This window comes from Roseateles toxinivorans, assembly GCF_004362525.1.
Lineage (GTDB): Bacteria > Pseudomonadota > Gammaproteobacteria > Burkholderiales > Burkholderiaceae_C > Paucibacter > Paucibacter toxinivorans.
The window spans coordinates 282,725-508,006 of the sequence record NZ_SNXS01000005.1 but is presented as its reverse complement, the minus strand read 5'-3'; the positions used below and the strand labels follow the sequence as shown (position 1 = coordinate 508,006).

The following is a 225,282-nucleotide window of genomic DNA, read 5'->3' as shown; positions in this document are numbered from 1 at the left end:
GCGCAGCGCGAGCACCAGGAGTTTCTGCAGACGGTGGAAGCCGCAGCGCGCGAGAACGGTGAAGTGATCACGGCGCTCGGTGCCGCCGGTGTGGCCGTGTTCCCGGCCGAGGACGCCTGCGCGCCGATCTGGCACGAACTGGCCGGCCAGCGCCCGCATCTGAGCTTTGCGCTGCACGGCGAGGCCGATGTGACCGGGCGCGCCAGCTGGGTTGACTCAGGCCATTGGGCCCTGGAACTGCACACCCCCGCCGGCGATGCCCCGGTGGCCCTCGCCGTGGCCGGCCTGCACAACGTTCGCAATGCCCTGGCCGCTGCCGCCTGTTCGCTGGCTGCGGGTGCTCCACTGAACGCCATCGTGCGCGGACTGGAGGCATTCCAGCCGGTGAAGGGGCGCTCGCAGCTGAAGAACATTGCATTCCAGGGCCATGCCCTGACCCTGATCGACGACAGCTACAACGCCAACCCCGACAGCGTGCGCGCAGCGATCGAGGTGCTCGCCTCCCTGCACGGCCCGACCTGGCTGGTGCTGGGCGATATGGGCGAGGTCGGCGACAAGGGCCCGGAGTTCCACCGCGAGGTCGGCGCCCTGGCGGCTCAGCTGGGCATCCAGCATCTGTGGACCGCAGGCACCGCGGCCAGGGATGCCGCCGCCGCCTATGGCCCGCAAGCGCAGGCATTCGACACAACGGCCGCCCTGGTGGCGGCCCTGCAACAGGCGCCCACCGCGAACGCGGTGCTGGTGAAAGGATCGAGATTCATGCAGATGGAACTGGTGGTCGCCGCGCTGAGTGGCCCGACACTGGATGGGGGCGCACATGCTGCTTAGCCTCGCCTTGCTGCTACAGGAGCGCTACCCCGATCTGGGCTTCCTGCGCGTGTTCCAGTACATCACCTTCCGTGCTGTGATGGCTGCACTGACCAGCCTGCTGATCGGCCTGGCCTTCGGTCCCTGGGTGATTCGCTGGCTGACCGCGATGAAGATCGGTCAGCCGATCCGCGAATACGGCGTGCAGCAGCATCTGTCCAAGAGCGGTACGCCGACGATGGGGGGTGTGCTGATACTGATAGGCATCGCCGTGTCGACCCTGCTCTGGTTCGACTGGAGCAATCGTTTCGTCTGGGTCGTGATGATGGTCACCCTGGGCTTTGGCGCGGTCGGCTGGGTCGATGACTGGCGCAAGGTCGTGCACAAGAACCCAGAGGGCATGGCCAGCCGCGAGAAGTTCTTCTGGCAGTCGCTGATCGGCCTGGTGGCGGCGCTGTACCTGGCCTTCAGCGTGTCCGAGACCTCGAACCTGCGCGTGCTGGAGCTGTTCCTGCGCTGGGTGCAGAGCGGCTTCTCGAACGACCTGCCGCCCAAGGCCGACCTCCTGGTGCCCTTCTTCAAGACCGTCAGCTATCCGCTGGGCGTGTTCGGCTTCATCGCCTTGACCTACTTTGTCATCGTCGGCACCAGCAATGCGGTCAACTTCACCGACGGTCTGGACGGCCTGGCCATCATGCCGGTGGTGATGGTGGGCTCGGCCCTGGGCGTGTTTGCCTATGTGACGGGCTCGTCGGTGTACTCGAAGTACCTGCTCTTCCCCTACATCCCGGGCTCGGGCGAGTTGCTGATCTTCTGCGCCGCCATGGCGGGGGCGGGTCTTGCCTTTCTGTGGTTCAACACCCATCCGGCCCAGGTCTTCATGGGTGACGTGGGCGCACTGTCCCTGGGCGGGGCCCTGGGCACGATGGCCGTGATCACACGCCAGGAGATCGTGCTGGGCATCATGGGCGGCGTGTTCGTCGTCGAGGTGCTGTCGGTGATGCTGCAGGTGAGCTGGTTCAAGTTCACCAAGAAGCGCTATGGCGAGGGCCGGCGCATCTTCAAGATGGCGCCGCTGCATCACCACTTCGAGAAATCGGGCTGGAAGGAGACGCAGGTCGTCGTCCGCTTCTGGATCATCACGATGCTGCTGTGCCTGGTCGGCCTGGCGAGCCTGAAGCTGCGCTGACACCATCATGAAGCAGCTTCAAGACCTCAATGTCATGGTGCTCGGACTCGGCGAGTCCGGCCTTGCCATGGCGGCCTGGTGCGCCCGAAGCGGCGCCCGGGTGCAGGTCTGGGATTCGCGGGAGAACCCACCGCAGGCGACGGCCCTGGCCGAGAAGGTGCCCGCCGCCACACGCCTGAGCGGCGACTTTGCGGACAACGTTCTGCATGGCGTGCAGCTGCTGCTGAAGAGCCCGGGCCTGGCCCCCGGCGATGCCCGCATCGCGCCGCTGCTGGCCCAGGCCCGCGCTGCCGGCATACGCATCCAGGGCGAGCTGGAACTGTTCGCGCAGGCACTGGCCGACCTGAAGGCCGAGCGCCGCTACGCCCCGGCCGTGCTGGCCATCACCGGTACCAATGGCAAGACCACGACGACCTCGATGACGGCCCAGCTGGTGGCCCGCACCGGCAGGCGCGTGGCGATGGCCGGCAATATCGGGCCGACGATGCTGGACACGCTGGCCGCAGCGCTGGATATGGAGCCGGTGGTTGAGGTCGCGTCCGAGGTGTCGGCCGAGACTGTTGCCATTGAAGAGCCGGCCGAGGCGGACGAGGCCGTGCTTGAGGCGCCAATCGAAGAGGTGGCTGAGCCAGCAGCGGAACAGACCACGCTCGAAGCCGTCGATGCCTTGCTGGACGAGCCCCCGCTGCCGATCAAGCCGCCGCCGCCCAAGGCACCGGTGTTCGAGCATCTGCCCGAGGTCTGGGTGCTGGAGCTGTCCAGCTTCCAGCTTGATGGCGTGCAGGGTTTCGAGCCCACCGCGGGCACCGTGCTGAACATCACTCAGGACCATCTGGACTGGCATGGCGACATGGCGGCCTATATCGCCGCCAAGGCCCGCGTGTTCGGCGAGCAGGGCGTGATGGTCATCAATCGCGACGATCCACGGGTCGAGGCCCTGGTGCCTGCGCCGGTGATGGTCAAGGGCGGCCGTGGCCGGCCGACGCGTGCCGTGTCGCGCAAGCTGGTGCGCTTCGGCCTTGACGCGCCGGACCGCCCGGGCGACTTCGGTCTGGTCACCGAGAACGGCATGGCCTGGCTCGTGCGCGCACTGGAAGCGGATGAGACGATCAAACGTCGCAAGGATGATGACGAGGAAGAAATCATCATCCAGCGCCTGATGCCTGCCGATGCGCTGCGCGTGCGTGGCCGCCACAATGCCTCGAACGCGCTGGCCGCGCTGGCGCTGTGCAGCACCGCCGGCCTGCCGCTGGCGCCTATGCTGCATGGCCTGCGCGAGTACCGTGGCGAGCCGCACCGCGTCGAGCATGTCAACACCATTGATGGCGTGGATGCGATCGACGACAGCAAGGGCACCAATGTCGGCGCCACCGTCGCCGCGCTGACCGGCCTGGGCCAGGATCGCGCTCCGTCCAAGATCGTGATCATCCTCGGCGGCGACGGCAAGGGCCAGGACTTCAGTCCCCTCAGCGGCCCGGTCGCCCGTCATGCCCGCGCCGTGGCGCTGATCGGCCGCGATGCGGGTCAGATCGAAGCGGCCCTGGTCGATGCCGATGTGCCGCAGCAGCGCTTCGATGACCTGCCGGCCGCCACCACCTGGGCCTTCGAGCAGGCGCAAACCGGCGACTGCGTGCTGCTGAGCCCGGCCTGCGCCAGCCTGGACATGTTCCGCAACTACGCCCACCGCGCCGAGGTCTTTGTTGACGCGGTGCAGGCCATTGCCAACGAGCGGGGGTTGGCATGAGCTTTGCCACCGCCTTCAGCCTGAGCAGCCTGCGCGAGCGCTGGGCGAATCTGCTGAGCCGCGAGCCCAAGGCCGAGGTGCCGGTGCGCGACTGGGTCAGCGTATCGTCCGGGCAGTCCAGCAAGCTGCTGGGCTTCGATCAAACCCTGGTCTGGATCGTGCTGGCCTTGATGGCCTTGGGCTTGCTGATGGTCTATTCGGCCTCGGTGGCAATGCCGGACAACCCCCGCTTCTCGCGCTACACCGGCACCTACTTCCTTGGCCGCCATGCGGTGGCCGTGGGTCTGGCCATCGTGGCCGGGCTGGTGGTGGTGCAGGTGCCGATCAGCACCTGGGAGCGCTTCGCGCCGTGGATGTTCGTCGCGGCGCTCGTCCTGCTGGTGGCGGTGCTGATTCCCGGCGTGGGCAAGGTGGTCTATGGCGCGCGCCGCTGGATTCCGCTGGGCGTGATGAACTTCCAGCCCAGCGAGCTGGCCAAGCTGGCCATGGCCATGTATGCCGCCAGCTATATGGTGCGCAAGATGGATCTGAAGGAGAACTTCTTCCGCGCCACCTACCCGATGGCCATCGCGCTGGGTGTGGTGGGGGTATTGCTGCTGGCCGAGCCTGACATGGGAGCCTTCATGGTCATCGCGGCGATCGCGATGGGCATACTGTTCCTCGGCGGTGTCAACGGCCGCATGTTCCTGCTGATCTCCACCGTGCTGGTTGGCGCCTTCGTGCTGATGATCTCGCTCAGCGATTGGCGGCGCGAGCGCATCTTTGCCTATCTGAATCCCTGGGACGAGCGCTACGCCCAGGGCAAGGCCTACCAGCTGACCCACTCGCTGATCGCCTTTGGACGGGGCGAGTTCTTCGGCCAGGGCCTGGGCGGCAGCATCGAGAAGCTGCACTACCTGCCCGAGGCCCATACCGACTTTCTGCTGGCCGTGATCGGCGAGGAGCTGGGCTTTGTCGGCGTGGCCATCGTCATCGTGGCCTTCTTCTGGCTGTCACGGCGGCTGTTCCACATCGGCCGCCAGGCGATCGCGCTGGACCGTGTGTTTGCCGGCCTGATGGCCCAGGGCGTGGGCATCTGGATGGGCGGCCAGGCCTTCATCAATATGGGCGTGAACCTGGGCGTGCTGCCGACCAAGGGCCTGACCCTGCCGCTGATGAGCTATGGCGGTTCGGCCATCCTGATGAACTGTGTGGCGTTGGCCATCGTGGTCAGGATCGACATCGAGAACAGACAGATGATGCGGGGGGGCAGGGCATGAGCTTGCGCGAACTCGCATTGAGTCTGGCCGATGATCTGGCGGAACTGGTGAAGGCGCTGGGCCTGCTGGCCACGGCGCAGTCGCGCGATTTCGAAGCGCGCAAGCAGTACGGCCCGCGCAAGCCGCGCCGCAGCCTGCGCGCCGAAGCCAAGAGGGTCAAGTCATGACCAGTCGTCATCTGGTCATCATGGCGGCTGGCACCGGCGGCCACATCATCCCGGGCCTGGCCGTGGCCGAGGAGATGCAGCGCCGCGGCTGGACGGTCAGCTGGCTGGGCACCTCCCACGGCATGGAGAACAAGCTCGTGCCGCCCAGCGGCATCAGCATGGACAGCCTCCAGTTCAGCGGCCTGCGCGGCAAGGGTCTGCTGCACACGCTGAAGGGTTTTGGCAAGCTGCTGAAGGCCTTTGTCGACAGCGCGGCCATCCTGCGCAAGCGTTCGGCCGACGCGGTGCTGGGCATGGGCGGCTATGTCTGCTTCCCCGGCGGACTGATGGCCTGGCTGCTGCGCCGCCCGCTGATGCTGGTCAATGCCGACGCCAGCCTGTTGATGAGCAACAGCAGCCTTCGCCCCTTTGCCCGGCGCATCGGCTTCGGCTTCGACGGGGCGGCCGCAGCAAGCACGGCCAAGGCCGTCGTCACCGGCAACCCGGTGCGCAGCGAGATCGAGGCGATCGCCGCCCCTGAACAGCGCTACGAAGGCCGTCACGGCCCGCTGCGCGTGTTGGTGGTCGGTGGCTCGCTGGGCGCACAGGCCCTGAACGACTGCCTGCCCAAGGCCCTGGCGCTGTGGCCGCAGGTCGAGCGGCCCTGGGTCACGCACCAGACCGGCGCCGGCAACTTCGACGCCGTCAATGCCGCCTATGCCGCGGCCGGTGTGCAGGCCGAGGTCATACCCTTCATCGACGATATGGCCAAGGCCCTGACCGAGTGCGACCTGGTCGTCTGCCGCGCCGGTGCGGTGACGGTCAGCGAGCTGTGCGCGGCTGGCGTGCCGGCGGTGCTGGTGCCCCTGGTCGTCAGCACCACCTCGCACCAGCGCGACAACGCCAGATTCATGGCCCAGCACGGCGCGGCCATCCATCTGCCGCAGAACGAGCTGAGCCCGCAGCGCCTGTTCGAGTTGCTGAGCAAGCTGGACCGCTCTGCCTTGACGGCGATGGGCCTCAAGGCCCATGCGCTGGCCCGGCCCCGCGCCGCCGCCCGGGTGGCCGACGAGATAGAGAAAATGATCGAGCAAAGGACAAGGCCATGAAGCATGCGGTCAAGCGCATCCACTTCGTCGGCATCGGCGGCGCAGGCATGAGCGGCATTGCCGAGATCCTGCACAACCTGGGCTATGCCGTGTCCGGTTCGGACCAGAGCGACAGCGCCACCTCGCAGCGCCTGGCCTCGCTGGGCATACGCGTGCACATCGGCCACGATGCCGCTCACATTGCCGGCGCACAGGCGGTGGTCACGTCCACGGCCGTGAAGCAGGACAACCCCGAGGTGACGGCCGCCCGTGCCGCCCGCGTGCCGGTCGTGCCCCGCGCGGTGATGCTGGCCGAGCTGATGCGCCTCAAGCGCGGCATTGCCATCGCCGGCACGCACGGCAAGACGACGACGACTTCGTTGGTGACCAGCGTGCTGGCTGAAGCCGAGCTCGACCCGACCTTTGTCATCGGCGGCATGCTCAACAGCGCCGGCGCCAATTCGCGCCTCGGCTCGGGCGAGTACATCGTCGTCGAGGCCGATGAGTCGGACGCATCGTTCCTGAACCTGCTGCCGGTGCTGGCCGTCGTCACCAATATCGACGCCGACCATATGGAGACCTATGGCCATGACTTCGCCAGGCTGAAGCAGGCCTTTGTCGAATTCCTGCACCGTATGCCCTTCTACGGTTCGGCCATCATGTGCGGCGACGATCCGGGCGTGCGCTCGATACTGCCGATGTTGTCGCGTCCGGTCGTCACCTACGGCTTCGGCGACGACGTGCAGGTGCGCGCGGTCGATGTGCAGGCGCTGCCTGGCGGCCAGATGCGCTTCACCGTGCAGCGCCGCGAGTTGAGCGACAGCGGCACGACGCTGCCCGATCTGGACGTGACCCTGAATCTGGCCGGCTCGCACAATGTGCTGAATGCGCTGGCTGCGATCTGCGTGGCCGCCGAGCTGGAGCTGCCCGATGCGCCGATGCTGAAGGCACTGGCCGGCTTTGCCGGCGTCGGTCGCCGCTTCCAGCGCTATGGCGAGCTGCCGGCGGCCGGTGGCGGCACGTTCACGCTGATCGACGACTACGGCCATCATCCGGTCGAGATGGCGGCCGTGCTGTCCGCCGCCCGCGGGGCCTTCCCTGGCCGGCGCCTGGTGCTGGCGTTTCAACCCCATAGGTACACCCGCACTCGGGACTGCTTCGAAGACTTCGTCAAGGTCATGTCCAGCGCCGACAGCGTGCTGCTGACCGAGGTCTATTCGGCCGGCGAGGCGGCTATCGTGGCGGCCGATGGCCGCAGCCTGGCCCGTGCGCTGCGCGTGGCCGGCAAGGTCGAGCCTATCTTTGTCGATGAGGTGAGCGCGATGCCGCAGGCTATTTGCCAGCACGCGCGTGACGGCGATGTGGTGATTGCCATGGGCGCCGGCAATATGGGCGGCGTGCCGGCCCAGGTGGTGAACATGTTGAGGGGGCAGGGCGCATGAAGCTCGATCTGAATATTGATGTCAAGGCGCTGGGCAAGGTGGCCGTGCTGATGGGCGGCACCTCGGCCGAGCGCGAGGTGTCCAAGACCATGTCTGGCCCCGGCGTGCTCAAGGCCTTGCTGAGCCTGGGTGTCGATGCCCACGCATTCGACCCGGCCGAGCGCGAGCTGGTCGAACTCAAGCATGAGGGCTTCGACCGCTGCTTCATCGCCCTGCATGGCCGGCATGGCGAAGATGGCACGGTGCAGGGTGCGCTGGAGCTGCTGGGCATTCCCTACACCGGCTCAGGCGTGATGGCCTCCAGCATCGCGATGGACAAGATCATGACCAAGCGCCTGTGGCTGGCCGATGGCCTGCCGACGCCGCGCTATGTGAAGCTTGCGGCCGATCAGCAGACCCGCGAGCACACCCGCGCCGTGCCCGACGAACTGGGCCTGCCGCTGTTCGTCAAGCCGCCGCACGAGGGCTCGTCGATGGGGGCCACAAAAGTCGTTGGCTACTCGCAAATGCAGGAGGCCGTGGCCCTTGCGGCCCGCTACGATAGCGAGGTGCTGTGCGAGGAGTTCATTGATGGCGACGAATTGACTTGCCCGGTGCTGGGTGAGGGCTTGAACGCCGTCGTGCTGCCCGTGGTCCGCATCCAGGCGCCGGCAGGCAATTACGACTATCAGAACAAGTATTTCACCGACAGCACGCGCTACCTCTGCCCGAGCGGCCTGCCGGCTGAAGAGGAGCAGGAAATCCAGCGCATCGTGCTAGCTGCCTACCTCTCGCTGGGCTGTCGCGGCTGGGGCCGTGCCGACATCATGCTGCGCGCGAGCGACCGCAAGCCCTTCCTGCTCGAGATGAACACCTCGCCGGGCATGACCTCGCATTCGCTGGTGCCGATCTCGGCCAAGGCCGCCGGCCTGAGCTACGAGCAGCTGTGCCTGTGGCTGCTGGCCCATGCCAGCCTCGATTCGGCCCAGACCCAGAACCCGCACTGAACGAACAGCCATGCGCGCCGCCACCTCCACCCATGACATCCAGCTGCCGCCCGACGTGCGGCTGATGAATGGCGTGTCGGCGCTGCTGTTCACCCTGATCGCCGTCGCCCTGCTGGCGCTGTTGATGAGCTGGGTGGCGCGTCTGCCGGTGTTCGGCCTGCGCGCCATCAAGGTGGACGGCGAGGTCTCGCGCAACAGCGTGGCTTCGCTGCGCGCCAATGCCTTGCCGCGGCTGCAGGGCAATTTCTTCACGATGAATCTGGCCGCCGGCCGCGAGGCCTTCGAGGCGGTGCCCTGGGTGCGGCATGCGGTGGTGCAGCGGGTCTGGCCCAATCGCCTGGTGGTCAGCCTCGAAGAACACCATGCCGCCGCCCTGTGGGAGGGCAAGGTCGAGGGGGCCAACGCCGACAGCGAGGCCACCGAAGAGAGCCTGCTGGTCAATACCCAGGGCGAGGTGTTCCAGGCCAATCTGGGCGATGTCGAGGACGAGAAGCTGCCGGTGCTGTCGGGCCCGCAGGGCACGGCGCCGCATATGTTGTCGCTGTGGCGGCGCGTGAACGAGGCAGTGGCGCCGCTGGAAGACAGCGTCGAGCGGCTGGACCTGTCGGGCCGCGGCTCCTGGCGCATCAAGATGGAACGCGGCGCGGTGGTCGAGCTGGGTCGCGGCAGTGACGACGAGGTGTTGCAGCGCCTGACGCAGTTTGTTCGCACGGTGACGCAGATCACCTCGCAGTATCAGCGGCCTCTGCTGTCCGCCGATCTGCGCCATGCCGATGGCTATGCCGTGCAGCTGCGCGGCGTGTCCACCACAACGGGCCCGGTAGTGCCCGTCAAGAAACGTTGAGGATTTATGGCCAAGGAATATAAGGATTTGGTCGTCGGCTTGGACATTGGCACCGCCAAGGTGATGGCCGTCGTGGCCGAGGTCATGCCCTCCGGCGAGCTGCGCATCGCGGGCTTGGGCGTGGCGCCCTCGCATGGCCTGAAGCGCGGCGTGGTGGTGAATATCGACGCCACCGTGCAGTCGATACAGCAGGCCTTGAAAGAGGCCGAGATGATGGCCGACTGCAAGATCAGCCGCGTCTATACCGGCATCACCGGCAGCCATATCCGCGGCCAGAACTCGACCGGCATGGTGATCGTGCGCGACAAGGAGGTCACGCCGGTCGATGTGGCCCGCGTCGTCGAGACGGCCAAGGCGATCAATATCCCCAACGACCAGCGTTTGCTGCTGGTCGAGCCGCAGGAGTTCGTGATCGACGGCCACGAGGTCAAGGAGCCCATCGGCATGAGCGGCGGGCGCCTGGAGGTCAAGGTCCACATCGTCACCGGCGCGCAGAGCGCGGCCGAGAACATCGTCAAGTGCGTGCGTCGCTGCGGCCTCGAGGTCGACCAGCTGGTGCTGAACCCCAGCGCCTCCAGCCTGGCTGCACTGACCGATGACGAGCGCGATCTCGGTGTGGCCATCGTCGACATCGGCGCCGGCACCACCGATGTGGCCATTTTCACCGGCGGTGCGATACGCCACACGGCGGTGATACCGATCGCCGGTGACCTGATCACCAGCGATATCGCGATGGCCCTGCGCACGCCGACCAAGGATGCCGAGGAGATCAAGGTCGAGTACGGCGTGGCCAAGCAGTTGCTGGCCGACCCCAGCGATCAAGTCGAGGTGCCAGGTCTTGGCGACCGAGCGCCGCGCATGCTCAGCCGCCAGGCGCTGGCCGGTGTGATCGAGCCGCGCGTCGAGGAGATCTTCTCGCTGGTGCAGCAGGTCATTCGCGAGAGCGGCTACGAAGAGCTGCTGTCGTCCGGCATCGTGCTGACCGGCGGCTCGGCGGTGATGCCGGGCATGGTCGAACTGGCCGAAGACATCTTTTTGAAGCCGGTGCGGCGGGGCAACCCGACCTACAGCGGCGCTCTGTTTGACATGGTGTCCAACCCGAGGTCCGCCACCGTGATGGGCCTGCTGGAAGAAGCCCGACTGGCCCGCACGCGCGGCCACAAGGCGGCCCAGCAGGCCGGTTCGGTGAAGACCCTGTTTGGACGTTTGAAGGATTGGTTTCTAGGTAACTTCTAAGTGACCTGGAAGCTTGTAGAAGAGAGCTCAAGTCGTTGGAGAAACGACGAAGAAGCTCAAAGAATGGGCGTAAGCCCGATAGTTTTTTTCAGTGGCAGCTGCACAATCGACCTAGGAGGTTCCATATGGCGATCGAAATGATCGAAGAGTTTGACCAAGGCACTCAGATCAAGGTCATCGGCGTGGGCGGCGGCGGAGGCAATGCCGTCGAACACATGATCAACCAGGGCGTTCAAGGCGTGGAGTTCGTTTGCGCGAACACCGATGCCCAGGCGCTGAACCGATCGAGCGCGCACCAGCTGATTCAGCTGGGCACCTCGGGTCTCGGCGCTGGCGCCAAGCCCGAAGCCGGCCGCGCTGCTGCAGAGGAAGCCGAGCAACGCATACGTGACGCCATCACCGGCGCCAATATGCTGTTCATCACCGCCGGCATGGGCGGTGGCACCGGTACCGGTGCGGCTCCGGTGATCGCGCGCGTGGCCAAGGAAATGGGCATCCTGACCGTCGGCGTGGTGACCAAGCCCTTCGACTTCGAGGGCGGCCGTCGCACCAAGGCGGCCGATGCCGGCCTGGCCGAGCTGGAAGCGAATGTGGACTCGCTGATCGTCGTGCTGAACGACAAGCTGCTGGACGTGCTGGGTGATGACGTCACGCAGGACCAGGCCTTCGCCCATGCGAACGATGTGCTGAAGAACGCCGTCGGCGGCATCAGCGACATCATCCACATCCCTGGCCTGGTCAACGTCGACTTCGAAGACGTCAAGACGGTGATGAGCGAGCCCGGCAAGGCAATGATGGGCACGGCGCAGGCCGGTGGCCCGGACCGGGCCACCAAGGCGGCAGAGGCGGCAGTGGCCTGCCCGCTGCTGGAAGGCATCGATCTGTCCGGCGCGCGTGGCGTGCTGGTGCTGATCGCCGCCGGTCGCTCGACCTTCAAGCTGGCCGAAAGCCGCAATGCGATGAATACGATCCGTCGCTATGCGGCCGACGACGCCCATGTGATCTACGGCACGGCCTATGACGAATCGCTGGGCGACCAGCTGCGCGTCACGGTGATTGCCACCGGTCTGACCCAGGCCAAGCGCATGCAGGCGCCGCTGAGCGTGGTCCAGCCGCAGGTCAATCTGCGCACCGGCACCGACAATCTGCCTGTGCTGAACCAGCCGGTGGGCCACTTCCAGCCGGCGCCGCCGCCGATGAGCAGCAATGACTTCGCCGGCATGAGCGTGCCCAGCGTCTGGCGCCATGGCCGCACGGCCGCGGCCAAGGTCGAGGCGCTGTCCAGCAATGGTATGGACGAGATCGAGATCCCGGCCTTTCTGCGCAAGCAGGCTGATTAAACGGGCTCAACCGGCGCGGGCGGCTGCCATCGCCCGCTGACCTGACTCCTGATGGTCTTGAAGGCCCCGCAGAACCTGAGGTTCTGCGGGACGCTTTTGCTGGGCACTCGATGACCCCATCGCGGCGCAGACGCACCGAATCGCCGACAATCCCCCCATGCTGCAGCAACGAACCCTGAAGTCCCTGACCCGCGCCGTCGGCGTGGGCGTGCACAGCGGGCAGAAGGTCGAGCTGACCCTGCGCCCGGCGCCGCCCGACGCCGGCATCGTGTTCCGCCGCGTCGATCTGCCCACGCCGGTGGAGATCAAGGTCGATGCCTATGCCGTCTGCGACACGCGGCTGGCCACGACGATCTCGCCCGGCGGCGACCCGGGTGGTGCCAAGGTGCAGACCATCGAGCATCTGCTGTCTGCCGCCAGCGGCCTGGGCCTGGACAATCTCTATGTGGACATCACCGCCGAGGAGGTGCCCATACTCGACGGCTCGGCGGCCAGCTTTGTGTTCCTGCTGCAAAGCGCCGGAATTGCCTTGCAGAACGCGCCGCGCCGCTTTCTGCGCGTGCTCAAGAGCGTGGAGATTCGTGAAGGCGAGGGGGCAGGCCTGAAGTGGGCGCGGCTCGATCCCTTCCATGGCTACACCCTGAATTTCGAGATCGAATTCGACCACCCGGCCGTCAACGCCACCGGCCAGCAGGTGTTGTTCGATATGGGCTCGGGCCTGTACAAGCGCGAGATCGCCCGCGCCCGCACCTTCGGCTTCACCAAGGACGTGGAAATGATGCGCTCGCGCGGCCTGGGTCTCGGCGGCAGCATGGACAACGTCGTCGTCATCGATGACTACAAGGTGCTGAATGCCGAAGGCCTGCGCTACGACGACGAGATCGTCAAGCACAAGATCCTCGACGCCATTGGCGACATGCATGTGCTGGGCCATCCGCTGCTGGCCGCCTACCATGCGTTCAAGAGCGGCCACGCCTTGAACAACAAGCTGCTGCGCAAGCTGCTGGCCGAGCCGAGTGCCTACGAGATCGTCACCTTCGACGACGAGACCCTGGCGCCGCGCGGCTTTGCCGAGCTGGCGCCTGCCTGGTGATCACCAAACTCCCTGAGGGCTGCACCCCATGATGCTGTTCCGCGTCGTCTTCGGCCTGCTGCTGCTCGCCGGCCTGCTGTGCTTTGCCATGTATATCGCCACCAGCCGGCCGATCTGGCGCCAGCGTGGGCTGGTGGTCGTGAAGTGGGCGGTGCTGGCCGGCCTGGGCTTTTTCGGCGTGCTGATACTGGAACGGCTGGCGGTGATGCTCTAGCTCAGCGCTCCGGCACCTCACGTTTCTCCGGCCCGTCATAAGTCCAGATCAGATCGCGCGGAATCGGCCCCTTGTTGCGGCCGCCCTGCTGGGTCTGCTCCCAGGCATGGGCCAGTATGCCCACCGAGCGCGACAGGCAGAACAGGCCGCGTGCCAGCGGGGCCGGAAAACCCAGTTCGGCATAGATCACGGCGGTGGCGCCATCGATATTCATCGGTATGCGCCGGCCATCCTTGCGCCGCGCCAGCTCGTCCTCGATGGCCTGGGCGATCAAGGCAAAACGCCCGCTGACGGCGCCGGCCGCGGCGGCCTCGGCCACCAAGGCCAGCAGGCGCGGCGCGCGCGGATCGACTGGGTGGAAGCGGTGGCCAAAGCCCGACACGAACTTGCCGTGCAGGGCGATGGCCTCATCAAGGCCCAAGGCCGCGGCAGCTTCAAGCGTCGCACCCGCGTCGATGCGTGCCGCCACCGCCTGATACAGCGCCACCGCCTGCTCGCCGGCACCGCCATGGACATCACCCAGCACATTGACGGCCGAGGCCATCGCGTTGTTCAGGCCGACGCCGCAGGTCGCGGCCATGCGCGCGATGGCGATGCTGGGCGCTTGCGGGCCGTGGTCGACGGCGGCCACCAGGGCTGCTTCGAGCAGACGCGCCTGGGCCGCGCCGGGCAGTTCGCCGCGCGTCATCAGCCAGATCATCTGCGCGAAGCTGACCTGGCCGGTCAGCTGCTCGATGGGATAGCCGAAGTAGCGGATCTCGCCCGGCGCCATGTCGATGATGGAGGTGCGCCACCAATCGCGCGAGGGCTGCTGGCTGTCGTCGAGGCTCATACCGCCTGCTCCTGTTTCAATGCCGCAATGGCCGCAACGTCATAACCCAGCTCGGCCAATATCTCGTCGCTGTGCTGGCCCAGTGTCGGCGGCGGCGTGGCCACCGAGGGCGCCTCGCCATTGAGCTTGAAGCCGGTGCGCAGCAGGCGGATGTCGCGGCCGACCCCGGGCGCATCGGCAAATTCGGCCACCATGCCGCGATCGGCGATCTGCGCGTGGGCCAGGGCCTGCGGCACGGTGTAGACCGGGCCGGCCGGCACGCCGGCTTCGTTGAGCCGTTGCCACCAATGCTCGGCCGAGCCGCCCTGCATGGCGGCCTCGATCAAGGCCTTCAGCGCGGCCCGGTGCTGCAGCCGGCCCTGGCGCTCGGCAAAGCGCGGGTCGGTGATCAATTCCGGCAGGCCCAGCACCCGACACACGGCCTCGAACTGTTCCTGCTTGTTGGCGGCGATGTTCAGCAGGCCGTCACCGGTGCGGAAGGTACCCGAGGGGCTGGCCGTGACGTTCTCGTTGCCCATGGGCTGCGGCGCCTGGCCGGCCACCAGGTAGTTGGACACGGCCCAGCCCATCGTCGCCATCGCCGCCTCCAGCATCGACACATCGATGAAGACGCCGGCGCTGCGCCGCTTGTCGGCGAGGGCCGAGGCCACGGCAAAGGCGGCGGTGATGCCGCCAATGGTGTCGGCGACGGGATAGCCGACGCGCAGCGGCGCCGAGCCTGCGTCGCCGGTGATGCTCATCACGCCGCTCATGCCCTGGATGATCTGGTCATAAGCCGGCAGATCGCGCAGCGGCCCGCTCTGACCAAAACCCGAGATCGCGCAGTAGATCAGCGTCGGCCGCTCCAGCAGCAAGGCCTCGTAGCCGAGGCCCAGGCGGTCCATCACGCCGGGGCGGAAGTTCTCCACCAGCACATTGGCGGTGCGTACCAGTCGGCGCAGCACCGCCTTGGCGCTGTCTTTCTTGAGGTTCAGGGTGATCGAGCGCTTGCCCGGGTTCTGGGCCAGAAAGGACACGCCCATATGCCTGCGGTTCAGCTCCGCATCTGCCCCCAGCTGCCGCGCCAGATCGCCGCCCTCGCGGGCCTCGACCTTGATCACATCGGCGCCCATATGGGCGAGCTGGTGGCAGCAGAACGGGCCGGCCAGCACATTGGTGAGGTCGAGCACGCGTATGCCCTGAAGAGGTTGAAAGGCCATGACGACAACCGGAAGTTATGCGTCGGATTAGATCACCCGCTCGCCAGCAGGGCCTCGATCTCGCCCAGATGCTCGGCGTCATGGGCGACCATGCCTTTCACCAGCGACCACAGCGTCACGACACCGAAGCCGCCGAAGATGCCAAGGCGCTGCGTGTTGCCGGCGAGGTGGTCGCGCAGCAGCGCCACATTGGCCCGCCGCTGGCGGCAGAACAGGTCCAGGGCAAGGGCCAGGTCTTGCTGCTGGTAGCGGCGGGTCTCGGCCAGCGTGCTGCCATCAATCTCCTGCAATTCCGGCAGGTCCTCGCCCAGCACGCGGGCGATGCGCAGCGTGTAGCCCTCGAGCTCGATATCGCGCAGGTGGCAGACCTGCTCGGTGAGCGAGAACAGGGCGCCGCCATGGCGCTCCAGCCGCTGCAGCGGTGGACAGCGCTGTGCAGCAGCGCTCAGGCGATCCGGCATCGCTTGCAGGGCGTCCAGGCAGGCGAGGAGTTCGGCGGACGTGGGCTTGGCATCGGAAGCGGGTGTGTTCATCGCGGCTTTGTGTTGACTGGTAACCATGTGGTTACGGTATCATTGCGTCAAAACGCCACCGGACGCAAGCCTTGAGCGAACAAATCCAGCACGAGCCGCCGCAGTCGGCCTTTCAGGCGCTGGCCGATCCGACGCGCCAGGCGATCCTGAATCTGCTGGCCCAGGAGCGCCTGCATGTCGACGAGTTGGCAACGCGCTTTCCGATCAGCCGACCGGCCATTTCCAAGCACCTGCGCCTGTTGAAAGAGGCCGGTCTGGTGCTGGAGGTGCGCGAGGGCCGGCGCAACTACTACGGCGTCAATCTGCAGCGGCTGCGGGAGCTTGAGCTCTGGCTGGCCGAGCAGCGACGCCTGTGGAACAGCAGCCTGGGCCGCATGAAGCGTGCGCTGGAAAAGGATGACGGCCGTGCTTGAGTCGGGTGCCCACGTCGAGCTCAACGGCCTGGTGATCGAGGGCCAGGTCTGGATAGCCTCCAGTCCGGCCCGCGTGTTCGAGGCACTGACCACGCCGGCCTGGCTGGCCGCCTGGTGGGGCGATGACAGCAGCTATACCAGCAGCAACTGGCAGATCGCGGCCGAGCCAGGCACGCGCTGGTGTTGCGACATCCACACCCGCAATGGCGCGCGCCATGGCCTGTCCGGTGAGGTGCTGGATGCCCGTCCGGCCGAGCGGCTGAGCCTGTCCTGGCAGCCCAGCTGGCTGGCGCCGCCGCCCACCGAGGTGCACTTCGAGCTGGAGGCACAGGCCGGCGGCACCTTGCTGAGTCTCAGGCACGAGGGCTTTCGCCCCGACTTCAGCGGCCGCGACACCCATCACGCCGGCTGGCCCTGGGTGCTGCAGTGGCTGGTCAGACAGTTCCCGCCCAATAAGGAGGATTGCCGATGACGACAACTTTGCGCACCTGGCTGGACCAGTCCTGGGACCAGCATCCCGATCAGCCCCAGGCGCTGGCCGACCGCCTGGCCGAGGCCATCGCCCTGCTTGACGATGGCACCGCGCCGGCCGAGGAGCTGGCACGGTTTGGCGAGCACCTGCTGCTGGGCCATCTGGACCAGGCCCAGGCGTTGCGCGACTTCATCGCTGCGATGCAGCCCGTCGCCGGTCGAGACGAGGCAGTGGCCCGCGTGCTGCAGCGCGCAGCGCTGGGTCTGGTGCTGGCCGGTCACGGCGAGGGGCCGGGGCCTGAGCTGCCCGCCGATGAGCAGCTGCGCGCGCTGGGGCAGGCGATGCTGGCCCATACCCGCCGTGCCGACCGATCAGGGGCCCAAGCCTTGTTGGACCGGGCCCAGTCGTTGGCTGCCCAGGCGAACGAGCTCAAGTGCTGGCGTGCGCTGGCCATCGTCACCAACAACCTGGCGGGCGATCTGCGCTATTACCGTGAGCAGGCCACAGCCGCAGCCGACCCGCAGGCCGATGCGCTGATGCTGAAGGCCGCGGCGCTGGCGCGCACCCACTGGGCCACCGTCGGCGGCTGGATGGAGGTTGAGCGGGCCGACTACCAGCTTGCCCTGTGCCATGCCGCAGCCGGGCAGGGGGAGCAGGCGCTGCAGCATGCCCAGGCCTGTCTGGCCGGCTGCGAGGCCAACGGTGCAGACGCCTATGAGCTGTTCTTTGCCCATGAGGCGCTGGCCCTTGCCCAGGCGGCGCTGCTGCGCCAGCAACGTGCGCTGATGCGAGCCTGTCTGCCCGGCATTGACGATCAGTCGTCCAGGGCCTACGCCGAGGCCACACTCGCCAGGCTGGAGGCAGGCATCAGCAAGGTTTAGGGCGATTCAGGGTTTGTCCCCGCTATAGCAGCCCTTGCCGTCCCGGACACTGGACCGGCCGAGCGCTGATTTCGCTGATTTCGTCGATATCGCCATGCGCCGGCCCACCGCACGAGGGCATAGGCGTGAGCTCGAGTTTGCAAGCGATGGCCGATCCCGGGGCCTTGCCGCCGGAACAGTCCGCGGCCGATGAGCGGGCCTTGGCGGCCATGCGTGAGCAGGTCGCGCGGGCACAGTTCGCCTATCTGGCCGGCAATATGCGGCTGGGCCTAGCGGTATCCCCGGTGGGCGCGCTGCTGTTCGCCTGGGCGGTGACACTGAGCGGTGCTGCTCAGGGGCTGGCCTGGTGGGTGGCGGCCCTGCTGCTGGTGATACTGATCTACTTCGTCGTTGTCGCGCCGCTGCACCGGCGTCTGGCCGAGGCGGGCGATTTCGTCCGCCTGTCCAGGGTGCAGGTCGCCTTCCATCTGCTGCTGGGCGGTGTCTGGGGGGCTGGCTGCGCGCTGTACTTCGAGCCCGGTCTGCTGCGCCTGCTCGTCCTGCTGCTGGCGGTGCTGGGCAATGTCGTGGCGGTGGCCTCGGCGGCCGCCATCCACCGGCCCAGCGCCTACGCCTTCTGTGTCCTCACCGTGATGCCCTTTGCGCTTCGCGCCGCTGCCTCGACCGACACCGGACCTCCGCTGCTGTTCGCCGCGGCTGCCCTGCTGCTGTCCACCTGCGTGCTGGTTTACGCGCGCCAACACGGTGAGGCCCTGCTCGACTCGATGCGCATGCGCTTCGAGAACACCCGCCTGAACGAGGCCTTGACCGAGCAGCGAGTGCGCGAACGCACCCGCGTGCTGGAGGACGCCAACCGCCACAAGTCCGAGTTCCTGGCCACCGTCAGCCATGAGATCCGCACGCCGCTGAACGCCATCATCGGCATGAGCGGCCTGATGCTGGACACCCGGCTCGATGCCGAGCAGCAGGACTATGCGCTGACCATCCGCGATTCCGGCGAGACGCTGCTGACCATCATCAACGACATCCTGGACTTCTCGAAGATCGAGGCCGGGCGCATGGACATCGAGCTGCACCCGTTCGAGCTGCGGGACTGCATCGAATCGGCGCTGGACCTGGTCAGCGCGCGCGCCGCCGAGAAGCACCTTGACCTGGCCTATGTGTTCGAGAGCACTGCGGAGGGCGAACCGCCGGCCGCGGTGCTGGGCGACGTCACGCGGCTGCGCCAGATCCTGCTCAACCTGCTGGCCAATGCGGTCAAGTTCACCGAAGCAGGCGAGGTCGTGTTGACGGTCAGGGCCGAAGGGACGGGCCTGCACTTCACCGTCCGCGATACCGGCATAGGCCTGAGCGAGCAGGGCATGAGCCGGCTGTTCCAGAGCTTCAGCCAGGCGGACAGCTCGACCACGCGTCAGTACGGCGGCACCGGCCTGGGCCTGGCGATCAGCAAGAAGCTGGCGGAGCTGATGGGTGGTCGCATGTGGGCCGAGAGCGCCGGGCCGGGTCTGGGCAGCAGCTTCTGCTTCACCATCGAGGCGGTGCCGGCCGAGCTGCCCGCCACCGCGCGGCGCGAGTACATCGGCCCGCAGCCGGCACTGAAAGCCAAGCACCTGCTGGTGGTCGATGACAACCCGACCAACCGCCGCCTGCTGGCCCTGCAGACCGCCAAATGGGGCATGGTGCCGCGCGACTGCAACTCTGGTGAAGAGGCGCTGCGCACGCTCGAGCAGGCCGAGCAGTCCGGCGAGCACTTCGATCTGGCCGTGCTGGACATGCACATGCCCGGCATGGACGGTGTGAGTCTGGCGCGCCGCGTGCGCCAGCGTTGGCCCGCGCTGCCCCTGGTGCTGTTCAGCTCGCTGGGCCGCCGCGAAATCGGCGTCGAGGAGGGCCTGTTCCAAGCGTTCCTTCACAAGCCCCTGCATCAGAGCCAGCTGTTCGACACCCTGGTGGGCCTGATGGGCGAGGCGCTGGCGCCGCGCGTGGCGCCGCCGCCCCGACCCGGTCTTGACACGGGCCTGGCGCTACGCCACCCGCTGCGCATCCTGCTCGCAGAAGACAATGTCGTGAACCAGAAGCTGGCGCTGCGCCTGCTCGGCCAGATGGGCTATCGCGTCGATGTGGCCAGCAACGGCATCGAGGCGATCGAGTGCGTGGCCCGGCAGGGCTACGACCTGGTGCTGATGGATGTGCAGATGCCCGAGATGGATGGGCTGCAGGCGGCGCAGGAGATCTGCCACCGCTGGCCGTGCGGCGGGCGGCCGCGTATCGTCGCGATGACGGCCAATGCCATGCAGGGTGACCGCGAGGCCTGCCTGGCTGCCGGCATGGATGACTATGTGACCAAGCCGATCCGGGTCGATGCGCTGGTGGCGGCGCTGATGCGGACCCAAGCCGTAGCGGGGAGCAGCTGAGATGGCGGTGATCAACGGGCAGATCTTTGCGGAGCTGCAGGCCACGGCGGGTGCCGAGTTCGTGGCCGAGCTGGTGCAGGCCTTTCTGGAAGACGCGCCGGCCCTGCTGCGTGAGTTGTGCAGGGCCGCCGAGGCGGGCGACGCGCAGGCGCAGCGGCGTGCCGCGCATACGCTGAAGTCCAATGCCAACACCTTTGGCGCCACCGCTCTGGCCGATCTGGCTCGTGACTTGGAGCAGGGGGCCAACCCCGGCGCTGAGGCACGCGCTGCTCAGTTGCAGGCGCTGGAGGCCGCCTATGCCGCTGCGACAAGCGCCTTGACCGAGCTCAGCCATGCGTGACCAGGGCGCGCGGCTGCTGCTGGTCGACGACAACCGCGTCAACCGTCTGCTGCTGGCGCGCCTGCTCAGCCAGCTGGGCCATCAGGCCGAGCTGGCCGAGAACGGCCGCCAGGCCCTGCGCATGCTGCGCGAGCGCCGCTACGACCTGCTGGTGCTGGATATCGAGATGCCCGAGATGGACGGCTTCGAGGTCCTGAGCCGCATGCTCGAAGACCCCGAGCTGCGCGACCTGCCGGTGATCGTCACCTCGGCACTGGAAGGCCTGGACAACGCGGTGCGTTGCATCGAGCTGGGGGCCGAGGACTATCTGAGCAAGCCGGTCAATCCGGTGCTCCTGAAGGCGCGCATCAATGCCAGCCTCGAGAAGAAGCGCCTGCGCGACGCGCAGCGCGATCTGGTCAGCCGCTTTGCCACGCTGGAGGTAGCGCAGGACCTGGCCCGCTCGGGCTTCTCGCTCGGCGGGCGGCGCGTCCATGGCGCGGTGCTGTTCTGCGACATCCGTGGCTTCACCCGTATGGTCGAGACGCAGACGCCCGAGGAGATCATCGAGCTGCTGAACACCTACTACACCCTGATGTTCGATGCCATCACCGGCATGGGCGGCGTGGTCAACCAGATCATCGGCGACGGCCTGATGGCCATCTTCGGCGCGCCGATGCCGCTGCAGGCACCGGCCGCCTGCGCGGTGGCGGCGGCGCTGGAGATGGTGGCGATGATCGAGCAGTTCAGCGGCGAGCAGGTTGCCGCCGGCAAGTCGGCCCTGCGCATCGGCGTGGGCATAGCCTCCGGCCACATGGTCGCCGGCTACACCGGCACCGAGAGCCGTGCCACCTACACCTGCGTCGGCGACACGGTCAACGTGGCGGCGCGGCTGGAGGCGCACACCAAGGAGGCGCAGCGTGCCATCCTGATCGACGGCGCTTCCTGCGCCGCACTCGAGGGTGTCCTGCCCGACTATGCCGTGATCGAGGCGCTGGGGCCGGTGCAGCTCAAGGGCAGGGCCGCGCCAGTCGAGGTGTTTGCAGTGCTCAGGCCCGCATGAGCATGGACGCGCTGCTTGTGCTGGCGATGGCCTACCTGACCGAGGCCGTGTCGTCGCCGCGGCAGATCATCGCCCATCTGGCGGCGCTGCTGGGTGTTGGCCTGGTGATGGCCGGTGCGCTGGTGCGCACGATGACGCCGCTGCGCTGGCTGGCCGTGGGTAGCAATATCGGCCTGCTGAGCTATGGCCTGCTGCATCCGTCGCCGATCACGATGAGCATCGCCGCCGTGCTGCTGCCGATCAATATCTACCGCGCCGTCGAGGTCACAAGGCTGACGCGGCGGGTGCATCGTGCCACCACGGCCGCCGAGCATGCCGGCCTCTGGCTCAAGCCCTATATGAAAACGCGCAGGCTGAGGGCCGGCAAGACGCTGTTCAGCAAGGGCGACCGCGCCGAGCATCTCTATCTGCTGGTGTCGGGCGAGCTGGAGCTGGTCGGTACCGGGCGCCTGCTGGAGCCGGGCCGCATCTTCGGCGAGATCGCGCTGTTCTCGCCCAGCGGCCTGCGCACGCAGACGGTGCGGGCGCGTGGCGCCTGCACGCTGCTGCAGATACACGACAGCACCGTCAAGCAGCTCTACTACCAGGAGCCGGCCTTCGGCTTCCACATGATAGAGCTGCTGGCCGAGCGCCTGAGCAACGATGTGCAGCGGGCCGAGCGCCAGGCCGGGGGCGAGACGACTCAGTAGGTGCGCCCGCCACCGAACTGCGCATGGGTGCGCCGCGTCAGGGTGGTGGATTTGGCCATCGCCGCGAACGAGGCGCCGGCATGGGCATGCATGATGGCGATGCCCAGCGCATCGGCCGCGTCGGTGCCGGGCAGGCCGGGCAGGGCCAGCAGGCGCTGCACCATCAGCTGCACCTGGCCCTTGCTCGCTCGGCCATGGCCGACCACCGCCTTCTTCATCTGCAGCGCGGTGTACTCGGCCACCTCCAGATCGCAGGACACCAGGCTGGTCAGCGCCGCCCCGCGCGCCTGACCCAACAGCAGGGTGGACTGCGGATTGACGTTGACAAAGACGATCTCCACTGCCGCACACTTGGGCTGGTAGCGAGCCACCACCTCGCGCACGCCGTCGAAGATGATCTTCAGCCGCTGGGGCAACTGGCCGCTGGCCACCGCATTGGTACGTATCGTGCCGCTGGCCACATAGCTCAGCCTCGGGCCATCGGCGTCGATGACACCGAATCCCGTTGTTTGGAGGCCGGGATCGATTCCAAGAATTCGTATCGTCATTTGCTCAGTGAAAAATACCAGCGCACCGAATGGAAGAACACCGGGGCGGCAAAGCACAGTACCGCAATCCGGTCCAGCAGACCGGCCGCGCCGGTGATGGAGCTGCGATTGCCCCAGTAGCGCACGCCGGCGTCGCGCTTCAGCGCCTTCAGCACCAGGCCGCCCAGGGTGCCGGCGCCGGCGGCGATGAAGGCCATCACCAGAGCCTGGCCGGCCTTGAACGGAGTGATCCAGTAGAGCAGCATGCCGACGATGGCTGCGCTCACGGCCCCGATAAGCCAGGCACGCACCGAGAACGAGCGGCTGATGCGCCGAGCCAGCGGCCGGCGGCGCAGCCAGCGGCTGGCCAGCTCCTGGCCGATCTGGGCCGTGCCGGCCACCATCACCAGGAAGAACAGCAGGAAGGCGCCGCGGCCCTTGTAGTTCGGGAAGTCAAGCAGCAGCAGGGCCGGTGCATGACTCAGGCCATAGACGCACAGCATGATGCCCCACTGGATCTTGGCGTTACGCTCCAGAAAACGCTCGGGGTCGTCGGCCAGCGCACTGATCACCGGCAAGCCCAGGAAACCGTAGACCGGCAGGAACACGGTGAACAGGTCGAAGTGGCGCGTGCCGACCAGCACGTACTGCACCGGCAGCAGCACGAAGAAGGCCAGCAGCAGGCTGCGGTGGTCGCTGCGTCGGGTGTGCATCAAGGTGATGAACTCGCGCAGGGCCAGGAAGGAGAACACGCCGAACAGCAGGGTGGCGCCGATGGGCCCGGAGATCCAGGCCCCCCAGAAGATCACCGCCCCGCCCCAGACCGCCCTCAGGTCGCGGCGGAACTCATGCTGCCACTCCTGCTGCTCGGCCGTCTGTTCGCGCTCGCGCAGCGTGCGCAGAAAGGCGCCCACGCTGACCAGCAGCAGCACGCCGAACAGGATCACGAACAGCAGCCCTACCTGCTGATCGACGCTGAGGTCTTTGAGCATGCTCATTGGGACACCGGCCTTTGCTCGAGCACCGCCGCGCGGGCGCGCTCCAGGAAGGCCCTCTTGTCCTCGCCGGGCTGCAACTGCACCGCCGCGCCGAAGGTCACCGTGCACAGGATGGGCGCCGGCACGACCTCGCCCTTGGGCATGACGCGCTGCACATTGTCTATCCAGGCCGGTATCAGCTGTACCTGCGGGAACTGCTCGGCCAGATGGAACAGGCCGCTCTTGAAGGGTTGGGGCTCGCCCTTGTTGCTGCGCGTGCCCTCGGGGAAGATGACCAGCGAGTCGCCCTTGTTCAGCGCCTCGACCAGGGGCTCCAGCGGGTCCTGCTCCTCGGCCGTGCGGGTGCGGCTGACATAGACGGCGTTGAACACCGCCGAGGTCAGCCAGGTCTTGAACCTGCTGCTGGTCCAGTAGTCACGCGCGGCGATAGGCCGGGTGCGGGCGCGCAGATCGCGCGGCAGCGCGGCCCAGATCAGTACCCAGTCGAAATGGCTCTGGTGGTTGGCAAAATAGATGCGCTGCTCCGCCTTCGGCGGGCTGCCCTTCCAGTGGCCTTGGGCGCCGGTGATCAGGCGCGCCAGCGAGGCCAGGAACAGGCCGGTGAATTCTGCAAGCGTCATGGCGGCCATGGTAGCGGGCTTTGCGGCACAACCTTTTTTGGCCGCGGCGGTGCTCACGCAATGCAGGGCCGAGGCGTCGCTTTGTGCCTATCGCATATCAAGGAGGCTGCAATGAATGCTCGTGCTTGGCTATTCCTGCTTGTGTCGGGCCTATCGGCCGGGTCGGCGTCGGCCCTGAGCCTGGGCATGACCGATACCTTCCAGGATGGCTCGACGATGGGCTGGAGCAGCGGAGCCGCCAACCCCAATCCGCCCTTTGTCGCAGCCTCAGGCGGGCCGGCCGGCGCAGGGGACATGTTCCTGCAGCTGGCGGCCACCGGCAACCCGGGGGCGGGTGGCAAGCTGGTGGCCTTCAGCGGCGCGCAATGGGCGGGTGACTATCTGGCCGGCGGCGTGACGGCCGTCGCCATGGACCTGAACAATATGGGGGCGACCGATCTGAGCCTGCGCCTGTGGGTCGCCGCACCGGATGTGATGTCGGAGCAGCCGGTGCTGCTGAAGGCCGGGAGTGGCTGGACCCATGTGCTGTTCCAGCTGACCCCGGACGCGCTGACCGGCGCGGCCGCATTGGCGCTGAGCAATGTCTCGCAACTGCGCCTGTTCCATGGCACCGATGCCTTGTTCCCCGGCCAGAACATTGCCGCCCAGCTGGGCGTGGACAATATCAGCGCCGTGCCCGAGCCGCAGACCTTGGCACTGCTGGGGGCAGGCCTTGCGCTGGTCGCCGGCCTGCGCATGCGCCGCCGTTGGCGTGCACCCTTGGTGCTGATGGCACTGCTGGGCCTGGGCCAGGGTGCGCAGGCGACCACCGTGCTGCCTGCCATCACCACCGGTGACATCGCCGTGCATCTGAAGACGGTGGCCAGCGGCATGTCAGCCCCCGATTACGCGATCAGCGCGCCGGGAGACACCAGCCGCCTGTTCGTCGTCGAGCAGAACGGCCTGCTGCGGGTGATAGAGAACGGCAGCCTGCTGGCCGCCCCGGCGCTGGACATTCGCAGCCGTGTGTCGCCGCCGCTGAACCCTGCCAACGCCAATGACGAGCGCGGCTTTCTGGGCCTGGCCTTCCACCCCGGCTTCAACACGCCCGGCAGCATCGGCTTCGGCAAGCTCTATACCTACACCAGCGAGGCCATACCCGCCGGCACGGCGCCGACCTTTGCCGCGCCCAACGGGGCGGTGCAGAACTACAAGAACCTGATCACCGAATGGCGCATCAGCCCGGGACAGCCCGGCGTGGTGGATCCGACTTCGAGGCGCGAGATCATCTCCTTCGGCAAGAATGCCGGCAATCACAACGGCGGCACGATCACCTTCGGCACCGATGGCTATCTCTACCTGGGCCTCGGTGATGGCGGCAACGCCAATGACGTCGGCCCCAGCCACCTGGAGCCCGGCGGCAATGCGCAGAACCTGAGCACGCCGCTGGGCAAGATGCTGCGCATCGATCCCGTCGATCCCGCACTCACCGCCGCCAGCGCCGATCTGCTCAGCGGCAACGGCCAGTACCGCATTCCGGTCGGCAATCCGTTCCAGGGCGCTGGCCAGGTGCGCGAGATCTATGCGCTGGGCTTCCGCAATCCCTATCGCTTCGCCGTCGATCGCCCCGATCTGGGTGGCAACGGCCAGATCATCATCGGCGATGTGGGCCAGAACATGATCGAGGAGATCGACCGGCTGGAACTGGGCGGCAACTTCGGTTGGGGACTCAAGGAGGGTGACTTCCTGTTCAACCGCACCGGCCCGAATGCGGGCCAGATCGGCGCGCGCAGCCCGGGCAACCCGGTTGGGCTGATCGATCCGATCAAGGGCACATTGGCGACCCTGGAATACGACCATGGTGACGGCATCTCGATCACCGGCGGTTTCGTCTATCGCGGTGGGGCGATACCGGCGCTGTTCGGCAAGTATGTGTTCGGCGACCTGGCCTTGCGCAGCGGCGGCGGACAGCCGCGGGCCGATGGGCGGCTGTTCTACGCCGATCTGGAGACCGGTGAGATCAAGGAGTTTGCGCTGCCGCAGTTCGTCGATGGACAGCTGCCCGATGGCCTGACCGTGCACGGCTTCGGCGAGGATGCGATGGGTGAGCTCTATGCCCTGGTCACCAACACACCGGCCAATGGCACCGGCGGCATCGTGTTTCAGATCACCGCTGTGCCGGAGCCAGCGACCTGGGCGAGTCTCGGGCTGGGCCTGCTGCTGCTGGCCGTTGCACGTCGTGGCGCAAGTTCAAGGCGTGCACAGCGCCAGTGAACGCAGATGCCGCATCGCCGTGCAGGCATTGACCGGCGCCGGTGCCGCAAGCCAGCGCTGGGCCTGTTCGGCATTGAGCGCTGGATGCAGCGCCCGCAGCAGCGCCACGGTGCCGGTGACATGGGCGGCGGCCAGCGAGCTGCCGGAGGCAAAGTCGTAGCTGCCACCGGGGTTCAGGGTCAGGATGTCGCGGCCCGGTGCGCTCAGTGCCTGCGTGCCGCCGGTGGTGTCGCCGAGTGAGCGCACCGCCAGCACGCCCGGAACACCCCCAGGGAAGCCCTCAGCGCGGCCACCGGCCGGCAGTGCGCCGACGACGATGATGCCGCGCCGCACCGCGTGTTCGGTGAGCTTTTGCAGCAGCGGATCGGCCGGGCCGCTGAGGCTAAGGTTGATGATGTCGGCATCGGCGGCAATGGCCGCGCCCAGGGCCCGCGCCAGCGTGAATGAGTCGCAGCGGGCGCTGCGCCCGGCCTCGGCATCCCAGCAGGCCCGGTAGGCGAGTAGCTGGGCCTCCGGGGCGATACCGACAATGCCCTGGCGGTTGTTCGCGACGGCTGCAATCACGCCGGCCATCTGCGTGCCATGACGCTCGCCGCCCGCGGGCAGGCCGCGAGCCGGGGCGACGAAATTGCGTTCAGTCAGCACACGGCCCTGCAGGTCGGGGTGGCTGGCGTCCAGGCCGGTGTCTATCAGGGCCACGCGCACGCCGGCGCCGCGCGACCAGCGCTGCGCCTCGGCCACATCCATGGCCATGAAGCCGCGCTGCAGGCCGACATAGGGATCGTTATAGGCCGGCTTGTCCGGTGCGACGTCCGGGATGGCCAGCGTTTCGAACTGGTTCAGCGGCTGGGCCAGTACGACGCGGGGATCGCGCGCCAGCGCGGCCAGCACGGTGGCGGAGTCGGCTCCGGCGGCCAGACGGAACAGCAGGCAGTGCAGCTTCAGCGGCGCGATCGTCCAACCGTCCTCGACCTGCAGTTTGAAATCGCGTGCCAGCCCCTCGGCCGTGGCCTCTGTGCCCAGGCCGGGGCCATAGCCCGCACCGCGCCGGTAGCTGGCCCGGGCGGTGCCGCCAACGGCGGGCAGGGCGGGGCGGTGATCGGCCAGGGCGACGATGATCAGGCCTGGCTCCGCTCGGGGGCCGGGCTGGGCCTCGGCGACCCAGGGGGAGGTGGCTAGAGTGGCCAAGCCTGCCAGGACCAGGGCACGCAGGAGATTCATATCAGGGCTTTGGAGGCGTCAAGGGTTCGGCCAGCAGCACGCCCGGCTCGGCCCGCAGGCGCTGCACGGCCTCGGCCACGCCGAGGCCGGCACCGGGGCGCAGGCCCAGGGCGAAGTGGGTGGCATCGGCATTGGCCTGCAGCAGCTGCAATTCGTGGCGATCCAGCAGTGCGTGCAGCTCGCCCAGGCTCAGGCCGGGTGCCGGCACGAGCCGGATGTCAGCCATGCCGGCTGGCGGTTGACTCAAGACCTGGTACTCGGCGCCCCGTGGCCGCTCCCACAGCACGCCCAGCAGCGCTGCCAGGCCCAGCGCCTGCACAAGCACGGCCGCGATCATGGCGGTTTGCCAGCGGCCACGGCGTTGGTGCTCGGCGGGTGCAGTGGGCGAGGCGGGCGGCTGCGTTGCCAGCTTGTCCCACAGGCTGCCGGTCTGCTCGGCATCGACACGGCCCCAGAAGCGGCCCAAGGCATGATCGGCATCGAGGGCGGCAGGCGCCGTGCGAGGTGCCATGCCATCGCGCAACTGGCACTGGAAGTCGAACTCCTCGCGGCAGTCCGCACAGTCTTCGGCGTGGCGTTCCACCAGGCGGCGCTCGTCTTCGCTGGCGCTGCCGTTGACGACCCAGGGGATCAGGTCCCAGGCACGCCGGTGAGCCGAGTTCGGATCGGCATCCATGGTCTTGCTCATCCTTGCCCGGCTCCCAGACCGGCAACGTGTGACTCGGCCAGCGCCGGCATCAGATTGCGAAGCCGCAGCCGGGCGTGGAACATGCGGGCCTTGACCGTGCCCTCCGCACAGTCCATCACTGTGGCAATCTCGGCACAGGACAGGCCGGCCAGATAGGCCAGTTCCATGGTCGTGCGAAGGTCCTCGGGCAGCAGGCGCAGGCCCTTGGTGACCCAGTCGCGCAACTCGTTGTCGGCCGCCGGGTTGGCCGCCGAGGCCTCGTCCAGCTCGCTCTGCACCAGGCCATCCTGGCTGACCTCGGCGGCCGGCGTGCCGTCACGCAGGGCCTTGAGCATGCAGCGGTAGGCAATGCCGGTGATCCAGGTGCCCACCCGCGACTCGCCGCGAAAGGCACCGGCCTTGCTCCAGACCACCCACATCGCGCTGTTGATCACGTCCTCGATCACATCGTCGCGCGCGCTGAAGCGGCGCAGAAAGCGCGTCATCTTCGGGAAGTAGCGGCGATAGAGCTGCTCGAAGGCCGCGCGGTTGCCGGCCGCCGCGGCGCACAACTCGGCACGATCCAGGGCATCGGCCGGATCCGCACCGTCGAACTGCTGATGGGCTGGCATATCGGGTGAGTGCCGCATTTTTGAATTATGGTTGCATCCCTGTGCCAAACCACCATTTCCACCGTTTCTCTGCTCGCTTCAACCGCGCCGCCCTAGCCCTCGGGCTTTGCTCGCTGGTCTGGCAGCCGGCATGGGCCGACGACTGGAGCCACTCGGTCGCCGTGGCCAGCGACTACGTGGTGCGCGGCATCAGCCTCAGCAACGAACATGCCTCGCTGGCCTGGGACATCAGCTACCGGGGCGATACCGGCTGGTCGGCCGGCCTGGGTCTGGCGGCGCTGGACCGCGACGCCGAGGGCCGCCGCCTGCTGCTGACCGCCCATCTGGGCCGCAGCTGGCAGCTGAGCACGGACTGGGCGGCCGGCGTGGCACTGAGCCGCTCGGCCTATCCGGGCAGCGCACGGCGCCACCGTTTCGACTCCAGCGAACTCAGCGCCAGCCTCGGCTGGGACGGCCGCGTCAACGGCTCGCTGGCCTGGTATCCCGGTGCCTATCGCAACGATGCCCAGGGCCGACCGCGCAGCGGCCATGCACTCAGCGCCGAACTGAGCCTGCGCCAGCGCCTGGTCGGTGCGCTGGCCCTCGATGCGGGCCTGGGGTATTACCGGCTGCAGGCCAGGGCCGGCAGCGATCTGCCTGCCACCGCGCTGGGCTATGGCTACGGCAATGTGGGCCTCAGCTGGGCCCAGGGCAATGCCCAGGTCTATCTGAGTCACATCGCCAGCCAGGCCCACAGCCGTGGACTGACCAGCGCCGCCCGCGCCGCCGACCGCTGGGTGCTGTCGCTGCTGTGGGAGTTCTGATCGCCCCCCGGTTTCAGCTGATCTTGCGCAGCAGCCCCAGCAGGCGCTCGAACACCGCGCCATAGGGCGGGTAGAACAGCTTGGTGCCGGCAAAGCGGGACTGCCGGAACACGGGCTTTTCCTTGCTGAAGGTGCGGAAGCCCCATTCGCCGTGGTACGAGCCCATGCCGCTGGCGCCAACGCCGCCAAAGGGCTGTTCCTCCTGGCCCAGATGCCAGATGCAGTCGTTGATCGTCACGCCGCCAGCATGGGTCTGCTCCAGCACCCGCTGTTGCGCGGCGCTGTCATTGCCGAACCAGTACAGGGCCAGCGGGTGCTCGTGGCGGTTGATGTAGTCCAGCGCCTCTTCGACGCGCTGGTAGCCGACGATGGGCAGGAGGGGGCCGAAGATCTCCTCGCGCATCACCGCCATCTCGTCGGTCACATTGAGCAGCAGGTGCGGCACCAGCTTGCGACCGCTCAGCGCCTCGTCATGGGTGGGCAGCAGCGTGGCGCCGCGCGCCTTCGCGTCGTCCAGCAGGCCCTGCAGCCGGGCATGGTGGCGCGGCGTCGAGACGCTGGTGTAGTCGGGGTTGGCATCCAGGGTCGGGTACATGCGGCGCACGGCGGCGCGCACCGCCTCGGCCAGCGGCTGCACCAGCTCCTGCGGCGCCAGCACATAGTCGGGTGCCACGCAGGTCTGGCCGGCATTCAAGAGCTTGCCGAAGGCCAAGCGCTCGGCGGTCACGGCGAGGTCGCAGCTGCGGTCGATCAGGGCCGGGGACTTGCCGCCCAGCTCCAGCGTCACCGGCGTCAGATTCTTGGCCGCGGCCTGGGCCACCAGCCTGCCCACAGCGGTGGAGCCGGTGAAGAACAGATGGTCGAAGGGCAGCTGGGTAAAGGCACGGCCGACATCGGCATCACCGACGATGACCTGCATCTCCTCGGGCGCAAAGAATTCGCTGACCATGCGGGCCATCAGCGCCGAGGTGGCCGGCGTCAGCTCCGACGGCTTGATCATCACGCGGTTGCCGGCGGCCAGCGCGGCCAGGGCCGGCGCCATTGCCAGGTAGTACGGGTAGTTCCAGGGCGCGACCACGCCGACCACGCCCAGCGGCTGCGGCAGCAGCTGGTTGCTGGCCGGCAGGAAGTGCAGGGCGGTGGAGACGCGCTTGGGTTTCATCCAGCCGCGCAAATGGCGCAGTGCATGCTTGGCGCCCGACTCGACGGTGTAGACGTCGGCCAGCAGGCTTTCCTGGCGGGCGCGGTGGCCGAAGTCCTGCGAGATGGCGGCGGCCAGCTCGTCGCCGTACTTGGCCGTCATCGCGCGCACACGCTGCAGGCGGTCCTTGCGGACCTCGAGGCTAGGCATGCGCTCGGCGGCAAAGGCGGCGCGCTGCTGCTCCAGCACCACGTGCAGGCGTTCTTGGAGGGACTGGTCCATGCTGTCTCCGGTTCGTTTGAGCGGAGATTACGCGCCAAACAAGGCAAGTGCCAACGGTATTGGCCCTTGCCTAGGGTGACGCGTCTAACTCAATGCCGGAAATGCCGCACGCCGCTGAACACCATTGCGATGCCACGCTCGTTGGCGGCGGCGATGACCTCGTCGTCGCGCATCGAGCCACCGGGCTGAATGACGCTGGTGGCGCCGGCATCGACGACCACGTCCAGGCCGTCACGGAAGGGGAAGAAGGCGTCGCTGGCGACGGCCGATCCCTTCAAGGTCAGGCCGGCGTTCTCGGCCTTGATGCTGGCGATGCGGGCCGAGTCGATGCGGCTCATCTGGCCGGCACCGACGCCCAGGGTCATGCCACCGGCGCAGAACACGATCGCATTGCTCTTCACGTACTGGGCCACGGTCCAGGCGAACAGCAGGTCCTGCAGCTCCTGGGCGGTCGGCTGCTTGGCGGTCACCACCTTCAGGTCGCTGGCCTTGAGGAAGTGGTTGTCGGCGGTCTGCAGCAGGATGCCGGAGCCGACGCGCTTGCTGTCCACCGCATTGCGGCCTTGCTCCCAGGGGGTAGGCCCACCGGCGGGCAGGGCGATTTCGAGCAACCGCACATTGGCCTTGGCCTTGAAGATCTCGCGGGCCTCGGCGCTGAAGGCCGGGGCCATCAGCACCTCGACGAACTGCTTGGCCACATGCTGGGCGGCCGCCGCATCGACCGTGCGGTTGAAGGCGATGATGCCGCCGAAGGCGCTGGTCGGGTCGGTCTTCAGCGCCTTGGCATAGGCCTCGGCCGCGTTTTCGGCCACGGCCACGCCGCAAGGGTTGGCATGCTTGACAATGACGCAGGCCGGGGCATCAAAGGCTTTGACGCACTCCCAGGCGGCGTCCGCGTCGGCGATATTGTTGTAGCTCAGCTCCTTGCCCTGCAGCTGCCTGGCCGTGACCAGCGAGCCGGGCGCGGGGAACAGATCGCGGTACAAGGCGGCGCTCTGGTGCGAGTTCTCGCCGTAGCGCAGGTCCTGCACCTTGACGAAGGTGCTGTTCATCTGGCCGGGGAACTGGGCCAGCGTGCCATCGTCCTGGCGGGCGCTGAGGTAGTTGCTGATCGCTGCGTCGTACTGGGCGATGCGGTTGAACGCGGCCACCGAGCAGGCAAAGCGGGTCTTGTCGCTGGTCTTGCCGCCGGCCTTCAGCTCGTCGAGCACGCCGGCGTATTGCGTCGAGTCGGTCAGCACCGTCACGTCCTTCCAGTTCTTGGCCGCGCTGCGCACCATGGCCGGGCCGCCGATGTCGATGTTCTCGATCGCGTCCTCCAACGTACAGCCGGGCTTGGCCACGGTGGCCTCGAACGGGTAGAGGTTGACCGCCAGGATGTCGATCATCGTGATGCCGTGCTGAGCTGCGGCGGCCATGTGCTCCGGCAGATCGCGGCGCGCCAGCAGGCCGCCATGGATCTTCGGGTGCAGGGTCTTGACGCGGCCATCCAGCATCTCGGGAAAGCCGGTGTGCTCGGCCACCTCGGTGACCGGCAGGCCGGCATCGGCCAGCAGCTTGGCCGTGCCGCCGGTGGACAGCAGGCGCACGTTCAGCTCATGCAGGGCCTTGGCGAAATCAAGAATGCCGGTCTTGTCGGAGACCGAGATCAGGGCGGTGAGTTGGGACATGGATAGCCTTTGAGAACGTTTGAATTCGGGGGGGCGAGCGTGGCAGTCAGCCGAGCAGCTTGTGGTCTTGCAGTTTCCTGCGCAGCGTATTGCGGTTGATGCCCAGCCATTCGGCGGCCTTGCTCTGGTTGCCGGCGGCGTGCTTCATCACCACCTCCAGCAAGGGCTTCTCGACCACGCCCATCAGCATGTCGTGCATCGAGTGCGGCTCGGCCCCTTCCAGATCGGCGAAATAGGCCTCCAGGTTCTCGCGCACGCATTCTTCTATATGTTTTTTCTTGGTCATCTTGTTCCTCCGGGCCACCTCCACGCTGCACCTCCTGTCTTCTTCGTCAACCGAATGGGGAGGCCTGCTGCATGGCGCTCAGGCCACCAGCGGGGTGTTGTCGGTGTCTTCGTCGTCGTTGGCCGCCGACGCTACGCATTGCAGCGGCAGGCGTTCATGCGCTTGTGCCAGCGCCTCGAACCAGTCGGCCACGGCACGGATTTGCGTGTCGCAGCTTTCCAGTGTGTTCATATGGCCGCGAAAGTCCTCGCCGCCGGGCAGGGCGCGCACCGCCCAGCCAATGTGCTTGCGTGCCGTGCGCACGCCGGAGCGCTCGCCGTACAGCGTGTAGTGGTCTTCCAGATGCTCGAGCAACCAGCTGCGCGCCTGCATCACCTCGGGCGCCGGCAGGTGTTCGCCTGTGGCCAGGAAGTGGGCGATCTCGCGGAAGATCCAGGGCCGGCCCTGGGCCGCGCGGCCAATCATCACCGCATCGGCACCGGTCCGGGCCAGTACCTCGCGGGCCTTCTCGGGGGTGTCGATATCGCCATTGGCGACGACCGGAATCGTCAGCGCGGCCTTCACCGCGGCAATCGTGTCGTACTCGGCCTCGCCCTTGTAGCCCTGCTCGCGGGTGCGGCCATGGACGGTGACCATGGCCACGCCGGCGTTCTGCGCGGCCAGCGCGATGCTCAGCGCATTGCGCTGGCTCTGGCACCAGCCGGTGCGCATCTTCAGGGTCACCGGCACGCCATGGGGCGCGCAGGCCTCGACCACGGCCTCGATGATGCCCAGCGCCAGGCTCTCGTCCTGCATCAGCGCCGAGCCGGCCCATTTGTTGCAGACCTTCTTGGCCGGGCAGCCCATATTGATGTCGATGATCTGGGCGCCGCGATCAATGTTGTAGCTGGCGGCCTCGGCCATCATCGCGGCGTCGGTGCCGGCGATCTGCACCGCGATCGGGCCTGGTTCGCCATCGTGGTTGGCGCGGCGCGAGGTCTTCAGGCTGCCCCACAGCTCCTTGCGCGAGGTCACCATCTCGCTCACCGCATAGCCGGCACCCAGGCGCCGGCACAGCTGGCGGAAGGGCCTGTCGGTGACGCCGGCCATCGGTGCGACAAACAGGCGGTTTGTCAGGGAATGAGGGCCGATGCGCATGGGGGAGGGGGAACGGGAGCTGCTTAAAAAGGAGGCAGGAGTATAGCGGCCCCGCCGCCCGGCCGGTGGCCGCGAACTGGGGATGTCTGTTTTTACAGTCCTTGACAGCGCAACGACGGCAGGCCCCGATAATCGGTGCGCATGGAACTCTGGCTTCACTCTCTGCTGGCCGCGCTGGCCCTGCCCAAGTTCGGCCTGAGCACGATCTTCGTGGTGGCCTTCATCGGCGCCACCCTGCTGCCCATGGCCTCGGAACCGGCCGTGTTCGGCCTGGTCAAGCTCAATCCGGAGCTGTTCTGGCCGGCGGTGCTGGTGGCCACGGCCGGCAATACGCTGGGTGGCGCCGTGACCTGGTGGATGGGCTATGGCGCCGAACGGGCCTATGAGCTGACCACCCATCGCAGCCCGAAGGCGCAGGCGCTGCGCTGGCTGGAACGCTTCGGCCCCAAGGCCTGCTTGGTGAGCTGGCTGCCGGTGGTCGGTGACCCGCTGTGCGCCGTGGCCGGCTGGCTGAAGATGCCCTTCTGGCCCTGCATGGCCTATATGGCGGTGGGCAAGTTCCTGCGCTATTCCACCGCCACGGCCGCCCTGCTGTGGGTATTCCCCGGGCAATTCCAGCCCTGATGCTCGCACGAGGCTGAGAAAATAGAGTTTCGCGCCTATCCGGCGTCCCCCAACGACTTCCGCGCCCCATCCGGGCGTTCCATCCATGTCCACACCTGCCTACACAGAACTCCAGCAACGCCATCAGCGCATGCACCGTCTGGCCCATCTGCAATCGATCGCCGGCTGGGACCAGGCCGCGAACATGCCCGCCAAGGGCAACGAGGCCCGCGCGCTGGCCATGGCCGAGATGGACGGCGTGCTGCACCAGATGCGCACCGATGCCTCGCTGCAGGCCCTGCTGGCCGCTGCCGAGCAGGAGAGCCTGGACGATGATGCCCGCGCCAATCTGCGCGAAATGAAGCGCGAATGGCGCGCCTCGAACGCACTGCCGCAGGCGCTGGTGGAGGCCAAGTCGCTGGCCATCTCGCGCTGCGAGCATGCCTGGCGCACGCAGCGCCCGGCGCAGGACTGGGCCGGTTATGCCGCCAATCTGCGCGAGGTGGTGAAGCTGCAGCGTGAGGAGGCACGGCTGCTCGCTGCCGACAACGGCCTGTCGCTGTATGACGCACTGATGGACCGCTATGAGCCCGGCATGACCAGCGCCGAGGTGGACCGGGTGTTCGGCGATCTGCGTCAGTGGCTGCCGGGTCTGATCCAGCAGGTGCAGGCGCGCCAGGCGCAGCAGACCACGCTGCAGCCGGTGGGGCCGTTCCCCAAGGCAGCGCAGCGCGCGCTGGGCCATGACGTGATGAGCCTGCTGGGCTTCGACTTCGAGGCCGGCCGTCTCGACGAGAGCGCCCACCCCTTCTGCGGCGGCGTGCCCGAGGACGTGCGCCTGACCACCCGCTACCGCGAAGACAGCTTCATGCAGAGCATGACCGGCACCATCCACGAGACCGGCCATGCCCGCTACGAGCAGAACCTGCCGCGCGAGCTGCTGGGCCAGCCGATTGCGCACTCCCGCTCGATGGGCCTGCATGAGAGCCAGAGCCTGAGCTTCGAGATGCAGCTGGGCTGCCACCCCGGCTTTGCCAAGCTGCTGCTGCCGCTGCTGAACAAGCATATCGGCGAGAGCCCGGCCTTCGAGGTCGAGAACCTGACGCGCCTGCTGACCCGCGTGGCGCCCGGCTATATCCGCGTCGATGCCGACGAGGTCACCTACCCGGCCCATGTGATCCTGCGCTACGAGATCGAGCGGGCGCTGATCGAGGGCGAGATCGAGGTGGACGACATCCCGGCCCTGTGGGACACCAAGATGATGGAGCTGCTGGGCATAGACACCCGCGGCAACTTCAAGGACGGCTGCATGCAGGACGTGCACTGGGGCGCCGGCCTGTTCGGCTACTTCCCCTGCTACACCTTGGGCGCGATGTATGCCGCTCAGTGGTTTGCCAGCATGCGCCGCGACATGCCCGATCTGGACCAGCGCATTGCCAGCGGCGATCTCAACGCCGTGTTCGACTGGCTCAAGGCCAATATCTGGAGCCAGGGCAGCCGCTTCGAGACGCCGGAGCTGGTCAGGCGCGCCAGTGGCGAGACGCTGAACCCGGCGTACTTCCGTGCCCACCTCGAATCGCGCTACCTCGCCTGAACGAAAAAAGCGCCTCGACCGAGGCGCTTTTTGACGGGGTCAACGGGCTGATCAGGCCTGCTTGCGGCGGCGGGCCATCATGCCCACGGCGGCCAGACCGGCCAGCATCAGCGCATAGGTCTCGGGCTCCGGCACCGCGGCGGTGACCGAGATATTGTCCAGCGAGGTGCCCAGCGAGTCGCTCGTGCCGGTCGCCCAGAACTTCAGCGTCGTCGAAGCGGAGGTAGCCAGCACGGTGGTCGAGAAGGTGGACCACTGGTTGTTGCCGCTGTTGTTGAAGGCCAGGCCGTCGGCCACTTCGGCGGTGTCGCCGAAGCTCCACTTCAGGCCGTTGCTGTCGGCGGCCACGCCCTTGCGGTTCGAGTAGGCGAAGGAGACCGTGTACCACTGGCCGACTTCGGTGGCGAGGGTCTGGCTGATCCAGCTGTTGCCGGTGGTGTCCAGCTCGACATAGCGCAGGCCGTCGAAGGCCGAGCCCTCGACGTTGTTGCGCACCTCGACACCCAGATCGGCATCGGTCGCCCAGCCTGCAATGCCCGGCTTGTAGATGCTCCAGCTGTTGTTGCCCTGGGTCGTGGCTTCGAAGCTGCCGTTGATCAGCAGGTTGTCGGCGGCGTTGGCGAACAGCGGCGTGGCGAGCAGGGCGGCGATCAGAAGTTTGCGCATGGTGTCCTTGGCCTGGGGCCTGTTGAGGGGTTCGTGAAGGTCTGCGTGGATTGTTGCGGGGCAGTAATTTGCCGCCATCACCCTGAACAAGGGGTGGCCCCCAGGCCTCCGTGACACAGTTCACAAGCTCCCGGACTTCATGCCTTTCCTGGCAGCCGCGGCAGCAGCCGCTCAAGCTCGGTCAGGGTCGCATCGAGCTTTTGCACCGCCCGGCCGCTGCGCGAGCGCGGGGGCAGCTTGCCGACCAGGACGCGCGTCTTGTCGTTCAGCAGGGCGTCATTCAGCAGCAGGCCATGGCGCTCCAGCTTGGCCCGCACCGCGGCATCGCTGCGCAAGAGCGCGCGGGTCTGCTGATAGGCATGCTCGGCCAGATGACGGCGCTGCGAGTAGCTGAAGGTATTGGCCAGGAACATCTCCGGATCACGATGGTCGGGCTCGAACAGCAGGATGTCGGTGTCCGGATGGCTGCGCTCATAGCCGCGCAGCCCGAGCTCCAGCCGCGAGTGGATCAGCGAGCGAAAGGTCTGGCTCAGCACCAGCGGCAGGCCGCCGTCCACCAGGCGCGGGATCTTCTCGATCCGAGCATCGGCGTCGGGCTTGCCGGCATGGGTGGCATCAAAGGGCACCAGCGGATTCAGGCAGATCAGCAGGTCCAGGCCTTCATCGAGCAGCACCGTCGCGTGGACCGTCTTCTTCAGTGCGCCGTCCACATAGTGCCGACCATCGATCTCGACCGGCGGGAACAGGCCCGGCAGCGCGGCACTGGCCTGCACCGCCTGCGAGATCGGTACATGGTCGAACCCGGGCTGGCCAAAGGCGGTGGCCTGGCCGCTGTCCAGTTGCGTGGCCACCAACACCAGCCGGTGCTTGAGCTCGCGGAAGTCGTTGCTGCGGCCGGGCTGGGCGAACTGGCGGCGCAGTTGCCTCTCCAGCGCCTCGTTGGAGAACACGCCGGTGGGCAGCACACGGCCCAGGCGCTCCAGAACCCCGGACATCGAGCGCTTGTCCACCGCCAGCTCCCAGCCCGCCGAGGCCAGCAGGCCCGGCAGCAGGCGCAGGCGCTGGCCGAACTCGCGCCAGGCGGGCTTGAGCAGCAGGGCGGGCTCGAACACATCGACAACATCGCCCGTGTTCTCGATGAAGGAGGCGCACAACTCGCGCGGCGTCACGCCATTGGCCAGGCCCGCGGCCAGAAAGCCGCCGGCCGACACACCGATATAGCCATGGCAGTCGGTCAGGTCCAGGCCCTTGACCGACTCCTCCAGCGCGCACAGCGCACCGACCTCGTAGATCGCACCCAGCGGTCCGCCGCCGGCCAGGGCCAGGCCGATGCGGGAGCGGCCGGCGGTTGTTGAGGGTGTCTTGCTGCTGCGCGCTTGAGCCATGTCAATCAGTCATCAGATGGACAAAAGCGCCTTCATGGAAGGCGCTTTCGAGGGGTAAGGGAGCATCAAGCTCAGCTGGCCGTCTTGCGGGCCGCGCGCTTGACAGGGGCCTTCTTGGCCGGGGCCGCAGGTGCGGCAGCGGTCTTCTTGGCCGGCGCGGCGCGCTTCTTGGCGGGGGCAACGGCCTTGGCCTTGCCCACAGGGGTGCCGGTCAGCTTGCTGACCGCGGCGCTGAGCTCGTCGATGCGGGCGATCAGCGCGTCCACATCCTTGGCCGAGGGCACGCCCAGGCGGTTCATCGACTTGGCGACGCGGTCCTCGAAGATGGTCTCCAGCTTGTCCCAGTGCTGACCGGCCTTGTTCGTTACATCGTCCGCCATGCCACTCATCTTGCTGGTGACTTCGCTGATCTTCTCTTCGGCCAGGCCGCGGGTTTTGCGTTGCAAGCTGACACCTTCCTTGACCAGTGTTTCAAACACCTTGCCGCCTTCACCCTGGGCCTTGGCAAAGGCGCCGAGACCGGCCAGCCAGATCTGCTGGGCCGAGTCCTTGATGGTCTGGGCGACCTGGCTGTCGAACAGCCCCGCGGGCAGACCGGTGGATGAGGCGGCTTGGCTGGCGGCCATCTTCTTGAGCTTCTTGACCATGGATTGAGTCCTTGCTGGCTTATCCACCACCCCACCCCGGAGCAGCGTTCTTTGGCGACTATAGGGCCGCACAGCGCACAAGACATCCGTATTTGCTAGTGAGGGGGCTCTATACCGGAGAGGCCCAGGCTTCGGGAAAGCGCGCAGCGGCAAGGGCCCGGGATTGATCAAGAATGGGGCTGATTTCGACCTCAAGCGAACGACCAACAGTTCTTCAGGAGACATGCATGCAGTATTTTGTGACCGGAGCCACGGGCTTTATCGGCAAACGCCTCGTCAAGAAACTGCTGGCCCGCCGTGGCAGCACCGTCTATTTCCTGTTGCGCGAAGAAAGTGCCGGCAAGGTGCCCGACCTGCTGAGCTTCTGGGGCGTCAACAAGACGCGGGCGATTCCGGTGTTCGGCGACCTGACCGGCAAGAAGCTGGGCGTGTCTGCCGCCGACGTGAAGACGCTCAAGGGACATATCGATCACCTCTACCACCTGGCCGCCGTCTATGACCTGTCGGCCGATGAAGAGAGCCAGATCAGCGCCAATATCGACGGCACGCGCAATGTTGTCGAGTTCGCCAAGGCGATCGACGCCGGCCACGTCCACCATGTGAGCTCGATCGCCGCCGCCGGGCTTTACGAGGGCGTGTTCCGCGAGGACATGTTCGAGGAGGCCGAAGGCCTGGATCACCCCTACTTCATGACCAAGCACGAGAGCGAGAAGATCGTGCGCAAGGAGTGCAAGCAGCCCTGGACCGTGTACCGTCCGGCGGCCGTAGTCGGCGACTCGCAGACCGGCGAGATGGACAAGATCGACGGTCCCTACTACTTCTTCAAGCTGATCCAGCGCATGCGCCAGATCCTGCCGCCCTGGATGCCGGCCGTGGGCCTGGAGGGTGGTCGCATCAATATCGTGCCGGTGGACTTCGTCGTCAACGCACTGGACCACATCAGCCACACCGCCGCGGGCAAGGGCAAGTGCTACCACCTGGTGGACCCGATGGGTTACCGCGTCGGCGATGTGCTGGACATCCTGTCAAAGGCGGCCCACGCGCCGAAGATGAATCTGTTCATCAACGCCGCGCTCTTGGGCTTCATTCCGAAGAGCGTCAAGAAGGGCATGATGGCGCTGGCGCCGGTGCGCCGCATCCGCAACGCGGTGATGAAGGACCTCGGTCTGCCCGAGGACATACTGACCTTCATCAACTACCCGACCCGCTTCGACTGCCGCGACACCGAGGCCGCGCTGAAGGGCAGTGGTATCGAATGCCCGAAGCTGAACGACTACGCCTGGCGGCTGTGGGACTACTGGGAGCGCCATCTCGACCCCGACCTGTTCATCGACCGCTCGCTGAGGGGCACGGTGGCCGGCAAGGTCGTGCTGGTGACCGGCGGCTCCTCGGGCATAGGCCTGGCGGCGGCGCACAAGTTTGCCGAGGCGGGAGCAATCACCGTGATCTGCGGCCGCGACGTGACCAAGCTCGACGAGGCCTGCGCCGAAGCCAAGGCCAAGGGCTATGCCTTCGTGCCCTATGCGGTGGACATTGCCGACATGGCCGATTGCGACCGCTTCATCGCGCAGTTGTTGATCGACCATGGCGGCGTCGACTATCTGGTCAATAACGCCGGCCGCTCGATCCGTCGCGCCGTCGAGGGCAGCTACGACCGCTTCCACGACTTCGAACGCACGATGCAGCTGAACTACTTCGGCGCGCTGCGCGTGACCATGGGCCTGCTGCCCGGCATGGTGGCCAAGCACAGGGGCCATATCGTCAACATCAGCTCGATCGGCGTGCTGACCAATGCGCCGCGCTTCTCGGCCTATGTGGCCAGCAAGTCGGCGCTGGACGCCTGGACGCGCTGCGCCTCGTCCGAGTTCGCCGACCAGGGCATCACCTTCACGACCATCAATATGCCGCTGGTGCGCACGCCAATGATCGCGCCGACCAAGATCTACAACAATGTGCCGACCCTGTCGCCGGAAGAGGCGGCCGACATGATCGCCCAGGCCTGCATCAGCAAGCCGGTGCGTATCGCCACCCGCCTTGGCATCTTCGGCCAGGTCTTGCATGCGCTTATGCCGCGCGTGGCACAGATCGTCATGAATACCACCTTCCGCATGTTCCCGGACAGCGCCGCGGCCAAGGGTGACAAGAGCCCGAAGCCGCAGCTGTCGGCCGAGGCGGTGGCGATGCAGCAGATGATGCGCGGCATCCATTTCTGAGGCGCCTGCGATGAGTGAAGCGCCGCACATGCTGCATCACCTGTCGCTGGGTGTGCGCGACCTGGCACGCTCGGCGACCTTTTATGACGCCGTGCTCGGCGCCCTGGGCTATGTGCGGGTCTGGGCCGACGACGAGGCGATCGGCTACGGTGTGGCGGGCGGCGGCGACCTGCTGGCGATCAAGCTGCGGCCCGGGGCCACACCGCCGGGGCCAGGTTTCCACCTGGCCTTCGGCGCGCCCTCGCAGGAAGCGGTGCAGGCCTTTCATGCCGCGGCGATGACGCACTACGGCGCCGACAACGGCCCGGCTGGCTTGCGCCCGCATTATGGCGCGCACTACTACGCGGCCTTCGTCATCGACCCCGACGGCCATCAACTGGAGGCAGTGGTCAACCGACCGGCCGAGCCGTGACGCGATTTGTCTCCTGGGCTTGACGTCCGAGGCTCAAAAAAAACGGCGGCCTCGGCCGCCGTTTCCATTGCTGCGCGGGTACTCAGCGGCTGCGGCGTCGCGCGGCGCCCAGGCCCAGCAGGGCCACGGCCACCAGGGCCAGGGTCTGAGGTTCAGGCACTTGTGCCGCAGTCGGGGCAGCGAAGTCAATCCTGTCGCCGCCATTGAGCAGACTGGTCTCCAGCCAGTCCACATAGACCAGTCCGAAGCGTGAGCTGCTGCCGATATTGAAGCCCATGCGAACCACGTTGTAGTCGTCCACATTGTTGTCGTCTAGCAGGCTGCTCCAGGCGGCGTCCTGCGCCCATTCCGCCAATGTCTTGCGCAGGCCTCCGCCAACTATCTTGCCGTCTTCGTAGAGATAGTACTGACCAATATTCGCTGTGGTGTTGGCGGTCAACCATTCGTTGGCGCCCAGCGTCTGATCGACATAGGAGAAGGTGTAGTAGCAAGCCTTGTTTTTGTCCACGCCGCAATTCGACAAGCCGTTGGTGATCGATATGCCTTGACTCAAAGTGCGTGCCTGGTTCGGATTCGGATCGCGTGCATAGCGAAAGCTCGTCGAGAAGCTGCTGTCCAACAAGGCGCTGGCGGCGGCGATGCCGTTCAGGTTCACGTATCCAATATCGGACTTGCCCATATTGTTCACCATGCCATCGAGTCGCACCGCGCCGCGCCCGAGGTAGGAGCCCGTCAGCGACGCGTCCGGGGTGCCGCCGTTGGCGTCCGCGGACACCACACCGTCTCCCAGGAACTGGATCTGCGATGCGATCTGAGCAGCATTGGACTGGGCGCCCGTGACGGTCCTTGTGTCGCCTGATGTCCAGCCGGTAGCGCCTCCCAACTGGCTGACCACGACGGGTGCAGCGTTCGCTGCCGACATCGCGCACAACATCAGCACGGCGGCTGCCAGCCGGTGCGTCGAGAGAGTTGCATTGACCATGGATTGACTCACTTTGAAGAACGAAGCTGGAAGATCAGCACCTGCTTCAAGCAATTTGCGAGCCATGGCCGGTTCGGGCGCGCAGATGCCAGCGTTATCAAGCACTTGGCCGTGGCCAGCAAATATGGGTGAAGCTGCGCTGTAAAGGGACTCGACGCCAAAGTGTGCGAGTGCCGCGCAAACAGCTTCAGCGTGGCTCGTTTGCGCCTGAGCGACGGAGCGCATTAACATGATGGCCAGTTTGCAAAACTGAAGCCCGAAGACCCTGTGCGACGGCCGAGCCTGCAGCTTGCAGTCGCCAATTGATGAGGGAGCCTCCATGACCCAACGCGAATCCTCGGTCAATCCCGACGGCGTGTTTGAACCCTTCAGTGCCGACGAGGTGCCCTGGGAGGAGTTCAAACACGAGCAGCGCTTCGGGGTCAGGTTTCGCCAGCTCAACGAGTTTGGCGGCGGCACGCACATTGGCTTCGGCATGGAGGAGCTGGCGCCCGGCATGCAGGCCTATCCGGCCCACTTTCATATGCTGGAGGAAGAGCACCTGTATGTGCTGTCCGGCGTGCTGACCCTGCGCCTCGGTGAGCGCCGCTACCAGATGAAGGCGGGCGACTATGTCTGCTTCCCGGCGGGCCAGAAGGCCGGCCATGCGCTGTTGAACCTGGGCAGCGAGCCCTGCCGCTATCTGATCGTCGGCGAGCGCAACCCGAGCGAAGTGGTCGTCTACACCGATTCAGGTCGGGTTGGCGTGCGTCTGCTGGGCGAGGGCTTCCGCCAATCGGCGACGATGGCTTACTGGGAGGGGGAGTCCGGCGAGATGCCGGAACCCGATACTGGCCCGGCCGTGGTCAGCGGCTGAGCCTTGGTCCGCTCAGGACCAGTTGCCGTGGCCGGCGCGGCGCATCGCATCGGCCAGTTGCGGGCGGGTGGCCGCGGTGTCACGGACCAGGGCACGGACCGACTCGCGGCTGCTGGCAGCGCCTGCCTGGTTCAGGAACTCCCACACCTTGAAGCCGAAGGCGACCAGATGCTCGGCGGTGGCTTGCACCGCACCGAGGCGGGCCGAATCCGAGGGCATGACGTGAACGAGGCTGGTGGACATGATGGTTTCCCTTTGCGTCTGCTGGAGGGAGCGATAACTCCCTGTCCGTGCCTGCATATTGCGGTTATTACTTAGACTTGACCAATTGCGTTGTCGAATCCAGGTATCACTGCTGTGAATGACTATTGGCCGTAGTAGCATTGTTTGATGAATACTTCACGCCCGCTGAACTTTCGCAACCTGGACCTGAATCTGCTGCGGGTGTTTGATGTGGTGATGGAGGAGCGCAACGTCACCCGTGCCGCTGCTCGTTTGTCCATCACTCAGCCGGCGGTCAGCAATGCCCTGCGGCGCCTGCGCGAGGCCACCAACGAGGAGCAGTTGTTCCTGCCCACTGCGGCCGGCATGCAACCCACGCCCCATGCCGAGGCGCTGTGGCCCGTCGTGCGCACGGCGCTGGCCCGGCTGCAGGAGGCCTTCGAACATCAGCAGTTCGATCCACGCAGCGCCGGGCATAGCTTCACCCTGGCCATGGCCGATGCCACAGCCGCCTTGTTCGTGCCGCTGCTGGTGCAGCGCTTCGAGCGCGAGGGCTTCAAGGTCGGTCTGCGCATCGTGCCGCTGACCTCGCGTGACCCACGGGAGATGCTGGAGCAGGGCCGCGCCGATGTCGCCCTGGGCTTCTTCCCCGACGTCGCCTCCCTGGCGCTGGCCGATGACGACACCGGCGTGATACGACATGCCGCGCTGTACTCCAGTGCCTATATCTGCGTGATGCGCCGCGAGCATCCACTGGCCGCGGCGGGTGCGCTGACCCTGGAGTCCTATTGCGCGGCCCAGCATCTGCGCGTCAGCTTTGCCGGGCGTCCCCATGGCTTTGTCGATGAGGCACTGGCCCGTGTGGGCAGGCGCCGCCATGTGGCGATCACCGTCAACAGCTTCTTCACCGGCGGCTTGGCGGTGCGCCAGTCCGACCTGCTGACCGTGCTGCCCAGCGGCTTTGTGGCGGCCAGTGGGCAGGCGGCGGATCTGGCTTGCCGGCCGGTGCCTTTTGCCCTGCCGGGCATCGACGTCAGCCAGGTCTGGCACGCCCGCCACGCCCATGAGCCGGCCCAGCGCTGGCTGCGCGATGAGCTGAGCCGCGCGGCGGTGGAGATCGCCCAGGGCCCGGCTTCGGGCTGATCCGCTACAGCCAGGCTTCCTGTTCGGCCTTGCCTTGCAGTCGCTGCATGCCTAGAGCCAGTTCCCGAAGGGAGTCAGGCAGGTCGGATCGATCGAACAAGCGTTGCAGGCATTGCTGGTCGTAGCCGTTCAGTGGCTGACGCTTGGACGTTTCGAGCTGAGCAATCTCCATACCGCGCGTCAGCCACGGTAGTCCGGCATTGCGCCAGGGCTCGACAGCGGCCAGGGCGATCTCGATGCCGGCCGGGTCGGCATCAGCACTGACGCTCACCGGTGCTGGTGCATGCAGCAACAGGGCTTGCACGCCACGCAGCCAGGCATGGCTGGGTCGGCCGGCGGTCCATATCAGACAGCAGCCTGGCGGCAGCTGTTCGGCCTGCTTCTCGAAGCTGGCGCGGTTCTCGATCAGCCAGTACTGGTTCGGCGCAGCCTGGACCGCAGTCAAGCGCAGGAGGTGTTCGCAGGGTAGGGCGATCAGTGGCAGCGCCGGCAGATCGACACCACCACCGGACCACAGCAAACGCCCCGCTCCTGCCAGCCAGATCATTGTCTTGAAGCGGCCTACTGCCAGGCCCGCCAGGTCGAACGAGGACTCCAGCCAGGCCCATTCACCTGCGGTGATAGCTTTGGTGTGCGGGCGGGCATGCAGCGCGAAGTCCTGCCTAAGGCCGGAGCGTTGGGCCTGCACCCACAGGCTCAGGCCGCGGAGCAACTCGGCGCGACCGCGCTTGCTCGCGGCGGCCAAGCGCGACTCCAGCACCGCGGCTGCGGCCTCGCCGACCAACTCGTCGGCGAGCAACTGTTCGAGCTGTTCGTCGATGCTCAAACGTTGAGCCTGCTTCTCCGCTGCGGTCTCCAGGCCCAGCTCGGTCTGAAGGGTGGGCAGATCGCACCAGGCAATTTCCTTGAGTTCCCAGCGTGCGCGCTGAAAGGCCTCCTGCACTGTCCACACTCCCAGAGCCAACAGTTTGGTGGCCAGGCGCTCGGCCAGGTCCAAGCGATCAATGCCGGCCGCCTCGCGCAACGCAGCCCACTTGCGTGTGGCAGCACTGGCTGCGGCCCAGTCGTTCAGCAACTGCCTTTCGTCCTCGCTGAGGCCCAGCGGTTTGCTTGGCCATTGGGCATCGGAAGCCGCCCGCCGGCGCTTGCTGCGCGTGGTGGCCAGCACGACGATAGTTGCCGGCTGAGCGTGCCGCATCGATCAATACTCCGACTTCTCCGGCCTGCGCGCCAGCACGGCGATCGGCGGCGCCCAGCGTTCGCCGCGGGCCTTCTTGCTGGTGACCAGCGTGATCTCCGACGGCTCGAAGACCTCGACGTTGTGCGTGATCGGCGTGGTCAGCAGGTATTGCGCGCGGGTAGAGCGCAGGAAGTGGCCGACCAGTTGGATATTGCGCACGTCCAGATGGGCGAACGGTTCGTCGATGAAGACGAAGCCGCCGGCGCTGTCGTCGTCCTTCATCAGGCCGACGAGCAGGATCAGGCTTTTCAGCACCTGTTGGCCGCCCGAGGCCTCGCCGTCGTTGAGGCCGACCTCGCCCTTGCCGTCGAAGTTGAAGCGCACCTGCAGGCCGGCCTGGGCCAGCACCATATCATCGTTGTCCAGGTGTGGCAGCTCGGCCAGCGCGCTGACGCCCGCCAGCTCGCCCAGCTCCTGCACATTCTTCTTGTAGCGGCGCACGGTGGCGCGCAGCACGTCGATATAGCGCTCGCGGGCATTGAAGGCGGCGATGCGCGCCATCTCGTTGCTGGCGCGGCGGTCGTCCAGCTGCAGCGCCTGCTCCTGCACCTGGGCCTGCATGCGGGCATGGCGGTCCAGCACCTGGCCATCGGTTTCCCACTGGCCGGTGGCCAGTTCCTGCTCCAGATGGTGCGAGCGGATCTCCGCCTGCTTGGCATTCTCGAACTCGTCGCGCAGGCCCTGCAGCCGCTGCAGCGTCACCCAGGCGGCGGGAAAGTCGCTGCGCACCTTGCGTGAGGCGTTGGCGGCCGAGCGCAGATCGGCTCGGCGCTGCTCGTGCTCGCGCAGCGTGCGGGTGAGCTGCTCCTCGCCACTCTTCAGCGAACCCTGGGCGGCGTCGTAATTGCTGTCGCTGCGCGTCGAGTGGGTCAGCGCGCGGTCGTGCTCTTCATCGAGGGCGCTCATGCGGCCGGCGGCCTCGACGCGGGCCTGGCGCAGCGCCGGCAGGCGGGCGCGGGCCTGGGCGAACTCGTCGGCGCGCTCGCTCAGGTCTTGCGCGGCCTTGTGGCCCTGGGCGGCGCGCTGGGCGTCTTTCAGCTGCTGCTCGACCTCGTTCTGCTCCTTGACGATGCGGCTCAGCTCGGTGTCGTAACGGGCCAGCTCGGCCTCCAGCGCCTTGCGCCGCGAGGCCAGCGCCGACACGCCGAACTGGAAGTCCCGCGGCTCCACCCACAGGCTGCGGCCGCCCCGGCCATCGCGGTAGTAGGCCTCGGGCGTGATCCATTCGCCGCCCTGGCTGGCGCCCTGTTCGGTGTCTTTCACGCAGCGGATGCTGGCCAGTTGGCGCAGCAGCCAGCCCGGCAGCTTGGCGCTGACCTTCAGTGCGGCCAGCAGCGAACTTTTGGGCGCGACGGCCGGTGCGGCCTCAGCCTCGGCGACGACGTAGTGGCGGTAACGCTCCTTGGCGGCCAGACCGAAGGCGCGGCCCTCGTCGCTGGCGTGGGCCAGCACCACGACCCAGCGCGACGGGCGCAGCAGGCCCTCGGCGGCGGCGCGCCAGGCCTCGTCGGCGATGTCTATGCAATCGGCCAGCACATGGTGGGCAATGCCGACTTCGTCGAGCGCGCGGCGAAAGCGGGTCACCTCGGGCGGTGGCGGGGGCAGGCGTTGACCGCTCAACGCGTCGAGCGCCGCCTGGGCCTTGCGGTTCTGGTCGTTGGCGCGGGTATAGCTTTCGCGCAGGCCATGCTGTCGGGTGCTCAGCTCTTCCAGCCGCTGGGCCAGCGCCTTGGCATCGGTCTCGACGGCGGCCAGCGCCTTCAGCGCATCCTCGCGCTTGGCCAGTTCTTCGGCCGGTCGCTCGGCATCGCGGGCCGCATCAAAGGCGGCGCGGGCTGCTTTGCGCTGCGCCTCCAGCTCGGTCAGCCGTTGCTTGGCGGCCTCGCGGGCCTCGAACAAGGCATGGAGCTGGGCACGCTTGACAGCCTGGGCGCGTTCGTCGGCCCGGGCGAAATGGCGCTGGCGGTGCAACTCGCGCAGGTTCAAGGTCGTGCGGGCACGGGCCTCGCTCCATTGCAACACCGGCAGCACCTCGGTGGCGAGGCGCTCGCGTTCGCGCAGTTTCAGCTGGTACTGCTTGTAGCTGGTGACGCGGTTGCTCAGGTCCGACAGCTGGGCCTGCGTGTGCGACAGCTCCTGCGTGGCCTGCTCCACCTCCTTCAGCAGATGCTGCTGGTGGCTGCGCGCCTGTTCGTAGCGGTCCAGCACCTCCTGGTCGCCAAAGACCTCGAACACCAGGCGCAGCAGCTCCTTCGGTGAAAGCTCGCACAGCCGGTCGGTCTGGCCCTGCTCCAAGGCCAGCACGCGGCCGATGGCGCGGGTCAGGCCGGCCGCTTCCATGCGGCGCTTCCAGGCCTCCAGGCCCAGCCAATCCTTCTCGCCACGCTCGGCCAGCTGTTCGACTGTGTGCACGCCGTCGACGATCATGTAGCGGCGCTGCCAGTCACCGCCATGGCGCTCGATGCGGCAGGCCAGGGTCACCTGATCGGCATACAGCAGCGAGCTGGAGAACGGCCGGCTCGAGTTCTGCCGGCCGCGCGGCCGGTTGTCCACCAGCGCACGTAGCCAGGCTGTCTCGGCATTGGCATGGCGGGCATAGGTCTTGTACGTGCGGCCGCCCGAGCATTCCAGGCCCAGCAGCGTGCGCATCGCGTCGAGCAGGGTGGTCTTGCCCGAGCCATTGGGGCCGGCGATGGTGATGATGGCGCCGTCCAGCGGCATGGTCACGCGCTGGCAATAGTCCCAGTGCAGCAGTTCCAGCGATTGCAGGTGAAACATCAGATCTCTTCTTCGGGGGCAGGGACTTCTTGTTCGGGCTGGCGCAGCTTGGCCATCGTTTCTTTGATCCCGGGAGCGGCGATGGGATCGGTGGTGCGCGCCAGCACCTCGGCCAGCGCGCCGTCGAGAATGCGCGGCGCCAGGGTGTCGTAGTCGAGCAGCAGGTCCAGCAGCGGGCCCTCGGCTATGTCGTCACCACGGCGGGTGATGAAGCCGTTGCGCTCCAAGAGCTTCAGGTTGCCGTCCAGCCGCATCTTCTTGCCCAGCTGGTTGCCGAAGTCGGCCAGCAGGCTGCGGTAGGCCAGCGTCGGGCTGACGGCCGCGGCCGTGGGCAGCGGCTTGTCGGTGGCGAACATCTCGTTCTGGCCCTCTTCCTTGGCGTCGGCGCGGGCCACCTGGCGCTGGCGCTTGGGCAGGATGATCAGCGACCACAGCACGACCAGCAGAGCCACGCCGTCGCGCGGCAGGTCCAGATTGTTGTTGGCCGCCAGGCCGGTCTCGCCGAACACCGCCACCTCGGCCGGGCGCAGCATGGCCACGCTGATGTGGTCGGCATAGAGGTTGTCCACCACGCGCAGGCCCACGGCGGCCATGCGGTCGGACAGCGCCGACCAGACCTCGGTGTCGATCAGCGCACGGCGCACCAGCGAGTGGCTGCGCGGCAGCCAGCGGCGCGCGAGCAGTTGTGCCGCCAGCTGGGCGGCATCATCAAGAGCAGCGCTCATTCTTTGGAATCCTTGGTTGTCTCTATGGGAAGAGTCGAACGCAGCACGCCGCGGCTCATCCACTGCACATGCTCGTCGGCTATCGCGCCTTGTTCGGGCGACCAGTGCACGCGCCAGGGCTGGCGCGCCATGTCGCCGGTGGCGCCGGTCAGGTGCTGGGCCTGCGGGTCGCCCAGCAGCGGAAGCAGCTGCGCGCGGTAGGAGGCGCGGGCATAGCTGCCGCCCAGCACGGCTGGGGCCAGGTCTTGCTCGATCTCGCCGGCGTCCATCCAGCGCGTCAGCAGCGCCTGCATGATGCCCATCTCGGGCGGCAGGCTCATCACCGCCAACTCGCCCTCGGGGGCGACCTGGGCCGTGGGCAGGGCCTCCGCCTCCTTGGCCTTGGGCCGGTCGCGCTCGAACTCGGCCTCGGTCGTGTCCAGCAGTTCGTGCTGGGCCACCATCACCGGGTGCACGGGGCGGGACAGGGCTCCCAGCGCCAGGTTTTCGAGATAGGGCACGCTTTGCAGCCAGCGCCGCACATCGGTGCTGGTCAGGCCGGTCGACCCCAAGGTCACGCGCTGGCGGTCGGCCTGCTGCAGCGCCCGGTTGAACTGGCTGGCCATCGACAGCAGCCGCGCCTGGGCCAGGCCCAGCTCGCGCGCCAGCCGTTCCAGCTTGGCATTGCCCTGTTCCTGGGCCTGCACCATGATGGCGGACAACGCCTCGCTGGCCCGCTCGACCAGCTTCAGCGCCCGCTCGAAGCGCTGGCGCGCACGCCGCAGATGGAACTCCGAGCCGCTGGCGATCGCGTCGGCAAACTCGTCGTACAGCCGCGCCAGCTGCGCCTGCAGATGCTGCAGCTGGGCCGGGTCCAGGGTGCCCAGCTGGTGCGCGCCGGTGACATTGGTCAGCAGGGCGGTCAGGTCGGCGTCCTGCGCCCCGGCACCGACCAGCGGCGACAGCAGGCCCAGCAGCTGCTGCGCCAAGGGCGTCACGCCATACAGCTGGTGCTGGGCATCCCACAGCAGCAGCTCGGCCTCGCGCAGGCGCTTGAGCACCAGCTCCAGCGGCTCGTCGCGCAGCTGGTGGAAGTGCCGGTTCAGATCCTCGCGGCTGATGCGCGAGCTGGGCAGTGTCATCACCTCCATGAACACCCAGACGCGCAGCTTCACCAGCGCGGCCGGCCCATGGCATAACGCACGCAGGGCGGTCAGCAGCGGCTCGTTGCGCTCCAGCTGCCACCACAGCAGGGCCTCGGTCGGCGCGGAGCCTTCTCGGAAATAGTCTTCGAAGCGCAGATCCTGTTCGGAGTCGGCTGCGCTTGCCTCATGTTCGGTCATGGGGGGATTATCCCAGGGTGCGGCTTCCCCCATCGCTGGCGGATGGAGCCGCCGAGGCTCAGTCAGTCCTGCAGCACCAAACTTGCCTCGGGCAAAGCCTGCATTCGGGCCCTCAGCACCGCATTCTTGCCCTCCAGCGCGCAGACGATCACGTGTGCGGGCCAGGCGCCGGTCCGGGCGATCCGGTCGACTATGTCGTGCGGCATTTCGAGTCGTGGCGGTGCCGGCTCCAGATCGAGTGCCAGCACATAAGTCAGCACCCCGGGGTGGGCCGGGAGGACGCGCCGGGCCAGGTAAGCGCCTGTGACACCGGCGCGATGCGCCTGTATCAGCGCGGTGATCGTTGCTATCTGCGCCTCAGGAAGTTCGTGCGCGCGCAATTCGTGCGTCACGTCGAGTTGCTCCAGTTGCGGGGCGAGGTCGCGTTCGAATTCGTCCCGCTCGACCCATCGGCGTTGGTAGTCGTCGGCGCGGGTATCCTCGCGCTCCTTCAGATAGGCGAAGGCTTTTTCGCAAACAGGTTTGGTGGCGTCGCTGTCCAGCCCGATGGCCTGCTCCAGATGATGCAAGCCGGTTTCGTCGCTGTTGTCGAGGCGCCAGGCACCCTCGATATAGGGGCCCAGCGCGCTGTCGGGGTAGGTGGTGCGGAACGATGCGAGGTCGGCGGCGAGATCGGCTTGCGGCTCGCAGGCCAGACTCAGCTTCAGACGCTCGGCGTGCTCCGCCTGGGTCGGATGCTCGATTGCGCATAGCACGTCCAGCCGTTGGCGCTGCTCCAGCGCGGCTTGGTGCTGTTGCGCCCAAGGTCCGGTGACGCCTTCCAGCCATTGCTGCTGCATGCTGTGACGCACGGTTTCTACGCACGCGCCCAGCCAAGCGAGCGCTGCCGACGGCCCCTCGACCGGAGCCGGGGCTTGCGCAGCGGCCGTAGCAGCATCGCCCTGTAGCGCACGAAGCCGCTCCTTCAGCGGCGGGTGCGTGTCGCTCACGCCCCGCGACACAGCCAGAGCGCGTCGCAGCCAGCGCTGCGCCTGCTCGGCGGGCGCATCGTTGGCCACAGTGGCCCAGCGTGTACAGAAGTCGGCGGGCGGTGTCGGGCTGTCGGCCGTCTGGCTGAAGGTCTGCTCCATGAACTTGCCGAAATGAGCGCTGCTGACGTCCACGCGCTTGAGGGCGCTGGCTGTGACGTCTGCGCCGACCAGCTCCGCCGCAGCAGCGTCGGCCTGGTATTCGTTTGCCCGCGCCAGCACAAAGGTGTAGGCGTTGAAGTGCGGTGCATACCAGGCCACCATGCGCCGCAGCGGCGCACCGGCAGCACCTTGCCATTGCTGCGAAATGGCATGCACCGTGCCCCAGGTATTGCGCAAGCGGTAGATGAACGCGCCGAAGCGGCCGTGCGAGCCAGCCAGGTGGCCGTATTCATGGGCAACCACCGCGAGCGCCTCCTGCGGCGACAGGCTCTCCAGCAGCGGCAGGCCGAGAATCAGGTAGTTGCGCGCCGGCCCGAACAGACCGAACAGCGGCCGCTGCACCACGGCCGCATTCAGTTCGCCAGTGACCAGTACGTGGTGAAAGCGCGGACCTTTCATGCGCACACGCATCGCATCCATGGCCTCAAACAAGGCAGGTGCCTGCTCGCGGCGAAGCTCCAGCCCTTGGGGAATGGGGAACCGGGTCAGCAAGGCCGACAAGGAGGCTCGGACGAGAAACCACAGCGGCACGGCCAACAGCAGCAAGATCTTGCCCAGCCAGACATAGGTCCAGAGCGCGTGGAGCCCCCCGGACCACAGCAGAAATGGAATTGCCACCAGCATCAGCAAGACCGTGCCCGCGCTGCCGATGATGAGTGCCAGGATGGCGAAGCCCAAGAGCGCCAGCAGCGCAACATTGAACCGGTAGGCGGCGGGCGTCTGCTGACTCTTCAACTCCAGGCGCGCGACCATGCGCTCGAATTCCGGCAATTCTATGTCACACCCTCCCAGGCGCTCTTCTTGTCTTGTGGAGCGATTCTCGCCCATGCATGGTGTGGTCAGAGTCGGTGCGACTACCGAGCCGTTTGTGGGTCCGGGCTCCCGGATTCCATCCGGGCTACGGCAGGCTGGGCCCCTACAATGCGGCGCAGACCGTCTCACTTCACTGTTGAACAAGGCCTTTCCCCATGAAAAACGAGCCCCCTGCTGCTGCCCCAGGCACAACCCAGACTCCAGATCTGTCCCACATCGCCGCGCGCGACAAGGCCGAGATCCTGTCGCAGGCCCTGCCCTACATCCGCCGCTTCCATGGCAAGACCATCGTCATCAAGTACGGCGGCAATGCAATGACCGATCCGGCGCTGCAGCAGGACTTTGCCGAGGACGTGGTGCTGCTGAAGCTGGTGGGCCTGAACCCGGTGGTGGTGCATGGGGGCGGGCCGCAGATCGAAGGCGCGCTGAGCCGGCTGGGCAAGAAGGGCCACTTCATCCAGGGCATGCGGGTCACCGACGAGGAGACGATGGAGGTCGTCGAGTGGGTGCTGGCCGGCCAGGTGCAGCAGGACATCGTCGGCCTGATCAATGTCGCGGGCGGCAAGGCCGTGGGCCTGACCGGGCGCGATGGCGGGCTGATTCGCGCCAAGAAGCTGAAGATGATAGACAAGGACGATCCGGCCAAGGAGCATGACGTGGGTCAGGTCGGCGACATCGTCAGCATCGATCCCAGCGTGGTCAAGGCGCTGCAGGATGACCAGTTCATCCCGGTCATCAGCCCGATCGGTTTCGGCGAGAACAACGAGAGCTACAACATCAATGCCGATGTGGTGGCCGGCAAGCTGGCCGAGGTCTTGAAGGCCGAGAAGCTGATGCTGCTGACGAATACGCCGGGCGTGCTGAACAAGGCCGGCGAGTTGCTCACCGATCTGAGCGCCCGCGAGATCGACGACCTGTTTGCCGACGGCACGATCTCCGGTGGCATGCTGCCCAAGATCTCGTCGGCGCTGGACGCGGCCAAGAGCGGCGTCAACGCGGTGCACATCATCGACGGGCGGGTGCCGCATGCGATGCTGCTGGAGATCCTCACGGACCAAGCCTACGGCACGATGATTCGCTCCCATTGAGCAAGTCAAAAACGGTCTGGTTGTTCGACCTGGACAACACGCTGCACAACGCGTCCCACCATGTGTTCGGGGCGCTGAATGTGGCGATGACCGATTTCATCGTGCGCGAGCTGCAATTGCCGCGCGATGAGGCCAACGCGCTGCGCGGCCATTACTGGCGGCGCTATGGCGCGACGATGCTGGGCCTGGTGCGCCATCACGGCATCCGCGCCGCGCACTTCCTGGCGGACACGCACGCGCTGCCCGAGCTGGAGCAGCATGTACATACCCACGCCCATGACCTGGCAGCCCTGAAGCGCTTGCCTGGCCGCAAATACATCCTGACCAACGCACCGGCCATCTACGCACAGCGAGTGCTGGTGCAGCTTGGCATGGCGCATTTGTTCGACGGCGTGATCGCGGTCGAGCAGATGCGCATGTTCGGTCATCTGCGGCCCAAGCCCGACCGGCGGCTGTTCCGCCACATCGCGGCGCGGCTGCGCGTGCCGGCCGGCCGCTGCGTGCTGGTCGAGGACACCTTGGAACACCAGAAATCGGCCCGGGCGGTAGGCATGCAGACGGTGTGGATGCAGCGCTGGGCGCGGCTGGGCATGGCCAGCCCGCACGGGCGGGTGCGCATGGCCCGCAAACCGGTATATGTGGATGAGCGTGTGCGCAGCCTGGGCGATCTGCGCTCCCGTTGAGCAGGCCCTGGCTTAGTGGTTTACCAGCCCCGGGAGGGGCCTGCGGGCTGTGCCAGAATCCATGACGCCGCCCAATATGTGATCACCGCCTACCCCGATGCCCGACTCCACCGAACACGCAGTTCCCGAATCGGACCATCCGGCCGAGGAGGGCGTGGTTGCACCGGCAGCGGCGGCCACGCGCAAGCGGCCCAAGCCGGGCGAACGCCGGGTGCAGATACTGCAGACCCTGGCTGCCATGCTGGAGCAGCCGGGCGCCGAGCGCATCACCACCGCCGCCCTGGCCGCGGCGCTGCAGGTCAGCGAGGCAGCTCTTTATCGCCACTTCGCCAGCAAGGCGCAGATGTTCGAGGGGCTGATCGAGTTCATCGAGACCAGCATCTTCACCCTGGTGAACCAGATCAGCGAGCGTGAGGCCTCGGGTGTGGCCCAAGCGCAGAAGATCGTCTCTGTGCTGCTGCAGTTCGGCGAGCGCAACCCGGGCATGACGCGGGTGATGGTCGGTGACGCGCTGGTGTTCGAGAACGAACGGCTGGTGCTGCGCATGAATCAGTTCTTCGACCGCATCGAATCGTCGCTGCGGCAGAGCCTGCGTCTGGCCGCCGAGGCCAGTGGCTCGACCACGCCGACCGTGCAGGCCAATATGCAGGCCTCGGTGCTGGTGTCCTTTGTGCTGGGCCGGCTGCAGCGCTATGCGCGCTCGGGCTTCAAGCGTTCCCCGACCGAGCAGCTCGACGCCGCGCTGGGGATGATGGTCGGCTGAGGGCCAAGTCGCACTGATTACACTGGGTGCATGCTCTACCCAGACTCCCTGAATCACCTTGTTGCCCGCGCCGAAGCGCTGATTGGCCGCCTTGAGGCCGTGTTGCCCCAGCCCCTGGTGGCCCCGGACTGGAACGCCTCGATCGCCTTCCGCTACCGCAAGCGCAACGGCCGCAGCCTGCTGGAGCCGGTGCGCCATGTGGCGCAGATCGCGCTGGGCAATCTGCTGGAGGTCGAGCCGCAGAAGGAGCGCCTGCTGCGCAACACCCGCCAGTTCGTGGCCGGACACCCGGCCAACAATGTGCTGCTGACCGGTGCCCGCGGCACGGGCAAGAGTTCACTGATCAAGGCCTGCCTGAACGAGTTCTCGCCCCAGGGCCTGCGCCTGATCGAGGTCGACAAGGCCGACCTGGTGGACCTGCCCGATCTGGTGGACCTGGTGTCCGAGCGGCCCGAGCGCTTCGTGATCTTTTGCGACGACCTGAGCTTCGACGAGGGCGAGGCCGGCTACAAGGCCCTGAAGTCGATGCTCGATGGCTCGGTGGCCGCTGCCGGTGACAACGTGCTGATCTATGCCACCAGCAACCGCCGCCACCTGCTGCCCGAATACATGAAGGACAACCTGAGCTACCAGCACCAGCCCGACGGCGAGGTGCATCCGGGCGAGGTGATCGAGGAGAAGATCTCGCTGTCCGAGCGCTTCGGCCTGTGGGTCAGCTTCTATCCCTTCAGCCAGGCCGAGTATCTGGCCATCGCCGCGCAGTGGTTGCGCTCGTTCCAGGTGCCGGAGGAGGCAATTGCTGCGGCTCGCCAGGAATGCCTGGTCTGGGCGCTGGAGCGTGGCTCGCGATCGGGCCGCGTGGCCTACCAGTTTGCGCGCGATTATTCCGGTCGCCACCACGGTGATCTGCTCGAAGCGCCCAGCGCACCATCGGTCATCACGGCCGAGGGCCCTGAGGGGCTGGACCATGTCTGAAACGGATCGTGTGCCGGTCGATGTGGCCGTTGGCGTGCTGATCGAACGCGACGCCTCCGGCCGGGAAGGGCGCTTTCTGCTCACCTCGCGCCCTGTCGGCAAGGTCTATGCTGGCTACTGGGAGTTTCCGGGCGGCAAGCTGGAGCAGGGCGAAACCGTCGAAGAGGCCCTGCGCCGTGAGTTGCACGAGGAGCTGGGCATCACCATCGGCGCCGTGCACGACTGGAAGATCGAGCTGATGGACTATCCCCACGCCCGGGTGCGCCTGCATTTCTGCAAGGTGTTCGAGTGGTCGGGCGAGTTCCAGATGCGCGAGCAGCAGGCCATGGCCTGGCAGCAGCTGCCGGTGCAGGTGGTGCCGGTGCTGCCGGGCACGATTCCGGTGTTGGAATGGTTCGCCGCGGAGCGCGCGTTCGCGGGCGCAACACACGCAGGCTAAACTGAAGCGATGAACTGGCTTGATGAAGTGAAATGGGATCGCGACGGCCTGGTGCCCGTGATCGCCCAGGAGGCGGGCAGCGGCGATGTGCTGATGTTCGCCTTCATGAACCGCGAGGCGTTGCAGCTCACCGCCGAGCGCGGCGAGGCCGTCTATTGGAGCCGCTCGCGCCAGAAGCTCTGGCACAAGGGCGAGGAATCCGGTCATATCCAGCAGGTGCACGAGTTGCGGCTGGACTGCGACAACGATGTGGTGCTGATGAAGGTGACGCAACTGGGCCATGAGCCCGGCATAGCCTGCCACACCGGCCGCCACAGCTGCTTCTTCCAACGCCACGACAATGGCACCTGGGTCGCGGACCGCCCCGTGCTCAAAGACCCCGAACACATCTACAAATGAGCAGCGACAACTCTCTTGAACAGCTGGCCGACGTGATCGAGTCGCGCAAGCTGGCCAATGGCGGCGACCCGGAGAAGAGCTATATCTCGCGCCTGTTCAGCAAAGGCAACGACGCCATCCTGAAAAAGATCGGCGAGGAGGCCACCGAGGTGGTGATGGCGGCCAAGGACGGCGACGCCAGGAAGCTGACCAACGAGGTGGCCGATCTGTGGTTTCACTGCATGATCGCGCTGAGTGCCTTCGATCTGCGCCCGGCCGATGTGATTGCCGAGCTGCGCCGCCGCGAGGGGCTGTCGGGCCTGGAAGAGTTTGCGCTGCGCAAGGCGCAGCAACGCGACAAGGATGGTGAATAGTGATGACGCACGACGCCAACTGCATTTTCTGCAAGATCATTGCCGGCCAGATTCCCAGCCGCAAGGCCTATGAAGACGAGGAATTGCTGGCCTTTCACGACATCAATCCCTGGGCTCCTGTCCATGTGCTGATCATCCCCAAGGCCCATGTCGCGACGCTGTCGGACACCGGCCCCGAGCATGCCGCGATGCTGGGCCGCATGCTGGCCCTGGCGCCCAGGCTGATGGCCGAGCTGGGCGTGACGAGCGGTTACCGCACCGTCATCAATACCGGGCCGGACGGTGGGCAGGAGGTCTATCACCTGCATATGCATGTGATGGGCGGGCCCCGGCCTTGGCTCAAGGGGTAGATAAGGGTGAGGCAGGGGCTGAGCCATCTGAACTATGCTCGGCTCTTGCGTGTCTGATGCTTGTCACATGGCCTACTTGGCCCCACTTTAGAATCATCGCTTCGCTTTCAGGAGAATGTTATGGGTTCCTTCAGCATCTGGCATTGGCTGATTGTTTTGCTGGTCGTCGTGCTGATCTTTGGCACCAAGAAGCTCAAGAACATGGGCAGCGACCTCGGTGGCGCCGTCAAGGGCTTCAAGGACGGCATGCGTGACGGCAGCGCCGCGGATGCCGGCCCGGCCAATCCGAACAGCCAGGTCACCGCCAACAAGACCGCCAACGACGCCAATACGGTGGACGTTGAAGCCAAGACCAAGTCTTGATGGCTCTCCGGTGCTGGAACTGCGGGGGCTTGAGTCTCAATGATTGACTTCGGCTTTGACAAGATCGCGCTGATCGGCGCCGTGGCGCTGGTCGTGCTGGGCCCCGAGCGGCTGCCGCGCGTGGCCCGCACCGTGGGCCACCTGCTGGGTAAGGCGCAGCGCTATGTGTCCGACGTGAAGGCCGAGGTCAACCGCTCCATCGAGCTCGAAGAGCTCAAGAAGATGAAGACCGGCTTCGAGGACGCTGCGCGTGACGTGCAGCAGTCCGTGTCCAAGGAAATGCACGAGGCGAATGCCGAGTTTGACAAGACCTGGGCCGATGTGACCGACGGCACCCGTTCCGACACCGATCCCTATCAGGCCCTGGCCGAGCCGCCACCGGGCTACAAGCACCCGAAGAAGAACTGGCGCCTCAAGCGTGGCGCCACCCCACAGTGGTACAAGCAGCGCCAGGGCGTGCGCACCCATGCCCAGTCCGGCGCGGCCCGTGTGGCCCGATTCAGGCCCGTGGCCGGCTTTACACGTAAGAGTTCATGAGCGCCACCCCGAATCCCGAAGACGAACTCGCCGGTACCGAACAGCCCTTTGTCTCGCATCTGGTCGAGCTGCGCGACCGGCTGATCCGCGCCTTCATCGCCGTGGCCATCATGTTTGGGGCGCTGAGCTTCTGGCCCGGCCCCTCGCATCTGTACGACCTGCTGGCCCAGCCGCTGGTGGCCAATCTGCCCGAGGGCACCAAGCTGATCGCCACCAATGTGATCTCGCCGTTCCTGGTGCCGCTGAAGATCACCTTGCTGGCCGCCTTCATGGTCGCCTTGCCCTATGTGCTGTACCAGGTCTGGGCCTTTGTCGCCCCGGGCCTGTATTCGCATGAGAAGCGCCTGGTCGTGCCGCTGGTGGTGTCCAGCACCCTGCTGTTCCTCGGTGGCGTGGCCTTTTGCTACTTCTTCGTGTTCGGCCAGGTGTTCAAGTTCATCCAGGGCTTTGCACCCAAGAGCATTACGCCGGCGCCTGACATCGAGGCCTACCTGAGCTTTGTGATGACCATGTTCATTGCCTTCGGTGCGGCCTTCGAGGTGCCGATTGCCGTGGTCGTGCTGGCGCGCATGGGCCTGGTCACGGTGGCCAAGCTGCGCGAGTTCCGCGGCTACTTCATCGTCGTGGCCTTCATCATCGCCGCCGTGATCACGCCGCCGGACATCGTCTCGCAGTTGGCGTTGGCGATTCCGATGTGCCTGCTGTACGAGGTCGGCATCCTGTCGGCGGGCATGTTCATCAAGCACACGCAGCCGCCGAAGGACGAGTGATCCGGGGCCTTTGGGTTGTCGCCCCGGCCTGCCTTGCCCCTGCAGACCCGTAGCCCGGATGAAATCCGGGGGCCACAGCCAGTCAGGCGAACCCGGATTCCATCCGGGCTACTCGAGCTGAGGTCTGGGGCGTTGGGCCACCTGCACGCGCAGCTCCAGTGCCTTGTCTGCCCGCTGCACCGAGATCACCGCCGGCGCATTTGGCGCCAGGGCCGCCACCGCATTGAGCAACTGGGCCTGGGTGCGCACCGTGGTGCCGGCCACCTTGGTGACCACATCGCCGGGCTTGATGCCGGCGTCGGCCGCCGGGGCATTGACCAGCACGCCGCTGATCAGCACGCCCTCGCTGATCGGCAGCTTGAAGGCTTCGATGAACTCGGGCGTCAGGTCACGGGTCTGCACGCCTATCCAGCCGCGGGCCACGCGGCCGTCCTTGATCAGCGCCTCCATCACCTGACGGGCGGTGCTGGCGGGGATCGCAAAGCCTATGCCCAGGCTGCCGCCGCTGCGCGAGTAGATGGCGGTGTTGATGCCGACCAGATTGCCAGCACCGTCGACCAGCGCGCCACCCGAGTTGCCGGGGTTGATGGCAGCGTCCGTCTGGATGAAGTTCTCGAAGATATTGATGCCCAGCTGGCTGCGACCCAGCGCGCTGACGATGCCCGCCGTCACCGTCTGTCCGACATTGAATGGGTTGCCAATGGCCAGCACCGCGTCGCCCACCTGCAGCACCTCGACATTGCCGAAGCTGATCACCGGCAGCTTGTCCAGCGCGATCTTCAGCACCGCCACATCGGTCTCGGGGTCGGTGCCGACCAGCTCGGCCCGGGCCTGGCGGCCGTCGGTCAGCTGCACCTCAATGTCGGAAGCGCCGGCCACCACATGGTTGTTGGTCAGCAGATAGCCATCCGTCGAGACGATCACCCCCGAGCCCAGGCCGACCTGCGGGCTCTGGCGCTGCTGCTGCTGCTGCTGCGCGCGATCGCCGAAGAAGAAGCGGAACCAGGGATCGTCGGCCTGCGGGTTGCGCGCCGGCGCCTTGCTGGCGGTGACGCTGACCACGGCCGGCGCGGCGCGCTTGGCCGCGACGCTGAAACCCATGGCCGGTCCCGGTTGGCCCGCTGCAGGCGGGGTGGCAACCGGCGCCATCGCCGGCGGCAGATAGGCCTCCTGCAGCGCGCGCGCCGGGCCGCGCTGCAGCCAGTCGGGCTTCAGCGTTGCCACCACGAACAACACGGCCAGGGCAACCGTCACCGCCTGGGCGAAAATCAGCCAGGTTCTACGCATCAAGAGACTCCCTCTTCTTTCTATGACGACCCATCGCAACGACATCGACCGTTACCTGCACGCCTTGCTGGAGGTGGGCCGTTTCAAGGATTATGGGCCGAACGGTCTGCAGGTCGAGGGCAGGCCGTCGATAGGCAAGCTGGTCTCAGGGGTGACGGCCAGCCTGGCCCTGATCGACGCAGCGATCGAGGCCGGCGCCGACGCCATCATCGTTCACCACGGCCTGTTCTGGCGCGGCCATGACGGCCGCGTGACCGGCTGGATGAAGCAGCGCCTGGCGCGGCTGATGGCCCATGACATCAACCTGTTCGCCTACCATCTGCCGCTGGACGCCCATCCCGAGCTGGGCAATAACGCCCAGCTGGGCAGGCTGTTGGGCTGGACGGGCGGCGGCCGCTTTGGCGAGCAGGACCTGGGCTGGTGGGGCGAGCTCGCCGAGCCTCAGCCACTGGCCGCGGTGCAGGCACAGATCAGCCAGGTGCTGGGCCGGCCGCCGCTGGTCGTGCCCGGCGACGGCCGCGCCATCCGCCGCGTCGCCTGGTGCACCGGTGGAGCACAGGGCTATTTCGAGTCGGCGATCGCCGCCGGTGCTGATCTGTTCCTGACCGGCGAGATCTCCGAGCCGCAGGCGCATTTCGCCCGAGAAACCGGCGTGGCCTTTGTCGCCGCCGGTCACCATGCGACCGAGCGCTATGGCGCCCCCGCGCTGGCGGCCCATGTGGCCCAGCGCTTCGGCCTGGAGCACCTGTTCATCGACATAGCCAATCCGGCCTGATCAGGTCTTGGGCAGCTTGAGCTGAGCGGCAATCCACCCGTTCACCCGCTGCTCCAGCACATCGAGCGGGATCGCCCCCTGGTCCAGCAGCACCATGTGGAACTTGCGCACATCGAAGCGCTCGCCCAACGCCTTGGCGGCGCGTGCCCGCAACTCGGTGAACTTCAGCTGGCCCACCATATAGGCCAGGGCCTGGCCGGGCATCGAGTAGTAGCGGTCCACCTCGGCGCTGATGAAGACCGCGCGCTGGCCGGTCAGCTCCACCATATAGTCGATCGCCTGCTGCCGCTGCCAGCCTAAGGCGTGTATGCCGGTGTCCACCACCAGGCGGGTGGCGCGCAGCATCTGGGCCTGCACATGGCCGAAGCGGCTGTAGGGATCCCTGTACAGGCCCAGTTCGGTGCCCAGCGTCTCGGCATAGAGCGCCCAGCCCTCGGAGAACACGGTATAGAAGCCGCCGCGCCGGAACTCGGGCAGGTCGCCCAGCTCGCGGGCACGGGCCGTCTGCAGATGGTGGCCGGGCACCGTCTCGTGTGCCACCAGGGTTGCCAGCGAGTACTTGGGCCGGTTCTTGAAGGCCAGGGCATTGGCATTGAACCAGCCGGGTGTGCGGCCGTCGTCCCCCGGGCCGTTGTAGTTCTCGGCCGCACCCGGGCCCATATAGTCGGGCATGGCGCGCACACCATAGGGAGCGCGCGGCAGCTCGGCAAAGAGCCTGGGAAGCTCCGGGTCGATGCGCTTGGCGATCTCGCGGTAGCCGGCCAACAGGGCCTCGCCATCGGCGTAGTACTGCTTGGGATCCTGGTTCAGCTGATCGATGAACTGGGCCAGCGTGCCGCCGAAGCCGAGTTCGGTCTTGATGGCCTCCATCTCCCTGCGCAGGCGCTCCACCTGCTGCAGGCCCAGCTGATGCACCTGCTCGGGCGTCAGCGGCGTGGTCGTGTTCTGCTTGACCAGCGCGGCATAGACGGCCTTGCCGTCGGGATAGCGGGCAAAGGCACCGTCCTCGGGCGCCTTGGGCAGGTACTCCTCGCGCAGGAAACGGCCCAGTTTCTGCATCGCCGGATAGACCTGCTGCTGCAGGGCCTTGGCGGCCTCGTCGCGCAAGGCTTGGGCCGTTGCCGCAGGAACGTCTGCGCCGATGCGGCCGAAGGGCTCGGCCATCGGGCTGCGCATCACCTCGGCGAGCAGCTGGCCGTCCAGCTGGGCCAGCGCGCGCTCCAGCACCGGGCGGGAGGTGACCCAGCCCTGGCCCATGCCCAGCCGCAGGCGGGCGATCTCCTGATCGACCCGCGTCGGGAAGGCGGCATAGCGGGCCAGGATGTTGCGCAGGTCCTTCTCGGTCGTGCTGGGGCTTTGGCGCATCAGACCGGACAGGCCGGACTGGAAGCCCCACAGCGCGCCCAGGCTCAGGCTGCGATAGCCTTCAAAGCGGTTCAGCGCCAGATCTTCCTCGATGCGGTGCACGAACAGGTCGTAGGAGACCTGGTCCCGCTCGGCCAGGCGCTCGCGCGGGATTGCCTTGACCCGCTTGAGCATGTCGCGCTGCGCCGCCTCGGCGGCGGCGATGCCTTCGGGGCTGCGGTCGCTGAGGCGGTCATTGAAACGGTGGTCGCCGCGAAAGGTGGCCCACTCGGGTGCGCGCCGGGCGCCTTGCTCCCAGGCCTCGGCGAACAGCCTGTGCAGCCGCTGGGTTGCGGCATCGCCCTGGGCCAGGTGATGCGGCCTGCCCGAGGTGGGGCCGGCGCCCATGGACGCGCCTGCGCTCATGAGGCCGGCCACGCACAGGCCCAGTGCGGACATCAGCTGATGTGGCTTCATTTTCCGTTCCCTGCTGTTTTGCTGGCGCGCAGTCTGGCACGGTGGCTGGGTGGGCGCCTGAGTACTGACCCTTGCTTGACGCCGGCCGGGGCGTTGCCCGCCCATGGAACAATCGACCCATGAACAAACCGCTGCTGATCAGCATGGGCGATGCCTGTGGCATAGGCCCCGAAATCATCGTGCAGGCCTTTGCCCGCGGCCCGGCCGGTGGCTGCTGCGTGGTCGGCGATGTTGGCGTGCTGCGCCGCGCCGCGCGCCAGCTGGGGCTGCGCCTGTCAGTGGCCCAGCTGGAGACGGTAGACGAGGAGGCGCCGCCCGGCTGCGTGCCCGTCTGGCAGCCCGAGGGCCTGCCCGCGGCCTTGGCCGGCCTGCCCATGGGTCAGATCAGTGCCGCCGCCGGCGCCGCTGCCGCCGTCTGCATCACCGAGGCGGTGCAGCAGATCTTTGCCGGCCGGGCCTCGGCCCTGGTCACCGCGCCCATCCACAAGGAGGCTCTGCATGCGGCGGGTGTCCCGTTCCCCGGCCATACCGAGATGCTGCAGGCCTTGGCGGCGCAGGGCGGGGTGCCGCCACCGGTGCGCATGATGCTGGCCAATCCGGAGCTGCGCACGGTGCTGGTGAGCATCCATGTGTCGTTGCGCCAGGCAATCGAGATGGTGACCCACGAGCGCGTGCTGGAGACGCTGCGCATCGCCCACCGCACGGCCGCCGCCTGGGGCCAGACCGCGCCGCGCATTGCCGTGGCCGGACTGAATCCCCATGCCGGCGAGGGCGGCCTGTTCGGTGACGAGGAACTGACCGTGATCGCTCCGGCGATCGCCGCGGCCCGCGCCGAGGGCATCAACGCCAGCGGCCCCTACGCCCCCGACACCGTGTTCATGCGCGCCCGCAACGCCCCCGGCCACCCGGGCGAGTTCGATCTGGTGGTGGCGATGACCCATGACCACGGCCTGATCCCGGTCAAGTACCTGGGCGTGGAGCAGGGCGTCAATGTGACCCTGGGCCTGCCGCTGGTGCGCACCAGCCCCGACCATGGCACGGCCTTTGATATTGCGGGCAAGGGGATGGCCGATCCGTCCAGCCTGGTGGCGGCGATCGAGATGGCAAGAGCGCTGATCGCCTCGAGCTGAGGCGGTTACTCAATGACGGCTGTTCGCCGTCAGTGCCGCCAGCTGCTTGCGCGCCCGGGCCGTGGCGCGCTCCAACAGATAGGCATTCTCGAACGCGCGCAGGCGGTCGGTCTCGCACAGGCGCTTGAGCATGCGGGCGGTCATCGTCAGTGTCTGCTGATGCTTGGCGCCGTGGGTGAACAGGAAGAAGCTGCGGCCCGGGCTGATATGGGCCAGCCGCACCTTCAGCCATTTGCCGTCGGTGTGCATCTGATAGGCAAAACCCAGCTGCAGATTGTCCATCAGCGAGGCACCTGACATGGCCTCCATCGGCTCGGCGGCGGGCAGCCCATCGAGGCTGATGTCGGCGGCCTGCAGCGGTGCGTCGGCGGACAGGTCGATGTCCACCTCGCCGTTCCAGTCCACTTTGGCCTCCTCGACCAGGCCGACCTGGCTGGCCTCGGCCGACGAGAAGGTCTGATCGACGTCCAGGTCCTGCGGCAACGAGGCCGGGCCGCTGCGGTCCAGCTCCTCCTCGCGGGGCAGCGGCGCCAGGAAGATGGCGTCCAGCTGCTTGATCAGCATGTTCTGGTCCAGCGCCGTCAAGGCCTGACCCTTCAGTGAATCGGCATGGGCCGGCAGCAGCTCGCCGAAGAAGGCCTTGCGCGAGGGCTCGGGCCAGGCGATCAGGTCCAGGCCCTCGTTGAGTGTCTTCATCAGCTTGGGCAGCTGGGCCAGGAAGGCCTGGCGCTGGCTGGAGCTGCCCTTGGGCTGTACGCTCATCACCAGGTCGCGGCCCATCGCGCGCATGCGCTGGGTCTGCTCCGAGGCGTCGCCGCCGCGGCGCGCCGCCAGCACCACGGCCTGGCTCCAGACCTCGCCCAGGAACACGCGCAGGAATTCGGGCAGGGTAACCGGCGCCAGGGAGGCCCGCAGCTGCTGCCGATAGCGCTGCTGCAGGCGCAGATCCACTTCCTTGCGCGCCAGCATGGCAGGCGCATCGCCCTGCGCGCGCACGACCGCCTCGTTCTGCTGACCGATGAAGCCTTCCAGCGCATCGAGCTTGGACTCATAGATGTCCATGCGATCGAAGTCGCCCTCGGCCACGTCCTGCACCAGCTCGCGCACCTGGGCCAGGAACTGGCGGCCCGGGTCTTCCTCGAAGTCGTCGAAAGCGCAGGCCAGCGAGGCGATGCGGTTGACGAAGCGCCGCACCGGATGGCGGCGCGAGGAGAAGAAGGTCACGTCACCCAGGGCCACGCGCAGCACCGGCAGCTGCAGCCGCGCGACCAGGCGCGCCATCTGCGGCGGTACCTTGGGGTCCGACAATATCTGGTCGAACAGGCTGCCGACGACGTCGATCACCATGTGATCAAGCGGCTGGGTCGCTGCCTGGCGCAGCTCGTCGCGGTGGGCGCGTATCAGGTTGGGCGCCATCAGCGCGCGCACGCCGGACTCGCTGTCATGCACCTGCATGTCATAGGCGTTGCCGGAGCCCATGCCGCCATCGCCGCCGGCCTCGAAGGCCATCATGTCGCTTGGCATGAAGGAGAGCCGGCGCAGCAGCGACATCACCTCGGCATCCACCTGGCCGATGCTGCGGCCGCCACCCTGGCCGCCGCCGTAGCCACTGTTGAAGCCGCTGCCGCCGCCGCCGCGTTGCCCGCCGCCATAAGCGCCACCAGGACCGCCACCGCTTTGGCCGCCATAGCCGCCGCCGTGGCTGCCACCGCTGCCCGGCAGCTCGCCATGCATCGAGGGGCCGGCGTCACCGCTCTGGCTGCGCGAGAAGTCGCCGCGGCCGCGGTTTTCGTTGCCACGCACGCGCAGGTCCTGGGCACGCACGCCCCGGGTACGGAAGACGTCGACGATGTCGGCATAGCAGCCGCGCATCTCCAGCGACAGCGCGCGGGCCAGCTCGTCGATCAGGATCTGTCTGGCGTCCTGCTCCTCGGTCACCGCGCGCACTGCGGCCAGCAGGGCGCGGCCCACGACCTCGGGGCGCAGAGGGTTGCGTTCGGGCGGGGTGGCGCCGGTGGCAACCAGGCCGCCGATATAGGCATCGACCTCGCGCAGCTCCCACTCGCTCTGATGGCCGATGGCCAGGCCGACGCGGTCACCGGTGACCAGGTCCTCGACCGCCGCGTCGTCCATCAGCGATAGCTCGACTTTCTTCGGCGCAGCGGCGAACGGCGCCGGTTCGCGCGGCGCCATTTCCTTGAGCACCTGCTCGCGCAGGGTCTGGGTGAATTGCTGGCTGAATACCGCGACCTGGCGGCGGAACAGGAACTGCGCCGCCAGCAGAGCATCGCGCCGCTTGGTCTGCGTGGCCGACAGCGCGGCCACGCCCATGCCTTCGGCGCTGCGCTCGGCCGCCTGATCGGCCGCCGTGCGTATGCGCTGAAGGGCGGCCTCGAGATGGGGGTTCAGTTTGGGGTCGGGCTGGTTCATCGTCAGGTCGGGCAGGGCCACAGTGCTCGGGTGCCTCTGACGGGAGTGGGCGCCCCGACCTTGCTGTGGCCTCGGGACTCAAGTATGGCGCGAAACCCGAGATCACAAGGGGCGTAGGCAGGCCCATGGGCGTGCAAAGTCAACTGCACTGCCAGCTTTGTGCGAATTGCGGGCCCGTCTTTTGTGACCGAAGGTAAGCCCGCTGCGGCCGGCAAGCCGGCCGCAGCCGCGCTTTAGCGCAGTTTCAGCGAGTCGCGGATCTCGCGCAGCAGCACGATGTCTTCCGGCGTTGGCGGAGCGGGCGCCGGCTCGGGCGCCGGTTGCTCGCGCTTCAGCCGGTTGATCTGCTTGACCATGATGAAGATGATGAAGGCCAGGATCACGAAATTGATCGCCACGGTGATGAAGTTGCCATAGGCGAACAGCGGCACGCCCGCCTTGGTCAGGGCCTCGTAGGTCATGGGTCCCTTGAAGTCCGCCGGGGCAGCTGACAGCATGACGAAGTAGTTGGAGAAATCCAACCCGCCTATGACCTTGCCCACCAGCGGCATGATCAGGTCCTTGACGATCGAATCGACGATCTTGCCGAAGGCGGCGCCAATGATCACGCCCACGGCTAGATCGACCACATTGCCCTTGATGGCGAATTCTCTGAACTCCGATGCGATTCCCATGAGCGGGCTCCTCTTTCTCGATTGGCTTGAATGGCGGACGCGGCGCGCGCAGAAGGCGCGAACCGCGCTCAAGTATTGCTTCTGGCGGGGTCAAGTCAATAGAAACAGGCACTCGCTGTGGCTTGCAGGCGCACTTTCCGTCCGGAGGGGCCGCGGCGTCCGCTAGAATCGCGGGTTGCCCCTGATCAGAAGTCTCGTTCGAGGACCCCCATGAGTGACCAGCAAGTGGACAACGGCAAACGCACATGGCTCATCGCCACAGGCTGCGCCGGTGCCGTTGGCGGCGTAGCCACCGCCGTGCCTTTCGTTAGCACCTTCCAGCCCTCGGAGCGCGCCCGCGCTGCCGGTGCCGCTGTCGAGGTGGATATTTCCGCCATCAAACCGGGTGAAAAACTCACGGTCGAATGGCGCGGCAAACCTGTCTGGATCGTGCGCCGCACGCCCGAGCAGGTGGCCGCCCTGGCCAAGATGGACGGCGAACTGGCAGATCCGAAGTCCGATCGCACCCAGTACCCGACGCCGGACTACGCCAAGAATGAGGCGCGCTCCATCAAGCCGGAGTACTTCATCGCGGTGGGCATCTGCTCGCACCTGGGCTGCTCGCCCAGCGACAAGTTCCAGACCGGCCCGCAGCCTTCGCTGCCGGACAACTGGAGTGGTGGTTTCCTGTGCCCCTGCCACGGATCGACCTTCGATCTGGCCGGTCGGGTGTTCAAGAACAAGCCGGCCCCCGACAATCTCGAGGTGCCGCCCCACATGTATCTGTCGGACACCAAGGTCTTGATTGGTGAAGACAAGAAGGCGTGAGGATAAAAAGGCACCATGGCTGAATTCAAAGAAGCGCCCGCTGGCGCGCCCCTGGGCGAACAGCTGCTGACCTGGGTTGACAATCGCTTCCCGGCAAGCAAGCTCTACAAAGAGCATATGTCGGAGTACTACGCTCCGAAGAACTTCAACTTCTGGTACATCTTCGGCTCGCTGGCCCTGCTGGTGCTGGTGATACAGATCGTCACCGGCATCTTCCTGGTGATGCACTACAAGCCGGACGCCGCCCTGGCGTTCGCTTCGGTCGAGTACATCATGCGTGATGTGCCCTGGGGCTGGCTGATACGCTACATGCACTCGACGGGCGCCTCGGCCTTCTTCGTGGTCGTGTACCTGCACATGTTCCGTGGCCTGCTCTATGGCTCCTACCGCAAGCCGCGCGAGCTGGTCTGGATCTTCGGTTGCGGCATCTTCCTTTGCCTGATGGCCGAGGCCTTCATGGGCTATCTGCTCCCCTGGGGCCAGATGTCCTACTGGGGCGCCCAGGTGATCGTCAACCTGTTTGCCGCCGTGCCCTTCGTCGGCCCGGACCTGGCCCTGCTGATCCGCGGCGACTATGTCGTCAGTGACGCCACCTTGAACCGCTTCTTCAGCTTCCACGTCATCGCCGTGCCGCTGGTGCTGCTGGGCCTGGTCGTCGCGCACATCATCGCGCTGCACGAAGTGGGTTCCAACAACCCGGACGGTGTCGAGATCAAGGGCCCGAATGCCCCGAAGGACGCCCAGGGCCACCCGCTGGACGGCATCCCCTTCCACCCCTACTACACGGTGCATGACATCTTCGCGGTGTCGTTGTTCCTGATGGTGTTCACGGCCATCATCTTCTTCGCGCCGGAGCTGGGGGGCTACTTCCTCGAGTACAACAACTTCATCCCGGCCGACCCGCTGAAGACGCCGCTGCACATCGCCCCGGTCTGGTATTTCACGCCCTTCTACTCGATGCTGCGTGCGACCACCGATGACCTGGTGACGGTGCTGTGCCTGATCACCGGCCTGGCTGCGGTGCTGGCCTTCCTGAAGGGCCGCTTCCCCGGTGCCGCCAAGGTCGGCATCCTGGTCGCCGCGGTGGTGCTGATCGCGCTGCTGAAGACCTTCGACGCCAAGTTCTGGGGCGTGGTGGTGATGGGCGCGGCCGTCATCATCCTGTTCTTCCTGCCCTGGCTGGATCGCAGCCCGGTCAAGTCGATACGCTACCGTCCGGACTGGCACAAGTGGATGTACGTCGTGTTCGTGCTGTTCTTCTTCGTGCTCGGCTACCTGGGCATCAAGCCGCCGTCGGATATCGGCACCTTCATCGCGCAAGTGGGCACCCTGTTCTATTTCGGCTTCTTCCTGCTGATGCCGTTCTGGAGCCAGATCGGCAAGCCCAAGCCCGTGCCCGAGCGTGTGACCTTCCACGCTCACTGAGAATGCCCGTCGGAGTCGAAAGAATGAAAAAACTCATCGCTACGCTGCTGACCTCCTTCCTGCTGGGAGTGGGTCTGGTCTCGGGTGCCCAGGCAGCCGGAGGCGGCATCGAGTGGGACAAGTTCCCCAAGGAAAAGCTGGCCGACACGGCGTCGCTGCAAAACGGCGCCAAGTTGTTCGTCAACTACTGCCTGAACTGCCATGCCGCGGCCTTCATGCGCTACAACCGCCTGCGCGACATCGGTCTGACCGAGGCGCAGATCAAGGCCAATCTGATGTTCGCCACCGAAAAGGTCGGCGACACGATGAAGGTCTCGCTGGACCCGAATCAGGCCAAGGAATGGTTCGGCGGCCTGCCGCCCGACCTGACCGTGATTGCCCGCTCGCGTGCCGATGGCGCCAAGGGCTCGGGCGCGGACTATCTGTACACCTATCTGCGCAGCTACTACCGCGACGAAACCAAGGCCACCGGCTGGAACAATATGGCCTTCCCGTCAGTGGGCATGCCCCATGTGCTGTGGGAATTGCAGGGCCAGCGCAGCGCCAAGTTCGTCGAAGAGGCCGATGCCCATGCGCCGGGCAAGACCGTCCATGTGTTCAAGGGCTATGAGCAGCTGACCCCGGGCACGATGTCGACCCTGCAGTACGACAATGCGGTGGCCGATCTGGTGGCCTATCTGCAGTGGATGGGCGAGCCCGCCCAGGAACAGCGTTTCCGTCTTGGGGTTTGGGTGTTGTTGTTCCTGTCCATGTTGACCGTGATCGCCTGGCGCTTGAACGCCGCGTTCTGGAAAGACATCAAATAAGACCCCGCAGGTCCGGGCCTGGTTCGCAAGAGCCGGGCGCAGGACCAAGAACGCAGTGGAGAGCCCCCAGGGCGCGACCACTGCGTTTGTGTTTTCAGGCTTAGGCCCTAACTTACGCTAGAGGAGCTCACCGCCATGATGGTGCTTTACTCCGGAACGACCTGCCCTTACTCGCACCGTTGCCGTTTTGTCCTGTTTGAAAAAGGCATGGACTTCGAGATCCGTGATGTGGATCTGTTCGCCAAGCCCGAAGACATCGCGCTGATGAACCCGTACAACGAGGTGCCCATCCTGGTGGAGCGCGACCTCATCCTGTACGAGTCGCACATCATCAACGAGTACATCGACGAGCGCTTCCCGCATCCGCAGCTGATGCCCGGCGACCCGGTGGCCCGCGCCCGTGTGCGCCTGTTCCTGCTGAACTTCGAGAAGGAGCTGTTCGCTCATGTGAACGTGCTCGAGTCCCGCGGCATCAAGGGCAACGAGAAGCAACTGGAAAAGGCCCGCGCGCAGATTCGCGACCGACTGACCCAGCTCGCGCCTATCTTCCTGAAGAACAAGTACATGCTCGGTGACGACTTCTCGATGCTGGATGTGGCCATCGCTCCGCTGCTGTGGCGCCTGGACTACTACGGCATCGACATGTCGAAGAACGCCGCACCGCTGCTGAAATACGCCGAACGCATCTTCTCGCGTCCGGCCTATATCGAAGCGCTGACGCCGTCCGAAAAGGTCATGCGCAAGTAAGTTGGAAGACGGCAGCTCCATGGACAGCAGTAACGACAACACCAAGGGCCAGCAGGGCACGTCCACCAGGCCGTACCTGATCAGGGCCCTGCACGACTGGTGCACCGACAATGGCTTCACGCCGTACCTCGCGGTGCAGGTGGGTCGCAATGTGCAAGTGCCCATGGAGTACGTCAACAACAACGAGATCGTGCTGAACGTCGGCTTCGAGGCCACCAGCGGCCTCAAGCTGGGCAATGAATTCGTCGAGTTCAAGGCCCGCTTCGGTGGCGTCTCGCGCGAGATCAGCGTGCCGGTGGAGTTTGTCCTGGCCATCTACGCCCGCGAGAACGGGCAGGGCATGGCCTTCCCGGCGCCGCAGGCCGATGCCGGCGAGCCGGCGACTGGCCCGTCTCTGGCGTCGGTGCCCGACTCGGAGGCTCCGGCCGAAGGCTCGGGCAGCCGGCCGCCAACGCCCTTGCGAGGTCTGCGTCTGGCCGGTGCCGACTCGGCAAAAGGCGAGGCGGAACACGCAGTGCCGCCGCCGGCCGATCCCGGCCCCGATGGCGACGGTCCGGCACCTGCGGGCCCTGGCCGGCCGGCGCTGAAGCGCGTCAAATAATCTCCCGTCTTGCGCCGCGGCAGCTGTTCGGCACAGTAGAATGCGCGCTTCGCCGGCTTAGCTCAGTTGGTAGAGCAACCGCCTTGTAAGCGGTAGGTCATCAGTTCGAATCCGATAGCCGGCACCAAAAATGAAAAGCCCAGTCAGTCAGCTCCCGCTGCCTTGCTGGGCTTTTTTCATGGCGCCCATGCTGGTGCTTGCGCTGGCCGGGTGCGCGATGGCGGCCCCGGTGGCGGAAGCGGCGCCGCCGCTGCCCTTCATCGACGCCCATGTGCACCTCAACGACGAGGCTATGCAGCTGGAGCTGATGCGCGAGTACGGCGTCGAGCGCGCGGTCGTGTTCTGGGGGCGCAACAGCGACAACGCATCGATTGCGGCCAGCGTGCAGCGCCACCCGGACAAGTTCATTGCCTTTGCCTCGATCTCGCCCGAGCGCTCGGCCTACCGCCGCGCCTGGGACGCGAGCGATGTCGCCTTGCTACGCGACCTGGATGAGATGCTTGCCACGGGGCACTTCAAGGGCATAGGCGAGATCTCGGCCGTGCACTTTCCATCGCCCGGCCTGCCCGAGGCTGATTACGACCCCTCGGCGTCTTTGCTGGTCGGCATCCTGGAGTTGGCGCGCAAGCACCGGCTGCCGGTGCTGGTGCATATCGAGTGGACGCGCATGAAGGAGTTCTCGGCCCTGCTCAAGCGCTTTTCCGACGTGCCGGTGATCTGGGCCCATGGCGGCTATACGCCGCTGTTCATCGCGCAGCGGATGCTGGCCCAGCACCCGAACCTGTTCTACGAGCTCAGCGCCCGGACCTGGCCTTTGCACCCGCGCTCGCCGGACTACACCATCCTGCGCGATGGCGCGGCGGTCTGGCCGGCCTGGCTGGCGCTGATCGAGGCTCAGCCCGGGCGCTTTTTGGTTGGCACCGATGCCAGCCACCGCTCGCGCGCCAGCGAGGCGATGAAGCATGCCAGCGTGCAGGCCTTTCTGAGCCAGCTGAGCCCGGCGGCGCGGGAGCAGGTGGGGCGCGGCACGCTGCTGAGACTGCTCACACCTGCTGCAGCACCTTGATGCGTATCGTCGCCACCGCAAGCCCGCGCTCGCGCAGCGCATCCTCCAGCCGCGGCTGCAGCTGCCTCAGCTTGGCGGCCACGGCGGCATTGGCGGCCAGCAGGGTCCAGCCGGCGTCATCAACCGGCCCTGCCTGCACGGCCTTGACCAGCGCGCCCGGCAACGCCTCGCGAATCGCGTCGAAGCAGGCATTCGACTGGCGCAGGCGCAGCTGCAGCTGACCGAGGGCGCTGTGCCGAGACAGGGCCTGGCCAATCGTCAAGGCGTCGGGGACGTAGCGGGGCGTGGGCATGAGCCTAGTTTAGGGCCGGGGCCCGGTGGCGCAAGGGCCTGTTAAACTCCGCGGGTTTTGCAGGTGAAAACCTGCTGCGTGCAATACAAGCAAGGCTTGCAATCGAAGCAGGCCGACCCCATGTCTGGCCGATGCCCAGTGCCCTATCCGGGCGCGACGATGCCCATCAAGGCGCCGGCCTTCTACTCCCGCTCACGTCCGATACTGCATGTTGCCCAAGCTTCTGACCCAGATTTTCGGTAGCCGCAATGACCGTCTGCTCAAGCAGTACCGTCGTGTGGTCCAGCAGATCAATGCGCTGGAGCCTCAATTCGAGCAGCTCAATGATGACGCGCTCAGGGCCAAGACGGCCGAGTTCCGCCAGCGCATTGCCGACGGCGCGACCGTCGACGACCTGCTGCCCGAGGCCTTTGCCGTCTGCCGCGAAGGCAGCAAGCGGGCGCTGAAGATGCGCCACTTCGACGTGCAGCTGATCGGTGGCATGGTGCTGAATTCCGGCAAGGTGGCCGAAATGCGCACCGGCGAGGGCAAGACGCTGATGGCCACGCTGCCGGTCTATCTGAATGCGCTGACCGGCAAGGGCGTTCACCTGGTCACGGTCAACGATTACCTGGCCAAGCGAGATGCCGAGTGGATGGGGCGCCTCTACACCTTCCTCGGTCTGACGGTGGGCGTGAACATGCCGCAGATGTCGCGCGAGGACAAGCAGGCCGCCTACCGCGCCGACGTGACCTACGGCACCAACAACGAGTTCGGCTTCGACTATCTGCGCGACAACATGGTCCAGGACGTGGCCGACCGCGTGGCCCGCGGCCTTGCCTACGCGATCGTCGACGAGGTGGATTCGATCCTGATCGACGAGGCCCGCACGCCGCTGATCATCAGCGGCCAGGCCGAAGACCATACCGAGACCTATGTGCGCATCAATGCGGTGGTGCCGCAGCTGAAGAAGCAGATCGGCGAGCTGGATCTGCGCACCGGCGAGGGCGTGATCGAGCCGGGCGACTTCACGGTGGACGAGAAGTCGCACCAGATCTACCTGACCGAGGCCGGTCACGAGAACGCCGAGCGCATCCTCACCGAGGCGGGCCTGCTGCCCGAGGGCGCCAGCCTCTACGACCCCTCCAATATCTCGCTGATGCACCATGTGTATGCAGCGCTGCGCGCCAATCACATCTACCACCGTGACCAGCACTACGTGGTGCAGAACGGCGAGGTCATCATCGTCGACGAGTTCACCGGCCGCCTGATGACAGGCCGCCGCTGGAGCGACGGCCTGCACCAGGCCGTGGAGGCCAAGGAAGGCGTGGCGATCCAGAGCGAGAACCAGACGCTGGCCTCGATCACCTTCCAGAACTACTTCCGCATGTACGGCAAGCTGTCGGGCATGACCGGCACGGCCGACACCGAGGCCTATGAGTTCCAGGAGATCTATGGTCTGGAGACCGTGGTCATCCCGCCGAACAAGCCGACCATCCGCAAGGACGAGCTGGACCTGGTCTACAAGACCGACAAGGAAAAGTTCGACGCCGTCATCAAGGACATCCGCGACTGCCACGAGCGCGGCCAGCCGGTGCTGGTGGGCACGACCTCGATCGAGAACTCGGAGCTGATCTCGGGCCTGCTGAACAAGGCCAAGTTGCCCCATGCGGTGCTCAACGCCAAGCAGCATGCCAAGGAGGCCGAGATCGTGGCCCAGGCCGGCCGGCCGGGCGTGATCACCATCGCCACCAATATGGCGGGCCGAGGCACCGACATCGTGCTGGGCGGCAACGTCGAAAAGCAGATCCAGTTCCTGGAGGCCGATGCCAGCATCCCCGAGGCCGACAAGGCCGCGCGCATCCAGAAGCTGAAAGACGAGTGGCAGGGCCTGCATGACAGCGTCAAGGCCCAGGGCGGCCTGCGCATCATTGCCACCGAGCGCCATGAGTCGCGCCGCATCGACAACCAGCTGCGCGGTCGCTCCGGCCGCCAGGGTGACCCGGGCTCCTCGCGCTTCTACCTGTCGCTGGACGACTCGCTGATGCGCATCTTCGCCGGCGACCGCGTCAAGGCGGTGATGGAACGCCTGAAGATGCCCGAGGGCGAGGCCATCGAGGCCGGCATCGTCAGCCGCAGCATCGAGGGCGCGCAGCGCAAGGTCGAGGCGCGCAACTTCGACATCCGCAAGCAGCTGCTCGAATACGACGATGTGTCGAACGACCAGCGCAAGGTGATCTACCAGCAACGCAACGACATCCTGGAAGCCCAGTCGCTGGTGGCCCAGATTGCCAATCTGCGCGAAAGCTCGCTGACCGATGTGGTGCGCACCTTCGTGCCCAAGGACAGCCTGGAAGAGCAGTGGGACCTGCCGGCCCTGGAGCGCGTGCTGCGCGACGAGTGGCATGTCGATATCAACCTGCAGGCCGAGGTCGAGAAGAGCAATACCATCACCGACGACGAGATCGTCGAGAAGGTCGTCAAGGCCGGTGATGAGCTGTTCAACGGCAAGCTCGAAGTCGTGGGCGTCGAGCAGTTCACCCCCTTCATGCGCATGGTGCTGCTGCAGTCCATGGACCAGCACTGGCGCGACCACCTGGCCGCGCTGGACTATCTGCGCCAGGGCATCCATCTGCGCGGCTACGCCCAGAAGAACCCCAAGCAGGAGTACAAGCGCGAGGCCTTCGAGCTGTTCTCGCAATTGCTTGATGTGGTGAAGATGGAGGTCACCCGCATGCTGATGACGGTGCGCATCCAGTCGCAGGAAGAGGTGGCCAAGGCCGCCGAAGCCATCGAGGCGCGCGCCGAGAGCATCAGCAACGTCACCTACACCCATCCGAACGAGGACGGCAGTGTCTCGCAGGAGTCCGAACCGGCACACAATGTGCCGATGGCCGGCCGCAACGATCCCTGCCCCTGCGGCAGCGGCAAGAAGTACAAGCACTGCCACGGCAAGCTGAACTGAGTCCGTCTCAGTCCGGGCTTACACCGTTTGTGTGACACCTACCCCTTACCCGGGGGGTAGGCGGACCAAGGTTTAACCCTTACCCTCGGATTGTTGCCATCGGGAGGACTTTCGGTGGGACTTTTGCCGATCCAAACCTATTTTGGGAATAATATGAATTTCAAGAAAATTGCCAGCCTGCTGGCACTGAGCGCCGCCTTTGCATCGAGCAGCGCCCTGGCCGATGACCAAACCGTCAACTTCGCCGGTCTGACCGCTGAATTCGACAGCATCGGTACCGTTCTGGCTGGTGGCAACGATGTCATCACCTTCAATGGCCTGGCCAGCGGCACCTATGACTTCGTGCTGACCCTGAGCGGCCAGTACACCACGCTGACCAGCCTGACGCTGAACAACGTTGTTGGCACCGCCTACGCTGGCGGCAAGCTGCTGTTCGCTGGCGTTGAAGGCACGGGCACCACGCCCTTCGTGCTGACGCTGAATGGCTTCACCACCGCCAACAAGCCTTCCCTGTACTCGGGCGAGCTGACCGTGACGGCCGTGCCGGAACCCGAATCCTATGCCCTGATGCTGGCCGGTCTGGCCGCAGTGGGCTTCGTTGCTCGTCGCCGCAAGGCCTGAGCGCGATGCGCTGGTGACCGCTGATGCGGTTGCCGCGAATCAAGGCGACACTGCGGTGTCGCCTTTTTTTCGCCCGAATGAGAGCCATGCCGTGGATAGCGAAGACCTGATCAGGGCGCCCCGGCGCCTGGAGACGCCGCGCCTGGTGCTGGAGTCGCCGCGTGTCGAGCATGCCGCCGCCTTCAACGAGAGCCTGGCCGCCTCGTCGTCCAGCCTGGGCTTTATCGGCTGGGGCCGGCATGCCGGCGACCTGGCCTGGGCGGAGGACTTCTGCGCCCGTGGTGCCGGCTTTGTGGCCAGGGGCGAGGACCTGATCTTCCATGTCTTCATGCGCGACGGCGGGGCCTATGTGGGCCGCATCGATCTGCACAGCTTCGATTTCGACGCGCCGCGCTGCGAGATCGGCTATGTCGGTGACCTGCGCCTGCGCGGCCAGGGGCTGATGCGCGAGGCGGTGAAGGCGGTCCTGGATCTGGGCTTCGGGCTGGGCCTGGTGCGCATTCACGCGCACTGCGATGCCTTGAATACCCGCTCGATCGCCTTCATCCAGGGCCTGGGTTTTGTCCAGGAGGGTGTGATGCGCTTCTATGCGCGCAATCCCCAGGGCGAGCTGAACGACGAGGTGGTACTGGCCTTTTACAACGCCCCCGCAGTTGAGGGGGTGAAGGCGCGAAACGTGATCGAGTTGGCAAAAGTTGTTGGCTGATAGGCGAATCGGCCCTTGGATGGGGGGTGCCCATGTGCTGCCCACCCCCCTAGAGTGAGGTCCATGGCAAACACCTCCAGATGTTTGTCCGGACATTGACTCCAAGGGACAGACATGAAAATCAAAAACGTCGTTGCTACCGCCCTGCTGACCCTGGCCGCCGCTGGCGCCATGGCCCAGAGCACCACCTCCAGCGTGGCCCTGGTCAACAGCCCCTCGGGCAATCTGTCGGCGGGCATCTCCAAGAGCTTCAAGTTTGCCGGCGCCTTCGAAGACACCTACACCTTCGACATGGTCAGCAGCGCGGCCTTCCTGAACGGCACCCTGTCTACCCTTGGCGCCATCGCCAGCGACGACATCGACCTGATCAGCGTCACGCTGAACGGCAAGGCCTTCAAGCTGAAGACCTTTGTGTTCGACGGCAATGCCGACGGCAGCGAGCGCGCCACCCTGGGCAAGACCCTGTTCGGCTCGGAGCTGACCCTGGTCGTCAAGGGTGTTGTGGCGCCGACCCTGGCCGCCGGTACCTCGGTGGCCGCGACCTACAGCGCCAACTTCAATCTCACCCCGGTTCCCGAACCCGAGACCTATGCACTGATGCTGGCCGGCCTGGGCGCAGTGGGCTTTGTGGCCCGCCGCCGCAAGACCATCTAAGCACCAAGCCAAGATCCAAACTCGGGAGCACATCACATGATCAAGCGCCTTGCCCTGCTGTCGCTGACAGCCCTGCTGACCTCCGCCGCCCATGCCGCACCGGTCCTGCTGGACATCACCACCAACAGCATCACCGGCAGCAAGTCCGCCGGCCTGAGCACCGTGGCCGGTTCCAACCAAGTGACCCACACGAGCCAAGGCTATTTCAAGGACGAGTTCCTGTTCACCCATGCGGGCCTGGCCAAGGTGAACGCCTTTCTGAACACGTCCTACGACAACGACATCCAGAAGATCGTCTTCAAGAGCGCCAGCTTTCTGGACGTCGATGGCTCGAGCCTCGCATTCGTGACCGAGTTCGATGAGGACACCGGCACGACCGACACCTTTGGCATGTCGCCGGTGTCGTTCACCGCCCAGGGCAGTTTCCTGATGATCATCGAAGGTTGGGCGGGCGGGAACAACGGCCTGTTCGGCACCAGCCCGATCTCGGCCAGCTACAGCGGCGGCATCAATGTCACGCCGCTGGCCAATAACGTGCCCGAGCCCTCGGCCCTGCTGCTGGTCGGCATTGGCGCGGCCGCAGCCGCTGCGGCCATGCGCCGCAAGCGCAGCTGAGATCCGCTGATCTCGATGTGAACAAGGGCTCCCAGGTGGAGCCCTTGTGCTTTGTGGCCACGGCCTTGCCTACAATGCAGCCCGAGCTTCCAACCGCCCGCTTCGCGAGACCCATATGCCCGTCAATCTGCTTGCCCCTGATCCCGCTTCCCTGCATCCCGTGCCCGGCGTGAGGTGGGGCGTGACGATGGCCGGCGTGCGCAAGGCCAACCGGCGCGACCTGAGCGTGATCGCGCTCGATGCCGGCGCCAGCGTGGCCGGCGTCTTCACCCAGAACCGCTTCTGCGCCGCTCCGGTGCAACTGTGTCGCGAGCACCTGGCTTCCGGCACTGAAGTCCGTGCGCTGCTGATCAACACCGGCAATGCCAATGCCGGCACCGGCGCCGACGGCCTGGCCCGCGCCCGCGCCACCTGCGAGGCGCTGGCCGGCCTGATGGGGCTTCAGGCAAAGCAGGTTCTGCCGTTCTCGACCGGCGTGATCATGGAGTCGCTGCCGGTGGATCGCATCACCGCCGGCCTGCCCGCCGCGCTGGCGGCGCTGGACGCGAACGCCTGGGGCCTGGCCGCCGAGGGCATCATGACCACCGACACGATACCGAAGGCCGCCTCGCGCCAGGTGCAGATTGCCGGCAAGACCGTCACCGTCACCGGCATCAGCAAAGGCGCCGGCATGATCCGCCCGAATATGGCGACGATGCTGGGTTTCATGGCCACCGACGCGGTCATCGCCCCGGCCCTGCTGCAAAGCCTGGTGACCCAGGCGGCCGATCAGTCCTTCAACCGCATCACCATCGACGGCGACACCTCGACCAACGACTCCTTCGTGCTCATCGCCACCCAGCAGGCCGGCCACGCGGCCATTGAGTCGCTCGACTCGGCCGACGGTCAGATCCTGCGCGAGGCGGTGTTTGCCGTGGCACGCGAGCTGGCCCAGGCCATCGTGCGCGATGGCGAGGGCGCGACCAAGTTCATCGCCGTCAAGGTCAGCGGCGGCCGCGACGAGGCCGAATGCAAGCTGGCGGCCTATGCCATTGCCCACTCGCCGCTGGTCAAGACCGCCTTCTTCGCCAGCGACCCGAACCTGGGCCGCATCCTCGCCGCGGTGGGCTATGCCGGCATCGCCGATCTGGACCAGGCGCTGATCGATCTGCACCTGGACGATGTGCACGTGGTGCACCAGGGCGGGCGCCGGGCCGAGTACCGCGAGGAAGACGGTCAGCGGGTGATGAAGCAAAGCGAGATCACCGTCCATGTGAATCTGAACCGCGGCCCGGCCAGCACCACGGTCTGGACCTGCGACCTGAGCCACGATTACGTGACCATCAACGCCGACTATCGTAGTTAATGCAATGGAGTTAGGGGTGCGCCTGTCGCACTCCGGGCGGGTTTAGCCTGCTAACATCCGTGTCTCTCTTTGACGCCCATCAAGCCATGACCAAACTGCTCGACCGTACCCGAAGCGCACCCCGTGCATCGGCGTTCGTTCGTGCCTGCGGTCTGTGCATGGCCGGCGCCACTGCTCCCAAGGCCACGCCGGTTCCGGCGGCCTGACCCCACTCTCAGCCTCAGCTTCCTGACCGAAGTCCGCTGCAGAGTCAGCGGAAGAAGTTGGCGCTCTGCGTTCTTTCGCTGTCGGACCCATCGGTCCGCCTGGCCCCACAAGGGCCGCAAGAGCGCAAGAGTGAAATAGGGAGACGTGAATGAAAGCCTGGCTCCAACGATTGCGGCGAGCCATGACCCTGCCTCAGGGTGATCTGCTGCGCGATGCCACCTACCGGCGGCTCTGGACCTCGATCCTGATCAGCTCGCTGGGCGGGCAGGTCACCATGCTGGCGCTGCCGCTGACGGCGGCCGTGATGCTGCATGCCACGCCCACGCAGATGGGCCTGCTCACCGCGATGGAGATCATCCCCTTCGTGCTGTTCTCGCTGCCCGCCGGCGTGTGGCTGGACCGCGTGCGCAAGCTGCCGGTCTATGTGATTGGCGAGACGGCGATCGCGCTGATCCTGGTCACCGTGCCGCTGGCGATGTGGTTCGACATGCTGAGCATGACCTGGCTGTACGTTGTCGGTTTCGTCATTGGCACCATTTACACCACCGCCGGCAGTGCCGCGCAGATCGTGCTCACCCAGGTGGTGGCGCGCGAGCGCCTCGTCGAGGCCCATGCCAAGAATGCGCTGGCCTCGTCCGGGGCCGAGGTTGCCGGGCCCGGGGTGGCCGGTGTCCTGATCAAGGTCGTCGGTGCGCCGGTGGCCCTGCTGGTGGACGCCGCCTTGCTGCTGCTGTCGGCCTTCATCCTGCGCGGCATCCATATCCAGGAGGCGCCGGTGTCGACCAAGGAGGCGCACTTCTGGCGTGACCTGAAGGCCGGTGTGCGCTTTGTGCGCGGCCAGCGCCTGCTCGTCACTCTGGCCATGACGGTGGGTGGCTGGCAGCTGTTCCACCAGGCGGCGATGGTGGTGCAGATCCTGTTTGCCACGCGCATCCTGGGCTTGACGGCGCAAAGCGTGGGCCTGAGCTATGTGGCCCTGGGCGCGGGCACGGTGCTGTCCAGCGTAGTCGGCCACCGCGTCAGCAAGCGCATCGGTCCCGGACCCAGCCTGACCCTGGGTCTGGGCACCTGCGGCGCCGGCTGGCTGGTGCTGTCGATCGCTCCGGCCAATGCCTGGGGGGTGGCCGCCTTCGCGCTGATGCTGTTCCTGTTCGGTTTTGGCGCGGTGCTGATCTTCATCAACTTCCTGTCGCTGCGCCAGGCCGTCACCCCGGCGCCGCTGCTGGGCCGCATGACCAGCACGATGCGCTGGCTGATCCTGATTCCTGCCGGCCCGGGCGCACTGATCGGCGGCTGGCTGGGCGAGCATGTGGGCCTGCGAGCGGCGCTGGTCTTCGCCGGCGTGGGCGCGCTGCTGCTGAGCCTGGTGGCCGCCCGCCACCCGGTGATCAGCGGCGTGCGGGAACTGCCCAAGCCGGAGGACCTGGATGAACATCTGGGCGCCGAGGGCATGCCCGGACTCAGTCCCGATCTGTTGACAAGCAAATAGCGGAGTAGCGATGACAACAACCGACCCCGTCCTGATCAACGTCCCCGAACAGATCGTCACCGAGCGCCTGGTCGTTGCCGCTCCGCGCATCGGCCTGGGCCAGGCGATCAATGCGGCGATCTGCGAATCGCTTGAGCAGCTCAAGCCCTGGATGCCCTGGGCCCAGGTGGCGCCCAGCGTGGAGGAGTCCGAGGCGGTGATGCGCAACCAGCATGCCAAGTTCGTGCTGCGCAGCGATCTGGTCTATCAGATCTATGCCAAGACGCCCGAGGGCCAGCCCGGCCGGCTGCTGGGCGGCACCGGTCTGCACCGGCTGGACTGGGCGGTGCGCCGCTTCGAAATCGGCTACTGGATACGCACCAGCGCGCAGGGCCAGGGCTATGTGGCCGAGGCGGTGACGGCGCTGACGCAGATGGCCTTCGCCGAGCTGCAGGCGCGGCGGGTCGAGATACGGATGGATGACACCAATGCCCGCAGCCGCGCGGTGGCGGAGCGCTGCGGCTTCGAGTTCGAGGGGCTGCTGCGGCGCGACACGCTCGATGTGAGCGGTGTGCCGCGTGATACGCGGGTGTATTCGCGAATCGCGCCCTTGTGAGTGATGGTGTCCCGGATTGCATCCGGGCTACGGACGATTTGTAGCCCGGATGCAATCCGGGGCCGCCACCACTATTCCGCCGGCGAAAACCGATCCACCGCATCCGTGATGATGCCGTCCACGCCGTTGGCGATCAGCCATTGCGCGGCGGCCTCGTCATTGACGGTGTAGACCAGTGCCTTCAGCCCGGCCGCATGAATGCGGGCCGTGGTCTCGAAGTTCATCAGAGCGTAGTTGGTGACCACGGCCTGGCAGTCCAGCGCGCGGGCCTCATCCAGCCAGCCCTCGCGCAGGCTGTCGATCAGCAGGGCGCGGGGCACCTCGGGGGCGGTCTCGCGGGCGCCGGTCAGCGCTTCGGGGCGGAACGAGCTGAACAGCGGCAGCTGGCCCGAGCCCTGCCACAGCCGCCGGGTCTCGCGGCCGACGACCTGGCCGGTCAGCAGCTCCAGCCCCGGTGTCGGCTTGATCTCGATATTCAGCGCAAAGCGGTTGGCGATCACATAGGTCGCCAGCGCGTCCAGGCTGGGAATCGGCTCACCGGCATAGCCGCGGCTGTGCCAGGCGCCGGCGTCGATGCGCGACAGCTCGCTCCAGGGGCGCTCGCCGGCCACGCCGTGCTCGGGCGTGGTGCGCTGCAGGGTGGCGTCATGCAGCAGGAAGGGGATGCCTTCTCGGCTCAGCTTCACATCGCACTCAAATGCGCGGTAGCCATGCTGCGCACCGAGGCGAAATGCCGCCAGGGTGTTCTCCGGCGCCAGCTTGCCGGCGCCGCGGTGGGCGATCCAGAACGGAAAAGGCCAGGCGCTCATCAGACGACTCGTTGCAAGGTCTTCGCATCAAACCAGTGCAGATGCTGGCGTTCGACCTGCAGGTACAGCGTGTCACCGATCTTCGGCGGCACATGGGTGCCGTCGATGCGCAGCGTGAACATCTGCGTGCCCAGGTGGCCATAGACCAGGCGCTCGGCGCCCAGCATTTCCAGCATCTCGACCTTCAGCGCCCAGCCCTGGCCCTGGCCGACCTTCCAGTCGGTCACATGCTCGGGGCGCAGGCCCATGATCAGCTCACCCGCGCGGGGGGCCGCCGCCGGCAGGGTCAGGACATGCCCGCCGACGGTGAAGCGCCAGCCATCGGCCTGGCCAGGCATCAGGTTCATCGGCGGTGAGCCGATGAAGCCGGCCACGAAGGTGCTGGCCGGGCGGGCATAAACCTCTTCGGGTGTGCCGAACTGCTCCATGCGGCCGCCGTTCATGACGATCATGCGCTGGGCCAGCGTCATGGCCTCGACCTGGTCGTGGGTCACGAACAGCGAGGTCACGCCCAGCTCGGCATGCAGCTTCTGGATTTCCAGCCGGGTCTGGGCGCGCAGCTTGGCGTCCAGGTTCGACAGCGGCTCGTCGAACAGGAACACCTGCGGATTGCGCACGATGGCGCGGCCCATGGCCACGCGCTGGCGCTGGCCACCCGACAGGGCGCGCGGCTTGCGATCCAGCAGGGCTGAGAGCTCGAGGATCTTGGCGGCCTTGTCGACCCGGGTGCGGATCTCATCCACCGGCACCTTCTTGATCTTCAGGCCATAGGCCATGTTGTCGTACACGCTCATATGCGGATACAGCGCATAGTTCTGGAACACCATGGCGATGTCCCGATCGGCCGGCTCGACGTTGTTGACCACGCGGTCGCCGATGCGGATCTCGCCCTCGGAGACCTCTTCCAGGCCGGCCACCATGCGCAGCAGGGTGGACTTGCCGCAGCCCGAGGGGCCGACGATGACGACGAACTCGCCGTCGCTGATCTCGGCATCGACACCATGGATCACCTGGTTGGCCGAGGGGCCGTGACCGTAGCGTTTGACGAGGTTGCGAATTGAAATGCTGGCCATTGTGTCTTCTTAGTCAGTTGAGGACAGAGCTTGCCTTGTCCGGCAAGGTCTGTCCCGCAAATCATTTTGATCGTTACTGTGCGTCGGATTGGGGTGAGGCGGCCGCTGCCGCCTATTTCTCGGTGTCCACCAGCCCTTTGACGAACCACTTCTGCATCAGCATCACCACCAGGGCGGGCGGCAGCATGGCCAGCATGGCGGTGGCCATTACCACATTCCACTCGGTGTAGGCCTCGCCGGCGATCAGGCGCTTGATGCCCAGCACCACCGGGTACATGTCTTCGTTGGTGGTGACGAGCAGAGGCCACAGATACTGGTTCCAGCCATAGATGAACTGGATCACGAACAGCGCGGCGATGCTGGTGCTCGACAGGGGCAGCAGCACGTCCTTGAAGAAGCGCATCGGGCCTGCGCCATCCATGCGCGCGGCCTCCACCAGCTCATCAGGCACCGTGAGGAAGAACTGCCGGAACAAAAAAGTCGCGGTGGCCGAGGCGATCAAGGGCACCGTCAGTCCGGCGTAGCTGTTGAGCATGCCCAGACTGGATACCACCTCATAGGTCGGCCCGATGCGCACCTCGACAGGCAGCATCAGCGTCACGAAAATCATCCAGAAGACCAGGCTGCGCATCGGGAAGCGGAAGTACACGATGGCAAACGCCGACAGCAGCGAAATCGTGATCTTGCCGATGGCGATGATCAGCGCGCTGATCAGGCTGACCAGCATCATCGGGGCCGCGGCCGGGTATTTGCTGCCCATGCTGCTTTCTCCGCCGAACAGCGCAACCCGGTAGGTTTCCAGGAAGTTGCTGCCGGGCAGCAGCGACAGGGGGCGTGCCGAGGCAATGTCCGAGGCGCTTTGTGTCGAGGCCACCAGGGTCAGATAGACCGGAAAGGCGACGATGAGCACCCCGATGATCAGGGTGGCATGCGCGATGAAGTCGAGCACAGGGCGTCGTTCGATCATGTGTAAGCCTTTTTGGTCGAGCGGCGAAGGGAAGGTGAGAAGGGCGTGCGCATCAGTACTGCACCTTCTTCTCGACGAAGCGGAACTGGGCCACCGTCAGGGCCACCACGATCACCATCAGGATCACCGACTGTGCGGCCGAGCCGCCCATGTCAAGCGCCTTGAAGCCGTCGTAATAGACCTTGTAGACCAGGATGGCGGTGTCCTTGCCCGGTCCGCCCTGGGTTGATGCGTCGACGATGGCAAAGGTGTCAAAGAAGGCGTACACCACGTTGATCACCAGCAGGAAGAAGGTGGTCGGCGAGAGCAGGGGGAAGATGATGGTGCGGAATCGATACCAGGGCGAGGCGCCGTCAATGGCGGCTGCTTCGATCAAGGACTTCGGCACGCTCTGCAGGCCGGCCAGGAAGAAGAGGAAGTTGTAGGAAATCTGTTTCCACACGGCGGCCATCACGATCAAGGCCATGGCATGGTCGCCATTGAGCATGTGGTTCCATTCCATGCCGAAGAACTGCAGCGCGTAGGCCACCACGCCCATCGGCGAGGCGAACATGAACAGCCACAGCACGCCGGCCACCGCTGGCGCTACCGCATAGGGCCAGATCAGCAGCGTGCGGTAGACACCGGAGCCCTTGATCACGCGGTCGGCCATCACGGCCAGCAGCAGGGCCAGGCTCAGGCCGCTCACCGCCACCAGCACCGAGAACAGGGCCGTGGTCTTGAACGAGGCCAGATAGGTGTCGTCTGCCCACAGGCGCCGGAAGTTGTCGAGGCCGACGAACTCGGTGGTGGTGCCGAAGGCGTCCTGCGTCAGCACGCTCTGGTACAGCGCCTGACCGGCCGGCCAGAAGAAGAACACCAGCACCACCGCCATCTGCGGGGCCACCAGCAGCCATGGCAGCCACCATGATTTGAATCGGACGCGTTTTTCCATGATGGGGCAGGTCGCTCAGAACAGTATCGTCAAGGAGGCAGGGGCCATCGACAGGGCAAAAGGAACAACACCCGGCGCTGCAGCAGGCCGGGTGTCGATCCTGTCTTGCCGTCGGGCTCAGGTCAAGGCTTGTTGGCCTTCTGGAAGCGTTCCAGATGCTCGTTGCCGCGCTTCACCGCAGCGTCCAGCGCTTCAGCGGCCGTCTTCTTGCCGCTCCAGACGCCCTCGAGTTCCTCGTCATTGATGGTGCGGATCTGCACGAAGTTGCCCAGGCGGATGCCGCGCGACTTGTCGGTCGTCTTGCGAATCATCTGGTCAACCGACACATCGGTGCCCGGATTCTGCTTGTAGAAGCCCGACTTCTCGGTCAGTTCGTACGAGGCCTTGGTCAAGGGCAGATAGCCGGTGCGCTGGTGGCTCTTGGCGGCCTCCTCGGCCTTGGACAGATGGGCGAAGAACTGGGCCACGCCCTTGTACTCGGCATCCTTCTTGCCCGACATGACCCACAGGCTGGCGCCGCCGATCACGGTGTTCTGGGGGGCGCCCGGCACATCGTGGTAATAGGGCAGGGCGGAGATGCCTGCAGCGAACTTGGCATTGCGCTTGATGTTGCCGTACAGCGCCGAGCTGCCCGTCGTCATCGCGCACTCACCCGACACAAAGGTCGCGTCGGCCGCATTGCCGCGGCCCTTGTAGACGAACAGGCCCTGCTTGGACATATTGGCCAGATTCTCGATATGGCGCACATGCAGGGGGCTGTTGAAGCTCAGGCGGGTGTCCATGCCGCGCATGCCGTTGCCCTTGGTGGCGAACTCGACGTTGTGCCAGGCGGAGAAGCTCTCCAGCTGCGTCCAGCTCACCCAACTGGTCGTGAACGGGCATTTGTGGCCGCTGGCCTTGAGCTTGGCGGCGGCCAAGGTCACCTCCGACCAGGTCTTGGGCGGGCTGTTGGGGTCCAGGCCGGCGGCCTTGAACGCGTCCTTGTTGAAGTGGAACACGGTGGTCGAGCTGTTGAACGGGAAGCTCAACATCTGGCCATTGGGCGCCGTGTAGTAGCCGGCCACGGCAGGCACATAGGCATTGGCGTCAAAGGTGACGCCGGCCTTCTTCATCACCTCGCCGACCGGCACGATCGCGCCCTTGCTGGCCATCATCGTGGCGGTGCCCACTTCGAACACCTGCAGGATGTGCGGCGCATTACCGGCACGGAAGGCGGCGATCGCGGCCGTCATCGACTCGTCGTAGCTGCCCTTGAAGGTCGGCACGATCTTGTAGTCCTTCTGACTGGCGTTGAAGTCCTTGGCCAGGTCATTGACCCATTCGCCGAGGGCCCCGCCCATGGAGTGCCACCACTGGACCTCCACTTGGGCCTGGGCGGTGGTGCTCAGGCCGGCGGCCAGCAGGGCGGTGATCAGGAAGCGCGGTTTCAAATTCATGGTGTCTCCGTTGGATCGCGGGGGCGATTGGAACATATCGAACAAAGGCAAGACCTTGCCTAGAACAAACGTGCAAGCGTACTGAGCATTTGTGACAGTTCTGTTTTTGTCATGCCATGGACCCGGGCACAAGAGGACTTCCCCTCAATGCCGAGTCGCCAAGCGGGGTTGATCTTCGGCCCGAGCGGGCACAATTGCAAATTCGGCCTGTCGCGGATGCGCGTCAAGGCCCGTCCACCAGGACCTTGCCGCCACCTCGCGTCAAGGCCATGACGGCCCAATAAAAAGGCCTTGTCTCGCTGGAGAGAGTGCAAATGTTGCACTGCGGTAGGATTTGATGCACACCGGTGCTGCGCCGGTGTTTTTATCTGGTTCCATAGGCTCACCGACTTCATGAATGCACCTCTCCCGCTGATGGCTCAGGAACCGTCGTTCACGCCCCACGCGGCCTCGCCCCGACTGCGCGAGATTCCCTACAACTACACGTCCTTTTCCGACCGCGAGATCGTCATCCGCCTGCTCGGCCAGCGTGCCTGGGCGGTGCTGGACCATCTGCGCGAGGAGCGCCAGACCGGCCGCTCCGCACGGATGCTGTACGAGGTGCTGGGCGACATCTGGGTGGTGCAGCGCAATCCCTATCTGCAGGACGACCTGCTGGACAACCCCAAGCGCCGCCGCCAGCTGGTCGATGCCCTGCATCACCGCCTGGGCGAGGTCGAGCGCCGGCGTGCGCCGGCCGACTCGGCCCTCGGTGCGGCCGAGCGCGATGCCCATGTCGGTGAGCTGCTGCAGCTGGCCAGTCAGGCGGTGGAGCGATTCGCCAAGGGCTTTGACGAGGTCGCCGCCCTGCGCCGCCGCACGCAGAAGGTGCTGGGCAAGGTCACCAAGAGCGACAACATCAAGTTCGACGGTCTGAGCCGTGTGGCCCACGTCACCGATGCCACCGACTGGCGCGTCGAATACCCGTTCGTCGTGCTCACCCCCGACAGCGAGGCCGAGATGGCCGCGCTCGTCAAGGGCTGCATCGAGCTGGGCCTGACCATCATTCCGCGCGGCGGCGGCACCGGCTACACCGGCGGCGCCGTGCCGCTGACCTGGAACAGCGCCGTCATCAACACCGAGAAGCTCGAGGCGATGAGCGGCGTCGAGATGCTGCGGCTGCCGGGCCTGGACAAGGAAGTCGCCACCGTCTGGACCGAGGCCGGTGTGGTCACGCAGCGCGTCTCCGACATTGCCGATGCCAACGGCTTCGTCTTCGCCGTCGACCCGACCTCGGCCGAGGCCTCGTGCATAGGCGGCAATATCGCCATGAATGCCGGCGGCAAGAAGGCCGTGCTGTGGGGCACGGCGCTGGACAATCTGGCCAGCTGGCGCATGGTCACGCCCGAGGCCAAGTGGCTGGAAGTGACCCGCATCAACCACAACCTGGGCAAGATCCATGACGCCCCGGTGGCCAGCTTCGAGCTGCGCTATTTCGATGCCTCGGGCAAGAAGCTGGAGCGCACCGAACGCCTGGACATTCCCGGCCGCGTGTTCCGCAAGGAAGGCCTGGGCAAGGACGTCACCGACAAATTCCTCGCCGGCCTGCCGGGCATCCAGAAAGAGGGCTGCGACGGCCTGATCACCAGCGCGCGCTGGGTCGTGCACCGCATGCCGGCGCACGTGCGCACCGTCTGCCTGGAGTTCTTCGGCAATGCCAAGGACGCCGTGCCCAGCATCGTCGACATCAAGGACTATATGTTCGCCCAGGCGGCCTCGGGCGGCGCCATCCTCGCGGGTTTGGAGCACCTTGACGACCGCTACCTGAAGGCCGTGGGCTACGCGACCAAGAGCAAGCGCGGCGGCCTGCCCAAGATGGTCTTGGTCGGCGACATCGTCGGTGATGACCCCGATGCCGTGGCCAGGGCCACGTCTGAAGTCGTGCGCCTGGCCAATGGCCGTGCCGGCGAGGGCTTCGTGGCCGTCAGCGCCGATGCGCGCAAGAAGTTCTGGCTCGACCGCAAGCGCACCGCCGCGATCGCGCGCCACACCAATGCCTTCAAGATCAATGAAGACGTGGTCATTCCGCTGCCGCGCATGGGCGAATACACCAACGGCATCGAGCGCATCAATATCGAGCTGAGCCTGCGCAACAAGCTGCAGCTGATCGACAAGCTGGAGGACTTTTTCGAGGCGGGCGGGCTGCCGCTGGGCAAGAGCGACGATGCCGGCGACATTGCCTCGGCCGAGCTGCTGGAGGACCGCGTCGCCCAGGCGCTGACGCTGCTGCGCGAGACGCGCACCCAGTGGCTGTTCTGGCTGACGCATATCGACGACGCCCCGGCGGCCGGTTCGCCGAGCTACTTCGATCAGCTGCAGGACCACACGCTGCGTGCCTCGTGGAAGACCCAGGTGCTCAGGCCCCTGCAGGAGATCTTCGCCGGTTCAGCTCTGACCCCCATCGTCGACGCCTGCAGGAAGATCCACCAGGAGGTGCTGCGCGGCCGCGTCTGGGTGGCGCTGCACATGCATGCCGGCGACGGCAATGTGCACACCAACATCCCGGTCAACTCTGACAACTACGAGATGCTGCAGGCGGCGCATGGCGCCGTGGCCCGCATCATGAAGCTGGCACGCAGCCTGGACGGCGTGATCTCCGGCGAACACGGCATCGGCATCACCAAGCTGGAGTTCCTGACCGACGATGAGCTGTCGGGCTTTGCAGGCTACAAGGCCAAGGTCGATCCGGAAGGGCGCTTCAACAAGGGCAAGCTCTTGCGCGGCGGCACGGAGTTTGCCGACCTGACCAATGCCTACACGCCCAGCTTCGGGCTGATGGGCCATGAGTCGCTGATCATGCAGCAGAGCGATATCGGCGCGATCAGCGAAAGCATCAAGGACTGCCTGCGCTGCGGCAAGTGCAAGCCGGTCTGCGCCACCCATGTGCCGCGCGCCAACCTGCTCTACAGCCCGCGCAACAAGATCCTCGCCACCTCGCTGCTGGTCGAGGCGTTCCTGTATGAGGAACAGACGCGCCGCGGCATCTCGGTCAAGCACTGGCAGGAGTTCGAGGACGTGGCCGACCACTGCACCGTCTGCCACAAGTGCCTGAGCCCCTGCCCGGTGAAGATCGACTTCGGCGACGTGACGATGAATATGCGCAACCTGCTGCGCAAGATGGGGCAGAAGAGCTTCCGCCCCGGCAATGCAGCGGCGATGTTCTTCCTCAACGCCACCAATCCGGAGACGATCAAGTTCGTGCGTGCCGGCATGGTGGGCGTGGGCTTCAAGGTTCAGCGCCTGGCCAATGACCTGATGCGCCGCCTGGCGCGCAAGCAGACCAGCGCGCCGCGTGCCACCCTGGGTGCCGCACCGCTGAAAGAGCAGGTGATCCACTTCATCAACAAGAAGATGCCGGCCGGCCTGCCGACCAAGACGGCGCGTGCGCTACTGGACATCGAGGACAAGGACTACGTGCCCATCATCCGCGACGCGGCGCGCACCACGGCCGAAACCGAGGCGGTGTTCTACTTCCCCGGCTGCGGCTCGGAGCGCCTGTTCTCGCAGGTCGGCCTGGCCACCCAGGCGATGCTGTGGCATGCCGGCGTGCAGACGGTGCTGCCGCCCGGCTATCTGTGCTGCGGCTACCCGCAGCGCGGCTCGGGCCAGTTCGACAAGGCCGAGAAGATCATCACCGACAACCGGGTGCTGTTCCACCGCGTGGCCAACACACTCAACTACCTGGACATCAAGACCGTGGTGGTGAGCTGCGGCACCTGCTACGACCAGCTGCAAGGCTATGAATTCGACAAGATCTTCCCCGGCTGCCGCATCATCGACATCCACGAGTACCTGCTGGAGAAGGGCATCACCCTGACGCCCGGCGCCACGTACCTGTACCACGACCCCTGCCACAGCCCGATGAAGCTGCAGGAGCCGATGAAGACGGTGAAGGCCCTGGTCGGCGACTCGGTGACCAAGAGCGAGCGCTGCTGCGGCGAGAGCGGCACCCTGGGTGTGACCCGCCCCGACATCAGCACGCAGATCCGCTTCCGCAAGGAAGAGGAACTGCGCAAGAACGAGGCCGCGCTGCGCGAGTCGGGTGCCGTCGGCGTGAAGGAGGACATCAAGATCCTCACGTCCTGCCCCAGCTGCCTGCAGGGCCTGACCCGCTACGGCAACGACCTGCAGAACGGCCTGCTGGAGGCCGACTACATCGTCGTCGAGATGGCCCGCAAGATTCTTGGCGAGGACTGGATGCCCAAGTACATCGCGATGGCGAACAACGGCGGCATCGAGCGCGTGTTGGTGTGATGTGTTGGCCCCCGGATTGCATCCGGGGTCACCTCTCCCCAAACGCCCCATCAACATCCGCGGCGAGGCCCCAATCCTCCGTGTACACCCCCATCAGCACATACCGGTGAAACGACGAATGCGGCCAATCAACAGCCCGCGTCACCCAACCATGCTTCACCGGGTTGTAGTGGATGTAGTCGATATGCCTGGCCACATCCGCCTCATCACGCAGCGTGTGTTCTCAGTAGCGCCGCTGCCAAAGCTTGAACCCACCGTCGGGCCGCTCCGCCAGCGCCACTCCAGCCAGCCTCAAACCCTGCGTGAACCCCGCCTTGATCGCCTTCCAGCGGGTCGGGTAGTCACTATCAGATTCGGGCAGCGTCCAGACGCAGTGCAGATGCTCGGGTAGCACGACGATGGCGTCTGTCGTGAAGGGCAGTTGCTGCTGCACCGTGCGCATCGAGTCACCCAACAACGCGACGTGATCGGTCAGCGTTGAAGCCTGCCGATCAGCCAGCGTGACGGTGAAGAAGTAGCTCGCACCCGGCAGGCGGTTGCGGCGGTAGAGCACCATGGCGGCATCGTAGCTCCCCGGATTGCATCCGGGCTACATATTCGCCGTAGCCCGGATGCAATCCGGGACAACGATCTCAGCCCCGCTTGCGGCGCCGCGCCATCGCCAACACGCCGGCCAGGCCGGCCAGCATCAGCGCATAGCTCTCGGGCTCCGGCACCGCTGGTGCCAGCGTCGCAATCTCCTGGGCCGATAGGGCGGTGCTGTAGATGGCGATGTAGTCCACCGAGCCGGCCGAGGCTTCGCCGCCAACCGCATTGTCGTCAATGAAGAAGCGGGCGGTGCTGTTGGCGGTGCTGAACTTGGCCAGGCCGCCGGCGTCGTTGAAGCTGAGCTGCAGCACGCCGTTGACGTAGCCGGAGAAGGTGCCAGCGGCGTCACGTGACAAGGTCACGCGCACTTGCTGGCCGTCGGCGAAGGCGCCGTTCGGGCCGCTCCAGCCGTTGTAGAAGTTCAGCGCCGAACTCAGGTTGTACAGGCCGGTATCGCTGGCGCCGGCCTTGAAGTCGACGATGCGGCGATAGCCGCCGGTCGAGTCGAACACGAAGCTGGTGTCAATCGTGTAGACATCTTGCGCCACGGCGTTGTCCACCGCCAGGCCTTGATTGGCCGCAAAGCTGTAGCTGCTCGCGCCCAGGGTGCCGCCAAAGCTGGTCAGCGCCGGGCCGCCCAGGCTGTCGGCGTAGCTGTTGTTCAGTTCGTACAGATGGGTCGGCGTGGTGGCCTGCGCCGCGGCGGCGCTCAGGGCCAGCAGGGCGAAGGGGATCAGGTGCTTGGGGGATGCGTTCATGGCGTGTTCCGGTACTGCGGTTCGATCGCGCTGACCTTAGCAGCAGGGGCGCGTCAAGGGCACCCCCGAAGCGAGGGTGCGGGGGGATAGGAGTCCCGGATTGCATCCGGGCTACGAAGACCGTGTAGCCCGGATGCAATCCGGGGGCGGCACTACTCCGCCGACAACTTCCGTTCCCGTATCAGCCCGTGCCAGAACGTTGTCTCCTTCTGCACAAACGCGGCCAACCCGGCGGCATTCGACGGAGCCACCTCAAGGCCGAAGTCCTCCAGCCGTGCCTTCACCTCGGGCGTGTTGATGGCCTTGGTCAGCTCGCCGCTGAGCTTGGCGACGATGTCCGGCGGCGTGCCCTTGGGCATGAACAGGCCCTGCCAGGCGGTCACTTCCAGATCCTTGAAGCCCAGTTCCTCGAAGGTGGGCACATCGGGCAGGGTGGCCAGGCGCTTCTTGGACATCACGGCCAGCGCCTTGAGCTTGCCGGAGCGTATCTGCGGCAGGCCGGCGGCGGTGTCCACCACCGTCATCGGCACCACGCCGCCGATGACGTCCTGCAGCGCGAAGGCCGTGCCGCGATAGGGCACGTGGACGACGAAGGTCTGCGAGCGGTCCTTCAGCAGCTCCATCGCCAGGTGATGGGGGCTGCCGATGCCCGGGGAGGCATAGCTGAACTTGCCCGGGTTCTTCTTGACCTCGTCCAGCCACTGCTTCGCGCTGGAGAAGCCGGCGCCGGGGTTGACGGCCAGGATCAGCGGAAAGCGCGCCATGAAGCCCACCGGCACCAGGTCCTTGGGATCGTAAGGCAGCTTCTTGTACATGGCCGCGTGGAACACCATCACGCCGTTGTCACCGCTGACGATGGTGTAGCCGTCGGGGGCCGACTTGGCCGCCGCGTCGGTGCCAATGATGCCGGCCGCGCCCGGCTTGTTGTCGATCACAAAGGTCTGGCCCAGCTGCTTGCCCAGTTGGGGTGCGAGCTGGCGGGCCAGGAAGTCCGAGCCGCCGCCGGCCGGGTAGGCCACCACCCAGCGGATCGGCTTGGCGGGCCAGGTGTCGGCGCGGGCCGCGAGCGGCAGCAGGGCGGCGAGGCCCACTGCTGCGATCAGCAGGCGGCGGCCGACCGGTTGTAACGTTTGGCGACGAGATGTTGTCATGAGGGGCTTCCCTGGAGCGCTAAAGTCGCAGGATCTTAGCGAGCATTCAAAGCGATATGGCCCAAGGCGATCACCTGCAAGGTTGCGAACTGTGCGAGAGCCCCGGCGGCTTCGTCGTGGTGCAGACACCGATGCTGCGCGTGCTGCGCATCGAAGACGTCAGCTTCCCGGCCTTTTACCGCATCGTCTGGGCGGCCCACCGCGCCGAGTTCACCGACCTGAGCCCGGCCGAGCGCGGCCTGTGCCTGGAGGCGGTGGCCCGCGTCGAGATGGTTTTGCGCGAGCACCTGCGCCCGACCAAGATCAACCTTGCCTCGCTGGGCAATATGGTGGCCCATCTGCACTGGCATGTGATCGCCCGGTTCGACTGGGACAGCCACTTCCCGCAGCCGATCTGGGGTCAGGCCCAGCGGGTGGTCGAGCCGCCGGCGGTGAGCCGGCTGGCGCTGCCGCTGTTCGAGCTTGATCGGAATGTGGCGAATGCGTTTGGGTGAGTTTGGGTGTATCACCACACCGTGATCGGATCCCCCGCCACCATCGCGTCCCCGGCCTTGCACGAGAAGGCCTTCGCAAACGCCGGCAGGTTCGACATCGGCCCCAGCACCCGGTAGGGCGCGGGCGAGTGCGAGTCGGTGCGCAGCTGGTTGATCAGCGCCTCGACGCGCTTCTTGTCACGCCAGATCAGCGCGTTCGACAAGAAGAAGCGCTGCTCGGGCGTGTAGCCCTCGATCTTGCCCGTCTTGCCGCTGCGTTTGAGCGCCCGCTGCAGGCCGTCGAAGGCCAGCGGCATGCCGGCCACATCGGAGATGTTCTCGCCCAGCGTCAGCTGGCCGTTGACGCGCTGGCCGGGCAGGGGCTCGTAGCCGCCGTAGAGGGCCACCACCCGCTCGGCGCGGGCCTTGTAGGCGGCGGTGTCCTCGGGCGTCCACCAGTCCGACAGGCTGCCGTTGGCATCGAACTGGCGGCCCCGGTCGTCGAAGTGGTGGGTGATCTCATGGCCTATGACCATGCCGATGCCACCGTAGTTGACCGCATCGTCCGCCTTGGCGTCGAAGAAGGGCGGCTGCAGGATGCCGGCCGGGAAGGTGATCTCGTTGAGCCCGCCGGCAAAGGCGTTGACGATGTGCGGCGAGGTGTTCCAGCGCGTGCGGTCCACCGGGCGGTCGAGGTCGGCCATGCGCCGGGCCACCTGCCAGGCATTGGCGCGCAGCACATTGCCGGCAAAGTCGTCGGCGCGTATCACCAGGCCCTCGTACTGCGGCCAGCGGGCCGGCGCGCCGATCTTGGGCGTCATCGCGTCGAGCTTGGCCAGCGCCCGTGCCTTGGTGGGTGCGCTCATCCAGTCAAGGCCCTCGATGCGCTGGCGCATCGCCGCCTTGATGTCGGTCAGCAGCTCCAGCGAGCGCTGCTGTGCCTCGGCCGAAAAGGCCCGCGCCACGAACAGCTCGCCCAGGCCCAGCGCCATGGCGGCCGAGCCGGTGCGGCCGCCGATCTCCAGTATCACCGCCTCGTTGCGTGGCGCCGGTGCCTTCAGCCCGGTCACCACGGCGCCCCGGTAGTCGAAGTGCGCGCCGGCAAAGGCCTTCGGCAACTGCGCGGCCGTGGCGTCCAGCACGCGCAGCTTCAGGTAGTTGCGCCAGGTGTCCAGCGGGGTGTCGGCGGCCAGCCGGCCCAGCGCTTTGGCGAAGTCGGGCTGCCCCATCAGCAGCCGCTCGACGCCGGCCTTGCGGCCGGTCAGCTCGGCCACATAGGCCGGCCAGGCAAAGCCCGGCGCCGCCTCGGCCAGGCCGGTGGGTGAGAAGGGTTGGTAATTGCCTATCGGGTCACGCATTTGCACGCGGGGCTTGGAGGCCTGGGCCAGCTGCGTCTCGAAGCTCATCAGCGCCTCCAGCTGGGCCTCGGTGGGCTGCGTGCCGGCCGCCTCCAGCAGGCGCTTGGCATAGGCGCGGTAGGCGGTCTTGAGGCGCGCGCTGTGGGCATCGGTCTTGAAATAGTCCTCGCGATCCGGCAGGCCCAGGCCCGACTGGCTCAGCACCAGCGTGTAGCGGGTGGTGTTCTTGACATCGGGCGTCACATTGGCGGCCAGCGGCGCGGCAATCTGCACCCGGTTCAGGGCGGCCAGCAGGGCGGGCAGCTCGGCGGGGCTGCGCAGCGCGTCAATGCGCGCCAGCAGCGGCGCCACCGGCGCCAGCCCGCCGGCCTCGATCGCGGCCAGGTCCATACCGCTGGCATAGAAGGCCGCTACCAGCTTCAGCCCCGGTGTGGTCTGCAACTCGGGCTTGGCGCTGAGCTCGCCCAGCGCGCGCTCCAGCAGCGCGTCATTGGCCCGCCGCAGGCCGTCGAAGCTGCCGATGCGCACCCGGTCGGGCGGCAGCTCGGTCTGGCTCAGCCAGCGGCCGTTGACGAAGGCATAGAAGTCGGTGCAGGGCGAGACCTCGTCGGAGAGGCCTTGCAGGTCCAGCGCCCTTGTGGGGGTGGACAGGGCCAGCGCGGCGGCGGTGGCCGCAGCGATCAGGGAAAGACGCAGCATGGTGGGGGCACCGGTGTGGGGGAAGGCGCAGGCTAGCCCAGGTGGGTGCCTGTGGCATCGGGGGCTGTACCAGTCATCGCCCCCGACGGCATCGCGAATCGCCCGTTGCCAGTCCGCACCCGTAGCCCGGATGCAATCCGGGGCCATCCATCGCGACCCCCATCCCATGGCACTACACTGAACCCCCACCCAGCTCCACCCGCAGCGGCGAGAACCCACCATGGCCGGCCTCACCCCCAACACGCCCACCCCCACCGCCGTCACGGCGCACCAGCAGTCGCGCGTGCTGGAAGTCAGCTTCAGCGATGGCGCCAGCTTCCGCATTCCCTTCGAGCTGATGCGCGTGTACTCGCCCTCGGCCGAGGTCAAGGGCCACGGCCCGGGCCAGGAAACGCTGCAGACCGGCAAGCGCGACGTCGGCCTGACGGCACTGGAGCCGGTGGGCCACTACGCCATCAAGCCCACCTTCAGCGACGGCCACGACAGCGGCCTGTTCTCCTGGGACTATCTCTACCATCTGGGCAGCCAGCAGGCCGAGTTGTGGCAGCAGTACGAAGCGCGCCTGGCCGAGGCCGGTGTGACGCGGGATACGCCGATGGTGAAGGCCGGCGGCGGGTCGGCGTGCAGCAGCCATTGATGGCACACTGATCCGTAGCGGGCCTGACGGCCTGCGCCCTGACTGAGCACTCTTGCGACAGGAGTTCCATGGACACCGCAGCAGCCGCTATTCGACGGGACGTGATTGTTGTGGGGGCGGGTCTTGCCGGGTCAGCAGCCGCCACCGTGTTGGCCCGGCGCGGGCTGTCGGTGGCGGTCATCGACCCCTATGCCGAGTTTCCGCCGCTGTTCCGTGCCGAGAAGATCGAGCCGGATCAGGCGGCCTTGCTGCAGTCGCTGGGCCTGTTCGAAAAGGTCAGGGAGCGCACGCGCATCATTCGCGAGATCATCCATGGCCGCGGCGGGCGCGTCCTCTATCGCCGCAAGATCGAGCAGTTCGGGATCTCCTACTGCGACACCGTCAATCAGGTTCGGGCGCAGATCCCTGAAGAGGTCGAGTTCAAGGTCGGCCGGGTCGAGACCCTGACGCCCGACGCCGAACACCCTCAGGTGGTGTTGGCCGATGGCACCGTTTACGAAGGCCGCCTGGTGATTGTGGCCAGCGGCATGAACGGCAGGCTGCCCGAGCAGCTGGGCGCGCAGAAGAATATGGTGCATGACGAGTTGTCCATGGTCTTCGGCTTCATGCTGGAGCGGTCAGACGGCGAACCATTCCCGTTCGAGTCGGTCACCTACCGGCCCGATCCCAAAGCGAGCAGGGTGGACTATCTGACCCTGTTCCTGATGGGCCAGATGATGCGAGTCAACGTTTTCGCCTACTGGCCCGCCCGGGACGCCACCACACGCGAGTTGCTGAACAACCCGACGGCGACGCTTGCCCGACTGGTGCCGGGGCTCGACAAGGTGATAGGCGCCTATGTGGTGAAGGGCAAGGTGGAGCCCTTCAGGATTGATCTGTACCGCATGCAGGACTGCGCCCGGCCCGGTATGGTGCTGATCGGCGATGCCTATCAAAGCGTCTGTCCATCCACCGGCATGGGCCAGAGCAAGGTGTTGACCGATGTTGACGTGCTCTGCAATGAATTCGTGCCGAAATGGCTGGCTGCCGCCCGCCTGCCGGGCGAAGAGATTGCGGCCTTCTATGCCCACCCCCGCAAGGCAGAGGTTGATGACCAGGCGCTGAGTCGGGCCCTGTCAACGCGCCAGTGCGTGGTGTCCGATGCACTGCAATGGCGCGTCCGCCGTATGGTGCGCGCCTGGCGCTTCGCGCACGGCGTTTGAGGCTTCTGCGGCGGTGTCAATTGCCGGCCGCAGGCGCGCCTTTCATATTGACCAGGAAGGCCATGGCCTGTGGCCCTTCCCTCCAGTACTCGATCAACTCCAGCTGCGGGTTGCGCTTGAGCCACTCGCCGCAGGCCCGCTGCTCCCCATGGTCAGGGCTTCCCTTGAAGCGGAACCAGTCGTGAAAGATGATGATGGTGCCCTGGCCCACCAGATCGGTGACGAAGTCGAGCACCGGCACGGTTGATTCATACAAATCGCAGTCGATGAAGACCATGGCGGCCTGCTTCAGCTGGTGCCGGGTCTTGACCTCTCGCACCAGACTCTGGTCGTACATGCCCTTGACCGTGATGACGCGCTGCATGTCCACCCCATCGGCGGCCACGTTGGCGCGGAACTGCTGTTCCGAGCAGGCAAAGGCCCCCGGCACGTAGTCCACCTGCCGGGCGGCATCGCCCGGTGGCAGGCCCTCGAACGAATCGAAGGCGAAGTAGCGCGGTTTGGCCGCCAGCCAACTCATGAAGGCGGGCGAGTGCGGCATCTCGCCGGTCACGATCCTGCGCTGGCGCTCAATGGCGATGAAGGCCTCCGAGAACGACCCCCCCTTGTAAACGCCGAATTCCAGATAGTCGCCCTCGACCTGATTCCAGGCGATGAAAGAGGCCCCAGTATGGATGCAGCCGTTGCCCCCGGTGTAGTTGTTCTCGTCCAGCACGAAGCGGCCGAGCAGTTCGCGAATCGGTCGAAGAAGACGTTTGATGGCTTGGCGCATATCACTTCCCTTTTTGCTTGGCTGGGTGTCGATAGAGAAACGCTTCGAACTCATTGCACTACCGGCCGACGAGGCCCAGCAGCTTCTGTCTGATCGCCTTGCGCTGACCCTGCGAGAAATGTTGGCGCAACTGCAGATACAGCCAACCACGCCAGCTCAGGGCCAGGGCGGCATTGACCTGTTGCGTTCGCGTCCCGCCGAATCCCTGCTTGAACTGATTGATGCGCAGCAGCGACTCATCTTCGGTGCCGGTGTACCAGCCTCCGAAGTCATAAACCTTCTTGCCCTGGGCCTTGAAGGCAAGAATATCGCTCCAGTGCAGCAGCCGGTTCGCGCGGCCGACGTTGGCGCGTGCATCGCCGTCATCGAGGTTGCGAAACTGAGAGGCCGAATACAGCAGCGCCGCCCGGTCCTGGGTGACCACATGCACATGCCAGACCACAGTGGCGCCGCCCAGCACGGCTCGGCTGAAATGCAGGGTCGCGCCACGTGCCCGGGCCAACAGCGGGGGCAGCGCGAGGCCGGCAAGTCCCTTGGCCGCGGCGAACTCGTTGTAGAAGGCGTGGAAGCGGTGACAGACCTCATCCGACGCCAGTGGTTCGTGAATGCACTCGACAGTGGCCTTGGTCGGAGCGCGCCTGACCTGGTACTTGGTCTCGCGGTTGAGTCCTTGCAGCAAGGCTTCCTCGCTGACCTCAAGATCGAGTACCAGGGTGCTGAAAGGCGAGCCCACGGCTTCTGCAGGTACTGCCCGGTACTGGTAGAGCAGCAGCAGATCGCAGCCCTCGGGTTTGGCGATGGGGGCATCCAGCCACAACTCGGCCATGCGCAGACCGTGCTTTGGATAGGTCACCATCGCGGACGCGCGTCTGTCGGCACGGTGACGGCCGAATCCTGCGGCAAGGTCATTGGGTGCGCCACCGCGGCTGGCGACGCAGGCGATCCACCACCGTGACCTCGGCGTGCCGATTGAAGGTGTGCCAGGGCGTGGCCTGATCCCGGTTCGAAGCTTCCCAGTGCGGTTCCATCACCTCCTCGAACTCATGCTCGTCGAGGCGCAGCACACGCATGCAGTGGATGGCGCCGCCGTAGATGGATGAGCAATCCTGGACGACCCGGTACAGCTGACCATCCGCCACCCACATCGCTCCCGCAGGGCGAACCGAGCGGGCATCGATCTTGACCGGATTGAGGGCATGGGCATGCCAGGGCCCCTCGATCCGATCGGCCCAGTAGATGTGCAGCGTATCGTTCATGCTGGCCTGCTCGTCGCCGTGGCTGGCGAACATCCACAGCCGCCCCTCAAAGGCTGCAATAGTTGCATCGGCGAGTCGCTCTCCGGCAATCAGGGTGCAGCGCAAATCCCATGACAGCGGGCTGCCTCGACATTGGTAGAGGTTCAGCTTCCGGTTCTTTGAGGCGTCGGGAATCATGAACACGCGGTCTTCCTCCGCCCAGACAAAGGGATAGGCCAGATGCCAGGGTTCGACCAGGGCAATTTGCGGCGGGGAGAGGGGCTTGCCGTCGCGATCCAGCTCGATGGCACAAATATGCCCCTTGTTGCTGGCGAATGGTAGTTCCTCGAACAACAGCCACAGACGTTGCTGCAAGTGCAGCAAAAATGGGTCGGCCCAGAACGCGGTCGGTGGGGGGCAGATCTGCGCGCGCTGGCTGCCCGGGCCCTGCCTGTCCGGATGCGCCACCTGTCCGGTTTCGATCTGCCACTGATCGCGCCACATCAGCCGCTTCACGATGGCCTTGGCCAATCGATGAAGTTGTCGATAGGCCGGCAAAGCGGCCGGTATCGGCTGCACCTCGCCCCTTGTGCCCTCTGCCGCGGACGGGTATCGCGTCAGCGCACCGCGCAGCAGCGCCGGCAGCTTGGCCGCGCACTGCGCGACGCTCTGGCACAGCGATCGGTGGTCGAGGTCCAGATGGCCCTCGAACAGCAGCCGCCGCGCCCGCCCCGCCTCTATGCACCAGACCTGCGCCAGCAGGGTGGCGCCCGGGTGGCCAAGCCTCTGCCGGACGGCGCTTTCAAGGTCGAGCATCGGCAGGCCCTCGTACTCGACACACAGCAGGGGGCAACCGGCCGCGGCATCGGCCACTTCGTGGCAGCAGGCCAGATGCAGGCACTTGTTCTTATCGTCAAGTGAGTCCAGGCAGGGAATCTGGACCGGCGCGGCAGCCACAGGCAGCGATCGACCGAACAGGCGGAGGTCCAGATAGCGATACAAGCGCTCCAGGCCGGAATATTGATGCTTTGCGTGCTGAGCGCTGCTTGCTTGCGGCCCCAGCTTCAGCGGCCACGTATGGGCCAGGGCCCGGACCTGTACCCTGGTGCCCGTCCCCCATTCGGCTTCGACAGGAAGGCCGTATAAGAGGATGTCGTTGTAACCGGCGCCGATGTTGCTCATTGCGTAAGCCCCCCGCTCCAGGCCTTTGCAGACAGACCGTGCGTCCCGCCACAACTCCGGGACAGTGCGCCTGTTTGGCGCATTATGTTGTGCCGCATTCTGTGATGAGAAGCCGCCAAAGAGTCGCGCTTATTGCTTCACCCTAGGGAAAACGACTAGAAGGCTGGCGGACTTGGGGTGTGCCGGGGCTACACTGCCGCGATGCACTGGAGCGGTGATCAGCCCGGTGTCACGCGCCGGCGTTGTCGCGCCGCCGCTTTATGAATCTCCTGCAGGAAACCCATTCATGTCATCCACCCACTTCGGCTTTCAAACCGTCGATGAAGGCGAAAAAGCCCAGCGCGTGCGCGGCGTGTTCGACTCGGTCGCCTCACGCTACGACGTGATGAACGACCTGATGTCCATGGGCATGCACCGCGCCTGGAAGGCCTACACCCGTGCTGTGGCCAATCTGCGCGAGGGTGAGCGCGCGCTCGACATCGCCGGTGGCACCGGCGACCTGTCGCGCATGTTTGCCCGCGACGTGGGCGCCAGCGGCATGGTGGTGCACACCGACATCAACGAGGCGATGCTGCGCCAGGGCCGCAACCGCCTGCTCGACGAAGGCCTGGTTCTGCCCACCAATCTGTGCGATGCCGAGAAATTGCCCTACAAGGCCAACAGCTTCGACTTGGTGAGTGTTGCCTTCGGCTTGCGCAATATGACGCACAAGGAACTGGCCCTGGCCGAGATGTGCCGCGTGCTCAAGCCCGGCGGCCGCCTGCTGGTGCTGGAGTTTTCCAAGGTCGCTGCGCCGCTGCAAAAGCCCTACGACTGGTATTCATTCAACATCCTGCCCCGGCTGGGCCAATGGATCGCCGGTGACTCCCAGAGCTACCGCTACCTGGCCGAGTCCATCCGCATGCACCCCGACCAGGCGACCCTCAAGGCGATGATGAAAACCGCCGGCTTCGGCCATGTCGATGTGCACAACCTCAGCGGCGGCCTCGTGGCCCTGCACGCCGGGATCAAGTGTTGAGCCGATGATGTCCGCCCGGATGCAATCCGGGGCCTGCCACCCTCAACCGGTCGGCAAGCCTCGCTGCTCGCAGTACGCGGCCACCTTCGCTGCGAAGGCAAGCAGCAGCGGGACCATCGCATGGCCCTCGTTGAGTGCCTCGGCCAACTCGGCGGCATCGCGCACATACTCATGCACCATCCGGTTGCGCAGTTTGCGAGCGGTCAGCCAGTCGTCGGCCGAGGCCAGCAATCCCAGCTTTTCCGCCCGATCGAGGTTGTCGATGGCCGCTCCGAGGGGCTCTGCAAGCCAGCGAAGCAACTCTCCGGCAGTCGCTTGTCGCCAAGCGTGTCCTGAAGGCGGCCAAAGCGTGCCACAAAGGCATCCGTCCGTTCGGACTCGTCCAGGTTCAGCTTCAGCGCCGCTGCCCGATCGGGCGTGAACGCCTGGGCGAACAATCGCGCGTCTGTTTGCAACAGGTGGGTGGCCTCCAGCGCCACCGTTTCAAGCAGAAAGCTCAGGCGTTCTGCTGCGGCATGGCTCATAAGGCCACTCCCGTGGCCAATGCTGCTGCATGAATGGGCTGCAGGGCCGTATTCGAATCCAGCAGCACGACGTCCACCTTGCGTCCATCAAGCAGGCGTTCTGCGCGAGCGGCCAAGCGTGCCGCGCCCCAAACCTTCCGGGCAACGGGCTTGGGCGCTCGAACGAGCAGATCCACGTCTCCGCCCCGCCCCAGGTCCGACGTGCGGGATCCGAATAGCATCACCTCACAGTCGGTGCCGAGTTCGTCGGCGAACTGTGTCTTGATCGACTCACGCTGGACGACAGACAAACGCATGACCCAGTATAGGTTGGTGAACCCCTTCCAAGGCTTCACACGCCCCCACCCCCACATACACGGGGGGCAGCCACCCGGAACCTAAGTGCATGATGCCGGTCTTGCACTGGGCCACAGAAAGCCGGGCAAATGCATACGCAGGGCAGCGAGTTTGACCTAGGGTAAACCCATGGCAAAACCCGGTGCCGGTACATATTGCCGCCGGCCGCTGTCATCTATTTGTCATGGCTTTTTCGCGGCTTGGTCAGGTAATACCCGAAAACAAGGGGGTGCAGCACGCAAAACTGCTGCGCTTGAGACAAGGCTGTCACACGTCAACGCTACACTCAAGGTCTATTTGCAGGCATACAGCAGGTAGGCATGGCGGCCGTTGCCAGCAACAAGAATTCGAGCACAACCGTTTCCGGCTCTTGTCATGGAGCAGAAAGTCAAACTGATGAACGCTTTGAGAAAACATGTTCTCGCCCCCGCACCCATGCGCGTCGCGGCCGTGGCGCTGGCCTCGGCTCTGGTCTTGCTGACCGGCTGTGGCGAGAAGAAGAGCAGCGAAAAGGCCTCGCAGACCGCCGCCAAGGTCAACAAGGAAGAAATCACCGTTCATCAGATCAACTTCGTGCTGCAGCGCCAGCAGGGCCTGAAGCCCGAGCAGGCCGAGGCCGCGAGCAAGCAGATCCTGGAGCGCCTGATCGACCAGGAGCTGGCCGTGCAGAAGGCCATGGACATGAAGCTCGACCGCGACCCCAAGGTCGTGCAGCAGATCGAGGCCGCCAAGCGCGAAATCATCTCCCGCGCCTACGTCGAGCGCGTGGGCGAGGGCGCCACCAAGCCCACGCCGGAAGAGCTGCAGAAGTATTACGACGAGAAGCCCGCTCTGTTCAAGGAGCGCCGCATCTACAGCCTGCAAGAGCTGGCCATTGAAGCCAAGCCTGAGCAGCTGGCCACGCTGCGCGACAAGCTCGCCGCGGCCAAGAATATCGCCGAGTTCGTCGAGTACATGAAGGCCAATGACATCCGCTTTGCCGGCAACCAGGCCGTGCGCGCCGCCGAGCAGCTGCCGCTTGCCGGCCTGGACACCATCGCCAAGATGAAGGACGGCGAGTCGATGTTCAACGTCACCCCCACCGGCGCGCAAGTGCTGGTGCTGGCCAGCTCGCGCAGCCAGCCCGTGGGCCTGGAGCAGGCCAAGCCGGCGATCGAGCAGTTCCTGCTCAACGAGCGCAAGCGCAAGCTGATCGAGGAAGAGGTCAAGGGCCTGCGCTCCAACGGCAAGATCGAATACGTGGGCAAGTTCGCGCAGGGCGCCTCGGCACCCGCGGGCAATGCAGCACCGGCCGCTCCGGCACCGGTGGCCGTGGCACCCGCTCCGGCGGCCAGCACCGGCATGAGCGACAGCGACATCAGCAAAGGCATGGGGTTGAAGAAATGACCAACAGGACCGCAATGACCGCAAAACCGCTTCTTCACACCCTCAACCGTTCATTGCTGGCCGCCGGCACGGCCACCGCCCTGGCGCTGGCAGCTGCCGGTCCGGCTTGGGCCCAGGCCCAGACCACGGCCTCGGCCGCCTCCACCGAATACCGGCTGGGTGCGGGCGACATCGTCCGCATCTCCGTCTACCAAAACCCCGACCTCACTCTTGAAACCCGCGTCAGCGAGTCGGGCGTGGTGTCGTACCCGCTGCTGGGCTCGATCAAGATCGGCGGCCTGGCCCCGGCGCAGGCCGAGAAGGTCATCAGCGACGGGTTGAAGAACGGCAACTTCGTCAAGCAGCCCCAGGTCACCGTGCTGGTGATTCAGGTGCGCGGCAACCAGGTCTCGGTGCTGGGCCAGGTCAATCGCCCCGGCCGCTTCCCGATCGAAGTGGCTGAAATGCGCCTGTCGGACATGCTGGCCAACGCGGGCGGCATTGCCGGCGCCGGCGCCGAAGTCGTCACCGTGGTGGGCACCCGCAACGGCCAGCCCTTCCGCGCCGAGGTGGACCTGCCCAAGGTCTTCACCAGCGGCGGCCGTGGCGACGACCTGATCGTGCAGAACGGCGACGTCATCTGGGTCGATCGCGCCCCGATGGTCTACATCTACGGCGAAGTGCAACGCCCCGGCCCGATGCGCCTGGAGCGTGGCATGACCCTGATGCAAACCCTTGCCACCGGCGGTGGCCTGACCCAGCGCGGCACCGAGAAGGGCATTCGCGTGCACCGCAAGGACGCCTCGGGCAAGGTCCAGGTCGTGCAGCTGGCGATGGATGAGTCGCTGAGGGATGGCGACGTGGTGTATGTCAAAGAAAGCCTTTTCTGATCTGCTGATCTGAGGACAAAAACATGAGCTTTGGACAGTTTTTCTCGATCCTGCGCGCCCGCTGGTTGGTGGCCGCCATCGTTTTCTTGGCAACCATCGGCACCACCTTGATCATCAGCCTGCTGCTGCCCAAGCAGTACAGCTCGGTGGCGTCTGTGGTCATTGATGCCAAGCCCGATCCCATCTCCGCGATGATGTACCCGGGTATGGCTTCGCCCGGCTATATGGCGACCCAGGTCGACGTCATTCAGAGTGACCGGGTCGCGCAACGTGTCGTGCGCAACCTGAAGCTGACCGAGAATGCCCAGATTCGCCAGCAGTGGATGGCCGAAACCAAGGGCGAAGGTGCGATTGAGAACTGGCTTGCCGAAACCTTCCAGAAGAACCTGGAGGTCAGGCCAGCGCGTGAATCCAGCGTGATTCAGGTCTCGTATCGCGCCCCGGACCCGCGCTTCTCGGCCGCCCTGGCCAATGCCTTTGTGCAGGCCTATGTGGACACCAGCCTGGAGCTGAAGGTCGATCCGGCACGCCAGTACAACGCCTTCTTCGATACCAAGGCAAAGGAAGCCCGCGAAGTGCTCGAGGCCGCGCAGGCCAAGGTCTCCACCTACCAGCGTGAAAAAGGCATCATCGCGACCGATGAGCGCCTGGACATTGAAACCGCACGTCTGAACGAACTCTCCTCGCAGTTGGTCATGTTGCAGGCGGTTTCGGCCGAATCCAGCAGCCGCCAGACGCAGGCGCAGGGCAGCTCTGCCGACCGTCTGCAGGAAGTGCTCAACAACCCGGTGGTCTCGGCCCTGAAGGCTGAGATATCCCGCAACGAGGCCCGCCTGCAGGAGCTGAGCTCGCGCTTCGGTGACAGCCACCCGCAAATCATCGAACTCAAGGCCAACACCGCCGAGCTGCGCGCCAAGATGGAGGCGGAAACCCGCCGCGTCACCGGTGGCGTGACCGTCAGCAACACCATCAACCGTCAGCGCGAGGCCGAGATCCGTGCCTCGCTGGCGGCGCAGCGCGCCAATGTGCTGCGCATGAAAGAGGTTCGTGACGAAGGCTCGGTGCTGAATCGCGAAGTCGAGAATGCCCAGCGCGCCTACGACGCCGTCATGGCGCGGGCCAACCAGACGAACCTGGAAAGCCAGACCACGCAAAGCAATGTCTCGATCCTCACCCGCGCGAGCCCGCCGCTGCAGCCTTCTTCGCCGAAGATCGTGCTGAACACGCTGCTGTCGGTGTTCCTGGGCGCCTTGCTGGCCATTGGCGCTATCTTCATGCTGGAAATGCTGGATCGCCGTGTTCGTGGCAGCGAAGACATTCTCCAGACCATGGGCCTGCCGATTCTGGGGGTGTTGCCGCGTCCCGATGCCAAGAAGCTCTTTGGCCGCGCCAATGCCAAGCCGATGTTCGAGCAGCGTTTGCTGGCCCATCTGCCTACGGCCTCGAAAAGCGCGTGATGGCGAAATTCAGTGATTCAACCAGGGGTGAACCGACGATGGCTTCAGCTACAGCTAGTGCAGCAACGGGCGCAGTCCATGACCGCTCCATTGGCGACATTATTCGTGACACGCGGAGCCTTACCGCGGAGCAGGTTGAGCGGATCCTGAGCTATCAGCGCGAGAAGGGCACCCGCTTCGGCGAGGCCGCCGTGGCGCTTGGTTTCATCAGCACCGACGACGTGCTGTTTGCGCTGTCGCAGCAGTTCCACTATCCCTACGCGCCAGAAGACCGCCGCAACCTGAGCCCGGAGCTGGTGGCCCTGAACGAGCCGTTCTCGGACCGCGCCGAAGGCTTCCGGGCCATTCGCAGCCAGGTCATCATGCGCCTGTTCTCCGATGGCACGGCGCACACGCCGGTGGCCGTGGTCAGCCCCGACATGGGCGATGGCAAGACCTACTTCGCCGCAAATCTGGCCGTCACCCTGGCGCAGCTGGGCGGACGCACCCTGCTGGTTGACGCCGACCTTCGCGGCCCGCGCCAGCATGAGGTGTTCTCGATTGACAATGCGGCCGGCCTGTCCAGCATCTTGCTGGGTCGTGGTGAAACCCAGGTCATCCAGCAGGTGCAGGGCGTGCCCAGCCTGTTTGTCCTGCCGGTTGGCGTCACGCCGCCCAACCCGCTGGAGCTGGTGGCCCGTCCTGCGTTCGGCCTGCTGATGCGCGAGCTCAGCACCAAATTCGACCACGTGATCGTCGATACCCCGGCGGCATCGCATGGCTCCGACTATGGCGTCATCGCGGCCAAGTGCGGTGCTGCCCTGATCGTGGCGAGAAAAGACTCGTCGCGTATCGGTGCGCTCCAGGAGTTGGTGACATCCCTGTCCGCCAGCCCGACGAAGATTGCCGGCGTCGTCATGAATGAGTTTTGATGGGAACAACGGTGCTCAATCGCTCATCCGGAGGAGTTGTTCGCGGGTTGACTGATCGCTGGGTGGCTCCGGGCGCTGATCTCCCGCTGCTGCTGTGCCTGGTCATCGGCTTCGTCTCGATGTACGGGCCCACCTACTGGGATCTGGCCCACACGATCTGGGCGACGGACGAGCAGGGCCATGGCCCCATCATTCTGGCGGTGAGCATCTGGCTGTTGCATCAGCGGCGCAATCAGCTGGCGGACGTTGTTGCCCAGCCCGCCTACCTGGCCGGCGGGGCGGCCCTGCTGCTCGGTTTGCTGAGCTATATGATCGGGCGCTCGCAGGGTATCTGGATACTCGAAGTCGGCTCCCAGATACTTGTGCTATCGGCCATGCTCTTGATATTCAAGGGCTATGCAGCGCTCAGGGTCGCATTCTTCCCTCTGTTCTTCATGATCTTCATGATTCCGCTGCCGGGCGCCCTGGTTGCCGCGCTGACGACACCATTGAAATCCCTGGTTTCTGCGGTCGCCAGCCAGATACTCTTCTATGCGGGTTACCCCGTCGGTCGCAGCGGCGTGCTGCTGACGGTGGGGCAGTATCAACTCTTGGTGGCAGATGCCTGCGCCGGCCTGAATTCCATGTTCACGCTGGAGGCCCTGGGCCTGCTGTATATGAACATCATGGGTTACACGTCCATCGCTCGCAACCTTACCCTCGCCATCCTGATCATCCCGATCTCGTTCGTTGCGAATGTCATCCGGGTGATGATTCTGGTGCTGGTTACCTATCACTTCGGTGACGAGGCCGGCCAGGGCTTTATCCATGGCGCGGCCGGCATGGTGTTGTTCATGGTCGCGCTCGTGTTGATGCTGGCGACCGACAAGGTGCTCGACATCTTCATCCCCGACCGCACCCGCAAGGCGAAGGCAGCATCATGATGAGCAATCGTTGGCTCGGTGCGCTGATGCTGGCCTCCATGGTCGGGGCGGCGTCTTTTGCCGCCGTGATGAAACCGTCCATCTATCTGGCCGACGAATTCGTCAAGCTCGACCTCGAGCAGGTGTTCCCCGAGAACTTCGGTACCTGGAAGATCGACCGCAGTGTTGCGCTGGTTGTCAATCCGCAAGTGCAGGCCACGCTGGACAAGCTCTACAACCAGACCCTGAGCCGCACCTACATCAACCCGCAGGGTTATCGCATCATGCTCTCCATTGCCTACGGGCTGGATCAGCGCGACGCAATGCAGGTGCATTACCCCGAGGTCTGCTACCCGGCACAGGGCTTCACGGTGGACTCCAACGACGCCGACGTGCTCAAGACGCCCATGGGCGAGATCCCGGTGCGCCGACTGAAGACCATACTGGGCGGGCAGCGCTACGAGCCGGTGACCTACTGGACGACCGTGGGCGAGAAGGTCGTGGCCAACAGCTCGACCAAGAAGTTCGCTGAAATGGCCTATGGCCTCAAGGGCCGCATCCCCGACGGCCTGCTGTTCCGGGTCTCGTCCATAGACCGCAATTCGCCGGCCGCCTTCGCCGCCCAGGACCTGTTCGTGGCTGACATCCTGGCTGCCGCCGACAAGCGCCAGCTCGCGCGCCTCTCGGGCCTGGGGCCCACTCACTACCTGGGCGCCAAGGTCAAGCCCGCTTCGAACTGATGCGCCGCAACTACCCGTCCTCGTCGCGCTCCATCGGCTTGACCCTCGCGGTCGGCTTCGTGTTTGTGCTGCTCGCGGTGATCGGCGGCCTTGGCACGGCTGTCATGGGCCAGACTGCCACCATCATCCTCGCGGCCCTGGTGCTGGGCTTCTTCGGCCTCTTTCTGCCGCTGACCCTGTTCCTGCCGGCCCTGCTGCTGGTCTCGTTCGTGCTCACCGGCCAGATGCAGTACTTCGCCCGCATCGACCGGGCCCTGTGGCTACCCTTCCTGGTGGGAGCGCTCTTGATGGTGCGCTTCCCGTTCGACCTGATGCAGCGCCGCCTCGGCCACCCGGAGCAGGCCTCGTTTGCACCGGCCTCGCCGGCCGGCGTCAAGGTCATGCTCTTCGTCTACTTCACCACCTTGCTGGCCACCTCGGCCATCAATGGTATCGAGCCGCTGCAGCTGCTTGTCAGCTTCAAGGAGTATCTGTTCCTCTGGTCGCTGTTCCTGGTCATCAGCTTCGGCCTGCTGGCGCCGCGCCATATCGAGCGTGTCTGGAACCTGCTGCCCTGGCTGATGCTGGCCCAGCTGCCCATCGTGTTCTACCAGCGCCTGATCGTCGTGCCTTCGCGCGCGGCCCGTGGCGTGGGTGCCGAATGGGATGCGGTGGTGGGCGCCTTTGGCGGCAACCCCGAGGGCGGCGGCTCCAGCGGCGCCATGGGCCTGTTCTGCGTCATCTGCATTGCCCTGGTCGTGGCCCGCTGGCGGCGCGGCCTGCTGCCCGGTTGGCAGGCCCTGGTGCTGGGCCTCAGCGGCTTCATCTCTATCGCCCTGGCCGAAATCAAGTTCGCCGTGCTGCTGCTGCCGGTCGCCCTGGTCGCCCTGTACTTTCGTCAGTTGACCAAGAAACCGCTCGAAGGCATCTTCGCCATTCTGCTGGCCTTCATCGTGTCCTTCTCGGTGCTGGTGGCCTACAAGACGCAGTTTGCTCTCGACGGCGAGCGCCAGACGGTGGGTGAGTATTTCGACAGCATCGTCGGCAGCCGCTCCAATGAGGGCGACTTCGTCAACTACCGCACCCGCGAGATGGGCCGTGTGGCGGCCATACGCTTCTGGTGGCAGCAGCACGGCCTCGATGAACCCGACAAGCTGTTGATCGGCCATGGCGCTGGTGCCAGCCGGGTGGGTGATCTGGTGGTGGGCGACGCCGCGCGCAAATGGCCCTTCAATATTGGGCGTTCGACCCTGGCCGTGATGTTGTGGGAAGTGGGCCTGGTCGGCACCGTGGCTTTCTGTTCGATGCTGCTGTTCGCGTTCATCCGGGCGTTCCGATTCTCCGGTGACGAAAGGCTTTCCGCTCAGCAGCAGACTCTCAGTGCATCGATGGCCATCGCGGTGTTAATTGTTGCGGCTGGCATACCGTACAACACGGACGTGATCCTGTCACACCAGTTGCAGTTGATGCTGATGCTCAGCCTTGGTTATCTCGCGATGCTCAATGGGCAGTTTTCCCCCAGGCACGCACTGAAGCCTACGCAGACGGCCGCGCCTCAGACCCTTCCGGCATGAGCAGCGCGCCTTTGAATTCGCGCCCGCCCGGCCAGGCGGGTGACGCGAAGGCATCTCCGATGCTGTCTATCGTGATCAAGGCTCTGAACGAGGAAGCCAAGATCAGGCGATGCCTGGAATCTGCACTGGCCGAAGTCGAAGGCCTGGGTGTCAGCTGGGAGATCGTGCTTAGCGACTCGATCTCGACCGACAAGACGGTGGAGATTGCATTGGGCTATCCGGTCAGGGTCGTTCAGTTCTCGCGGCTGCAGGACCGCGGCTGTGGCCCGGGCGTTCAGCTCGGCTACCAGTATTCACGTGGCTCGGTGATCTTCTTTCTGGACGGCGACATGGTGGTGCAGCCGGGCTTTCTGGCTGCCGCGCTGCGGGCGCTGGAGCAAGACCCGACCCTGGGTGGCGTGGCCGGCTTGCTGACCGACGCCTATGTCAGGAATGCCTTCGACGCGCACCGTGTCGAGTCTGCCGTCTCGTCAATCGCGAAGGACGAACTCTGGCTCAATGGCGGCGGCGTGTACCGGCGTGAGGCCATCGTGCAGGCCGGCGGCTATGCTGCCAACCGCAACCTGAAAGGTTGGGAGGAGGCCGACCTTGGCATGCGCGTGCGTGCCGCCGGTTGGCATCTGCGACGCATCCCAATGCCGGCTGTCACCCATGACGGTCATCACTTGAGCACCGTGCAGGTACTGCGCTCGGTGTGGCGCAGTGGCCGAGCCTTCTCATCGGGGGTGCTGCTGCGTCAGGCCGTCGGCCACGCCTGGTTCTTCGACTGCATTCGATTGCTAGCCCATCCGGTGGGCATGATGGCCTGGTGGTTTTTGGGCCTGTGCAGCGCAATGTGGAGTTTTTGGCAGTCCACAGGCTTGCCACTGCAGGCATGGGGTGCCGCCTCGGTGCTTGGTGTTCTGGGCGTCATGGTCGTCAAGCGCGGTTTGCGTCGCGGTGCGCTGTCTATTTTCATGTGGCACTACTGGGCTCTGAGCATAGTGATTGGTCTGACGCTGTCCGGGCGATCTCCAGCCGAGCCGATAGCGGGTGTCGAGTTGAGCGGCAAAGGCAACAGTCCATGAGTGCGCCGCCAGCGCGGAAGAATTACTACTCCGCGTCGGCGGCCCGCCGCGGGCTGCTGCAGTTTGCCCTGGGCAAGATCGTCTCTGCCGTCCTGGGCCTGGCCTTTCTGGCGCTGTCGGTCCGCCTGCTGGCACCGCAAAGCTATGGCGTTTACATCACGCTGCTGGCCGGGGCCGAGCTGTTCTATCTGGTCACCGGCCTGGGTCTGTCCACGGTGGCGCAACGCTATGTGGCCGAATACCGGTTGAAGGCGGTGGCGCAGGACTTCACCTCTTTTCTGCGCCGACAACTGCGCCGCCGTGTCTATCTGTCGCTGGCGGCACTGGCCCTGCTGCTGCTGGCCTGGGAGCCCGCCATGTCGGCCACCGGGCTGGGGCTGGGCCGCAGCTGGATGCTGCCGGTGGGCCTGCTGCTGCTGGGATGGTCGGGTTACTGCTTCCTGGAGGAGGTGATGGGCGCCTGTCTGCTGCAGGGCTATTCCCAAACACTTGCGGCGCTGCGCAATGTCGTGCGGCTGCTGGTGGTCTGGTACGGGGCGCACCAGCCCTCCGGTCTAACGCTGGAGCTGATGGTCTGGGCCGAGGCTCTGGTCACGCTGGCATCCTGGCTGACTGCCGAGCTGCTGGTCATGCGATGGGCCAGGCGTGCGCCGTCGGCCGAGGGGGCCGTGGCCGACTTTGAAGCCCCGGACATGGACGCCGTGGCCCGGCGCTTCTACGTCGTGCAACTGGCCGGTCAGGCCTATGGCATCAATATCACCAAGATGCTGGTCATGCGCCTGCTGGGCGCCGCCCAGGCGGCCAGCTTTGGCGTGGCCCAGTCGATCGCCGACATCGTGCGCAACTACCTCCCGGCCCATCTGCTGGCAGGGTGGGTGCGGCCCATCATGGTGGCGCGCTATGTGAAGAACCGCGACCTCGGGGAGGTGGCGCTGGTCGTCAACCTGGTGCTGAAAGTCAATCTGCTCGGGCTGCTGCCACTGGCTGCGGCCTTTTTGGTGGCCGGTGATGAGTTGGGGGCCTGGCTGTCAAACGGCCACTACCCGAAGCTCGGTGCGCTGCTGAGCGTGATGATGCTGGGCCTGGTGCTCCAGTCGCTGCACCTGCTGCTGACCATGGTGGCGCTGACGCTGGAAAGCGCCCGCGCCAGCCTGCGCGCCACCTTTGCCGCCTGTCTGGCCTTGCCGGTGCTGGTGCTGCTGGTCTGGCAGATGGGCATCATGGGCGCGGCGCTGGCCATGCTGGTGACCGAGCTGATTTGGATCAGCGTGGCCTGGTACACCCTGGCCGGCCAGGGCCATCGCCTGCACCTGGACCTGCTCGGTTGGGCGAAGATAGCCGCTGCGGCAATCGGCGGCGCCGGCCTGGGCTGGTGGTGCAAGAGCAGCGGCCTCGGCGGCCCCGGGGCCCCCGGCACAATTTTGGCTGCGCTGGCGGCACTCGGCCTGGGCTTTGCGGCGCTGGTGTGGATACTCAGGCCGCAGCGCGAGGGCGAAGTGCTGCTGGTGCGGCAGTTGCTCAAGGGCGGAAACAACAAATCATGAGCGCTATGAAGACGGTTTTGAGACGGGCGGCGAAGGCCGCCATCGGGCTGCTGCCCGCGCAGAGCAAGGACATGCTGCTGCAGCGCTACTACCAGTGGCGTGACAGCCGCGCCCTGCGCGCCGGCATTCGCTATGACCTGAGCAACTACCTGACCGGCTCCGGGCTGCTGCGGCAGTATCAGCACCGGTCCAGCCTCGAGGCCGGCCTGATCAAGGCCTACCACCGCATCGAGAAGGGCCTGGCCCTGCGCGAGCCGCGGCCCGGCTTCGGCCGCGATGCGGTCGACACCCTGTTGCGCGACGGCGAGAAGTTTCTGCAGCTGCACGGCCCCAGCACGACGCTGGTGCGGGTGGTGCAGGCGCTGGACGAGTATGTGGCCTTCAACCGGGGCCATGGCGTCGATCTGGCCTGGCTGCTGCCCCGGCTCGAGGCGATGCGCCAGGCGCTGCAGGCCGGCAACTGCTGGCGTGCAGCGCCGGTTGAGGCCGGCACGCGGCTGGTCAGACGCGATGACATCCACGCCGCGGCCAAGCATGACCTGAGCGCCTTCTTCGCCCAGCGCTACAGCGTGCGCCAGTTCGCCCCGGAGCCGGTGCAGGCCGAGCTGATCGAGCAGGCGGTGCGCATGGCACAAAAAACACCGTCGGTCTGCAACCGTGAGTCTGGCACCGTGTTTGTGGTCACCGACAGGGCCCGCATGGCCGAGCTGATGGCCTTGCAGAACGGCAATCGCGGCTTTGGTGACCAGGCGGGCGCGCTGATGATCATCACCTCGCGCCAGGACACCTTCCTGTCGGCCGGCGAGCGCTACCAGGCCTGGATCGATGGGGGGCTGTTCGCGATGTCGCTGATCTATGCACTGCACTCGCTGGGCCTGGGCACTTGCTGCCTGAACTGGAGCGTGGAGCCCCAGGCCGACCGGGCCTTGAAGTCCGCCTCGGGCATACCGACGGACCATGCCGTGATCATGATGCTGGCCCTGGGTCATCTGCCCGAAGAGTTCCGTGTGGCCAACAGCCCGCGCCGCCCGCTGACCGAAGTCCTGCACTATTTGTGAGCCTGACATGACCAAGACGAAAACAATCTATCTCACCGGGCAGAACAACTTCGGCAACCGGGGCTGCGAGGCGCTGGTCCGCTCTACCGTGACGGTGCTGACCGAGGTGCTGGGGCCGATCAAGGTACTGGTGCCTTCGCTGGACCCGGTGCGCGATCAGGCCCAGTGGCCCGACAGCGCTGCGTCCGGGGTGAGCTTCGTCAAGGCTTACCCGATGACGAAGATGTACAGCAAATGGGCCGGCGCGAGCCAGCGCTGGCCGTGGCTGCATGCCCTGGCACGCCCCAAGCCCAGCCTGCAGCCCGAACTGCTGGAAGATCTGAAGCGCTCGGACATTCTCCTGTCCATAGGTGGCGACAACTACTCGCTGGACTATGGCTTGGCTTCCCTGTACTACTTTGTCGGTGTGGCCGAGGCGGCCATGAGCATGGGCAAGCCGGCCGTGCTCTGGGGGGCGTCGGTCGGCCCCTTCAGCAAGCAGCCCATTGCCGAACGGCGCATGGCCGAGCACCTTCGGAAGTTGACGCTGGTGACGGTCCGGGAAAGCCGAAGTGTCGAGTACCTGAAAGGCATCGGGGTCAATGACAACGTGGTGCCCGTCATCGATTCGGCATTTGCAATGACACCGGAAGCAGTTGATACGTCGGCCTGGTGGCCCAAGGCCCCGGGCGATGGCGTGCTGGGTTTGAATATCGGCGCGCTGATTGATGATATGCGCCGCCAGAGCGGCAATCCTGACGGTGCGGTAGGCGCGGCAGCAGAATTCGTAAGAAAAATCCTGGCCGAAACCAACTTGTCGGTGCTGCTTGTCCCACACGTCGCGTCATTGAGCGGTGCCAAATGGAACAACGACGAAGACTTCAATGCGCGCTTGCTCGATGCGCTGGGCGGTGCCCAAGCCCGCCTCAGCTCCGTGCCTTCTGGCTTCAATGCGGCACAGCTGAAGCATGTTATTTCTCAATGCCGCTTCCTGATCGCCGGCCGTACGCATGCGACTGTTGCGGCATTTTCTACTGGCGTTCCGACCATCTCGATTGCGTACAGCGTCAAGGCGAAGGGTATCAATCGAGATCTGTTTGGCCACGAGAATTACGTTCTTGAAACACCAAAATTAAGTTTCGAGACTCTGTGGGCCGCGTATCAAACCTTGTTGAGCGATGAGGCAAAGCTGTTGGATCACTACGCCAAATCATTGTCGAGTTGGCGCCAGCGAGCGCGCCTTGGGGCGCAGAAGTTGTACTCACTCTTGGACAAGTGAGATACATGAGTTTCGACTGCTGAGGGATTTGCATGGCTATTGCGCTGCGGTGCAGTGACGGCCGGTGTTTACCTTGGACATTCGCCGGACGTGTGATCGACCCAGGATTTCAACCTTTTCTCTTTGGTTACTTCTTCTTGGTTCAGTTTGATTTCAGCCACTCATATGTACACATCCCCCCTCTATCTCAATAGTCCCATATGGTTCCAAGAGTTAATGCTAAGTACACGTGGCTGGGCGAGGGCCGCCTTGCGCGAGGGTGCTGCATTCCGACGGGAGCTGGACGAGGTTCAGCAGACCCAATGGCTTGACGCGCCCTCACTGGAAGCCCTGCAGTTGAAACGCCTGCAGCGCACGGTCAATCACGCTGCCCAGCAGGTGCCCTTCTATCGGGATCGGTTCAAAGCCGCCGGTTTTGACCCACGCGATCTGAAGAGCCTGGCCGATGCCCAACGGATTCCTGTCATGGACAAGCGCGACGGTTTCGAGGCCGGCAAGCGGATGACATCGGAAGTCCATACTGGCCCGCGCTTCGAGGCCAACACCAGCGGTACCACCGGAATGGCCATGAGTTGCTGGCGCGACCTCAACTCGATCAATCGAGAGAATGCGTTCGGTTGGCGGCAGATGATCTGGGCCGGGATGAAGGTGGGGGACCGGCGAGCATGGATACGGGGAGACAAGGTTGTGCCATCGGGCCAGAGGCAGGCACCATTCTGGCGTCACAATCGTGGCGAGAACCTGCTGATGATGTCGTCCTACCATCTGTCCGAGGCCACGGCCGACGGCTACTTGGAGGCCCTGGAGGCGTTTGATCCGGCCGTATTTGTCGCCTACCCATCGGCGGTGTTGTTGCTCGCCAGGCACCTGGTGGCAAACGGCCGCCGCTATAAAGGGCGCAGCTTGACGGGCATGGTGACCTCTTCGGAGACGGTGACAGATGAGCAGCGCCGGCTTGTCAACGAGGCGTTTGGCGTGCGCATATTCGACTGGTACGGTTCCTGTGAACGGATGACGGCGATCGGAACCTGCGAGCATGGCCGCTACCACCTGCTGTCGGACTACAGCTACACCGAATTGGAGCCGCAGGACAATGGCACAAGCCAAGTGATCGGTACGTCTTTTGACAACATGCTGATGCCCTGGATCCGGTACCGGCTGGGCGACGAGATCGTGCCAGCGGCACCTGATTTCCGCTGTGAGTGTGGTCGGAGCTTCCCGGTGATTTCGCACTTGGTTGGCCGCATGGATGACTACGTGCTTGCAACCGACGGCCGCCAAGTCAACATGATGTCGAACGTGCTCGACTACATCCCGCATTTGCTCGAAGGCCAGGTCCGGCAGGACAAGCATGGCGAGTTGACGATCCTGGTGGCGCTACCTGAAGGTGCCCCGCTGGACGAGGCCAGCCTGGTACGAACCGTTCACACCTACATCGGCACGGAGATGGCGGTGCGCATCGAGCGGGTGGCTAGCGTGCCCCGGACCGCCAACGGCAAGTTGCGTGTTGTGGTCCGAACCATCTGATGACTGGCACGAAGCTGGGCACAAAAGCGTGCCGAGTGTTGATGATCGGGCCTCCGCTGGATGGGCGAGGCGGCATGTCGTCGGTGAGTGCCGCCTATCGAGATGCGGGGTTGTTTGAACGGTGCGGCGTTCGCTATTTGTCCAGCGTGACGGCGCGCTCGGGTGCGATGGTCAAGCTATGGGTGGCCATTGGGGCCTGGCTCGAACTGGTGGGATTGTTGCTCTCTCGCCAGGTTGATTTGGCCCATATTCATGTGGCGTCGGGGGCAAGCTTCTGGCGCAAGGCCATCTACCTGTGGACCTTGCGCATGGCCGGTGTGCAGGTCGTGCTGCATGTCCATGGTGGCAACTTCCTGGAGTTCTTCCGCACGACATCGCGCCTTGGACAGCGCTATATACGAGCGAGCTTCGCGCAGTGTGGGCGCGTCATTTTGCTTTCGCGGGCGTGGGTCGATCGAATTGGTGTGGTCGTGGATCCGTCGCGCTGTCGGGCCATTGGCAACCCAGTGCTGGCATGGCCGCAACAACGCACTCCTCGCCCGATCCGGACATTCTTGTTTCTGGGGCGTTTCGAAAGAGATAAGGGAATCAACGAGCTGCTCGAAGCGTTTGCAAAGGTCCGTCGACAGGTACCTGACGTGAAGCTCCTGCTGGGCGGCGATGGCGATACTTCGCTGATTGAGCGTGCCGTGGCTCAGCACGACATGGCGCAGGATGTGACGCGCCTCGGTTGGGTTTCAGGCGAAACCAAGAGAAATGCCTTTGCCGCCGCTGATGCCCTGGTACTTCCCTCGTACGTCGAGGCCTTGCCAGTTGCAATGCTGGAAGCGATGAGCTGCGGCCTACCTGTGGTAGTAAGCAACGTGGGTTCCATCCCCGAGGTCATCTCTGATGGCGTCAATGGTTTGCTGGTGGCGCCAAGAGACATCGACGCGCTTGCGCAGGCGATGTTGGCGCTGGCGCTGAAACCCGACCTGGCGCTGCAATTGGGTATAGAGGGCAAGGCAACATTTGACGGGCAGTTCGACGCCCGACTGGTGGCTGACCAGGTAGCGCAGTTGTACTTCGAGGTGCTCACGGATCGCAAACGGGCTCATTGATCTGGGCTCATGGAGATACTGCTCAGCCTAGCGCCGAGAGGTACTGCGTGTAGCCCACGACCTGCTTGGTTCGCTCCGGGGTCAAGAATCGGTCCAGCCGGCCGAGACTGAAAGGCGACAGCGCCTTCGGATGGCCGATGATGCAGTATTCGGTGGCACCCGCGTTGATGTAGTTCTTGTACCCTTTTTCCAATAGCGTGCTCTTGTAGCCGTCCATCGAAGCCACCGTGCTCGTGCGCGTGAGAAGCTTCTTCAGGGTATCGGTGCGCCCCGGGCCAATGGCATTGCCATTCCCGTACGCCTTGGACGCGGAGCCGCCAAATTTCTTGTGCAGTGCAAACCGCCAATAGAAGCTGGGATGGACCTTTAGACTCGCGATCGGGACTTCCAGAAACGGGCCGGTGGCCTCTGGCTTGCAAGGGTCTGAGTCGAAGCGCCAGTGGCCGACCTGTGGTGCAGCACGGAAGTCGAAATCGTGCGCTGCGTCTTCGGCGGTTCCGCCCGGGAACACAGTGCTGTCAATTCGTATTCCTGCCGCCAGCAGAGCTTGTTTGAGTTTGCTGAAGGGTTGAATAACCCAGCCGCCGGCCCGGAATGCAAAAGCGTGCTCAGGGCCAGCCAAATCTTTGAGGATGGCCACGTAACTCGTCACGAGGCGCGAAATGTCGGCAGCATCAAAGTCGTGCAGTTTGTAGCGGCGGGTGTCCATATTCCAGCCGTCACCTGCCCAATGGCAGTCCTCCCAATGAGAGTGGATGTGCAGTTGAATCTCATGGCCTTGCTTGGCGAGCATCTCAATGTGCCTGCAGATCAAGTCGTGGTCCTTGCGCAGTTGCGCATCCTTATGCATTTCACGGCGCAACGCCGCGATATAGGCAACGTCGACGAAGAAGACCAGCGGAATTCGTCTTGGGCCGGTCAGCTTCAATAGCGCGTCGGTCGGCGCGACGATAGAGGACTCGACGCTGCCGGTACGCCGCCCGAAGAACAGTTCGTAGTCCAGGGTAAGCAATATGTTCATTTGGCGCCCTGCTCAGCCCGGCTAAGGCGCTCCAGCGCAGAGTTGATTGCCGCGACCTGGCCAGCGCTGAGCTTGACCTTGCCATAGATCGACTCACCCTTTTTGAGCCGTTCGAGCAGAACCTTGGTGAAAAGGTAAGCGTCGATAACCGAGAGTTCGGATTCACCCAGCTTCACGGTTCGTATTGCCCCAGCGGATTCAAGCCAAGGGCGCGCACGTTCGCAGTCGCGAATGACGGACTGCTTTGGGTTGTGGCAACGGGTGCTCACGGTCAGAGGTTCGCCTTGGGCATCGACACATGCAATATCGAATGCTTCAGGCAAATACACCGGGAACGGCAGATCGTCGCCGAGTAGATCCTCGTACACATGAAAGCAGGTAACCGAATTGAGCCCGACGCCAACCATCAATATCTGCCCGCGCTTGCGCGTGATGTGCCAGTACGGGCTGTGGGCCCCAAAGGGAGTCTGGTCGCAGTGGTGAGAGTCGGTATATGCCTGTGCCTCAGCGCCCAAGGCTACCAAGGAGTGCGTGGGGTGAACGCTTCGGCGAGCCCCTTCTTTGGCCATCACAACAGCCGAAATGGCGCCCATGGCATTGCGGGCGGTTCGGACATCGAACAAGACGCAACTATCGAGGTACTCGCGCATGGTCGTGTTGTACGGTAGCGCGGGAACCAGAACTGTCTGTTGTGTCAGGTCCAGGCTGTTCAACCATGCATCAACCAAGGCGGTGACAGGTTTGTCCAGCTTGCCAATATTCGATACGGAGCCGTGAACCAGGAGGTCGCGGTCCAGACCCATGCTGCCGAGTTGTTTCAGTATGTCGTCAACGGACACCTGTGTTCGCACTTTGCGCGCAGCATGCTGTTCGAGCCGTTGTTGTTGTGCCTTTTGACGTAGAGCCTTCTGGATCCAGCTCGGCAAGTAGGGCAAGGCGCGTTTTGCGATTGAGCGTAGTGACACTGGATATCCTTTTTCGGGGCGCGCCAATGCTCACGCACACGGACGGCGGCGGGAGTTTATGGTCAAGCGCTGTGCTGCGCAAACCAGATCATGCGCAATATTCGCGAGAAAGGGCAACTCGCGCCCGCCGGCTTATGTGTTTATGTACTTGTTGAAGCTCAGCCACCGCGCGAGGGCTATGGGAGCCAATAGCGGGTTGGGGCGCGACGATCAGTTCGTTGCGGGGTCGTGAGTCAGGAAGGCGATCTCGAAGCCGCCGTAGATCAGGCGCGGTTTCTCGACCACCGGCAGCTGGCCGAGCATCACATCGATGAAGGCCGGGTCGGTGTAGATGATCCAGAGCTTGCGGGGGTGTGCTTTCAGCGAGCGCGCGAGCTGCTGGCAGAAGGCAGTCATCACGTCCGCACCGAAGGGGTTGTAGAGGAAGAACACGCAGTCGTCGGGTCCGTAGTCGTAGCGGGTAGCGTCGGCACAAACCACCTGGACATCGGTATCGGCCGGAAGATGGCTCCTTACCTTGGTGAGATTTCGCCGAGCGAGCTCGACGAGCTCCGGGGCAAACTCGATGCCGACAATGCGCTTGAAGCCGAACAGAGCGGCCGTCATGACGACCTTGCCCTTGCCGCTGCCGATGTCGATGAAGCTTTTGTCCAACGGCGCACCGCTGTACTCAAAAGCTCGCCGCAAAGCGCGTGCGCGGGTCATGACGTAGGGCTTGGCCTCGGCCTGGTGCTCCGGGGAGATGACCTCGAGTTCGGCCTGCGGGATGCGCGCAGTGGTGTCCGTGCCCATGCGCATGTCGAACAGTGAATCCTCGGCAATGCTGAGCAGTGTCTCGACACTGCGCCTCGGGCCGAGGCGGGTGAGGCTGTTGTAGGTTCGTCGTAGAAGCTGTGGCATGGGCTCAATCCAGTTGCAAGACAACCAAACAGCCGACCCATGCACGCATCAACAGTTGCCGCAGGGGCCGGTACATCGCTTCAATAACAAGCGCGCCCGGTAGCCGGTCACGCCTTGCCGCGAAACTAACACGATTCGCGCCAGGGGCACCAGACCCTGATTCGGCGATGGCCGCGCGGCCTCAACTGCGGTTGTTGCGCCATTCCTTGACGAGCAGTCCCAGGAAGGCCATGTCTTCAATGAAATAGCGCCTGAACATGCGGCGGGGTTCTTGCAGGAATCGGTAAAACCATTCCAGACCTGATTTCTGCATCCAGACCGGCGCGCGCTTGACCTTGCCGGCGGCCACGTCGAATGTGCCGCCAACGCCCATGGCGAAGGGGATCTTCATCTGCGCCTGGTAGGCACCCAGGAACTGTTCCTTCTTGGGTGAGCTGATGGCCACGAACAGCAGGTCGGCCCTGGCCTGCGCAATCTCGTTGACGATGCTGGGCTCCTCCTCGGGCTTCCAGTAGCCATTGCGATGGCCTGCGAACACCAGGTTGGGGTACTTCTGCGTATAGATCTCCCGCACGCGCGAGACAATTTCCTCCTTGGCGCCCAGCAGATAGACGCGCCAGCCCTTCTGCGCCGAGCGCGCCATCAGCGACTCGAACAGGTCGACCCCCGCGACCCGCTCCTTGAGCGGTTTGCCCAGCAGCCGGGAGGCCCAGACCACGGGCATGCCGTCGGCATTGATGAGGGCGCAGTCGTTGATGATCTGGCGCAACTCGGGATCCTTCTGTGCCTTGACGAGCTTGTCGACGTTGACGACCACATGTTGATGGGGCAGGCCGCTGGCGATGAAGCCCTCGATGGTCTGCAGGGTCTCTTCCATGGACAGGTTGTCGACCTGGCAGCCCATCATCTCGATACGCGGGCGCATCAGGCGAGAGCCCCAGGCAGGGTGGCGGGTGTCAGCGTGCAAAAAATGAGCATTTGAGATTCTCTTGTTGGCGTTCGGTAGCGCGACCCGATCTGCAGGAGCGTGCAAGTATATAAACCGCCGCGTGACGAAAAGAAGCCGGCAGCGCCCTTTCAGGCGCTGCCGGCATGGGCTGGGTGGCGGTTGGGCTTACTTCGGAACCGTCATTTCCTTGCGGTCGAACTCGAAGACCTGACCGGCAACCGTGACCTTGGCGACGCTGCCGACCACCGACACTGCCACGCTGGCCGTGGTCTGGCAGTCTTCGCGTATCACGGTGACCATGGCGGCTTGCTTGCTGGCCGTGGCTGCGGTGAAGCGGCCGTGATGTTGCGCCGTCTGACCACCGCTGGGTGCGGCATCCCATGCGCTGGTCTGCGCAAAGCTGCCGGTGACGCCATAGTGGTCGATGCAGGCCGAGGCGGGTGCGTTGTTGGCGACGATGCTGCTGCCCTTCGTCGTGAACGGTGCCAGCGCCTGATAGTTCCACTCCCAGCGCCGGGCGGTGTCGCTCGCCAGCCAGTCATAGATGACGGTGATGCCCTGGCTTCTGATGTGCACGAAGGAGCGCAGGGCGTCGGTCACCAGCGGCACATAGGTGTAGTTGACCGGGTTCAGGTTGCGGTAGGCCAGGCTTGCGTCACCGGTGCCGGCAGTGAAGTTGCCGCCATCCACGTAGTTGAGCAGCTTGCCCCGGGAGTGCATGGTGTGTGCCGGGCTCGTCGGGGTGGCGACTCTGCTGTCCGAACCGGCTTGGCCGACGCCGCCGTCAAAAGTCACGGCGTTCTTGTACCGGGTGGCGCGGGTCACGTTCGCGTGGTGTGGCGAGTTGTAGTAGTCGTAGTAACCACTGCTGATCAGCAGGTTGCGGCCCTTGGACACGAGGGTGAAGCTGTTCTGATCGGCATGCTCATGGTTGTAGCTGCCGAAGCTGCCCGACTTGAAGAACAGGCTGCTGCGCGCGCTAAGGGCCGCGTCGGAGTGCGACGCGATGACCCCGGCGTCGTTGAAGGCCCAGGAATCTTTCAGCGGAGCGGCCGGCGTGGGCTTGGTGCCGGCCGTGCCAAGCAACATGAAATGCAGCGGGGTGATGTAGGAGCCCACGATCTGGACGTTCTCGGGCCGGGCACGCCAGTACCACTCATGCTCAGGTTGACGGGTCACCGCGGCATACAGCCGAAACGAGTCGTACGCATAGTTTTTGTACAGGGTCTGCGTCTCTACGCTGTCGCCGAAGGGGTTGAGCAGGTCCACATTGGGCGCAGTCATCGCCATCAGATAGGTGCCGAAGTTGCGGATGAAGGCCCGCTGGGTTAGATCGACATTCGCAACCACCTTGAGCATGGCAATGGTGCGCGAATGGTCGTACATATCCCACCAGGCGTAGGCAATGCTGCTGCCAGCGCTGCCGTCTTGCACACCCTTGTCGTGCAGGATGGTGCTATAGGCCTCCCAGGCTTCCTGCAGCCAGGCGTTGCCATCGGTGAATCCGGGCGTGCCAGCGGTGAGCATCAGTGAGCGCAACGCGAAGTAGACCGCCGTGTTCTCGAACGCCAGATACGGGCTGTCATCAACCTTGCGGATGGATGTCATGACGTCGCTGAGCCGGGCTTGCACCGCCGTGCCGATGGTCGAACGCTGGCTGGCGCTGAGCTTGTCCCAGAGCAGGTCCATGCCGGTGGACAGGGCGATGTGAACGCTGCGATTGGCCTGGGGCTGGTTGGCCTCGCTGGTCATGCCATTGACATCCCAGCCGGCAACATTCATCAGGTGCTGGATGCCTGCGGTGGCATAGGCCTCATTGCCGGTCAGTTTGTAGGCATAGGCCAGGGCCTCGATACGGCGCAGTTCGGTGTCGGCCGCGGTCCGTGCAGCCGCCATATAGGCGTTGTAGTCGGTTGCCACGGTGAACGAGGTCTTGGACTTCATCGCCGGCTCAACAATGGTGACCGAGCTCACCGTACGGTCGGCCTCGGAGATCAGCGCGTTGTAGGCCGCCTTGTACTCACCGGACTTGGCGGCGCTGCTGATGGCCGCAAAGCTGCTGCCGGCAGGCAGCAGGCGCGGGTGAGTCTTGTTGACCAGCGAGGTGACGAATGCCGGGCCCGCCGGCAGCTTGACGCTGGCCAAGCCAGCGGGCACCGTGAATCGCCGTGCTGCAGCAGTTTCGGTAGCTCCGGCCGTGGTGCGATAGCTGACGGTCCAGGTGTAGTCGCCAGCGGCCAAGGATTGGTCAATCAGCAGACGTGGCGTATTGACCGATTTGGTGGCGACGGTGCTGCCATCGGCCTTCTTGAGCACAAAGGTCCACGGGGTCGCCTTGCTTCGATTGGTCGGCTGGGGCCAGGAGAAGACGGGTTGGCTGTCCTGGACCACACGGCAGTCGGCAGGCAGCAGCCGGCGAACCTCGGGGTGCGACTTCTCGACGAAATCGGTGTACACCTTCGCCGCGCAGCCACTTGTGGCGAAGTCCGGAAGGCCGACGCCCGTCAGCTTTTGCGTGGTGGGGGCGGGTGCAGGGGCCGCTACGGGTGCTGGTGCGGGCGCAGGGGCAGGGGCAGGGCCTGCCACAGCGGCGGGTGCAGGAGCCGGGGCAGGCGCCGGGGCCGGGGCCGGCGAGGGTGCAGGAGCCGTGGCAGCTGTCGCTTCACACGTCGCTGCCGACCAAGTGACGAATCCGAGACCGCAGCTTGCAGTGATGCTTCCCCTGTAACCAGCCTTGGTGTTCTCGAACAGCTTGCTGCTGCCATTCGACATCACCGCCATGGCGGCGGTGGAGCAGGATCCAAAGGTCTTGATCTGATTGATGGTGCAGGTGCCGGCTGCGGCCGTCGGCTTGACGGTCGGGGCCTTGGTGGTAGGGGCTGGGGCCGGCGGTATGGTGTTGGCGGCAGTGGTGGTCGAGGGCGATGTCGCGCCCGCATCGGTGCCCGTGCCTGTCGGGGTCTGGGTGGCGTCGGCCTTGGCGGCGGTTTCGCTTTGGGCGCTTGCCGTCGGGGTGCTGGCCGCGGCGGTCTTCTGGCTTTGAGCGCTTGTCGAGCTTGGGTTGGACTTGCTTTCTTCGTTGGCGCCGCCGCATGCGGACAGTCCCAGGCTCAGGGCTGTAACTGCGTAGGCCAGGGCGGTGAGCCGCCCGTGTGTTTCATACTTCATGGTTCAACTCGCTAACTTGCGCTGATGTGCTGGCTGGAACTGGTGCGGCCATAGTGGCTGCCTCGGTAGCAAAGCGCAGTGTTGGGGAGCGAAAGGGCCGACTGGTGTCAGCGTTGCGCGGCGCGCGGGTCACTCGGAGCACTGCACCTGGGCTGCTTGGCTCATAGGGAGTTGTGCGGGCCTTAGGTCTCTCGTTGTTTTCGGCGAGAGAGGGGCTGACTTAACTGGCCGGCGGGCACGGCCTGGTGCCCATTTGTAACAACGAGGTGCGTCAGCAACTGTTGCTGGCAAGACTTGGCGGACCTTGGGCGTGAAGATTGCACGCATTTGGCCCGGTGCGGTGCCAATTGGCAGTGTGCTGGCGGCGAGAGTTTGGCCCCGGATTGGCATCCGGGCTACGTGGGTTTTGTAGCCTGGATGCAATCCAGGGGCTGGCTGCGTCGGGTGTTGCGTAGCCCGGATGCAATCCGGGACACTGCCCTACATCGTTGTCAGCAGCTTCTCCGCCAGGATGTTGACGGTGCGCTCCGCCGCCTTGCCATCCCACAGCAGCGGCCGGCGGCCGCGCTTGCCGTTGCCGGCCACGGCGTTCAGAGCGGCGGCAATGACGTTGTCGGGGTTGGTGCCGGCCAGCACATTGCTGCCTTCGTCCACCGTCACCGGGCGCTCGGTGTTCTCACGGATGGTGACGCAGGGCACGCCCAGGGCGGTGGTTTCTTCCTGCAGGCCGCCGCTGTCGGTCAGCACGACGATGGCGTCTTTCCACAGATGCAGGAAGGACATATAGGCCTGCGGGCCCATCAGCTCGACGTTCTGCCCCAGGTCGATGCCGAACTTCTCGATATTGGCCCGGGTGCGCGGGTGCACCGGGAACACCAGCGGCAGCTCCTGGGAGACGCGGCGCAGCACCTTGGCGACGTTCTCCAGGCTCTCGGCGCTGTCCACATTCGACGGGCGGTGCAAGGTGACGACGCCGTAGCGGGCGTGGCGGTTTTTGTAGCCGTCGCTCTCCAGGCCGCTGGTGTCCATGCTCTTGAGCTTGTCGGCCTGGAACAGCACGTTGTCGACCATCACATGGCCAACGTCCCAGACCACGCTCATGTCCTTGCCTTCCTGCTGCAGGTGCTTGAGGCCGCTAGGTTCGGTGACGAAGAACCAGTCGCTGATGGCATCCGTCACGAGGCGGTTGATCTCTTCGGGCATGCTCATGTCGCCGCTGCGCAGGCCGGCTTCGACGTGGGCCACCGGAATGCCGGCCTTCTTGGCGACGATGGAGCAGGCCAGGGTGGAGTTCACGTCACCCACCACCAGGCAGGCGGCGGGCTTCTCGGCGGCGCAGAGCGTCTCGTAGGCCACCATGATCTTGCCGGTCTGTTCGGCATGGGTGCCGCCGCCGCAACCCAGGCGCACGTCGGGGGTGGGGATGCCCAGCTCCTCGAAGAACACATCGTTCATGTCGCGGTCGTAGTGCTGGCCGGTGTGGATGATCTTCCAGGCCAGGCGGCCATCGGCTTGCAGCGCCCGCACGATGGGTGCGATCTTCATGAAGTTGGGGCGTGCGCCGGCGATGAGGTGGATGCAGGGTTTTGTCATGGTGTCTTCGTGCTTGATGGATTTTGTCTGCGGCCTTGACGGCAGGGAACCCCGGATTGCGCTGCGCTTCATCCGGGCTACGGGGCTGATTCGCTACAGGCGGCCTTGCCAGTAAACCGGTTCGCGTCTTTGATGGCAGACCGCGTAGATCTGGGGGCCGGATGCGCCCTCCCTATACACAATCGAATAGGGAAAGCGATAGAGTCTGTGAATACGCAGGCCTTCCGCCGTAGGTGTGCCTAGTTGCGGATTCTGTTTCAGAAGTGCCAAGACACGTTCGAACTCGACCAGAAAAGCGTCGGCAATGCGACCGCTTGCGTGTTCGGCGTAGTAGATGGCGGCGTCGGTGAGTTCGAGCTCGGCTTCAGGATGGAGCCATACACCCATGGTCGGTCGGAGCTCAGGCAATCCGGGCGCGGATGCGCGCAATGGCTTCATCTGCCGGAACAAGTACGACGTTGCCGGAGCTGACTTCGGCCTCACGTCTGAGCGCTTCCGCAAGCCAGGCATCCTGGATCTTGGCGTCGGGCTCAAAGCTCTCTAATAAGCGTTCGAGCAGATGTGCCCGATCGGCTGGCCCGAGGCTCAGGACTTCGGCTTCAAGTTCGTGAACGGACGTGGGCATGTCAACTCCATGGTGTGCGCCCTTCGGGGTGCCATGCTCGCACTTTACTGGATCGATCACGACACTGTCGCGCTTCCGGCAAGTGCGGAACTTCTCAGCTTCGCCCATAGGTATCCTCAAACCGCACGATGTCGTCCTCGCCCAGGTACGAGCCCGACTGCACTTCGATGATCTCCAGCGGCACCTTGCCGGGGTTGGCCAGGCGGTGGGTCTGGCCCAGGGGGATGTAGGTGCTTTGGTTCTCGGTCAGCAGCACCACCTTGTCGCCGACGGTGACCTCGGCCGTGCCGGAAACGACGATCCAGTGCTCGGCGCGGTGGTGGTGCATTTGCAGGCTCAGCGTCGCGCCGGGCTTGACCATGATGCGCTTGACCTGGAAGCGTTCGCCCGAGTCGATGCTGTCATACCAGCCCCAGGGCCGGTGCACCTTGCGGTGCAGCGTCTGCTCGGGCCGTTGCCTGGCGCTGAGCTCGGCCACGATGTGTTTCACGTCCTGGCTTTGGGCGCGGTCGGCCACCAGCACGGCGTCGGCCGTCTCCACCACCACCACATCATGCAGGCCCACCACGCTGACCAGGCGGCTGGTGGCATGCACCAGCGTGTTCTGGCTGTTGCTGAGCATCACGTCGCCGGTGCTGGCGTTGCCCTGGGCGTCCTTGGCGGCCACCTGCCACACGGCCTCCCAGGCGCCGAGGTCGTTCCAGCCGGCGTCCAGCGGCACCATGTGCAGCGGCAGCTGGCCGGGGCACTTCTCCATCACCGCATAGTCCACGGACTCGGCCGGCACGGCCGCAAACTCGGCCTTGCCGGGGCGCAGGAACTTGGCGTCGGCGCTGCGAGTGTCCCAGGCCTTGCGCGAGGCGGCGGCGATGTCGGGGCGGAAGCGGTCGAGTGCGGCCATCCAGCTGGAGGCCCGCAGCACGAACATGCCGCCGTTCCAGAAGTAGCTGCCTTCCGCCACATAGGCCTGGGCGGTGGCGAGGTCGGGCTTCTCGACGAACTGGGCCACGTCGAGCACCTCGCCGGAGGCACCGGCTTGCGTGCGGATATAGCCATAGCCGGTTTCCGGGCGGTCCGGCGTGATGCCCAGGATCACGATGCTGCCATCGGCCGCCTGGCGCACGGCGCGCTGCAGGGCGGCGGTGAAGGCGGCCTCGTTGGTGACCGTCTGGTCGGCGGGTGTCACCACCAGCACGGGGTCTTGGCCGTCCTGGAGCGCATGCAGTGCGGCCAGGGTCACCGCAGGCGCGGTGTTGCGGCCCAGCGGCTCCAGCAGCACGGCGCTGGGCTCGGCGCGGGCCTCGCGCATCTGGTCCAGCACCAGGAAGCGGTGTTCTTCGTTGCACACCACGGTGGGCGCGGCCACACCGATGTCAGCCGCGCCAAGCCCCAGCAAGCGGCTCACGGCCAGCTGGAACAGGCTGCGGTTGGCGCTGCCTTCGCCGCCCAGCACCAGAAACTGCTTGGGGTAGCCCGCGCGCGACAGGGGCCAGAGCCGGGTGCCGCTGCCGCCGGCCATGATGACGGGCTGAATAGGGATATTCATTCTTGGTAGCCCGGATGCAATCCGGGAAATGGGTGCGTCGCCTGTGCTTGCCCCGGATTCCATCCGGGCTACTGGAAGCCGTTGGGGTTCATGCTCTGCCAGCGCCAGCTGTCGGCGCACATCCCTGCCAGATCGCGCTTGGCGCGCCAGCCGAGCTTGGCCTCGGCTTCCGATGGGTCGGCGTAGCAGGCATCGATGTCGCCCGGGCGGCGTGCCACCACCTGATAGGGAATGGGCTTGCCGCTGGCCTGTTCATAGGCCTTGGCCAGCTCCAGCACGCTATAGCCCTGGCCGGTGCCCAGATTGACGGTGATCGAGTCGGTGCCATTGAGCAGCCAGGCCAGCGCCGCCACATGGCCGTCGGCCAGGTCCAGCACATGGATGTAGTCGCGCACGCCGGTGCCGTCGGGGGTGTCGTAGTCCTGCCCGAAGACCTGCAGGCGCTCGCGCTTGCCCACCGCCACCTGGGCCACATAGGGCATCAGGTTGTTGGGCGTGCCGCGTGGGTCTTCGCCGATCAGGCCGCTCTCGTGTGCGCCGACCGGGTTGAAGTAGCGCAGGCAGGCGGTCTGCCAGGCGGGGTCGGAGGCGCCGAGGTCACGCAGAATGGTTTCGCCCATCAGCTTGGTCTGGCCGTAGGGGTTGGTGGCCGACAGTGCCGAACTCTCGGTGATCGGCAGCCGCTCGGGCTTGCCATAGACGGTGGCACTGGAGCTGAACACCAGGCGCTTCACGCCATGGGCCTGCATCGCCTGGCAGACGGTGATCAAGCCGCCAATATTGTTGGCGTAGTAGGCCAGCGGCTGCTGGGTGGATTCGCCCACCGCCTTGAAGGCGGCGAAGTGCACCACCGCGTCGATGCGCTGGCTGCTGAACAGCTCGTGCATGGCTGCTGCGTCGCAGACGCTGGCCTGCACGAACCGTGGCTCCTGGCCGGCCAGCGCATGCAGGCGCTTCAGCACCTCGGGCGAGCTGTTCGAGAAGTCGTCCACGCCTATCACCTGGTAGCCGGCCGCCAGCAGGGCCAGCCAGGTGTGCGAGGCGATATAGCCGGCGGCGCCGGTAAGCAGGATCGTGTGCATCGTGGTCGGGTATCGCTCAGCGCAGCATGATCTGGGCGTAGCAGCTGGTGCTGTTGGCGCTGAAGGGCACGGACAGGGCCAGGTTGTCACTGCTGCGCGAGTCATGGCTCAGCTGGCAGCCGACCTGCGTGTTGCGCGTGGGCAGCCAGCGGCCGCCCAGGCTCACGCCCTTGTTGGTGTCGTTGCCGAAGGCCTGGCCCGTGTTGGTCAGCGAACGGTCCGACCAGCGCATGCTGGCGTCGATGAAGATCTTGGCGCTCAACTCATAGGTGGCGCTGCTTGTCAGGGCGGTGGTCAGGCGGCTGTAGTCGGAAGTGACGAAATTGCTGCTGCCGAAGGTCAGGAACGAGGTGTCCTGGCCGGTGTCGCGGGACAGACCGGTTTTGACGCGCAGGCGCGGCCCGGGCTGCCAGATCCAGGTCAAGGCACCAGTCGCGCCCGAGAAATCGCGTGAGTTGAAGGACGCGTACTCCTGCTTGCCCAGGCTCAGGCGGGCGTTGATGGTGCTGGCACCACTCAAGATCCAGTTGCTGGTCAGATCCAGGTCGTGGCGCTTGTAGGTGTCTTCCAGAAAGCCGGTGGCCGTGGCGCGCGCCATCGGGTAGCGACCCTCGGTGTAGCGAAGCGCCGCCCCCAGGCTCAGGGCGCCGCTGGGCCGATAGACCAGGCCCAGCGAGCCGCTGTTCTGGCGGTACTGGAAACGGTTGTACTCCACCGCCGAATAGGCCACGCGGCGGTGGCTGAGGGTGGCCTCGGCCGTGAACTTGCTGACCAGGCCGTAGCGCACGGTGGCGCTGGCCTGCTTGTTGGTCTGGATGTTCTTCTTGGTCAGCAGCGGGCTGTCACCGCCAGGGTTGAACTGCGCCATATTGCGGTTGGCGCCCAGGCTGATGCGGCCCGACAGGCGCTCGATGGTGGCCCAGTCCAGCCCGCCATTGAGGCTGTAGCCGGTGTTGTTCAGGGTGTTGTTGTTGCGGTAGCGGCTGGCCTGGACCGAGGTGTCGGCAAACAGGCGCTGGCGGCCGAAGGTCTGGTCCAGGCCGGCCAGAAGGCTCGTCGTTGAGACCGTGTCGCTGTTGACGGGTTGGTTGCTGCTCAGCCGGTAGATGTTCGACTCATGGGTGAAGGCCTGCGACACGCCCACATAGTAGGGCGAGCTTTGCGCCAGGGCCGCGGGCCCGGCCAGGCCAAACGCTATCAGGGCGGCCAGCGGGGGCAGGGCGTGATGAAAGGCGTTGCTGTGCTTGGCCATGAATATCCTCAGATTTGTTTGGTGTGCTCGGCTTGGCCGCAGCGCTATCAATATGCGCTGCGATCAAACAAAACCAGGCGCACGGTGCGCACGATGATTTGCAGGTCCAGCCCCAGCGACCAGTTGCGCAGATACTCCAGATCGTATTCCACGCGGGCCTTCATTTTCTCGATGGTATCGGTTTCGCCGCGCAAACCATTCACCTGTGCCCAGCCGGTGATGCCTGGTTTGACCTTGTGGCGCACCATATAGGCCTTGATCAGCTGGCGATACTCTTCGTTGTGCGCCACGGCGTGCGGCCGCGGGCCGACGATACTCATGCGGCCCTGCAGCACATTGATGAATTGCGGCAATTCATCGAGCGAGGTGCGGCGTATGAAGGCACCGAATTTCGTGACGCGCGGGTCGTCCTTGGTGGCCTGCTTGACGACAGGGCCGTTGTCCATCGAGCGCATCGAGCGGAACTTGTAGACGATGATCTCCTCGCCGTCGAGGCCGTTGCGACGCTGCTTGAAGATGATGGGCCCCGGCGAGCTGAGCTTCACGCCTATGGCCACGGCCAGCAGAATCGGCGAAATCAGCACCAGAATCACGGCCGCCAGCACCACATCGCTGATGCGCTTGGTCAATTCATTGGTGCCGGTGAAGGGGGTTTCGCAGATACCCACGACCGGCACGCCATTCATGTCTTGCAGGCGGCCCTGGATAATGCTGATGCCGAACACATCGGGCACAAAAAATACCGAGGCAGTCGTGCCCTGCACATTCTCCAGGAGCTTGACGATGCGCGGCTGCGAGCCCAGCGGCAGGGTGATGTAGACCTCGCGCACGGCGTGGGTGCGCACATAGTCGCCGACCTCGCTCAAGCGCCCCAGCAGGCGGGTGTTGGAGTCGGGGTCCAGCCGTTCGTCCTGCCGGTCATCGAAATAGCCCAGGAAGTTGACGCCCCGGAACTGGCCGCGGTTCAGGGCCTTGGACACCTTCACGCCCAGCGCTCCGGCACCGACGATCACCGCCGTGCGCACCGCGTGCGGGCGGCTGCCCAGCCAGCGCAGATAGCTGCGGCCGATCATCACCGCCACCCACTGGATGACGGGCGTCAGGATGGCCCACCACATCAGCACATCGCGCTCGAAGTAGCTCATGCTGCTGGTGGCATAGCCGCACAGGCCCAGAATGACCAGCAGCCAGACCCAGGAGGTGACCACATCGACGGCGGCGCTGACCGGATGGTCGCCAAAGCGGCTGCGCCCCGGGAAGGTGAGGGCGAAGATCAGCAGGCACAGCGTCAGGGTGGAGCGCAGCACCTCCTCGCCAAAATGGGAATTGACCGCCAGGTAGGTGAGCACAATGATGCTCGGCTCCATGAAGGCGGCAATGAGCGACTCGACCGACTGGGGTGCGCTGTAAAAGGTACGTTTATAACTTCGGTCTTCGAACATCGTTTTCGCTGACTCTCGAATGTGCTACGCCATGGCGAACGCCCGGAATGGGGCATTTTCGCTCGGGACAGTCTCCATATAACCCCCCCTGTCCGGGCGTTTGGCTGTGGATTCTCTCTCAATTCAAGTGCCTTTCCGGTGGCTTTAATGTGACAAGAGCCTCGGGGTTAGGGATGCCTACAATCCGTCCCATGCTTCAAGAAATGACTTCCCAGTGGATATCGCTGCTCGCGCCGGCAGCCCAGGACCGCCTGACCCTGCTGCTCAACCATGTGCTCTCCCGCGAGTCTGTGGCCATGGAACGGCTCAGGCCGCACCAGGGGGCCACGGTGCTGGTCGAGCTCAAGGGCTGGCCGGCGTTGCTGCCGGTGCCGCCCGCGCTGGCCCTGCAGATCACCCCGGCCGGCCTGCTGGAACGGCTGGAGGCTGTGCCCGAGCAGCCCTCGCTGCGGGTGCAGCTTGATGCCTCCAACCCGGCGGCGATGGCCCTGGGTGCGCTGACCGGCGAGCGCCCCAAGGTCGAGATCCAGGGTGATGCCGGCCTGGCCACCGACATGAACTGGCTGATGCAGAACCTGCGCTGGGACATCGAGGACGACCTGGCCAAGCTCATGGGCCCGGCGCCTGCCCATGAGCTGGCGCGCTGGGGCAGGGCAATAGCCGCCGCGGGCGCCAAGCTGGCGCAGTCGGTGGCGGCGATCAACCCCATGGGGTCGAATGGCAGCGGCCGCGCTTCCCGATGATGAGGTATCTCGCCCGGCTCCTGCTGATCATCGTCACTGTTTTCCGCTTCGGGCTGGACAACCTGGCCCTGGGCTCCTTGAGCGGCCAGCGCTACCGCTGGCTGCGCCGCGCCACCCTGGTGGGTCGCCGCTGGGACCAGCCGCGTGGTGCGCGCATGCGCATGGCGCTGGAGCGGCTGGGGCCGATCTTCGTCAAGTTCGGCCAGGTGCTGTCCACCCGGCGTGACCTGCTGCCGGCCGATATTGCCGACGAGCTGGCCAAGCTGCAGGACAGCGTGCCGCCATTCCCCGCCGCCCAGGCCCGGGTGCTGGTGGAGCGGGCGCTGGGCCGGCGGATCGAGGACATCTTTGCCAGTTTCGAGGCCGAGCCGGTGGCCAGCGCCTCGATCGCGCAGGTGCACTTCGCCACGCTGATGGACGGCCGCGAGGTGGCGGTGAAGGTGCTGCGCCCGGGCATGCTGGACATCATCGAGGACGACCTCGCCCTGCTGCGCACCATTGCCGGCTGGGTCGAGCGGCTCAGCGCCGATGGCCGGCGCCTGAAGCCGCGCGAGGTGGTGGCCGAGTTCAACACCTATTTGCATGACGAGCTGGACCTGGTGCGCGAAGCGGCCAACGCCGCCCAGCTGCGCCGCAATATGGAGGGGCTGGACCTGGTGCTGGTGCCCGAGATGGTCTGGGAGTACTGCAAGACCGAGGTGCTGGTGATGGAGCGCATGAAGGGCGTGCCCATCAGCCAGGCGCAGCGCCTGCGCGAAGCCGGCGTTGACATTCCGAAGCTGGCCCGCGATGGCGTGACCATCTTCTTCACCCAGGTGTTCCGCGATGGCTTCTTCCACGCCGACATGCACCCGGGCAATATCCAGGTGAGCCTGGAGCCGGCCACCTTCGGCCGCTATATCGCGCTGGACTTCGGCATCATCGGCACCCTGTCGGAGAACGACAAGGAGTACCTGGCGCAGAACTTCATCGCCTTCTTTCAGCGCGACTACAAGCGCGTGGCCGAACTGCACGTGGAGTCGGGCTGGGTGCCGCCCAACACCCGGGTCGATGAGCTGGAGGGCGCGGTGCGCGCCGTCTGCGAGCCGCATTTCGACCGGCCGCTGAAGGACATCTCGCTCGGCCAGGTGCTGATGCGCCTGTTCCAGACCTCGCGCCGCTTCAATGTCGAGATCCAGCCACAGCTGGTGCTGCTGCAGAAGACCCTGCTCAATGTCGAAGGCCTGGGCCGCCAGCTGGACCCGGAGCTCGACCTCTGGGCCACGGCCAAGCCCTTCCTGGAGCGCTGGATGAACGAGCAGGTCGGCTGGCGCGGCCTGGCCGAGCGGCTGAAGAAAGAAGCCCCGCGTTACGCCCAGATGCTGCCCGAGCTGCCGCGGTTGCTGCATGACGCGCTGAAGTCCCAGAGTTCCCGCGGAGAGCAGCAGGCGCTGATCGCACTGCTGGCCGAGCAGCGCCGCACCAACCGGCTGCTGCAGGGCGTGATCTGGGCCGGGGGCGGGTTTGTGCTTGGGCTGCTGGTGGCGCAGGTCACATTGCGTTTTTCGTGACGGCATTCCCGGATTTCATCCGGGCTACAAATAGAGATAATCCGCTCCGACTCAAAACCGCGTGAGGCCCTCGCCATGCTCTTGACCCTGGTCTTCGTCTATCTGTTCTTCACCATCGCCATCGGCCTGTGGGCCGCCAAGCGCGTGAAGAACACGGCCGACTTCGCCATTGCCGGGCGCAACCTGCCGCTGGTGATGATCATCACCACCACCTTCGCCACCTGGTTCGGGGCCGAGACGGTGATGGGCATTCCGGCCAAGTTCATCAACTCGGGCCTGAACGGCGTGATCGAAGACCCGTTCGGCGCCGGCACCTGCCTGATCCTGGTGGGCGTGTTCTTTGCCGCCAAGCTCTACAAGATGAGCCTGCTGACGATCAGCGATTACTACCGCGAGCGCTATGGCCGCGCAGTCGAGGTGGTGTGCTCGCTGATCATCATCCTCAGCTATCTGGGCTGGGTGGCGGCGCAGGTGGCGGCGCTGGGCCTGGTGTTCAATCTGCTGTCGGGCGGCGCCATCAGCGTGCCCATGGGCATGGTCATCGGCACCGTGTCCATCCTGGCCTACACGCTGTTTGGCGGCATGTGGTCGGTGGCTGTGACCGACTTCATCCAGATGATCATCCTGGTCGTCGGCCTGACGGTACTCGCCGTGTTCGCCGGCAATATGGCCGGCGGCGCCGGGAAGGTGATCGCACTGGCCAGCAGCAAGGACCTGTTCCGCTTCTTCCCCGAGCCGAGCTTCCACGACATCGTGTTCTTCATCGCCGCGGCCATCACCATGATGCTGGGTTCGATCCCCCAGCAGGACGTGTTCCAGCGCGTGATGTCGGCCAAGAACGTGCAGGCGGCGACCAAGGGCCCGGTGATCGGCGGCATCTTCTACATCCTGTTCGCCTTCGTGCCGATGTTCCTGATCGTCAGCGCGCTGATCATCATGCCGGAGCAGACCGATGCGCTGCTGAAGGATGATCCGCAGAAGGTGCTGCCCACGCTGGTGATGGAGCGCATGCCCTTCGTGATGCAGGTGATCTTCTTCGGCGCGCTGCTGTCGGCGCTGAAGTCCACCGCCTCGGCCACGATGCTGGCGCCCTCGGTCACCTTCGTCGAGAACATCTGGCGCCAGTTCCGCCCCCGCATCAGCGACCAGCAGGAGCTGCGCACGATGCGTATCGCCGTGCTGGTGTTCAGCTGCCTGGTTTGCGCCTATGCGATCGCGCTGCAGGGCACCTCGATCTACGACATGGTGTCGGGTGCCTATCAGGTGACCCTGGTCGGTGCCTTCGTGCCGCTGGTGTTCGGCCTGTACTGGAAGCGCGCCACCACGCAGGGGGCGATCTTCTCCATCGTGCTGGGCATCGTCTCCTGGCTGGTGTTCATGCTCACCCCGGCCGGCGAGGAGTTTCCGGCCCAGCTGGTGGGTGTGCTGATGGCGGTGGTGGGCATGCTGGTCGGCTCGCTGGGTCCGCAGGCGCTGAAGAACCACCATGGCTCGCATCACAAGTTGCAGGGCGTGACGCATTGATCCCACGTGGCCCCGGATTCCATCCGGGCTACAAAATCCCGCCGGGCGCCCGCCCGCTATAATTTCGCGTTTTAAATCAAGGGTTTAGACATGCCGATCTATGCCTACCGTTGCGCGGCCTGCGGCCACGCCAAAGACGTGTTGCAAAAGATCTCCGATCCGCAGCTCACCACCTGCCCGGCCTGCGGGGCCGAGTCGTTCCAGAAACAGGTCACCGCCGCCGGCTTCCAGCTCAAGGGCTCGGGCTGGTATGCGACCGACTTCAAGGGCGGCGCCGCTGCGACCAGCGCGCCGGCCGTTGATGCCAAGCCCGCCGCCGACAGCAGCGCCGCGCCTGCGGCACCGCCACCGCCTGCCCCCGCTTCCAGCGTCTGAGTCGGCGCCGCGCCTAAGGATCTTCGTGAAGAAATACATCATCACCGGCCTGCTCGTCTGGCTGCCCCTGGCCATCACCATCTGGGTGCTGCTGTGGGTGCTGGGCCTGATCGACGGTGTGTTTGCCTGGCTGCTGACGGCCACGCAGACCCTGCTGCCGGCCTCGCTGCATGCCAATGTCGAGAGCCTGCGCTCGATCCCGGGCCTGGGCGTGCTGGTGCTGGTCAGCGCGCTGCTGCTGACGGGCATGTTCGTGGCCAATATCTTCGGCCAGTGGTGGTTCCGCCAGCAGGACCGCATCCTGTCGAACACGCCCATCGTCAAGTCGATCTACAGCTCGGTGAAGCAGGTCTCGGACACGCTGTTCTCGAGCAGCGGCAATGCCTTTCGCGAGGCGGTGCTGGTGCAGTACCCGCGCCACGGCTCCTGGACGATTGCCTTCGTCACCGGCAAGCCCAGCGGCGAGGTGGCCCAGCACCTGCAGACCGAGCATGTCAGCCTCTATGTGCCGACCACACCGAACCCGACCTCGGGCTTCTTCCTGATGGTCCCGCGTGCCGAGGTCATTCCGCTGCGCATGAGTGTCGACGCGGCGCTGAAGCACATCATCTCGATGGGTGTGGTGGCGCCGGTCGAGGAGCACCTGGTGCTCGTGCCCGAGGCCGGCCGAAATCAGCCGGGTTGAGCGCCCCGGCAAGTGCTCAACCCTGAAGGCTTTCACAGCCCGCCAGCGCCCCTGATTCACCCTTTTTGAATGCAACGCCCCTGGCCATTGCTCGGCGCTGCCCACGAACCGATTACGGAGAAGTTTGATGAGAACCACTTATGCAGGCCTGGTCAGCGAGAAGCTGATGGACCAAACCGTGACCCTGATGGGCTGGGCCCACCGCCGCCGCGACCATGGCGGCGTGATCTTCATCGACCTGCGCGACCGCGAAGGCATGGTGCAGGTCGTCTGCGATCCCGACCGCGCCGAGATGTTCAAGGTGGCGGAAGACGTGCGCAACGAGTTCTGCCTGAAGATCGTCGGCAAGGTGCGTGCGCGCCCGGCCGGCACCGAGAACGCCAACCTGACCAGCGGCAAGGTCGAGGTGCTGTGCCATGAGCTGGAAGTGCTGAACGCCAGCGTCACGCCCCCGTTCCCGCTGGACGACGAGAACCTGTCGGAAACCACGCGCCTGACGCACCGCGTGCTGGACCTGCGCCGCCCCTACATGCAGCGCAACATGATGCTGCGCTACCGCGTGGCCATGGAGGTGCGCAAGTTCCTCGACGCCAACGGCTTCATCGACATCGAAACGCCGATGCTGACCAAGAGCACGCCCGAGGGCGCGCGCGACTACCTCGTGCCCAGCCGCGTGCATGACGGCATGTTCTTCGCGCTGCCCCAAAGCCCTCAGCTGTTCAAGCAGCTCTTGATGATCGCCGGCTTCGACCGCTACTACCAGATCACCAAGTGCTTCCGCGACGAAGACCTGCGCGCCGACCGCCAGCCCGAGTTCACGCAGATCGATATCGAGACCTCCTTCCTGACCGAGGAAGAGATACGCACGATGTTCGAGGGCATGATCCGCTCGACCTTCGAGCATGCGATCGGCGTCAAGCTGCCGGCCTTCCCGACCATGCTGTATGCCGACGCGATGCGTCTGTACGGCTCGGACAAGCCCGACCTGCGCGTCAAGCTCGAATTCACCGAGCTGACCGACGTGATGGGCGATGTGGACTTCAAGGTCTTCTCGACACCGGCGACGAGCAAGGACGGCCGCGTGGTCGCGCTGCGCATCCCTGGCGGCGGCGAGATGAGCCGTGGCGAGATCGACGGCTACACCGAGTTCGTCAAGATCTATGGCGCCAAGGGCCTGGCCTGGATCAAGGTCAACGACCTGGCCAAGGGCCGCGAAGGCCTGCAGTCGCCCATCGTCAAGAACCTGCATGACGCGGCTATTTGCCAGATCCTGAAGCGCACCGGCGCACAGACCGGCGACCTGATCTTCTTCGGCGCCGACAAGGCCAAGGTCGTCAACGACGCCATCGGCGCGCTGCGCGTCAAGGTCGGCCACAGCGAGTTCGGCAAGGCCCGCGGCCTGGCCCAGGGCGAGTGGGAACCGTTGTGGGTGACCGACTTCCCGATGTTCGAGTACGACGAGGACGGCGACCGCTGGAACGCGGTGCACCACCCGTTCACGGCGCCCAAGGACGGCCACGAAGACTGGCTCGAGACCGATCCGGGCCGCTGCATCTCCAAGGCCTATGACGTGGTGCTTAACGGCATCGAGCTGGGCGGTGGTTCGGTGCGTATCCACCGCGAAGAGGTGCAGAGCAAGGTGTTCCGTGCGCTGAAGATCGACGCGGAAGAAGCACAGCTGAAGTTCGGCTTCCTGCTCGACGCGCTGCAGTACGGTGCGCCCCCGCATGGCGGCATCGCCATCGGCCTGGACCGCTTCGTGATGCTGATGACCGGCGCCGAATCGCTGCGCGACGTGATCGCCTTCCCGAAGACCCAGCGCGCCCAGTGCCTGCTGACCGGCGCACCGAGCAACGTGGATGAAAAGCAGCTGCGCGAGCTGCACATCCGCCTGCGCAACACCGGCGCAACGGCCGCATAACCGCAGCCTGAACCCCATGCCAGCCTCGGGCCGCAACGACAAGCTCCGCTGGGAGCGTGTCGTCATGCGCCATCCCGGGCTGGCCTTGCCGCGCTTGCAGCGGCTGATGCGGGCGCAAGACCCGACCCTGGCGCGGGCGGCGCTGCTTGGTGCCTTCTTCGTGCTGGAGCGCTGGGGCCGTGCCGCCGAGCTGCAGGACGAGCTGCAGGCGGCGCTGGCCGAGGCCCGGCAGAGCTCGGCCCTGGCCGAGGCCGCCGAATTGGCCGAGGCCCAGGGCCGGCTGCACTACCAGCGCGGCGACTATGCCCAGGCCTGCAATGCCTGGAGCCAGACCCTGGACTGGGCCGCCGATGACGCGCGCGCATCCTGCCTGGCCCGCATCGGCCTGGCCCACCTCTGCTATGCCTTCGGCGACTGGGCACGCGGTGGCCGCGTGCTGGAGCAGGCCGAGCGCCACTATCCGCGCCTGGCCACCGACGCTTATCTGCGTGCCAAGATTGCGCTGAATCGCGCGGTGTCGCTGCGCGTCACCCAGGGCCCGCAGGCCGCGCAGCCGATGCTGCAGGAGGCCCTGGCCATGGCCCGCGAGGCCGGCCACCGCGACTATCAGGCCGAGGCGATCTGGCACAGCGCCCGCGGCGCCCGAGACAGCGGCGAGGCGGCGCAGGCACTGGCCCTGGCCCGGCAGGCGCTGGACCTGGCGCAGCGCAGCGGCTACCGCTGGCTGCAGGCCCAGGTGGCCCTGCTGCTCAGCGAGCTGCAGTCGGCCGATGCGGCGCTGGGGTGGGCAGGGCAAGCCCTGGCCCTGGCCGAGGCGCTGCAGTCGCGCGCCCTGCAGGCCTCGGCCCATGGCCGCCTGGCCGAGCTGATGCGCGAGCATGGCGAGCTTGGCCCCAGCTGGCACCACCAGCAGCAGCGCCAGCGCCTGGAAGCCACGCTGAATCAGGGGCAGTTGCCGGCACGGCTGGAGGAGCTGGCACGCTTTGACACCTTGCCCGAGGCCGGGCTGTCGACCAACGCCGCACTTGACCAGGCTATCGCCGATCTGGCCCGCCTGGCCGAAGCGGCGCGAAACATCACCGATCTGCGCGACGGCGAGCAATTGGCCGCGCAGGCCGAGGCCATTGCGCGAAGGCTGCGGCTGCATTGACCCGGATTGCATCCGGGCTACCCGGCTTGCGTAGCCCGGATGAAATCCGGGGCCATCGACGGATTGATATCCTCTTCGCCCATGAACCCGCCGCACCCCTACAAAATCCCCGAATCGGTGCTGGTGGTCATCCACACACCGGACCTGCAGGTGCTGCTGCTTGAGCGCGCCGACCACCCCGGCTACTGGCAGAGCGTGACCGGCTCCAAAGACACATTGGACGAGCCGCTGGCCCTGACCGCCCGCCGCGAGGTGCAGGAGGAAACCGGCATTGCCGACGGCGAACTGCTCGACTGGCAGCTGCGCAACATCTACGAGATCTACCCCCAGTGGCGCCACCGCTATGCGCCCGGCGTGGTGCAGAACACCGAGCATGTGTTCGGCCTGTGCGTGCCCTCGGCCCGCACCGTGACCCTGGCGCCGCGCGAGCACCTGGCGTTCCAGTGGCTGCCCTGGCGCGAGGCGGCCGACCGCTGCTTCTCGCCGTCCAACGCCGAGGCGGTACTGCAGTTGCCGAGGTTTGCCGGGCACCGATGAGGGCTTTTTTCAGCGTGCGCATCGCTGCTATGCTTGCCCGCATGAGCCGTCCCCTTGTGTTTGTCATGGCCCTTGCGCTGTCGGCCTGTGCCGTGCCGAAGACTTCGCGCTTCACCGATGCCGCCTCGACACCGCTGAACGATTTCAATCTGGTGCAGGCCCCCATCCCTCAGGCCCTGATCGACGCGCGCCAGCGCCTCTACAAGCCGCCCGCCGATTCGAGCTGCGCCGCGCTGGCCGCCGAGTTGCGTGGCCTTGATGAGGTGCTTGGGCCGGACCTGGATGCGCCGGCCACCGCCTCGAATCCCGGCCTGGTCGAGCGGGGTGGAGAGTTGATGGGGGACGCCGCCGTGGGCGCGGTGCGCAACACGGCCGAGAGCATCGTGCCCTTCCGCAGCTGGGTGCGCAAGCTGACCGGCGCCGAGCGCTATTCCAAGGACGTGGCGGCGGCGATCGCCGCGGGCGCGGCGCGGCGTTCCTTTCTGCGTGGCCTGGGCAGTGCCCGCGGCTGTAACTGAGCATCACCACCATGCAGCACGCCTTCCGCCATTCGACGCACGCCCACCACCACGCCAGCACCCTGCTCGGGCATCGCCTGCGCGTGGCCACCTACAACATTCACAAGGGCGTGCGCGGCGTGGGCCCGGGCAAGCGACTGGAGATCCACAACCTGGGCCTGGGCATCGAGGCGCTGGACGCCGATATGGTGTTCCTGCAGGAGGTGCGGCACTTCCACCATCAGGAGGCGCGCGAGTTCAAACGCACGCTGCAGGGCTGGCCGGACCAGGGGCAGGCCGACTTTCTGGCGCCCGAGGGCTATGAGGCGGCCTATCGCACCAATGCCGTCACACGCCATGGCGAGCATGGCAATGCGCTGCTGTCGCGCTGGCCGCTGGGTGACATCGGCCACCACGATGTGTCCGACCACCGCTTCGAGCAGCGCGGACTGCTGCATGTGGTGGTCAACTGGCAGGAGCATCAGGTCCATGCCGTGGTGGCCCATCTGGGCCTGATGCATGGCAGCCGCGTGCGCCAGACCAGGTCGCTGGCCGACTATATCGAGCGCGAGATACCACCGGACGCCCTGCTGCTGATCGCCGGCGATTTCAATGACTGGGGCGAGCGCCTGGACGCGCCGATGCGCGAGGCCGGCCTGGAGCGTGCGCAGCCGCCGGGCGGGCGGCGCATTGCCACCTTCCCGTCGCGGGTGCCGCTGTTCTCGCTGGACCGCATCTATATGCGCGGCATGCAATGCGTGGGCATGCATGTGCCGCGCGGCCCGGCCTGGGCGCGCATGTCCGATCACCTGCCTTTGGTGGCCGAGCTGGAGCTGGCTTAATTGACACCCGAGTCCGGACCGGCGGACGAGCCGCAGCACCAACCGCTGTGGCCCAGCCCCTCGGGGCCGGACTTCACCGGCGGCAACGACGTGCGGCTGCTGCGTGGCGGCGATCAGCTGTTCCCGGCGCAGATCGAGGCGATCGCCGCGGCGCGTCATGAGGTCTGGCTGGCCACCTATATCTTTCACAACGACATTGCCGGCGCGCAGCTGGCCCAGGCGCTGCGCGCCGCCTCCTTGCGTGGCGTGCGGGTGCGCATCGTCGTCGATGGCTTCGGCTCCAAGCAAAGCCTGGCCTGGCTGACCGAGCAGCTCGAAGGCAGTGGCGCGGCCTTGGCCGTGTTCCGGCCTATCGACCGCTGGTGGCGCTGGCTGCAGCCGGGCCAGCTGCGCCGCCTGCACCAGAAGCTGTGCGTGGTGGACGGCGAGGTCGGCTTCGTCGGCGGCATCAACATCATCGACGACCGCAACGATCTGAATCACGGCATGTGCGAGCAGGCGCGGCTGGACTTTGCCGTCGGCCTGCGCGGTGCCGCGGTGCAGGCGATCGAGCAGGCCTGCCGCGCGGTCTGGACGCGAGCCTGGCTGGGCCGCGACTTCACCGAGGAGTTGATCGCGATGGTGCGCAGCCCGGCGCCGATTCGCCGTGCGCGCCGCCTGCTCAAGCGCCTGAAGATGCCCGGCGGCAAGTCAGACCTGACCCCCGACGCCTGGCTGCCGCCGATGCGCGCCGCCTTTGTGCTGCGTGACAATCTGCGCCGCCGCCGCACCATCGAGCATGCCTATGTGCACGCGATACGCTCGGCCCGGCACCGGGTGGACCTGATCACGCCGTACTTCTATCCCGGCCATGCCTTCCGCAACGCCCTGCGCGATTCGGCCCGGCGCGGTGTGCAGGTGCGCCTGCTGCTGCAGGGCAAGGTGGACTACCGCATAGCCGGCATGGCCGCCAGCGTGCTGTACGAAGAGCTACTGCGCCATGGCGTGCGCATCTACGAGTACACGCCGGCCTTTCTGCACGCCAAGATCGCCGTGGTCGATGACGACTGGGCCACGGTGGGCAGCTCGAACATCGACCCGCTGTCGCTGCTGCTCAACCTCGAAGCCAATGTGATCGTGCAGGACCCGGGCTTTGCCCGCCAGCTGCGAGAGGAGTTCGATGCCGCACTGGCGGTGTCGCTGGAGGTCGATGCCAAGCACCGGCATCTGCCGGGTTGGCGCGGGGTGCTGCGCCGGGGCCTGGTGGCCTGGGTGGCCTATGTGTATCTGCGGGTGGCGGGGGCTACTGGGAAGTATTGAGGCCCCGGATTGCATCCGGGCTACGTGCGCGTCTGTGGCCCCGGATTGCATCCGGGCTACGCACGCATCCGTAGCCCGGATGCAATCCGGGGTCAGCCCACCTGCACGCGATTGCGCCCCGCCCGCTTGGCCTCATACAGGGCCCGGTCGGCGGCTTCCAGCACCGCGGCGATCTGCTCCTCGGCCGAGTGCTCGGGCATCGAGGGTTCGACGTTCAGGCAGGCCAGGCCTATGCTGACGCTGACGACGCCCAGCGGCGAGTCGCGGTGCGGCAGGGCCAGCTCGACGACGCGGGCGCGCAGCCGTTCGGCATGGGCCGCTGCCATGGCCAGCGACTGGCCGGGCAGCAGCACGGTGAACTCCTCGCCGCCCAGCCGCGCGGGCAGTTCGCCGGCACGGTGAAAGGTGTCGCGCATCAGCTGGGCGATGGTGACCAGGCAGCTGTCGCCCTGGCCATGGCCGTAGCTGTCGTTATAGGCCTTGAAGTGGTCCAGATCGACGCTGACCACGGCCAGCGGCAGGCCGTTGCGCAGTGCCCGCCGTGTTTCCTCCAGCTTGACCTGATCGAAGTGGCGGCGGTTGGCCAGACCGGTCAGCGGGTCGGTGTGCGACAGATGCTGCAGCTCGCGGTGCATATGCTCCATCGTCAGCTGGTCGCGACGGCGGCGCATCGAGTTGAACAGCATGTCGGCGGCCATCTGGGTGAGCTTGTCATTGAGCTCGGCCCAGCGCTGCGGCTGGCCCGACAGTGCCACCATGACGCGCGTGCTGTCGGCGCCACGGTAGGCGCACCAGGCCATTGCACGGGCGCCCTGGCGCTGCATGGCCAGGGCCTGGGCGGGGGTGGCCTCGTCCAGCCCGCGGATGCGGCAGTGGGCCCAGCCCGGCGCCAGTTCGCCGATCAGCCCCGGGGGCAACTCCTGGCCCTCCACCAGCGCCGTCGTGCCGTGGCCCGGGGCCTGGTGCACATAGCGCCACAGCAGCGGTGAGGCGCTGTCCAGCTGCTCGGCCACGGCCAGGTCGCAGCGGGGGATGTGCTCCACCATCTCGCCAAGCGTGTTGCGCATCAGTTCGGCATAGGCGTCCAGCGAGACGGTCATGAAGCGGTTGGAGCTCAGCGACAGTACCTCGAGGTAGCGGGTCATCGCTTGAAGCTCCGCGGTGCGCTGGCGGAAGGCCTGGTCCAGTTCGGCCGCCTGACGTGCCAGCGCCGTCTCGTGGCGGGTGCGCTCGTCGACGTAGTGTGCGATCTCCTTTTGCAGGGTCAGGAAGCCATCGGCCACCAGGTCGATCTCGTCGCGGTGGTCGCGCGCGGGGCGCTGCAGCTGCAGCTCGGGCGGCAGTTTGCCGGGGGCCAGCGCGACGGCGAAACGGGCAATCTGCCCCATCGGCTTGAGCAGCAGGCGGCGCACCATCAAATTGTTGGCCACCCCCAGCACCAGCGTCAGCAGGCCCGAGATCAGGCCCACCTGCAGGGCAGCACGGGCCAGTTGCCAGTGCAGATAGTCCTGGTTGAAGTCAATATGCAGGCGGCCCAGGCTCTGACCCGGGGCGCCAGGGCTGGGCACGGTCAGGGTGACGCCGGCATGGTCGGGGTCCCGGTCATGCGCATCGCGCGGGCCGGCGCGGAACTGCTGGCCGGTGCCGGCCTCCAGCAGCACGTACTGCACCTGGGGCGCGGCGGCAATGTTGTCGAGCAGGCTCTGCACATGCCGGGGCTCGATATCCCACAGGCTGGACGACAGCAGCTGCAGATGGGTCTGTGCGACGCTGTGCATCTGCTCGTCAAAGGCCTTGCGCTCCGCGTGATAGACCCAGCTCATCTGCAGGGCGGCGGCGATCAACGCACACAGCAGCCCCAGCACGACCATGCGGCGGGTCAAGGACTCGGCCAGGGAGCGGAACAGGGGCTCCCGCGACCTCATCGCATCACCTGGCCAAATCTGAAGTCATAGCGCTTGAGCCTCGGATTGAGCACCTTGCTGAACGGCCGGAAGTCTATGCCGCCAAAGCCGTCGCCGAAGCGCTGCAGATAGCGCTCGGCTGTTGGCCGGTCGAACAGGGTGAACATCGGCCGGTCCAGCTCCAGGCCTTCGTCGGCAAAGTCGCGGCCGTGGTGATGGTCATACAGCATCACCAGGGCCCAGGCGCCGGCCATGAAATGGCCACCGGCCAGCGAGCACAGGCGTCCGGCGATGCGCGCCTGCATCGCCTCGGGCGAGGTGTTGATGGCCGAGAACAGCATGTCGCGCCCCGGCGTGCGGCCGAGTTTCTGCGCGGCCTCCATGGCGCCAAAGGCCATCTGGTCGCTGCCGGCCCACAGCAGCCGGGCCTGCGGGTAGCGGGCCAGCAGCCAGCCGGCCTGTTCGGCGGCCTTGTCGCGGCGCCAGTCGGCATAGACGATCTGTTCCAGCCGCACCTTGCCTGCCTGCTCGGCGACCGCGCGCTGCATGCCCTGATTGCGCAGCACCGACACTGGAGTGGACTTGTCGCCCGCTATGGCCAGCAGATGCAGCAGCCCGTCTGTGCCCTGCAGCTTGGCCCGAAGGCCCTGGGCGATCAGGGCCTTGGCGGTCAGGTAGCCGGCCTCCTCGGCATTGGGTTCCAGCGAACCCAGCAGGCGGGGAATCTGGTCTCGCGGCGGACCGACCTGGGCGCGCTCATCGTCCTGCAGACCGCTGAAGGCGGCAAAGCTCTTGATGCCTGCGGTGTCCAGCAGCTGCGCGACCTGCACCAGGGTGCGCTTGTCATTGGTGGCCACCACATAGTCGGGCCGCAGGGCGGCGGGGCGGGCGACGATATCGCGGGCGATCTGCTGCACGCGCAGCGGGTCACGCTCGGCAAAGCGCTGCTCGAAACGGATGTTCAGGCTGTCCGCCGCCGCCTGCATGGCCTGGCCGGCCGCCACCCAATAGGCCTCGTCCGAGCGGCCCGGGTTGATGAAGACCACGCTGAAGGCAAGGGACAGCGGGCTGCACAGGGTCAGCGTCAGGGCGATCAGGGCGCGTATCAGCAACAAATCTCTCCGGCATGGGCGGTTTGACCTGAATTGTCGCCTCGGAACCGCCGGCCATGCGCCGCCGCCGCACCCGCCGGCCCGGCAGGATGTGGCAGTTTGCGCGGCAATGAGGATTTTTGCCGGTTTGATCAGGCCGCGGCGGCCGCCAGCACCTCGGTGCGCAACTGCTCGGTCAGCTCGCCCTTGAGCTCGGCAAAGGCCGGCTGGGTCTTGATCCGGTAGTGGCGGGGGTGCTCGAAGGGCACGGCCAGATCGCTCTTGATGCGGCCCGGCCGGGCGCTCATTACCACCACCCGCGAGCCCATGAAGATGGCCTCGTCGATGTCGTGGGTGACGAACAGCACGGTTTTGCGCTCACTCTCCCAGATGCCCAGCAGCAGCTCCTGCATCAGCTCGCGGGTCTGGTGGTCGAGCGCGCCAAAAGGCTCGTCCATCAGCAGCATGCGCGGCTGATTGGCCAGGGCCCGGGCCAGCGCCGTGCGCTGCTGCATGCCGCCCGACAGCTGCTTCGGAAAGTGCTTGGCGAACTTCTGCAGCCCGACCTTGGCCAGAAAACCCTGGGCCAGCTCGATCTGCTGCCCTCGCGCCATGCCGCGCTCGCGCAGGCCGAAGCAGACGTTGTCCAGCACCGTCAGCCAGGGGAACAGGGTGTAGCTCTGGAACACCATGCCGCGGTCGGCACCGGGCGCGGTGACCGGCTTGCCGTCGAGCAAGACCTGACCCCCGCTGGGCTCGTCCAGGCCGGCGACGATGCGCAGCAGCGTCGATTTGCCGCAGCCCGAGGGGCCGAGGATGGTGACGAAGTCGTTCTCGGCCACGTCCAGATCGGTGGCCTGCAGCGCGACGGTGCTGCCCTGGGTGGGGGTGTGGAAGGTGCGCGAAACACCGCGTACGGACAGTATGTTCATGGAGTTCATCGTCCCAACTGAGCCCAGGGAAACAGCGCGCGATTCGCGGCCTTGAAGGCGTAGTCGCTGACCAGGCCGATCAGCCCGATGACGATGATGCCGAAGATGATCTGGTCGGTGGCCAGCAGCGCCTGGCTGTCGGTGATCATGTGGCCGATGCCGCTGGAGGCGCCAATCAGCTCGGCGACGATCACATAGGTCCAGGCCCAGCCCAGCACCATGCGCAGGATCTCGGCGATCTCGGGCGCGGCGCCGGGCAGCAGCACGCGCTTGAGCAGGCCGGTGTGCGAGCAGCCGAGCGTGTAGGCCGCCTCGACCAGGTCGCGCCGCGTGTTGCCCACGGTCACGGCAATCATCAGCACCAGCTGAAAGAAGGAGCCGATGAAGATCACCGCCAGCTTCTGCGTCTCGCCAATGCCCACCCACAGCATCAGCAGCGGTATGAAGGCCGAGGCCGGCAGGTAGCGGGCGAACGAGACAAAGGGTTCGAAGAAGGCCTCGACGGGCTTGTAGGCCCCCATCAGCACGCCCAGCGGCAGGGCCAGCAGGGCGGCGATGACGAAGCCGCCGAGCACGCGCCAGACGGTCATGCCGATGTCGGTGGCAAAGCCCATTTCCGTCAGCAGCACCCAGCCGGACTTGAGCATGCTGATCGGGTCGGCCAGAAAGGTCTTGCTGACATAGCCGCCCATCGTCACCGCGGCCCAGACCGCGGTGAACAGGACGAAGAAGGCGATGCCCAGCAGCAGGCGGGCCTGCGGGGAGACGGGGTGCAGTGGTTTCATCGGCGATGGGTATGCAGTAGCCCGGATGCAATCCGGGGTTTGTCAGAGGTCGGCCCCGGATTGCATCCGGGCTACGAACCCGGATGCAATCCGGGGCCCGAACCGCAACCTACTTGATGAAGCGCGTATCCGCCAGCTTGGACAGGTCCGGTATCGCCTTGATGATGCCCACTTCCAGCAGCAGATCGGCCGCCTCCTTGCTGAACTGGGCATGCTCGCCGGCGAAGAACTTCTGGTTCGCCGCGCGGTCCTGCCAGCGCAGATAGGCCTGACTCTTCTCGAAGGCCTCGCCGGTCTGCTTGACGTCGGCGCCCATGATCTCGAAGCTCTTCTTGGGCTCTTTCTGGATCATCTCCAGCGCCTCGAAGTAGCTGTCGGCCAGGGCCTTGGCGGCCTTGGGGTTCTCGGCCAGGAATTTGGGCGTGCAGCCGAAGGTGTCCATCACCATCGGGTAGTCCAGGGTCGTGGCGATGATCTTGCCGGCCTCGGGCTTGGCGCGCACGCCGCTCAGATAGGGCTCATAGGTCATGCCCGCGTCCAGATCGGCATTGCCGGCCAGGAAGGCATTGGCGGCGGCCTGCGGCTCCAGATTGACGACCTTGACGTCCTTCACCGACAGGCCGTTCTTCTTCAACATCCAGGCCAGACCGAAGTAGGGTGCTGTGCCGGGCGCGCTGGCGGCCACGGTCTTGCCCTTGAGGTCGCTGATCTTGGCAATCGAGGGCTTGACGATCATGCCGTCGGCGCCATAGCTCTTGTCGAGCTGGAAGATCTGTGTGGTGGCCACGCCGTTGGCGTTCCAGACCACCCAGGTCTCGACCGTCGTGGCTGCGCACTGCACGTCCCCCGAGGCGATGGCCAGGTGGCGATCCTTCTGCGGGATCTTCTTGATCGCCACATCCAGCCCGTTCTTCTTGAAGATGCCTGTTTCGCGAGCCAGCGTCAGCGGGGCAAAGCCGGTCCAGCCGGAGATGCCGACGGCCAGCTTGACTTCCTGGGCCTGGGCGGCGGCGCTGCACAGGGCGGTGGCGGCGAGGGCGGTGATCAACAGCTTCTTCATTGGTGAAATCTCCTTGGATGGGGTGAGACGGCAATCATTGGCCATGGCGGCGCATTTGTCGATTCGGGAGAAACGCAGGGAGTAGAAAAAAGCCGGCATCGCGCCGGCTTCGTGTTGCAGGGCCGCTCAGGGCAGCACCACCAGGCTACCCGTCTCTCGCACGATCTGTGCCAGCTCTGCGCCGCCGACCAGCTCGGTGGCGGCCGCTATGCTGGGCGCCAGATAGTGGTCGGTGGGCATCGGGGGGCAGGTCTTGCGCACCAGGGCGTGCACCTGTTCCAGCGCGGCCGAGCTTTGCAGCGGGCGCAGGAACTCTATGCCCTGGCTGGCGGCCAAGAGCTCGATGCCGATGATGTGCGAGGTGTTGTCCAGCATCTGGCCGAGGCGCCGTGCACCAAAAGTGGCCATCGACACATGGTCTTCCTGGTTGGCGCTGGTGGGCAGGCTGTCCACACTGGCCGGATGGGCCAAGGACTTGTTCTCGCTGGCCAGGGCCGCCGCCGTGACGTGCGCAATCATGAAGCCCGAGTTCAGGCCGGCGTTGGCGGTCAGGAAGGGGGGCAGGCGCGACACCGAGGCGTCGATCAGCATCGCGATGCGGCGCTCGGCAATGGCGCCCACCTCGGCGATGGCGCAGGCCAGCGCGTCGGCGGCCAGGGCCACCGGCTCGGCGTGGAAGTTGCCGCCGCTGACCATATAGCTCGTGCCGTCGGTGTTGGCAAAGACCAGCGGGTTGTCGGTCACCGCATTGGCCTCGCGCAGCAGCACGTCGCGCACATAGCGGGACTGGTCCAGGCAGGCGCCCATCACCTGCGGCTGGCAGCGCAGGCAGTAGGGGTCCTGCACGCGCTCGTCGCCCTCCTTGTGCGACTCGCGGATGGCGCTGCCGGCCAGGATCTGGCGGTAGGCGCGGGCGGCCTCGATCTGGCCGGGTTGGCCGCGCACCTGGTGGATGCGGTCGTCGAAGGGGCCGTCGCTGCCCCGTGCGGCGTCGAGTGACAGCGCGCCGCTGACGATGGCCGCGGCATACACCAGCTCATAGCGCAGCAGACCCTCCAGTGCCAGCGCCGTGCTGGTCTGCGTGCCGTTGATCAGCGCCAGGCCTTCCTTGGCCTGCAGCACCAGCGGCTCGATGCCGTGCTTCTGCAGCTCGGCCAGCGCCGGCTTGCGTTGGCCGTCGACCAGCATCTCGCCTTCGCCCAGCAGGGCCAAGGTCATGTGCGACAGCGGCGCCAGATCGCCCGATGCGCCCACCGAGCCCTGTGCCGGCACATAGGGCACCAGGCCTGCGTTGAACACATCGAGCAGGCACTGCACGACGGTCTCGCGCACGCCGGAGTGGCCGCGGGCCAGCGAGGCCGCCTTGGTGGCCAGCATCAAACGCACCACACCGGGCTGCAGCGGTGCACCGACGCCGACGCTGTGCGAGCGGATCAGGTTGAACTGCAGGGTGGCCAGCTCTTCCTTGCTGATGCGTTTGGAGGCCAGCTTGCCGAAGCCGGTGTTGACGCCATAGACCGGCGCGTCACCGGCGGCCGCGGCCTGCACCACGGCGGCGCTGCGGCGGATGATCTCGGCGGCGCTGGCGTGCAGCTTGAGTTGCACGCCGCCTTCGCGGATGGCGCGCAACTGGTCCAGCGTCAGCGCGCCGGGGGTGATTTGCAGTTCGGTCATCTTGGTCTCGTTCAACGGTTCACCATGGGCAGGTTCAGGCCGCGTTCGGCAGCGCACTTTTCGGCGATCTCGTAGCCGGCATCGGCATGGCGCATCACGCCGGTGCCGGGGTCGTTCCACAGCACACGGCCGATGCGCTTGGCGGCCTCGTCGGTGCCGTCGCAGACGATGACCACGCCGCTGTGCTGGGAAAAGCCCATGCCGACGCCGCCGCCATGGTGCAGGCTGACCCAGGTGGCGCCGCCGGCGGTGTTCAACAGCGCGTTGAGCAGCGGCCAGTCGGAGACGGCGTCGGAGCCATCCTTCATGCTTTCCGTCTCGCGATTCGGGCTGGCCACCGAGCCCGAATCCAGATGGTCGCGGCCGATCACGATGGGCGCCTTCAGCTCGCCGCTCTTGACCATCTCGTTGAAGGCCAGGCCGGCGATATGGCGCTCGCCCAGGCCCAGCCAGCAGATGCGCGCCGGCAGGCCCTGGAAGCTGATGCGCTCCTTGGCCATGTCCAGCCAGCGGTGCACATGGGCATGGTGGGGGAACAGTTCCTTGATCTTGGCGTCGGTCTTGTAGATGTCTTCCGGGTCACCGGACAGGGCCACCCAGCGGAACGGGCCCTTGCCCTCGCAGAACAGCGGGCGGATGTAGGCGGGCACGAAGCCGGGGAAGTCGAAGGCGTTCTTCACGCCCTGGTCGAGTGCCACCTGGCGGATGTTGTTGCCGTAGTCCACCGTGGCAATGCCCATGGACTGAAAGTCCAGCATCGCCTGCACGTGCACCGCGCAGCCCTGTGCGGCAGCGGCCGTCAGCCTGGCATGCTGGCTGGCATCGGCGGCGGCGGCCTTCCACTGCTCGACGGTCCAGCCTACCGGCAGATAGCCGTTGATCAGGTCGTGGGCCGAGGTCTGGTCGGTCACCAGATCGGGCTTGATCGCGGTGCCGGCCTTGCAGCGGGCGGCCAATGCCGGCAGGATCTCGGCGGCATTGCCCAGCAGGGCGATCGACACGGCCTTCTTCTCGGCGGTGTACTTGGCGATGCGGGCCAGCGCGTCGTCCAGATCGGTGGCCTGTTCGTCGACATAGCGGGTCTTCAGGCGGAAGTCGATGCGCGACTGCTGGCACTCGATGTTCAGCGACACGGCGCCGGCGAAGGTGGCGGCCAAGGGCTGGGCGCCGCCCATGCCGCCCAGGCCCGCGGTGAGTATCCAGCGCCCGACCATGTCGCCACCAAAGTGCTGGCGCCCGGCCTCGGCAAATGTTTCGTAGGTGCCCTGGACGATGCCCTGCGAGCCGATATAGATCCAGCTGCCGGCGGTCATCTGGCCGTACATCATCAGGCCCTTGCGGTCCAGCTCGTTGAAATGCTCCCAGGTCGCCCAGTGCGGCACCAGATTGGAGTTGGCGATCAGCACGCGGGGGGCGTCGGCATGGGTGCGGAACACGCCCACCGGCTTGCCGGACTGCACCAGCAGCGTTTCATCGGCTTCCAGGTTCTTCAGCGCCTTCAGGATGGCCTCGAAGCAGTCCCAGTTGCGGGCGGCCTTGCCGATGCCGCCATAGACGACCAGCGCGTCGGGGTTCTCGGCCACCTCGGGGTCGAGATTGTTCTGCAGCATGCGGAAGGCGGCTTCGCTGAGCCAGTTCTTGCATGTCAGCGCGCTGCCGGTGGGGGCGCGGACGACGCGGGGCTGGGCATGGCTGGGGGTGGACATATCGGGCATGGTGGGCTCCTGAACAAGGGGCGGTGACGGATCTGCGGTCATTGCCCCGGATTGCATCCGGGCTACGTCCTGGTTCGTAGCCCGGATGCAATCCGGGATGGAATGGAGGCGAATGTACTTGTCTATACAAGTGCAGTCAAGTACGATCCCGGCCATGCCGAAAAAAACTTCTGCCGGCCCCGAGCCGCAGTATCTGAAGGTCAAGAATCATCTGCGCGAAGGCATCAGCTCGGGGCTCTGGCGGCCCGGCGACCTGATGCCGTCGGAGGCCGAGCTGGTGGAGCAATTCCAGGTCAGCCGCATGACGGTGAACCGCGCGCTGCGCGAGCTGACGGCCGACGGCCTGGTGCAGCGTATGCAGGGCGTGGGCACCTTTGTGGCCCAGCTGCACCGCATCGCCTCGACCCTGACCGTGCGCGATCTGCACGACGAGATCGCCGAGCGGGGCCATCAGCATGAGGCTCGGGTGCACCGGCTGGAGCGCATCAAGGCGACCACCGAGCAGGCGGCGGCCTTCGGCCTGAAAGCCGGCGCGGCGCTGTTCCATTCGGTCATCGTGCATCTGGAGAACAGCGTCGCCATCCAGTGCGAAGACCGTCTGGTCAACCCGGCCTGCGCGCCCGACTATCTGGGCCTGGATTTCACCCGGACCACGCCCACCCACTATCTGCTGGACGTGGCGCCGCTGAGCGAAGCGCGCTACACCATCGAGGCGCTGCTGCCGACGCCCGAGGAGGCCGCACTGCTGGAGATCGGCCGGCGCGATCCCTGCCTGGTCGTCAAGCGCCGCACCTTCAGCCGCGGCCAGACGGTGACCACCGTGCGCCTCGTGCATCCGGGCTCGCGCTATTTTCTGGAAGGGCGGTTTCAGCCATGAATCTGCATATCGTTTCAACACAGAACACCGAGGCGACGCGCTGGAAGAACGGCGGCGGCTGGACCCGCGAGCTGCTGGCCTGGCCGCGGCCCGAGGCCTGGGCACTGCGCATCAGCGTGGCCGATATCGAAGCCGACGGACCGTTTTCATCGTTCCCCGACATCGACCGCTTCTTCGCCGTGCTCAGCGGCGAGGGCGTGATGCTGAACATCGACGGTGCCGGGCAGGAGCTCAATGGCTACAGCCCGCTGCTGGCCTTTGCCGGCGAGTCGGCCACCGATTGCCGGCTGGTCGGCGGCGCCACGCGCGATTTCAATCTGATGGTCAGGCGCAGCCTGGCCAGGGTGCATGTCTGGCCTGCCAAGGAAGCCGCCGTGGGCTGGCCACAGGCCGACTGGACCGGGCTGTTCATGCAGGCCGGCGGCCATGTGCGCGAGCCGGGCGGCGCCTGGTTGGACGTGCCACCGCTGAGCCTGGTCTGGAGCAGCACGATCACAAACTGGCAGGCCGAGCTGACCGACCCGGCTGCGCGCGGCTGGTGGATGCAAGTCAGCCTGAACTCAACGGAGACTTCTGCATGACGACGACCTTGTGGCGCAATGCGCGCCTGGCCACGATGGCTGGAGATCAGCCCTGGGGGTGGATAGAGAACGGCGCCCTGGTCGCCGAAGACGAGCGCATTGTCTGGGTCGGTGCCGAGGCCGATCTGCCGCCGGAACTGAAGCGGGCCACCGGCACCGTCACCGACCTGGGCGGCGCCTGCGTCACGCCGGGCCTGATCGATTGCCACACCCATCTGGTCTATGGCGGCATGCGCTCCCGCGAGTTCGAGCTGCGGCTGCAGGGCGCCAGCTACGAAGAGATCGCCCGCGCCGGTGGTGGCATCCGCTCCACCGTGGCGGCGACCCGTGCCGCCAGCGAGGACGAGCTGTATGCCTTGGCGCTGAAGCGCCTGCAGCCGCTGCTGGCCGAGGGCGTGACGACGATAGAGATCAAGTCCGGCTACGGCCTGAACCTGGAGACCGAAGCTCGCTGCCTGCACGTGGCCCGCCATCTGCAGCTGACTCAGCCTGTGACGGTGCGCACCACCTTCCTTGGAGCGCACGCCGTGCCGCCCGAGTTCGAAGGCCGGCAGCCGGATTACGTCGATGCCGTCTGCGCATGGATGCCGGCGCTGAAGGCCCAGGGTCTGGTCGATGCCGTCGATGCCTTCTGCGAGGGCATAGGCTTCACGCCGGCACAGACGCGCCAGGTGTTCGAGGCGGCTCGCGCGCTTGAGCTGCCGGTCAAGCTCCATGCCGAGCAGCTCAGCGACCAGGGCGGCACGCAGCTGGCCTGCGAGTTCGGTGCGCTGTCCTGCGACCATCTGGAGCATCTGTCGCCCGAGGGCGTGGCGGCGATGGCCCGCAGTGGCACGGTGGCCGTGCTCCTGCCTGGCGCCTACTACTTCCTGCGCGAGACCAAGTTGCCGCCGATTGCCGCCTTGCGCGAGGCTGGCGTGCCGATGGCGCTTTCGACCGACCACAACCCCGGCACCTCGCCGACCTTGTCGCTGCTGCTGATGCTGAACATGGCTTGCACGCTGTTCCGGCTGACGCCCGAGGAGGCGCTGCGCGGCGTCACGGTACATGCCGCCCAGGCGCTGGGCCTGGCCGGGGAGGTGGGTGTGCTGCAGGCCGGCGCACGCGCCGACTTCTGCGTCTGGGACATTGCCCACCCGAACGAGCTGGCCTATTTCTTCGGCCGCAATCCGCTGCTGCAGGTGGTGCGAGGAGGCCAGGTGACCGCTGTCTTTTCCGATCCTCAAGGAGTTGCCGCATGAGCGACGTATTCACCCTCCATCCCGGCAGCGCGCCGCTGCTGGTCAGCATGCCCCATGTCGGCACCTTGATCCCCGACGAGCTGCGCGGCCGCTACCAGCCTCGCGCGCTGGCGACCGAAGACACCGACTGGCACCTCGAGCGCCTCTATGGCTTTGCCGCTGAGCTGGGCGCCAGCGTGATCGTGCCGAACTACTCACGCTATGTGATCGACCTGAACCGCCCGCCCGAGGACACGCCGATGTACCCCGGCGCCTCGAACACCGAGCTGTGCCCGACCCGCTTCTTCACCGGTGATCCGCTGTACCTGGACGGCCAGGTGCCCGATGCCGATGAGAAGATGCGCCGCCGCGAGCGCTTCTGGCAGCCCTACCACCAGGCGCTGCAGGGTGAGCTGCACCGGCTGCGCGTCGCCCATGGCCATGTGGTGCTGTTCGATGCGCACAGCATCAAGAGCGTGCTGCCCTGGTTGTTCGAAGGCAAGCTGCCCGACCTGAACCTGGGCACGGCCGATGGCCGCAGCTGCGATGCGGGCCTGACCGCGCAACTGGCCGCCGTGCTGGCCGGGCAGGGCGACTACACCACGATAGTCAACGGTCGCTTCAAGGGCGGCTACATCACGCGCCACTACGGTCAGCCCGAGCAGGGCATCCACACGGTACAGCTTGAGATGTGCTGGAGCACCTATATGCAGGAGCAGGCACCCTATGCCTACGACGAGGCGATCGCAGCGCGCGTGCAGCCGCTGCTGAAGCGCCTGCTGGAGACGATGGTGAACTGGAAACCCGCGGTATGAGTGCGGCCGTCGCCTATTGGGCGCCACTGGCCTGGATAGACGGCCAATGGCAGCGCCGCGTGCTGATGGAGGCTGATGGCCAGGGCCGCTGGCTGGCCTTCACGCCCGAGGTCGAGGCACCGGCGCAGGCGCAGCGCTTGCAGGGGCCGGTGTTGCCCAGCCTGGTCGATGCCCACAGCCATGCCTTCCAGCGCGCCTTCGCCGGTTTGGCCGAGCGGCGCGACAGCGCCAGCGACGACTTCTGGTCCTGGCGGGATCGGATGTATGGCTGCGCGCTGCGCGTCACGCCCGAGCAGCTGCGCGCCATCGCCGCCCAGCTCTATCTGGAGCTGCTGCGTGGCGGCTACACACAGGTCTGCGAGTTCCACTATCTGCAGCACCAGCCCGATGGCGCGGCCTACCCTGATGAGCTGGCCATGAGCTGGGCGCTGGCCGATGCCGCGGCCGATGCCGGCCTGGGCCTGACGATGCTGCCCGTGCTCTACGCCCATGCCGGATTCACCCAGATCGGCCTGCGCGAGGACCAGAGCCGCTTCGCCACCGACGCGGCCTGGATCTGGCGCGCCAGCTGTGCGCTCAACGCGGCCGGCCGGCCGCTGCTGAATGCCGGTGTGGCCCTGCATTCGCTGCGCGCCGCCCACGCCGAAGACATCCGCGAGCTGCAGGCCCTGGTCGGCGATGCGTCAGTGCCCATCCACATCCACATCAGCGAGCAGCAGCAGGAGGTGCGCGACTGCCTGGCTGCCACCGGCCAGCGGCCGATGCAATGGCTGTGCAATGCCTTCGCCCCCGATGCGCGCTGGCAATTGGTGCATGCCACGCACAGCACGCCCGAGGAGATCGCAGCCGTGGCAGCCGCTGGCGCCGGCGTCGTGATCTGCCCCGGCACAGAGGGCAATCTCGGCGACGGCCTGTGCGACCTGCGCGGCTGGCTGGAGGCCGGTGTGTCGGTGAGCCTGGGCTCGGACAGCCATGTCACCCGCGGCTGGGTCGAAGAGCTGCGCTGGCTGGAGTATGGCCAGCGCCTGGGCCTGCAGCAGCGCAATGTCGCCGCCGCACCGGGCCGCGAACCGTCGACGGCCGCACGCCTGTTCGAAGCCTCGCGAGCGGGCAGCGCCGCGCCGGCGGGCTTTGCCAGTTGGGGCCTGACCACTGGTGCCCGCGCCGACTTCCTGGTGCTGGACACCCAGCACAGCGGCCTGCTGGGCATGCCCGCCAGCCATCTGCTCGATGCTCTGGTGTTCGCATCGCAGGGCGAGGCGATCAGCGATGTGTTCGTGGCCGGACGGCAGGTGCTGGCCGGGGGCCGGCATCTGGATCAAGACCGCATCAACGGTGACTTTGCGCAGGCGATGAAAGATTTGTGGGGCGAGTGAACGTGTTTTAACCCCGTTCGGCAACAGCCTGCGTACAAGCACAGGTCAGCCACTCAAACGGGGTCATCATGCGCACCACCACCTCATCGATTCAACCGGCCCGCCGCCGCTTTACTGTCTCGGCCCTCGGTCTCGCCGGCCTGCTGCTGGCAGGCTGCAGCGCCCCGGCGCTGGCCCAGGAGAATCTGGTCTCGCTGGAAGTCTTCGACCGCGACGCCGATCAGCTGTTGCCGGTCTATGCCAAAGACCAACGCCAGTACGTCGCCGGCCGGCCCGGCGCCCGCTATGCGCTGCGCCTGCGCAATCTGACTGGCGGGCGGGTGCTGGCCGTGCTGTCGGTGGACGGCATCAACGTCATTTCGGGGCAGACGGCTGGCTGGGCACAGACCGGTTATGTGCTGGCGCCCTATGAGAGCTATGACATCCGCGGCTGGCGCAAGAGCGATGCCGAGGTGGCGGCCTTCCAGTTCGCGGCCATCACGCAGTCCTATGCGGCGCAGACCGGCCGGCCCGGCCATGTGGGCGTGATCGGCGTGGCCGCTTTTCGCGAGAAGGCGGTGCCGCCGCCGGTGATCGAATCGCCGCCGCTGCTCAGGTCCGATGCCGAGGCGCGGGATCGCGCCGCGCCGGCACCCTCGGCAGCACCGATGGCCGGTGCCACCGCGATGCAGGAGAAGTCCGCGCCGCGCCAGGAGGCCGCGGCCAAGCTGGGCACGGCCCATGGCGAGCGCGAGACCTCCTACACCAGCCACACCCGCTTCGAGCGGGCCAGCAGCCGCCCGCAGAGCGTGGTTCAGCTCGAGTACGACAGCCTGGATCGCCTGGTGGCCGCCGGCATCGTGCCGTCGCGCTGGGCGCAGATCCGGCCCAGCCGGCCCCGGCCCTTTCCGGTGAGTGACAACGGCTATGTGCCGGATCCACCGAGCCGCTAGCATCGGCTCATGCCAGCCCCGTCGTCACAGCCAACCGACGCCCAACTGCTCGCCGCCTATCTGGGCGGGGATCAGCAGGCCTTCGCCCGGCTGTACGACCGCCATGACCGCCAGGTCTTCGGCTTCATCGGCAGATTGCTGGGGCGCGACGCGGTGAACCTTGCGGAGGATCTGCATCAGGACTGCTGGGTCGCGGTGGCCAGGAGTGCGGCGTCCTTCGACGCCGGCAAGGCACGCTTCGTCACCTGGCTGTTCACGATCGCCCGCAACAAGGTCATGGACCACTTCCGTGCCGACAAGTCTGCAGCCGAGCAACGCGCCGATGACCTCGGCCTCAGCCTGGCCGACTTCTCCGACACGCTGTCGCGCCTGCCCGAGCGGGTGCTGGAGAGCCGCCAGCTGTCCGACGAACTGCTGCGCGCCGTGGAGGCCCTGCCCGAGGCGCAGCGCGAGACCTTTGTGCTGTTTGCGCAGATGGATCTCAGCCTGAACGAGGTGGCCGGCATCACCGGCGTCGGCCTGGAGACGGCCAAGAGCCGGTTGCGCTATGCCCGCGAGGCCCTGCGGGCCGATCTGAGAGCGTGGAGGCCCCAGCATGTCTGAACCTGAAGTGACCGAAGTCCTGCCGGGCCCGCTGGAGCGGGCCTACCGCCAGGCGCTGGAGACCGAAGCCGGGCTCGATGACGCCGATCGTCGACGCCGCCGCGGCGCCGTGCTGGCCGAGGTGGCGGCCCTCGAGACGGCCCGGCGCCAGGAGCGCATATCGGCGCCCGCTGCCAACCGGCCCTTGTGGTTGATGCTGGGCGGCTCGGCCCTGGCCCTGGTGTTGTCGGCCGGCCTGGTCTGGCAGCTGGGCCTGGACCGGGATGCTGAACCGCTGGCCGGGGCATCGATGGATGGTGCGAAGGTGGCGGCAGCGCCCACGCCTGCGCCGGAGGCTGTGCAGGCGCCCCGGCCGGTGGTTGAGGCAAGTCCGCCTCGCGCCGCCGCCCGCTCCGACTCAAGGGCCAAGACTCAAGCCCCCGAAGTGCTGGCAGCCGCGCCGCCGGTCGCAGAGCTTGAACCAGCACCCGCTGCGCCGGCCGACGTCACGGTTGCTCAGGCGCCGGCACCCGCGACGGCAGCACCAACGCGCGACCTGGCCCCAGCGCCCGCTGCGCCGACGGCTGCCATGCGCCGAAGAGCCGAGACGCTGGCCGTGCCCTCCGGCGCTGCTGCGTTGCAAGCGCCGCCGGAGCCCAGCTGGGTGGCGCTGATACGCAGCGACGACCGTGCCGGGCTGCGCGCCGCCCTGGAGGCCGGCCTCGAAGTCGACGCCACCGATGCGCTGGGCCGTACGCCGCTGATGCATGCCGCCATCGAAGCCCGCCCCGAGCTGATCACCGAGCTGCTGGCCCGTTCCGCTTCACGCACGCGGGTGGATAGGCTGGGCCTGACGGCCGAGGCGTATGCCGCCCGTTCGCCGGACGCCAGGGTCAGGGCGGCGCTGGGTGAAGGGCGCTGAGCTGCCTCAGTCGCGTCCGAGACATGCCTTGCGGCAACAGGCGATGCCGAGCAAGCCAAGCCCCCAAAGCCAGGCTGATGCGGGTTCAGGCACCGGCGCCGAAAAAGCCTCGGCTACAAGTACCGTGCCATCGTTTGACAGGCTGTACTGCTCACCCGCGGCCAGCGTGACCTCGAAGCTGGGATTGTTGACGGTGTCGTTGACAAAGTCCCACCAACCCTCAGCGCCAACGCCTGCTGCGACGGTTCTGTCACGATCGAAAAAGATCTTCTCGACATGGGTCCCTGAAGAGCCCTGGCCGCTGAACTTCAGGCGGTAGTTCACGCGGGCCCAGTCGAGCGGGCCGGTGGCCGTCACATCGGACACCACCGTGGCAGACGACTCGATGCGCACGGTCTTTGCCGCCGCGCTGGTATTGCTCAGCACAGCGAACACCGAGCCTTCCAGACTGTGGCGCACATATGCATACGATTCGGGCGGCGACGTGGCAATTGATTCGGCGAAAAAGTTTGCCGTGAAGTCCTGGCCTGCGCCGCCAACGGCCGCCGGCGCCCACCTCTCGTTATGAACGCCGTAGCCCCAATTGACGTGCGACGTCGACAGTTCAAGAAAACTCAATTCAACCCCGGGCACCGTCTCGATATGAAACTTCACAACGGCCTCGACAGTCGCTTGGGCATAGGCCGCCGCCGGTGCGGGCTGGGCCATCAGCGCCGCCATCAGGCACAGGCCAATCAAATTGACCGGGCAGCTGGCCAAGGCGGCTGACTTCTGAAGCCAGTTCTTGGCCCCGCAGGATCGACTCATCGCATGCTCCATTGATCGACCCAGCAGTCTGTCGCGGCAGTACCGACTGCCGATTGCGCGAGGTCAAAAGAGTTGACGGATCGGCGACCCCGTTCGGGTGACCGCATTGCGGCCCATGCAGGCGACTCGGAAGGCTCTCTGCGCAAGAGCTTGGGTCAGGGCGAGTTGTACGGCCCAGCACCAGCCATAGCATGAAAGCGCAGCCGCAGATCGGCCGCCAGCAGGGCGAGAAATCCGTGGCATCCGCTGCAGGAACGCAGTAGCCTTGAGCCTGGCGGCAAACCCGAGATGGAGAACTCCATGGTCAACCTTAGTCAAACCTGCCTTCGCGCACTGACCTTGAGCGCGGCGCTGGCCGCAGGTGGTTCGGCGCAGGCGGCAATGCTCTTCCACCATTACGACTTCAGTACCGGCGTGATCGATCTGGTCGGCACCGCCGACGGCACGCTGATCGATAACGCCCATGTGGCTGGCGGCCAGTTGGTGCTGGACGGCAACGGCGACTATGTCCAGTTCGCCAACCACCTGATCCCGATCGCCGGCAGCTACTCGGTTGCGCTGTTCGGCCAGCGCAATCTCGATCAGGGCACTTTCACCGAGATGATTTCGCAGGGCTATTCAGGCGGCCCGGGCCACTATATCGGGACCGACCAGGGCGGAAATATCCGGGCGGGCGACCAGTGGGTCGCAACCGGTGTGCCCTTTGGCCCCGTCGGCAGCCTTACCCATTACGCCCTGGTCGTCGACGCGAGTGGAGGCGGTTCGACCCGGCTGTTCGTCAACGGCTTGAACGTGGCCAGCCTGCCGTTTGCGATCGTCAGCACACCTCTTGGGTCGGACACCCGCCTCGGCGCGCAATTCGCGCCATACGGCGAATTCTTCAACGGCGTGATCGACGATGTGCGCATCTACGACGGAGCGCTGACGCCGCTCGAGGTGGCTCAGCTGGCGACGCCAGTGCCTGAGCCGGGCACCTGGGCCATGCTGAGTCTTGGCCTCGCCTTGTCGGGCATCGTGCTGCGCTCCCGCCGCCCGACCTGAAGCCGGCCTGTATGGGCGGGCAATAGGGCAAGAGGCCAAGGGTCTGCCGGCTCGGCATCTGCGCCGGAGCGCGACGGCAATCACTGTCAATGCTCGTGCCGGTGATGCGCGTCCGGGAAATGCCCGTGGCTGTGTGTCATCGGCTCATGCCTGTGCCCGTGTGTATGCCGCGTTCCCGGCGGCACCGGTGGATCATGTTCATGGGCGTGGTGTAGGTCGCCGGTGCCATGCACATGCGTGTGCTCGTGTTCCATCGGCTCATGCCGGTGCTCGTGTTCGTGCCGCTCGGTCAGATGCAGGGCTACGCCTATGGCCATCAGCAGCCCGGCCAGGAGCAGGGGGCCTGTGACCGGCTCGTCCAGCAGCAGGATGGACAACATCGCGCCGATGAACGGGGCGACGGAGAAGTAGGCGCCCGTGCGGGCCGTGCCCAGATGCCGCAGGCCTAGCACGAACAGGACCAGGCTGGCGCCGTAGCTGGCAAACCCCAGCAGGCCGGCGGCCAGCACCGTGCCGGCACCGGGCCATTGGGCCCCGGCGATGAGCGCCAGCACGAGGTTCGTGGCACCGGCGGCCAAGCCCTTGCTCATGGCGATGTAGCTGGCATCGGTGAGCGAGACCTTGCGTGTGAGGTTGTTGTCCAGGCCCCAGGCCAGGCAGGCACCGAGCACGGCAAGTGCCGGCCACCAGGGCTGGATGCCCCCGCTTGCCGCATCGGAGCCCGGCCAGGTCAGGACGACGCTACCGGCCACGATGGCCAGCATGCCCAGCGCGATCCGGCGGTCGAAGTTCTCCTTGAAGGCAAACCAGGCCAGCAGCGCCGTTGCAACACCCTCGGCATTGAGCAGCAGCGACACGCCGGAGGCCGGCATGCGCGACAGACCCAGCATCAGCAGCACCGGAGCGACCATGCCACCAGCGACGATGGCCCCGGCCAGCCACCAGCGTTCAGCCGATTCGAGCCGAACCGCTGGGGCCCTGCGCAGACGCCGGAGCAGCCAGAGCCCCAGTCCGGAGCCCAGGTAGAGCAGGGCGGCCAGCAGCCAGGGGCTGGTCTGGCCCAGCAGCGGTTTGGCCAGCGGCGTGCTCGCGCCGAACAGGACCGCAGCCGCCAGCGCGGCAGCGACACCGGGATCGAGACTCGGCCGCTTCGTTGCCACGGCGTCAGCCTCCCCTGGCCGCGACGACCGGCACCGGCCCGACGCCCCTGCCCAGCCCGCGCACCCGCCAGAACAGCCAGCCGGCGACGGCGAGATTCAGCAGGTTCCAGGCTATGCCGTTGAGGAAGGCGGCGTCGTAGCTGCCCGTCACGTCGAACACCCAGCCCGACATCCAGCCGCCCAGCGCCATGCCGACCAGCGTGGCCATGATGACGGCGCCGACCCTGGCGCCGGCCTCCTGCGGCTCGAAGTGTTCGCGCACGATGATGGCGTAGGTCGGCACGATGCCTCCCTGGAACAGACCGAACAGGGCCGAGACCACGTACAGCGGCACCAGCCCGTCGAAGGGCAGGAACAGCAGCAGGGCGATGCCCTGCAGGGCCGAGCCGAGCAGCAGCGTGCGGATGCCACCGATGCGGTCGCAGATCAACCCGAACACCAGCCGGCTGACGATGCCGCAGGCCAGCATCAGCGAGAGCATCTGCGCGCCGCGCGCGGCGCCGAAGCCCAGGTCGGTGCAGTAGGCGACGATGTGCACCTGGGGCATGGCCATGGCCACGCAGCAGGCCACGCCGGCCACGCAGAGCAGCAGCTGCGCATGGGCGGGCTGCAGGCCGAAGGGGCGGCTGCGGTCGAACACCGGGGCGCTGGCGCTCGTGGGTGCATGGGAGACCAGGGGCGGGCGCTGGCGCATGCGCAGCGACAGGGCGAACACGCCCAGGCCGCACACAATGCCCAGCAGCACATAGGTCTGGCGCCAGCCAATGGTGTCGATGCCGTGCTGCACGATCGGAGGCCAGACCGCCCCGGCGATGTAGTTGCCGCTGGCGCAGATGGCCACGGCGATGCCGCGCCGCCGGTTCCACCACAGGGCCGTGTCGGCCAGCAGCGGCGCGAAGGTCGACGAGCTGCCGAAGAATCCGAGCAGCGCGTGAGCCAGCCCGAAGGTCCAGATGCTGCCGGACAGGCCGGCCCAGACGAAGCCGCCACAGACCGCCAGCGCGCCTATCCACAGCACCGGCATCAGTCCGTGGCGGTCGGCCAGTCGCCCGGTGACCAGGCCACCCAGACCGAGGCTGACCATCATCAGCGTGTAGGGCAGCGAAGCATCGGCCCGGCTGATGCCGAATTCGGCCTGCACGGTGGGCAGCACGACGGCCACCACATACATGCAGCTATTGCCCAGCACGACCAGGCCCAGCGTGACCAGCAGGCGCCAGGCGGCGGTGCGCGAGTCGATGAGGGAGGGGTCGGCGGGGCTTGTGCTCATGGCGTCCAATCTACCCGAAAGGCGTGCTGGGGAGCCAATGGGCCCAGGTTTCACTATGATCGCGCCAGCAACCGTCCCAGCAAGAACGACGGCAGTGCCCATGACGACGACCCTGCCCCCCTTCCCGATACGCACCGAATGCCCGCCCGGCGCCTGCATTTGCGGGCGCGAGGCCTTGTTGGCCCACCCTGACGGCGATCTGCGCGTGCTGCGCCTGACCCGCGAGGATGAGAAGCGCCTGCTGCAGCGGCTGGAGAACCTGAGCAGCCTCGGCGATCTGCGGCATATGGAGGCGCGGATGGAGCAGCAGGTCGGCATACGGCTGAGCATCAGCACCAGCCCCAACGGCGTGCGCAGCCTGCGCGGCATCGTGATCCTGGTGCATGAGCAGCCCGGCCTGTGCCGCAAGACGCGCCAGGCCATTCCGGCGGCGATCAAGCGAAGCCTGGAGCAGCGGCCCGAGATCGCGCATGAGATCTTGAATGTTGGCGGGCTGTTCGAGAACGTCTAGGCCAAGGCCCGCAAGCGCTGATGCTCGGCGTCCTCGGTATCGGGCGCAACGCTTTGCCTGGCGCTCAGATAGCGGTTGCTGAACACATCCAGATAGGCCTCCAGCGTCTGCGCTGCATGCAGGTCGCCGGCCAGGGCCAGGCACAGGGCGGCCACCTCAGAGGTGCAGAAGTGGTGTCCATGGGTGGAGCGGCGCAGGCGGTAGCGCGACAGCTGTTCGGGCTGCAGGCTCAGCACCGGAAATCGGTCCAGGTAGGGGCTCTTGCGGAAGATCTTGCGGGCCTCGGACCAGGTGCCGTCCAGCAGCACAAAGAGGGGGCGCCGGTGCTCGGCCGTTGCGCAGGCCAGGTCCGTCTGCACGCGCTCGGGCGCGGCGAACTCGCCCGGAAACACCAGATAGGGCTGCCACTGCGGATCGTCGAGCAGGGCCGGCAGGCCTGAGTCAACCGCCGTGCGGGACCAGCTGAAGGCGTATGTATCGGGCACGACGTCGGCAATCAGCCAGCCGGTGTTGCTGGGCTTGAGGGGCTCGAACTCGGCCATGATCAGGCACAGGGCGGCCCGCGTGGGCACCACCGGCCGCAGGGCGCACATGCAGTGGCTGGGGGGCAGGCGGCAATCGGTGCAGCGCTCCTTGCGCGGGCTGCCGCGGTCGAGATAGGGTCGGGTGTCGCTATGCGCCAGGCAGGCGGCGCGCAGACGCGACACCGCGTGGGGCATGGCTGCGCTCACCGACCCCGTCCGCGCAGCGGCTTCAGCAGATCGCTCAGGCCGTTGTGGTCGATCTCATGCATCAGGGCCAGCAACTTGCCGAGTTCACCGTTGGGGAAGCCTTCCCGGGCAAACCAGTTCAGGTAGTTGCCGGGCAGGTCGGCCAGCAGCCTGCCCTGGTGCTTGCCGTAGGGCATGGTCATGGTGACGAGTTTTTGCAGGTCTTCCGGGTTCATTGGGCCGTGGACCCGTTCAGGCTCAGCAGCGCGGCGCCAGCGCGCAGGCCGCCGACCTCGATGCCGTTCCAGTTCTTCAGCACCGGCGCGCTGAAGTCGGTCATCGCCTGCCGCTCGGCGTCGCCGAGGCGGACGAAGGCTTCGATCAACGCTGCCATCGCCACCTCGGCGCCGCGGGCATTGCCGTCATCGATCTTCAAGGCCACACCCAGACCCTGCTCGGGCAGGCTGGCGCAATAGACGCCCTCGGCACCGACCTTGCAGAACACACGCTCGCCGAGCAGGGCCATCACATCGGTGTCGAAGCGGCCGGTGCCGCCGACCATGAAGGGCGCGCGGGCCACGGCCTGGCGCAGGCGCCGGGCGGCGCTGGCACGTTCGGGGGCCAGGCCTTGACCGGTGGCGACGCGTGCAAAGGCCAGGGCCAGCTGGCGCAGCGGGATGCCGTAGGTGGGAATCGAGCAGCCATCGGTGCCGACGGGGGCCTTGGCCAGATCGGTATCAGTGGTGGCGGCCAGCGCGGCGCCGACCTCGCGCATCAGCGGATGCTCGGCACGGATATAGCCGCGGGTGAATTCGGCCGGATCGCTGCCCCCGGCCAGGGCCAGCTGACAGGCCACGCAGACGAAGCCGGCATGCTTGCCCGAGCAGTTGTTGTGCAGCGGGCCGGCCTGCTCCTGGCGGCTGAACATGCCGCGCAGCACCGACTCGCGGCCCGGCCACTGAGTGCCGCACTCCAGCGCGCCGGCGTCCAGCCCGGCCTTCTTCAGCATGCCTAAAGCGGTGGCAACATGCTCGGGCTCGCCGTTGTGCGAGGCGCAGGCAATGGCCAGTTCGGCGTCGGTGAGCTGCAGGCGGTCGGCGGCGCCGCTCTCAACCAGCGGCAGGGCCTGCAGGACCTTGATCGCGGAGCGCGGGAAGATGGGGCGCTGGATGTCGCCCAGGGAGGCGACCAGGGCGCCGTCACCGTCAACGATGGCAAAGGCGCCGCTGTGGGTCGATTCGACCGTGCTGCCGCGCAGCACGTCAACGAGGATGGGGTTCATGGTCGGGCCAGTCTCAGCGATGAAGTTGTCGAGACTGTAGCCGCCCGACGGGGCGGACCGCTACACGCTGCGCACAACCCGGTTGCGGCCCATGTGCTTGGCGGTGTAGAGCGCCTTGTCGGCCAGGGCCAGCAGGCGGGTGGTTTCCACCGGGTCGCTGACCTCGACCAGGCCCAGGCTGATGGTGACCTTGAGGCCGGGGCTGATCTCCTGCCAGGGATGGTGCTCGACCATCTGGCGCAGGCGTTCGCAGATGTCGCCGGCCAGGTCGATGGGCGTGCCGACCAGCACAGCAATGAACTCCTCGCCGCCGATGCGGGCCAGCAGGTCGGAGGTGCGGGTGCTGGCCATCAGCAGCCGGGCCAGCCGCGCCAGCACGAGGTCGCCAATGGCATGGCCGTGGTCGTCATTGACCCGCTTGAAGTGGTCGACATCCATCATCACCAGGGCCAGCGGCGTGCGGTCGCTGCGCGCCAGGTTCAGCAGGCCGGGCAGCGATTCGTCGAGCAGGCGGCGGTTGCCCAGGCCGGTGAGCGGGTCTTCACGGGCCTCGCGGCCGAGGTTGGCGGCATGGGCCAGCAGGCTGCGCTGCTCCTCTTCGAGCCGGTGGGCGCGCAGACGCTGTAGCTCGGCGTCGAGCCGTGCCCGTTCGGTCTCCTGGCGGGCCTGGTCCACCTCCATCTGCGACACGAGCACGCGGGCCTGCTCGTCGGCGCGGCGCTTCAGCTGTTCGCGCTCCAGGCCGCTGAAGCGCTCCAGATGGGCCAGGGCCGGCGCCAGCTGGCCCAGCTGCTTGTGGCCCTGGTACAGCGCCTGGGTCACCTCCATCAGCAGGCCGCCGAACTCGGCCTCGACCAGATTGCTCAGCAACTCCTCCAGCGCCTGCACGGCCGCTGCTGGGCGGCCCTGGCGGCTGTCCAGCTTGGCGAGCTGGAAGGTGGCGGTCAGCTCGACCAGTTGGTAGCCATGAAGGCGCGCGGCCTCGCGATAGTGGCGCAGGGTCTGCTCGGCGCCGCGCAGGTCACCGGCCAGCACCTGCACATCGGCCAGATTGCCCAGCGCGATGGTTTCCATATGGGGATGGGCCCAGCTGCGTGCCTGGGCCAGATTGCCTTCGCACAGCTGGCGCGCGCGTGTCAGCGCCTGCTGGGTGGGCTCGCTGGGTATCTCGCCGGGTGGAGTCGGTGACTCGCCGGCCAGCATCAGCTCGCAGCGGGCCAGGTTGTTCAGCGCGCCGAACAGTTCTTCCCTGCCGCCCAGGTCGCGGGCCAGGGCCACGGCCTGGTCCAGATAGCGGCGTGCCGAGCTGTGGTCGCCGAGGTCGTCATAGGTCACGCCAACGCGGTTCAGCGCCCAGCATTCGAGACGCCGGTCGGCCACCTGCTGGGCCGCCTTCAGCGCGCGGAAGGCATAGGTCAGCGCCTGGTTGTACAGTCCGATCTGGTTGCAGGCCATGCACATCGCACACAGGGTGGTGGATTGGCCGGGCAGATCGGCCAGACGCTCATACAGCGCCAGCGCCTGTGTGCCGGCCCGCATGGCCACCTCGGCATTGCCCAGCCGCCAGTGGTGGGTGGCCAGCAGGCCGTTGATCTGGGCGCGCAGGGCCACATCGCTCTCGGGGCAGACCTTCAGCGCGGCCTGGGCCCAGTCGGTGCTTTCCAGATAGAGACCCCTGGCGCCGGCCTTCTGGGCCAGCGACAGCAGGGAGGCGGCATTCACGGGAGCTTCGGGTTCGGCGGTGGTGGGCATGATGGGTTCTGGGCACTGGATTATTCCCGGCGCCCACCCAAACCGCATTGCTGAAAACCCGTCGTGACGAAAAAAGGTTAGCTCAGATATTCGTCAAATCGTTGCAAACGAAAAAATCATGCGGCGATCAGTGCCGCACCACGCAGTTGCGCCCCTGGTGCTTGGCCGCATAGAGCGCACGGTCGGCACGTTCGACCAGGCGCAGGCTGTCGAACTCGGCGCTGCGATCGACCAGCCCTGTGCTCAGTGTGACGCGCAGGCCCGGCGCGCACTGGTTCCAGTCATGCTGCGCGACGGCCTGGCGCAGACGCTCGCAGATGTCGTGAGCCTGCTCGATCGGCGTGCCCACCAGCACCATCATGAATTCCTCGCCGCCCATGCGCGCCAGCACGTCGGTGCTGCGGGTGTTGGCGCGCAGCAGCTGGCCCAGTATCACCAGCACCTGGTCACCGACGCCATGGCCGAAGCGGTCATTGACGATCTTGAAGTGGTCCACATCGGCCATTGCGATCGACAGCGGCAGCTGTTCGGCATGGGCCCGTGCCAGCAGGCCGGGCAGGGCCTCGTCAACGACGCGGCGGTTGCCAAGGCCCGTCAGGGTGTCTTCGCGGGCGGCGCGCACCCATTCGGCGGCCTGGGCGCGCAGCAGCAGCTGCTCCTGCTCCAGCTGGGTGGCGCGCAGGCGCTGGCGTTCCGCGTCCAGGCGGGACTGCTCGGCGGCCAGCTCGGCCTGCTCGACCTGCAAGCGGCCCATCATCACCCGGGCCTGCACATCGGCGGTGCGCAGCACGGCCTGGCGGTCCAGCGCCGCATGCTGCTCCAGCGCCGCCAGGGCAGGCTCGAACTGGCGCAGCTGCTTGTGCGATTCATACAGCGACTTGAACAGCGACAGACGGAAGCTGCTGTCGCCGGCCATCAGCGGATGCGACTCCAGGGCCTGCAGATGCGTGACCGCCTCCTCGTGCAGGTCCTTGTGCTGCAGCAGGGTGACCCAGTCGAACTCGGCATGCAGCTCGATCGACGGATAGGCATGCTGGGCGGCCAGCAGGTGGTAGCGCTGCACCAGGGCCTCGGCCTCGTCGAAACGTTTGCCCTGCAGGGCGACCTCGGTGCGATTGACCAGGGCGATGCATTCGCGCATCGGATTGCCTGCGCGCTGCGCCACGGCGATGGCCTGCTCGCACTGGGCCTCGGCCTGGGTCAATGCCAGCAGGGCCGCCGCCGCGTCGCCCTGCTGGCGCAGCTGGTCGGCCTGCACCAGGTTCTGGCTGGCGAGGTTGTTCAGATTGGCGAACAGGATCTCGTCATCGCCGAGGTCCTTGGCCAGACTCAGCGCGCGGGCGGTGTGGGCCAGCGCATTGTCATGCTGCTTCAGCGCGGCATAGGCCAGGCCGACGCGATTCAAGGCCCAGCAGCGCAGCTTGAGCTCGCCGGTCTGCTCGGCGGCCTGCAGGGCGCGCAGACCGAACTCCAGCGCTTCCTTGTTCAGGCCGATCTGGGTGTAGGTCAGGGTGAGGGTGCACAGAGCCTCGGATTCGCCGGCCGCGTCGCTCAGATTGGCATACAGGGCCAGGGCCTCGCCGCCAAGCCTCGCCGCCGTCTCCAGATTGCCCAGGCGGTTGTGGTTCAGTGACAGCAGTCGCAGGCAGGTGGCGCGGCCGAGGTTGTCATCCGGTTCGCAGCTGGCCAATACCTCGTCCAGCAGACGCAGGCCCTCCTTGTGATTGCCTCTGGCCGCGGCGGAGACGGCCGGGGCCAGCAGATCGGTCAGGGAGGACAGGGCGGAAGCGTTCACTTGGTTGGGCAAGTTGATGACAGCACGCAGGCAAGTCTGCCCGCGTGCTATCGACTCACCCGGTGCCGGCTTGAGCGAGCCGAGCCTAGGATAAACCCTGGATGGCGCCCAGACCCTCAGGCCTTGCGCACAAACGCACGCAACTCGGCCGCCATGCGCACCAGCGAGGGCTGGTGGATGTACATCATGTGGCCGGCCTCGAAGTAGCTGACGGTGATGTTGCCGGCCAGCGCATCGCGCAGACCGAGGTGGCTGAGGGTGTAGTCGCCGGCTCCGTGGGGCGTGGCCAGGTCGTAGTAGCCGCTGGCCACATAGACGCGCATGTGCCTGTTGCTGTGCATGGCACGGCGCAGGCTGTCACCGACATTGACGTACTTGTTGGCGAAGTCCTTCCAGGTCCAGGTCTTCCACAGCGGCGCCAGCACCAGATAGGGGGCGTCGCTGTCGAACTTCAGCTTGTCGCGCAGCAACTGGTTGATGCCGGCCGCATAGGCGCCGGCCAGATTGGACATGCCCGGGTCCTCCTCGGGATGCTCGCCGCCATCATCGCGGTCCTGGCCGATGAAGCGGCTGTCCAGGCGTCCCACGACCTCGCCGCGGCTGCGCAGCAGCTCCTTGAAGAAGCGGAACTCGGTCGGGCGCAGATCGCACTTCAACACATAGTCCGCCGACAGGCCGCTGTACAGGGCCAGCTGCTCGGCGATGCGCTGCCTTGCCTTGGGGTCAAGTCGTGAGCCCTGCATCAGCGCCAGGTGGTAGTCGCCATTGGCAAAAGTCTCGGCCGCGGCTACCACCTCTGCCAGCGTCTTCTTCTGCAAGGCGGGCTGCAGGGCCTTGTGATACCAGGCGGTGGCCGCATAGGTCGGCAGATACAGCGGGTAGGGCAGCTCGTTGCCATGGTCGAAGCTGAGCGTCTGCATGTCTATGGCCAGCGAGATCAGCATCACCCCGTTGAGGAAGATGTTGTGCTTGTCCTGCAGATGGCGCGACAGGCCGGAAGCGCGGGTCGTGCCATAGCTCTCGCCGATCAGGTACTTGGGGCTGGCCCAGCGGTTGTAGCGCGACAGATAGAGGCGGATGAATTCGCCGACCGATTCCAGATCGCGCTGGTAATCATGGAATTCGGCCACCTTCTCGCCCTCGGCGACGCGGGAGTGACCGGTGCCTACCGGGTCGATGAAGACCAGGTCGGAGTCGGTCAGCAGGGTGAACTCGTTGTCCACCAGCCCGTAGGGCGGTGGCGGGGCGTTGCCGATCTCGTCGGTGAGCACGCGCTGCGGCCCGAGAATGCCCAGATGCAGCCAGACGCTGCTGGAGCCCGGCCCGCCGTTGAAGCTGAAGGTGACAGGTCTTGCCTCGGGCTTCTTCACCCCCTTCAGCGTGTAAGCGGTGAAGAACACCGCGGCGCGGGCCTTGTCGCCCCGGTGCTCGCCGTCCTTGGCCTCCGGCTCGTGCAGTACCAGGGTGCCGCAGATGGCGGTGTACTCCAGCGTCTTCTTGCCGATCTGCAGCCTGTGCTCGGTGATGACCAGGCGTTCCTGGGGCTTCGGGCGATCTGCGGCCTTGTCGGCGGTTGAGGAAACGTCCGGCGTGTTGGGATTGACCATGGGAAGTGAGGGAGTGACCTAAAGTGCGCAGCATGCATGCTAGTTCCCCGCCCCACCATACGCACTTGTTTGGGATTGACTTCAGCAGTGCGCCCAGCGCACGCAAGCCCATCGTCGTGGCCAGCGGCGAGCGCAGCGGCGCGGCGGTGCGGCTGAAGGGCCTGCAGACCCTGCCCAGCCTAGCGGCTTTTCGGTCCTGGCTGGACACCGCTGGCCCCTGGCTGGGCGCCTTCGACTTTCCGTTCGGCCTGCCGCGCGAGCTGGTGCAGGCGCTGGGCTGGCCGCAGCAGTGGCCCGAGCTGATGCGGTTCTATGCTGCGCAGTCGCGCGCCGATCTGCGCACCCGGTTTGCGGCCTTCTGCGATGCGCGGCCGGTGGGGAAGAAGTTCGCCCACCGTGCCTGCGACCTGCCCGCCGGCTCGTCGCCATCGATGAAATGGGTCAACCCGCCGGTGGCCTGGATGATGCATGCCGGCGTGCCGCTGCTGATGGATGCCGGCGTCGATCTGCCCGGCCTGCAGGGGGGCGATGCACAGCGGGTGGCGCTGGAAGGCTATCCGGGCCTGCTGGCACGCGAGCTGATCGGCCACCGCAGCTACAAGGCCGATGACAAGGCCCGTCAGACCCCCGAGCGCCTGATCGCGCGCAAGGACCTGCTGGAGGCCTTGGAGCAGGGCCGCACGCGGCTGCAGCTGCGCCTGCGCCTGAGCCATGCTCAGCGCGACGCCCTGGTGGACGATGCCAAGGGCGATCAGCTCGACGCGGTGCTGTGCCTGATGCAGGCGGCCTGGGCCCATGGCCAGCCCGGCCACGGTCTGCCGGCGCAGGTGGACTCCCTGGAAGGCTGGATCGTCAGCGCCTGAGGCGGTGCCGGAGCATCGCGTGCCGGTCAACCGACCAGGGCGCGCTGGTCGAAGTCCTGCAGGGTCTGGTGCATGGCCTGCTGCAGCTGCAGCAGCCTGGGCAGGGCCATGTTCTTGGCATGCTCCATGCGCCGCCGCAGGCCCTGCTCGTCGCGCAGCGCCTGCTCGGCAGCCTCCGTCTGGCCCAGATCGCGCAGGGCTAGCGCCTGGGTGGCATGGGCATCGGCGAGCAGGCTGACCATGCTGGGCTGCTCGGCCTCGGCCAGCAGCTCGGCGAGCAGGTCCAGCGCTTCCTGTGGTCGGCCCTGGCGCTGGCGCAGCCGCGCCAGCCATTCGGCCGCGGTCAGCGCCAGGGCGCGGTAGCCGGCCTCGCGACAGGTCTGCAGCGAGGCCTCCAGTAGGGGGCCGGCCCTGTCCTCCCTGCCCGAGAGCAGGCTGGCCATCGCAATGTTCAGGCCCAGCGTGGCCTTCAGCAGAGGCACCTCGGCCCGCGCCACGGCCGCCTGGGCCTGGGACAGATAGCGCTGCATGCGTTCGACGGTGGCCCGGGCCTGCTCGGTCTCGCCCAGTCGCAGATGCTGATCAACGGCCAGATTGGAGCCGGCCAGCAGGCCGTTGAGTGCCCGTGCCTCCTCGCCATACTCGGCGCCCTCGCGCGAGCGGCTCAGTGTCTGCAGCATCAGCAGCTCGGCCTCGTGGCTCTGACCCATGCGCCAGTGGCAGGCGGCCATGATGTGCAACGCCCGCGGCAGATAGCGGTGCAGCTCGTGGCGGCTGGCGAAGGCGCTGAGGTCCTGGGCCAGGGCCAGGGCGGCCTGATGGGCATGCATCTCGCCGCAGGCGGCAGCACTCAGCGCCATCGCCTCGGCTTGGTCGGCGGGGCGCTGCAGCCGCGTCCACAGATCCAGCGCCTGGGCGCCATGCTCGGCACAGGCCAGATAGTTGGCCAGGCGCATCCGGGCGCGGGCCAGCAGCATCTGGCACTCGGCCTCGCTGGCCGTGTTGCCGAGCTGCCGGGCCAGGCCCAGCGCGCGCTGGGCCTGCTCGAGACTGGTCTGCACATGGCCGTGCAGCGTGCTGGCACGGGCGGCGACCAGCTCGGCATCAAGCTCGGTTTGCAGGGTGATGTGGTCGTCGTTGGCCATCCAGACCATTATTGCGACGAAAGCCGGGCCTTGTCGCTGATCTGGCGCACACATCGCCGGCATTCGCCGCCAATACGCCACATTGCGCCACATTGCGCCACATTGCGCCACATTGCGCCGTGGTGACTGAGGCTTCAGCCCAGCAGATTGAAGTCGGCCCGGTACAGCGCCTGGCCCTGTGCCGACAGGCCCGCCGGCTGCATGAACAGGGCGATGCGCTGACCCGTGCCGTGGCGAAGCGCATGCGTGCCGGCCGTCAACGCCGCCGTGCCGACGAATAGCAGGCTGAACTGTTCGGCGGTCGCGCCGGATCTTGCGCCGCACTCGTCTTGCACCTCGCTCAGGCGCAGCATGCCGCCCGGTGCGGCAAATTCGTCACCCAGATAGTGCTGCCACTTGGCCATCGCCAGGTCGGGCGCCAGCTCGGGCGGGCGCGCCGTGCGGGCCCGGTCGGCGTCTGCATCGGGCTCGGCCATGCCCACGCCGGCCGTGGCCGCGCCCGCTGTGCTTGCAGCGCCGATCAGGGCGCCGGCGCCCAGCATGAATTCACGCTTGTTCATCGCAGATCTCCAGTGGATCAGAGTCGGGGCATGGCAGTGGCTGCCAGGCCATTTCGAGATAGGGGCCCTGCTCGCCGGTGACGACCAGGCCCAGCCGTTCGTAGAGGCGGCGGGCCGGATTGACACTGGCCACATGCAGGCGCAGCGCCTTGCGCTGGCGGCCGGCCCGCTCCAGCAGCGCCCGCAGGCAGCGCGTGCCCAGACCCAGGCGCTGCCAACCCGGCAGCAGGCTGATGTCCAGCAGACGGATCGACAGCGCCCCGTCATCGGTCCACAGCCGTCCCGCGGCCTGGCCATTGCATTCGATGATGTGCTGCAGCGCGGCCGGATGCCGAGCCTGGTAAGCCAGGTGCTGCGCCCTGAACTGCATCTCGACGAAGGCCTCGCGGCCGGCGGCGTCCCAGCCGCTTAAGCCCAGCTCCTGCTCGCGGGTGCTGGCATAGAGGGCCCGCAGCCAGGCCTGATCGGCGGCGGTGACGGGACGCAGCTGCATGGCGGGCTCAGGGGCGGGGAGGAAAGACACCCTGCAGGGCAATGATGAAGGTCAGGGCCAGATAGGGGTGGCGGTTGTTGTGGGGCTGACCGCCGCCGGCGGGGCTCAGCGTCTGCGGCGCCATCGCCTGCGGATTGCTTGGAGCCTTGTAGATGGCTGCCCCGCCATTGACCGGGGACAACATCACGTCCGGTGCCGGCGTGCCCGTGGTCGGGGAAAGCGCGGCCTTCAGCCCGTGGCCGTGGGCCGGCATCTCGTTGCTGAGCAAGGTGACCGTGGCCTCGCCGCCGATCTCGCCCAGATTTCTGTCCGTCAGCCCTGGGCCCTGGCCCTGATGCATAGGGAACCGGGCCTGCAGATTGGGCAGGCCGAAGGTCGACTTGCCATCACCGCCATAGGTGGTGCCCAGCAGCGAGAACAGGGCGGTGTTCTGCGAGATCGGCAGCAGCTGACCATTGCACAAGGCCCAGCCCCTGGGAGGGAAGTTTCCGGTGAAGATGCGGATCTCGGCCACAAAAGGGTCTGACATCGCAGCGCTCCTGGTTTTCAGCTCGGTGACGGGAAGATGCCGAACAGGGAAATGATGAAACTCACGGCCTGGTAAGGCGCCATGTTCTCGTGCGGCTGGTTGCCACCCTGCTGGGTCACGGCATTGGCCGCCATGTCATTGCTGGGCACGCCGCTGCCATAGAACTGCGTTGCCGCCGATGCGGCCAGCACCCCGTTGGGGCCGGCGCCGACCACGGCAGCGGCGGTCGAGGCATTCAGCTGATGCCGGTGCTGGGGCATCTGGCCGGTCGTCAGCGTCACGGTCTCGCTGCCGCTGGACTCGGCCAGCAACCGGTTGCTCAGTCCGGGGCCTGCGCCCTGGTGCACCGGCACCCGGCCGCGCAGGTCGGGCAGCGCAAAGGTGGTTTCGCCGTTGCCGCCATAGGTCGTGCCGATCAGCTGGAACAGCACCTCGTTCTCGGCTATGGGCAACACCGAGCCATCGCAGAACATCCAGCCAGCCGGCGCAAAGTTGCCTCCGAACATGCGGATCTCACCAACATAGGGTTGTGACATGGGGTTCCCCTGAAGCGGAAGTCGAAGCGTCAGTCGCGCGACGGGAAGATGCCTTGCAGGGCGATCACGAAATTGAGCGTCAGAAAGGGCTGCATATTCGGGTGCGGCTGGCTGCCTCCGCTCAAACCCATGGCGGCCGGATTCAGCGGGCTGACCGCCGTGGCCGGCGGGGCGTAGATGTCACGCCCACCGCGGGCCTTGGAGGCCGGTACGGCCAGTCCGGGGTTGCTGGCATTGGCGAAATCCCGCGAGGCCTGCATTGCATGCTGGTGCATGGGCATTTCCGCCTGCGTCAGCGTGTGTGACTCTTCGCCGGCCCGCTCGCCCAGCGCCATGCCCTCGCCCCAGTGCGCCGGGCTGCGGCCGCGCAGGTCGGGCAGGGCAAAATTGGTCTGGCCGTTGCCGCCATAGGTCGTACCCAGGATGGAGAACAGGGCCTGGTTCTGATTGATGGACAGCAACTGCCCGTTGCACAGCGCCCAGCCCTTGGGCGCAAAGTTGAAGCTGGTGATGCTGATCTGGCCGAGAAAGGGTTCCATGGCAGGTCCTTCAGTCAATCAGTTGGAGACGGCTTCACGGCCCAGGCCATCGCATTCGCCACGACCGGCCTTGGGCCGGGGGGGCGCGCTAGCGCTCGCGCCGCCTGCGGTGCAGCAGGCCGCCCATCAACAGGCCACCGGCCAGCAGCAGGCTGCCGCTGGGCAGCTCGGGCACGGCAACGGTCACCAGATCGATGCGCAGATCCACCCGGCCGTTGCTGGAGCCGGTGCCCCGGTCCTTGAACACAAGGGTGTCGAGATCGACGGTCAGTTGATGGGCATTGAGCAGCTTGACATAGCTGCTGGGGTCGGTGGGACTGACCAGGCCGCTGAAGCCGGTGTCCAGGAAGCCGTCCTTGTCGCTGAGCACCAGACCGACGATCTGCTGGCCGGCGATGTTCAGGTTGCTGAAGTCAAGTCGCGCATGGGCGCCGCCCGCACCCAGATAGCCGGTGACCCAGTCGCCATTGCCCAGTTCGGCACCGGTGGCCAGCGTCATCTTGATCGAGTTGCCGGAGAAGCTGATCAGTTCCAGCGGCAACATCCAGCCGCCGACGAAACTGCCATCGCCGGGGGACAGCTTCAGGCCGTCCGCCCCGCTGACCACATCGCTGCCGCCCAGAGGCGTGCTGTCGCCGACGATGCCGCCGGGCGCCAGCAGCGACACCGTCACGTCGGCGCTGAAGGCCGCCTGGGCCGGCGTGCCCAGCAGGGCCGTGAGCGCCAGCGCTGCTGCGCTGCATAGCCTGGCGAGACCTCGATTGAACTCGAACACGCGCATGCCGTACTCCTCCGGTGATGGACATCACCAGCTAAGTACATCAAATCACGTTGCGTGCCTACGGTCATCCCCCACAGGTTTGGGGGGCGCTGCGGACTTACTTGCGCATCAGGGTGGATTTACCGAAGAGGCTTTCGATCAGGTCCACGGCCAGTTGCGCAGTCTTGTTGCGCACGTCCAGCGCCGGGTTCAGCTCCATCACGTCCAGCGAGGCCAGGAGGCCCGTGTCCGCGATCATTTCCATGCACAGCTGGGCCTCGCGGTAGGTCGGCCCACCGGGGATGGTGGTGCCGACGCCGGGCGCGATGTCGGGGTCGAGAAAGTCGACATCGAAGCTGACGTGCAGATGGGTGTTGGCGTCCAGGGTGGCCAAGGCCAGCTCCATCGTGTGACGCATGCCCATCTCGTCGATGAAGCGCATGTCGAAGACCTCGAGGTCCTGCTCATGCACGAGGCGTTTCTCGCCCTCGTCGACGCTGCGGATGCCGATCTGGCGTATCCATTTCGGGTTGATGGCCGGCACCTGGCCGCCGATCTCGATCAGCTGCTGCGGGCCCAGGCCGCACAGGCAGGCCACCGGCATGCCGTGGATATTGCCGCTGGGCGTCAGCTGGCTGGTGTTGAAGTCGGCGTGAGCGTCCAGCCACAGGATGCGCAGCTTCTTGCCCTTTTCGCGGCAGTGGCGGGCCACGGCGCTGATCGAGCCCAGGCCCAGGCAGTGGTCACCACCCAGCAATATCGGCAGGCGACCCTGGTCCAGCTCCGCATGAACGGCCTCATGCACGGCCAGGTTCCAGGCGGTGACCTCGGGCAGATGGCGGTAGCCGTCCACCGGCGGCTGCCAGGGGTTGGACGGGCCGACCAGATTGCCGCGGTCCTGCACTTCAAGGCCATGGCTTTCCAGGATGGACTGGATATTGGCCACGCGCATGGCTTCGGGCCCCATGCTGGCACCACGGGCGCCGGCACCGATGTCGGTGGGCGCGCCGATCAGGCTGATGTGTCGTTTCATGGGCGCTGATTCTCGCTGCTCGGGCCTAGTGACATATTCAGTTAGTCGAGCCCGGTTCGGTGGATTTCACGGCCGGCAGATCCAGACCGTACTCGGCTTCCAGCACGGCCCAGGCCTCCTCGGCGGTTTCGACGAAGGTGAACAACTTCTCGTCGCCGGGGCTGATCATGCCGGTCTCGATCAGCAGCTCGACATTGATCAAGCGGGTCCAGAAGTCGCGTCCGAACAGCAGGATGGGGCGGCGTCGCGACTTGCCCGTCTGGATCAGGGTCATGGTCTCGAACAGCTCGTCCAGGGTGCCGAAGCCGCCGGGGAAGCACACCAGCGCGATCGAGCGCATCAGGAAGTGCATCTTGCGCAGCGCGAAATAGTGGAAGCGGAAGCACAGCTCCGGCGTGATGTAGGGGTTGGGCGCCTGCTCGTGCGGCAGCACGATGTTCAGGCCTATGCTCTTGCCGCCGGCTTCGAAGGCGCCACGATTGCCCGCCTCCATGATGCCGGGGCCGCCGCCGGTGACGACGTAGATCGGTGTCTTGCGGGCGCGTGACTTCTTCGTCACCAGCGCGGCAAAGCGGCGCGCCTCTTCGTAGTAGTGGCTCATCTTCAGCTTGGCTTCGGCCTGGCGGATCGCATCGGCGTCGCCATCGGCCCGGGCCAGCTTGAGCTGCCCTTCGGCGATGTCGGCCGGCAGGGTGCGTGCACTGCCGAACATCACGATGGTGGATTCGATGCCAAGCTCGCGCTGCACGATCTCGGGCTTCAGCAGCTCCAGCTGCATGCGCACCGGGCGCAGCTCTTCGCGCAGCAGGAAGTCGTCGTCGGCGAAGGCGAGCTTGTAGGCGCTTTCCGGGCCTTCGTACAGCGCGGCGGGTGGCGGGGCCTTGGCTTCTTCTTTGGCGGTCGGGAAGTTGCGGGCTATCAGTTGGCGGGGTTTCTTTCTCATGATGTGGAGCTTAAACCCTGTCGATGGCTGTGGCGGGCCGTCCGGCGCAACAGGGGCAGTCCGCGGCGCGTGCCATGCGGATCTCGCTCCACTCCATGCGCCGCGCGTCCAGCATCTGCAGCCGCCCGGCCAGCGACTCGCCGATGCCGGCCAGCAGCTTCAGCGCCTCCGCCGCCTGCAGGCTGCCGATGATGCCCACCAGCGGGGCGAACACGCCCATCGTCGCGCAGGCCACGTCCTGCACCGCCGACTCGGGCGGGAACACGCAGGCGTAGCAGGGCATGTCGGGCTGGCGGCTGTCATAGACCGAGATCTGGCCGTCGAAACCTATCGCCGCCCCCGACACCAGCGGTTTGCGATGCTTGACGCAGGCGGCGTTGACGGCATGGCGGGTGCGGAAGTTGTCGCTGCAGTCCAGCACCACATCGACCTCGGCGACCAGCACGTCCAGCACCTGCGCATCGGCGCGCTGCACCAGGGTGCGCACCTGCAGATCGGGGTTGATGGCCAGCATGCTTTGGCGGGCGGAGCTGACCTTGTCCTGGCCGACGCGGTCCAGATTGTGGGCGATCTGGCGCTGCAGATTGGTCAGGTCCACCTGGTCATGATCGACCAGCGTGATGTGCCCGACGCCGGCAGTGGCCAGATACAGAGCCACCGGCGAGCCCAGACCGCCGGCGCCTATCACCAGCGCATGGCTTTGCAGCAGCCGCTGCTGGCCCTCGATGCCGATCTCGTCGAGCAGGATGTGGCGGGAGTAGCGCAGCAGCTGGTTGTCGTTCATGGCGCGATTGTGCCGTGAGGCCAGAAACAACAAAGCCCGCCAGGGCGGGCTTTGTTCGTGGATAGGGCCTCGCCCTATTGCTCGGTAGTGGCTTCCGCTTTCCGTTCCACAGCCGTCTTGGACACCAGCACCGTCTTGCCCTTCAGCCGATTGAAGGCCTGGGTCAGCGGGAAGTCTTCGGCGCTGCCGAATTCGGGCAGGGGCTTGATCGGCTCCTTGGTCTTGGCCGCCTCGGCTTCCAGCTTGGCACGGGCCTCCTCGCGGGCCTTTTCGCGGGCGGGGTCCTTGTCGTCCTCGCCCTTGGCGTTCTGCAGATGCTTTTCGAGATCGGCCTCGCGCATGCGCAGGGCGGCGAAGACATTGCCCTCGGCGGTTTCGTCCAGCAGCACGTCGGGGACGATGCCCTTGGCCTGGATCGAACGACCGTTCGGGGTGTAGTAGCGGGCGGTGGTGATCTTCAGCGCCGTCTCGGGGCTGAGCTGACGCACCGTCTGCACCGAGCCCTTGCCGAAGGTCTGCGCACCCATCACGATGGCCCGCTTGTGGTCCTGCAGCGCGCCGGCGACGATTTCGCTGGCCGAGGCCGAGCCTTCATTGACCAGCACCACCATGGGCACGCTCTTCAGCGCGGCCGGCAGCTTGCGCAGCGGGTCGCTGCCGCCGCGGCGGGTGTAGTTGTCGGGCGTGGCCTTGAACACGGCCTTCGAGTCGGCCACCTGGCCGTTGGTCGAGACGACCACGGTGTCGGCGGGCAGGAAGGCGGCGGAGATGGCCACGGCGCCCTCGAGCAGGCCGCCCGGGTCATTGCGCAGGTCCAGCACCAGACCCTTCAGCTTGGGCTCCTGCTTGTAGATCTCTTCGAGCTTGCGCACGAAGTCATCGACGGTGCGGTCCTGGAACTGGCTGACGCGCAGCCAGGCATAGCCGGGCTCGACCACCTTGGCGCGGACGCTTTGCTGGCGGATCTCTTCGCGCACGATGGTGATGGGGAAGCTGCGGCTTTCGCTCTTGCGGAAGATCGTCAGCGAAACCTTGGTGTTGGGCTCGCCGCGCATGCGCTTGACGGCCTGATCGATGCCCAGGCCCTTGACCATGGTGTCGTCGATCTTGGTGATCAGGTCGCCGCTCTTCAGGCCGGCACGGAAGGCCGGCGAGCCCTCGATCGGCGAAACGATCTTGACCAGACCGTCTTCCATGCCGATTTCGATGCCCACGCCGACGAACTTGCCGGTGCTGCTTTCGCGGAATTCCTTGAAGCTCTTCTTGTCGAAGAACTGCGAATGCGGGTCCAGCCCGGCGACCATGCCCGCGATGGCGTCGTTGATGAGCTTCTTCTCATCAACGGGCTCCACGTAATCGGACTTGACCATGCCGAACACGGCGGCCAGCTGTTGCATCTCCTCCAGGGGCAGGGGCGCGAGCGAGGTGCGCCCGTTGGCCGGCAACTGCATGGTGGTGAGTGCACCGGCAACGGCACCCAAGGCAACCCAGCCGGCAACTTTCAGTTTGGCACCCATGATGCGAGTGTTCCCTATACGTGATATCGAGCAAACATGCGGGTGAGGGTCCGATTTGAAGGCGGAATCTCTCTAGGCCAGTATAAGTTCTGGCCCGGCTTGGAGAGGCCGCATCAACAGAAAGTTTCGCCCCTTATTCACGGTGAGCCGTCCCAGGCGGCAAATCTCAGGTCGCCGGCCGTGCAAAGGTCACGACGTGATCGACGCTGGCGCGTATGCCTATCCACTCGCCCACCTGGTGATCATGGTGCGAAGGCACGTGCACCAGCACCTGCTCGCCGCTGGCCAGGCGCAGCGTGTAAAGAAATGATGCGCCGCGAAAAGCCTTGCGTTCGATGCGGGCCTTGATGGGGGCGTCGTCGTCGTGGGTGATGTCGTCGGCGCGCAGCAGCACCTCGCATTCGCCGCCCGGGTAGGCGTCGGGCAGCGGGCACTCGCCGACGTCGCTGAGCTCGCCCAGCGGCGTGTGGACGATGGGGCCGTCCGGGCCCATGGTGATGCGGGCCGGGGCGAACACACCATGGCCGATGAAATCGGCGACGAAACGGGTGGCCGGGCGGTGATAGACGGTGTAGGCCTCGTCCCACTGTTCCAGCCGGCCCTGGTGCATCACGCCGACCACATCGCCGACGGCAAAGGCCTCGGCCTGGTCATGGGTGACGAACAGGGCGGTGGTGCCGGTCTCGTGCAGGATGCCGCGCAGTTCCTGGCTCAGGTGCTCGCGCAGATCCACATCGAGGCTGGAGAACGGCTCGTCCAGCAGCAGCAGACGTGGCGATGGCGCCAGCGCGCGGGCCAGGGCCACGCGTTGCTGCTGGCCGCCCGAGAGCTGGTGGGGCGCGCGCTTGGCGGCATGGGCCAGGCCGACCAGGTCCAGCACCTCGCGGGTGCGCTGGGCGCGCTGGGCGGGCTTGAGGTGATTCAGGCCGAAGCCGATGTTGTCGGCCACCGACAGATGGGGGAACAGCGCATAGTCCTGGAACACCATACCGATCTGGCGTGCCTCGGGTGGGGTGTGCAGGCCGGTGCCAGCATCGGCCAGCACCGCGCCGGTGATGCTGATGCGGCCATCATGCAGCCGTTCCAGCCCCGCGATGGCTCGCAGCAAGGTTGTCTTGCCGCAGCCCGAGGGCCCGATCAAGACGCCGATCTGGCCTTTGGGCAGGGTCAGAGTCACGCCCTCGACCGCCGGTTTCTGGGGCGTGGCACCGGGATAGCGCACGCCAACTTGATCGAGTGCTAGGAACATGGCCCTATGATAACGGCCGGGCGGCAAATGCGCCTTGTTCGCATTCTTGTTGTCTTGACCTGGCTCAAGGCAGGAAGTGCTCGACCCCGGTCCACTCGCCCCTGATGTTTCGACTGATCACCCTTGTTTGTCTGCTGCTGGCCGTGCCCGTGCTGGGCGTGCTGGGCTCCTGGTTTGCTATGGACGCCCAGGCGCTGGCCATCCTGCAGCACCAGTTCGCCACCGTGCTGCCCGACTACACGCGCAGCTCGCTGCTGCTGGCCACCAGCGTCGGCCTCGGCGTGGCCCTGCTGGGCGGTGCCACGGCGGCGGCCGTGAGCCTGTTCCAGTTCCCGGGCCGGCGCTGGTTCGAATGGGCGCTGCTGCTGCCCATGGCCATGCCCGCCTATGTGGCCGCCTATGCCTATACCGATGTGTTGCAGTACAGCGGCGCGCTGCAGACCTGGCTGCGGGCGCTGACCGGTGCCCAGGGCGCGCTGTGGCCCGACGTGCGCAGCCTGCCCGGCGCGGTGGCCCTGTTCGTGCTGTGCCTCTACCCCTACGTCTATCTGCTGACCCGCACGGCGCTGAACGAGCGGGGCGTGGCGCTGATGGAGGCCGCCCGCATGCTGGGCGCCGGCACGCTGCGCCGCGTCTTCAAGGTGGCCCTGCCGCTGGCACGCCCGGCGCTGGCCGCTGGCGTGGCCCTGGCGCTGATGGAGACCCTGGCCGACTACGGCGTGGGTTCCTACTTCGGCCTCAACACCTTCACCACCGGCATCTACAAGGCCTGGCTGGTGATGAACGACCGCTTCGCCGCCGCCCAGCTGGCCTCGCTGCTGCTGATCGTCGTGGCCGGTCTGCTGTGGCTGGAGCGCCGTGCGCAGGCCAGGATGCGCTTCGTCACCGCCCGGCCGGGCGCCCTGCAGGCGGCCGAAGCGCGGCCGTTGCCGCTGCGCGGCGGGGCGGCTTTGCTTGCTTTTGTCCTGTGCGCGCTGCCGGTGCTGCTGGGTTTTGTGGTGCCGGTAGCGGTGCTGGCCGGCCTGCTGTGGCAGGAGGCGCAGACCGCCGAGCTGGGCCTGCCGCTGGCACGCTTCGCCCAGTGGAGCTGGACCAGCTTCAAGCTCGCCGGCCTGGCCGCGGCGCTGGCCGTGGCGATGGCGCTGACCCTGGCTTTTGCTTCGCGCCTCGGCCAGGGTGGCAGCCAGGGCGCCAAGGGGCGCGGCAAGGGCCTGCTGCTGAACCTGGCCACCCGCGTGGTCTCGCTCGGCTATGCGGTGCCCGGCGCGGTGATCGCCGTGGGCATCCTGCTGCCGCTGGGCTGGCTGCAGCAGCGCTGGCCCGAGCTGCCGCTGTCGGCTGTGATGACCGGCACCGTGCTGGGCCTGATCTATGCCTATCTGGTGCGCTTCTCGGCCGTGGCCCTGCAGTCCATCGACGCCGGCTATGCCCGCATTGCCCCCAGCGTCGACGAAACCGCCCGCATGCTGGGCGCCTCGCGGGCCCGGCTGTTCCTGCGGCTGCATGCGCCGCTGCTGGCGCGCTCGTCGCTGGCTGCGGCGCTGCTGGTGTTCGTCGATGTGATGAAGGAGCTGCCCGCCACCCTGGTGCTGCGGCCCTTCAACAGCGACACCCTGGCCGTGGTGGCCTACCAGCTGGCCCGCGACGAGCGCCTCAGCGAGGCGGCCCTGCCCTCGATCGCGATCGTGCTGGTGGGGCTGATACCGGTGTTGATGCTGTCGAGGTCGATGCGGCGGTGAGACTTAGCGCCCGAAGCCGGTCGATGCCGTGCGAGAATGCGCGCCGCTTTGTCAGATTGCCTCGCCGTAGTTCAATGGATAGAACGGCCGCCTCCTAAGCGGCAGATACAGGTTCGATTCCTGTCGGCGGGACCAAAGCCCACCTAAGAGTCCCGTGGACTCTTAGGTGGGCTTTGGACATTTCGACCTGCCTCGACCATCAGCCCGTCAGTTCCACTTCCACTGCCAAATCAGATCCATCGAATTGTCCGAGCCCGATTGCGCGCGCAGGGTGAAGCGCTGGGCGATGCGGTAGATCAGCTGCCAGTTGCCGGTGGTGGAATTGAGGCCGCGTTCGTAGCCGACGTACCAGCGGCGTGACAGCTGCTTGCCCAGTCGTACGATGGTTTCGCGCACCTCGCCGTCGCTCTGCTTCAGCGACAGCTCGTCCAGGCCCAGGCTTTGCACCAGTTTGCCGGTGGCGCCTTCGCCTTCGCCGGCCAGCAGGGCCAGGGCGGCGCGCTGCAGCAGGGCGGTGTCGGTGCGGCCCAGGCCGTCGGCGCCGCGGCCCAGCACCAGCCAGGAGAGCTTCTCGGTCTCGCTCAGCTCGGGCTCGGAAAACAGGCGTATGCGCGGGTTGCGTGCGGTGCCGGTGACGGTCACGCCCACCCGGGTGTCGGTGTTCGGCCGGGTGGCGATCACGTCCAGCCGCGGGTTGTCCATCTGGCCGCCGAAGATCACGTCACCGCGTTCGATCTCCAGCTTCTGGCCGTAGGCGGCATAGGTGCCGTTCTCGGCCCGCACCGTGCCCTGCAGGGTCGGCTTGCCGGCCTGCTGACCCAGTCGCAGCTCGCCGCGCAGCAGGGTGTCCAGGCCGCGGCCGCGCAGGCGCAGCTGGCGGCCCAGATCGACGCCCAGGTCCACGATGATCACGCGTTCGCGCTTGCTGCCGTTGCGCGATGCCTCCGGCAGCGGCTGTTCGTTGCGCAGCACGATCACGTCGTCGTCGAGACTCGGCGCATCGGAGCGGGTGAAGTCGATCAGGCCCTCATCGACGGTGAACTTGCCGTTGAGCTTCAGTTCATTGGCCTTCAGCGCCAGCTGGGCCTGGCCGCTGGTGATGATGCGCCTATCGACCCGCGCCAGCAGGGCGAACTTCGAGGCCTTCAGCGTCAGCTCGGCCTGCGGCGTGGCGCCCAGCTCGGCATTGCCCTCCAGCTGCAGGGTGCCGGCGCCGGCCTTGGCGCGCAGGAAGTCCAGCTTGGCGGTGGCGCCGTTGAGGCTCATCGCGAACTCGCCCTCGCGCACGTCCACGCCCTGCAGCAGATTGCGCACGCTGATGTCATGCCCGCTCGCCTGCCCGATGATCTCGGGTGCCCCGACCTTGCCTTTCAAGGTGATGCCGGCGCGCGTGGTGCCGGCCAGGCGCCAACCGGCCGGGATCCAGCCGCCCCAGGTGCCGAGGTTGGCAACCTGTGCTTCCAGCACGCCCTCCAGCGGTGCGTCGGGGGCCGGCCACCAGGCCTGGGGCGAGGTGCGGCTGCTGATGGCGCCGCCGACCACGCCCAGATTGCTGCCGGCGATCGCCTGGGTAAAGTGCCAGACGCCGTTTTGCGCCGTCAAACCCAGGCGCATCTCGCTCAGGCCCAGGTTTTGCGGCCCGGCGTCGTCGGTAACCTGCAGATCGCCCTGGCTGCGCAGCAGCTCGACGTCAATGTCCACCGTGCTGCCCATGCGCAGCCTGGCGCGGCCGCCCAGCAGCAGATTGCCGCCCCAGCCGAAGTCGGGCTGCCAGCGGGCCAGCAGCGGCGCCACGGCCAGCGGCTCCAGCTCCGCCTGAGCCTCGATCAGGGCGCTCTCGCCGCTCATCCGAGGTGCCTGCCAGCGCAGCAGGCCCCAGCGCAGGCCGGCCCCGGCAATCTCGACGCGGCCGGGCTGCGCCAGTGCCTGGCTCAACAGCCCGTCGCCGCTCCACTGCAGCTTCAGGCCGAGCTCCCGGCCGCTGACCCAGGCCGGCGCGGTGCCGCTGGCGGGGCCGGTGCCGCGCAGTTCCAGCTGCTGCAGCTGGCCGGTCCAGTCCACCGCCTGGGCACGCGCCAGCCAGGCCGCGGGCGCCTGGGACAGCCCGCCCTGCAGCTTCAGCGCGGCGCGGCTGCCGGTGGCGGTGTCGCCCAGCGAGGCACCGGGCAGCAGTGCGTTGAGCCAGGGCGGGGCCTTCAAGCCGCTGCTCAGTTCCAGGCTTGCCTGATGCTGGGCCCAGCTGCCGCCCAGCTGCAGCAGGAGCCGCTCGACACGCGCGGAGGGCAGGTTGAGGCTGCGCAGATCAAGCTTCACGCTCAACGCATCGCCCGCCTGCGTGCCCAGCGCGGCACTCAGCTCGGCCTGGCCGATGCGGGCGTCCTGGCCCAGCAGATTGCTCTGCAGGTTCTGCGCCTTCATTTGGGTGTCGATGCTGAGCAGCGGCCAGCGGCCATGGGCCGTGAATGTGCCCTCCAGCTTGCCCGACAGCGTGATCGCGGGCTGCTCACCGCGCGAGGGCAGCAGGGCTAACAGTGGAGCCAGCCGGGACAGATCGCCGGCCTGCGCACTGCCGGTCCAGCGTTCGGCGGCGGGAGCAGGCGGCAGCAGGCCGCTCAGGCTCAGCTGGTTGCCGCCGGCCAGCACCTTGGCCGTCAGCGTCGCTTCTGCGCCGGACTGCAGCCGGGCCTCGCCGCTGACCGGCACGCCCATCAACAGACTGTCGCCCAGCTTCAGGCTGGCCTGGCCGCGCGGCCAGCCGGCCTGGGCGCCGAGCAGCAGGTCGGCATCGAGGCTGGCGTTCAGGCGCTGCGCCGTGCGCTGCCAGGCCGATCCGGCCGGACCGGCCCACCACAGGCTTGGATCGAACTCGCTCAGCTGGGCCTGGCCTTGAACGCGCCAGTCCTTGCCCTGTGGCGTCAACCGGGCCTGGGCCGAGGCCCGTGCGGGACCGGCACTGAGCTGGGCCTGCTTGATCTGGATCTGCTGCGGGGTGTAGAGGGCATCCAGGCTCAGCTGGGCCTGTGCCTTGGCCATGGCCGCCGGCTTCGCCAGCCATTGGCCCAGCAGCTGGGCCTGAGCCGCGATGGTCGGCGCCTCCAGGCCGCCGCTGCCTTGCAGTTCCAGCGTACCGTTCAGGTTCAGCGCGGCCAGGCGCTTGTCCAGCTGGGCGGGCAGCAGCTGGCTGACGCGTGTGCTCAGTCGCCAGTCGTCAAGCTTGCCTCCGCCCTGGCCCTGCAGTCGTCCGGCGGGTGCGCCGGGCTGGCCCAGCTGCAGATCGAAGGCGCGCACGTTCACGCTTTGCGTCTGATTGGGCACGGCCTCCAGGTCGAGCGCAATGGCCTGCAGCGGCAGGCGTTGCTGGTCCCAGCGGCCGGCGTCGCCGTTGCTCAGGTTCAGGCGCAGGGCGGCCGGCTGGTCCCAGCCCCTGCTGCTGAGCTGGGCCTCGCCACTCAATGCGGTGCGCGGCCAGTCGCTGTTCAGAGCGGCCAGATTCAGGTCCTGGGTGCGGGCCTGCAGCTCGGCCAGCGGCCAGGCCGCAAAGGGCTGCAGGCGGGCGCTGGCCTGCAGGCTCTGCTGCGCGGCGCTCAGCTGGGCCTTCAGGGTCGGGCCGGCCAGCGGGCCTTTCAGTTCGAGGCTGGCCTGCCAGTGCTTGCCGGCCGCGGTGGTCAGCGGCTCCACGGCCAATTGGGCGTCGAGCTGCAGCTCGCCGCGGCTGGCCTGCACCGCCTTGCCACTGAGCCGCAGGCTGTCCCACTCGACGCTGTTCACGGTGATGCGATGCTCGGCACCGGCCTTGGCGCCCAGATGGACGGCGCCATCGAGCCGGCGCAGCGGCTTGGCGCCCAGGGCCGCTGTGTGAATCTCGCCAATCCGCAGTTGCTGCACCTCCAGCTCCAGCGGCAGCCACAGAGTGGCCGGCGCGCCGCTGCTCGTGCCGCTGGTCGGCAGGGTGATGTCCAGCCGGTCGGCCTGGGCCTGGGCGATGCGTATCTTCAGCCACTGGCCGGTCAGCCCCGAGTACTCGAGTGTCAGGTCTTGCCAGCGCAGGCCGGTCAGCACCAGGGGCTCGACGATGCCGGGCAAGGTCAGGGTCAGCCGGCGGGCCGAGAAGTCGCCCAGCAGGCTGCCCTCGGGCTGCTCGATCTGCAGGCCCGGCGCGCGCGCCAGCAGCCAGGCCGTGCCGGGGGCGGTGCGCAGGCTGACCAGCACCAGGCCCACGATCAGGGCCAGCAGCGCCGTCAGCAAGGCCAGCGTGATCAGGACGCGACGGCGCGCGCGGCTCGATCGGGGGACGATGGTACTCATCAGAAGGCAATGCCCACGCTGAAGTGCAGCCGCGGCTTGCTGCTTTTCTCGGGCCAGCCGAGGTCCACCCGCAGCGGGCCTACCGGGCTGCGCCAGCGCAGGCCGAAGCCGTAGCCGAACACCGGTTTCAGTGCGCCCCAGTTGTCGGCGGCCTGGCCGGCATCGAGGAACACGGCCGCCTGGTACTGGGGCAGGTCGCTGAAGATAGGCCTGGCGGCCTCGACGCTGCCGGTCCAGACCATGCGCCCGCTTTGCACGACGCCGGCCTTGAGCGGCCCCAGGCTGCGGTAGGCGTAGCCGCGTACCGAGTCGTCGCCACCGGCGCGGAACAGCAGCGGGTCTGGCAGGCCCACCTCGTTCTTGGCGAACACCTGGCCGATCTCCATGCGTGCGCTGGCCAGCCATTGGCGGCCCAGCGGCCGGTACCAGCTGAGCCGTCCCCAGGCGCGCACGAAGGGACCGTTCTCGGCCACCGTGCTGCGGCTCAGGCCGGTGCCGAGCTGGGCTGAGGCGGCCCAGCCCTCGGTCGGCAGCAGGGCGCTGTCCAGCCGGCGCCAGGTCCAGTGGTAGTTGATCGAACTGGCATCGGCGCTGACTACGCCGCCAGGCTTCACGCTGCGGCCGTGCAGCGCCTCGACGAAGTAGCTGCGGTCATGGGTCGGGGTTTCCTGCAGCCGGCCGACGCGCAGGCCATAGCTGTCTTCGATCGTGTCATCGGTGTGAAGGCGCTGGGCCACCACCACCACCTGGTTGCGGTAGAGGCTGGGGGTGGCGTGCGAGGTCAGCTCGGCCTGGTAGAGGCGCTTCTCCTTGCCCAGCTCCAGCTTCTGCTTGGCCAGCAGGCTGAAGCCCAGCGGCCGGCGGTGCAGATGCTCCAGCGCCACACGCGGGCCGGTGTTGGCGCTGTAGCCGACGCTGGTGGTGGCCTCCTGCAGCATGGCTTCCCGCACGCGCACCCGCACGGTGGCGGCCTGGGCCTGCTCGGGCGCCGTGTCCAGCTCGACGACGACGCTGTCGAACAGGCCGGCGCGCTGCAGCCGCTCCTGGAACTCGAGCAGGGTCTTCTCGCTATAGGCCTCGCCCGCATTGAAGCCGGCAAGGCGTCGCACGCTGGAATCTTCCTGACGCTCCAGGCCCTCGATCTGCAGCGCGCCCAGCCGGTACAGCGGTCCGCTGTCCAGCAGCAGCTTGATGTCGACCCGATTCGCCTGCGCGTCCACCTGGGCCTGGGTGCTGACCCAGCGGGCCTGCGGATAGCCCTCGGCACGGGCCTGGGCCAGGCTCTCGTTCTTGGCCGCCGACCAGGGGCCTTGGGCGAATGTTCTGCCTGCGGTCAAGGGCCAGGTCTTGCGCAGCTTGTCCAGCAGCGCCTTCTGCGGACCGGGCTGGGTGCCGCTTTCGTCGAGCGCCCCGGTGACTTCGTAGGCAACGCCGTCCACCCGCGCCGGCTCGCCGGTTTCCACATGCACCTGCACGCGTTCGGGCGTGCCAGGGCTGCGCGTCAAGGTCACCTTGGAATTGAAGAAGCCCTGGGTCTCGAGCAGGCTGCGGGCCTGGGCAGGCGCGGCGGCACACAGGCGATTGAGCTCGATCGCGCTCAGCGCCTCGGCCTGCGGCGCATTCTGGAAACGTGACAGGTCCAGATAGCTCAGCAGCAGCTGGCGCTGCTCGCTCGGTGCATCGACCTCGACAATATAGGCCGCGCGGGCTGTCGGCAGCACGGCGCCGCTCGCGGCCTCGGCCGCGGCCTTCTGCTGGCCCGGCAGCCAGGCACAGCCGCTGGCCAGGCTCGCCAGCACCACGCTGAACGCCAGCGCCATGCGCCGGATGCCACCCCTCATTTGCTGAGCAGCCGCATCGCGCCTTCGAGCCCGGTGAGGCTGAGCGGAAACATGCGCTGGTTCATCAGCTGCTGGATGATGGAGATGCTTTGCCGGTACTGCCACACGCCCTGCGGCTCGGGGTTGATCCAGGCAAACTTGGGGAAGGCATTGGTGAGGCGCTGCAGCCATTCGGCGCCGGCCTCCTCGTTGTTGTATTCGACGCTGCCGCCGGGCTGCAGGATCTCGTAGGGGCTCATCGTCGCGTCGCCGATGAAGATCAGCTTGTAGTCCTTGTTGTACTTGCGGATCATGTCCCAGGTGGGCGTCTTCTCGCTGTAGCGGCGGCGGTTGTTCTTCCACATGAAGTCATAGACGCAGTTGTGGAAGTAGTAGAACTCGAGGTGCTTGAACTCGGTCTTGGCGGCGCTGAACAGTTCCTCGACGCGGTGGATGTGCTCGTCCATCGTGCCCCCGACGTCCATCAGCAGCAGCACCTTCACCTTGTTGTGGCGCTCGGGCACCATGCGGATGTCCAGCATGCCGGCGTTGGCGGCGGTCTTGTGGATGGTGTCGTCCAGGTCCAGTTCCAGGTCTGAACCCTCGCGGGCAAAGCGGCGCAGGCGGCGCAGCGCCACCTTGATATTGCGCGTGCCCAGCTCCAGATTGTCGTCGTAGTCCTTGTAGGCGCGCTGGTCCCAGACCTTGACCGCGCTCTTGTTGCGGCTCTTGTCTTGGCCTATGCGTATGCCCTGAGGGTTGTAGCCATAGGCGCCGAAGGGGCTGGTGCCCCCGGTGCCAATCATCCGGTTGCCGCCCTCGTGGCGCTCTTTCTGCTCCTCGAAGCGCTTCTTCAAGGTCTCCATCAGTTCGTCCCAGCTCATTGCCTCGATGGCCGCCTTCTGCTCCGGGCTCAGCTCCAGCTCCAGATGCTTTTGCAGCCACTCCATCGGCAGCTCCTTGCTGAAGTCGGTGAGCAGCTCCACGCCCTTGAAGTAGGCCGAGAAGGCTCGATCGAACTTGTCGAACAGGGCCTCGTCCTTGACCAGGGTGGTGCGGGCCAGGTAGTAGAAGTCATCGACCGAGGGGCCGATCACGTCCGCCTTCAGCGCTTCCAGCAGGGTCAGGAACTCCTTGACTGAAACCGGCAGCTTGGCGGCGCGCAGGGTGTAGAAGAAGTTGATCAGCATGACAGGGGGCCGAGGGGGTTAGCGCTGGACAGCGGCCGGAAGGGCCGATAAGGTAGGCATGGTGCCATAGCTGCGGAACGAGCCCCACTGATGACCACGCTGGAAGCCCTGATCGTCGTGCTGGCCCTGTTCCAGGTGATTCTGGCCATCAGCTGGGGTTTGTCCGCCTCGCTGCTGGGCCTGTCGCGTGCCGCCGGCCTGCACTGGGCGGTGTCCTGCCTGTTCGTGCTCCTGAGTCTGCTGCTGTCGCTGGCCCTGCCGCTGGGCCTGTTGACCCCGACCTTGAACGTTGCGCTGGCCAATACCAGCACCACGATTGCCTTTCTGAGCATGCGCCGCGGCGCCCACATCTTCCTGCGCCAGCCGCGCCGCGATCTTGAGCTGGCGATCGTGCTGGCGCTGGCGGTGCTGATCGGCCTGTTCGATCTGACGCTGGGGCTTGATGCCCGTGTGCGCGGCGCCCTGATGTCGGGCCTGCTGTCCTGGACCGGCCTGCGGCTGAGCTTCAGTTCCGCCGCCAAAGTGCGCGGCGAGTTCGGCCTGGTGGCGGCCGGCCTGGTGACCGGGCCGATGTTCGCGGTGGCCCTGGTGTTCGGCCTGCGCTCGGGCTATCTGGTCCTCGGGCCGGTGCCCGAGTCGGGTGCCCTGTTGACGGCGCCCACCGACGTCAATGTCTGGATGATGCTGGCCTTTTTCGTGCTGTCGGCCCTGCTCAACCTGTCCTTGGGCTATATGGTGCTGCTGCGCCTGGTGCGCCGGCTCAACCACGTGTCGCGGCATGACGCGCTGACCGGTCTGCTGAACCGCCGCGCGATGCAGGAGGCGCTCGATGCCGAGTTCCACCGCTGGCAGCGCAAGCAGGAGAGCTTTGCGCTGCTGCTGATCGACGTCGATCACTTCAAGCGGGTCAATGACCAGCATGGCCATGCGGTCGGCGACCTGGCCCTGTGCGCCGTGTCCCGCTGCCTGGCCGGGGCGGTGCGCAAGACCGATGTGCTGTCGCGCTTTGGCGGCGAGGAGTTCTGCGTGCTCCTGCGCCTGACCGATGGTCCCGGCGCGATCGAGCTGGCCCAGCGCCTGAACCAGGCCGTGCGCGAGCAGGCGATGGGGGTAGGCGCCCTGAGCCTGCCGCTGACCGTCAGCATCGGCATTGCCGTGGCGCCCGAGGGCGTGCTGACCCGGGTCGAGAAACTGCTGCTGGGTGCCGATCGCGCCCTCTACCGGGCCAAGGCCGAGGGCCGCGACCGTCTGGCCGTGGCCTCGCTGGCCGAGATGTCCGACTCGGGCTTTTCGCCGATGGGCGCCTGACAAGCCACGATTTCTACCGTTTTTGTCATTTACGTGCGGGGCGTACGGTCTGCGGATGCCGCTTGCGCGGCTAGCATGGAAGGTTGTCCGTTCGCCTGTCTATGAGCCCTGTTGTCCTGATCTTCCTGCTGATGCTGCTCCTGCAGCTCAGTTTTGCCGCCGCTTGGGCCCTGAGCAGCCGTTTCATGGAGCAGTCGGGCCGCGCCGCGCGCCATATGGGGCTGTGCTGCCTGCTGTCGGCCCTGGCCGTGGGTTTGATGATGACACGCGGCCATGCACCGACCTGGCTGGCCTATACGGGCGCCAATCTGTTTGCCATCCTGGTCTTCATGTCGCTGCGCCGCGGCGTGGAACTGCTGCTCGGCCAGTCGCTGAGTGACCGCGAGCAGGTGTTCGTGCTGCTGCTGTGCGGCCTACCCCAACTGCTGTGGGCCGGCAGTGCCGATCTGCAGCACTCGTCCCGGGCGGTGCTGGGCACCTCGTTTGCGATTGGCTGGAGCCTGCTGCGCCTGATCCAGCAGGCCTGGCCGCCGCTGCGCCAGGAGTTCGGGCCGCGCGGCGCCGCCCTGCTGCTGTCACCTCATGGGCTGGGCGCGGCGATGTATGTGGTGCGCTTTGCCGGCGGCCTGATCCAGCCGGAACGATTTGCACGGCCCATCGACGAGACCACGGCCTTCAATCTGCTGGCGGTGCTGGTGCTGGGCATACTGAATCTGGCGCTCAATGTCAGCTTTGCCGTGGTGATACAGGTGCGGCTGGTGCGCCGCCTGCAGAAGCTGTCGCAGATCGACAGCCTCACCGGTCTGCTCAACCGTCGCGAACTGCTGGCCCAGTTGGCCGTGCAGCGGCGCTGGCAGGCACGCTTCGGCGAGCCCTATGCACTGCTGCTGGTGGACGTGGACCACTTCAAGCGCATCAATGACAGCCTGGGTCACGCGGCCGGCGATGCGGCCCTGGTGCAGATGTCCCAGCACCTGCTGGCCGCCTCACGGCAAATCGATGTGGTGGCGCGCCTGGGTGGCGAGGAGTTCTGCATCCTGCTGCCGCGCACCGGTGTGGTCGAGGCCATGGCCACGGCGGAGCGTCTGCGCCAGTGCCTGCGCGATGCCGAGCTGGCCTGGATAGACCAGCGCATCAGCATGACGGTCAGCATAGGCGTGGCGGTCTGCCTCAGCGCCGAGGAAGCGGTCGAGCAGGTGCTGGCTCGCGCCGACCTCGCCCTGTACCGGGCCAAGGACGCAGGGCGCGACCGGATCTGCCTGGCCGGCTGATCAGCGCCTACTCGGCGCGCTCGGAGACCACGATCACCGCGCTCTGCCCGCCTATGCGCAGCAGGGCCTCGAAGGGCAGGGCACCGTCCGGCACGGCGCTGGCGATGAAGCTGCCCGTCTCGGGCACAAAGCGCAGCCAGCCGGGCAGCGCGCTGCCATCGGCGGCGCTGGCCGTTGGCGGCTGGCCCGAGGCTTCGACCGCCTGTTGCAGCGCCGCCGGCAGGGCAAAGCTGAAGCCGGTGCCGCCGGCGCGGCTGCGCGGCACCGACACATTGACCAGACCGGCACCGCCCGTGCGGGCCGAGGGCAGCAGTTCGACAATGATGCCGGCGGGGCCTGCCGCTGCGATGCCCGGTCCTGCCAGGACCGACGGCGTGACCGGGGTTGCCGACGCGGCAATCACCTCAATGCCCGGCGTCAGGCCGCCGGTGCTGATCAGGCCGCCGGCCGGTACTCCGGTGCCGGTCAGCAAGGATGTGGACGGCGCCGCGCCGGGAGGCTGCGCATCGGGCGCCACCGGCGGCATCGGCTTGGCGCGGATGTCGGCCCGAGTGCTGGCCGTGGTCTGCCGCAGCTGGTAGTTGCCGGCGTCGGCGCCACCCAGGGCGAGGTCGGTGATACTCACCGGCTTGTCCACCCCGGGCTGGGCGTTGTCGAAGCTGCCTCGGGCCTGGGCCACGCTCAGTGCGTCGCTGCCGATGCGGCCGCTGAACTGGGCTTGGCCTGTTTGCAGGGTGGCCTCCGTGCTACCGTCCTCCATCTTGCTGGCCGCCGTGATGCCGCTGATGGCGCTGATGGTGGCCCGTGCAATGTCGGCGCTGGCGCTGGCCGTGGTGGCGGCCAGCCGGTAGTTGCCAGCATCGGCGCCGCCCAGGCTCAGGCCGCCGATGCTGACGCTCCTGCCGTTGCCGGCCTGCTTGTCGGCAAAGGCGCCGCTGGCGCTCGCCACGGTCAGCGCATCACCGCCCACCATGCCAGCGAATGCGGCCGTGGCAAGGTTCAAGGTGACGGCGGTCGTGCCGTCATAGACCTTGTTCAGGGCCGTGATGCCGGTGATGGCGGCGATGGACGCGGGCGTGATGTCGGCCGTGGTGCTGGCGCCGGTGAACAGATAGTTGCCGGCATCGGCGCCGCCGAGGCTCAGCGCGGCAATCAGCACCGGCTTGCCGGTGCCGGCATGCTTGTCGGCAAAGGCCGCGCTGGCGCTGGAGATCAGCAGCTCGTCACCGGCTATGCGGTCGGGCAGGGTGGCCCGGCTCAGGTCCAGGGAGACGGCGGTCGTGCCGTCATAGACCCTGCTGACGGCCCTGATGCCGTTGACGGCCGAGAGCAGCGCGGGGGTGATGTCGGCGGTGGCGCTGCCCGTGCTGCTGGCCAGCGTGTAGTTGGCCGCATCGGCGCCACCCAACGCCAGCCCGCTGAGGGCGACACTCTTGCCGTTGCCGACATTCTTGTCTGTGAAGCGGCCGGTGGCTGCGGCCAGGCCGAGTTGGTCCCCGGCAATCATGCCGCCGAAGACGGCGCCGTTGCCGTCCAGGCTGGCCAGGGTGCTGCCGTCATAGACCTTGCTCAGGGCGGTGATGCCGCTGATGCCGCTGATCGACGCGGGCGTGATGTCGGCCGTGGTGCTGGCGCTGGTCGAGCTGAGGCTGTAGTTGCCGGCGTCGGCGCCGGCCAGGCTCAGGCCGGTGATGCTGACCGTCTTGCCGCTGCCGGCATGCTTGTCGGCGAATTGGCCGCTGCCGCCGGTCACGGTGAGCTGGTCATTGCCGATGCGGCCGCTGAAGCCGGCGTTGGCGATGTTGAGCGTGGCAGCGGTCGTGCCGTCATAGACCTTGCCTGCGGCGGTGATGCCGGTGACGGCGCTGATCACCGCCGGTGTGATGTCGGCCGTGGTGCTGGGGCTGCTGGCGTTCAGCACATAGTTGCCAGCGTCCGGGCCAAGCAGCGTCAGTCCGCTGAGGTTGACCACCTTGCCACGGCCGACGTTCTTGTCGGCAAACGTGGCCGTGGCGCCGCCCAGGCTCAGCTGGTCATTGCCCACCAGGCCGATGAATCGTGCCATGGCCGTGTCGAGCGCAGCCGCGGTCGTGCCGTCATAGACCTTGCTGCGTGCGATCAGACCGTCGACGGTCAGGCTGGCCGGGACTATGCTGGCCACCACCGTGCCGCCGCTCAGCGTGTAGTTGGCATTGCCCAGCGCCAAGGTGCTGCTGCCGAACGCGTTGTAGCTGCCGGCGTCGGCGCCGGCCACGCTGGCGCTGCCGCTCAGCGTCGGCACGCCGTCGCCGTTGACCATGCCGCTCAAGGTGAAACCCGAGCCGAAGCTGGCGTTGCCGTCATAGGTCTTGCTGACGCTCACGGTCAGCGGCCTGGCCGCCACCGTCCAGTTCGAGGCCGTGCCGGTCGCCAGCGAATAGCGCTCGTTGCCCAAGCTCAGGCCGCCGGTATAGGTCACCGCATAGCTGCCTGCCGCCGAGGCCCCGGTCGGTGCGCCGGTGAAGATGGCGGTGCCGGTCGGTGAGGCGTCGTTGATGACGGTCGTGCCGGCCAGCGAGGTGTAGAGGCTGTAGCTCGTACCGCTGCTGCTGCCGTAGACGCTGCCGGGGCTCAGCACATACAGCCTGGACACGTTGTAGTTGTCCGCATTGGCCAGGGTGGTGATGGTCAGCGAGCCGCTGCCGGGCGAGTTGATGAAGCCCGCGCCCGACATCGTGCCGCGCAGCGTCTGGTTGGCCGTCGAGGCAAAGCGCAGCTGGGTGGCCACCGAGATATTGCCGAGATAGTTGCCGTTGCCCAGCCGGCCGGTGCCGCCGATCTCGACCATGCCCGCGCTGATGGTCGTGCTGCCGGTGTAGGTGTTGAGTCCGGTCAGCGTCAGCTTGCCCGCGCCGGTCTTGGTCAGGGAGCCGCTGCCCGACAGCGCGCCGCTGACGGTGCTGGCCCCGGCCACATCGAAGCTGCGGCTGCTGCTCAGGCAGATGCCGCGTGCCGAGGTGGTGCCGGCGCAAGTGAAGGTGGTCGCCGCAGCGTAGGCCTCCATCGATGCCGCCGTCACGCTGAGGCTCTTGGCGTCGATCGAGATCGGTGTGACGGAGGTGCCGAGCTTGACGCTTGCGCTGGCGGTGAGTGTGACGGCGCCGATCGGGGTCGGGCCGTAGGCATTGGTGCCGACGGCCAGATTGCCTTTCAGCACGATATTGCCGCTGGCGGCGCTGATCGTCAGGTCCTTCTGGCTGGTGTTGGAGATCGCGTTATTGAGCGTGATGTCGCCTGCGCCCGTGCTGGTCAGCTGGGTATTGCCGCTGAGCTCGACCGTGCCGGTGTAGCTTTGTGCGCCGGCGGTCTGCATCAGTCCGCCGCCGATCACGGTGCTGCCGGTCCCGGTCTTGCTGAAGCTGGCCGCATGGCCGGCCCCGCCGATCAGCGTCTGGCCGCTGCTGCTGATCGCCAGCGCGCCGAGGGCGTTGCCGCTGCTGCCCAGCGCACCGTTCAGTGCCACAGCGCCCGAGCCCGCGGTGATGCTCAGGTCACCCGCGACACCGCCGCCCTTGACGACGCTGCCGGCCAGCGTCACGGCGGCATTGCTGCTGCTCAGCGATGTCGCGGCCGCGTTCAGCGTCAGTGGGCCGGTATAGGTCTGCACGCCGGTGGAGGTGACCGTGCCGGCGCCCAGGGTGATACCCAGCGAGCCCAGCACATCCAGCGAACTCAGTGCGCTGCCGCCGCCGATCGCGCCGTTCAGCCGGACCCGGCCGCTGGACGAGTCGATGACCAGGTTGCGTGCGCCATTGAGCGTGCCATTGACGGTGATCGTGCCGCCACCGTAGCTGATGCGGGCATAGCCGTCCTGGCCATTGCTGCGCGCCTGCGTCGAGCTGCTCAGCGAGCTGTTCGCAAACCCGTTGGCCGCGCCGCTGGAGCCATGGTTGCCGCCGCGGCCGGTCCATTCGTTGGAGTAGAAGACCGAAGGATTGGTCGCGCCGCCCAGCAGGCCGCCACCACCGCCGCCGGAGCTGCCGCCGTCCTGTATCGATGGCGTCTGGTTGCCGGAGTTGGCGCCGGTCTGGCCGGTGAAGCTGGCATCGTTGCGATAGTTGGCGCTGCTCTGGCCGGCGCACAGGCCGGGGCAGGCATCGTTGTTGCCGGAGCCACCACCACCACCGCCGCCGCCGGCCATCAGCAGGGCCGAGGCGGCGTTCGGGGTGGCCGTCAGGCTCAGCACGGTGGCACCTCCGCCACCGCCGCCGCCGCCCGAGGAACCGGCGGGTCCGGCGATGCCGCCGTCGCCGCCACTGGCCAGACCGAAGCTGTTGCTGCCGCCGCTGCCGCCTGCCGCGTTACCCGCGCTGCTGGCGCCGGTGCCGCCGCCGGAGCCCGGCGCGATGTAGAGGGTCTGGCCCGGCGTGACGGCGAAGGCTGCCGTGAGGGTGCCCACCGCGCCGGTGTTGCCACCGATATGCCCGCCATCGTCGCCGCCCTTTCCGCCACCGCCGCCGACCAGGATGGCGGTCAGCGAGTTCACGCCGGCCGGCACGACATAGCTGCTGGCGGTGGTGTAGATCTGGCTGATGCCACTGGCGAGGGTCAGGTCTGAAGTCAGCGTGACATTGCCGTTGAGGGTGATGTCGGTCCGGGCGGTCAGATTGGCGCCGAGGGCGATGCCGCCAGGGCCGGTCAGGGTCAGGGCACCAACGGTGATCGGTGCATTGACGGCAATGCTGTTGGCGGCGGTCAGGGTCAGGCTGTTGCTGCCGGCCTCGCTGATGGCGGCATTGACGGTGATGTTGCCGCTGCCGGCGGCGTTGCCGTCGGAGCCGTAGGTGGCCTGGTCTGCCGTGGTCGTTAGCTCGATGTTGGTGCCGGCCAGCGCCGCCACCAGGGTGGCGGCCTCGCCGGCACCTATCGTGTAGTCGTAGGGGTCGATCAGCCACAGTCCGGCCCTGCCCGCGGGTGCGCGGGTGCTGACGGTGGCGGTCGCTGCCAGGTCCAGATGGCTGGACGAGGACTCGATCGCGCCGCCGTTGCCGCCGTGTGCGCCACCATCGGCACGCAGGCCGCCGGCCACGCGGGTCAGCGCGGCGGGGTTGCGGATGTCGCTCCACAGCACGATGCTGCCGCCGTCGCCGCGCCCGGTGGCCGAGGCGTCGACCGAAGCGCCTGCATCGAGGCTGACGCGCATTGCCTGGGCCAGGCTGCCGCCGCCCTGCCAGTCGCCGCCGATACGCACCGTGCCGCCGCCCGTCGCACCCTGTGCCGAGATCGTCGAGCCACCGGCCAGCGTGATGTCGGCGGCTTCCAGCACGATGCGTCCGCCCTTGGCGGTGAGGCTGTCGGCCATCAGGCTGCCGCTGTGCCGTATCACCCCGCCCTTCAGCGCCTGTGCGGCCTGGGCGGACAGCAGTATCAAACCATCGGGCGCCTGCACGGCCCGGCGGGTGTCAATCAGCGCCGCGATCTCCGAAGGTGTCACGCGCAGCCGGGTCAGGCCACCGCTCTCGAACTGCAATTCGATCGCCTCACCAGCGGCCAGGGCCACCGTGCCGGCCCGGGCCAGCAGCAGGCCGCTGTTGCGCACTTCGGGCGCTAGCAGGGCGATATAGCCGCCCAGATGGGCCTGAATCTGGCCCTCGTTGATGACGCTGCCAGTCGCGCCCTGGCGTTCGAACAGCGTCCTGCCGGCCATCAGCTCGCCATTGCTGATGCCATGGGTGGTGGCCACCAGGGCGCCCACATCGGCGCGGGCCGTCGGGCCGAAGTAGATGCCGGCCGGGTTGCTCAGGAAGACCTGGCCGTTGGAGGTGATGCGGCCGAAGATCTGGCTGGCATCGCCGCCGAGCACGCGGTTCAGCGTGACGCTGCCCGCATCGGGCTGCTGGAAGCTGATCTGCGCTTGCTGACCGAGGTTGAAGCTCTGCCAGTCGATGGCGGCGCGCGGGCTGGTCTGATTGACCGTCATCTGCGCGCTGTTCTGGCTGATCTGCGCCTGGCCGGCAACGACCCGGCCGCCCGTGGGCAGGGTGTTCGGCCCCGGCTGGGCCTGGGCAAAGGCCATGGCCAGCAAGGCCGGCAGCAGGGCAAGGCGGGGAAGGGGGAAAGCTCGGCGCATGGCGTTTTTCTCTGTCTCAGAAGGGCAGGCTGGCTTGCAGCCACAGACGGTTGCGGTGCAGGGAGCCGTCCTGGTCCCGGCCATTGGCACTGGCGCCGGGGTTGGTGCCGATGCGGCGCGCAAGGCTGGCGCGCAGTTCCAGCGCGCGCGGGCCGCTCCAGGCCAGGCTCAGGCCCGCGCCCTTCAGCGCGTAGCGGTTCAGCTGCGGCGCGCCAACAAAATCGTTGCGCGCATTGATGCTGACCTGGCCCCAGTCATAGAAGGCGCTGGCCCGCCAGGCGCCGCCAAACTGGGTGCGCAGCTCGGCCGTGATCAACTGGCCGCTGCGGCCGCCGGCCTCGCTGGCCGGATAGGCGCGCACGCCATCGGCGCCGCCGAGGTAGAACTTCTCCGAGGAGTCGAGGTTGTCGCCGCTCCACTGGCCGATCAAGCCCAGATAGGCCGACAGCTCGCCGCTGAGGCGCTGCTCGCGGCTGAGGTTGTAGCGCAGCTTGCCGTAGCCGCCATGGCTGCGCGTGCTCTGCGCATCGGCGGCGAAACCGGGCGAGCGGCCCAGGTCCAGGCGGCCCCGGCTGATGATCAGCCCGGCCTGGTTGACGCCCCCGCCGCCCCAGTCGTCGAACCGGTTGCCGCTCAGGCCTGCGGAAACCTGGGTGCTGTCGTAGCGCGTGGTCACCGCGCCATTGGCCCGGTTGTCGAAACGGCGCTGCTCGGCGCCGAGTTGCAGCATCAGATTGCTGGTGCGGCCGCGCAGCAGCGGAAAACTCGCGTTGAAACCCCAGGTCTGCGAGCTGCCACTGGCCTGCAGTGCCTCGAATTCGCTGCCCACCAGCCGGTAGCGCATGGCCGACACCTGCGTGCCCACTCGCCAGCCCTTTGCGCCGACGGGCAGGCTGGCGCTGAGGCGCAGGTAGTCGCTGCCGCGGCTGTGGCTGAGGCTTGCGCCGAGCAGGTCGCCCCGGCCGAAGAGGCTGTTCAGCCCCAGGCTCGCGTTCAGGCGCGCCGTGCCGGTGGAGCGTGCGCCGCCGTTGTCCAGGCCGGCCTCGCCGCTGAACAGCGGCGTGTCGGTCAGGCGCAGCACCAGCAGGGTGTCGCCCTCGCGCTCTCCTGCGGCCAGGCTGCCGCCGACGCTGAGGCCGGGCAGATCGTCGAGCAGCAGCAGCGCGCGGTCCAGCGCCGGCAGGCGCAGCGGCGCTCCAACCGTCTGCTGGGCCTCGACCAGGGCCCGCGCCGCCTCGAAGCGCCTGGTCTCGCCTTCGACCCGGGCGCCGCCGAAGCGGGCCTCGACGATCTGCAGCCGTATCAGCCCATCGGTGACATCCTGCGGCGGCAGGTAGCAGCGCACCAGCCAGCCATCCCGTGCATAGACCTCGCTGACCCGGGCCGTGGCCGCCTGCAACTCGGCCAGGCTCAGGCTGCGGGCTGTGAACGGAGCCAGCTCGGCCTGCAGGCGGGCGCTGTCAATCAGCTGATTGCCGAGGAGCTCAAACTGCTTGACCCACACCTGGGTGCCGGCCTGCAGGCGCAGTGCCTCAGCGGGTTTGGCCTGCAGCGGTGCGCTGCGCGGCGGCGGGGCGACCGGCTTGCGCGACTCGTCTTGCTGCTGGAGCAGACGGCCTGCGTCGGTAGGCGTCTGGGCCTGGGTGGTTTGGCTGACCACCAAGGCCAGCAGGGCAAGGAGGCACGGTGGCCTTGGGGATCTGCGCACGCGGGTGCCTCCGGCAAAATGAACAGGCAGGCAGCCGCCGGTGGCCGCATGCGCCTTTTCTCATTTTGTCCAGATCGCCCGGCATGGAGGCAGGAACAACTGCCGTCTTTGCCCCCCATCTCCTCCTGGCCGGGCGATTGCCGGCCCGCGCGTTCAGTTCTTCACGGATCTGGCCTTGGTGGCGGCCTTGTTCAGCGTCGGATCGTTGTTCTTCAGCCAATCGAAGAACTCGCCATACCAGAGCTTGCTGTTGCGCGGCTTCAAGATCCAGTGGTTCTCGTCCGGGAACCAGACCAGGCGCGACTTGACCCGCATCGCCTTCAAGGTGTTGTAGTAGGCCAGGCCCTGGGCATCGGGGACCCGGTAGTCCATCGCGCCGTGTATCACCAAGGTCGGCGTGCTCATGTTCGCGGCGTGGGCGTGCGGGCTCTGCGAATGCACCTTGGCAATGTCGTTCCAGTACCAGGCGCCCAGCTCCTTGGCATGCCAGTCATAGGCATCGTCGGCGAACATGCCGACCCAGTCGAAGCAACCGGCGTGGCAGACGTAGGCCTGGTAGCGGCCCGGCGCCACATGGCCGTTCATCCAGGCCACCATGTAGCCGCCGTAGCTGCCGCCGGTGGCGAAGATGCGCTTCTTGTCGACCCAGGGCTTCTTCAACAACCAGTCGGTGCCGGCCTCGACGTCCTGCAACTCCAGCTCGCCCCAGCGCTGGGTGATCGAGTCGAGGAAGGCGTAGCCGAAGCTGCTGGAGCCGTGGTAGTTGACGCAGGCCACGACATAGCCCTCGGCGGCGAAGACCTGGTGGTTCCAGCGGTAGTGCCAGCTGTCGCCAAAGGCGGTGTGCGGGCCGCCGTGAATCAGGTGCATGACCGGATATTTCTTCTTTGGGTCGAAGCCGGGCGGATAGACCAGCCACATCTGCACCTCGTCATCCTGCGCGCCCTTGATGATCACTTCCTCGTGGCGCGAGAACTCGAACCCGCCCAGCAACTCATCGTTGAAGCTCTCGATGCGCAGCGGCTTCTCGCCGGGCAGCAGGGCCAGCGCGCGGCCCGGGTACTGCACCGAGTCGCTGACCACCACGGTGGTGCCGGCGGCCTTGTCGAAGCTGTTCAGATTGCCGCCCTCGAAGACGATCTCGGCGCGGCGGTCGGGCAGGTCGAAGCGCCACAGGTGCTTGCGGCCCCGCTGCTCGGCGCCGAACAGGATGGCCTGGCCATCGTCTTCCCACTTCAACGGTGCGCTGACCTCGTGGTCCCAGGTGGCAGAGAGCACACCCCAGTCCCCGCTGCTTCGCTCGACCACGGCCAGCTGCGAGGGCATCGTGTGCTTGATCGCCTGGTGGCTGGCGGTGAAGGCGACATGGGTGCCCTCGGGGTGGTAGCGCGGGGTCTGCATGTCCCACTCGGCGTGCTGCGCGAGCAGCTTGACCTTGCCGGTGCGGACCTCGATTTCGCTCAAGGCATAGCGATTGTCCAGCCGCTTCTCGGCCGCCGGGTCGTGGGCGAAGGCAATGCGTTTGCCATCGGGCGCGATGTCGAAGGTCAAGGCATCGGGGCCGCCGCGTGTCAGCTCCAGGTCCTTGCCCTCGAACAGGTCCGTGACCTTGCCACTGGCCACATCGACCACATGCAGATGGACGACGCGGTCCATCGGCAGGTTGTGGTCCCAGTGGCGATAGACCGCCTCGCTGGTGACGTAGGCCGTTTCCTTGCGCTCCTTGAAAGCCTTGTGCTGCTTGGCCTGGGCCTTCTCGCCCTTCAGCTTGGGCCAGACCCAGCTCAGGAAGGCGATGCGCTTGCCGTCCGGGAACCACTTGAACGCCAGTACGCCGGTGGCGACCTTGGCGACGCGACGGGCCTCGCCGCCGTCGGGGGCGATCACATAGAGCTGGGCCTCCTCGTCCTTGGCTCCCTCCTGCTCGCGCTTGGCGACGAAGGCGATCTGGTCGCCGCGCGGGCTCCACAGCGGCTGGCCGTCCTTGCTGTCAAGGCCGCCCGCCTGGGTCAGCGCACGGGGCTTGCCGCCCAGCGTGGACAGCAGCCACAGCGAGCTGCTGGACTTGTTGTCTTCCATCGAATACCGGGTCAGCGAGCAGACGGCCTGGGCGCCGTCGGGCGACAGGCTGGGTGCGCCGAGGCGCTCGATTTTCCACAGGTCTTCAACGCCGAAATTCTTCTTGCGGGCCATGCGGTCTCCGTTGTTGTCTTGGGGCGGCGCAGCTCAGCGGCTGCGCTCCAGTTGAAAGCCCAGATGTGTCCTGACGGTGGGCCATTCGGCCGCGGTGATGCTGTAGACCGCCGTGTCGCGCAGCGTGCCATCGCTGGCGCGCTGGTGGGCACGCAGGATGCCGTCCAGCTGCGCGCCCAGGCGTTCGATGGCGCGGCGGCTGGCGGTGTTGAAACGGTGGGTGCGGAACTCGACGGCAATGCAGCCCAGCGTCTCGAACGCGTGGGTCAGCAGCATCAGCTTGCACTCGGTGTTCAGCGGCGTGCGCTGCACATCGCGGCGGTACCAGGTGGAGCCGATCTCGACGCGACGGTGCGTGGCGTCGATATTCATGAAGGTCGTCATGCCGGCAATGCGGCCGCCGGCATCGAACACGGTGAAGGGCAGCATGGAGCCGGCCGCATGCAGCGTCAGCCGCCGCGCGATCTCGGCCGCCATGCCCTCGGGGCTGGGGATGGCGGTGTACCAGAGCCGCCACAGCTGGCCGTCGTTGACCGCTTCGATCAGCCCGTTCTCATGGGCGGGAGAGAGCGGCTCCAGCCGTCCATGCTGACCGCTCAGCGTCAGCGGCGCGGTGATGGCAGGCAACGTCATTTGTCGACTGACAACAGGCGCCGCGCCACAAGGCGCCCCAGGCCGCAGCCCACGACGATCAGCACCAGGCCGATGATCTGCGGCACGCCGTAGCCGGGGGTGCCGACGAAGTCGAAGCCCAGCAGCACGCCGAGCTGCCAGCCCGCCAGCGCGCCGATCACGAAACCCAGCGCATCGGCCAGGCCTTCCTTGAGCATGCCGCCCGGGGTGTTTTGATTGCTCATGTCGGTGGCTGTGATCAGCGGTTGTGGCGTTGCATGAAGACCAGCTTTTCGAACAGGGTCACGTCTTGCTCATTCTTCAGCAGGGCGCCGAGCAGCGGCGGCAGGGCGACCTTGTCGTCCTTGCTCTGCAGCGCATCGAGCGGAATGTCCTCGGCCACCAGCAGCTTCAGCCAGTCCAGCAGCTCCGAGGTGGAGGGCTTCTTCTTCAGGCCGGGCAGATTGCGCACGTCATAGAAGGTCTTCAGCGCGGCAGCCAGCAGGTCTTTCTTGATGCCGGGGAAGTGCACGTCGACGATGCTCTGCATCGTCGGCGCGTCCGGAAACTTGATGTAGTGGAAGAAGCAGCGGCGCAAAAAGGCGTCCGGCAGCTCCTTCTCGTTGTTCGAGGTGATGAAGACCAGCGGTCTGTGCGTTGCTCGCACCATCTCGCGCGTCTCGTAGACATAGAACTCCATGCGGTCGATCTCGCGCAGCAGATCGTTCGGGAACTCGATGTCGGCCTTGTCGATCTCGTCGATCAGCAGCGCCACCGGCTGGTCGGCCGTGAAGGCCTGCCACAGCACTCCCTTGACGATGTAGTTGTGGATGTCCTTGACCTTTGCGTCACCCAGCTGGCTGTCGCGCAGGCGGCTCACCGCGTCGTACTCGTACAGGCCCTGCTGGGCCTTGGTCGTGCTCTTGATATGCCACTGCAGCAGGGGCATGTCCAGCGCCTGGGCCACTTCCTCGGCCAGCATGGTCTTGCCGGTGCCGGGCTCGCCCTTGACCAGCAGCGGGCGCTTCAAAGTGATGGCGGCATTGACCGCCAGCATCAGGTCGGCGGTGGCAACGTAATTGTCGGAACCTTGAAATTTCATGAGCGGTGTCAAGTCCAGCGGTGTAGCGTTTCAGTATAAGGCGCGAGTCATGTTCGGTTCGCCCGGGTTCTATAATGCGCGCTGGTGACAGATCAGACCCCCAGGACCATGAACAAACTGCTCCAGATAACATCCGCCCTGGCCTTGGCCCTCGGTGCATTGTCCGTGGCCCACGCGCAAGATGCGGTGGCCGGCAAGACCAAGGTGGCCATGTGCATCGGCTGCCACGGCATTCCGGCCTATCAGGCCAGCTTTCCCGAAGTGCACAAGGTGCCGATGATTGCCGGCCAGAACGCCAAATACATCGTGGCATCGCTGCAGGCCTACAACAAGGGCGAGCGCAAGCACCCGACGATGCGCGGCATCGCGCAGTCGATGAGCGAGCAGGACATGGCCGACGTTGCCGCGTTCTACGAGGCCCAGGGCAAGGGCGATGCTGCTCCAGAGTCCGCGCCTGCTGCGTCGGCCAAGGTGGCCGAGTTGCTGACCAAGGGCGCCTGCGCCTCCTGCCACGGCGCCAACTTCAGCAAGCCCATCGACGGTGCCTATCCGAAGATCGCTGGCCAGCATGGCGACTATCTCTACGTCGCACTGAAGGCGTACCAGACCGAGAACAATGCCGTTGTCGGCCGTTCCAACGCCATCATGGCCGGCCAGGTGAAGCAGTTCAATCACACCGAGCTGAAAGCCATCGCCCAGTACCTGGCCTCGCTGCCGGGTGAGGTCAAGACGGTGCCGCAGTCGAAGTTCCGCTGACCGAACGGCGCTTGCGCTGTATCAAGCCGCCCCGTTCCGGGCGGCTTTTTTCATGGGCGGCGTGAATTTATCATTTGCCGCTTGAGCAGCCTGGCTCATACTGGCTCGGGTTCGCAAGCCGGAAGGTGTGCAGGAGTCATGCTCAAAAAGATTGAAAGTCGCCAGCTGCAGCTGGGCATGTTCATCCAGAGCTTCGAGGGTTCCTGGCTGTCGCACCCGTTTTGGAAGACCAAGTTCCTGCTCCGCGACCCGGCCGACCTGGAGGCCATACGCAAGAGCGGCGTGGCGACCTGCTGGATCGATGTGGCCAAGGGGCTGGATGTGGGGGCAAAGCCCGCAGCCGCCGCACCCGTGGCGGCCGCCCAAGCGTCTGAACCTGCGCCAGAAACTCCGGTCGCAACGGCGACCACGTCCAAGCCCAAGCCCCCAGCCGCGGCCGAGCCCAAGGCCTCGATGGGTTCCGAGTTGCAGCGGGCCGCCGGCGTCATCAATCGCTCCCGGCAGCAGGTGGTGGCGCTGTTCGGCGAAGCCCGCCTGGGGCGCTCGGTCAACTCGGAGCAATGCATGACCCTGGTCGAGGGTATCGCCGACTCGGTCAGCCGCAACCCTTCGGCGCTGATCAGCCTTGCGCGCCTGAAGACCAAGGACGACTACACCTATATGCACTCGGTGGCGGTGTGCGCGCTGATGGTGTCGTTGGCGCGTCATCTGAATCTGGGCGAGGAGCAGGTGCGCGAGGCTGGCTTTGCCGGCCTGCTGCACGATATCGGCAAGATGGCCATGCCCGCCGAGGTGCTCAACAAACCGGGCGCGCTGACCGATGCCGAGTACAAGGTCATGCAGTTGCACCCCGAGCGTGGTCATCAGATGCTGATGAGCGGCAGCCAGGTGCTGCCCGGCGCCCTTGATGTGTGCCTGCACCACCACGAGAAGATGGATGGCACCGGCTATCCGCACAAGCTGCCGGGCGATCAGATCAGTCTGCTGGCGCGCATGGGGGCGGTCTGCGACGTCTATGACGCCATCACCTCGACGCGGCCCTACAAGAGTGCCTGGGACCCCGCCGGATCGATCCAGCGCATGGCGCAGTGGAAGGGGCACTTCGACCCGGCCGTGTTCCAGGCTTTCGTCAAGAGCGTGGGCATCTACCCGGTGGGTTCGCTGGTGCGGCTGCAGTCCGGCCGCCTGGCGGTGGTGGCCGAGCAGCACCCGACTTCCCTGGTCACGCCAAGGCTGAAGGTGTTCTTTTCGACCAAATCGCAGATGCCCATTCCGCTGGAAACCCTGGATCTGGCCCAGCCGGGTTGTAACGACCGCATCCTGGGCCGCGAATCGCCCTCCCAATGGGGCTTCCAGAATCTGGACGAACTCTGGCAGTAGCCGGGCAGGCGCTACCTCGTTCAGGATAACCCCGAGACCTTTCCCGGGCACCCGTGCCTACACTCGCGCCACAGTCGCAGCCACACGGAGTTCCTGCCCATGAAATCTCTCTTCAAGCCCGGCATCGTCGGTGCCGCCGTTCTGCTGGCGCTCAGCGTCAATGCGCAGGCGCAAACCCTGCGCTGGTCGTCCCAGGGCGACGCCCAGACCCTGGACCCGCACTCCCAGAACGAGAGTTCGACCAATATGATCAATGGTCAGGTCTACGAGCGCCTGACGCTGCGCGACAAGAATCTGATCATCGGCCCGGGCCTGGCCACCGAGTGGCAACAGGTGACCCCGCTGCTGTGGCGCTTCAAGCTGCGGCCGAACGTGAAGTTCCATGACGGCACCGCCTTCACCGCCGATGACGTGGTGTATTCGATCAACCGCGCCAAGGAGCCGACCTCGCAGATCGCCGTCTATGCCAATGCGCTGGGCGCGCCGCGCAAGGTGGACGACCTGACCGTCGAGTTTGTCTTGACAGCACCCAATCCGATCTTCCTCCAGCATCTGGATTCGATGTGGATGATGAGCAAGAGCTGGAGCGAGAAGAACCGCGTCACCAAGCCGCTGGACTTCAAGGCCAAGGAGGAGTCCTTCGCCGCCACCAATATGAATGGCACGGGGCCCTTCATGCTGGTCAGCCGCGCGCCCGGCATCAAGACCACCTACAAGCGCAATCCCAACTGGTGGGGCACGCCCCAGGGCAATGTGCAGGAGATCGTCTACACCCCGATCGGCAACGATGCCACCCGCCTGGCTGCCCTGGTCTCGGGCGAGCTGGACTTCGTGCTCGACCCCGCGCCGCGCGATGTGCCCCGGCTGCGCAACACCGCCGGCGTGAAGCTGGTCGATGGTGTGGAGAACCGCATCGTCTTCATCGGCATGGACCAGGCCCGCGACAAGCTGCTTTACGGCAACGTGCCCGGCGACAAGAACCCGTTCAAGGACGTGCGCGTGCGCAGGGCGCTCTACCAGGCGGTGGACATCGAGACCATGCGCACCAAGCTGATGAATGGCCAGAGTGCACCGACCGGCGGCCTGACGCCGTCACCGCTGGGCGCCTTCAACGACCCCGAGATCGAGAAGCGCCTGCCCTACGACATGGCCGCCGCGCGCAAGCTGATGGCCGAGGCAGGCTATGCCGACGGCTTCGAGGTGACCCTGGACTGCCCCAACAACCGCTATATCAACGACGAGGAGATCTGCCTGGCGCTGGCCTCGATGTGGGCGCAGCTGAAGGTCAAGGTCAAGGTCGCCGCGCAGCAGCGCGTGACCTACTTCCCCAAGATCGAGAAGCTTGACACCAGCATGTATATGCTGGGCTGGGGCGGCGCCATCACCGATGCCGAGACCACCTTCACGCCGGTGCTGCGCAATCGCGGCGAGAAGGGCGTGGGCTCCTACAACTACGGCAACTCCAAGAACGACAAGTTCGATGCACTGGCGGCACAGTCCAGCGTCGAGCCCGATCCGAAGAAGCGCGAGGAGCTGATACGCGCGGCGCTGCGCGAGTACAAGGACCAGGTCCATGTGATCCCGCTGCACCGTCAGGTGATCCCCTGGGCCGCGCGTACCAATGTCAATGTGGTGCACCGCCCGGACAACTGGTTCGAGGTCTCCTGGGTGACCATCGGCAAGTAGGCCGGGGAACTCGGGAAGTTTGAGAAAAGGGGGCGGCCTGTGGGCCGCCTTTTGCATTTCCGGCTATGCCTGTTCGAGCTCGGCCGGCGCCGCCTGCACCGGCACCACCTGGGGCAGCTTCAGGTAGAAGCTGCAGCCCTCGCCGGGCTGGCTTTTTACCGTGATGCTGCCGCCCAGCACATCGGTCACCAGGTTGTAGACGATGTTCAGGCCCAGGCCGCTGCCGCCCTGGCCCAGCTTGGTGGTGAAGAAGGGGTCGAAGATGCGTTCCAGGTGCTCGGCCGCTATGCCACGGCCGTTGTCGCGCACCTCCAGCTCCACCACATTGGGCGTGGTCACGCGGGCAGAGATCGTCACCGTGCCCTTGAACTTGGCGTCGAAGGCGTGGATGAAGGCGTTGTTGATCAGATTGCTCAGGACCTGACCCAGTGGGCCGGGGTAGCTGTCCATGATGATCTTGGGCGGGATCTGGCACAGCACCTGATGGCCGTAGCGGCGAATCGTCGGCCCCATCGTCAGCACGATCTCGGCCACCGTTTCGTCGAGCGCGAACATGCGGCGGTTGACGCTGGTCTGGTCCACCGCCACCTGCTTGAAGCTGGCCACCAGCTCTGAGGCGCGGCTGAGATTCTTCATCAGGATGTCGGTGCCGGTGCGGGTGTTGCTGATGAAGTTGTCCAGCACCGAACGCCGCAGGCCCTTCTCCGCGCCCTCGGCCAGTTCCTTGCCATGGTGCTGCAGGGTCGAGGCAATCATCACCGCATTGCCGATCGGCGTGTTCAGCTCGTGGGCAATGCCGGCCACCAGCGAGCCCAGTGCGGCCATCTTCTCGGTGCGTATCAGCTCGCTCTGGGCGAGTTGCAGGTTCTCTAGCGCCGCCGTCAGGTCCTTGTTGGCGGTCTCCAGCGCCTGCGTGCGCTCCTGGACGCGCTGCTCCAGCCGGGTGTTGAGCTTGAGCACTTCCTGCTCGTTGTGGCGCTTTTGCGTGATGTCTTCCAGCACCAGGATGATCAGCGTCTCCCGACCCAGATCGACCAACTGGCCCGAGATGTCGCACAGGATGGCGCGCTTGTGCTGGCCGCAGTGCAGCCAGGCCTCGTAGCCGCGCACCTCGCCGTTGTGTTCGATGATGTCCAGCACCGCCTGCTGGTCGGCCGGGTCTTGCCACAGGGCCAGGCCCCGGCCCCTGTGCTCTGGGCTCAGCACCTGCGCGCGCGTGGCGGTGAACTGTCGCTCCCAGGCCTCGTTGACGTCCACCACTGCATAGCCCTGCTCCTTGCGCAGCACCTTCATGGCCACCGGCGAGGCCTGGAAGATGGCGGTGAACTTGGCCTCGGTGGAGCGCAGTGCCTGCTCGGCGCGCAGCCTGTCGTTGAGCTCCTGTTGCAGCTCGGCGTTCTTCACATCGCGGTCGGCGATCAGCCGGGCCAGCTCCTGGCGCATCAGCTCCAGGCTCTGCGCCAGCTTGCCGATCTCGTCTTCGCGTTCCCAGGCCACCGGCTCCCGCAGCTCACCATTGGCCAGGCGCTCGGTGGCGCGCCGCAGCGCCAGCACCGGCCGCATGATGCGACGCTCGAACAGCAGCAGGATCAGCAGGAAGGAGATGCCCACCTGGCCCAGCAAGGCCGCGCCGAGCTTGAGCAGGTCGGTGCGCAGTTCCTGGTCGACGCGCTCGGTGCTGAGCTCCACCGTCACCAGTCCGATGGCGCGGTTCTCCAGGATGATGGGGCGCTCGTCCTTCAGCACGGTGCCGCTGCGACGGTCCAGCACCTCGCTGTGCACGAAGCGGTTGCGGGACTCGTCCTCCACCGTCACGCGCACCACCTCGGGGTTGCGCATCACCGCCTGCACGAAGCGGCTGGCAACCTCCTTGTCGACGTTCCACAGCGGCACCACCAGGGCGCGCGACAGCATGTCGGTGTACTGCGACATCGGCACGCGCACCCGCAGATTGACCTCGCGCTCGTAGCGGTCCACCAGCAGAAAGCGGCCCAGCAGCAGCACCGGCAACAGAATGCCCAATGCCACCCCGAGTATCAGGATTTGTCTGAGAGATAGTTTGCCCAATGGACGCCCTGAGAGATAAGGCCTGCGACGGGCCTGAAGCCTGACAAGGGCGCTGGCTGCGCCTCAACCGCCTGTTGTTCTTATTTGATCTGCTTGCGCCAGAGCTGGATATTCGTTTCCACCAGCTTGACCATCACATTCTGCTTGGCGAACTTGTACATCGCCTTGGCCAACCGGCCACGCATTTCGCCAGTATTGCATGGCGATTTGTGTGCAATCGTCAAGTAGAGATTTTCATTCGTCACGGCAGGGCTGATTGTCTTCAGCCCAGTAATGCCCAGCTTGGCCGCGTAGGCCATGCCCGGGTCTTCTTCATAGATCAGGTAGTTGGAGCGCGACTTTTCCAGCATGCGCAGCGCCTGCTCCAGGCTGGGCACCGTGGAGATTTTCAGCGACTCCTTGGCGTAGCGGTCGAACTCCTCGCCAAAGCTGTTGTTGATCACCGTGACGCCCTGCAGACCGACCAGATCGCTCCATTTGCGGTACTTCAGATGGGCGTCGGCGCGGGTCCAGATCACCGTGCGCGTTTCCTTGAAGGCCGGATACATATAGTCCATGTAGTCCTGGCGGGGAAGAGTGTAGAAGGCGCCTGCGATCAGGTCGATGCGCCCCAGCTTGGCCTCCTCCTGCACGCGGGCCCAGGAGCCGCCGTACCGCACCTCGATCGGAATGCCCAGCTCCTTGGACAGCAGTTGCATCAGATCGGCATTGGCGCCGATCAGTTTGGTCTCGTCCTCCGGGTCGCGCCACAGAAATGGCGGGTACTCCGGGTTGCCGGTGGCCTGCAGCCGCGTGCAGTTCTCGTTGGCGCTGGCACTGGTCGCCAGCGCCAGGGCGACGGCACACAGGCTGAGAAAGCGAAGGCCTGCAAAGCATGAGGTTTTGCTGATGTCCATGGGTTTCCAGCCAGATTGCCCAGATAGGAGCGCCACCAGGCCACGGTGGCAGATGCTAAATATGAAAGCCAACAAGCAGTGTGCAGCGGCGCGCCTACCCTGACAAGTCCGGCAAACGTGGATGAATGGGCGGAACGGCCGGCTGTTTTCGCGCCGATGCGAGCAGTTGAGTAATATGTGTAGCTTAATCTACTAAATGTAGTAAGCTGTACAAATGGACTGCCTGCTGCTCGTCATCTCCCTGCCCACCGAGAACGCCACCGCGCGCATGCGCTGCTGGCGGGCGCTGAAGGCCTGTGGCGCGGCCGTGCTGCGAGATGGTGTCTATCTGATGCCGGACCAGCCGGCCCATGCCGCCACCCTGGCCGCCATCGCCGACGATCTGCGCAAGAGTGGTGGCACGGCCTACCAACTGACGGCGCAGTCCGCCGAGGACGACTTCTGCCCCCTGTTCGATCGCAGCGCCGAGTTTGGCAAGCTGCTGGCCGAGCTGGCCGCTGGCCGCGCCGCACTGGAGTCCGGCGCCCTGGCCGAGGTCCACAAGCTGGCCCGCAAGCTGCGCCGGAGCTTCGAGCAGCTGGTGCAGATCGACTTCTTTCCCGGCGAGGCCCAGCGCCAGGCCGCCGCGGCGCTGCGAGAGCTGGAGCAGCTGCTGTCGCCCGACGAACCGCAGGCGGTGATGCAGGCCATCGCCCTGCTCGATGCCCGCCAATACCAGGGCCGTACCTGGGCCACCCGGCGCCGGCCCTGGGTGGACCGGCTGGCCAGCGCCTGGCTGATACGCCGCCACATCGACCCCAAGGCCCGTTTTCTATGGCTGGAGACACCGGCCGACTGCCCGCTCGATGCCCTGGGTTTTGACTTCGACGGAGCCACTTTCACCCACGTCGGCGCCCGCGTGACCTTCGAGACCCTGCTGGTCAGCTTCGGCTTGGAGACACCGCCGCTGCTGCGTCTGGGCCTCTTGGTGCACAGCCTGGACGCCGGAGGCGTGCAGCCACCCGAGGCCCCGGGCATAGAGCGCGTGCTCGCCGGCATGCGCGAGGCGGTGACCGATGACGATCAGTTGCTGCTGCTGGCCGGCGGCGTGTTCGATGGCCTGCAGGCCGCGTTTCTTCAGGAGCCCAAGGCATGAGCGGTATTGCAGCGACACCTGCGACCAGACCAGAGCCGGTCTCGTTCTGGCAGGCCCTCGCCTTCTGGCTGAAACTTGGCTTCATCAGCTTCGGCGGCCCTGCCGGGCAGATCGCCATCATGCACACCGAGCTGGTCGAGCGCCGACGCTGGATCAGCGAGAAGCGCTTCCTGCATGCGCTCAACTACTGCATGGTGCTGCCCGGTCCCGAGGCCCAGCAGCTGGCCACCTATATCGGCTGGCTGATGCACCGCACGCGCGGCGGCCTGGTGGCCGGCGGACTGTTCGTGCTGCCCTCGCTGTTCATCCTGATCGCGCTGTCCTGGATCTATATCGCCTACGGCCAGCTGCCGGTGGTGGCCGGCCTGTTCTATGGCATCAAGCCGGCGGTGACGGCCCTGGTGCTGCATGCGGCGCACCGCATCGGCACGCGCGCGCTGAAGAACGGCTGGCTGTGGGCCATCGCCGCAGGCGCCTTTGTCGCCATCTTCGCGCTCGATCTGCCGTTCCCGCTGATCGTGCTGGCGGCGGCGCTGATCGGCCACTTCGGCGGGCGGCTCAAACCTCAGATCTTCGTCGTCGGCGGTGGCCATGGCACGGTGCAAAAGAACTATGGCGAGGCGCTGATCGATGACGACACGCCGACGCCCGCGCATGCCCTGTTCACCCGTGCCCGCCTGGCCCGGGTGCTGCTGATCGGCGGAGGCCTGTGGCTGGTGGCGATGGGCCTGTTGCTGGCCCAGTGGGGCTGGCAGGGCACCTTGACGCAAATGGGCTGGTTCTTCACCAAGGCCGCGCTGCTGACCTTTGGCGGCGCCTATGCGGTGCTGCCCTATGTCTACCAGGGTGCGGTCGAGCAGTATCAATGGCTCAATGCGACGCAGATGATCGACGGCCTGGCCCTGGGCGAGACCACGCCCGGCCCGCTGATCATGGTGGTGGCCTTCGTCGGCTTCGTCGGCGGCTGGGTCAAGGCCGTGTTCGGCCCCGACGCGCTGTTCCTGGCCGGCGCTGCTGCGGCCACGGTCGTGACCTTCTTCACCTTCCTGCCGTCCTTCGTCTTCATCCTTGCCGGCGGGCCCCTGATCGAGACCACTCACGGCAATCTGAAGTTCACCGCACCGCTGACGGCCATCACCGCGGCGGTGGTCGGCGTGATCCTGAACCTGGCCCTGTTCTTTGCCTACCACGTGCTGTGGCCGCAGGGCTTTGCCGGCAGTTTTGACTGGCCCTCGGCCCTGATCGCGCTGGCCGCCCTGCTGGCCCTGTTCCGATTCAAGCTGGGCGTGCCGAGCCTGCTGGCCGGCTGCGCGGCGGTCGGCCTGGCCTTCACCCTGTTGTCACCTGTCTGAGGAATCGCCATGAACGCAATCGAGATCCAAGCCCTGAGCGAGGCCAGCCTCGCCTCCGCTGCGCAAGACATGGCCCCGGCCATGGCGCTGGCACTGAGCAGCGCCTTCGGCAGCGTGGCGGGCTGGCGCGAGCAGTATGCGGCCATGAGCGCGGCGCTGGCCGCGCAGCCGGGTTGGACCCTGCTCAGCTTCGTGCCCGCCGAGGGGCGGCTGGTCAATCAGGTGGTGGCCGGGCAGGGCGAAGCACCCACCGGCAGCCTGCCGGTGCTGGCGCTGCAAGGCGCCGGGCCGGCCGAGATCGACCGCATCGACTGGCCCCAGGTCTACGAACGCTACCAGCATGCCGTCCATGCCAGCAGCGACGCCTTCGCCGCCGACCGCAGCGCGGTGGACAGAGCGCTGCTGCTCGATGTGCGCCGCGCCGGCGTGTTCGAGCAGGCGCTGACGATGCTGCCCGGTGCCCGCTGGCAAGACCCGGCCCTGGTGGCCCAATGGGCGGCCGAGTTGCCCGTCGGCCGTGAGGTGCTCGTCTATTGCGTCTATGGCCACGAGGTCGGCCGCTCGACGGCAATGCGGCTGCGCGCGCTGGGCGTCGATGCCCGCTTCCTGCCCGGCGGCATCGATGGCTGGCAGAAAGACGGCCTGCCGGTGCAGCGCAAGCAGGAAACAGCGAATGGAGAGCCATCATGAAGTGGATCACCCGCGAGCGGCCCAAGATAGACCGCATTGCCTGCCCCTGGCTGATCGCCCGCTTCATCGACCGCGAGCCGGAGTTCCTCTACGTGCCCGCCGGTGAGGTGATGGCGCAGGCGCAGCGGCTGGGTGCCGTGCCCTACGACATTCCCGGCGTCGAGATGAGCCATGTCGGCGAGCTGTGCAGCTTCGATGCCTTTCTGGTCAAGTACGGGCTAGACGAACCGGCGCTTCGGCAACTGGCGCTGATCGTGCGCGGCGCCGACACCTCGCGCCTGGACCTGACGCCGCAGTCGGCCGGCCTTTATGCGATCTCGCTGGGCCTGTCGCAACAATTCAGCGACGACCACGAGATGCTGGCCCATGGCCTGGTCATGTATGACGCGCTCTATGCCTGGTGCCTGTCCTGTCAGGGCGAGACGCACCAATGGCCGCCACGCCTTTAGCGTCCGGTGAGTCCGCGGCGGGGCCGGCGCGCGGCGTTAGCAGGCGTTGCACCAGCGGGTGCGAAATCTTCCGCTCGGTGCCGATCGCAAAATACTGCTCCTCGACGCCGTCGCAATGCCCGACCCGCTGCACCTGGTAGCGGTGGACCAGTTCCTCATGCACCAGTTCGGCAGCCGGGAACACCCCCATGCCGCTGGCGCCGAAGGTCTTGAGCAGCGCGCTGTCCTCGAACTCGCCGACCACGCGCGGCCGCACGCCCAGGCGCTCGAACCACAGGTCGATGCGGCCGCGAACCGCGACGTGCGCGGTGGGCAGCAGCACGGGCACCTCGGCCAGCGACTGCGGGAAGCCCCTGCAGGCGGCTTCGAGCAGGCTGGGGCAGGCATACCAGCCCAGCGCGGAGGCGCCCAGCTTGTGGCCGTAAACCTTCAGGTTCGGATGGGCCGGCACGGGCCGGTCGGCCAGCACCACGTCGAGCCGGTGCAGGGCCAGGTCCGCCAGCAGGTCGGCAAACTCGGCCTCATGGCACAGCAGGCGCAGCCGGGGCTCGTGCATCACGGGCTGCATCAGGTGCCGTATGACCAGCTTGGGCAGTCCGTCCGAAATGCCCACCGTCAGCCGCACCGAGGGTGAGCTGACCGCATCACGCACCACGCCAGGCAGTTGCTCGCCGAGCTGGAAGATCAGTTCGGCCTGACGCATGGCCGCCTTGCCTGCCTCGGTCAGCACCAGGCCCCGGCCTGCGGGCTTGAGCAGGCTGTGGCCCAGCGAGCGCTCCAGTTCCCGCACCTGGGTGCTGACGGTCTGCACCGCCATCCCCAGGCGCTCGGCCGCGCGCGAGATGCCGCCCTCATGGGCCACGACCCAGAAGTAGTACAGGTGACGGTAGCTGAAGTCCAAGCTCATATTCCGCTTTTTGGGAAGTGTTGTTCGCTAATTGTCTGCTTTTTTAGTTGGGTGATGAGGTCTATCGTCCGCTCACCGTTCAAGCCTAGGAGTGTGGTCATGCAAGTACTGTTCGAATCCCGCGATCGCGAAGGTCTGGAGCTGCGTGAGCTGGTGCACCGCCGGGTGCAGTTCTCGATGCGCCGCCTGACGTGGCTGGTTTCGCGGGCGCGCGTGCAACTGCTTGATGTCAATGGGCCTCGTGGCGGGGTGGACAAGCGCTGCCAGATCGAACTGCACACCAACGCCTCGGGTCCCCTGGTGCTCAGTGCGGTCGACACGGACTGGCGCAGCGCCCTGGACCGGGTGCTGTCGCGTGCCGTGCACCTGCTGACCCGGCTGTGGCGTCGTCAACGCGAGCACCGGCGGGTCCGCCCGCTGCCTGAACCTTACGGCGACTGAGCCCCCGAAGCCCAATCAAGGAGAGATCTCTCATGCGCAGCTATACCCGCAACAGTCCTCAAGCCGCCGCCCGCATCGTCGCGCTGGCGCTGGTCGCCGACGAACACCTGGGCAAGGCCGAACTCGACGTGCTGGCCCGTCTCAACGCACCCGGTCGTTTGGGTCTGGCGCCCAGCGAGCTCCACGACATCGTGCACGCCCTGTGCGAAGACCTGCTCATCACCGCTCACCTAAGTCGGGCCGATGCCTGTCGCATCGATCCGCGCACGCTGTCCACGCTGCTGGCCGAGATCGACGACCCGGCGTTGCGACTGACGGTGCTGCAGCTGTGCGTGGCCGTGGTCGAGGCAGATGCGCATGTCTCGGACGGCGAGTCCATCGTGCTGGTGGCAGCGGTCGAGCAATGGGGCCTGCAGCACGCCATGTTCGAGGCCGCCGCAGCGCCCCTCCCGCATTGAGGACCGGGGCCTCGTCCTCAACATCGCCCCCGCCCATGCCACCCACTTCCACCGCTGCTGACCGGAGACTCAAGTCTTGGATCCCCTGATCGCCCTTCTTGACCTGCCGTTTCCGGGCCAACCACCCCTGGCTGTGGCTGGCCTTCGCCGCCTTCGTCACGGCGCTGCTGATTGCCGATGGCGTGATCTTCTCGCTGTGGAAGACGCAGGCCGGGCCGACGCTTCCGGTCAGGCCGGCGAATCCTGTCTGATGGGGCCGCATTGATGCAGAGCCTGCTTGACCCCGCGATCCTGTTCTTCGTCTTCGGCATGCTGGCCGGATTGGTGAAATCGAACCTCGAGATTCCCGCACCGATCTCGCGCTTTCTGTCGCTCTATCTGCTGATGGCCCTGGGCCTGAAGGGCGGCTTCGCGCTGGCCAGGTCGGGGCTGACGCCCGAGGTGCTGGTCAGCCTGGCCTGTGCCCTGGTCATGGCGGTGGTGGTGCCGGCCCTGGGCTACCTGTTGCTGCGCCGCTTCCTGTCCGGATTCGACGCCGCAGCCATCGCCGCCACCTATGGCTCGGTCAGCGCCGTGACCTTCATCACCGCCGTGCAGTACCTCGACAACCATGGCATTGCCTTCGGCGGTCATATGGCAGCGGCGATGGCGCTGATGGAGTCGCCGGCCATACTGATGGCCGTGCTGCTGTCCAACCTCGTGCGCCAGCGCCAGGCCGCCAGCGCGCCGGCCGGGGCCCACCCGCCCGTCACACAAGCCGGTGGCGTGTCGATGCGCAAGGTGCTGCATGAGTCCTTCACCGACGGCGCCCAGCTGCTGCTGCTCGGCGCCATGGCTGTGGGCCTGCTGACCGGCGAGGCCGGGCAGAGCGCCATGCAACCGTTCTCGGTCGATTTGTTCAAGGGCATGCTGGCCTTCTTCCTGCTCGACATGGGCCTGATGGCCTCGCGCAATCTGGGCGAGCTCCGCGGCAAGTCGCCCTGGCTGCTGGCCTACGCGCTGGGCGGGCCGCTGGTCCATGCGACGCTGGCCCTGGCCCTGGCCTGGGCCGTGGGCATGAGCCCGGGTGACGGCGCGCTGCTGGTGGTGCTGGCCGCCAGCGCCTCCTACATCGCCGTGCCGGCGGTGGTGCGCCAGGCCATTCCCGAAGCCCAGCCATCGCTGTATTTCGGCATGTCACTGGGGCTGACGTTCCCGTTCAACATCCTGATCGGCATTCCGTTGTACGTCAGCGCGGCCCAGCAATTGTTGCGCTGAGCCGGCTCCGCAGCCCCGTAAGATCGGGCCAACACAGGCAGGAGGGTGCATGGCCGGGAAACCGCGAAGCTACGAGGTCGTGCTCTACGGCGCCAGCGGCTTTGTCGGCCGCCAGACGGTGGCCTATTTTGCCGAGCACGCGCCGACCGGCCTGCGCTGGGCCCTGGCGGGCCGCGACGAGGTGAAGCTGCGGCAGGTGCGCGAGGCCTGCGGCCCCGGCGCCGCGGCGGCCGGCCTCATCGTGGCCGACGCGCAGGACGCGGCGGCGCTGAACGCCCTGGCGGCGCAGACGCGCGTGGTGCTCAGCACCGCCGGGCCATTCGCGCTGCACGGTTCGGCCCTGGTGGCCGCCTGCGTCGAGCAGCGCACCCACTATGTGGACATCACCGGCGAGACCCCCTGGGTGCGCGGCCTGATCGACCGGCATCACGACCGTGCCGCCCGCGATGGCACACGCATCATCCCCTGCTGCGGCTTCGACTCGGTGCCCTCCGATCTGGGCGCCTGGCTGGTCGCCCATGCGATCCAGCTGCGCTTCGGCGAGTCCTGCGTCAGCGTCAAGGCCTGCCATGCGTTGCGCGGCGGGCTCAACGGCGGCACCCTGGCCTCCGCCCTGAACATGATGGATGAGGGCCAGAGCAAGCTCTTTGCCCAGCCCTTCCTGCTCAATCCCGAAGGCAGCGCGCCGCCGGCCGCGGCCGGGCAGGGCGATCCGATCGCGCCGTACCATGACGCCGACTTCGGCGCCTGGCTCGGCCCCTTCGTGATGGGCCCGATCAACACGCGCGTGGTGCGGCGCAGTGCCGCGCTGCTCGCGGCGTCAGGCGACACGGCCTATGCGGCCGACTTCAGCTACCAGGAGTATCTGCGCTACGGCAAGGGGCCGGCCGCGGCGCTGACGGCCGGCGGCGTGACCTTGGGCCTCGGTGTCGGCATGGCGGCACTGCGCTTGCCGCCTTTGCGCGCGCTCGCACGGCGGCTAGGCCCCGGCCCTGGCAGCGGCCCGTCCGAGCGCAGCATGGACGGCGGCTCCTTCCGATGCGAGCTGATCGGCAGAAGCGTCGGCGGCCACCGGCTGCGCGGCCGCGTGGCCGGCCAGGGTGACCCGGGCAATCGCGCGACCACGCGCTTTGTCTGCGAGGCCGCGCTGGCCTTGGCGCTCGATGGCGCCGATCTGCCTGGCGGTGCAATGTACGGCGGGGTGCTGACCCCGGCCAGCGGCCTGGGCGAGGTGCTGGCCCGGCGCTTGCGCGCGGCCGGCATGACGCTGGAGGTCGCGCCCGACAGACGCTAGACCCCCAATGAAATGCCCAGCCCGCGCGCCGCCGCCAGCAGCTCGTGGTCGGCGGGCACCGGCCGGCTGCAGCCGGCGACGGTCTCCAGCGGCACGCTGACGATCTCGGCCCCGGCGAGCGCCACCATGCAGCCCCATTCACGGCGCAGCACTCGCTGTGCGGCGGCATAGCCGAAACGGGTGGCCAGCACGCGGTCGAACGGCGTGGGCGAGCCGCCGCGCTGCACATGGCCCAAGAGAGTGGAGCGCACCTCGCTCTGGACCAGTGGCTGCAGCTGCTGCGCCAGCACCGCACCGACCCCGCCCAGGCGCAGCGGGTCGGGGCTGTCGGCCAAGGTGCGGGCCACCGTCAAGCCACCGCCCTGCGCCTTGGCGCCCTCGGCGATGCAGATCAGCGTGTAGCCCTGGCTCGCCTCACGTTGGCGGCAGACCTCGGCCACCGCCTCCAGCCGGTAGGGCAACTCGGGCAGCAGGATGACCTGGGCGCCGCCGGCCAGGCCGCCCTCCAGTGCAATCCAGCCCGCATAGCGGCCCATGGTCTCGACAATCATCACGCGGCCGTGGCTGCGCGCGGTGGTGTCCAGCCTGTCCAGCGCCTCGGCCACCACCGCCACGGCGCTGTCGAAACCGAAGCTGCGTTCGTTGTGGCAGATGTCGTTGTCTATGGTCTTGGGCACGCCGACCACCGGCAGGCCCAGCGCGGCGAAGCGTTGGGCAATGGTCATCGTGCCGTCGCCGCCTATGGCCACCAGCGCGTCCAGCCCGAGCTCGCGCACATAGGCCATCGCCTGGGCCGACACATCGGCGCCGCCCGCACCGAAATAGTGAAAGGGGTCGCAGCGGTTGTGCGTGCCCAGCATGGTGCCGCCCTGAGCCAGGATGCCGGCCACGGCCGCTTCGTCCAGCTTGACGACGTCCCGGGTCAGCAGGCCCAGAAAGCCGCGCCGGATGCCGGTGACCCGGGCCGCGCCCTGGTTCAGCAGGGCCAGGGTCACGGCGCGTATCACCGCGTTGAGGCCGGGGCAGTCGCCGCCGCCGGTCAGGATGCCTATGTGCATGGGATTCAGGGGGCTTGTCCGGCAAGTTGGGTGGCGGGCAGCAGCATGCCGCGTGCCTCGGCCGGCGGCACATAGCGCAGCAACAGCCGCTCCACCGTGCCATCGCGGCTGAGCTGGTCGGTCAGCCGGCGCCAGCGCTGTGCCTGTTCGGCTGTGAAGGTCTCCTTGCTCAGCGCCAGATTGACGAGGGAGGACTTCTCTTCGGCGTCCCAGCGCGTGGTGGCAAAGCGCTCCTGCAGCTCCTCGGCCTGCAGATAGTGGCGATAGACCATGGGGTAGGAAAACATCGCGTGGATCTGGCCGGCACGCAGCTTGGCAAACAGCGCCGGCTGATCCACCACCTCCAGCACGCGCTGCTCGGCCCTGAGGGCATCGATCATGGCCTGATCGGTAGCCTGATGCTGGTAGCCGCGCACCACACCCAGCACCCAGCCCGGGCGCGCGATGAAGGCGCTGCGCGAGCTCCCTTCGGGCAGCAGCTCGCGGGGCAGCAGGGTCAGGCTCTGCATCTGCATCAAGGGGTGCAACCAGCTATAGCTGGCCCTATCGTCCGAATGCAGGGCCGACAGGGTCATGTCCAACCGGCCGGCGCGCAGCTCGATCCAGATGCGCGCCCGCGCCATGGTCTCGAAGCTGAAGCTGCAGCCGCTGCGCTTTTGCAGTTCGGCGACGATGTCGCGATCCAGGCCGGCACCCTGCCTGGCGCCGCGTGGCAACGAATGGAAGGGGCCGAGCTCGTACAGGCCCACGCGTATCGGCCGCTCGGGGCAGCTGGGCTGGGCCGGCGCGGCCAATGCCGCCGCGGCCTGAAGCGACAGGACTGCCGCCAGCCAGCGCAGCGCCCGCCGCCACAGGCGGCCCAGGACAGAGGGCGGTCGCATCATGAGTCGCACGGTTGTTACTGCCCGGCCGGGACTTGTTGCTGGTGTGCCTCATTGTTGGCATGGTGGCCGCCGCTTGGCAAGCACAGTCAAGCGGAGTGCCTACTTGCGCGCCGGCTCCGGCTCGCCGTACCAGGCCTGCCAGGTCTGCACGTGCACCCGCTCGCCATGGGCGTGGCGGCGCAGCAACTCCTGCATCTGGTCCGGGCGCAGCGGGCGCGACAGGCCGAAGCCCTGGAAGGCGTCGCAGCCCATCTCGACCAGGCACTGGCGGTCGGCCTCGGTCTCCACGCCCTCGGCGACCACCTGCATATGCATCGCATGGGCGACGCGGATGATGGAGTCCACCAGCAGCCGGCCGTCGGGGCTGTCTGCCAGGCCATTGACGAACAGCC

Annotated in this window: 209 protein-coding genes and 2 tRNA genes (2 of these 211 only partly in view); 113 read left to right on the top strand and 98 right to left on the bottom strand. The window is 66.5% G+C overall.

The genetic code is table 11. From position 1 onward, the window contains the following. The 13 genes from DES47_RS20620 to DES47_RS20565 form a co-directional block, all read left to right on the top strand. Window positions 1-828 carry the 3' portion of a UDP-N-acetylmuramoyl-tripeptide--D-alanyl-D-alanine ligase gene (locus DES47_RS20620; RefSeq protein ID WP_166652110.1) on the top strand. Its footprint begins 579 nt before the window's first position, so the window shows 828 of its 1,407 coding nt (coding positions 580-1,407); the start codon falls outside the window, past its left edge; the stop codon is at window positions 826-828. Next, a complete protein-coding gene (gene mraY, locus DES47_RS20615) occupies window positions 818-1,996 on the top strand; it encodes a phospho-N-acetylmuramoyl-pentapeptide-transferase (protein ID WP_133702617.1) in 1,179 nt (392 codons plus the stop codon). The genes DES47_RS20620 and mraY overlap by 11 nt, the downstream gene beginning before the upstream one ends. 7 nt (window positions 1,997-2,003) lie before the next feature. Then, the gene (murD, locus tag DES47_RS20610; RefSeq protein WP_133702616.1) at window positions 2,004-3,740 is read left to right on the top strand and encodes a UDP-N-acetylmuramoyl-L-alanine--D-glutamate ligase; all 1,737 of its coding nucleotides are present in this window, start codon (window positions 2,004-2,006) and stop codon (window positions 3,738-3,740) included. Continuing rightward, window positions 3,737-4,999, top strand: a complete 1,263-nt coding sequence (ftsW, locus tag DES47_RS20605) for a putative lipid II flippase FtsW (RefSeq protein WP_133702615.1) — start codon at window positions 3,737-3,739, stop codon at window positions 4,997-4,999. Before murD ends, ftsW begins: the two co-directional genes overlap by 4 nt. After that, entirely contained in the window at window positions 4,996-5,166 is a 171-nt protein-coding gene (locus DES47_RS28815) for a hypothetical protein (protein ID WP_166652104.1), read from the top strand. Before ftsW ends, DES47_RS28815 begins: the two co-directional genes overlap by 4 nt. Continuing rightward, window positions 5,163-6,254 carry an undecaprenyldiphospho-muramoylpentapeptide beta-N-acetylglucosaminyltransferase gene (murG, locus tag DES47_RS20600; protein WP_133702614.1) on the top strand — a complete coding sequence of 364 codons (1,092 nt, stop codon included), beginning with the start codon at window positions 5,163-5,165 and terminating at the stop codon, window positions 6,252-6,254. The genes DES47_RS28815 and murG overlap by 4 nt, the downstream gene beginning before the upstream one ends. Continuing rightward, window positions 6,251-7,675 carry a UDP-N-acetylmuramate--L-alanine ligase gene (gene murC, locus DES47_RS20595; protein ID WP_133702613.1) on the top strand — a complete coding sequence of 475 codons (1,425 nt, stop codon included), beginning with the start codon at window positions 6,251-6,253 and terminating at the stop codon, window positions 7,673-7,675. The genes murG and murC overlap by 4 nt, the downstream gene beginning before the upstream one ends. Continuing rightward, window positions 7,672-8,661, top strand: a complete 990-nt coding sequence (locus DES47_RS20590; protein WP_133702612.1) for a D-alanine--D-alanine ligase — start codon at window positions 7,672-7,674, stop codon at window positions 8,659-8,661. The genes murC and DES47_RS20590 overlap by 4 nt, the downstream gene beginning before the upstream one ends. Window positions 8,662-8,671: 10 nt before the next feature. Continuing rightward, the gene (locus tag DES47_RS20585; RefSeq protein ID WP_133702611.1) at window positions 8,672-9,505 is read left to right on the top strand and encodes a cell division protein FtsQ/DivIB; all 834 of its coding nucleotides are present in this window, start codon (window positions 8,672-8,674) and stop codon (window positions 9,503-9,505) included. A 6-nt stretch (window positions 9,506-9,511) separates the two neighbouring features. Further along, window positions 9,512-10,741 (top strand): cell division protein FtsA, encoded by a 1,230-nt coding sequence (ftsA, locus tag DES47_RS20580; protein ID WP_133702610.1) that lies wholly within the window; start codon window positions 9,512-9,514, stop codon window positions 10,739-10,741. 125 nt (window positions 10,742-10,866) lie between these two features. Continuing rightward, window positions 10,867-12,081 carry a cell division protein FtsZ gene (gene ftsZ, locus DES47_RS20575; protein WP_133702609.1) on the top strand — a complete coding sequence of 405 codons (1,215 nt, stop codon included), beginning with the start codon at window positions 10,867-10,869 and terminating at the stop codon, window positions 12,079-12,081. 157 nt (window positions 12,082-12,238) lie between these two features. Further along, on the top strand, window positions 12,239-13,174 hold the full coding sequence (gene lpxC, locus DES47_RS20570; protein ID WP_133702608.1) for a UDP-3-O-acyl-N-acetylglucosamine deacetylase: 936 nt from the start codon (window positions 12,239-12,241) through the stop codon (window positions 13,172-13,174). A 28-nt stretch (window positions 13,175-13,202) separates the two neighbouring features. Further along, window positions 13,203-13,388: a hypothetical protein gene (locus DES47_RS20565; protein WP_133702607.1), complete on the top strand. Its 186-nt coding sequence runs from the start codon at window positions 13,203-13,205 to the stop codon at window positions 13,386-13,388. 1 nt (window position 13,389) lies between these two features. Here DES47_RS20565 and DES47_RS20560 read toward each other — a convergent pair whose 3' ends face one another. Genes DES47_RS20560 through DES47_RS20550 form a run of 3 tightly spaced genes read right to left on the bottom strand, consistent with a single transcriptional unit; the run spans window position 13,390 to window position 15,952 of the window. Further along, on the bottom strand, window positions 13,390-14,220 hold the full coding sequence (locus tag DES47_RS20560; protein ID WP_133702606.1) for a citryl-CoA lyase: 831 nt from the start codon (window positions 14,218-14,220) through the stop codon (window positions 13,390-13,392). After that, on the bottom strand, window positions 14,217-15,419 hold the full coding sequence (locus DES47_RS20555; RefSeq protein ID WP_133702605.1) for a CaiB/BaiF CoA transferase family protein: 1,203 nt from the start codon (window positions 15,417-15,419) through the stop codon (window positions 14,217-14,219). Before DES47_RS20555 ends, DES47_RS20560 begins: the two co-directional genes overlap by 4 nt. 32 nt (window positions 15,420-15,451) lie before the next feature. After that, entirely contained in the window at window positions 15,452-15,952 is a 501-nt protein-coding gene (locus DES47_RS20550; protein WP_166652103.1) for a DinB family protein, read from the bottom strand. Between the two features lie 71 nt (window positions 15,953-16,023). Here DES47_RS20550 and DES47_RS20545 point away from each other — a divergent pair, with 71 nt between their 5' ends. The 7 genes from DES47_RS20545 (at window position 16,024) to DES47_RS20515 (ending at window position 22,203) form a co-directional block, all read left to right on the top strand. After that, window positions 16,024-16,365, top strand: coding sequence for an ArsR/SmtB family transcription factor (locus DES47_RS20545; protein WP_243748400.1), 342 nt, complete (start codon window positions 16,024-16,026; stop codon window positions 16,363-16,365). After that, window positions 16,349-16,837 (top strand): SRPBCC family protein, encoded by a 489-nt coding sequence (locus DES47_RS20540; RefSeq protein ID WP_133702603.1) that lies wholly within the window; start codon window positions 16,349-16,351, stop codon window positions 16,835-16,837. The genes DES47_RS20545 and DES47_RS20540 overlap by 17 nt, the downstream gene beginning before the upstream one ends. Continuing rightward, window positions 16,834-17,718: a hypothetical protein gene (locus DES47_RS20535; RefSeq protein ID WP_133702602.1), complete on the top strand. Its 885-nt coding sequence runs from the start codon at window positions 16,834-16,836 to the stop codon at window positions 17,716-17,718. The genes DES47_RS20540 and DES47_RS20535 overlap by 4 nt, the downstream gene beginning before the upstream one ends. Before the next feature lie 125 nt (window positions 17,719-17,843). Next, the gene (locus tag DES47_RS20530) at window positions 17,844-20,132 is read left to right on the top strand and encodes a response regulator (RefSeq protein ID WP_133702601.1); all 2,289 of its coding nucleotides are present in this window, start codon (window positions 17,844-17,846) and stop codon (window positions 20,130-20,132) included. 1 nt (window position 20,133) lies between these two features. Further along, on the top strand, window positions 20,134-20,472 hold the full coding sequence (locus DES47_RS20525; protein ID WP_133702600.1) for an Hpt domain-containing protein: 339 nt from the start codon (window positions 20,134-20,136) through the stop codon (window positions 20,470-20,472). Further along, a complete protein-coding gene (locus tag DES47_RS20520) occupies window positions 20,465-21,514 on the top strand; it encodes an adenylate/guanylate cyclase domain-containing protein (RefSeq protein ID WP_133702599.1) in 1,050 nt (349 codons plus the stop codon). The genes DES47_RS20525 and DES47_RS20520 overlap by 8 nt, the downstream gene beginning before the upstream one ends. A 2-nt stretch (window positions 21,515-21,516) precedes the next feature. Beyond that, on the top strand, window positions 21,517-22,203 hold the full coding sequence (locus DES47_RS20515) for a Crp/Fnr family transcriptional regulator (protein WP_166652101.1): 687 nt from the start codon (window positions 21,517-21,519) through the stop codon (window positions 22,201-22,203). On the opposite strand, the gene ruvC is transcribed toward DES47_RS20515, so the two are convergent. Genes ruvC through DES47_RS20500 form a run of 3 tightly spaced genes read right to left on the bottom strand, consistent with a single transcriptional unit; the run spans window position 22,197 to window position 24,348 of the window. Further along, window positions 22,197-22,745, bottom strand: a complete 549-nt coding sequence (gene ruvC, locus DES47_RS20510; RefSeq protein WP_133702730.1) for a crossover junction endodeoxyribonuclease RuvC — start codon at window positions 22,743-22,745, stop codon at window positions 22,197-22,199. The genes DES47_RS20515 and ruvC overlap by 7 nt on opposite strands. Before the next feature lie 2 nt (window positions 22,746-22,747). Further along, on the bottom strand, window positions 22,748-23,728 hold the full coding sequence (locus DES47_RS20505; RefSeq protein WP_133702597.1) for a phosphatidate cytidylyltransferase: 981 nt from the start codon (window positions 23,726-23,728) through the stop codon (window positions 22,748-22,750). Next, window positions 23,725-24,348 carry a lysophospholipid acyltransferase family protein gene (locus DES47_RS20500; protein ID WP_133702596.1) on the bottom strand — a complete coding sequence of 208 codons (624 nt, stop codon included), beginning with the start codon at window positions 24,346-24,348 and terminating at the stop codon, window positions 23,725-23,727. Before DES47_RS20500 ends, DES47_RS20505 begins: the two co-directional genes overlap by 4 nt. 111 nt (window positions 24,349-24,459) lie before the next feature. Here DES47_RS20500 and DES47_RS20495 point away from each other — a divergent pair, with 111 nt between their 5' ends. Then, a complete protein-coding gene (locus DES47_RS20495) occupies window positions 24,460-26,601 on the top strand; it encodes a PQQ-dependent sugar dehydrogenase (RefSeq protein ID WP_166652100.1) in 2,142 nt (713 codons plus the stop codon). On the opposite strand, the gene DES47_RS20490 is transcribed toward DES47_RS20495, so the two are convergent. From DES47_RS20490 to DES47_RS20480, 3 genes are read right to left on the bottom strand one after another with little or no spacing between them, the layout of a single operon-like run. Further along, window positions 26,578-27,822 carry a S8 family peptidase gene (locus DES47_RS20490; protein WP_133702594.1) on the bottom strand — a complete coding sequence of 415 codons (1,245 nt, stop codon included), beginning with the start codon at window positions 27,820-27,822 and terminating at the stop codon, window positions 26,578-26,580. The genes DES47_RS20495 and DES47_RS20490 overlap by 24 nt on opposite strands. Before the next feature lies 1 nt (window position 27,823). Beyond that, window positions 27,824-28,510 carry a zf-HC2 domain-containing protein gene (locus DES47_RS20485; RefSeq protein WP_133702593.1) on the bottom strand — a complete coding sequence of 229 codons (687 nt, stop codon included), beginning with the start codon at window positions 28,508-28,510 and terminating at the stop codon, window positions 27,824-27,826. Beyond that, entirely contained in the window at window positions 28,507-29,139 is a 633-nt protein-coding gene (locus DES47_RS20480) for an RNA polymerase sigma factor (protein ID WP_243748399.1), read from the bottom strand. Before DES47_RS20480 ends, DES47_RS20485 begins: the two co-directional genes overlap by 4 nt. Before the next feature lie 23 nt (window positions 29,140-29,162). On the opposite strand from DES47_RS20480, the gene DES47_RS20475 reads away from it, so the two are divergent. After that, window positions 29,163-29,924, top strand: a complete 762-nt coding sequence (locus DES47_RS20475; protein WP_166652099.1) for a TorF family putative porin — start codon at window positions 29,163-29,165, stop codon at window positions 29,922-29,924. 13 nt (window positions 29,925-29,937) lie between these two features. Here the strand turns inward: DES47_RS20475 and DES47_RS20470 are convergent, their stop codons facing one another. The 4 genes from DES47_RS20470 to dusB all read right to left on the bottom strand — a co-directional run bounded on the left by DES47_RS20470 (window position 29,938) and on the right by dusB (window position 34,440). Then, window positions 29,938-31,347, bottom strand: coding sequence for a coniferyl aldehyde dehydrogenase (locus DES47_RS20470; RefSeq protein ID WP_133702591.1), 1,410 nt, complete (start codon window positions 31,345-31,347; stop codon window positions 29,938-29,940). A gap of 89 nt (window positions 31,348-31,436) precedes the next feature. After that, the gene (gene purH, locus DES47_RS20465; RefSeq protein WP_133702590.1) at window positions 31,437-33,017 is read right to left on the bottom strand and encodes a bifunctional phosphoribosylaminoimidazolecarboxamide formyltransferase/IMP cyclohydrolase; all 1,581 of its coding nucleotides are present in this window, start codon (window positions 33,015-33,017) and stop codon (window positions 31,437-31,439) included. A gap of 46 nt (window positions 33,018-33,063) precedes the next feature. Then, window positions 33,064-33,303 carry a helix-turn-helix domain-containing protein gene (locus tag DES47_RS20460; RefSeq protein WP_133702589.1) on the bottom strand — a complete coding sequence of 80 codons (240 nt, stop codon included), beginning with the start codon at window positions 33,301-33,303 and terminating at the stop codon, window positions 33,064-33,066. A 78-nt stretch (window positions 33,304-33,381) separates the two neighbouring features. Continuing rightward, window positions 33,382-34,440 (bottom strand): tRNA dihydrouridine synthase DusB, encoded by a 1,059-nt coding sequence (gene dusB / locus DES47_RS20455; RefSeq protein ID WP_133702588.1) that lies wholly within the window; start codon window positions 34,438-34,440, stop codon window positions 33,382-33,384. A 141-nt stretch (window positions 34,441-34,581) separates the two neighbouring features. Between dusB and DES47_RS20450 the strand changes: the two genes are divergently transcribed. Continuing rightward, the gene (locus DES47_RS20450; protein WP_133702587.1) at window positions 34,582-35,064 is read left to right on the top strand and encodes a YqaA family protein; all 483 of its coding nucleotides are present in this window, start codon (window positions 34,582-34,584) and stop codon (window positions 35,062-35,064) included. Between the two features lie 85 nt (window positions 35,065-35,149). Beyond that, a complete protein-coding gene (locus tag DES47_RS20445) occupies window positions 35,150-36,637 on the top strand; it encodes a carboxypeptidase M32 (protein WP_133702586.1) in 1,488 nt (495 codons plus the stop codon). Between the two features lie 51 nt (window positions 36,638-36,688). On the opposite strand, the gene DES47_RS20440 is transcribed toward DES47_RS20445, so the two are convergent. The 3 genes from DES47_RS20440 to DES47_RS20430 form a co-directional block, all read right to left on the bottom strand. After that, on the bottom strand, window positions 36,689-37,303 hold the full coding sequence (locus tag DES47_RS20440; protein ID WP_133702585.1) for an FxDxF family PEP-CTERM protein: 615 nt from the start codon (window positions 37,301-37,303) through the stop codon (window positions 36,689-36,691). 137 nt (window positions 37,304-37,440) lie between these two features. Further along, complete coding sequence (locus DES47_RS20435; RefSeq protein WP_133702584.1) at window positions 37,441-38,688, bottom strand: patatin-like phospholipase family protein; 1,248 nt, start codon at window positions 38,686-38,688, stop codon at window positions 37,441-37,443. Window positions 38,689-38,759: 71 nt separating this feature from the next. Continuing rightward, a complete protein-coding gene (locus DES47_RS20430) occupies window positions 38,760-39,335 on the bottom strand; it encodes a phasin family protein (protein ID WP_133702583.1) in 576 nt (191 codons plus the stop codon). 227 nt (window positions 39,336-39,562) lie between these two features. Here DES47_RS20430 and DES47_RS20425 point away from each other — a divergent pair, with 227 nt between their 5' ends. Then, window positions 39,563-41,548, top strand: coding sequence for an SDR family oxidoreductase (locus DES47_RS20425; protein ID WP_133702582.1), 1,986 nt, complete (start codon window positions 39,563-39,565; stop codon window positions 41,546-41,548). Window positions 41,549-41,576: 28 nt separating this feature from the next. After that, window positions 41,577-41,960, top strand: a complete 384-nt coding sequence (locus tag DES47_RS20420; RefSeq protein ID WP_133702728.1) for a VOC family protein — start codon at window positions 41,577-41,579, stop codon at window positions 41,958-41,960. 82 nt (window positions 41,961-42,042) lie between these two features. On the opposite strand, the gene DES47_RS20415 is transcribed toward DES47_RS20420, so the two are convergent. Further along, the gene (locus tag DES47_RS20415; protein WP_133702581.1) at window positions 42,043-43,263 is read right to left on the bottom strand and encodes a PEP-CTERM sorting domain-containing protein; all 1,221 of its coding nucleotides are present in this window, start codon (window positions 43,261-43,263) and stop codon (window positions 42,043-42,045) included. Here DES47_RS20415 and DES47_RS20410 point away from each other — a divergent pair. After that, entirely contained in the window at window positions 43,262-43,798 is a 537-nt protein-coding gene (locus tag DES47_RS20410; protein ID WP_133702580.1) for a cupin domain-containing protein, read from the top strand. The genes DES47_RS20415 and DES47_RS20410 overlap by 2 nt on opposite strands. A 12-nt stretch (window positions 43,799-43,810) precedes the next feature. On the opposite strand, the gene DES47_RS20405 is transcribed toward DES47_RS20410, so the two are convergent. After that, complete coding sequence (locus DES47_RS20405; RefSeq protein ID WP_133702579.1) at window positions 43,811-44,041, bottom strand: hypothetical protein; 231 nt, start codon at window positions 44,039-44,041, stop codon at window positions 43,811-43,813. 147 nt (window positions 44,042-44,188) lie between these two features. Between DES47_RS20405 and DES47_RS20400 the strand changes: the two genes are divergently transcribed. Continuing rightward, window positions 44,189-45,163, top strand: coding sequence for a LysR family transcriptional regulator (locus DES47_RS20400; protein WP_133702578.1), 975 nt, complete (start codon window positions 44,189-44,191; stop codon window positions 45,161-45,163). A 4-nt stretch (window positions 45,164-45,167) separates the two neighbouring features. Here DES47_RS20400 and DES47_RS20395 read toward each other — a convergent pair whose 3' ends face one another. The 5 genes from DES47_RS20395 to DES47_RS20375 all read right to left on the bottom strand — a co-directional run bounded on the left by DES47_RS20395 (window position 45,168) and on the right by DES47_RS20375 (window position 53,246). Next, a complete protein-coding gene (locus tag DES47_RS20395) occupies window positions 45,168-46,361 on the bottom strand; it encodes a toprim domain-containing protein (RefSeq protein WP_133702577.1) in 1,194 nt (397 codons plus the stop codon). 3 nt (window positions 46,362-46,364) lie between these two features. Continuing rightward, on the bottom strand, window positions 46,365-49,181 hold the full coding sequence (locus DES47_RS20390; protein WP_133702576.1) for an ATP-binding protein: 2,817 nt from the start codon (window positions 49,179-49,181) through the stop codon (window positions 46,365-46,367). Next, entirely contained in the window at window positions 49,181-49,906 is a 726-nt protein-coding gene (locus DES47_RS20385) for a hypothetical protein (protein ID WP_133702575.1), read from the bottom strand. Before DES47_RS20385 ends, DES47_RS20390 begins: the two co-directional genes overlap by 1 nt. After that, complete coding sequence (locus DES47_RS20380; protein ID WP_133702574.1) at window positions 49,903-51,228, bottom strand: hypothetical protein; 1,326 nt, start codon at window positions 51,226-51,228, stop codon at window positions 49,903-49,905. Before DES47_RS20380 ends, DES47_RS20385 begins: the two co-directional genes overlap by 4 nt. 62 nt (window positions 51,229-51,290) lie before the next feature. Continuing rightward, window positions 51,291-53,246 (bottom strand): M48 family metallopeptidase, encoded by a 1,956-nt coding sequence (locus tag DES47_RS20375; protein ID WP_133702573.1) that lies wholly within the window; start codon window positions 53,244-53,246, stop codon window positions 51,291-51,293. Window positions 53,247-53,386: 140 nt separating this feature from the next. On the opposite strand from DES47_RS20375, the gene argB reads away from it, so the two are divergent. The 11 genes from argB to tatC all read left to right on the top strand — a co-directional run bounded on the left by argB (window position 53,387) and on the right by tatC (window position 59,951). Then, a complete protein-coding gene (gene argB / locus DES47_RS20370; protein ID WP_133702572.1) occupies window positions 53,387-54,319 on the top strand; it encodes an acetylglutamate kinase in 933 nt (310 codons plus the stop codon). Further along, window positions 54,316-55,002: a pyrimidine 5'-nucleotidase gene (locus tag DES47_RS20365; protein ID WP_133702571.1), complete on the top strand. Its 687-nt coding sequence runs from the start codon at window positions 54,316-54,318 to the stop codon at window positions 55,000-55,002. Before argB ends, DES47_RS20365 begins: the two co-directional genes overlap by 4 nt. Before the next feature lie 97 nt (window positions 55,003-55,099). After that, on the top strand, window positions 55,100-55,765 hold the full coding sequence (slmA, locus tag DES47_RS20360) for a nucleoid occlusion factor SlmA (RefSeq protein ID WP_133702570.1): 666 nt from the start codon (window positions 55,100-55,102) through the stop codon (window positions 55,763-55,765). 30 nt (window positions 55,766-55,795) lie between these two features. Continuing rightward, complete coding sequence (locus tag DES47_RS20355; RefSeq protein ID WP_133702569.1) at window positions 55,796-56,740, top strand: ATP-binding protein; 945 nt, start codon at window positions 55,796-55,798, stop codon at window positions 56,738-56,740. Next, the gene (locus tag DES47_RS20350) at window positions 56,733-57,179 is read left to right on the top strand and encodes an NUDIX domain-containing protein (RefSeq protein ID WP_133702568.1); all 447 of its coding nucleotides are present in this window, start codon (window positions 56,733-56,735) and stop codon (window positions 57,177-57,179) included. Before DES47_RS20355 ends, DES47_RS20350 begins: the two co-directional genes overlap by 8 nt. A gap of 9 nt (window positions 57,180-57,188) precedes the next feature. Beyond that, window positions 57,189-57,578, top strand: coding sequence for a phosphoribosyl-AMP cyclohydrolase (hisI, locus tag DES47_RS20345; protein WP_133702567.1), 390 nt, complete (start codon window positions 57,189-57,191; stop codon window positions 57,576-57,578). Next, window positions 57,575-57,931: a phosphoribosyl-ATP diphosphatase gene (locus DES47_RS20340; protein WP_133702566.1), complete on the top strand. Its 357-nt coding sequence runs from the start codon at window positions 57,575-57,577 to the stop codon at window positions 57,929-57,931. The genes hisI and DES47_RS20340 overlap by 4 nt, the downstream gene beginning before the upstream one ends. Window positions 57,932-57,933: 2 nt before the next feature. Further along, window positions 57,934-58,281: a histidine triad nucleotide-binding protein gene (locus DES47_RS20335; RefSeq protein WP_133702565.1), complete on the top strand. Its 348-nt coding sequence runs from the start codon at window positions 57,934-57,936 to the stop codon at window positions 58,279-58,281. Between the two features lie 120 nt (window positions 58,282-58,401). After that, window positions 58,402-58,644, top strand: coding sequence for a Sec-independent protein translocase subunit TatA (gene tatA, locus DES47_RS20330; protein WP_133702564.1), 243 nt, complete (start codon window positions 58,402-58,404; stop codon window positions 58,642-58,644). Window positions 58,645-58,683: 39 nt separating this feature from the next. After that, window positions 58,684-59,181 carry a Sec-independent protein translocase protein TatB gene (gene tatB / locus DES47_RS20325; protein WP_133702563.1) on the top strand — a complete coding sequence of 166 codons (498 nt, stop codon included), beginning with the start codon at window positions 58,684-58,686 and terminating at the stop codon, window positions 59,179-59,181. Continuing rightward, window positions 59,178-59,951: a twin-arginine translocase subunit TatC gene (gene tatC / locus DES47_RS20320; protein ID WP_133702562.1), complete on the top strand. Its 774-nt coding sequence runs from the start codon at window positions 59,178-59,180 to the stop codon at window positions 59,949-59,951. Before tatB ends, tatC begins: the two co-directional genes overlap by 4 nt. A 108-nt stretch (window positions 59,952-60,059) precedes the next feature. Here the strand turns inward: tatC and DES47_RS20315 are convergent, their stop codons facing one another. Further along, a complete protein-coding gene (locus tag DES47_RS20315; RefSeq protein ID WP_133702561.1) occupies window positions 60,060-61,238 on the bottom strand; it encodes a S1C family serine protease in 1,179 nt (392 codons plus the stop codon). 22 nt (window positions 61,239-61,260) lie between these two features. On the opposite strand from DES47_RS20315, the gene DES47_RS20310 reads away from it, so the two are divergent. After that, window positions 61,261-62,013, top strand: a complete 753-nt coding sequence (locus tag DES47_RS20310; RefSeq protein WP_133702560.1) for a Nif3-like dinuclear metal center hexameric protein — start codon at window positions 61,261-61,263, stop codon at window positions 62,011-62,013. Here DES47_RS20310 and DES47_RS20305 read toward each other — a convergent pair whose 3' ends face one another. Next, the gene (locus DES47_RS20305) at window positions 62,014-63,834 is read right to left on the bottom strand and encodes a DUF885 domain-containing protein (RefSeq protein ID WP_166652097.1); all 1,821 of its coding nucleotides are present in this window, start codon (window positions 63,832-63,834) and stop codon (window positions 62,014-62,016) included. A gap of 119 nt (window positions 63,835-63,953) precedes the next feature. On the opposite strand from DES47_RS20305, the gene pdxA reads away from it, so the two are divergent. Further along, complete coding sequence (pdxA, locus tag DES47_RS20300) at window positions 63,954-64,964, top strand: 4-hydroxythreonine-4-phosphate dehydrogenase PdxA (RefSeq protein ID WP_133702558.1); 1,011 nt, start codon at window positions 63,954-63,956, stop codon at window positions 64,962-64,964. 9 nt (window positions 64,965-64,973) lie between these two features. Here the strand turns inward: pdxA and DES47_RS20295 are convergent, their stop codons facing one another. Together DES47_RS20295 and mscL are read right to left on the bottom strand one after the other, a co-directional pair. Next, window positions 64,974-67,394, bottom strand: a complete 2,421-nt coding sequence (locus DES47_RS20295) for a DUF1631 family protein (protein ID WP_133702557.1) — start codon at window positions 67,392-67,394, stop codon at window positions 64,974-64,976. 233 nt (window positions 67,395-67,627) lie between these two features. Beyond that, window positions 67,628-68,068 (bottom strand): large conductance mechanosensitive channel protein MscL, encoded by a 441-nt coding sequence (gene mscL, locus DES47_RS20290; protein ID WP_133702556.1) that lies wholly within the window; start codon window positions 68,066-68,068, stop codon window positions 67,628-67,630. A 210-nt stretch (window positions 68,069-68,278) separates the two neighbouring features. On the opposite strand from mscL, the gene petA reads away from it, so the two are divergent. From petA to DES47_RS20255, 7 genes are all read left to right on the top strand, one after another. Next, window positions 68,279-68,875, top strand: a complete 597-nt coding sequence (gene petA / locus DES47_RS20285; RefSeq protein WP_133702555.1) for a ubiquinol-cytochrome c reductase iron-sulfur subunit — start codon at window positions 68,279-68,281, stop codon at window positions 68,873-68,875. Between the two features lie 15 nt (window positions 68,876-68,890). Further along, on the top strand, window positions 68,891-70,300 hold the full coding sequence (locus DES47_RS20280) for a cytochrome b (RefSeq protein ID WP_133702554.1): 1,410 nt from the start codon (window positions 68,891-68,893) through the stop codon (window positions 70,298-70,300). A 23-nt stretch (window positions 70,301-70,323) separates the two neighbouring features. Further along, a complete protein-coding gene (locus DES47_RS20275; RefSeq protein WP_133702553.1) occupies window positions 70,324-71,106 on the top strand; it encodes a cytochrome c1 in 783 nt (260 codons plus the stop codon). A gap of 135 nt (window positions 71,107-71,241) precedes the next feature. Then, window positions 71,242-71,853: a glutathione S-transferase N-terminal domain-containing protein gene (locus DES47_RS20270; RefSeq protein ID WP_133702552.1), complete on the top strand. Its 612-nt coding sequence runs from the start codon at window positions 71,242-71,244 to the stop codon at window positions 71,851-71,853. 19 nt (window positions 71,854-71,872) lie between these two features. Further along, window positions 71,873-72,454 carry a ClpXP protease specificity-enhancing factor gene (locus DES47_RS20265; protein WP_133702551.1) on the top strand — a complete coding sequence of 194 codons (582 nt, stop codon included), beginning with the start codon at window positions 71,873-71,875 and terminating at the stop codon, window positions 72,452-72,454. 51 nt (window positions 72,455-72,505) lie between these two features. Continuing rightward, window positions 72,506-72,581: transfer RNA gene (locus DES47_RS20260), tRNA-Thr, on the top strand. A gap of 51 nt (window positions 72,582-72,632) precedes the next feature. Next, window positions 72,633-73,520, top strand: coding sequence for an amidohydrolase family protein (locus DES47_RS20255; RefSeq protein WP_208115064.1), 888 nt, complete (start codon window positions 72,633-72,635; stop codon window positions 73,518-73,520). Here the strand turns inward: DES47_RS20255 and DES47_RS20250 are convergent. Beyond that, window positions 73,498-73,812: a DciA family protein gene (locus DES47_RS20250; RefSeq protein WP_133702549.1), complete on the bottom strand. Its 315-nt coding sequence runs from the start codon at window positions 73,810-73,812 to the stop codon at window positions 73,498-73,500. The two genes, DES47_RS20255 and DES47_RS20250, sit on opposite strands and share 23 nt — an antisense overlap. Before the next feature lie 208 nt (window positions 73,813-74,020). Between DES47_RS20250 and secA the strand changes: the two genes are divergently transcribed. From secA to DES47_RS20210, 8 genes are all read left to right on the top strand, one after another. Then, window positions 74,021-76,756: a preprotein translocase subunit SecA gene (secA, locus tag DES47_RS20245; protein ID WP_133702548.1), complete on the top strand. Its 2,736-nt coding sequence runs from the start codon at window positions 74,021-74,023 to the stop codon at window positions 76,754-76,756. 153 nt (window positions 76,757-76,909) lie between these two features. After that, window positions 76,910-77,377 (top strand): FxDxF family PEP-CTERM protein, encoded by a 468-nt coding sequence (locus tag DES47_RS20240; RefSeq protein ID WP_133702547.1) that lies wholly within the window; start codon window positions 76,910-76,912, stop codon window positions 77,375-77,377. A gap of 91 nt (window positions 77,378-77,468) precedes the next feature. Then, window positions 77,469-78,083 carry a GNAT family N-acetyltransferase gene (locus tag DES47_RS20235; protein WP_166652095.1) on the top strand — a complete coding sequence of 205 codons (615 nt, stop codon included), beginning with the start codon at window positions 77,469-77,471 and terminating at the stop codon, window positions 78,081-78,083. 114 nt (window positions 78,084-78,197) lie between these two features. Beyond that, window positions 78,198-78,737, top strand: a complete 540-nt coding sequence (locus DES47_RS20230) for an FxDxF family PEP-CTERM protein (protein WP_133702545.1) — start codon at window positions 78,198-78,200, stop codon at window positions 78,735-78,737. A gap of 36 nt (window positions 78,738-78,773) precedes the next feature. After that, a complete protein-coding gene (locus tag DES47_RS20225) occupies window positions 78,774-79,352 on the top strand; it encodes an FxDxF family PEP-CTERM protein (RefSeq protein ID WP_133702544.1) in 579 nt (192 codons plus the stop codon). Window positions 79,353-79,467: 115 nt separating this feature from the next. After that, the gene (gene argJ / locus DES47_RS20220; RefSeq protein ID WP_133702543.1) at window positions 79,468-80,697 is read left to right on the top strand and encodes a bifunctional glutamate N-acetyltransferase/amino-acid acetyltransferase ArgJ; all 1,230 of its coding nucleotides are present in this window, start codon (window positions 79,468-79,470) and stop codon (window positions 80,695-80,697) included. A gap of 355 nt (window positions 80,698-81,052) precedes the next feature. Next, window positions 81,053-82,393 (top strand): MFS transporter, encoded by a 1,341-nt coding sequence (locus tag DES47_RS20215; protein ID WP_133702542.1) that lies wholly within the window; start codon window positions 81,053-81,055, stop codon window positions 82,391-82,393. Between the two features lie 10 nt (window positions 82,394-82,403). Further along, window positions 82,404-82,988, top strand: coding sequence for a GNAT family N-acetyltransferase (locus DES47_RS20210; protein ID WP_133702541.1), 585 nt, complete (start codon window positions 82,404-82,406; stop codon window positions 82,986-82,988). A gap of 71 nt (window positions 82,989-83,059) precedes the next feature. On the opposite strand, the gene ugpQ is transcribed toward DES47_RS20210, so the two are convergent. The 5 genes from ugpQ to ugpB all read right to left on the bottom strand — a co-directional run bounded on the left by ugpQ (window position 83,060) and on the right by ugpB (window position 88,207). After that, entirely contained in the window at window positions 83,060-83,797 is a 738-nt protein-coding gene (gene ugpQ, locus DES47_RS20205) for a glycerophosphodiester phosphodiesterase (protein ID WP_133702540.1), read from the bottom strand. Further along, a complete protein-coding gene (locus DES47_RS20200) occupies window positions 83,797-84,870 on the bottom strand; it encodes a sn-glycerol-3-phosphate import ATP-binding protein UgpC (RefSeq protein WP_133702539.1) in 1,074 nt (357 codons plus the stop codon). The genes ugpQ and DES47_RS20200 overlap by 1 nt, the downstream gene beginning before the upstream one ends. Window positions 84,871-84,982: 112 nt before the next feature. Next, window positions 84,983-85,837: a sn-glycerol-3-phosphate ABC transporter permease UgpE gene (gene ugpE / locus DES47_RS20195; RefSeq protein ID WP_133702538.1), complete on the bottom strand. Its 855-nt coding sequence runs from the start codon at window positions 85,835-85,837 to the stop codon at window positions 84,983-84,985. Window positions 85,838-85,889: 52 nt separating this feature from the next. Continuing rightward, a complete protein-coding gene (gene ugpA, locus DES47_RS20190; RefSeq protein ID WP_133702537.1) occupies window positions 85,890-86,771 on the bottom strand; it encodes a sn-glycerol-3-phosphate ABC transporter permease UgpA in 882 nt (293 codons plus the stop codon). Between the two features lie 122 nt (window positions 86,772-86,893). After that, window positions 86,894-88,207: a sn-glycerol-3-phosphate ABC transporter substrate-binding protein UgpB gene (gene ugpB / locus DES47_RS20185; protein WP_133702536.1), complete on the bottom strand. Its 1,314-nt coding sequence runs from the start codon at window positions 88,205-88,207 to the stop codon at window positions 86,894-86,896. A 393-nt stretch (window positions 88,208-88,600) separates the two neighbouring features. Here ugpB and DES47_RS20180 point away from each other — a divergent pair, with 393 nt between their 5' ends. Further along, complete coding sequence (locus DES47_RS20180; RefSeq protein WP_133702535.1) at window positions 88,601-92,500, top strand: DUF3683 domain-containing protein; 3,900 nt, start codon at window positions 88,601-88,603, stop codon at window positions 92,498-92,500. A 223-nt stretch (window positions 92,501-92,723) separates the two neighbouring features. On the opposite strand, the gene DES47_RS29030 is transcribed toward DES47_RS20180, so the two are convergent. From DES47_RS29030 to DES47_RS20165, 3 genes are all read right to left on the bottom strand, one after another. Further along, window positions 92,724-93,056, bottom strand: coding sequence for an REP-associated tyrosine transposase (locus DES47_RS29030; protein WP_208115063.1), 333 nt, complete (start codon window positions 93,054-93,056; stop codon window positions 92,724-92,726). A 76-nt stretch (window positions 93,057-93,132) separates the two neighbouring features. Beyond that, the gene (locus DES47_RS29420; RefSeq protein WP_133702534.1) at window positions 93,133-93,846 is read right to left on the bottom strand and encodes a LamG-like jellyroll fold domain-containing protein; all 714 of its coding nucleotides are present in this window, start codon (window positions 93,844-93,846) and stop codon (window positions 93,133-93,135) included. Window positions 93,847-93,998: 152 nt separating this feature from the next. Continuing rightward, window positions 93,999-94,997, bottom strand: coding sequence for a Bug family tripartite tricarboxylate transporter substrate binding protein (locus DES47_RS20165; protein WP_133702533.1), 999 nt, complete (start codon window positions 94,995-94,997; stop codon window positions 93,999-94,001). Window positions 94,998-95,053: 56 nt separating this feature from the next. Between DES47_RS20165 and DES47_RS20160 the strand changes: the two genes are divergently transcribed. Further along, window positions 95,054-95,491, top strand: a complete 438-nt coding sequence (locus tag DES47_RS20160; protein WP_133702532.1) for an HIT family protein — start codon at window positions 95,054-95,056, stop codon at window positions 95,489-95,491. An 11-nt stretch (window positions 95,492-95,502) separates the two neighbouring features. On the opposite strand, the gene DES47_RS20155 is transcribed toward DES47_RS20160, so the two are convergent. Then, the gene (locus DES47_RS20155) at window positions 95,503-97,527 is read right to left on the bottom strand and encodes a M13 family metallopeptidase (protein ID WP_166652094.1); all 2,025 of its coding nucleotides are present in this window, start codon (window positions 97,525-97,527) and stop codon (window positions 95,503-95,505) included. 220 nt (window positions 97,528-97,747) lie between these two features. On the opposite strand from DES47_RS20155, the gene DES47_RS20150 reads away from it, so the two are divergent. Then, complete coding sequence (locus DES47_RS20150; RefSeq protein WP_133702530.1) at window positions 97,748-98,164, top strand: gamma-butyrobetaine hydroxylase family protein; 417 nt, start codon at window positions 97,748-97,750, stop codon at window positions 98,162-98,164. Between the two features lie 68 nt (window positions 98,165-98,232). Next, window positions 98,233-99,366: an FAD-dependent oxidoreductase gene (locus tag DES47_RS20145; RefSeq protein WP_133702529.1), complete on the top strand. Its 1,134-nt coding sequence runs from the start codon at window positions 98,233-98,235 to the stop codon at window positions 99,364-99,366. Window positions 99,367-99,382: 16 nt separating this feature from the next. Here the strand turns inward: DES47_RS20145 and DES47_RS20140 are convergent, their stop codons facing one another. From DES47_RS20140 to DES47_RS20130, 3 genes are read right to left on the bottom strand one after another with little or no spacing between them, the layout of a single operon-like run. Then, window positions 99,383-100,138 (bottom strand): TylF/MycF/NovP-related O-methyltransferase, encoded by a 756-nt coding sequence (locus DES47_RS20140; protein ID WP_166652093.1) that lies wholly within the window; start codon window positions 100,136-100,138, stop codon window positions 99,383-99,385. 58 nt (window positions 100,139-100,196) lie between these two features. Then, complete coding sequence (locus DES47_RS20135; protein WP_133702527.1) at window positions 100,197-100,994, bottom strand: hypothetical protein; 798 nt, start codon at window positions 100,992-100,994, stop codon at window positions 100,197-100,199. Window positions 100,995-101,043: 49 nt separating this feature from the next. Further along, a complete protein-coding gene (locus DES47_RS20130; RefSeq protein ID WP_133702526.1) occupies window positions 101,044-102,555 on the bottom strand; it encodes a glucosamine inositolphosphorylceramide transferase family protein in 1,512 nt (503 codons plus the stop codon). Between the two features lie 286 nt (window positions 102,556-102,841). Here DES47_RS20130 and ubiE point away from each other — a divergent pair, with 286 nt between their 5' ends. Beyond that, window positions 102,842-103,573 (top strand): bifunctional demethylmenaquinone methyltransferase/2-methoxy-6-polyprenyl-1,4-benzoquinol methylase UbiE, encoded by a 732-nt coding sequence (gene ubiE / locus DES47_RS20125; RefSeq protein WP_133702525.1) that lies wholly within the window; start codon window positions 102,842-102,844, stop codon window positions 103,571-103,573. Between the two features lie 42 nt (window positions 103,574-103,615). Here the strand turns inward: ubiE and DES47_RS29020 are convergent, their stop codons facing one another. Genes DES47_RS29020 through DES47_RS20115 form a run of 3 tightly spaced genes read right to left on the bottom strand, consistent with a single transcriptional unit; the run spans window position 103,616 to window position 104,393 of the window. Further along, on the bottom strand, window positions 103,616-103,804 hold the full coding sequence (locus DES47_RS29020) for a hypothetical protein (RefSeq protein WP_208115062.1): 189 nt from the start codon (window positions 103,802-103,804) through the stop codon (window positions 103,616-103,618). Continuing rightward, window positions 103,777-104,097 carry a hypothetical protein gene (locus tag DES47_RS20120; protein WP_208115061.1) on the bottom strand — a complete coding sequence of 107 codons (321 nt, stop codon included), beginning with the start codon at window positions 104,095-104,097 and terminating at the stop codon, window positions 103,777-103,779. Before DES47_RS20120 ends, DES47_RS29020 begins: the two co-directional genes overlap by 28 nt. Further along, window positions 104,094-104,393, bottom strand: coding sequence for a nucleotidyltransferase domain-containing protein (locus DES47_RS20115; RefSeq protein ID WP_133702524.1), 300 nt, complete (start codon window positions 104,391-104,393; stop codon window positions 104,094-104,096). Before DES47_RS20115 ends, DES47_RS20120 begins: the two co-directional genes overlap by 4 nt. Before the next feature lie 436 nt (window positions 104,394-104,829). On the opposite strand from DES47_RS20115, the gene DES47_RS20110 reads away from it, so the two are divergent. The 13 genes from DES47_RS20110 (at window position 104,830) to DES47_RS20050 (ending at window position 119,805) form a co-directional block, all read left to right on the top strand. Then, window positions 104,830-105,819 (top strand): EpsD family peptidyl-prolyl cis-trans isomerase, encoded by a 990-nt coding sequence (locus DES47_RS20110; RefSeq protein WP_133702523.1) that lies wholly within the window; start codon window positions 104,830-104,832, stop codon window positions 105,817-105,819. A 14-nt stretch (window positions 105,820-105,833) separates the two neighbouring features. Then, window positions 105,834-106,688, top strand: coding sequence for a polysaccharide export protein EpsE (epsE, locus tag DES47_RS20105; RefSeq protein WP_133702522.1), 855 nt, complete (start codon window positions 105,834-105,836; stop codon window positions 106,686-106,688). Between the two features lie 23 nt (window positions 106,689-106,711). Next, on the top strand, window positions 106,712-108,145 hold the full coding sequence (gene epsF / locus DES47_RS20100) for a chain length determinant protein EpsF (protein WP_133702521.1): 1,434 nt from the start codon (window positions 106,712-106,714) through the stop codon (window positions 108,143-108,145). Further along, the gene (locus DES47_RS20095) at window positions 108,145-109,056 is read left to right on the top strand and encodes a polysaccharide biosynthesis tyrosine autokinase (protein WP_133702727.1); all 912 of its coding nucleotides are present in this window, start codon (window positions 108,145-108,147) and stop codon (window positions 109,054-109,056) included. Before epsF ends, DES47_RS20095 begins: the two co-directional genes overlap by 1 nt. Then, window positions 109,056-109,979, top strand: coding sequence for an exosortase B (xrtB, locus tag DES47_RS20090; protein ID WP_133702520.1), 924 nt, complete (start codon window positions 109,056-109,058; stop codon window positions 109,977-109,979). Before DES47_RS20095 ends, xrtB begins: the two co-directional genes overlap by 1 nt. Next, window positions 109,976-110,698, top strand: a complete 723-nt coding sequence (epsI, locus tag DES47_RS20085) for an exosortase-associated protein EpsI, B-type (RefSeq protein ID WP_133702519.1) — start codon at window positions 109,976-109,978, stop codon at window positions 110,696-110,698. The genes xrtB and epsI overlap by 4 nt, the downstream gene beginning before the upstream one ends. After that, a complete protein-coding gene (locus DES47_RS20080) occupies window positions 110,698-112,251 on the top strand; it encodes a hypothetical protein (RefSeq protein WP_133702518.1) in 1,554 nt (517 codons plus the stop codon). Before epsI ends, DES47_RS20080 begins: the two co-directional genes overlap by 1 nt. Window positions 112,252-112,310: 59 nt before the next feature. Further along, on the top strand, window positions 112,311-113,318 hold the full coding sequence (locus DES47_RS20075; protein ID WP_166652092.1) for a glycosyltransferase family 2 protein: 1,008 nt from the start codon (window positions 112,311-112,313) through the stop codon (window positions 113,316-113,318). Beyond that, the gene (locus tag DES47_RS20070) at window positions 113,315-114,862 is read left to right on the top strand and encodes a lipopolysaccharide biosynthesis protein (RefSeq protein ID WP_133702516.1); all 1,548 of its coding nucleotides are present in this window, start codon (window positions 113,315-113,317) and stop codon (window positions 114,860-114,862) included. Before DES47_RS20075 ends, DES47_RS20070 begins: the two co-directional genes overlap by 4 nt. Further along, the gene (locus tag DES47_RS29015) at window positions 114,859-115,920 is read left to right on the top strand and encodes a nitroreductase family protein (RefSeq protein ID WP_208115060.1); all 1,062 of its coding nucleotides are present in this window, start codon (window positions 114,859-114,861) and stop codon (window positions 115,918-115,920) included. The genes DES47_RS20070 and DES47_RS29015 overlap by 4 nt, the downstream gene beginning before the upstream one ends. Window positions 115,921-115,927: 7 nt before the next feature. After that, window positions 115,928-117,178, top strand: coding sequence for a polysaccharide pyruvyl transferase family protein (locus DES47_RS20060; protein WP_133702515.1), 1,251 nt, complete (start codon window positions 115,928-115,930; stop codon window positions 117,176-117,178). A 336-nt stretch (window positions 117,179-117,514) separates the two neighbouring features. Beyond that, complete coding sequence (locus DES47_RS20055) at window positions 117,515-118,705, top strand: phenylacetate--CoA ligase family protein (RefSeq protein WP_133702514.1); 1,191 nt, start codon at window positions 117,515-117,517, stop codon at window positions 118,703-118,705. Further along, window positions 118,705-119,805 carry a glycosyltransferase family 4 protein gene (locus DES47_RS20050; RefSeq protein WP_133702513.1) on the top strand — a complete coding sequence of 367 codons (1,101 nt, stop codon included), beginning with the start codon at window positions 118,705-118,707 and terminating at the stop codon, window positions 119,803-119,805. Before DES47_RS20055 ends, DES47_RS20050 begins: the two co-directional genes overlap by 1 nt. A gap of 22 nt (window positions 119,806-119,827) precedes the next feature. On the opposite strand, the gene DES47_RS20045 is transcribed toward DES47_RS20050, so the two are convergent. The 5 genes from DES47_RS20045 to DES47_RS20025 all read right to left on the bottom strand — a co-directional run bounded on the left by DES47_RS20045 (window position 119,828) and on the right by DES47_RS20025 (window position 126,097). Then, a complete protein-coding gene (locus tag DES47_RS20045) occupies window positions 119,828-120,826 on the bottom strand; it encodes a polysaccharide deacetylase family protein (protein ID WP_133702512.1) in 999 nt (332 codons plus the stop codon). Further along, window positions 120,823-121,791 (bottom strand): AAC(3) family N-acetyltransferase, encoded by a 969-nt coding sequence (locus DES47_RS20040; protein ID WP_133702511.1) that lies wholly within the window; start codon window positions 121,789-121,791, stop codon window positions 120,823-120,825. Before DES47_RS20040 ends, DES47_RS20045 begins: the two co-directional genes overlap by 4 nt. 210 nt (window positions 121,792-122,001) lie before the next feature. Further along, entirely contained in the window at window positions 122,002-122,583 is a 582-nt protein-coding gene (locus DES47_RS20035) for a class I SAM-dependent methyltransferase (protein WP_208115059.1), read from the bottom strand. Between the two features lie 289 nt (window positions 122,584-122,872). Then, on the bottom strand, window positions 122,873-123,616 hold the full coding sequence (locus DES47_RS20030; RefSeq protein ID WP_133702509.1) for a WecB/TagA/CpsF family glycosyltransferase: 744 nt from the start codon (window positions 123,614-123,616) through the stop codon (window positions 122,873-122,875). 189 nt (window positions 123,617-123,805) lie between these two features. Further along, window positions 123,806-126,097 carry a DUF4962 domain-containing protein gene (locus DES47_RS20025; protein ID WP_208115058.1) on the bottom strand — a complete coding sequence of 764 codons (2,292 nt, stop codon included), beginning with the start codon at window positions 126,095-126,097 and terminating at the stop codon, window positions 123,806-123,808. 364 nt (window positions 126,098-126,461) lie between these two features. On the opposite strand from DES47_RS20025, the gene DES47_RS29010 reads away from it, so the two are divergent. Continuing rightward, complete coding sequence (locus tag DES47_RS29010) at window positions 126,462-126,683, top strand: hypothetical protein (protein ID WP_133702507.1); 222 nt, start codon at window positions 126,462-126,464, stop codon at window positions 126,681-126,683. 605 nt (window positions 126,684-127,288) lie between these two features. On the opposite strand, the gene wecB is transcribed toward DES47_RS29010, so the two are convergent. The 7 genes from wecB to DES47_RS19980 form a co-directional block, all read right to left on the bottom strand. After that, window positions 127,289-128,401: a non-hydrolyzing UDP-N-acetylglucosamine 2-epimerase gene (wecB, locus tag DES47_RS20010; protein WP_133702506.1), complete on the bottom strand. Its 1,113-nt coding sequence runs from the start codon at window positions 128,399-128,401 to the stop codon at window positions 127,289-127,291. 93 nt (window positions 128,402-128,494) lie between these two features. Beyond that, on the bottom strand, window positions 128,495-128,788 hold the full coding sequence (locus DES47_RS20005) for a type II toxin-antitoxin system RelE/ParE family toxin (RefSeq protein WP_133702505.1): 294 nt from the start codon (window positions 128,786-128,788) through the stop codon (window positions 128,495-128,497). A gap of 13 nt (window positions 128,789-128,801) precedes the next feature. Beyond that, window positions 128,802-129,134, bottom strand: a complete 333-nt coding sequence (locus DES47_RS20000; protein ID WP_133702504.1) for an addiction module protein — start codon at window positions 129,132-129,134, stop codon at window positions 128,802-128,804. Then, window positions 129,121-130,572 (bottom strand): mannose-1-phosphate guanylyltransferase/mannose-6-phosphate isomerase, encoded by a 1,452-nt coding sequence (locus DES47_RS19995; protein WP_133702503.1) that lies wholly within the window; start codon window positions 130,570-130,572, stop codon window positions 129,121-129,123. Before DES47_RS19995 ends, DES47_RS20000 begins: the two co-directional genes overlap by 14 nt. A gap of 68 nt (window positions 130,573-130,640) precedes the next feature. Further along, the gene (gene galE / locus DES47_RS19990) at window positions 130,641-131,654 is read right to left on the bottom strand and encodes a UDP-glucose 4-epimerase GalE (RefSeq protein WP_133702502.1); all 1,014 of its coding nucleotides are present in this window, start codon (window positions 131,652-131,654) and stop codon (window positions 130,641-130,643) included. A 16-nt stretch (window positions 131,655-131,670) separates the two neighbouring features. Next, the gene (locus DES47_RS19985; RefSeq protein ID WP_133702501.1) at window positions 131,671-132,906 is read right to left on the bottom strand and encodes a porin family protein; all 1,236 of its coding nucleotides are present in this window, start codon (window positions 132,904-132,906) and stop codon (window positions 131,671-131,673) included. 47 nt (window positions 132,907-132,953) lie between these two features. Further along, window positions 132,954-134,348 (bottom strand): undecaprenyl-phosphate glucose phosphotransferase, encoded by a 1,395-nt coding sequence (locus DES47_RS19980; protein ID WP_133702500.1) that lies wholly within the window; start codon window positions 134,346-134,348, stop codon window positions 132,954-132,956. Between the two features lie 191 nt (window positions 134,349-134,539). Between DES47_RS19980 and DES47_RS19975 the strand changes: the two genes are divergently transcribed. From DES47_RS19975 to clsB, 11 genes are all read left to right on the top strand, one after another. Beyond that, window positions 134,540-135,091, top strand: coding sequence for a hypothetical protein (locus DES47_RS19975; protein WP_208115057.1), 552 nt, complete (start codon window positions 134,540-134,542; stop codon window positions 135,089-135,091). Then, the gene (gene ubiB / locus DES47_RS19970) at window positions 135,091-136,641 is read left to right on the top strand and encodes a ubiquinone biosynthesis regulatory protein kinase UbiB (protein WP_133702725.1); all 1,551 of its coding nucleotides are present in this window, start codon (window positions 135,091-135,093) and stop codon (window positions 136,639-136,641) included. The genes DES47_RS19975 and ubiB overlap by 1 nt, the downstream gene beginning before the upstream one ends. A gap of 75 nt (window positions 136,642-136,716) precedes the next feature. Beyond that, window positions 136,717-138,165 (top strand): high affinity choline transporter 1, encoded by a 1,449-nt coding sequence (locus tag DES47_RS19965; RefSeq protein WP_133702499.1) that lies wholly within the window; start codon window positions 136,717-136,719, stop codon window positions 138,163-138,165. Window positions 138,166-138,255: 90 nt separating this feature from the next. Further along, window positions 138,256-138,540 carry an FmdB family zinc ribbon protein gene (locus tag DES47_RS19960; RefSeq protein ID WP_133702498.1) on the top strand — a complete coding sequence of 95 codons (285 nt, stop codon included), beginning with the start codon at window positions 138,256-138,258 and terminating at the stop codon, window positions 138,538-138,540. Window positions 138,541-138,565: 25 nt separating this feature from the next. Then, a complete protein-coding gene (locus tag DES47_RS19955; RefSeq protein WP_133702497.1) occupies window positions 138,566-139,225 on the top strand; it encodes a DUF502 domain-containing protein in 660 nt (219 codons plus the stop codon). Between the two features lie 127 nt (window positions 139,226-139,352). Next, window positions 139,353-141,146, top strand: a complete 1,794-nt coding sequence (aspS, locus tag DES47_RS19950; RefSeq protein WP_133702496.1) for an aspartate--tRNA ligase — start codon at window positions 139,353-139,355, stop codon at window positions 141,144-141,146. Between the two features lie 16 nt (window positions 141,147-141,162). After that, complete coding sequence (locus DES47_RS19945; RefSeq protein ID WP_133702495.1) at window positions 141,163-142,296, top strand: hypothetical protein; 1,134 nt, start codon at window positions 141,163-141,165, stop codon at window positions 142,294-142,296. A gap of 81 nt (window positions 142,297-142,377) precedes the next feature. After that, on the top strand, window positions 142,378-142,833 hold the full coding sequence (gene nudB / locus DES47_RS19940; protein WP_133702494.1) for a dihydroneopterin triphosphate diphosphatase: 456 nt from the start codon (window positions 142,378-142,380) through the stop codon (window positions 142,831-142,833). A gap of 41 nt (window positions 142,834-142,874) precedes the next feature. Further along, the gene (locus DES47_RS19935; protein WP_243748398.1) at window positions 142,875-143,351 is read left to right on the top strand and encodes a hypothetical protein; all 477 of its coding nucleotides are present in this window, start codon (window positions 142,875-142,877) and stop codon (window positions 143,349-143,351) included. Between the two features lie 11 nt (window positions 143,352-143,362). Next, a complete protein-coding gene (locus DES47_RS19930; protein ID WP_133702493.1) occupies window positions 143,363-144,172 on the top strand; it encodes an endonuclease/exonuclease/phosphatase family protein in 810 nt (269 codons plus the stop codon). After that, window positions 144,173-145,471, top strand: coding sequence for a cardiolipin synthase ClsB (gene clsB, locus DES47_RS19925; protein WP_243748397.1), 1,299 nt, complete (start codon window positions 144,173-144,175; stop codon window positions 145,469-145,471). Window positions 145,472-145,563: 92 nt separating this feature from the next. Here clsB and DES47_RS19920 read toward each other — a convergent pair whose 3' ends face one another. From DES47_RS19920 to hutU, 7 genes are all read right to left on the bottom strand, one after another. Next, the gene (locus DES47_RS19920; RefSeq protein WP_133702492.1) at window positions 145,564-147,396 is read right to left on the bottom strand and encodes a sensor domain-containing diguanylate cyclase; all 1,833 of its coding nucleotides are present in this window, start codon (window positions 147,394-147,396) and stop codon (window positions 145,564-145,566) included. Continuing rightward, entirely contained in the window at window positions 147,393-148,487 is a 1,095-nt protein-coding gene (locus tag DES47_RS19915; protein ID WP_243748396.1) for an ABC transporter substrate-binding protein, read from the bottom strand. The genes DES47_RS19920 and DES47_RS19915 overlap by 4 nt, the downstream gene beginning before the upstream one ends. A 131-nt stretch (window positions 148,488-148,618) precedes the next feature. Next, window positions 148,619-149,398 carry an ABC transporter ATP-binding protein gene (locus DES47_RS19910; protein WP_133702491.1) on the bottom strand — a complete coding sequence of 260 codons (780 nt, stop codon included), beginning with the start codon at window positions 149,396-149,398 and terminating at the stop codon, window positions 148,619-148,621. A 5-nt stretch (window positions 149,399-149,403) separates the two neighbouring features. Next, window positions 149,404-150,183 carry an ABC transporter permease gene (locus DES47_RS19905; RefSeq protein ID WP_133702490.1) on the bottom strand — a complete coding sequence of 260 codons (780 nt, stop codon included), beginning with the start codon at window positions 150,181-150,183 and terminating at the stop codon, window positions 149,404-149,406. Window positions 150,184-150,292: 109 nt separating this feature from the next. Beyond that, window positions 150,293-151,243, bottom strand: coding sequence for an ABC transporter substrate-binding protein (locus DES47_RS19900; protein ID WP_133702489.1), 951 nt, complete (start codon window positions 151,241-151,243; stop codon window positions 150,293-150,295). 126 nt (window positions 151,244-151,369) lie between these two features. Then, window positions 151,370-152,917 (bottom strand): histidine ammonia-lyase, encoded by a 1,548-nt coding sequence (gene hutH / locus DES47_RS19895; RefSeq protein ID WP_133702488.1) that lies wholly within the window; start codon window positions 152,915-152,917, stop codon window positions 151,370-151,372. 11 nt (window positions 152,918-152,928) lie between these two features. Then, on the bottom strand, window positions 152,929-154,623 hold the full coding sequence (gene hutU / locus DES47_RS19890; protein ID WP_133702721.1) for a urocanate hydratase: 1,695 nt from the start codon (window positions 154,621-154,623) through the stop codon (window positions 152,929-152,931). Between the two features lie 163 nt (window positions 154,624-154,786). Between hutU and hutC the strand changes: the two genes are divergently transcribed. The 8 genes from hutC to DES47_RS19850 all read left to right on the top strand — a co-directional run bounded on the left by hutC (window position 154,787) and on the right by DES47_RS19850 (window position 161,937). Continuing rightward, window positions 154,787-155,509 carry a histidine utilization repressor gene (hutC, locus tag DES47_RS19885; protein ID WP_133702487.1) on the top strand — a complete coding sequence of 241 codons (723 nt, stop codon included), beginning with the start codon at window positions 154,787-154,789 and terminating at the stop codon, window positions 155,507-155,509. Continuing rightward, a complete protein-coding gene (locus DES47_RS19880; RefSeq protein ID WP_133702486.1) occupies window positions 155,506-156,090 on the top strand; it encodes a HutD/Ves family protein in 585 nt (194 codons plus the stop codon). Before hutC ends, DES47_RS19880 begins: the two co-directional genes overlap by 4 nt. Beyond that, on the top strand, window positions 156,087-157,331 hold the full coding sequence (gene hutI / locus DES47_RS19875; RefSeq protein WP_133702485.1) for an imidazolonepropionase: 1,245 nt from the start codon (window positions 156,087-156,089) through the stop codon (window positions 157,329-157,331). Before DES47_RS19880 ends, hutI begins: the two co-directional genes overlap by 4 nt. Further along, a complete protein-coding gene (gene hutG, locus DES47_RS19870) occupies window positions 157,328-158,125 on the top strand; it encodes an N-formylglutamate deformylase (protein ID WP_133702484.1) in 798 nt (265 codons plus the stop codon). The genes hutI and hutG overlap by 4 nt, the downstream gene beginning before the upstream one ends. After that, on the top strand, window positions 158,122-159,501 hold the full coding sequence (gene hutF, locus DES47_RS19865) for a formimidoylglutamate deiminase (protein ID WP_133702483.1): 1,380 nt from the start codon (window positions 158,122-158,124) through the stop codon (window positions 159,499-159,501). Before hutG ends, hutF begins: the two co-directional genes overlap by 4 nt. Before the next feature lie 68 nt (window positions 159,502-159,569). Continuing rightward, window positions 159,570-160,433, top strand: a complete 864-nt coding sequence (locus DES47_RS19860) for a hypothetical protein (RefSeq protein WP_133702482.1) — start codon at window positions 159,570-159,572, stop codon at window positions 160,431-160,433. 9 nt (window positions 160,434-160,442) lie between these two features. Beyond that, complete coding sequence (locus DES47_RS19855) at window positions 160,443-161,036, top strand: sigma-70 family RNA polymerase sigma factor (RefSeq protein WP_133702481.1); 594 nt, start codon at window positions 160,443-160,445, stop codon at window positions 161,034-161,036. Beyond that, a complete protein-coding gene (locus DES47_RS19850; protein WP_133702480.1) occupies window positions 161,029-161,937 on the top strand; it encodes an ankyrin repeat domain-containing protein in 909 nt (302 codons plus the stop codon). The genes DES47_RS19855 and DES47_RS19850 overlap by 8 nt, the downstream gene beginning before the upstream one ends. Window positions 161,938-161,943: 6 nt before the next feature. Here DES47_RS19850 and DES47_RS19845 read toward each other — a convergent pair whose 3' ends face one another. Further along, window positions 161,944-162,744 carry a PEP-CTERM sorting domain-containing protein gene (locus DES47_RS19845; RefSeq protein ID WP_133702479.1) on the bottom strand — a complete coding sequence of 267 codons (801 nt, stop codon included), beginning with the start codon at window positions 162,742-162,744 and terminating at the stop codon, window positions 161,944-161,946. A 300-nt stretch (window positions 162,745-163,044) separates the two neighbouring features. Between DES47_RS19845 and DES47_RS19840 the strand changes: the two genes are divergently transcribed. Beyond that, window positions 163,045-163,785 carry a LamG domain-containing protein gene (locus DES47_RS19840; protein WP_166652087.1) on the top strand — a complete coding sequence of 247 codons (741 nt, stop codon included), beginning with the start codon at window positions 163,045-163,047 and terminating at the stop codon, window positions 163,783-163,785. Between the two features lie 86 nt (window positions 163,786-163,871). On the opposite strand, the gene DES47_RS19835 is transcribed toward DES47_RS19840, so the two are convergent. Next, window positions 163,872-164,945, bottom strand: a complete 1,074-nt coding sequence (locus DES47_RS19835; RefSeq protein ID WP_133702477.1) for a DMT family transporter — start codon at window positions 164,943-164,945, stop codon at window positions 163,872-163,874. Between the two features lie 4 nt (window positions 164,946-164,949). Continuing rightward, on the bottom strand, window positions 164,950-166,215 hold the full coding sequence (locus DES47_RS19830; RefSeq protein WP_133702476.1) for an MFS transporter: 1,266 nt from the start codon (window positions 166,213-166,215) through the stop codon (window positions 164,950-164,952). 100 nt (window positions 166,216-166,315) lie between these two features. Between DES47_RS19830 and DES47_RS19825 the strand changes: the two genes are divergently transcribed. Then, on the top strand, window positions 166,316-166,726 hold the full coding sequence (locus tag DES47_RS19825; protein ID WP_133702475.1) for a hypothetical protein: 411 nt from the start codon (window positions 166,316-166,318) through the stop codon (window positions 166,724-166,726). Here the strand turns inward: DES47_RS19825 and DES47_RS19820 are convergent. The 6 genes from DES47_RS19820 to DES47_RS19795 form a co-directional block, all read right to left on the bottom strand. Next, the gene (locus tag DES47_RS19820; protein WP_133702474.1) at window positions 166,723-167,445 is read right to left on the bottom strand and encodes a tRNA-uridine aminocarboxypropyltransferase; all 723 of its coding nucleotides are present in this window, start codon (window positions 167,443-167,445) and stop codon (window positions 166,723-166,725) included. The two genes, DES47_RS19825 and DES47_RS19820, sit on opposite strands and share 4 nt — an antisense overlap. An 8-nt stretch (window positions 167,446-167,453) precedes the next feature. After that, window positions 167,454-167,672 (bottom strand): DUF3820 family protein, encoded by a 219-nt coding sequence (locus tag DES47_RS19815; protein WP_133702473.1) that lies wholly within the window; start codon window positions 167,670-167,672, stop codon window positions 167,454-167,456. Then, window positions 167,669-168,718 (bottom strand): asparaginase, encoded by a 1,050-nt coding sequence (locus DES47_RS19810; protein WP_133702472.1) that lies wholly within the window; start codon window positions 168,716-168,718, stop codon window positions 167,669-167,671. The genes DES47_RS19815 and DES47_RS19810 overlap by 4 nt, the downstream gene beginning before the upstream one ends. 60 nt (window positions 168,719-168,778) lie before the next feature. Then, window positions 168,779-170,470 carry a tetratricopeptide repeat-containing diguanylate cyclase gene (locus DES47_RS19805; RefSeq protein ID WP_166652086.1) on the bottom strand — a complete coding sequence of 564 codons (1,692 nt, stop codon included), beginning with the start codon at window positions 170,468-170,470 and terminating at the stop codon, window positions 168,779-168,781. A gap of 127 nt (window positions 170,471-170,597) precedes the next feature. Continuing rightward, window positions 170,598-172,265 (bottom strand): GGDEF domain-containing protein, encoded by a 1,668-nt coding sequence (locus DES47_RS19800; RefSeq protein WP_133702470.1) that lies wholly within the window; start codon window positions 172,263-172,265, stop codon window positions 170,598-170,600. Between the two features lie 116 nt (window positions 172,266-172,381). After that, window positions 172,382-173,872 carry a S10 family peptidase gene (locus DES47_RS19795; RefSeq protein ID WP_133702469.1) on the bottom strand — a complete coding sequence of 497 codons (1,491 nt, stop codon included), beginning with the start codon at window positions 173,870-173,872 and terminating at the stop codon, window positions 172,382-172,384. Between the two features lie 32 nt (window positions 173,873-173,904). Between DES47_RS19795 and DES47_RS19790 the strand changes: the two genes are divergently transcribed. After that, window positions 173,905-174,735, top strand: coding sequence for a DUF429 domain-containing protein (locus DES47_RS19790; RefSeq protein WP_133702468.1), 831 nt, complete (start codon window positions 173,905-173,907; stop codon window positions 174,733-174,735). Window positions 174,736-174,761: 26 nt separating this feature from the next. On the opposite strand, the gene DES47_RS19785 is transcribed toward DES47_RS19790, so the two are convergent. The 12 genes from DES47_RS19785 to DES47_RS19730 form a co-directional block, all read right to left on the bottom strand. Further along, on the bottom strand, window positions 174,762-175,880 hold the full coding sequence (locus DES47_RS19785; protein WP_133702467.1) for an ATP-binding protein: 1,119 nt from the start codon (window positions 175,878-175,880) through the stop codon (window positions 174,762-174,764). Between the two features lie 134 nt (window positions 175,881-176,014). Continuing rightward, window positions 176,015-176,440, bottom strand: a complete 426-nt coding sequence (locus DES47_RS19780; protein ID WP_133702466.1) for a DUF6916 family protein — start codon at window positions 176,438-176,440, stop codon at window positions 176,015-176,017. Continuing rightward, complete coding sequence (locus DES47_RS19775; protein ID WP_133702465.1) at window positions 176,427-176,933, bottom strand: GNAT family N-acetyltransferase; 507 nt, start codon at window positions 176,931-176,933, stop codon at window positions 176,427-176,429. Before DES47_RS19775 ends, DES47_RS19780 begins: the two co-directional genes overlap by 14 nt. Window positions 176,934-176,940: 7 nt before the next feature. After that, window positions 176,941-177,462 (bottom strand): phage tail protein, encoded by a 522-nt coding sequence (locus tag DES47_RS19770; protein WP_133702464.1) that lies wholly within the window; start codon window positions 177,460-177,462, stop codon window positions 176,941-176,943. 17 nt (window positions 177,463-177,479) lie between these two features. Next, window positions 177,480-177,998, bottom strand: a complete 519-nt coding sequence (locus DES47_RS19765; protein ID WP_133702463.1) for a phage tail protein — start codon at window positions 177,996-177,998, stop codon at window positions 177,480-177,482. Window positions 177,999-178,027: 29 nt separating this feature from the next. Further along, window positions 178,028-178,537 carry a phage tail protein gene (locus DES47_RS19760; RefSeq protein ID WP_133702462.1) on the bottom strand — a complete coding sequence of 170 codons (510 nt, stop codon included), beginning with the start codon at window positions 178,535-178,537 and terminating at the stop codon, window positions 178,028-178,030. An 88-nt stretch (window positions 178,538-178,625) separates the two neighbouring features. After that, window positions 178,626-179,318, bottom strand: coding sequence for a hypothetical protein (locus DES47_RS19755; RefSeq protein WP_133702461.1), 693 nt, complete (start codon window positions 179,316-179,318; stop codon window positions 178,626-178,628). 97 nt (window positions 179,319-179,415) lie between these two features. After that, on the bottom strand, window positions 179,416-180,330 hold the full coding sequence (gene rocF, locus DES47_RS19750; protein ID WP_133702460.1) for an arginase: 915 nt from the start codon (window positions 180,328-180,330) through the stop codon (window positions 179,416-179,418). A 37-nt stretch (window positions 180,331-180,367) separates the two neighbouring features. Further along, window positions 180,368-181,273, bottom strand: a complete 906-nt coding sequence (locus DES47_RS19745) for an LOG family protein (protein WP_133702459.1) — start codon at window positions 181,271-181,273, stop codon at window positions 180,368-180,370. Between the two features lie 10 nt (window positions 181,274-181,283). Next, on the bottom strand, window positions 181,284-182,057 hold the full coding sequence (locus tag DES47_RS19740; RefSeq protein ID WP_133702458.1) for a HesA/MoeB/ThiF family protein: 774 nt from the start codon (window positions 182,055-182,057) through the stop codon (window positions 181,284-181,286). A gap of 74 nt (window positions 182,058-182,131) precedes the next feature. Beyond that, on the bottom strand, window positions 182,132-183,574 hold the full coding sequence (locus DES47_RS19735; RefSeq protein ID WP_133702457.1) for a S41 family peptidase: 1,443 nt from the start codon (window positions 183,572-183,574) through the stop codon (window positions 182,132-182,134). A 166-nt stretch (window positions 183,575-183,740) separates the two neighbouring features. After that, window positions 183,741-184,823, bottom strand: coding sequence for an ABC transporter ATP-binding protein (locus DES47_RS19730; RefSeq protein WP_133702456.1), 1,083 nt, complete (start codon window positions 184,821-184,823; stop codon window positions 183,741-183,743). Between the two features lie 104 nt (window positions 184,824-184,927). On the opposite strand from DES47_RS19730, the gene DES47_RS19725 reads away from it, so the two are divergent. Then, window positions 184,928-186,562: an ABC transporter permease gene (locus DES47_RS19725; RefSeq protein ID WP_133702455.1), complete on the top strand. Its 1,635-nt coding sequence runs from the start codon at window positions 184,928-184,930 to the stop codon at window positions 186,560-186,562. Between the two features lie 60 nt (window positions 186,563-186,622). Beyond that, a tRNA-Arg gene (locus tag DES47_RS19720) sits at window positions 186,623-186,697 on the top strand. 72 nt (window positions 186,698-186,769) lie between these two features. Here DES47_RS19720 and DES47_RS19715 read toward each other — a convergent pair. From DES47_RS19715 to DES47_RS19705, 3 genes are read right to left on the bottom strand one after another with little or no spacing between them, the layout of a single operon-like run. Next, window positions 186,770-190,867, bottom strand: coding sequence for a translocation/assembly module TamB domain-containing protein (locus tag DES47_RS19715; RefSeq protein ID WP_133702454.1), 4,098 nt, complete (start codon window positions 190,865-190,867; stop codon window positions 186,770-186,772). Continuing rightward, window positions 190,867-192,708: an autotransporter assembly complex protein TamA gene (locus tag DES47_RS19710; protein WP_133702453.1), complete on the bottom strand. Its 1,842-nt coding sequence runs from the start codon at window positions 192,706-192,708 to the stop codon at window positions 190,867-190,869. Before DES47_RS19710 ends, DES47_RS19715 begins: the two co-directional genes overlap by 1 nt. Beyond that, window positions 192,705-193,877, bottom strand: coding sequence for a vWA domain-containing protein (locus tag DES47_RS19705; protein WP_133702452.1), 1,173 nt, complete (start codon window positions 193,875-193,877; stop codon window positions 192,705-192,707). Before DES47_RS19705 ends, DES47_RS19710 begins: the two co-directional genes overlap by 4 nt. 90 nt (window positions 193,878-193,967) lie before the next feature. Between DES47_RS19705 and DES47_RS19700 the strand changes: the two genes are divergently transcribed. Both DES47_RS19700 and DES47_RS19695 read left to right on the top strand, forming a co-directional pair. Next, window positions 193,968-195,185, top strand: a complete 1,218-nt coding sequence (locus tag DES47_RS19700) for a GGDEF domain-containing protein (protein WP_133702451.1) — start codon at window positions 193,968-193,970, stop codon at window positions 195,183-195,185. A 101-nt stretch (window positions 195,186-195,286) separates the two neighbouring features. Further along, window positions 195,287-196,456 (top strand): GGDEF domain-containing protein, encoded by a 1,170-nt coding sequence (locus tag DES47_RS19695; RefSeq protein WP_133702450.1) that lies wholly within the window; start codon window positions 195,287-195,289, stop codon window positions 196,454-196,456. 7 nt (window positions 196,457-196,463) lie between these two features. Here the strand turns inward: DES47_RS19695 and DES47_RS28810 are convergent, their stop codons facing one another. The 6 genes from DES47_RS28810 to DES47_RS19660 all read right to left on the bottom strand — a co-directional run bounded on the left by DES47_RS28810 (window position 196,464) and on the right by DES47_RS19660 (window position 208,180). After that, entirely contained in the window at window positions 196,464-202,565 is a 6,102-nt protein-coding gene (locus DES47_RS28810; protein WP_166652084.1) for a YDG domain-containing protein, read from the bottom strand. Between the two features lie 16 nt (window positions 202,566-202,581). Next, window positions 202,582-204,225, bottom strand: coding sequence for a ShlB/FhaC/HecB family hemolysin secretion/activation protein (locus tag DES47_RS19680; protein ID WP_133702449.1), 1,644 nt, complete (start codon window positions 204,223-204,225; stop codon window positions 202,582-202,584). Between the two features lie 201 nt (window positions 204,226-204,426). Then, window positions 204,427-206,466, bottom strand: coding sequence for a S9 family peptidase (locus DES47_RS19675; protein ID WP_133702448.1), 2,040 nt, complete (start codon window positions 206,464-206,466; stop codon window positions 204,427-204,429). Window positions 206,467-206,499: 33 nt separating this feature from the next. After that, window positions 206,500-207,099, bottom strand: a complete 600-nt coding sequence (locus DES47_RS19670; RefSeq protein ID WP_133702447.1) for a GNAT family N-acetyltransferase — start codon at window positions 207,097-207,099, stop codon at window positions 206,500-206,502. Beyond that, the gene (locus DES47_RS19665; protein WP_166652082.1) at window positions 207,096-207,323 is read right to left on the bottom strand and encodes a hypothetical protein; all 228 of its coding nucleotides are present in this window, start codon (window positions 207,321-207,323) and stop codon (window positions 207,096-207,098) included. The genes DES47_RS19670 and DES47_RS19665 overlap by 4 nt, the downstream gene beginning before the upstream one ends. A 14-nt stretch (window positions 207,324-207,337) precedes the next feature. Further along, the gene (locus tag DES47_RS19660; protein ID WP_133702446.1) at window positions 207,338-208,180 is read right to left on the bottom strand and encodes an AAA family ATPase; all 843 of its coding nucleotides are present in this window, start codon (window positions 208,178-208,180) and stop codon (window positions 207,338-207,340) included. A 108-nt stretch (window positions 208,181-208,288) separates the two neighbouring features. Between DES47_RS19660 and DES47_RS19655 the strand changes: the two genes are divergently transcribed. The 3 genes from DES47_RS19655 (at window position 208,289) to DES47_RS19645 (ending at window position 212,002) form a co-directional block, all read left to right on the top strand. After that, window positions 208,289-208,936 (top strand): c-type cytochrome, encoded by a 648-nt coding sequence (locus tag DES47_RS19655; protein WP_133702445.1) that lies wholly within the window; start codon window positions 208,289-208,291, stop codon window positions 208,934-208,936. Window positions 208,937-209,074: 138 nt separating this feature from the next. Next, window positions 209,075-210,316, top strand: coding sequence for a cyclic di-GMP phosphodiesterase (locus DES47_RS19650; RefSeq protein WP_133702444.1), 1,242 nt, complete (start codon window positions 209,075-209,077; stop codon window positions 210,314-210,316). 99 nt (window positions 210,317-210,415) lie between these two features. Then, window positions 210,416-212,002 carry an ABC transporter substrate-binding protein gene (locus DES47_RS19645; RefSeq protein WP_133702443.1) on the top strand — a complete coding sequence of 529 codons (1,587 nt, stop codon included), beginning with the start codon at window positions 210,416-210,418 and terminating at the stop codon, window positions 212,000-212,002. Window positions 212,003-212,065: 63 nt separating this feature from the next. Here DES47_RS19645 and DES47_RS19640 read toward each other — a convergent pair whose 3' ends face one another. Together DES47_RS19640 and DES47_RS19635 are read right to left on the bottom strand one after the other, a co-directional pair. Then, window positions 212,066-214,030: an ATP-binding protein gene (locus DES47_RS19640; protein ID WP_133702442.1), complete on the bottom strand. Its 1,965-nt coding sequence runs from the start codon at window positions 214,028-214,030 to the stop codon at window positions 212,066-212,068. Between the two features lie 119 nt (window positions 214,031-214,149). Next, window positions 214,150-214,965 (bottom strand): substrate-binding periplasmic protein, encoded by an 816-nt coding sequence (locus DES47_RS19635; RefSeq protein WP_133702441.1) that lies wholly within the window; start codon window positions 214,963-214,965, stop codon window positions 214,150-214,152. 214 nt (window positions 214,966-215,179) lie between these two features. On the opposite strand from DES47_RS19635, the gene DES47_RS19630 reads away from it, so the two are divergent. Genes DES47_RS19630 through DES47_RS19615 form a run of 4 tightly spaced genes read left to right on the top strand, consistent with a single transcriptional unit; the run spans window position 215,180 to window position 218,591 of the window. After that, window positions 215,180-216,100, top strand: coding sequence for a chromate resistance protein ChrB domain-containing protein (locus DES47_RS19630; RefSeq protein ID WP_133702440.1), 921 nt, complete (start codon window positions 215,180-215,182; stop codon window positions 216,098-216,100). Then, complete coding sequence (gene chrA / locus DES47_RS19625; protein ID WP_133702439.1) at window positions 216,097-217,452, top strand: chromate efflux transporter; 1,356 nt, start codon at window positions 216,097-216,099, stop codon at window positions 217,450-217,452. The genes DES47_RS19630 and chrA overlap by 4 nt, the downstream gene beginning before the upstream one ends. A 9-nt stretch (window positions 217,453-217,461) precedes the next feature. After that, the gene (locus DES47_RS19620) at window positions 217,462-218,142 is read left to right on the top strand and encodes a rhodanese-like domain-containing protein (RefSeq protein ID WP_133702438.1); all 681 of its coding nucleotides are present in this window, start codon (window positions 217,462-217,464) and stop codon (window positions 218,140-218,142) included. After that, window positions 218,139-218,591, top strand: coding sequence for a chromate resistance protein ChrB domain-containing protein (locus tag DES47_RS19615; protein WP_133702437.1), 453 nt, complete (start codon window positions 218,139-218,141; stop codon window positions 218,589-218,591). Before DES47_RS19620 ends, DES47_RS19615 begins: the two co-directional genes overlap by 4 nt. On the opposite strand, the gene DES47_RS19610 is transcribed toward DES47_RS19615, so the two are convergent. Next, complete coding sequence (locus DES47_RS19610; RefSeq protein WP_133702436.1) at window positions 218,518-219,498, bottom strand: LysR family transcriptional regulator; 981 nt, start codon at window positions 219,496-219,498, stop codon at window positions 218,518-218,520. The genes DES47_RS19615 and DES47_RS19610 overlap by 74 nt on opposite strands. Window positions 219,499-219,597: 99 nt before the next feature. Here DES47_RS19610 and DES47_RS19605 point away from each other — a divergent pair, with 99 nt between their 5' ends. From DES47_RS19605 to DES47_RS19590, 5 genes are all read left to right on the top strand, one after another. Then, on the top strand, window positions 219,598-219,939 hold the full coding sequence (locus DES47_RS19605; protein ID WP_133702435.1) for an HPF/RaiA family ribosome-associated protein: 342 nt from the start codon (window positions 219,598-219,600) through the stop codon (window positions 219,937-219,939). A 32-nt stretch (window positions 219,940-219,971) separates the two neighbouring features. Beyond that, window positions 219,972-220,397: a TerB family tellurite resistance protein gene (locus DES47_RS19600; protein ID WP_133702434.1), complete on the top strand. Its 426-nt coding sequence runs from the start codon at window positions 219,972-219,974 to the stop codon at window positions 220,395-220,397. A 98-nt stretch (window positions 220,398-220,495) separates the two neighbouring features. Continuing rightward, window positions 220,496-220,648, top strand: a complete 153-nt coding sequence (locus DES47_RS28805; RefSeq protein ID WP_166652080.1) for a hypothetical protein — start codon at window positions 220,496-220,498, stop codon at window positions 220,646-220,648. 13 nt (window positions 220,649-220,661) lie between these two features. Further along, on the top strand, window positions 220,662-221,654 hold the full coding sequence (locus DES47_RS19595; RefSeq protein ID WP_133702433.1) for a sodium-dependent bicarbonate transport family permease: 993 nt from the start codon (window positions 220,662-220,664) through the stop codon (window positions 221,652-221,654). Between the two features lie 49 nt (window positions 221,655-221,703). After that, window positions 221,704-222,948: a saccharopine dehydrogenase family protein gene (locus DES47_RS19590; RefSeq protein ID WP_133702432.1), complete on the top strand. Its 1,245-nt coding sequence runs from the start codon at window positions 221,704-221,706 to the stop codon at window positions 222,946-222,948. Here the strand turns inward: DES47_RS19590 and DES47_RS19585 are convergent. The 3 genes from DES47_RS19585 to DES47_RS19575 all read right to left on the bottom strand — a co-directional run. After that, window positions 222,945-224,006 carry a 6-phosphofructokinase gene (locus DES47_RS19585; protein WP_133702431.1) on the bottom strand — a complete coding sequence of 354 codons (1,062 nt, stop codon included), beginning with the start codon at window positions 224,004-224,006 and terminating at the stop codon, window positions 222,945-222,947. The two genes, DES47_RS19590 and DES47_RS19585, sit on opposite strands and share 4 nt — an antisense overlap. Before the next feature lie 5 nt (window positions 224,007-224,011). Next, a complete protein-coding gene (locus DES47_RS19580) occupies window positions 224,012-224,890 on the bottom strand; it encodes a substrate-binding periplasmic protein (RefSeq protein ID WP_133702430.1) in 879 nt (292 codons plus the stop codon). A 99-nt stretch (window positions 224,891-224,989) separates the two neighbouring features. Further along, a protein-coding gene (locus tag DES47_RS19575; RefSeq protein ID WP_133702429.1) for a putative bifunctional diguanylate cyclase/phosphodiesterase crosses the window boundary here: on the bottom strand, window positions 224,990-225,282 show its end. It continues 1,615 nt past the right edge of the window; only the last 293 of its 1,908 coding nucleotides appear in the window; its start codon lies beyond the right edge, outside the window; its stop codon occupies window positions 224,990-224,992.

Bases quoted from the DNA above. Each gene is read 5' to 3' on its own strand.
- mraY (WP_133702617.1), top strand. From the start codon at position 818: ATGCTGCTTAGCCTCGCCTTGCTGCTACAGGAGCGCTACCCCGATCTG.
- murD (WP_133702616.1), top strand. From the start codon at position 2,004: ATGAAGCAGCTTCAAGACCTCAATGTCATGGTGCTCGGACTCGGCGAG.
- ftsW (WP_133702615.1), top strand. From the start codon at position 3,737: ATGAGCTTTGCCACCGCCTTCAGCCTGAGCAGCCTGCGCGAGCGCTGG.
- DES47_RS28815 (WP_166652104.1), top strand. From the start codon at position 4,996: ATGAGCTTGCGCGAACTCGCATTGAGTCTGGCCGATGATCTGGCGGAA.
- murG (WP_133702614.1), top strand. From the start codon at position 5,163: ATGACCAGTCGTCATCTGGTCATCATGGCGGCTGGCACCGGCGGCCAC.
- murC (WP_133702613.1), top strand. From the start codon at position 6,251: ATGAAGCATGCGGTCAAGCGCATCCACTTCGTCGGCATCGGCGGCGCA.
- DES47_RS20590 (WP_133702612.1), top strand. From the start codon at position 7,672: ATGAAGCTCGATCTGAATATTGATGTCAAGGCGCTGGGCAAGGTGGCC.
- DES47_RS20585 (WP_133702611.1), top strand. From the start codon at position 8,672: ATGCGCGCCGCCACCTCCACCCATGACATCCAGCTGCCGCCCGACGTG.
- ftsA (WP_133702610.1), top strand. From the start codon at position 9,512: ATGGCCAAGGAATATAAGGATTTGGTCGTCGGCTTGGACATTGGCACC.
- ftsZ (WP_133702609.1), top strand. From the start codon at position 10,867: ATGGCGATCGAAATGATCGAAGAGTTTGACCAAGGCACTCAGATCAAG.
- lpxC (WP_133702608.1), top strand. From the start codon at position 12,239: ATGCTGCAGCAACGAACCCTGAAGTCCCTGACCCGCGCCGTCGGCGTG.
- DES47_RS20565 (WP_133702607.1), top strand. From the start codon at position 13,203: ATGATGCTGTTCCGCGTCGTCTTCGGCCTGCTGCTGCTCGCCGGCCTG.
- DES47_RS20560 (WP_133702606.1), bottom strand. From the start codon at position 14,220: ATGAGCCTCGACGACAGCCAGCAGCCCTCGCGCGATTGGTGGCGCACC.
- DES47_RS20555 (WP_133702605.1), bottom strand. From the start codon at position 15,419: ATGGCCTTTCAACCTCTTCAGGGCATACGCGTGCTCGACCTCACCAAT.
- DES47_RS20550 (WP_166652103.1), bottom strand. From the start codon at position 15,952: ATGAACACACCCGCTTCCGATGCCAAGCCCACGTCCGCCGAACTCCTC.
- DES47_RS20540 (WP_133702603.1), top strand. From the start codon at position 16,349: ATGACGGCCGTGCTTGAGTCGGGTGCCCACGTCGAGCTCAACGGCCTG.
- DES47_RS20535 (WP_133702602.1), top strand. From the start codon at position 16,834: ATGACGACAACTTTGCGCACCTGGCTGGACCAGTCCTGGGACCAGCAT.
- DES47_RS20525 (WP_133702600.1), top strand. From the start codon at position 20,134: ATGGCGGTGATCAACGGGCAGATCTTTGCGGAGCTGCAGGCCACGGCG.
- DES47_RS20520 (WP_133702599.1), top strand. From the start codon at position 20,465: ATGCGTGACCAGGGCGCGCGGCTGCTGCTGGTCGACGACAACCGCGTC.
- DES47_RS20515 (WP_166652101.1), top strand. From the start codon at position 21,517: ATGGACGCGCTGCTTGTGCTGGCGATGGCCTACCTGACCGAGGCCGTG.
- DES47_RS20505 (WP_133702597.1), bottom strand. From the start codon at position 23,728: ATGAGCATGCTCAAAGACCTCAGCGTCGATCAGCAGGTAGGGCTGCTG.
- DES47_RS20500 (WP_133702596.1), bottom strand. From the start codon at position 24,348: ATGACGCTTGCAGAATTCACCGGCCTGTTCCTGGCCTCGCTGGCGCGC.
- DES47_RS20495 (WP_166652100.1), top strand. From the start codon at position 24,460: ATGAATGCTCGTGCTTGGCTATTCCTGCTTGTGTCGGGCCTATCGGCC.
- DES47_RS20490 (WP_133702594.1), bottom strand. From the start codon at position 27,822: ATGAATCTCCTGCGTGCCCTGGTCCTGGCAGGCTTGGCCACTCTAGCC.
- DES47_RS20485 (WP_133702593.1), bottom strand. From the start codon at position 28,510: ATGAGCAAGACCATGGATGCCGATCCGAACTCGGCTCACCGGCGTGCC.
- DES47_RS20480 (WP_243748399.1), bottom strand. From the start codon at position 29,139: ATGCGGCACTCACCCGATATGCCAGCCCATCAGCAGTTCGACGGTGCG.
- DES47_RS20470 (WP_133702591.1), bottom strand. From the start codon at position 31,347: ATGGACCAGTCCCTCCAAGAACGCCTGCACGTGGTGCTGGAGCAGCAG.
- purH (WP_133702590.1), bottom strand. From the start codon at position 33,017: ATGTCCCAACTCACCGCCCTGATCTCGGTCTCCGACAAGACCGGCATT.
- DES47_RS20460 (WP_133702589.1), bottom strand. From the start codon at position 33,303: ATGACCAAGAAAAAACATATAGAAGAATGCGTGCGCGAGAACCTGGAG.
- dusB (WP_133702588.1), bottom strand. From the start codon at position 34,440: ATGCGCATCGGCCCTCATTCCCTGACAAACCGCCTGTTTGTCGCACCG.
- DES47_RS20450 (WP_133702587.1), top strand. From the start codon at position 34,582: ATGGAACTCTGGCTTCACTCTCTGCTGGCCGCGCTGGCCCTGCCCAAG.
- DES47_RS20445 (WP_133702586.1), top strand. From the start codon at position 35,150: ATGTCCACACCTGCCTACACAGAACTCCAGCAACGCCATCAGCGCATG.
- DES47_RS20440 (WP_133702585.1), bottom strand. From the start codon at position 37,303: ATGCGCAAACTTCTGATCGCCGCCCTGCTCGCCACGCCGCTGTTCGCC.
- DES47_RS20435 (WP_133702584.1), bottom strand. From the start codon at position 38,688: ATGGCTCAAGCGCGCAGCAGCAAGACACCCTCAACAACCGCCGGCCGC.
- DES47_RS20430 (WP_133702583.1), bottom strand. From the start codon at position 39,335: ATGGTCAAGAAGCTCAAGAAGATGGCCGCCAGCCAAGCCGCCTCATCC.
- DES47_RS20425 (WP_133702582.1), top strand. From the start codon at position 39,563: ATGCAGTATTTTGTGACCGGAGCCACGGGCTTTATCGGCAAACGCCTC.
- DES47_RS20420 (WP_133702728.1), top strand. From the start codon at position 41,577: ATGCTGCATCACCTGTCGCTGGGTGTGCGCGACCTGGCACGCTCGGCG.
- DES47_RS20410 (WP_133702580.1), top strand. From the start codon at position 43,262: ATGACCCAACGCGAATCCTCGGTCAATCCCGACGGCGTGTTTGAACCC.
- DES47_RS20415 (WP_133702581.1), bottom strand. From the start codon at position 43,263: ATGGAGGCTCCCTCATCAATTGGCGACTGCAAGCTGCAGGCTCGGCCG.
- DES47_RS20405 (WP_133702579.1), bottom strand. From the start codon at position 44,041: ATGTCCACCAGCCTCGTTCACGTCATGCCCTCGGATTCGGCCCGCCTC.
- DES47_RS20400 (WP_133702578.1), top strand. From the start codon at position 44,189: ATGAATACTTCACGCCCGCTGAACTTTCGCAACCTGGACCTGAATCTG.
- DES47_RS20395 (WP_133702577.1), bottom strand. From the start codon at position 46,361: ATGCGGCACGCTCAGCCGGCAACTATCGTCGTGCTGGCCACCACGCGC.
- DES47_RS20390 (WP_133702576.1), bottom strand. From the start codon at position 49,181: ATGTTTCACCTGCAATCGCTGGAACTGCTGCACTGGGACTATTGCCAG.
- DES47_RS20385 (WP_133702575.1), bottom strand. From the start codon at position 49,906: ATGAGCGCTGCTCTTGATGATGCCGCCCAGCTGGCGGCACAACTGCTC.
- DES47_RS20380 (WP_133702574.1), bottom strand. From the start codon at position 51,228: ATGACCGAACATGAGGCAAGCGCAGCCGACTCCGAACAGGATCTGCGC.
- DES47_RS20375 (WP_133702573.1), bottom strand. From the start codon at position 53,246: ATGGGCGAGAATCGCTCCACAAGACAAGAAGAGCGCCTGGGAGGGTGT.
- argB (WP_133702572.1), top strand. From the start codon at position 53,387: ATGAAAAACGAGCCCCCTGCTGCTGCCCCAGGCACAACCCAGACTCCA.
- slmA (WP_133702570.1), top strand. From the start codon at position 55,100: ATGCCCGACTCCACCGAACACGCAGTTCCCGAATCGGACCATCCGGCC.
- DES47_RS20355 (WP_133702569.1), top strand. From the start codon at position 55,796: ATGCTCTACCCAGACTCCCTGAATCACCTTGTTGCCCGCGCCGAAGCG.
- DES47_RS20350 (WP_133702568.1), top strand. From the start codon at position 56,733: ATGTCTGAAACGGATCGTGTGCCGGTCGATGTGGCCGTTGGCGTGCTG.
- hisI (WP_133702567.1), top strand. From the start codon at position 57,189: ATGAACTGGCTTGATGAAGTGAAATGGGATCGCGACGGCCTGGTGCCC.
- DES47_RS20340 (WP_133702566.1), top strand. From the start codon at position 57,575: ATGAGCAGCGACAACTCTCTTGAACAGCTGGCCGACGTGATCGAGTCG.
- DES47_RS20335 (WP_133702565.1), top strand. From the start codon at position 57,934: ATGACGCACGACGCCAACTGCATTTTCTGCAAGATCATTGCCGGCCAG.
- tatA (WP_133702564.1), top strand. From the start codon at position 58,402: ATGGGTTCCTTCAGCATCTGGCATTGGCTGATTGTTTTGCTGGTCGTC.
- tatB (WP_133702563.1), top strand. From the start codon at position 58,684: ATGATTGACTTCGGCTTTGACAAGATCGCGCTGATCGGCGCCGTGGCG.
- tatC (WP_133702562.1), top strand. From the start codon at position 59,178: ATGAGCGCCACCCCGAATCCCGAAGACGAACTCGCCGGTACCGAACAG.
- DES47_RS20315 (WP_133702561.1), bottom strand. From the start codon at position 61,238: ATGCGTAGAACCTGGCTGATTTTCGCCCAGGCGGTGACGGTTGCCCTG.
- DES47_RS20310 (WP_133702560.1), top strand. From the start codon at position 61,261: ATGACGACCCATCGCAACGACATCGACCGTTACCTGCACGCCTTGCTG.
- DES47_RS20305 (WP_166652097.1), bottom strand. From the start codon at position 63,834: ATGAAGCCACATCAGCTGATGTCCGCACTGGGCCTGTGCGTGGCCGGC.
- pdxA (WP_133702558.1), top strand. From the start codon at position 63,954: ATGAACAAACCGCTGCTGATCAGCATGGGCGATGCCTGTGGCATAGGC.
- DES47_RS20295 (WP_133702557.1), bottom strand. From the start codon at position 67,394: ATGAACCAGCCCGACCCCAAACTGAACCCCCATCTCGAGGCCGCCCTT.
- mscL (WP_133702556.1), bottom strand. From the start codon at position 68,068: ATGGGAATCGCATCGGAGTTCAGAGAATTCGCCATCAAGGGCAATGTG.
- petA (WP_133702555.1), top strand. From the start codon at position 68,279: ATGAGTGACCAGCAAGTGGACAACGGCAAACGCACATGGCTCATCGCC.
- DES47_RS20280 (WP_133702554.1), top strand. From the start codon at position 68,891: ATGGCTGAATTCAAAGAAGCGCCCGCTGGCGCGCCCCTGGGCGAACAG.
- DES47_RS20275 (WP_133702553.1), top strand. From the start codon at position 70,324: ATGAAAAAACTCATCGCTACGCTGCTGACCTCCTTCCTGCTGGGAGTG.
- DES47_RS20270 (WP_133702552.1), top strand. From the start codon at position 71,242: ATGATGGTGCTTTACTCCGGAACGACCTGCCCTTACTCGCACCGTTGC.
- DES47_RS20265 (WP_133702551.1), top strand. From the start codon at position 71,873: ATGGACAGCAGTAACGACAACACCAAGGGCCAGCAGGGCACGTCCACC.
- DES47_RS20255 (WP_208115064.1), top strand. From the start codon at position 72,633: ATGGCGCCCATGCTGGTGCTTGCGCTGGCCGGGTGCGCGATGGCGGCC.
- DES47_RS20250 (WP_133702549.1), bottom strand. From the start codon at position 73,812: ATGCCCACGCCCCGCTACGTCCCCGACGCCTTGACGATTGGCCAGGCC.
- secA (WP_133702548.1), top strand. From the start codon at position 74,021: ATGTTGCCCAAGCTTCTGACCCAGATTTTCGGTAGCCGCAATGACCGT.
- DES47_RS20240 (WP_133702547.1), top strand. From the start codon at position 76,910: ATGAATTTCAAGAAAATTGCCAGCCTGCTGGCACTGAGCGCCGCCTTT.
- DES47_RS20230 (WP_133702545.1), top strand. From the start codon at position 78,198: ATGAAAATCAAAAACGTCGTTGCTACCGCCCTGCTGACCCTGGCCGCC.
- DES47_RS20225 (WP_133702544.1), top strand. From the start codon at position 78,774: ATGATCAAGCGCCTTGCCCTGCTGTCGCTGACAGCCCTGCTGACCTCC.
- argJ (WP_133702543.1), top strand. From the start codon at position 79,468: ATGCCCGTCAATCTGCTTGCCCCTGATCCCGCTTCCCTGCATCCCGTG.
- DES47_RS20215 (WP_133702542.1), top strand. From the start codon at position 81,053: ATGAAAGCCTGGCTCCAACGATTGCGGCGAGCCATGACCCTGCCTCAG.
- DES47_RS20210 (WP_133702541.1), top strand. From the start codon at position 82,404: ATGACAACAACCGACCCCGTCCTGATCAACGTCCCCGAACAGATCGTC.
- ugpQ (WP_133702540.1), bottom strand. From the start codon at position 83,797: ATGAGCGCCTGGCCTTTTCCGTTCTGGATCGCCCACCGCGGCGCCGGC.
- DES47_RS20200 (WP_133702539.1), bottom strand. From the start codon at position 84,870: ATGGCCAGCATTTCAATTCGCAACCTCGTCAAACGCTACGGTCACGGC.
- ugpE (WP_133702538.1), bottom strand. From the start codon at position 85,837: ATGATCGAACGACGCCCTGTGCTCGACTTCATCGCGCATGCCACCCTG.
- ugpA (WP_133702537.1), bottom strand. From the start codon at position 86,771: ATGGAAAAACGCGTCCGATTCAAATCATGGTGGCTGCCATGGCTGCTG.
- ugpB (WP_133702536.1), bottom strand. From the start codon at position 88,207: ATGAATTTGAAACCGCGCTTCCTGATCACCGCCCTGCTGGCCGCCGGC.
- DES47_RS20180 (WP_133702535.1), top strand. From the start codon at position 88,601: ATGAATGCACCTCTCCCGCTGATGGCTCAGGAACCGTCGTTCACGCCC.
- DES47_RS29030 (WP_208115063.1), bottom strand. From the start codon at position 93,056: ATGGTGCTCTACCGCCGCAACCGCCTGCCGGGTGCGAGCTACTTCTTC.
- DES47_RS29420 (WP_133702534.1), bottom strand. From the start codon at position 93,846: ATGAACGCATCCCCCAAGCACCTGATCCCCTTCGCCCTGCTGGCCCTG.
- DES47_RS20165 (WP_133702533.1), bottom strand. From the start codon at position 94,997: ATGACAACATCTCGTCGCCAAACGTTACAACCGGTCGGCCGCCGCCTG.
- DES47_RS20160 (WP_133702532.1), top strand. From the start codon at position 95,054: ATGGCCCAAGGCGATCACCTGCAAGGTTGCGAACTGTGCGAGAGCCCC.
- DES47_RS20155 (WP_166652094.1), bottom strand. From the start codon at position 97,527: ATGCTGCGTCTTTCCCTGATCGCTGCGGCCACCGCCGCCGCGCTGGCC.
- DES47_RS20150 (WP_133702530.1), top strand. From the start codon at position 97,748: ATGGCCGGCCTCACCCCCAACACGCCCACCCCCACCGCCGTCACGGCG.
- DES47_RS20145 (WP_133702529.1), top strand. From the start codon at position 98,233: ATGGACACCGCAGCAGCCGCTATTCGACGGGACGTGATTGTTGTGGGG.
- DES47_RS20140 (WP_166652093.1), bottom strand. From the start codon at position 100,138: ATGCGCCAAGCCATCAAACGTCTTCTTCGACCGATTCGCGAACTGCTC.
- DES47_RS20135 (WP_133702527.1), bottom strand. From the start codon at position 100,994: ATGGTGACCTATCCAAAGCACGGTCTGCGCATGGCCGAGTTGTGGCTG.
- DES47_RS20130 (WP_133702526.1), bottom strand. From the start codon at position 102,555: ATGAGCAACATCGGCGCCGGTTACAACGACATCCTCTTATACGGCCTT.
- ubiE (WP_133702525.1), top strand. From the start codon at position 102,842: ATGTCATCCACCCACTTCGGCTTTCAAACCGTCGATGAAGGCGAAAAA.
- DES47_RS20120 (WP_208115061.1), bottom strand. From the start codon at position 104,097: ATGAGCCATGCCGCAGCAGAACGCCTGAGCTTTCTGCTTGAAACGGTG.
- DES47_RS20115 (WP_133702524.1), bottom strand. From the start codon at position 104,393: ATGCGTTTGTCTGTCGTCCAGCGTGAGTCGATCAAGACACAGTTCGCC.
- DES47_RS20110 (WP_133702523.1), top strand. From the start codon at position 104,830: ATGAACGCTTTGAGAAAACATGTTCTCGCCCCCGCACCCATGCGCGTC.
- epsE (WP_133702522.1), top strand. From the start codon at position 105,834: ATGACCGCAAAACCGCTTCTTCACACCCTCAACCGTTCATTGCTGGCC.
- epsF (WP_133702521.1), top strand. From the start codon at position 106,712: ATGAGCTTTGGACAGTTTTTCTCGATCCTGCGCGCCCGCTGGTTGGTG.
- DES47_RS20095 (WP_133702727.1), top strand. From the start codon at position 108,145: ATGGCGAAATTCAGTGATTCAACCAGGGGTGAACCGACGATGGCTTCA.
- xrtB (WP_133702520.1), top strand. From the start codon at position 109,056: ATGGGAACAACGGTGCTCAATCGCTCATCCGGAGGAGTTGTTCGCGGG.
- epsI (WP_133702519.1), top strand. From the start codon at position 109,976: ATGATGAGCAATCGTTGGCTCGGTGCGCTGATGCTGGCCTCCATGGTC.
- DES47_RS20080 (WP_133702518.1), top strand. From the start codon at position 110,698: ATGCGCCGCAACTACCCGTCCTCGTCGCGCTCCATCGGCTTGACCCTC.
- DES47_RS20075 (WP_166652092.1), top strand. From the start codon at position 112,311: ATGCTGTCTATCGTGATCAAGGCTCTGAACGAGGAAGCCAAGATCAGG.
- DES47_RS20070 (WP_133702516.1), top strand. From the start codon at position 113,315: ATGAGTGCGCCGCCAGCGCGGAAGAATTACTACTCCGCGTCGGCGGCC.
- DES47_RS29015 (WP_208115060.1), top strand. From the start codon at position 114,859: ATGAGCGCTATGAAGACGGTTTTGAGACGGGCGGCGAAGGCCGCCATC.
- DES47_RS20060 (WP_133702515.1), top strand. From the start codon at position 115,928: ATGACCAAGACGAAAACAATCTATCTCACCGGGCAGAACAACTTCGGC.
- DES47_RS20050 (WP_133702513.1), top strand. From the start codon at position 118,705: ATGACTGGCACGAAGCTGGGCACAAAAGCGTGCCGAGTGTTGATGATC.
- DES47_RS20045 (WP_133702512.1), bottom strand. From the start codon at position 120,826: ATGAACATATTGCTTACCCTGGACTACGAACTGTTCTTCGGGCGGCGT.
- DES47_RS20035 (WP_208115059.1), bottom strand. From the start codon at position 122,583: ATGGGCACGGACACCACTGCGCGCATCCCGCAGGCCGAACTCGAGGTC.
- DES47_RS20030 (WP_133702509.1), bottom strand. From the start codon at position 123,616: ATGCGCCCGCGTATCGAGATGATGGGCTGCCAGGTCGACAACCTGTCC.
- DES47_RS29010 (WP_133702507.1), top strand. From the start codon at position 126,462: ATGGTGCAGGTGCCGGCTGCGGCCGTCGGCTTGACGGTCGGGGCCTTG.
- wecB (WP_133702506.1), bottom strand. From the start codon at position 128,401: ATGACAAAACCCTGCATCCACCTCATCGCCGGCGCACGCCCCAACTTC.
- DES47_RS20005 (WP_133702505.1), bottom strand. From the start codon at position 128,788: ATGGGTGTATGGCTCCATCCTGAAGCCGAGCTCGAACTCACCGACGCC.
- DES47_RS20000 (WP_133702504.1), bottom strand. From the start codon at position 129,134: ATGGGCGAAGCTGAGAAGTTCCGCACTTGCCGGAAGCGCGACAGTGTC.
- DES47_RS19995 (WP_133702503.1), bottom strand. From the start codon at position 130,572: ATGAATATCCCTATTCAGCCCGTCATCATGGCCGGCGGCAGCGGCACC.
- galE (WP_133702502.1), bottom strand. From the start codon at position 131,654: ATGCACACGATCCTGCTTACCGGCGCCGCCGGCTATATCGCCTCGCAC.
- DES47_RS19985 (WP_133702501.1), bottom strand. From the start codon at position 132,906: ATGGCCAAGCACAGCAACGCCTTTCATCACGCCCTGCCCCCGCTGGCC.
- DES47_RS19980 (WP_133702500.1), bottom strand. From the start codon at position 134,348: ATGTTCGAAGACCGAAGTTATAAACGTACCTTTTACAGCGCACCCCAG.
- DES47_RS19975 (WP_208115057.1), top strand. From the start codon at position 134,540: ATGCTTCAAGAAATGACTTCCCAGTGGATATCGCTGCTCGCGCCGGCA.
- ubiB (WP_133702725.1), top strand. From the start codon at position 135,091: ATGAGGTATCTCGCCCGGCTCCTGCTGATCATCGTCACTGTTTTCCGC.
- DES47_RS19965 (WP_133702499.1), top strand. From the start codon at position 136,717: ATGCTCTTGACCCTGGTCTTCGTCTATCTGTTCTTCACCATCGCCATC.
- DES47_RS19960 (WP_133702498.1), top strand. From the start codon at position 138,256: ATGCCGATCTATGCCTACCGTTGCGCGGCCTGCGGCCACGCCAAAGAC.
- aspS (WP_133702496.1), top strand. From the start codon at position 139,353: ATGAGAACCACTTATGCAGGCCTGGTCAGCGAGAAGCTGATGGACCAA.
- DES47_RS19945 (WP_133702495.1), top strand. From the start codon at position 141,163: ATGCCAGCCTCGGGCCGCAACGACAAGCTCCGCTGGGAGCGTGTCGTC.
- nudB (WP_133702494.1), top strand. From the start codon at position 142,378: ATGAACCCGCCGCACCCCTACAAAATCCCCGAATCGGTGCTGGTGGTC.
- DES47_RS19935 (WP_243748398.1), top strand. From the start codon at position 142,875: ATGAGCCGTCCCCTTGTGTTTGTCATGGCCCTTGCGCTGTCGGCCTGT.
- DES47_RS19930 (WP_133702493.1), top strand. From the start codon at position 143,363: ATGCAGCACGCCTTCCGCCATTCGACGCACGCCCACCACCACGCCAGC.
- DES47_RS19920 (WP_133702492.1), bottom strand. From the start codon at position 147,396: ATGAGGTCGCGGGAGCCCCTGTTCCGCTCCCTGGCCGAGTCCTTGACC.
- DES47_RS19910 (WP_133702491.1), bottom strand. From the start codon at position 149,398: ATGAACATACTGTCCGTACGCGGTGTTTCGCGCACCTTCCACACCCCC.
- DES47_RS19905 (WP_133702490.1), bottom strand. From the start codon at position 150,183: ATGAAACCACTGCACCCCGTCTCCCCGCAGGCCCGCCTGCTGCTGGGC.
- DES47_RS19900 (WP_133702489.1), bottom strand. From the start codon at position 151,243: ATGAAGAAGCTGTTGATCACCGCCCTCGCCGCCACCGCCCTGTGCAGC.
- hutH (WP_133702488.1), bottom strand. From the start codon at position 152,917: ATGACCGAACTGCAAATCACCCCCGGCGCGCTGACGCTGGACCAGTTG.
- hutU (WP_133702721.1), bottom strand. From the start codon at position 154,623: ATGTCCACCCCCAGCCATGCCCAGCCCCGCGTCGTCCGCGCCCCCACC.
- hutC (WP_133702487.1), top strand. From the start codon at position 154,787: ATGCCGAAAAAAACTTCTGCCGGCCCCGAGCCGCAGTATCTGAAGGTC.
- DES47_RS19880 (WP_133702486.1), top strand. From the start codon at position 155,506: ATGAATCTGCATATCGTTTCAACACAGAACACCGAGGCGACGCGCTGG.
- hutI (WP_133702485.1), top strand. From the start codon at position 156,087: ATGACGACGACCTTGTGGCGCAATGCGCGCCTGGCCACGATGGCTGGA.
- hutG (WP_133702484.1), top strand. From the start codon at position 157,328: ATGAGCGACGTATTCACCCTCCATCCCGGCAGCGCGCCGCTGCTGGTC.
- hutF (WP_133702483.1), top strand. From the start codon at position 158,122: ATGAGTGCGGCCGTCGCCTATTGGGCGCCACTGGCCTGGATAGACGGC.
- DES47_RS19860 (WP_133702482.1), top strand. From the start codon at position 159,570: ATGCGCACCACCACCTCATCGATTCAACCGGCCCGCCGCCGCTTTACT.
- DES47_RS19855 (WP_133702481.1), top strand. From the start codon at position 160,443: ATGCCAGCCCCGTCGTCACAGCCAACCGACGCCCAACTGCTCGCCGCC.
- DES47_RS19850 (WP_133702480.1), top strand. From the start codon at position 161,029: ATGTCTGAACCTGAAGTGACCGAAGTCCTGCCGGGCCCGCTGGAGCGG.
- DES47_RS19845 (WP_133702479.1), bottom strand. From the start codon at position 162,744: ATGAGTCGATCCTGCGGGGCCAAGAACTGGCTTCAGAAGTCAGCCGCC.
- DES47_RS19840 (WP_166652087.1), top strand. From the start codon at position 163,045: ATGGTCAACCTTAGTCAAACCTGCCTTCGCGCACTGACCTTGAGCGCG.
- DES47_RS19830 (WP_133702476.1), bottom strand. From the start codon at position 166,215: ATGAGCACAAGCCCCGCCGACCCCTCCCTCATCGACTCGCGCACCGCC.
- DES47_RS19825 (WP_133702475.1), top strand. From the start codon at position 166,316: ATGACGACGACCCTGCCCCCCTTCCCGATACGCACCGAATGCCCGCCC.
- DES47_RS19820 (WP_133702474.1), bottom strand. From the start codon at position 167,445: ATGCCCCACGCGGTGTCGCGTCTGCGCGCCGCCTGCCTGGCGCATAGC.
- DES47_RS19815 (WP_133702473.1), bottom strand. From the start codon at position 167,672: ATGAACCCGGAAGACCTGCAAAAACTCGTCACCATGACCATGCCCTAC.
- DES47_RS19810 (WP_133702472.1), bottom strand. From the start codon at position 168,718: ATGAACCCCATCCTCGTTGACGTGCTGCGCGGCAGCACGGTCGAATCG.
- DES47_RS19805 (WP_166652086.1), bottom strand. From the start codon at position 170,470: ATGCCCACCACCGCCGAACCCGAAGCTCCCGTGAATGCCGCCTCCCTG.
- DES47_RS19795 (WP_133702469.1), bottom strand. From the start codon at position 173,872: ATGGTCAATCCCAACACGCCGGACGTTTCCTCAACCGCCGACAAGGCC.
- DES47_RS19790 (WP_133702468.1), top strand. From the start codon at position 173,905: ATGCATGCTAGTTCCCCGCCCCACCATACGCACTTGTTTGGGATTGAC.
- DES47_RS19785 (WP_133702467.1), bottom strand. From the start codon at position 175,880: ATGGCCAACGACGACCACATCACCCTGCAAACCGAGCTTGATGCCGAG.
- DES47_RS19780 (WP_133702466.1), bottom strand. From the start codon at position 176,440: ATGAACAAGCGTGAATTCATGCTGGGCGCCGGCGCCCTGATCGGCGCT.
- DES47_RS19775 (WP_133702465.1), bottom strand. From the start codon at position 176,933: ATGCAGCTGCGTCCCGTCACCGCCGCCGATCAGGCCTGGCTGCGGGCC.
- DES47_RS19770 (WP_133702464.1), bottom strand. From the start codon at position 177,462: ATGTCAGACCCTTTTGTGGCCGAGATCCGCATCTTCACCGGAAACTTC.
- DES47_RS19765 (WP_133702463.1), bottom strand. From the start codon at position 177,998: ATGTCACAACCCTATGTTGGTGAGATCCGCATGTTCGGAGGCAACTTT.
- DES47_RS19760 (WP_133702462.1), bottom strand. From the start codon at position 178,537: ATGGAACCCTTTCTCGGCCAGATCAGCATCACCAGCTTCAACTTTGCG.
- DES47_RS19755 (WP_133702461.1), bottom strand. From the start codon at position 179,318: ATGCGCGTGTTCGAGTTCAATCGAGGTCTCGCCAGGCTATGCAGCGCA.
- rocF (WP_133702460.1), bottom strand. From the start codon at position 180,330: ATGAAACGACACATCAGCCTGATCGGCGCGCCCACCGACATCGGTGCC.
- DES47_RS19745 (WP_133702459.1), bottom strand. From the start codon at position 181,273: ATGAGAAAGAAACCCCGCCAACTGATAGCCCGCAACTTCCCGACCGCC.
- DES47_RS19740 (WP_133702458.1), bottom strand. From the start codon at position 182,057: ATGAACGACAACCAGCTGCTGCGCTACTCCCGCCACATCCTGCTCGAC.
- DES47_RS19735 (WP_133702457.1), bottom strand. From the start codon at position 183,574: ATGGGTGCCAAACTGAAAGTTGCCGGCTGGGTTGCCTTGGGTGCCGTT.
- DES47_RS19730 (WP_133702456.1), bottom strand. From the start codon at position 184,823: ATGTTCCTAGCACTCGATCAAGTTGGCGTGCGCTATCCCGGTGCCACG.
- DES47_RS19725 (WP_133702455.1), top strand. From the start codon at position 184,928: ATGTTTCGACTGATCACCCTTGTTTGTCTGCTGCTGGCCGTGCCCGTG.
- DES47_RS19715 (WP_133702454.1), bottom strand. From the start codon at position 190,867: ATGAGTACCATCGTCCCCCGATCGAGCCGCGCGCGCCGTCGCGTCCTG.
- DES47_RS19710 (WP_133702453.1), bottom strand. From the start codon at position 192,708: ATGAGGGGTGGCATCCGGCGCATGGCGCTGGCGTTCAGCGTGGTGCTG.
- DES47_RS19705 (WP_133702452.1), bottom strand. From the start codon at position 193,877: ATGCTGATCAACTTCTTCTACACCCTGCGCGCCGCCAAGCTGCCGGTT.
- DES47_RS19700 (WP_133702451.1), top strand. From the start codon at position 193,968: ATGACCACGCTGGAAGCCCTGATCGTCGTGCTGGCCCTGTTCCAGGTG.
- DES47_RS19695 (WP_133702450.1), top strand. From the start codon at position 195,287: ATGAGCCCTGTTGTCCTGATCTTCCTGCTGATGCTGCTCCTGCAGCTC.
- DES47_RS28810 (WP_166652084.1), bottom strand. From the start codon at position 202,565: ATGCGCCGAGCTTTCCCCCTTCCCCGCCTTGCCCTGCTGCCGGCCTTG.
- DES47_RS19675 (WP_133702448.1), bottom strand. From the start codon at position 206,466: ATGGCCCGCAAGAAGAATTTCGGCGTTGAAGACCTGTGGAAAATCGAG.
- DES47_RS19670 (WP_133702447.1), bottom strand. From the start codon at position 207,099: ATGACGTTGCCTGCCATCACCGCGCCGCTGACGCTGAGCGGTCAGCAT.
- DES47_RS19665 (WP_166652082.1), bottom strand. From the start codon at position 207,323: ATGAGCAATCAAAACACCCCGGGCGGCATGCTCAAGGAAGGCCTGGCC.
- DES47_RS19660 (WP_133702446.1), bottom strand. From the start codon at position 208,180: ATGAAATTTCAAGGTTCCGACAATTACGTTGCCACCGCCGACCTGATG.
- DES47_RS19655 (WP_133702445.1), top strand. From the start codon at position 208,289: ATGAACAAACTGCTCCAGATAACATCCGCCCTGGCCTTGGCCCTCGGT.
- DES47_RS19650 (WP_133702444.1), top strand. From the start codon at position 209,075: ATGCTCAAAAAGATTGAAAGTCGCCAGCTGCAGCTGGGCATGTTCATC.
- DES47_RS19645 (WP_133702443.1), top strand. From the start codon at position 210,416: ATGAAATCTCTCTTCAAGCCCGGCATCGTCGGTGCCGCCGTTCTGCTG.
- DES47_RS19635 (WP_133702441.1), bottom strand. From the start codon at position 214,965: ATGGACATCAGCAAAACCTCATGCTTTGCAGGCCTTCGCTTTCTCAGC.
- DES47_RS19630 (WP_133702440.1), top strand. From the start codon at position 215,180: ATGGACTGCCTGCTGCTCGTCATCTCCCTGCCCACCGAGAACGCCACC.
- chrA (WP_133702439.1), top strand. From the start codon at position 216,097: ATGAGCGGTATTGCAGCGACACCTGCGACCAGACCAGAGCCGGTCTCG.
- DES47_RS19620 (WP_133702438.1), top strand. From the start codon at position 217,462: ATGAACGCAATCGAGATCCAAGCCCTGAGCGAGGCCAGCCTCGCCTCC.
- DES47_RS19615 (WP_133702437.1), top strand. From the start codon at position 218,139: ATGAAGTGGATCACCCGCGAGCGGCCCAAGATAGACCGCATTGCCTGC.
- DES47_RS19610 (WP_133702436.1), bottom strand. From the start codon at position 219,498: ATGAGCTTGGACTTCAGCTACCGTCACCTGTACTACTTCTGGGTCGTG.
- DES47_RS19605 (WP_133702435.1), top strand. From the start codon at position 219,598: ATGCAAGTACTGTTCGAATCCCGCGATCGCGAAGGTCTGGAGCTGCGT.
- DES47_RS19600 (WP_133702434.1), top strand. From the start codon at position 219,972: ATGCGCAGCTATACCCGCAACAGTCCTCAAGCCGCCGCCCGCATCGTC.
- DES47_RS19595 (WP_133702433.1), top strand. From the start codon at position 220,662: ATGCAGAGCCTGCTTGACCCCGCGATCCTGTTCTTCGTCTTCGGCATG.
- DES47_RS19590 (WP_133702432.1), top strand. From the start codon at position 221,704: ATGGCCGGGAAACCGCGAAGCTACGAGGTCGTGCTCTACGGCGCCAGC.
- DES47_RS19585 (WP_133702431.1), bottom strand. From the start codon at position 224,006: ATGCACATAGGCATCCTGACCGGCGGCGGCGACTGCCCCGGCCTCAAC.
- DES47_RS19580 (WP_133702430.1), bottom strand. From the start codon at position 224,890: ATGATGCGACCGCCCTCTGTCCTGGGCCGCCTGTGGCGGCGGGCGCTG.